Origin of the sequence: Pseudomonas sp. N40(2020) (assembly GCF_014472415.1) — a bacterium.
Taxonomy (GTDB): domain Bacteria; phylum Pseudomonadota; class Gammaproteobacteria; order Pseudomonadales; family Pseudomonadaceae; genus Aquipseudomonas.
This window is the reverse complement of sequence record NZ_JACSZV010000003.1, coordinates 57,328-264,192: the sequence shown is the minus strand read 5'-3', so window position 1 is coordinate 264,192 and position 206,865 is coordinate 57,328. Positions and strand designations below refer to the sequence as shown.

The following is a 206,865-nucleotide window of genomic DNA, read 5'->3' as shown; positions in this document are numbered from 1 at the left end:
TCGACCTGATCGACGACCGACAATTTAAAGGTCAGCGTGTAATCACGCTGACTGCGCCTTTCTCCCGTATTCATTACTCCCTCCTGAGAATGGGTCAGAAGGTGTAAACCTTATTCAGGACGGGACACACGCCACAAAAAAAGGGGCGCATCGAATGCGCCCCTTTTTCATTGCAGCAACCAGAATCAGAACGCCGGCAATACCGCACCTTTGTACTTCTCGGTGATGAATTGCTTCACTTCCGGGCTGTGCAGGGCTGCCGCCAGTTTCTTCATCGCCTCACTGTCCTTGTTGTCCGCACGGGACACGAGGATGTTCACGTACGGCGAATCTTTACCTTCAATCACCAGCGCATCCTTGGACGGATCGAGCTTGGCTTCCAGCGCGTAGTTGGTGTTGATCAGCGCCAGATCGACCTGGGTCAGCACACGCGGGATGGTCGCGGCTTCCAGTTCACGGATTTTCAGGTCTTTCGGGTTCTGCGCGATGTCTTTGACGGTCGACAGAATGTTGTTCGGCTCCTTCAGGGTGATCACGCCAGCCTTGGCCAGCAGCAACAGCGCACGGCCGCCGTTGGTGGCGTCGTTCGGGATCACCACGTTGGCACCGCTTGGCAGATCTTTCAGATCCTTGATCTTGCTGGAATAGGCGCCCAGTGGCTCCAGGTGCACGCCGGTCACGGCAACCAGGCTGGTGCCCTTGGCCTTGTTGAACTCATCGAGGTACGGCTGGTGCTGGAAGAAGTTGGCGTCCAGACGCTTTTCGGCAACCTGTACGTTCGGCTGAATGTAGTCGGTGAAGACCTTGACCTTGAGATCCACGCCTTCTTTGGCCAGTGCCGGCTTCACGAACTCGAGGATTTCCGCGTGCGGCACCGGGGTGGCGGCAACGGTCAGGGTTTCGGCGTGGGCCGAAAACGCAGCAACAGCAGCGAAAGCAGCGATCAGTTTTTTCATTCAGCTAACTCCTTTTTGGGCGCCCGTCAGGCGCCTGCCAGCGAATGGCCGGCTCATTCTTGAATATCAAACCGGTTTATTTACGCGAGAAATGCACGACCAGTCTGTCACCTACCATTTGCAGCACTTGCACCAGAATCAACAGCAGCACCACGGTGACGATCATCACGTCAGTCTGGAAACGCTGGTAGCCGAAGCGGATCGCCAGGTCACCCAGACCACCGGCGCCGACCACTCCGGCCATCGCCGTGTAGGACACCAGTGTAATCGCCGTCACCGTAATCGCCGCGAAGATGCCCGGACGGGCTTCCGGCAGCAACGCGTTCATGATGATTTGCCGAGTGGTCGCGCCCATCGACTGGGTCGCTTCGATGATGCCGCGATCGACTTCACGCAGCGCAGTCTCGACCAGACGCGCGAAGAACGGCGTGGCACCCACCACCAGCGGCGGAATCGCACCGGCCACGCCCAGCGACGTGCCGGTGATCAGCACGGTGAACGGGATCATCACGATCAACAGAATAATGAACGGCAGCGACCGCAGGATGTTCACCGCCAGCGACATGAACGCGTAGAGGGCACGGTTTTCCAGCAACTGGCGCGGACTGCAGAGAAACAGCAGCACGCCCAGCGGCAGGCCGAGCAAAACGGTGAACAACAGCGAGCCACCTAGCATCAGCATGGTGTCGCCCGTCGCCAGCCAGATTTCAAACCAGTCGATGTTTTCGAAGAACGTCTTGAGCAGTTCCATTAACGGAGCACCTCCATGTGAACGTCCGCGGCGGTGAAGCGGGCGAACGCCGCTTCCATGTCGCCACCGGTGACGGCGAGGGTCAATTGCCCGTACGGAATGTCTTTGATGCGGTCGATGCGACCAGCAAGGATGCTGTAGTCGACACCGGTTTCCCGGGCGACGGTACCGAGCAACGGCGCGTAGGTCGCTTCGCCCTGGAAAGTCAGACGCACGATACGACCCGGCACGTGAGCGAAGTCATCGCGCTGTTCGCTTTCGTCGATCTGCTCGCTTTCCTGGACGAAACGCTTGGTGGTCGGGTGCTTCGGATGCAGGAACACATCGGCCACCGAACCTTGCTCGACGATCACGCCGGCATCCATCACGCCCACCTGATCGCACACACGGCGGATCACATCCATCTCGTGGGTGATCAGGACGATGGTCAGTTTCAGCTCGCGGTTGATTTCGGCCAGCAGTTGCAGGACCGAAGCGGTAGTCTGCGGGTCGAGGGCGCTGGTGGCTTCGTCACACAGCAGAATCTTTGGCTTGGTCGCCAGGGCGCGGGCGATGCCGACGCGCTGTTTCTGGCCGCCGGACAGTTGCGCCGGGTATTTCTTGGCGTGGTCGGACAGACCGACCCGCGCCAGCAACTCGGCGACGCGCTTGTCTATTTCACTGCTCGACAGCTCGCCGGCCAGGGTCAGCGGCAACGCAACGTTGTCAGCCACAGTCTTGGACGCGAGCAGGTTGAAGTGCTGGAAGATCATCCCGACTTGCTGGCGGAAACGGCGCAGGCCGTTGGCATCCAGCGCGGTGACTTCTTCGCCGTCGACGATGATTTTGCCGCCACTGGATTCTTCCAGGCGATTGATCAGACGCAGCAGGGTACTTTTTCCCGCACCGGAATGGCCGATCAGGCCGAAAACCTGACCATTCTCGATCGAGAGGTTGGTCGGGTGCAGGGCGGGGATGTCCTTACCGGCGACGCGGTAAGTCTTGTGGACGTTTTGAAACTCGATCACGTAGCGAACCTTGTGGGGCGCGTTAGAAAAGGATCAGCGGTTAGCCGGGCGCGCATTTTAGCCTGTCCGTATAGAGGTTCTTAGCATTTATTTCTCAATTAACCTTCGATTTGGCAATAACAAGATCAAAGGTCATAAAAAAGGAACGCCGGTTCCTTCTCGTCAGTCACTAGTTAAGCGACTTGAAACCCTGGGTAACCGTGCCCGGAAACGCTCAAGAGTCCCCGTTGAAAGGGGTCAAACGAGGAGTTTACGTCTGATGAGTACCAAGAAACCTGCCTCCGGCAAAAGTGAACTGGCCGGAACCGACACCCCGGATCGCGCCAACACCAATAGCAAACTCGACAGTCTGGAGAAATTTCGCTCCGACGCCACCGGCCAGGCCCTGCGCACCAACCAGGGCGTGAAAATCGCCGACAACCAGAACACCCTCAAGGCCGGCCCCCGCGGGCCGTCGCTGCTGGAAGACTTCATCATGCGTGAAAAGATCACGCACTTTGACCATGAGCGAATCCCGGAGCGCATCGTCCACGCCCGTGGCACCGGCGCCCATGGTTTCTTCCAGGCTTACGAGAACCATGCGGCACTGACCAAGGCCGGATTCCTCCAGGATCCGGGGAAAAAGACCCCGGTGTTCGTGCGCTTTTCCACCGTGCAGGGGCCACGCGGCTCCGGCGACACGGTGCGTGACGTGCGCGGCTTCGCCGTAAAGTTCTTCACCGACGAAGGCAACTTCGATCTGGTCGGCAACAACATGCCAGTGTTCTTCATTCAGGACGCGATCAAGTTTCCCGATTTCGTCCATGCGGTAAAACCCGAGCCGCACAATGAAATCCCTACCGGCGGATCGGCCCACGACACGTTCTGGGACTTCGTTTCGCTGGTGCCGGAATCGGCGCATATGGTCATCTGGGCGATGTCCGACCGGGCGATCCCGAAAAGCCTGCGCAGCATGCAAGGCTTCGGTGTGCACACCTTCCGCCTGGTCAACGCCGAGGGTAAATCGCGCTTCGTCAAATTCCACTGGCGCCCTACCGCCGGCACTTGCTCGCTGGTGTGGGACGAGGCTCAGAAGCTCGCTGGTAAAGACACCGACTACCACCGTCGCGATCTCTGGGAAGCCATCGAGATGGGCGACTACCCGGAATGGGAGTTGGGCGTGCAAATCATCGAAGAAGAAAACGAGCACGACTTCGATTTCGATATCCTCGACCCGACCAAGCTGATCCCTGAAGAAATCGTGCCGATCACGCCGCTGGGAAAAATGACCCTGAACCGCAATCCCGACAATTACTTTGCCGAGACTGAACAGGTTGCGTTCTGCCCGGGCCATATCGTCCCGGGGATCGACTTCTCCAATGACCCATTGCTGCAAGGTCGACTGTTTTCCTACACCGATACGCAAATCAGCCGACTCGGCGGGCCGAACTTCCATGAGTTGCCAATCAACCGCCCGGTCGCGCCGTTCCATAACGGCCAGCGCGATGCTCAGCACCGTACGGTGATCGACAAGGGCCGTGCGTCCTACGAGCCGAACTCGATTGATGGCGGCTGGCCGAAAGAAACCCCGCCGGCCGCGCAGGACGGCGGTTTCGAGACGTACCCGGAACGCATCGACGCCGCCAAGATTCGCCAGCGCAGCGAGTCGTTCAGTGATCACTTCTCCCAGGCACGGCTGTTCTTCAACAGCATGAGCGCGCACGAGAAAGAACACATCATCGCCGCCTACAGCTTTGAGCTGGGCAAGGTAGAACGAGAGTTCATCCGCGCGCGGGAAGTGAACGAGATTCTGGCCAATATCGATCTGGAACTGGCCAAACGCGTGGCGGACAACCTGGGCCTGCCGGCGCCCACCAAAGGCACGGTCGAGGTACGCAAAACGTCCTTTGATCATTCGCCGTCGCTTAGTCAGGCCAATCTGTTGCCGGAAAACATCAAGACGCGAAAAGTCGCGATTCTTGCTGCCAACGGCGTCGATGGCGCGGCGATTGATGCGATGAAGAAAGCTTTGGCCGCTGAAGGGGCGCACGCCAAGTTGCTCGGCCCGACGTCGGCGCCAGTGAAGACCGCCGATGGCAAAAGCCTGCCGGTGGATGCGTCGATGGAAGGCATGCCTTCGGTGATCTTCGATGCGGTGTTCGTGCCGGGTGGCGCGGCGTCGATCAAGGCGTTGAGCGGTGATGGTGTGGCGTTGCATTACCTGCTGGAGGCGTACAAGCATCTGAAGGCGATTGCCTTGCAGGGTGAAGCGAAGCAAATGCTGGATGTGTTGAAGCTGGACGCGGATGCCGGGTTGCTGGAGGGCAAGGATGTCGCGGCGCTGACCAAGCCGTTTTTTGCCGCGATCGGGCAGCATCGGGTTTGGGCGCGGGAGCCTAAGGCGAAAGCCGTTCCGGCCTAAAGGACGCTTTCGCGAGCAGGCTGACTCCCACAAGTTCACGCTGTACCTGTGGGAGTGAGCCTGCTCGCGAAGCTTTTAGGGTTTACGCGGACTCAAAACCATCTGCGCCGGCACAGTGCGCAAAATCTGCTTCTCGATCTTCAGATCAAAATCCGGATTCAATTTCTTAACCCGCTTGGTCAGCAAATTGGCCAGCCATGGGTAATCATCGGTGCGGGGTGCCTGGATGCTCACCGCACACTCGTAATTCACTACATCAGCGGCGATCGCATCCAGTTGCCGACGAAGTTTATGGCTATCGGTGATGTTCAACGCAACGGTGGTGCTCTCGGCGGTCGGATCGATCACCTTGGCTTTTGGCTTGGCTTCTGCCGCCAGCAGTGCGGCTTCGGCCTTCTCAAGCTCAGCCTTGCGCGCTTCGGTAATGGCACCATTCACACCACCGGTCAGCGCCGGGGCCTTTGGCATCAACACGCGCGCACGGCTCAACGCGGTGGCAGCAGCGTTTACATCACCCTTCTGCAGGACGATCTGGCTGCGGCGCAAATACGCTTCGGCCAATTGCCGCTGATATTGCTCAAGGGATTGATCGTTGGGGGTTTCGGCCTGCAAGGCGGCCAATTGATCTTCGGCCGTGGCCAGTTCGCTGCTGGCCAGGCTTTGCTCCAGCTGTGCGATGGCCGTAGCCCGCGCATCGGGGACTTCGGCCACCGGCGGCGTGCTTTGGCAGGCGCCCAGCAGCACTGAAAATGCGACAAGGAGCAGATAACGGGAGGCGAACGGCTTCATTCCTGCGACTCTCTAATTGCGCAAAAAGCGAGCAAGTCTACACCCCTCGACGGGGCAGAACAAAACTCAGCAGAAACAGTGCGGCCGCCGTCACAACGATTGACGGCCCGGCCGGGGTGTCCTTGAACCACGACAACGCCAGTCCGCCACAAACGGCGAGCATGCCCAGCAGGCTCGCGCCCAGTGCCATCTGCTCCGGCGACCGGGCGTGACGCTGTGCCGCAGCCGCCGGGATGATCAACAGCGACGTAATCAGCAACACACCGACGATTTTCATCGCCACGGCGATCACCACTGCAATCAACAGCATCAGCGCCATGCGCAGACCGGCGACCGGCAGGCCTTCGACCTTGGCCAGCTCTTCGTGCACGGTGATCGCCAGCAATGGCCGCCACAGCGTCACCAGCAACACCAGCACCGCCGCGCTGCCACCGAGGATCCACGCCAGATCAGTCGGGCTGATCGCCAGCAGGTCGCCGAACAGATAGGCCATCAGGTCGATCCGCACTTCATGCATGAAGCTTAGTACTACAAGTCCGAGAGAGAGGGTGCTCGGTGCGAGAATTCCCAAAAGCGTGTCAGACGCTAGCGGCTGACGCTGTTGCAAGGTCACCAGCAGCACCGCCAGCAGCAGACAGCCGACCGTGACCGCGACCGTAGGACTGACATCCAGCAGAAAACCCAGCGCCACACCGAGCAATGCGGCGTGAGACAAGGTATCGCCGAAATAGGCCATGCGCCGCCAGACCACAAACGAGCCGAGCGGCCCTGCAACCACCGCCAGCGCCAAACCTGCAAGCAGGGCATACAACAGAAAATCAGCCATGCTTGCAGTTGTCTCCATGAACATGGGGTTGGCCCGCAACAGGGCCTTTGACCACCGAACCGTGCAGGTCGTGGGCGTGGTCATGATGGTGGTGATAAATCGCCAGGCTCTGGGCATTCTTGCCGAACAGTTCGACGAATGCCGGGTCGCCGCTGACTTGCTCGGGATGCCCGGAGCAGCAAACGTGGCGATTGAGACAAACCACCTGATCGGTAGTGCTCATCACCAGATGCAGGTCGTGAGAGACCATCAACACGCCGCAACCGTGGCGGTCGCGCAGACGGGTGATCAGGCTGTACAACTCGGCTTGGCCGGCCACGTCGACACCCTGTACCGGCTCATCGAGCACCAGCAATTCCGGCTCGCGCAGCAGTGCCCGGGCCAGTAGCACGCGCTGCATTTCACCGCCGGAAACGCTCTGCACCGGGCTGTCGATGACGTGCTCGGCGCCGACTTCCTTTAGCGCAGCCAAGGCACGCGGACGATCAACACCCGGCACCAGTCGCAGAAAGCGCAGCACCGAGAGCGGTAAGGTCGGATCGACATGAAGTTTTTGCGGCATGTAGCCGACGCGCAGTTTCGGTTTGCGCCAGACGCTGCCGCTGTCCGGTTTCAACAGCCCAAGTACGGCGCGCACCAGCGTGGTCTTGCCCGCGCCGTTGGGGCCGATCAGGGTGACGATCTGCCCCGGTTCGACGCTCAGCTCGATGTTGTCCAGCACGGTCTGCCCGGCAAACGTAACGGCGACCTGCTCCAGACGGATCAGCGCGTTGCTCATCAGGCCCCCTGGCAACCAGAGCAGAGGCCGACCACTTCGACGGTCTGCGCCTCAACGATGAAGCCGACATCCTTGGCGCTGTTGATGATCGCGTCACTGATCACTTTTTGTTCAAGCTCAATGGCAGCATGGCAATCGCGGCAGATCAGGAACTGGCCTTGATGCGCGTGTTCCGGGTGGACGCAGCCGACGAAGGCGTTGAGCGAGGAGATGCGATGCACCAGGCCGTTTTCCAGGAGGAAATCCAGCGCGCGGTAGACGGTCGGCGGCGCGGCGCGGCGACCGTCCTGCTCGCTGAGTACGGCGAGGATGTCGTAGGCACCCAGCGGCTTGTGGCTCTGCCACACCAGTTCCAGCACCCGGCGGCGCAACGCGGTCAGGCGCAAACCTTTCTGGGCGCACAAGGTATCGGCCTCGGACAAAGCGCTGTGTACGCAATGAGAGTGGTCGTGGGGACGGCTGGCAATCGGTGTAATAGGCATGGGCGGCGACGAGTTTTGATAGAGACGTTATTATGTTACCCGTTCTCGCCTCCTTGAGTGGTCATCGTGTCCCGACTTTTTTCTGTTTTTGTGGCTTTTGTCGCCAGTTTTCTGCTGATTGGTTCAGCCCAGGCCGAGGTCAAAGTCCTCACCAGCATCAAACCGCTACAGCTGATTGCAGCGGCCGTGCAGGACGGCGTAGCGATTCCCGAAGTGCTGCTGCCGCCGGGTGCCTCACCGCATAACTACGCGCTGCGCCCATCCGACGTACGGAAGGTGCAATCGGTTGATCTGCTCTACTGGATCGGCCCGGACATGGAAGGTTTCCTGCCGCGCGTGCTGAAGGGTCGTACGCTGCCGAGCGTCGCCGTGCAGGATCTGCCGGGCCTGAAATTGCGCCACTTCGCAGAAGACAGCCATTCCCATGCAGAAGAGGCCGACGATCATGACCACGATCATCGCCCGGGCACGCTGGACGCACATCTGTGGCTATCGCCGGTCAACGCGCGGGTGATTGCCGACAAAATGGCCGCTGACCTGAGCGCCGCCGACCCAGCGAATGCCGAGCGCTACCAGAGCAACGCCAAGGCTTTCGACGAACGCCTGGATGCGTTGGATCTACGCCTGAAGAAACGACTGACCAGTGTCGAAGGCAAACCGTACTTCGTGTTTCACGAAGCTTTCGATTACTTCGAAGAGGCTTACGGCCTGAACCACACCGGAGTGTTCAGCGTGGCCGCAGAAGTGCAACCGGGCGCGCAGCATGTGGCGGCGATGCGTAAGCGTTTGCAGGAAGTGGGCAAGACTTGCGTGTTCAGCGAACCGCCGTTACGCCCGCGTCTGGCGGAAACCCTGGTGGCCGGGTTGCCAGTGAAATTGGCAGAGCTGGATGCGCTGGGCGGTTACACCCCGGCGACCGCTCAGGGTTATGAACAAGTGCTGGAAAAGCTGGGTAACGATCTGGCGGGTTGCCTGGAGTCGTTGTAACCCCCAAAAAAAGATCGCAGCCTTCGGCAGCTCCTACAGGGGGATCACTGTGTAGGAGCTGCCGAAGGCTGCGATCTTTTGCTCTTAAAGGGCGAACGGTAGATGGATGCTAACGCTCTGCCGCTGCGCCAACCGCTGCTCAAACTCCTTCGGTTCGTGAATCAGCACGTCCTGCCCGGCAAACTGCTCAGCCGCGATCAACCGCGACAGCCAGAACCGCACACAAGCCACGCGCAGCATGGTCGGCCACAACTCTGCTTCTACCGCCGTGAACGGACGCAGCGCCGCATAGGCACCGAGGAATGCCCGGGCACGCGGGCCATCGATCAAGCCGTCATCGTCCGAGCACCAGTCGTTCAAGGCAATCGCCACGTCATACAGCATCGGCCCCGAGCAGGCGTTGTAGAAGTCGATCAGCCCGGTCAGGTGCGTACCTTCGAACATCGCGTTGTCACGGAACAAGTCGGCGTGGATGTTGGCCCGTGGCAGCGCGAGAATTTTCTCTTTCTGCTGAGTGATTTCATCCAGCGCTTTTTGCAGCAACGCGCGCGGCTCATCGCTCAGGTGCGAGAGAAACTCCGTGCCCTCCCCCAGCATCCAGTCCAGTCCACGATCGGTCTTGCGCTTGATCATGTGCTCGCCCTGGGTCGCCAGATGCAGATGCGCCTGCAACTCGCCAACCTGCGCGCAATGCTGGGCGTTAGCGACCTTGATGTGCTTGCCGGCCAAACGTGGCTGCAGCAGCGCCGGTTTGCCTTTCAGTTCACGCAACGCCACGCCGTCGGTGGTGCGCAGTGCATAAGGCACAGGCAGATCAGCCTCGTGCAAGACGTCGAGCAGGTCGATGAAGAACGGCATCTCCTGCACCGGACCGCGTTCGACCAGGGTCAGGACGAACTCGCCCTGCTCCAGACTGATAAAGAAATTGGTGTTTTCGCTGCCGGCGGCGATCCCCTGGAAATCAAGCAGACGGCCAAGCCCGTAAGGGGCGAGAAAAGTTTCCAGCTCGGGCCGAGCCAGGGGAGTGAACACAGACATGGTTAAAAACTGCTCAGTTCGGGCGCCGCTATAAGAGCGGCGCCGATTAAAATTAAGAGACTACTTCCATTCGAAAATCTTCCACGACGGAATCAGCATATCTGGCTGATCCGAACGGATGAAATTGGCATCCGTCCCGTCGGCACGCACCAGAAAATAAGGCGGCGCGCCCTTTACCGTGACCTTGATCGCATACAGGAAACCGTTTTGCCGGTACTCCTGAATCGTCTTGTCGCCTTCCGTGCGAATGGTGACTTCCGGATCCCCCGTTGGCGCATCATCCGCCGCCATCGCGGCCAATGGTGAGGCAGCAATCAAACTGACCAGCAGCAAGCGATTTAACGTACGCATGATAACCTTGTCCCTTTGTCGTCAACGGTCCCGCTATTCTAGCGCCGGGCCCGCCGAAAAGGTTGATTCTGCTCATGAGCCAAGCCCCCCTCGTCCTGGTGGACGGTTCGTCTTACCTGTACCGCGCTTTCCACGCCCTGCCTCCTTTGACCACCTCCAAAGGCCTGCCGACCGGCGCGGTCAAGGGCGTGCTGAACATGCTCAAAAGTCTGCGCAAGCAGTACCCGGACAGCCCGTTCGCCGTGGTTTTCGACGCCAAGGGCGGGACATTTCGCGATGAGATGTACGCCGAATACAAGGCCAACCGCCCCAGCATGCCCGACGACATGCGCATGCAGATCGAGCCGCTGCACCAGAGCGTGATCGCCCTCGGCTTCCCGCTGCTGTGCGTGGAAGGCGTCGAGGCCGACGATGTGATCGGCACCCTGGCGCGCAGCAGCGCGGCGGCTGATCGCCCGGTGATCATCTCCACCGGCGACAAGGACATGGCGCAACTGGTCGACGGCCACATTACCTTGGTCAACACCATGTCCGGTAGCTCGATGGACGTGGAGGGCGTGAAGGAGAAATTCGGCGTCGCACCCGAGCAGATCATCGATTATCTGGCCCTGATGGGCGACTCTTCCGACAACATCCCGGGCGTTCCCGGCATCGGACCGAAGACCGCGTCTGGCCTGTTGGTCGGCGTCAACGGCGGCCTGACCGAGTTGTACGCGAATCTCGACATCGTCCCGACCCTGCCGATTCGCGGCGCCAAGACCCTGCCGGCCAAGCTCGAAGAGCACAAGGAGATGGCGTTCCTCTCGTACCAATTGGCGACCATCAAGGTCGACGTGCCGCTCAACGTAGAACTCGACGATCTGCAAATGGGCGCGGAAGACCCGGCCAAGCTCTACGAGTTGTACACCCTGCTGGAATTCAAAAGCTGGATCAATGATCTGGATCGCGACGCCAAACGTCTGGAACTGAGCGCTGCCGCCGAGCCTGCACCAGCAGGCGACCTGTTCAGCGCGCCAGAAGCCGAAGCGCCAGCCGCCCCCGCTGAAGCCGCCTATGAAACCATCCTCGATCAGGCCCGCTTCGATGTCTGGCTGGAAAAGCTCAAGAACGCCAAGTTGTTCGCCTTCGACACCGAAACCACCGGCATCGACGCGCAGCAGGCGCAACTGGTCGGTCTGTCGTTCGCCGTGCAGGCCAACGAAGCAGCCTACATTCCGCTGACTCACTCCTACATCGGCGTGCCGGAGCAACTGGATCGCGACACCGTGCTGCGCGCGCTCAAGCCGATTCTGGAAGACCCGACCAAGCTCAAGGTCGGCCAGCACGCCAAGTTCGACATGAACATTCTGGCCAACTGCGCCATCGGCGGCGATCAGAACGAAGGCATCACCGTGCGCGGCATCGCTTTCGACACCATGCTTGAGTCCTACGTGCTCAACTCCACCGCCACCCGCCACGACATGGACAGCCTCGCGCAGAAGTACCTGGATCACACCACCGTGAGTTTCCAGGACATTGCCGGCAAAGGCGCCAAGCAGCTGACTTTCGACCAGATCGCTCTGGAACAGGCCGGGCCATATGCCGCTGAAGATGCCGACATCACTTTGCGTCTGCATCAAACCCTGTTCGAAAAACTCAGCGCGATCCCGAGCCTGGCCAGCGTGCTCACCGACATCGAAATCCCGCTGGTGCCAGTGCTGGCGCGGATAGAGCGTCAGGGTGCGTTCGTCGACGCCGAGCTGCTGGGCATCCAGAGCATCGAACTGGGCAACAAGATGGTGGCACTGGAGCGCGAAGCGTTCGAGATCGCCGGCGAAGAATTCAACCTTGGCTCGCCCAAGCAACTGGGCGTGATTCTCTACGAGAAACTCGGCCTGCCGGTTTTGAAAAAAACTGCCAAGGGCCAGCCGTCCACCGCCGAAGAAGTGCTGGCGAAACTGGCCGAAGACGATCATCGCTTGCCGAAAGTGCTGATGGAGCACCGGTCGATGAGCAAGCTGAAAAGCACTTACACCGATCGCCTGCCGGAGCAGATCAACCCGCGTACCGGGCGCATTCACACCTCGTACCATCAGGCCGTGGCATCGACTGGTCGCTTGTCCTCCAGCGATCCAAACCTGCAGAACATTCCGGTGCGTACCGCTGAAGGTCGGCGCATCCGTCAGGCCTTCGTCGCGCCCAAGGGTTACAGACTGCTGGCGGCGGACTATTCGCAGATCGAACTGCGGATCATGGCGCACCTGTCCAAGGACGAAGGCCTGATGAATGCCTTCCGCAACAATCTGGATGTACACACCGCGACCGCCGCCGAAGTGTTCAAGGTCGAACTCAACGAGGTGACCTCCGACCAGCGCCGTGGCGCCAAGGCGATCAACTTCGGCCTGATCTATGGCATGGGCGCGCAGAAGCTCGGCAAGGACATCGGCGTCGACACCAAAACGGCCAAGGCCTACATCGATACCTACTTCGCTCGTTACCCGGGCGTGCGCGAGTACATGGATCGCACCCGCGCCCAGGCGGCGGATCAGGGCTATGTAGAAACATTCTTCGGTCGTCGCCTGTATCTGCCGGAGATCAACTCCAACAAGCCGCAGGAGCGCGCCGCCGCCGAACGCACGGCGATCAACGCGCCGATGCAGGGCACCGCAGCAGACATCATCAAGAAAGCCATGGTGGCGGTGGATAACTGGCTGGCGACGTCCGGGCTGGACGCCAAAGTCATCCTGCAGGTGCACGATGAACTGGTGCTGGAGGTTCGCGAGGATCTGGTCGAGCAGGTCAGCGTCGAGATTCGTCAGCACATGAGCGAAGCAGCCAAGCTGGATGTGCCGCTGCTGGTGGAAGTCGGCGTGGGCAACAACTGGGATGAGGCTCACTGAGCCATTTGAAGGCGGTTTTGCCGCGGCGTGGCGTCGCGGCAAAAACCTCGAAAAGCGCTTAGTCAGAAAAGCTCTTGGGGTTATTCCAAAGCTTTTTGAAAAAAATCTGAACTAATCTTGCAGACCACTACTCAGAGTTACTGAATGGCTGGTGAAGCCCTTCGATGCTCCTATGTTGTGTTAAGTGTTGGCAGATATCTGAACCCCGCCCTAGCGGTTCGGAACTTGAACCCCGGAACTTCTCCCTCCCCATATGAAGTCCGGGGCTTTTTTTGCCTGCGATTTACTCAGCAGGCAGCTCTCCAGGCAATTCTGAGCCCTTGTCAGCCAGTTCCATCCAGCTTGCCAATACAGTGTAGGCGTCTTCCAGCCCCATGCGTTTCGGCGCGGAGAACAGCTGGATCGTCACCAGATCACCCCACCCCTTGCGAATTTCCGACTGCACTTTGAGCAGCGTGTTCTTGGCTGCGCCATAAGTCAGCTTGTCCGCTTTGGTCAGCAGGATGTGCATCGGCATGCCGGCCGCAACGGCCCAGTCGAGCATCAGCAGGTCGAAGTCGGTCATTGGATGACGGATGTCCATCATCAGAATCAACCCCTTCAAACTCTCGCGGCCACCGAGGTAAGCCTCAAGGTGACGCTGCCAGTGCATCTTCAGCGGGATCGGTACTTTTGCATAACCGTAGCCCGGCAGGTCGACCAGACGCCGATCATCGTCTAGCTTGAAGAAGTTCAACAGCTGTGTGCGACCTGGGGTTTTCGAGGTCCGCGCCAGGCTGGCGTGAGTCAGGGTGTTCAGGGCGCTGGATTTGCCGGCGTTGGAACGACCGGCGAAGGCCACTTCAAAGCCTTCGTCGTCGGGACACTGATCGACTTTGGCCGCACTGAGCATAAACGTGGACTGTTGGCACAGGCCGAGGATGGGATTTTTGAGCTGCATGGGATTTCCGATGTGGGCGGCGCCGGGAATGGGCGCGGAACGCGGTGTCGCTTCCGTTTCAGTGACGCCAGTATATAATGCCGCAGATTTTGTGTGTGCTTTGTCCCAGCGAAGGATGAAGTACACGAGAGCGACAGACCTTGATTGCGCATTAGAACGCAAAACGCTCTCAACCCTGAAAAGGTCGTTTCAATGGCTGCTGGCTACCGGAGTCTTGATGCCGCTTTACAGCGCACAGGCTACACAGGATCCGGAAGCCGTGTACAACCGTGTTTGTAGTGCCTGTCATTCCGGCCAACTGCCCATGGCGCCCGAAAGAGGCGATGAGGCAGCCTGGACGCCGAGGTTGGCGAAGGGTATGGGGACGCTGGTACGACACGTGACCCAGGGTTTCAAGGCGATGCCGCCGCGTGGTTTGTGCATGGACTGCAGTGCCGAGGATTACCAGGCCATCATCCTTTGGATGAGCGCGAGTAAGCCCGGTCCATAACTCTTAACCCTTAGCCGTAGTTGGATTAGCTGATGAACAAATTGATCGTGAGTCTGCTGTTGACCGTGGGAATCTCAGGTTTCGCCCATGCTGCAGGTGATGCAGCAGCCGGCCAGGCAAAAGTTGCCGTATGCGGAGCCTGTCATGGCCCGGACGGGAACAGCATGGCGCCAAATTTTCCAAAACTGGCCGGCCAGGGTGAACGCTACCTGACCAAGCAACTGCACGATATCAAGTCGGGCAAACGCGTCGTTCTGGAAATGACCGGGCTGTTGACCAACCTGAGCGATCAGGATCTGGCTGACATGGCCGCGTACTTCGCCAGCCAGAAAGGCAGCGTCGGCGCCGCCGATCCGAAGCTCGTCGCACGCGGTGAAGCGCTGTTCCGGGGCGGCAACCTGACCAAGGGTCTGCCAGCCTGTACAGGTTGCCATTCGCCGAACGGTACCGGCAACGCCGCCGCCGGTTTCCCGCATCTGGGTGGCCAACACGCTCAATACATCGCCAAACAGCTGACCGACTTCCGCAAGGAAGAAGGCGGCCGCACCAACGACGGCGACACCATGACCATGCAGACCATCGCCAAACGCCTGAGCGACGAAGACATTGCAGCGGTCTCCAGTTACATTCAAGGTCTGCACTAAGGGCCCCGGATCAAGCGTTTCAGGCGATGGACATCTCTTGCAACGTTAACGCTCGATTAATCCGTCGCAGCAAGTATAAAAAGGGTGGCTTTGGCCGCCCTTTTTTGTGGCCGCTGCCGTTACACTACAGAACTCATGCCCGCCAGGACCTGTCTGAAAACAGGTCGCGCGAGGCGACCAAAATTGTCCAGGAGTAAAGCATGCGTAATCTGATCATCAGCGCCGCCCTCGTCGCTGCCAGCCTGTTCGGCGTGACCGCCCAGGCCGCTGAAGCCCCTGCCGCACCTTATGTTGAACTGACTAACCCGGTGCCAGTGGCAGAGCCTGGCAAGATCGAAGTGGTCGAGCTGTTCTGGTACGGCTGCCCGCACTGCTACGCCTTTGAGCCGGTGATCAACCCATGGGTCGAAAAACTGCCTAAAGATGTGAATTTCGTGCGCATTCCTGCCATGTTCGGCGGCCCTTGGGACGCTCACGGCCAGATGTTCCTGACGCTGGAAGCGATGGGTGTCGAGCACAAGGTTCACGCTGCTGTGTTCGAAGCCATCCAGAAACAACATAAAAAGCTGGTTACTCCAGAAGAGATGGCTGACTTCCTCGCCACCCAAGGCGTCGACAAGGACAAGTTCCTGGCCACGTTCAACTCTTTCGCCATCAAGGGCCAGATTGTAAAAGCCAAAGAACTGGCCAAAAAGTATGAAATCACTGGCGTTCCAACCATGATCGTCAACGGCAAGTACCGCTTCGATATCGGCTCCGCCGGCGGTGCCGAACAGGCTCTGAAACTGGCCGACCAACTGGTCGCCAAAGAGCGCGCGACCAACAAGGCTGCTGCCAACTAAGCGCGGCAACCGCCATGCGCCGCTGGAAAACCGAACGCACCGTTGGCCTGCATGATCCGCAGGTCAACGAGCATCACCTGGCGTCTACGGGCCTGCCAGCAGACCAGCGTCTGCGCTTGCTCAGTTTCAACATCCAGGTCGGTATCAGCACCGAACGTTATCGGCATTACCTGACGCGCAGCTGGCAGCATTTGCTGCCGCACACCGGGCGCTCAGGCAATTTGCAGAAGATTGGCGACCTGCTCGGCGACTTCGATCTGGTCGCCCTGCAGGAAGCCGACGGCGGCAGCCTGCGCTCAGGCTATGTCAATCAAGTCGAACACCTGGCTCATCTCGGGGCCTTCCCCTACTGGTATCAACAACTCAATCGCAACCTCGGTCGACTGGCCCAGCACAGCAACGGCGTGCTCAGTCGTCTGCGCCCGTGGGCGATTGAAGATCACCCGCTGCCCGGCCCGAAAGGTCGCGGGGCAATTCTGCTGCGCTTCGGCGAAGGCCCGGAAGCACTGGTGGTGGTGATGATGCACCTGGCCCTCGGCGCACGCGTGCGCAGCCTGCAGCTGGCTTACATTCGTGACCTGATCAGTGGCTATAAACATCAAGTGTTGATGGGCGACATGAACACCCATGCCAGCGATCTGCTACAGCATTCTCCGTTACGCGATCTCGGCTTGCTGGCCCCGCAAGTGGAAGCGACATTCCCCAGCTGGCGCCCTCAGCGCTGCCTTGATCATATTTTGCTCAGCCCGACCCTGACACTGGAAAAGGTCGAAGTGCTGGCCCAACCCATTTCCGATCACCTGCCGGTCGCGGTAGAGATTCGTCTGCCGGGTTCGCTCACGGCCGATGCATTACCCGCGTTGAGCACTGCCCCTCGCGGAACCCCTGAATGAGCGACGACGCCCAGCGCTGGAAAGAGAAGTACCTCAAAAGCATCGAACAACAGGACAAGCTCGAACGTCGCTGGGCCGCACGGCTCGATTTGCTTCGCCGAGGCCTGGTGCGCAGCACGCTGGCGGCCGAAGGCACCGACCGAGTGGTTGATCAATGCATGAAAGAGATGCGCGAAGTAGTGCGCACCGACGACATGGACGCCGGCCTCGCCGCCCTGTTGCCACGCCTGGAAAAAGCCGTGCTCGATTCCGAGCAGCGCCGCGAGACCCGCATTGATCAGGTCAGCACTGCGCTGACTTCGCTGGTGGCACAATTGCAGGCGTTGCCACTGCCGCGGGAGGTCGCCCAGCCACTGAAGAAGTTTGCCAAGCAACTGGATGGTCGCGTCGGACAAGCGCGGGAAATGCCGCTACTGCTGAGTGAGCTGAGCGGTTTGCAGGGCAAGGCGTTGAGTCAGTTGGAGACGCCGGCAGAGCCAGGACGCCCGGGGTTGTTGCAGCGGCTGTTTGGCACTCGTGAAAGTGAGGAGGCGACGACTCCCGTTGCTCCTGCGCCTGAGCAGGCCGCACCCGTCGAGCAACCGCACGCCGCGCCTGAACCTGAATCCGAACCGGTGCAAGCCGCCCCAGCCCCCATCGCTGCGCCAGCAGTGGTCGCTCCGGCGATCAAAGAAGCTGCGACCGTTGCAGCCATCGAGGCGACAAACGCTGCGGCGCAGCTTCAAGCCGAACCCGACGTAGTCGCTTTCGTTCCGCCCAAGGTCTTCTCCGAATCGGTCGTCGCTCCGACGGAAGCAGAAGCCATCGAGCCAGCGGTTACAGCACCAGCCCCCGTTCCGGCTCCGGCTCCGGCTCCAGTGCCACCCGCCGCCTTCAACCCCGACGAGTTGATTCATCCTGGCGATCCAGCACCGCTGATCCTCGACAGCCTGCCCCTGCCCGAACCTATTGCTCAGGCACTGGCTGCCATCGACCCGGAGCAAGCCGAGCACGACATTCTTTTCGCCTTGCCGGATTCCCCGGAGCCGTCCTATAGCTCCGTGGCCAAACACATCGAGGACACGCTGATCGGTCTGCTCGACGACCTGACGCTGCCAGAACGCCACCGTCCGCAAGCCGAGGCCATGCGCGAACGGCTGAAACACGGCTTGAACTGGTACGAACTGATCCCGATCCTCGACGATCTCGCAACATTGATGCTGGCCATCACCGACAGCGGCCAGCACGAATTCGAAGCCTACTTGCAGCAACTAAACGAACGCCTCGAAGCGTTTCAGAGCAACCTGCAAGCCGCCAGCGAAGGCCATGCCGACAACAGCTCGGCGGCGCGGGCGATGGACACGCAGATCCGCGAGCAAGTCGACGGTTTGCAGACCAGCGTGCAGGAAGCGGCGGATCTGGATGACCTCAAGCAGGTGCTGGAGAACCATCTGGAAGGCTTGCTCGGCACCATGGATCAACACCAGAAACAGCGCGACGCCCGTGAGCAGGAAGTGGCGGCGCGGCTCAAAGGTCTGTCCGAACGCGTGGCGCACATGGAGCAAGAGGCACAGGGCTTCCGCGAGCACCTTGAAGAACAGCGCCAGAAAGCCCTCATCGACCCGCTCACCGGCCTGCCAAACCGCGCGGCCTGGAGCGAACGGCTTGAGCATGAGATCAAGCAATGGCAGCAACACGGCAACACCCTGAGCCTGGCGATGCTCGACCTTGATCACTTCAAACGGATCAATGACAACTATGGCCACCTGGCTGGCGACAAAGTGCTGAAGATCATCGCCACCGTGTTGCGCAAACGCCTGCGCGGGTCAGATTTCATTGCCCGTTTCGGCGGCGAAGAGTTCGTCCTGCTGCTACCGGCAACCCCGCCAGCGGTCGGAGCGAAACTGCTGGAAACCCTGCGTGCGGCGATCGAAGCCTGCCCGTTCCACTTCAAAGGCGAACGGGTGACGATCACGATTTCCATGGGCCTGGCGACGTTCAGATCGGGAGAACACAGTGATCTGGTGTTGAAAAGAGCCGATCAGGCGCTTTATCGCGCAAAAAATGCAGGGCGCAATCGCGTCGAGCTAGGCTGAGCAAATTGTTCCATTTTGTTTAAATCCGCCCGCTGACCGTCTTCACGCAAGGCAGTACGTTACACTGTTGCATTACTGTCTTGTGTGTACTGCCTTCTGCCATGAAATTCTTTGCCCTCCTCGCGTCTCTTCTTGTTCTGGCCGGTTGCGCCAGCGGCCCGCGTTATGACACCAGCCATCCTTCAGTCAATTACGACAGCCGCATCCAGTTCGTGGTCGTGCATTACACCTCGACTTCGCTGGAGCGTTCGCTGCAACTGTTGACCCATGGTGAAGTCAGCAGCCATTACCTGATCGGCGACGACAAGAGCGCCACCGTCTACAAGTTGATGGACGAAAACCAGCGCGCCTGGCATGCCGGTGAAAGCCAGTGGCAGGGCCGCACGTGGCTGAACTCAAGCTCGATCGGCATCGAAATCGTCAACCCCGGCTTCAAGGACACCCCGACCGGGCGCCTTTGGTATCCGTACAGCGAGGCGCAGATTCAATCGCTGATCGTCCTGCTCAAGGACATCAGCAAGCGCAACGGCATCAGCCCACGGCACATCATTGGTCACAGCGACATCGCTCCATTGCGCAAGCTTGATCCGGGCCCGCTGTTCCCGTGGAAGCGTCTCGCCGCCGAAGGCTTGGGCATATGGCCCAACGAGCAAGCCGTGGCACGCCAGCAAGCGCTGTTCAACAATAGCGAACTGCCGAGTATCAGTTGGTTCCAGGGGCAATTGGCGCGTCTTGGTTACGACACGCCGCAGACCGGCGAACTGGACGTCGCAACGCGCCACGTCCTCGCGGCCTTCCAGATGCACTTCCGCCCTTCGCGCTTCGACGGCACGCCGGACGCACAAACGGCTGCGCTGCTGCTGGTACTCAATCAGACAAAATAATGACGCCCGCCCGACGGTCAGGGCGAAATTGCAATCAGCAGCTATAACTCATTGGTAATTCTTCGGATATTCCATGATGGTTGCTACCCGAGAGACGCTGCGTAGCTGGTTTTATCGCCCCTGGTTTTTGGCGATGATCGCGGCTGTCCTCAGTACCAGCCTGTTGATCGCCGGCGGGATGTTCTTGGCGATGCGTCAGGTCGAGCAAAGTGAAAGCCAGGAAATGAACGCCCAGGGCGAGCGTTTCCTCGCCCGTCTCGAGCAGCTGTTCGGCCAATTGCGCGAAAGTCTTGATGATCTCGAAGCCCAGCCTTTGCGCAGTTGCGATGACGAAATGATCGCCACGCTGCAGCAGGTCACCTTTAACTATCGCTTTGTCTATGAAGCGGCCTACATGGACGCCTCGCGGATCTGTTCCAACCGCCCTCGTCAGGAAGGCTTGTCGGTGGTCCGCGCACCGGACATCAGAGGCCCGACCTACAGCTATTGGCTGAACACCACCACCGAACCCGATGAAAACCGCGCCGCGCTGATGCTCGGCCGCGGCAATTTTCGCGTGGCCACCTCGCGCGGGCATTTGACCGACATGGTCGACCTGTCACCCGGCAGCAGCCTGTTAGTGGTGCTGGATCATGGCACCCGCGCGATTCCGGTGCTGGGCAAGGCGCAGGCATGGCCACCGACCGAACACTGGCCGCCGAAAAGCCAGGACGCCTTGCAAGTCACCCAGACGCGACTGATCTATCGCATGCCCACCGCCACCCCGGAATACCAACTGGTACTGATCACGCCGCGTACCGGCATGCACATTCCCGCTATCTGGTGGTGGATGATTCCGGCCTGTCTGTTGCTCGGCGCGTTCGTCGGCTTCTTCGTGTTTTTACTGGTGCGCCAGCGTCAGTCATTGGACGCCGAGCTGCACGGCGCCATCCGCCGTGGCGAATTGCAGGTGCTCTATCAACCGATCTTCGACCTCGACACTCGCAACTGTGTAGGTGCCGAGGCACTGCTGCGCTGGCGCCGTCCGGACGGCACGCTGACCAGCCCCGACCTGTTCATTCCACTGGCAGAAAACACCGGGCAGATCCGGCAGATGACCGACTTCGTTCTCCAACGCTTGCTGGAGCAATTGGGGCCGGTGCTGCGTGCCAACCCGCAGTTGTATATCTCGGTCAACCTCGCTGCCTGTGACGTGATGGTGCCGCGCATCGGCCAGGTCATGGCGCGTCTGCTGACCCTGCACAGAGTGGCGGCCAAGCAGATTGCGTTCGAGGTCACCGAACGTGGCCTGATTGATGTGGTGGTGGCGAAGGAAAACCTGCAAGCATTGCGAGATGTCGGCCATCAGGTATTGATCGACGACTTCGGCACGGGATATTGCAGCCTCGCCTACCTGCAAACACTGCCGGTGGACTGCCTGAAAATCGACAAGGCGTTCATCGACGCACTCGGCCATGACGCTGCCAGCAGCGGCGTCGCGCCACACATCATTCATATGGCGCAGGCGCTGGATTTGAAGGTGATTGCCGAAGGAATCGAACTCGAATCACAAGCCCAATTGCTCAGCAGCGAGGGCGTGAAGTTCGGTCAGGGCTGGCTGTTTGCGCACGCCCTGAGCGCGGTACAGTTCATTGAACTGATCACCCGTGGGCGACGGCTCGCCGGTCGCCGAATGGATGACGAAGCTTAAACGGCCAAAGCCATATAGAACTGCGTCCCCTGCCCCGGCCGCGAATAAACCCCCATCCGTCCGCCATGCAGCTGGACGATTTCCTTGCACAGCGCCAGCCCAAGCCCGGCGCCACCCTTCTTGCGTCCAACCTGGACGAACGGCTCGAAAATTCGTCCTTGCTGGCCGTAGGCAATGCCTTCGCCGTTGTCTTCGACGCTGATGATCACCCGCTCGCCGTGGCGACGCGCCTGCAAGCGAATCTGACCGTCGCGGGCGGTGTGGCGCAGGGCGTTATCGATCAGGTTGTCGAGCACTCGGTCCAGTTGCGCTTGATCCGCCTGCAAGCGCGGCAGCGGGCCCTGTACCTCTACCATCAATGCGATGCCTTTTTCCGCAGCCGTGTCGGCAAAGCGCAGTTGCGCCTGCTCCAGCAAATCTTCGATGGAGCACGGTGCCAGTGTCAGTTTCTGCAAGCCATTCTGGTAGCGCGAGAAGTTGAGCAAGTCGTTGATCAACTGCATCAAGCGCTGCATCTCTTCGTTGACGGTGTCGAGCAGGTCCGCCTCACGAGAATCCGCCGCAAACTTCGCCCGCTCACGGAACAGGCCGAACGCCATGTGCATACCCGTGACTGGCGTGCGCAGCTCATGGGAGGCACGTAATACGAATTCGCTGCGCACCCGCTCGAAGGCACGCTGCTCAGTGACATCGTGCAGCACCATCACCGCCCCCAGAATATGACCCTGGGTATGGCTCACCGGGGTCAGGCTGTAAGTCAGCAGGCGAGATTCGCCGTCGACCTCAATGCTCAAATCTTCCGGTGCTCGTTCGAGGGTGCCGCCGCGCAACACCAGTTGCAGTTGCGCATCCAGCTCAGGTCGCCCAAGTGCGCTGCCCAGGCCTTGCCCGAGACGGTCATCGTCCCAGCCCAACTGGCGCTGGGCGACCGGGTTGAGATGCTCCAAGTGGCCCTCGCGGTCGATCATCAGCAAGCCGTCATCGATGCTGTCGAGCACGGCCTGTAAGCGTTGTTGACCGGCCATCAACTCATCGACGTTAGTCGCCTGATGCTCACGCAAGGCTTCGGCCATCAGCCCGAACCGCTTGGTCAGCAGATTCATTTCCATCGCTGAGGAAATCGGCAGGGTCACTTCAAAGTTGCCTTGGCCGATATTGTCCGCCGCCCGCGCCAGCGCCTCGATCGGTGCGCCGAAACGCCGGGCAATGCCTTGGGCCGTGACGAAACCGATGATCAACACCGCCAGCCCAACAAGCCCAAGCAGGCCGGCGACCAACAGCGCCCGCTCGCGGGCATCTCGCTGGACGGCGTTGATATTGTCGAGCGCATGCTTGTGCTCGGCGATCAGTCCGTTGCGCAAGGTATTGAAGCGCTCGCGGAAGTCCGCATTGCTCATCATCGTCTTGGCAGGGTCACGGGACAGGTCGAACGCCTGCAGGAAATTCAGATAATCTTTTTTGGCCTGACTGAAACCATACAACTGACCATCGCCCTCCTTTTCCTGGGCGATGCCTTCGTCGAGCAACTGGAAGTAATGCTGCCTGGACGCTTCGAACGCCACGGGATCAGGCTTTTCCGCGAGCATGATGATCAGTTGATCACCCAGCGTCTGCCGCAGCTTGAGGCCCAGATCAAGGGTGGCGAAGTTACTGCGCACCCGCTCTTCCTGAGTTCCAGCCATCTGCATCACGCTGACCAGCCCGAGCAACAGCCCGAGCAAAGCCACGGTGATCAGTGCGGAAATGCTCAGGAACAAGCGGGTCCGCAACTTCATCGCCAGTTTCATCGTCGGGCGCTCACAGGTTGTAATGCTTGCGCTTGCGATACAGGGTCGAGGCATCAATGCCGAGGGTTTTCGCCGCTTGATCCAGCGTGCCGGCGGTGGCCAGAACGGCGCCGATATGCGCTTTTTCCAACTCGTCCAGGCTCAGCGCCGCGCCGACCCTTGGCGCATTGCTGGCTGGTTGCTCGGCCATGCCCAAATGGCTGATTTCCACGCGCTCCTGCGGGCAGATGATGCTTGCGCGCTCAACCACGTTGCGCAACTCGCGGATGTTGCCCGGCCAGCGATAACCGAGCAGCGCCTCACGGGCTTCGTCGCTGAACCCCCGAGCCGGACGTGCGTACTCTTTAACGAAGCGGGCAAGAAAGCGGTCGGCCAAGGTCAAAATGTCTTCGCTGCGCTCGCGCAACGGCGGCAAGTGCAAGGTGATGACGTTGAGGCGATAGAGCAGGTCTTCACGGAAACGCCCGTCGCGCACCATGTCTTCGAGATTGAGGTTAGTCGCCGCCAGAATCCGCACGTCGGCGCGGCGGGTCACCGGGTCGCCTACCCGCTCGTATTCCTTGTCCTGAATGAAGCGCAGCAACTTGGGTTGCAACGTCAGGGGAAAATCGCCGATCTCGTCGAGAAACAGCGTACCGCCGTCGGCCTGATTGACGCGACCCAAAGTACTTTCGCTGGCACCGGTAAACGCACCGCGACTGTGACCGAACAGCTCACTTTCCATCAGTTCGGCGGTCAGCGACGGGCAGTTAATGGTCACGCAGGACTTCTTCTCGCGCTTGCTCCAGCCGTGAATCGCCCGGGCCAGTTCACCCTTACCGGTGCCGGACTCACCCAGAATAAGAATGTTGGCGTCAGTACTCGCCACCTGCCGCGCAGTCTCCAGCACGACTTTCATCGCCGGGCTGTGAGAATCGAGGCCGTCCTTCGGCTTGCGGATTTCGCCTTCGAGGGCTTCAAGACGCGCCGAGAGTTGGCGCACTTCCAGTTGCTTGGCGGTCGCCAGGCGCAGTTGATCCGGGCTGCACGGCTTGACCAGATAGTCGGCGGCGCCAGCCTGAATGGCATCCACGGCGGTATCGACAGCCGAATGCGCGGTTACGATCACCACGCGCATCCACGGCGCCTGAATGCGCATTTGCGCCAGCACATCGAGGCCGTTGTCTTCGCCCAAGCGCAAATCAAGGAAGCACAGATCAAAGACCTGGCGTTGCAGCAGTGCGTCGGCCTGGGCCGCGCTGTTGGCAGTGGCGACCGTATAGCCTTCATCTTCGAGGCAATAACGGAAGGTTCGCAGGATGGCGGATTCGTCGTCCACCAGCAGAATGCGGCCTTGATGCTCAGTGGCAGATTCCATTTTTCCTACGCTCCATAGTGATTGGTCTTGGGTTAGTCCCGGAAAAATCGGGCAAGTTGCATGGTTGATTCTGAACGATGCCAGCCATAGGAGGGTAGCTCTCTCCTGCATTTACGGCTAATACACTGATTTTGTTGATTTTTTAAACAATCATCGATTTGCAGGGGATTCCCTGCGTACTTTTCTGACATCCGCGCCCTGCTCTCAATTCCATAAGAATGAAATCTCCTACGAAATAATCGTGCATTGCGCACGATCCTAGGAGCCCCATCGTGCAGGATGCGTCGTAATTCATTTTTATTGCACTCATAACTAATTGATTTTATTGAATATTTTTCAAATAAAAAATTGGCATGCAGCCTGCAATATCTCTTTTAGCCCGGGCAGATCAGAACTGCCCCAACCGAATAAGAGTGAGGAACCCAGGATGACTCGCCAACGTGCCGCCCAAGTGCGTATCTCGCCACTGCATATCCAGCAAGGCCTGTTCGGCGTTCTTGCCCTGTTGATCACCCTGATCGCGTGCCAGCAATACCTGAGCTGGGAAAACAGCCAGAAGGCTGAGCCGCTGATCTCGATGCAACACAGCACGCAGAAGCACTTCAGTGCCGTCAGCAATAGCCAGGCAGAGAGCGCCTCGATGCGCATGATGGATGTTGATCAGGCGCAGCCAATGGATGAGATGCCACGTGAAGAGCGCTGGGTTTTTTAACTGTTAAACAGATTCGGGCGCGATGCGCCGGAACACGCCACACCCCTAAATAGAGAAGTAAGGAGAATCACCATGTTGAGCTGGGCAATTACATTCTTGATCATTGCCATCATCGCTGCAGTACTGGGCTTCGGTGGTATCGCGGGCACCGCCACGGGTATCGCCAAGATTCTCTTTGTCGTGTTCCTGGTGATGTTCATCGCTTCCTTCTTCTTTGGCCGTCGCGGCCGAGGTTAACGATGATTGCGTTGAAGACATTGGCAGCCGCCCTGCTTCTGGGCGGTAGTGCCATGGCGATGGCGGCCAACGACGGCCAGACGCGAGTCAACGAACTCTTGAGTTCCGACCCGCAATACCGGGAAACCTGGGAAGGCGTGGTAAAGAAGGAAGAACGCCTGCCGGAATGGGTGATGAACCTGTCCGGCACGCCTGACCAGCAAATGAATGCCGTGACTGAAGATGGCGACCAGTATCTGGTTGGGCCGCTCTGTGAAAATGCAGACAAATGCCTGAACCACCGCTTGATCGTCGCGTTCAGTTTCGACAAGAAAGATGCCTACGCCATGCTCGTCGATGTGCCCGAAGGTCTGCCGGCTGACAAGTCGCCAACGCGACATGCCACCTACCGCTTCCTCGGCAAACCCGACCAGGGCATGCAGGATCTTTTGATGGAAACTCTGAAGAAAGATCCGAAGTGGTATTGATGCGAGTTTGAACATGAGGGCAGCCCCCCGCTGCCCTCCATTGCGCCCACCCGAGGAAGGCCGGCGCATGACCAAGGGGCCGGGACGTTCTGACTGTTACAGGGTCGGAGTGACCTACGGGTACAGGGAGTGCCTGCGCAAGGGCCGGGTCAGGGTAAAAGCTGCGTCGCAGGTTCGCCGACCCACAGTGGCTCGACGGACTTGCGCTGAGCTTTCAATCAGGCAGAACATTGATCTAGAGCGTCCTGCTCATCCTTTTATCGCTCACACTGCGTGCGAAAACATTTCGCGGTGTTTCCTGGCGACCGTATATCGCGAAAACATGTTTCCAACCAGTAGGACTTCTAGTCTCGAAATGTAGGCTTTTTCCGAAAATTTTCGTCGAAATTACTCGTTCAAAAAACAACCAATCTGCGCTGTGATGGCCGGTTCACGGCACTTATGCCGGCTGAAATGTCGCAATCGAACCGGTTGGGACGCCAGTTTCGTTAAAAAAAACTCATGCCGATTCGGCATAGGGTAGGCGTTTACGGCATTAGACGGCGCAACCTTGCATCGGAATAGTTGCGCCTTTTTTCGCCTGCCGAAGAGCCGTAAACACGCGCTTTGGGGCACCTTATACGGAGGCAGATGCACAGACTTTTCCGCTAAAAAGCGTTCCAGTTCCTGCATCTGCCTGAGTCAAACGCAAGTAAGGGTAAAGATAATGAAGAAGGCAAAACTCAGCCTCGCCTGGCAGATCCTCATCGGTCTGGTTCTAGGGATTGCAATTGGTGCGTTGCTCAACCATTTCAGTGCCGAGAAGGCCTGGTGGATCAGCAACGTCCTGCAACCGGCAGGCGATATCTTTATCCGTCTGATCAAGATGATCGTGATCCCGATCGTCATCTCTTCCCTGATCGTCGGCATCGCTGGCGTGGGCGACGCCAAGAAGCTCGGGCGTATCGGCCTGAAGACGATCATTTATTTCGAAATCGTCACCACCATCGCCATTATTGTTGGCCTGGTTCTGGCGAACGTGTTCCATCCGGGTGCCGGCATCGACATGAGCACGCTGGGCACGGTGGACATCTCCAAGTACCAGGCGACCGCCGCCGAAGTGCAGCATGAACACGCGTTCATCGAGACCATCCTCAACCTGATCCCGTCGAACATCTTCGCGGCCATGGCTCGCGGCGAAATGCTGCCGATCATCTTCTTCTCCGTGCTGTTCGGTCTCGGTCTGTCGAGCCTGCAGTCGGATCTGCGCGAGCCGCTGGTGAAGATGTTCCAGGGCGTCTCGGAAAGCATGTTCAAAGTCACCCACATGATCATGAACTACGCCCCGATCGGCGTATTCGCACTGATCGCGGTGACTGTCGCCAACTTCGGCTTCGCCTCGTTGCTGCCGCTGGCCAAACTGGTGATCCTGGTTTACGTCGCCATCGCCTTCTTCGCCTTTGTGGTACTGGGCCTGATCGCCAAGCTGTTCGGTTTCTCGGTGATCAAGCTGATGCGCATCTTCAAGGATGAGCTGGTGCTCGCTTACTCCACCGCGTCCTCGGAAACCGTGCTGCCGCGCGTGATCGAGAAGATGGAAGCCTACGGTGCGCCGAAAGCCATCTGCAGCTTCGTGGTGCCGACCGGTTACTCGTTCAACCTCGACGGTTCGACCCTGTACCAGTCCATCGCCGCCATCTTCATTGCCCAGCTGTACGGCATCGACCTGTCGATCAGCCAGCAACTGCTGCTGGTGCTGACGCTGATGGTCACCTCCAAAGGCATCGCCGGTGTACCGGGCGTGTCCTTCGTGGTGCTGCTGGCCACCTTGGGCAGCGTGGGTATTCCGCTGGAAGGCCTGGCATTCATCGCCGGTGTCGACCGCATCATGGACATGGCGCGTACCGCCCTGAACGTGATCGGCAACGCCTTGGCGGTACTGGTTATCGCGCGCTGGGAAGGCATGTACGACGACGCCAAGGGCGAGCGCTACTGGAACTCCCTGCCGCACTGGCGCAGCAAGGAAAAACTGCCGGCCGGCGAGATTTCCAAGCAGTAATCCAAGACCCTGTGGGAGCTGGCTTGCCAGCGATGAGGCCAGCACATTCAACATCTTTGTTGACTGACACGCCGCCATCGCGGGCAAGCCCGCTCCCACAGGGATCACCGCCAGCCGTTATAAACAAACCCCGGACAAAATCCGGGGTTTGTCGTTTCTGGCGACCCCGCTATCATTCGCCGCATCTTCCGGGGGATTTGACTGATGCTTAATGGCCTGTGGCTTGGCTTCTTTGTCGTGGCAGCAATATCTGCGCTGGTGCAGTGGCTGGTCGGCGGTAACGCCGGGATTTTTGCGGCGATGGTGGAAAGCATTTTTGCCATGGCCAAGCTGTCGGTCGAGGTCATGGTGCTGCTGTTCGGTACCCTCACCTTGTGGCTGGGCTTTCTGCGCATTGCCGAGAAGGCCGGGATCGTCGACTGGCTGGCCAAGGTGTTGGGCCCGCTGTTTCTGCGCCTGATGCCGGAAGTCCCACCCGGTCACCCTGCCCTTGGCCTGATCACCCTGAACTTCGCCGCCAACGGACTTGGCCTGGACAACGCCGCCACGCCGATCGGCCTGAAAGCCATGAAGGCGTTGCAGGAACTCAACCCCAGCGCCACCATCGCCAGCAACGCGCAGATCCTGTTTCTGGTACTCAACGCCTCCTCCCTGACCCTGCTGCCGGTGACGATCTTCATGTACCGCGCCCAGCAAGGGGCGCCGGATCCGACCCTGGTGTTTCTGCCGATTCTGCTGGCAACCAGTTGCTCGACCATCGTCGGTTTCCTCTCGGTGGCATTCATGCAGCGTCTGCGGGTCTGGGACCCGGTGGTGCTGGCCTATCTGATTCCCGGTGCGCTGATCCTCGGTGGCTTCATGGCGCTGCTGGCGACGATGTCGGCCACCGCGTTGGCGGGTCTTTCGTCGATCCTCGGCAATCTCACGTTGTTCGGGCTGATCATGCTGTTTCTGGTGATAGGCGCCTTGCGCAAGGTGAAGGTTTACGAGGCATTCGTCGAGGGTGCGAAAGAGGGCTTCGACGTCGCCAAAAACCTGCTGCCGTATCTGGTCGCAATGCTCTGTGCCATTGGCGTGCTACGCGCCTCCGGGGCACTGGATTTTGGTCTGGACGGGATTCGCCATCTGGTCGAATGGGCCGGTTGGGACACGCGGTTTGTCGATGCGCTGCCGACGGCGATGGTCAAACCATTCTCCGGCAGCGCTGCGCGGGCGATGCTGATTGAAACGATGAAAACCTCCGGCGTGGACAGCTTCCCGGCGCTGGTGGCGGCGACGATTCAGGGCAGTACCGAGACCACGTTCTATGTGCTGGCCGTTTACTTTGGAGCGGTGGGGATTCAGCGGGCGCGGCATGCGGTGGGGTGTGCGTTGCTGGCGGAGTTGGCGGGCGTGATTGGCGCGATTGGCGTGTGCTACTGGTTCTTTGGCTGATCACAGATCAAAACTGTAGGAGTGAACCTGCTCGCGATAGCTTGCTGACAGGCACTAATGATGGTGACTGACAAACCGCCATCGCCAGCAGGCTGGCTCCTACATTGGTTTTGTGTGGGGCTTAAGGTCTGGGTTCTGGTGCGAGTTTCTGCCCTTGATCTACCGCCCACGCCACGACCTTCGCGGTCAGGCGATCACTGGCCTGGCCGAAGCCTGCGACCACTGCTGGCACCTGCACATCGCTCAACGGTTGACGCTCTTCAAAGCGGCGGCTGGCCAGAATCCGCTGGTCATAGCCACGCACCAGCAGCGCATCGACTCGCACCACGACGCTGGCCTGCGTCCCCTGATATTCAGTCTGAAACGCCTGCAAATTCCCGCCCAGCTCCAGATCCGCGGCAAAGTTGCTGTCATCGGTACTCAGCAACGTCACCCGGCCATCACGCGCGAAGCCGTCCAGCAACCGATTACGCACCAGCACCGGGGCAGGATCGCTCCAGCGCGAAGCCTTGTAGCTGCTGATCACGTCGCCCTGTGGAATCACCGCAATACTCGGCCGGTTCAACGCTTCGCTGGCCAGCAACTTGTTCAGGCGCAGCGACCACTGCTGCGGCGCCGCCGAACTGGCCGAGGCGGGTGCTTGTGCGCTCGGCAGACGGTAAACGTCCGATGGCTCCGACTTGGGCAAGATCGAGCACGCGCTGATCAGGGTAACGCCAGCGGCGAGGAGGGCGAGGCGAGTCAGCTTCATGGCGTGAACTCCTTGTTCTTGTCACTGCCCAGCAGGTAACCGCTGGGGTTGGCCTCCAGGCGTTGGGAAATGGCACGCAGCGAAGTCAGCGTCTCGCGCAGTTCGCGGATCGCCGGCGCCAGGCCATTGAGGCCCTGCATGCCGTTGTCGAGGGAGTTCTGGTTCTTGCTCAGCAGGCCGTTGATGGTGGAGCTGCTTTGTTCCAGCGACTTCATCGCCTGTTCGGCACTGCCTAGCGCCTGTTTGCCCTGATCGTTGAGCAGGCCGTTGGCGTTGCGCATCAACAGCGAGGTCTGTTCGAGCATGTTGCCGGCCTGTTTGCCGACCGTCGCCAGTTGCTGCATGGCCTGACGCAAGTCGCCGCGCTGATCGTTGATCGAGCCGGTGGTCTGTTCCAAGTGGGCGAGGGTGTTACTGACGCGTTCGACGTTTTCGGCGGAGAACATGTGATTGGCGTTATTGAGCAGGGCACTGATGCCGGTCATCAAGTCGTTGCTGTCATTGAGCAGACGCGAAATCGGCGAAGGCGAGGCAACGATGGTCGGCAGGTTGCCGTCACGCCCTCTGAGTTTCGGGCTTTCTGGCGTACCGCCGCTGAGCTGGATGATCGACGTACCGGTGATCCCGGTCAGCGCCAGTTTGGCCAGGGTGTCTTCCTTGATCGGGGTGTCGCCACCCAGACGAATCCGCGCCAGCACCCGGCGCGGGTCCTGTGGATCGAGGCGCAGGTTGACCACGTCGCCGACCTTGATCCCGCTGTACTGCACCGAACTGCCCTTGGACAGACCGCTGACCGCCTCGTTGAAGACGATTTCGTAATCCTTGAACTCGGTGTCGACGCTGGACTTGGCCAGGAACAGACCGAAGAGCAGGGCGCCGGCCACCACGATGACGGTGAACAGGCCAATCAACACATGATGGGCTCGGGTTTCCATGTCAGACCTCGTTAAGCAATTTGGCGGCGTCCAGCGCCGAGCGGCCGCGCGGGCCGTGGAAGTATTCGTGAATCCACGCGTCATCCGTTTCCGAAACGACGTCGATGGGACCCGCGACCAGCACTTTCTTCTGCGCCAGCACCGCCACGCGGTCGGTGATGGTGTAGAGCGTGTCGAGGTCGTGGGTCACCAGAAACACGCTCAGGCCCAACGCGTCGCGCAGGGTCAGGATCAATTGATCGAACTGCGCCGCGCCGATCGGATCGAGGCCGGCGGTGGGTTCGTCGAGAAACAGGATGTCCGGATCCAGGGCCAAGGCCCGGGCCAATGCGGCGCGCTTGATCATGCCGCCGGACAGCGACGACGGGTATTTGTCCGCCGCCGACAGCGGCAACCCGGCCAGCGCCAGTTTGACCGCGGCCAGATGCTCGGCATCGTGGCGACTCAGGCCGGCGTGTTCGATCAGGGGCAGGGCGACGTTCTCGGTCACCGTCAGCGAGGAAAACAGCGCGCCTTTCTGGAACAGCACGCCAAAGCGCCGCTCGACCAGTGAGCGCTCGTGCTCGGACAGGCTTGGCAGGTTCTGGCCGAATACTTTGACGTTGCCTTCGCTGGGCCGGCGCAGGCCGACGATGCTGCGCAACAGCACCGATTTGCCGCTGCCGGAACCGCCGACCACGGCGAGGATTTCGCCTTTGTACAAATCCAGATCGAGGTTTTCGTGCACGCTCTGGCTGCCAAAGCGATTGCACAGGCCACGGACTTCGATTACTGCCTCGGCGGGCGCGCGGGGTAGACGACTCACCAGCCCATCTCCATGAAGAACAGCGCGGCCACCGCGTCGAGCACGATCACCACAAAAATCGACTGCACCACGGCGGAGGTGGTGTGGGCGCCGACCGATTCGGCGCTGCCGCTGACCTTGAAGCCTTCCAGGCAACCGATCGCGGCGATCAGGAAGGCGAAGATCGGCGCTTTGACCAGCCCGACCAGGAAATGCTGAATGCCGATGTCCGATTGCAGCAGCGACAGGAACATCGCCGGCGAAATATCCAGCGACACCGCGCAGACCACGCCGCCGCCGACGATGCCCGAGAGCATCGCCAGAAACGTCAGCATCGGCAACGCCACCAGCATCGCCAGCACCCGTGGTACTACCAGCAACTCCATGGGGTCGAGGCCGAGGGTGCGGATCGCGTCGATTTCTTCGTTGGCCTTCATCGAGCCGATCTGCGCGGTGAACGCACTGGCGGTGCGCCCGGCCATCAGGATCGCCGTCAGCAACACGCCGAACTCACGCAGGAACGAGAAGCCCACCAGATCCACGGTAAAAATCGTCGCGCCGAAACTGGCCAGCACCGTCGCGCCGAGAAACGCCACCACCGCGCCGACCAGAAAGGTCAGCAACGCCACGATGGGCGCGGCGTCGAGACCGGTCTGTTCGATGTGCGCAATCATCGGCGTGATCCGCCAGCGCTTGGGCCGGAACAGGTTGCGGGCGATGGTTTCCAGAATCAGCCCGACGAAGCCGAGCAGTTGCAGAGTGTCTTGCCAGATCGTGTCGACGGCGCGGCCGATGCGCGTCAGCAACTGCACGCTGACGCTGACTTCCGGTTCCTTGATGGGCACGCAGAAATCGGTCAGCGACTGATACACGGTTTGCAGCAGCGCGCGATCAGCAGAGGAAATCGTGCAATCGGGATGTTCGGCGGATTTGCCGAGGCGTTCGGAACCGAGCAGTTCCACCAGCAACGAGGCGCCAGCGGTATCGAGGGCACCGAGGCCGTTCAGATCAATCGGCGTGCTGGCGTCGTATTGGCCGTGGAGCTTTTCGCTCAGTTGCTTGAGGTCGGCGTAATGGGCGAGCGTCCAGTCCCCGGTAACCCGCAGGCGGGCAGGGGTGATCGACGTGTCCAGTTGGGCACTGCCTGTCATTGAACGGCTGGTCATAAGCTCCGTGCTTTTCGGCTAAATACGCTGGCATACGTAATAGCACGAACCTGACTACTTTTCTTTGACCGCTGTGCTGTCCGTCACTTCAAAACGGAGCACGCCGATCACTTGGCCATCCTCGGTCAGTACTCGAACCTGCCACTTGCCTGCCGGATTGCCGGGGAAATTCTGCTTGTGCGTCCATGCCCGGTAGCCTTCCTTGCGCCCGCCATGGATGTCGAGAGCGATGCGATCGACCTCTTTGCCGTTGAACTGCCAGACGTGATAAATCCGCTCATCCAGGCCGCGCGGCGCGTTGATCGCGGTGTAGGCGTAGAGCCCGCCGTTGCGAATCTGTTCGGCACTGACCTCGTCGAGGCTGGCGCCGGGGGTGCGATCCTGCATCTGCGTACTGATCGCCACGTCGCTCATCCACAGCGTCGCCGGCGGCACCCAGGAACGCAGGACCCAGCCAACGCCGCCGATGCCCACCGTGATGCACAGAATCGCCAGCGCGTTGCGCACCGTGCGGATCGGGAAGATTGACGCCAGGCTCGGGAACGACAACACCACTGCGGTGCCCAGCGCCCATTTGAAACTCTGCGAAGTGGTCAGGTGCATGATCACCGGCAATGCAGTGAGCAGTGCGGCGAACAGGGTCAGGGTATGCAGCGCGAGAAACGCCCAGCGTCGCGGCGCCAGCCATTTGTAGTAGAGCGGATCGATCACCGAAATCAGTGCGGCGATGCTCAACAGCCCGGTGAAAATCAACTGGCCGCTATTCCACGTCGTGGTGATGAAGAAGAACGGCAGGACAAAAAACAGGCTTTCCTGATGGATCATCTGCGTCGCGTAACGCAGCAGCGGCTGGGGAATTTCCCGTTTGAAAATCCGCGTGAACAGCTTGGTCAGGCTGTTTTCCAGCATCAGCCAGATCCAGCTCAGCAGCATGATCGTGGTGATCCAGCTCGCCAGGCCCTGTTGCCGGTCGACCAGGATGAAACTGCCGACCCCGGAGATGAAACCACCAAGCGCAATGACCCCGGGATAGCGCTTCATCAGCTCAAGAATGCGCTGGATGATCTGGGGGATTTTTGGCATTTGGCGGTTCACGACAGTCGTAGGAAAAAACCTCGACAGAGTACCGCTGGCGCGGCGGTGTGGCGAGGCTGCCGGTCAGTAAATATCACCACAGGTTCAGTGTTCAGCGGATTTGCGGCGACGCAAACGCCAGCCAATCAGAATCAGCAGCAACACGCCCAGCCCACCCGCACTCAGCCACAACACCTGATCATCACTGATCAACGGCTTCTCGATCCGCAGATACCCCGGTTGCAGCAACAACTCGCGCATGGCCTTGTTCGCCGCGTCCAGCGTCACGCCCTGCAGCTCGCGGGCAGGGTTGGCGAAGCGGCCGTCCTCATAGTCACCCAGCGCGCTCCAGTAGTAATCGGCCAGCGCGCTGTTGCCTTGCACCGCCCACGCCTGATGGGCGATGGCGGCTTGTTTAATGCGGGCAAAGGTGTCCGGATCGAGGCCGTTTTTCAGCAGATCGGCCTTGAGGGTTTCCAGCACCTGGATGGCTTCGTCAACGTCATCGCGATCCAGATCAGCATTCAGGCTCATGAAGCCGACGCCACCAAACACTTCGCGCTCGGCCCACGGCCCATAAGACAAACCGTGGTTCAGGCGTATCTGTCGATACAGCGCCCAGTCGAGGTAGTCCTTGAGGATGTCGAAGGTCTGGTCGTACTGATCGTCCAGCACCGGCTCCGGCACCAGCCAGTGCAGCTTGGCGCTTTCGCCGATAAAACCACGGGTGAGGGTGCGTTCATGGGCAGCGCTGGAGCGGATGTCCGGCAGCGGGCGATGTTCGCTCGGTTCAACCGCGTCGAGCGCGCCCAAGGTGCGTTCCAGATAGGCCGGCAGCAATTTGTCGAGTTCGCCGACGACGATCAGGCTCATGTTGTTCGGCGCGTACCAGACCTTGCGCACCTTCTCCAATTGCTCTTGGGTCAGGTGATCAACCTCCGCGCGTTGCGGACATTTCAGGCCCAGTTCGACCGCCAGTTGATTGCTCGCGGTGTGGCCCAGATCCTGACGGTCGAGAAAGCGTTGCAGCTTGGTGTAGTGACCGCCGTCCTCACGCTCGACCACACGTTTGGCGGCGTTGATTGCGTTGTCGTCGATGCGGGTCTGGGTCAGCAGATCGAGTAGCAGGTCGAGCACTTTGCGCTGGTTCTTCGCCGGAGCTTCGATGACGAACGTGGTGTCGGCGTTGCTGGTGAAGGCGTTCCACTCGCCACCGAGCGCCTGCATGCGTTCTTCGAGGCCGCCTTCTCCCGTGGCGTCGATGCCGCTGAACAGCAGATGCTCAAGCAGATGCGGCAGCTCTTTTTCGTCACAGTCAAAGTCGTCGAGGCCGACGCCCACCACCAGCCGGATCGCCACATGCCCGCGTTCGGTGCCGGGCTTGAGTAGCAACTGCAAACCGTTGGGCAATGCATAGCCTTCGACCTGAAAACGATCCAGGGCAAAAGAGGGGAGTGAACCGAGCAACAGACAGGCGAACAACAGGCAACGCATAACAGGCTTCCATACGGCTGATTTGGAGATCCGTGTCGCTATTCAGGCCGCCCTTCGCGAGCAGGTCGAATCGTCGCACCGTCGCTCCCACAAGGGAACGTGTTTCAAAGGTGGGAGCGAGCCTGCTCGCGAAGGTCTTAAGGCTGAATCAAAGTTACTGACTAAACCCAGCCCCAGACGTTCAAGGCGAATGCGTAATGTCGCTCATATCATCCGCCGCCAACGCCCCGGTATCCGCCGTTTCCAACACCACATACGCGCTGCCGCAAAACAGCGAATTGAGCCGTCTCATGTCTGCAATCAACTCCAGATGCAGCGAACTGGTTTCAATACTCTGCACGATTTTGCGTTGCAAACGGCTGACATGCGCATGGGCCAAACGCCGTTCCTGCGCGCGAAAGCGCCGTTTCTCACGCAACAACTGGCGAGCGCTTTCGCGGTCGCTGCTGAGAAATACCGACAGGCCCAAACGCAGGTTGGCGATGAGTTGCTGATGCAGGACGGCCAAATCCTCCAGCCCCTCTTCGGAAAACGAACGACGCTGCGAAGTCTTCTGCTGCTGAATCTTGCGCAGCATGCGTTCGATCAGATCACTGGCCAGTTTCAGGTTGATCACCAGTTCGATGATCTCCGCCCAGCGCCGGCTGTCGTGCTCGCCGAGGTCCTCACGGGGCATCTGTGCCAGATACAACTTGATCGCGCTGCACAGCGACTCGATGTCATCGGTCAGCCGGCGGATTTCCTGGGTGACGGCAGTTTGTTTGCCGCGCAGTACGTCGAGGGTGGCGTCGAGCATGTTGTCGAGCAGATCGCCCACGCGTAGGGTTTCCCGCGCGGCATTGGCCAAGGCCAGGCTGGGCGTGACCAGCGCGGTCGCGTCAAGATGACGGGGTTTGGCCGTGCCGTTGACCTCCGGGCGCTCCGGTAGCAGCCAGGCGCAAAGCCGCGCCATCGGCCCGACACTCGGCAGCAGAATCAGGCAGCGCGCAGTGTTGTAGAGCAGGTGGAAGCCGATGACCATTTCCTGCGGACTGAAATCGAGGCTGTCGATCCAGTGCACCAGCGGATCGAGCACCGGGATGATCAATAAGAGGCCGATCAGCTTGTACAACAGACTGCCCAGCGCCACTTGCCGGCCCGCCGCGTTCTGCATGCTGGTGCTCATGAACGCCAGAATGCCGCTGCCGATATTCGCGCCGATCACCAGACCGATCGCCACCGGCAGGCTGATCACCGCAGCCCCGGCAAGCGTCGCAGTCAGGAGAACGGCGGCGAGGCTGGAGTAGGAAATCATCGCGAACAACGCACCGACCAGGGCGTCGAGGAGGATGTCGCCAGTCAGAGAAGCAAAAATCACTTTCACGCCTTGAGCGTGGGTGATGGGTGCAGCCGCTTCGACGATCAATTGCAGCGCGAGAATGATCAGCCCTAAACCGATGCTGACCCGGCCCATCTGCCCGAGCCGCGTCTGTTTACGCGACAGAAAGAAAATTACCCCGAGGAAAATCAGCAGTGGCGACAGCCACGACAAATCGAACGTCAGCACTCGCGCCATCAGCGCCGTACCGACGTCGGCACCGAGCATGGTCGCCAGTGCCGGGGTCAGCGCCATCAGGCCTTGGCCGACGAAGGAGGTGACGAGCATGGCGGTGGCGTTGCTGCTCTGCACCATCGCGGTCACGACGATACCGGCGACGAACGCGAGCCAGCGTTTGGACATGTTCTGGCCGATCACATGGCGCAGATTGGTGCCGTACACCCGCAGGATGCCGGTTCGGACGATGTGCGTTCCCCAGATCAGCAGGGCGACGGCAGAAAGAAGATTGAGCAGGGTGAGCATGCAGACCCCCTGTAATAGCAGCGCCCCAGAGGAGCAAGTTGACGGTACCGCGCGGTTTCTACGTTCTGATACTTAAGCTGTAGTTGGCTAACGGTCTGGGCGCCAGCATTGCACAGCTAAAGTGCTGATTGAAACAAAAGTGTCATGAAAAGCGCTTCATCCGCACACTCTGAAATCAACAAAAAACCTGTGGGAGTCTGGCTTGCCAGCGATGGCGTCCGTTCAGCAGACGTTGATGTCGCTGACACTCCGCTATCGCTGGCAAGCCAGCGCCCACAGGTTTTATCTTGTAGCTGAACGTCCGGATTACTGCCCCGGAATGTCCTTGCGCAGTTTCACCGGATCCTGCTGCTGTTTCTTCTTCGCCATCGCCCCGCGCAGTTTGATGTTGATCGCTTCAACCGCCAGCGAGAACGCCATCGCGAAGTAGACGTAGCCTTTTGGCACATGCACGTCGAACGACTCGGCAATCAGCACGGTACCGACCACCAGCAGGAACGACAGCGCCAGCATTTTCAGCGACGGGTGCTTGTCGATGAATTCGCTGATCGTGCCCGCCGCGAGCATCATCACCAGCACCGCAACGATGATCGCTGCAACCATGACCGGTACGTGCGAGACCATGCCGACAGCGGTGATCACCGAGTCCAGCGAGAACACGATGTCGATGATCGCGATCTGGATGATGGTGTAGAGGAAGTTGCCGCCCTTGCCGCCTGGCGTTTCTTCGCTTTCGTCTTCGCCTTCCAGCGCGTGGTACATCTCTTGCGAGCTCTTCCACAGCAGGAACAGACCACCGAAGAACAGGATCAGGTCGCGGCCGGAGATGCCTTGGCCGAACACCACGAACAGGTCGGCAGTCAGGCGCATGACCCAGGTGATCGACAGCAGCAACAGGATCCGCGTGATCATGGCCAGCGCCAGACCGAAAATCCGGGTGCGCTGCTGCATGTGTTTAGGCATGCGGCTGACCAGGATCGAAATCATGATGATGTTATCGATGCCGAGGACGATTTCCAGGGCGGTCAGGGTAAAGAAGGCAACCCAGATTTCAGGGTTGGTCAGCCATTCCATGTGTATTCCTTTGAGCGATTGTTAAACCGAAAAAGGTCCGGGCTTCAAACAGCGAAGCCAGGACCCGCAACGGTGAGTCTTGGGCTTATAGAGTGCTGAACACCGGGAAAGTCCCCAACAGCAGTGCAGCAAACAGAATGCAGATACAAACCAGGATCGCCCATTTCAGGGTGAAACGCTGGTGGTCACCAAAATCAATACCGGCCAGAGCCACCAACAGATAGGTCGATGGCACCAACGGGCTCAGCAAGTGCACGGGTTGACCGACGATCGAGGCACGAGCCATTTCCACCGCGGTAATCCCGTAGTGGCTGGCAGCCTCGGCCAACACCGGCAACACGCCATAGTAGAACGCATCGTTGGACATGAAGAAGGTGAACGGCATGCTCACCAGCGCCGTGATTACGGCCAGGTACGGGCCAAGGAAATCAGGGATCACCGCCAACAGGCTCTTCGACATCGCATCGACCATGCCGGTGCCCGACAGGATACCGGTGAAGATACCCGCCGCAAAGATCAGCCCGACCACTGCCAGCACACTACCGGCGTGAGCCGCGACGCGATCCTTCTGCATTTGCAGGCAAGGATAGTTGACGATCATTGCAATACTGAACGCCACCATGAACAACACCGGCAGCGGCAACAGGCCGGCGATCAAGGTGCACATGAGACCGAAGGTCAGCGCGCCGTTGAACCAGATCAATTTAGGACGACGGGCATCCGGGAACTGCGAGACGCTGATTTCGCTGTGATCGATATCGTCGCCCACCAGGTGCAACTCACCCAGACGCGCACGTTCACGCTTGCCGTAGAAGTAGGCAATGATCAGGATCGCCACCACACCGGCGCCCATGGCCGGAATCATCGGCACGAAGATGTCCGACGGATCGACATGCAGCGCACTGGCAGCTCGGGCGGTCGGGCCACCCCACGGGGTCATGTTCATCACGCCACCGGCGAGGATGATCAGGCCGGCCATGATTCGCGGGCTCATGCCGATGCGGCTGTAAAGCGGCAGCATGGCGGCCACGCAGATCATGTAAGTGGTCGCGCCGTCACCATCGAGGGAAACGACGAGCGCCAGAACGGCGGTGCCGACCGAAACTTTCAACGGGTCGCCCTTGACCAGTTTGAGGATCTTGCGCACGGCCGGGTCGAACAGGCCGGAGTCGATCATCAGGGCGAAGTAGAGAATGGCGAACATCAGCATCACGCCAGTTGGCGCAAGCTTGGTGATGCCTTCGAGCATCATCGGGCCGATCTTCGGCGCGAAACCACCGAACAGGGCAAACAGGATCGGGATGATGATCAAAGCGATCAGCGCGGACAGGCGCTTGGTCATGATCAGGAACATGAACGTGATGACCATGGCGAAGCCAAGGAAAGTCAGCATGGGAATACTCCAGGCGTAGCGCGGCTAGTTGATTGAGCGGATCGTGGGGATCAGCGCAGAACGGGAAGCACGAGACGTACGGGCGGAGTGACAGCGCGGAGGCGGGCTACAGAGGACATCAGAATCACCATTGTTGTTGTTAATTGGGCCGGGCGAGCGAGCGAGCAATCACACGCGTTGGCCAACCGGTCTGTTGCCGGAAGTAAGGCGATCCTAATGGGGCAACCTTTCAGCTACCTTTCGCTGATGAAAGGTCTGACGAGAGGCGGGGCAGGTTTCATGCGAAGCAAGCGGATGGGTGGAGGCGCGTCGTAGGACCCTTCTGTAGTTTCTGAAGGGCCGTCGTCCCAGCTGTATCGAAGGGAATCGCAATGCTAGGCTTGCGCCCACTGCAAAGTTTGAGAGGAGCTCAATCCAATGCTCAATAGCGTTGAACTAGACAATTTCGGTCCGTTACAAAGAATCCGATGGGGCAAGCTCTCAAACTTGAATCTGATCATCGGAGCGAATAGCAGCGGCAAGACGTTTTTGCTTAAGGCGCTTTACTGCACGATGCGCACGCTTGAAGAGTACCAGCGCGGAAATGAACAGCGATCTGCTGCAGAGATTCTCACTGACAAACTTTACTGGACGTTTCAGGCTGACAAAATTGGCGATCTGGTAACAAAAAACGCAGATGGCCCACTGTCCTGCAAGGTCAAGGTGGACTCACGCGAATTTCGCTACGGATTCGGCAAAGACACAACCAAAAACATCGCCTCACTGGAAAACCACGTTCCACCACGAGGCAGCAATTCAATATTCCTGCCTCCCAAGGAAGTGCTCTCCCTGCAGCACATCATTTTAAAAAGCCGTGATCTCGATAAAGATTTCGGCTTCGATGACACTTATTACGATTTGGCAAAAGCCTTGCGGCTTTTGCCTACCAAAGGCAAGAACCACGCACATTTCGCAAAGGCTCGAGAGAATCTCGAGGAGATGTTCGGTGGCAAAGTCGAGTTCGATAGCAGCACCAATCGCTGGCAATTCAAGAAGGGCAATCAGAAATTCCAGATTGGTTCTACAGCCGAAGGCATCAAGAAAATTGCCATTCTCGATACTTTGCTAGGCAATCGATATTTGACCAAAGACTCTATGGTATTCATCGATGAGCCGGAATCTGCCTTACATCCGGTCGCCATCACCAGACTGATCGATATCATTGTGTCTCTTGCCGAAAGCGGCATTCAATTCTTCATTGCCAGTCACTCGTACTTCGTGATCAAGGCGCTCTATATCGCGGCGCAAAAAAATCACATGTCGATCCCGGTTCTGTCGTCCGTAGAAGGCCAATGGATCAGTGATGACCTGCTCAAAGGTATGCCGGACAATCCCATCGTCGACGAATCCATTCGTCTTTACGAAGAAGAAGTGGAGCTGGCTCTGGGATGACTATCTCAATCGAAGAATCAGGGATGATTTTTGGGCCGTTTTCAGAGGATCAGCTTTTTCCGATTGAAAACAGTCCACTGTCCAAAAAATTGGGCGACGGCATCAAAGTTACCGAGTTTGTTCTATTGCGCGATCTCCCGGATAAACCTCAGGAAGCCTGGTTTATAGAAGCAAAATCCAGTGCTCCTCGGCAGACCGTGCACTTCGTCGAAGAAATCCGGCAGAAATTCACGAATTCGGTGCAATTGACGCTGGCTGCCTGTCTCAGGCGGCATCTTCACAGTGAAGAACACCTTCCTGCTGGATTCCTGAATCTTGATCTCGCTAACTGCGCCATAAAGTGCATTCTCGTAATCAACAACTTTCCAAAGGAATGGATGGTCGGCCTACGTGACGCGTTGAATAAGGCAATGAACTCTTTAGCAAAGACTCTCGGGCTCAAACCCGGTTCAATCATCATCATTAATGATGAAATGGCACGGGCGCGGAACCTGATCAGCTAACCAATAGGCCAAATCATGACTTCTTCGCACGGCGGTGGCTGCCACTGCGGACACATCCGTTATCAGTTCAGCGGGCCCTTGCAGGATATCGCTCATTGTCACTGTTCGATCTGCCGACGGGTCAGCGGCGGGATCGTGACAACGTGGATCACCGTGCCGGCAGCGAATTTCCAATGGCTGGCCGGAACACCGAGGCGCTACGACTCATCGGGCAGTTGCGCACGGTTCTTCTGCCCGAACTGCGGCGCGCAACTGGCGCTGGTGACGTTACTCAGCCCTGAGAGCATCGACGTGACCATTGCCACACTGGATCGCCCGGAGCAGGCAGCGGCCGAGCGGCACATCTGGACCGGCAGCCAACTGCCCTGGCTGCATCTGGACGAACACCTGCCGGGCGAGCCGGAGGAAACGCTTTAGCCGGGCCAAAGAGTGCTCAAAAAATAGACAGATCCAGCGGTCGCAGTGCGCCCATCCAGATCGCATGCTCGGTGTGGTCGAGCAAGTCATCACCGGTGTCCGGGTGCAGGAACACCACCAACCCTTTGCGATTGAGTGCCAGCCACGGCAGCACGTCGCCGATCAGCTCCGGGCCGAAGGCCAGTTGGCAGCTCCAGTCCGGGTGCGGGCCGACCGGGCGCTCGTGAACGCGGCCCATTTTCAGCGCAAACAACTGTGCTGCCTGCTCGCACAAGGCTCGCGCCTGATCAATCGTGCCGGCGTCGAAATAGACGTGGGCGTGGTAGCCCTTGATCGCTTGCATCTGAAAGCCTCGCAAATCGGTTCGAACCCTCGGCGTTGCGCGTATGTCACACACCTTACAAGGGAAAACAAAAGGGATCAGCCATGAAAAATGCCGAAACCCCGGTGGTAAAAGTGGTGCTCTATGGTGCCATGAGTAGCCTGGGCGGCGCGTTGATGGCTGAGTTGCTGCGCCGCCAGCACGAAGTCATCGCCATTCTCGACGACCTCACGGCGCTCGCGCCACGTCCGGGCTTGCGCACCAAGAGCGGTGATCTGTTTGATATCGAACGGGTCAATCAAAGCGTAGCGGGGAGTTCAGCGGTGATCTGCCTGCTGGATGCGCCGGGTTTGCCGTTCAGCAGTGATCACGTGGAAAAGTCCGTTGTATTGGGGCCGGTTGAACAGGTGCTGGCCGTCGACGCACTGGTCGATGGGCTGCAATTGGCCAATGTCGCGCGATTGTTTCTGGTGGGTGATTTCGCCGTCCTCGACGAGCCGGAGCTGGACGATCGCCTGCAACGTCACGCCGCCGAAGAAATCCGCGAAGCCCTGCAAAGCAGCCCGCTGCACTGGACGCTGGTCAATGCGCCCCACGGCGTGGCCGGATTGACGATCGAGCATTTCAGCCAGGTCGGCGGCAATCTCGAGCCCGGTCTGGCCGAACCGCTGGAGCGCTTGAATCGCGTGGCGGTGGGGATTGCCGATGAGCTGCGGCTGAATCTGCATGTGGGCCAGCATGTGAATTTCGTCGCGACGACCGAATGATTATTTAAACGGCAATCGATGGGAGGGTCAGTCCGGCTAGCGACTCAGCGCTGCCGGCCTGCTCCGCCATCAACCAGTCGACAAACTGTTGAATCAACGCACCACGACGTTTGCGCTGGGGCAGCACCACGTAGTAACCCAGCCGCGACAGGGTGGCTTCGGCAATCGGGCGGCACAGCAAACCCTGAGTCAGCAAGTTATCCACAAGGTGACGCCAACCGATAGCCACACCTTGGCCGCCAATCGCCGCTTGAATCAACAATGTGTAATTGTCGAACCGCAACTGCCCCGGCGCTGGCGGTGTACTGATGCCAAGTTCACGGAACAGCCCGCTCCAGTCAAACCAGTTACTGCTGTTTTCACCGCGCAGATGCAGTAACGGAAACTCCAGCAGCGATTGAGCCGGCAAGGGCAGGGCCCGCTCCTTGAGCAACTGCGGGCTGCAAACAGGAAACACTTCCTCGCTGAACAGCCAATGACTTTCGCCCTGTTTAAAACGCCCGTCGCCAAACAGGATCGCCACATCGATGTCGGTGCGCAGCATGTTGTGATTACGCTCGCTGGTGACCAGGCTGACGTCGACCTGCGGATTGGCTTCGTGGAAGCGATGCAAACGCGGCATCAGCCAGTAGGCAGCGAAGGCGAAGTCGGTGGCGACTTGCAGCACTTCGTGTTGCTGTTGTGCGCTGATCGCGCTCAATCCGGCGTCGATATTCTGCAAACCGAGCTGAACCTGCTCAAACAGGATCGTGCCGACCTCGGTCAATTCGATGCCGCGATAGATGCGGTCAAACAACCGAGTGCCGAGCTGATCTTCCAGCCGTTTGATCTGCTGACTGATTGCCGGTTGCGTGGTGCCAAGCTCTACCGCAGCAGCGGTGAAACTGCGATGCCGGGCGGCCGCTTCAAAGGCGCGCAGCAGGTCGAGCGACAGATCACCCAGGGCTTCATACATAAGCTGTGCTTATCCTAGTCATTGCCCGGCGCGGGCTTTACCGGTTAGAGCATGGACTCCATGCTCGGTCGCAGCAATGTCGCATAAATATTCACTATGGAATGCCGCGATCACATGAAGCGCAAGAATATTCTTTTCATCATGGCCGATCAGATGGCCGCGCCAATGTTGCCTATCTACGGCCCGTCGCCGATCAAACTGCCGAATCTTTCGCGCCTCGCCGCCCAAGGCGTGGTGTTCGATGCCGCTTACTGCAACAGCCCGTTATGTGCACCGTCGCGCTTCACCCTGGTCAGCGGCCAGTTGCCGAGCAAGATAGGCGCCTACGACAACGCCGCCGATTTCCCTGCCGATGTTCCGACCTATGCCCATTACCTGCGCCGTCTCGGCTACCGCACCGCGCTGTCGGGGAAGATGCATTTCTGCGGCCCGGACCAGTTGCACGGCTACGAAGAGCGCCTGACCAGCGACATTTATCCGGCCGACTATGGCTGGGCGGTGAACTGGGATGAGCCGGATGTACGGCCGACCTGGTATCACAACATGTCTTCGGTGCTGCAAGCGGGGCCGTGCGTGCGTACCAACCAGCTCGACTTCGACGAAGAAGTGGTGTTCAAGGCGCAGCAATACCTGTTCGACCACATCCGCGAGGACGGCGACCAGCCGTTCTGCCTGACCGTATCGATGACACACCCACACGACCCGTACACGATTGCCAAGGCGTTCTGGGACTTGTACGACGATGGTGATATCCCGTTGCCTACAACGCCGGATCAACACGAACTCGATCCACACTCACAACGCCTGCTGAAGGTCTACGACCTGTGGGATAAACCGCTGCCTGTGGATAAGATTCGCGATGCGCGCCGTGCGTACTTCGGCGCTTGCAGCTATATCGATGCCAACGTCGGCAAACTCCTGCAAACCCTCGAAGAAACGGGCCTCATCGACGACACCATCATCGTCTTCTCCGGCGACCACGGCGACATGCTTGGCGAGAAAGGCCTCTGGTACAAAATGCACTGGTACGAGATGGCTGCCCGCGTGCCCCTGTTGATAAGTGCGCCTGGGCAGTTCAATGCGAGCCGCGTCAGCGCTGCCGTATCCACAGCCGACCTGCTGCCGACCTTCGTTGAACTGGCCGGCGGCACGCTGGAACCGGGTTTGCCGCTCGACGGCCGGTCGCTGGTATCGCATCTGCAAGGGCAGGGCGGGCACGACGAGGTGTTCGGCGAATACATGGCCGAAGGCACGATCAGCCCGTTGATGATGATCCGTCGTGGCGCGTACAAATTTATCTACAGTGAAAGCGACCCTTGCCTACTCTTTGACGTAGCCAACGACCCGCGCGAACTGGAAGAACTCAGCCAATCGCCGCAACATCGCCAGCTGTTCGACGATTTTCTCGCCGAGGCGCGGGCCAAATGGGACATCCCGTCTATTCATCGGGAAGTGCTCGCCAGCCAGCGCCGCCGTCGTTTTGTTGCCGATGCGTTGACCATCGGCAAGCTGAAGAGCTGGGATCACCAGCCGCTGGTGGACGCCAGTCAGCAGTACATGCGCAACCACATCGATCTCGACGATCTGGAACGCAAGGCCCGTTATCCACAACCCTGCCAAAACCAATAATGTTAAGGGGAAGTCCATGCGCAAGTTATCCACAGTACTGACGGTCAGCCTGCTGGCTCTGGGCAGCGCCTCGGCGTTTGCCGAGCAAAGCTGCGAAACGGTGAAGATGGCCGACCCCGGCTGGAGCGACATCGCCGCGACCAACGCCATTACCGGGTTTCTGCTGGATGGCATGGGCTACAAGGCCAAGGTCGACACTCTTGCGGTGCCGATCACCTTTGGCGGGCTGAAAGATGGCCAGGTGGATGTGTTCCTCGGCAACTGGATGCCGGCGCAGCAGGGCTTCTACGATAAATTCGTCGCCAATGGCGATGTCACGCAATTAGCGAAAAACCTCGACGGCACCGAGTTCACCCTCGCCGTGCCGGATTACGTGTGGGACGCGGGTGTGCATAACTTTGCCGACCTGAACAAATACGCCGATAAATTCGACAAGAAGATTTACGGCATTGGTTCCGGCGCGCCAGCGAACATCTCGCTGCAAGAGATCATCAAGAAAAACGACTTCGACCTCGGCCAGTGGAAGCTGATCGAATCCAGTGAACAGGCGATGCTCGCCGAAGTCTCGCGGGCGGTGAAGAAGCAGAAATTCGTCACCTTCCTTGGCTGGACGCCGCACCCGATGAATGTGCAGTTGAAAATGCATTACCTCAAGGGTGGCGAGAAGTACTTTGGCGATACCGGGAGCGTCTTCACCTTGACCCGCAAGGGCTACGCCGAGGCGTGTCCGAACGTGGGTAAATTGTTGACCAATCTTTCGTTCACTCAGGAGATGGAGAACAGCATCATGGCCGAAGTGGTGAACAAGAAAGTCAGCAATGCCGAGGCGGCGAAGGCGTGGATCAAGGCGAATCCGGCGGTGTTGGACAAGTGGCTGGATGGGGTGAAAACGGTGGATGGGAAGGAAGCTTTGGCGGCAGTAAAAGCGAAGCTTTGATGCGGTGGGATTTGGAGTTGACTGATCGTTCCCATGCTCCGCGTTGGAATGCCTCAAAGGACGCTCCGCGTCCCCTTCGGCAGGGACGCGGAGCGTCCCGGGCTGCATTCCCACCCAGAGCATGGGAACGATCATGCTGATAACCTTGCAAAAACTCATCACCCGCGAGGCCCCATGGCTTTCCCCAGTCGCCGCTCACTTTTCCCTTTTCTGAACTGGCTCCCTCGGCAAACCCGCGCCAGCGTCGGACGGGATCTGATCGTCGGGCTCAGCGGTGCGATTCTCGCGTTACCCCAGTCGATTGCCTACGCGCTGATCGCCGGTCTCCCACCTGAGTACGGTCTCTATGCCGCGATCATTCCGGTATTGATCGCCTGCCTGTGGGGCTCGTCGTGGCATCTGATCTGCGGGCCGACGGCGGCGATTTCGATCGTGTTGTACGCCAGCGTGAGTCCGCTGGCCGTTCCAGCTTCACAGGACTACATCACCCTGATTCTGTTGCTGACATTCCTTGCAGGGATTTTCCAGTGGCTGCTGGGCTTGCTGCGCTTCGGCGCGCTGGTGAATTTCGTCTCGCATTCGGTGGTGCTTGGTTTCACCTTGGGCGCAGCAGTGGTCATTGCCATTGGGCAGTTACCCAATCTGTTGGGCCTGGATCTGCCGGCAAAAGCCACAGCGCTGGACAGTCTTATGGATCTGTTGCAGCACCTCGGGGCTGTGGATAAACCCTCCGTGCTGCTCGGCGTTGCCACGGTCGTGGTTGGCGTGGTGCTCAAACAGTTGCTGCCACGCTGGCCGACGCTGTTGATAACTCTCGTGCTCGCGAGTCTGCTGGTTTGGCTGTGGCCGGCAATGTTCGGCCATGTGCACCTGGTCAGTGCATTTGTCGGGCGCTTGCCGCCGTTCAGCGGACTACCACTGGATCTGGATTTGATCCTGCGCCTACTGCCCAGTGCGGTGGCGGTGGGCATGCTCGGGCTGGTCACCAGCCTGTCGATTGCCCGTTCGATTGCCGCGCGTTCGCAGCAGTTGCTCGATGCCAATCAGGAAGTCCGCGCGCAGGGCTTGTCGAATATGGTCGGGGCATTCTTTTCCGGATCGTTGTCCGCCGGCTCGTTTACCCGCTCGGGCCTGAGTTACGAGGCAGGCGCGTGTTCACCGCTGGCTGGGGTGTTTTCGGCGATCTGGGTCGCGCTTTTCGCGATTTTTGGTGCCGGGCTGATTGCGCACATTCCGATCCCGGCGATGGCTGGGAGCATTCTGCTGATCGCATGGGGGCTGGTGGATCATCGCGGCATTCGCGCGTTGCTGCGGGTCAGCCGCGCCGAATTCGTGGTCATGGCGCTGACTTGTCTGGCCACGCTATTACTGGAATTACAGACGGCGATCTACGCTGGGGTGCTGGCGTCGCTGTTCTTCTACCTCAAACGCACTTCGCAACCGCGGGTGCAGCATTGGCGTGATGGCGAAGACGATGTGCTGCGGGTCGGCGGCTCGATCTTCTTCGGCGCCAGCCATTACCTGCAAGTGCGTTTGCAACGCATGCACGGCGCGCGGGTGGTGATCGAGGCGCAGCAGATCAACTTCATCGACTATTCAGGGGTGGAGATGCTGCATCAGGAGGCGCGGCGCTTGTTGCGCCAGGATCGTAGCCTGACCTTGCGTGGGGCGCGGCCGCAAGTGGTGGAAGAGTTGAGAAAGCTTGAGGGGCCGGAGAAGTGTCCGATCCGGTTTGAGGATTGAAAAGATCGCAGCCTGCGGCAGCTCCTACATGGGATTTGTGTTCACTCTGTAGGAGCTGCCGCAGGCTGCGATCTTTTGCTTTCAGGCTAACTGCCGACGCAACTCAGCCAGGACGGGCGCTGTATCGGGGCGCACGCCGCGCCACAAAAAGAACGCCTCGGCAGCCTGCTCCGCCAACATCCCCAAGCCATCCATCGACACCGCCGCGCCATGCTCGGTGGCCCAGCGGCAGAACGCGGTCGGCTCCTTGCCGTACATCATGTCGTAGCACAGGGTTTTGCCCGGCTCGATCAGGCTTGGCGCAATCGGCGGCACTTCACCGGTAAGGCTGGCGGAAGTGGCGTTGATGATCACGTCCACCGGCTCGCGTAACCAGTCGAAACCACTGGCTGACACCGGCCCCAGATCGCAGAACAATTCGGCCAGCAACTCAGCTTTTTCCACCGTGCGGTTGGCGATGATCACCGATGCCGGTTTCTCTGCCAGCAAAGGCTCCAACACCCCACGCACCGCGCCACCGGCGCCGAGCAGCAGAATGCGCTTGCCGGTCAGGTTGAACCCGGCATTCACCGTAAGATCGCGCACCAGCCCGGCGCCGTCGGTGTTGTCACCGAGCAGCAAACCATCGGCCAGTTTGCTCAAGGTATTCACTGCACCGGCACGCTGTGCGCGGGCGGTCAGGCTGTTGGCCAGGCGATAGGCATCTTCTTTGAACGGCACGGTGACATTGGCGCCGCGACCTTGCTGGAAAAACGCCGTGGCGCAACCGGTGAAATCGTCGAGCGGCGCCAGCAGGGTGCTGTAGTCGAGACTCTGCCCGGTCTGTTCGGCGAACAGTTTGTGAATCATCGGCGACTTGCTGTGGCCGATCGGGTTACCGAAAACAACGTAACGATCCATCACAACTCCTCGTTCAGGCCTGGGCCAGCCAGTCGCGGTCTTGCAGGAAGTACTCGGTCAGGCGTGCCTCTTCGCTGCCAGGCTCGGCTTTCCAGTCGTAGGCCCAGCGCACTTGCGGCGGCAGCGACATGAGGATCGACTCGGTACGCCCGCCCGATTGCAGGCCGAACAGCGTGCCACGATCGTAAACCAGGTTGAACTCGACGTAACGGCCACGGCGGAATTCCTGGAACTCACGCTGTTTGGCGGTGAACGCATCGTTCTTGCGCCGCTGCACGATCGGCAGGTAAGCGTCGATGTACGCATCGCCAATGGCGCGCATGAAAGCGAAGCTGGTGTCGAAGTCCCACTCGTTCAGGTCGTCGAAGAACAGCCCGCCGATGCCGCGCGGTTCGTGGCGATGTTTGATGTGGAAATAGGTGTCGCACCAGGCTTTATAGCGTGAGTAGACGTCCGGACCGAACGGCGCACAAGCCTGCTCGGCGACGCGGTGCCAATGGATGCAGTCTTCTTCGTTGCCGTAATACGGGGTCAGGTCGAAGCCGCCACCGAACCACCAGGCCGGCTCTTCACCTTCCTTCTCGGCGATGAAAAAGCGCACGTTGGCGTGGGACGTCGGCACATGCGGGTTGTGCGGGTGGATCACCAGCGACACGCCGAGGGCTTCGAAGCCGCGACCCGCCAGTTCCGGGCGATGGGCGCTGGCTGACGGCGGCAGACCGCTACCGAAGACGTGGGAAAAGTTGACGCCGCCCTTTTCGATCAGCGTGCCATTCTCGATCACGCGGGTGCGACCGCCACCGCCGGCCGGCCGGGCCCAGGCGTCTTCGACGAAGCGCGTGCCGCCGTCCTCGTTTTCGAGCGCGGTGCAGATGCGGTCTTGCAGGTCGAGCAGATAGGCCTTTACGGCGTCGGTGCGGGTCGTCATGGCTTCACCTTGATCGGGGCATCACTACGCGGCGCCCCGCAGGCGGGGGGCGGCGCAAATGGGCGCGTAGCATACCACCGCAGACCCGCGCGCCGCAGTTGACGAAGATCAAGCATGGGAGTTGGATAGGGGGCTTACAAAAGACCCAAGGAGAGCAGGCAGATGGCAAAGCGTATCCAGTTCCGCGCCCACGGCGGCCCCGAAGTGCTCGAATATGTTGACTACCAACCTGCGGAGCCAGGCCCACAGCAGGTTCGGGTGAGCAACAAAGCGATCGGCTTGAATTTCATCGACACCTATTACCGCAGCGGCCTCTACGCACCGCCAGCCTTGCCGTCCGGCTTGGGCGCAGAAGGCGCGGGCATCGTTGACGCCGTTGGCAGCGAAGTAACCCGGTTCAAGGTCGGGGATCGCGTCGCTTACGGTAGCGGCCCGTTGGGCGCCTACAGTGAACTGCACGTTTTGCCCGAAGCAAATCTGGTGCACTTGCCCGACCAAATCAGTTTCGAAACCGCTGCCGGAGTGATGCTCAAGGGTCTGACCGTGCAGTACCTGCTGCGCCAGACTTATGAGCTCAAGGGTGGCGAAACCATTCTGTTCCACGCCGCTGCCGGGGGCGTCGGTTCGCTGGCCTGCCAATGGGCCAAGGCCTTGGGTGTGAAGCTGATCGGCACCGTCAGCTCGAAAGAAAAAGCCGAGTTGGCGAAAGCCAACGGTGCTTGGGCCACCATCGATTACAGCCACGAAAACGTCGCGCAACGCGTACTGGAGCTGACCGACGGCAAGAAGGTCCCGGTGGTATATGACGGTGTCGGCAAGGACACTTGGCTGACTTCGCTCGACAGCGTGTCGCCGCGTGGTCTGGTGGTGAGTTTCGGCAATGCCTCCGGCGCCGTGGATGGCGTCAATCTGGGGATTCTCTCGGCCAAAGGCTCGTTGTACGTGACCCGACCGACCCTGGCGACCTACGCCAACAACGCCGAAAACCTGCAGCGCATGGCCGATGAGCTTTTCGAGATGATCATCAGCGGCAAGCTCAAGGTCGATATCAGCCAGCGTTATCCGCTGGCTGAAGCGGCGAAGGCGCAAACCGAGCTGTCGGCACGGCGCACCACCGGATCCACCATCCTGCTGCCGTGATACCACGCTACTCCGGTGAATCCGGGGTAGCGTCCACCTCAAAAAAAAACGGCGTCTTGCCGGCGGAGGTTGTTTCGAAGCCGCTGCGGGCAAGACGCTGCACCCTCAATCCCAGTACTCCGGGCAGCCTGAGCAAAGCGCTCGCTTGCGCTTCGTTATGCAACGCCTGTTCGATGACGGCTTCTGCACTGGCTGGCAGTTTGTCCTGAGCAATGACCAGACGCATGCGGGCACCGTTGGCCTGTCGATCGATTTGTACCTGAACATCGTTAGCGTCCAGGTCGGGCAACGCTTGGGCGAGTACGCTCATGACCTGTCGCTGCGTGATGATCGCGCCACCCAGTTTGATCGACGTCTCGACCCGCCCCTCAAGCTCCAGCACCGGCAAATTACTACCACATGCGCAATTCGATTCCTGAAGCAGAATTCGCCCACGATCACCAATCCGATAACGCAACAGCGGCACATGATCGGGCAGCAGCGACGTCAGCAGAAACTCCCCGCTTTCGCCTTCGGCCACTGCTTGCAGGGTCAATGGGTCAACGACTTCGGTCAGCATCGCATCGGCGTGCAGATGATAAAAACCATGCTCCAGGTGTGCGCACTGAAAGCCGATGGGGCCGGTCTCCGTAGAGCTGTAGCCCAGCGACCGCACTCTGATTTCAGGCCAGTCCCGAGCCAATTGCTCGCGCAGCGGTTTGCTGCAGGGTTCCCCGATGTAATAGAGCCATCTCAGACTGGCCAACTGTGTGGCATCGATATCGTCATGGTTGAACAGCGCCGCCGCGAAGGAGGGAGTGCAAATCAGCGCATCGGCCGCTTGTGACTGAATCAGCTCGGCAATCCGCGTAACGCCCATCAGCGATCCGGCGGGCAACAACCGAGCACCGATGTGCTGGACGATGGCCGCGGCGTACTGAAAAGCGCCTTGCATTTCACCGGCTGTCAGGCAGTTAACGACAACAGCTGGATGTTCGTTCGCGCCCCCAAACATCCGCGCCCCCAGCAGCACGATACTGGCGTTGAATGCCCAGGAATGGGTGATGTGTTTGCGGTTGCCGGTGCTGCCTCCCGACGTCAGGGTCAGTCCGCCACCCGGTGCACGATGCGAAGCCTCACCAAGCACGGAGAACAGCACACCACCGTGCTCGTCCTCGACGGCTTGAATCGGCAGCCGATGCAAATCCTCCGGGCTCTGCACGTGCAGGATCTGCGGACACAGCGCACAGAACCACGGCAGTGACCGTGCATGGGCCAATTTGCGTGTAAAAGCCTGGTTTGCATGGCTCATCGGATCATCGCCCATCGCCACTTCCTCTTTGACGAATACCCAACTCATCGAAACCGCCATTAACGGCATTGGCCAGGCACGCCAACTGGGCCTGACTATGATTGGCACTGATCGCCAGACGCAGAATCGCCTCGCCCTTGGCCACCACCGGAAACAACGCGGTGGTGACGGCAATCGCTTGCCGCCGCAGGTACAGCGCCAGACTGATCGCGTCACGCTCGGCACCGACACGCACGAAACGGATGGGCGAGGCGACTTCATGGTTGCCAAGAACCGGTCCGAGCAAATCGTCGATCAGGGCAACATTTCGCCACAGGGCGGCTTGCAGCTCGCCCAGCTCTGGCGAAAGATGGATTTTTCCGGAGGCGACTGTCGCACCAACCCCGCCCATCGACAATGGCCCGCCGAAGGTATAGGTCGACGCATGGCGCCTTATCATCTCGGCATCGTCCGCCGTGAGCACGGTGATCGCCCCTCCGGTTGCCCCAAACGCCTTGGACAGCGAGGACAGAAGGATCAAGCGTCCGCGCAAGCGCTCATCGCCACTGGCAAGGGCATAACCACCCCCCGCCACACCGTAGATCGAAGTGCCGTGGGCGTCATCCGCATACAGATACCCTTCAAAGCGCTCCGCCAGTTGCAACAGTCGATTGATCGGATACACGCCGCGCATCGAACCGATGCTGTCGGTCAGGATGATCGGTGTATTGCCAGCCGCTACTGCCGCCGAACACGCCTGCTCGACTTGCTCCATATCCCTGCAATCGCACCGCTGTACGGGGCCAAACTGCCAAAGAATCCCTTGCAGCACTTGCATTGAAGCGTGGGCCGCCCGGTCGACGATCCAGCTCGGGCCACGGCGCAACGGATAGGACGGCAACTCACCGGATCCCAGTAAGGGCAGACAGCCCAGATGTGCACTGCCCACCGAGTTGAAGGTGACCGCGTGCCCCTGGAATATCCGGTTCAACTGTTCGTCTAGTTCACGCATTGGCGGCAACAGTGCCCGGGTTCGTGCGGCGGCGAACTGCACGCCGAAGGTTTCGACGGCGTCCACGGCGCCTTGAATCAGGCGGGGATCGCACTCAAGCCCCAGATAGGAGCATGAGAGAAACTCGGTGAGCCGCTCGCCGCTGCTCAACTCGATCTCCTTGCCTTCGCGTTGTGCCAGCTTCAGGCCGTTGAGCCCGGCATCGAACAACTGTTGCTGATCTTCACGCGCCTGCCGAATACGGTTTTTGAGCCAATTGACGGTGGGTTGCTGAGTGCTCATCGAGATACCTGCAAAGGTGATGTCCGGCGATAGACCTGCACACGCCAGAGCTGGGTTCTTTCTCGTGCAATCGCTTTCTGGTAGTCGGCGGTGATATCGCCGAAGCCTGAACAATCGGGCTGGACGACGTGCAAATGGCCACGTATGACCGTCAGCGCCTCTTCGGCCAGGGACGGGCGTAACCGCTGCAAGACACTCGCACCGTCAGCTTCGGGCATGAAAGAAGGGACGTCCGAGAGCGAGACGAAGTCGACCTCCGAGAGCGTGGCAACACAGTCGAGAATGTCGGCCTGTACCACCCGCAGCTCGCACTGTTGAAGCGCCTCACGGGCACGCTTGAAAATCTTCGGCGCGCACTCCAGCGGAAAACCTTGTGGGTAGCGCAGTTCACCGAAAAACAGCATCTGCAGAAAGAAGCTCTCGCGCACCACCTGAGTGGTGAACAAGGCGTGAAAAATCTCCAGGTACGCCGCGCGGGAACTGATGCCCAGGTTATTGGGCGGGAACGAGCCTTTGTAGAGCAGGGAATTGAGTACCGCTGCGTTGCCCAACAGCGCGATCACAGCCTTCCAGCGTTTGAGGGGAAAGCGGGTCTGGTAATACTCGACTTGCTCGCCAAGGTCGCGACAGTGGAAAACTTCACGACCTGCCTTGCCGGTAAACAGTCGGTTGACCTTCGCCAATCGCTGCAGGGTCTGCTCGAAGGCTCCCATGTAGATCGGCGCTTGCCAGTGACGGGACTGGAACAACTCGGTCAACCAGTGGCGATCGGCCTGCGGCAAATCCAGATGCCGAAATATGGACTGGCGTCGCTTGGTCGAACTGTCTGTCCGGTAACCCATGAATGCCATGAACGACGCGTGATCGGTCTGTTCCAGCAAGGCGAATCGCAGCCGGGTAAATGCCAGTTGCGGCGCGCTGATATCGGTGCAGGTCATACGCGCCGGACTGCGGGCCAGCAACGGTAAAAGCCGCCCGCCACTCCCGGCGATACCCACCACATGTCTGGCGTGCTTGGGGAGGATTGCGTATTCGAGCGCTGTGTCTTCATCCCCCAGCGCATAGTTCAACCGCTGGAAATAGTCAGCCATGCCTGCCTCCTTCCCTCGGTTCTGACACTCGACGTGAAGTCTTCATGAGTTATCCAGGGCATGGAGGAAGTCATAACGGGGCGCATGGCCGTTTTGCCAGGCCTCATACTGCTCATAAACGGCTTCGAGCATGTTGCCGGTCAGCCGCAAGCTGGTTTCCATTACATTGGCAATGGCATCCCAGTCGTGCTGATTTTTGCAAGTACGCTGCAGGATGAGTTTGATTTCATTGAAGTGCTCGACATCGATGTCGGAATGCGCAACGAAGAACGTCAACTGAGCCGGTTTTAGCGCCAGGATTTCGCTCAGGTTATTGATCAACGGGGTGATGAATTGATAGGCATTTTCTGCCCAATAACTGTATCCCAAGCGTTGTAGTGGATTACCGGTAAAGGATATCCAATACAAATAAGCAATCAGTACTTCGGTTGCCGGAATCGCAGACGGGATCTCGAACTTTTCATTTTTCAGGCCAAGACTCATGACATCATGCAGTGCCATTTTCTCATGGCCAACTTCTTGCGCCGCATGTTCAAAACAGAACTTTGCATAAACCGGATTATCGGCATGGCGCACACCCACCAATCCCTGATTTCGCGCATTGTGGGCAGTGTAGTGAAAGGTTTCTATCATGTAGATCGCATATAACGCCTTGGTAACACTACCCTCGCGTATGGCTTTTACCAATCGCGAGTTATCCAGAATATCGGCCCACAATTGTTCGATGCGTTTATCAAGCAGGATCAACTGTTGTTCAAAGCTGATGAGCGTATTCATCGTGGTTCTCCGGGGTGTTGAAGGGGGTGTGATCAGGGTGTTGAACAGCGGCAAGGATTTGCTGCCATTGCGCTGACAGCAGCCAGTAGTCGCCGCGAGCGCGTTGTTCGATATGAAGGGCGTCGGAGGTGATAGGGGTCAGGCCGAATCGCTGGAACAGTCGCCGTTGTGGCGATCGGCAGAGGGCGGTGACGCCTTGATATCCATGCCTGATCGCCCACTCGGTGGCCGCCGCCAGCAGGCTGTTGACCGGAACAGCCAGGTGGCTTCGCGAGAGAGTGATCAACCGGCTGAACTCGACGTGGCGCGATAGCATCACGGTGGGAGAAACATGCTGGTGCGCCAGTGAGGCCCATTCGAACGGCGATGGCGTCACTCTCAATACCGCCACCAGCTGCTCGTGTTGATACAGCAGAAAGTGGGTACTTCGCGCCGTCACCGCCAGCCTCGTTTCAAGCAATCTGGCTCTGGATGTCAGCATGTAATGTTGCAGTCGAAGACGAAACTGCCGACCAATAAACCGTTCGAATTCCCGCGTATCTGATCCCGCTTCAAGAATAACGACCCGGCAATCTTCATGGCGACTTTTGAACGTTGCCTGAAGTGCCTGCAGATAATCCGTTAGTTGTAAATCCGTAGTATCCATTCTTTCTCCGCAGACGTTAACTTATCGAAGTTTTCTGAGCGCATTGAAATGATGGATGCTTTTGGAAATATCGCCACTGCGCGACTTCTGATAATCACGTGGGAAAAGTTACTGAATCTGTGCACTTACTGATTGGTCTGACACACGAAGGAAAAATACAAACAGTTGAATGTTGTAAGTTGATCGTTGTTTGAAGGATAAATCGCAGGCAAAAGTAGTACTTCTCGCCATAAAAGCCGAGAAGTACTCAATAAATGAAGTCAGGAGTGACGTCAGTCGGGACGAATAACGTTGCCGGAGGCCAGATCACGGATGACGCTGGGGTTCTTGCGCCCACCCAACTCCCCACCCAGCACCAGATCGATCTGCCCGCGGAAATACTGCTCGACCCGCAACCGTGTGCGCGCTGCCGGACGGCCTTGTGGATTGGCTGAGGTCGAAATCAACGGACCGACCATCGAGCACAAGTCACGCACTTGAGGATGATCGCTGACGCGCAGCGCCACTGTGTCATGCACCCCAGTGACCCACTCCGGCAGCAGATTCTGATGCGGCACCAGCCAGGTATTCGGCCCAGGCCAGGTGCTGGCCATACGGTCGATCCACTCTTGCGGGAAGTCTTCGAACAAGAAATCGAACTGGCGAATGTTGTCGGCAACCAGAATCAGGCCCTTGTCGACCGAGCGATTCTTGATCGCCAGCAACCGATCCACCGCTTCTTCATTCCACGGGTCGCAACCCAGCCCCCAGACGGCTTCGGTTGGATAGGCAATCACCGCCCCGGCGCGAATCTCTCGCGCGGCTTGTTGCACACGCCAACTGTTGACCATGAAAAAACTCTCCGCAAACAGGTTTCGCGCAGTTTACCGATCTTCCTTGTAAAACCTAGCTCACACGCGCAAACCAGCGGCCGTTTTCGCACACCGCATGGCCGTCCATTTCCAGTTCGGTCAGCGCCGCCAGCACTTTGGGCAAGGCCCAGCCGCAGCTGTCGGCCAAGGCGTAACTGGTATGCGGCGCGGCGTGGAGCAGGGCAAGTAAGGGATGATCCGCTTGCGGTGTGCCTGTGGATAACGGCACCTGCTGCCAGCCACGCAGGGCTTCGAGAATGTGTTCGATGGTTTCCACCAACACCGCGCCGTCGCGAATCAACTGGTGACAACCGCGCGCACCGGGATGATGGATCGAGCCAGGGATTGCATACACCTCGCGCCCTTGTTCCGCCGCCAGCCGTGCAGTGATCAGCGAACCACTGGCGACGCTGGCCTCGACCACCAGCACGCCAAGGGATAAACCGCTGATGATCCGGTTGCGTCGCGGGAAGTTGCTCGCGCTGGGGCCGGCATCCAGCGGAAACTCCGAAAGCACCGCACTGCCGGAGGCAATCATCGCGTCGGCCAGCCGCCGATTGCGCTGTGGATAAAAGTTTTCCAGACCCGTGCCCAACACTCCGACCGTCAGCCCGCCAACATCCAGCGCCGCTTGATGCGCAGCCGCATCAATGCCCAGCGCCAAGCCACTGGTGATGACAAAACCGGCCCCGGCCAGGCTGCGGGAAAATGCGGCGGCGGTGTCCATTCCCGGACGTGAAGCGCGACGGCTGCCGACCATCGCCAGCTGCGGCCTCTCGAGAATCAGGGGGTCACCCGCCACGAATAACAGCGGCGGAGGGTCGGGAATCTGCGCCAACAATGCCGGATAGTCCGCTTGATCCCACATCAACAAATGCTGACCCGGACGCTCTAGCCAGCGCATTGCATGGCTGGCGCCGTCGCGCACGTCGGGACAGCGCCGTGCCTCGGCACACGCCGCTGGCAAACCCAGCGAGCGCCAGGCGCTGGCCGGCGCGCTGATGGCTTTGGATGCCGAGCCAAAGGCTTCGAGCAATTTCAGAAACCGCTTCGGACCGATGTCCGGCAAGCGATGCAGGCGCAGGCGCGCTTCCAGTTCCGCAGGGGAAACCGGCGTATAGACAGACAGCGTCATGGATCATCCTTGATCGTTATAAGCCCCGAACTATTCGGAACAAGCTGTGGATAACTCTGTTGGTAACTTGTTAAGCACGCTTACGGATTTCGCACCTTGTCGAGCACCGCCAGCGAGCGTGAAGCGTTGAGGACCAAGCCGTAGCTGAGTTTGTCGTAGGTGCGAAAAACCATCAGCAGCCCGGCCCGTTCGTCGGGGATCTTAAGTGGTTGGCCGGTCACCCGGTCGCGCACGGTTTCACCGGTTTTCATCACCACCAACACATTGCCTTCGGCCAAGCCGTCGCGTTTGCCCTTGTTCAACGTAACCACGTCCATCGCACCGATCTGCGTGACGCCGCGTGGGACATCGATGATCAGGCCATTGATGTCGGTGGTCGGAGCACTGGGCATGAAGGTCGAATTGATCGAGCGCTCTTCGCCGCTGAACAAGCGGTCGCCGAGGCGCACTTCCTGGGTGGTGCGCTGCAGGGCGAGGGTGGCAACGTCGTCTTCGGTGGCAACGATTTCACCGCCGCCAATGTCGTCGGCGTTGATCCCCAGAAATTCCTTGGTTTGCGGATCGGTATAGACCTTGCCCTGACGGAAGATCCCGTAGACCGGTTGATTCGGATCGAAATGGCCACGGGCAAAGATCCGGTCGCCGGTGCCGCTGAGCACGCGTTCCGCGTCACCGGCGACGATGTAGGGCGCCTTGTCGAAATCCTCGACCTTGTCGACGATGCGGTTGCTCAGCAGAAAGCTGTTGATCGATTTCAGCGGAATACTCGGAATCGCCTCAGCCACCGGGCTGGTACGAATGCGTGGCGAGAGCTTGATGGTGCCGCGCGACTCGCCGCGATTGAGGGTCAGGCGCGGCTGGCCGTTGACGTAACTGAGCGTCAGCGTGTCGCCGGGATAGATCAGATTGGGGTTTTCGATCTGCGGGTTGGCCCGCCACAGTTGTGGCCATTGCCAAGGCTCGCGCAGGTATTTTCCGGAAATATCCCAGAGTGTATCCCCCGAAACGACCGTGTATTGCTGCGGAAAACCATCCCTGAGTTGCACTTGCCCTTGCACCGCGCCGGCCGAGGCCAACAGCAGCAGGGCGAGTAGTGTTTTCCTCATGCAGTGAATCCCTTTATCATGTGCGTTCGCGTGAACCGTCAGAGCCCCCGTGGCTCGCTTCTGCCAAATGCAGAAGCTACGCTTCACAACGGTAGCCTGCATCTTCGGACCTGCCAGGCCATCGATCCGACTTTACTCAATACGTGCAGCAATCAGCCTATGGCCATTTTAAACATCCTCGAATTTCCGGACCCGCGTCTGCGTACTATCGCCAAGCCTGTGGCTGTAGTGGACGCCGAAGTGCGTCAGTTGGTCGATGACATGTTTGAAACAATGTATGAAGCGCCGGGCATCGGCCTCGCCGCGACCCAGGTCAACGTGCACAAACGTATCGTCGTGATGGACCTTTCCGAAGACCGCACCGAGCCACGGGTGTTCATCAACCCCGAGTTCGAATCGCTGACTGACGAAATGGATCAGTACCAGGAAGGCTGCCTCTCGGTGCCGGGTTTCTACGAAAACGTCGACCGCCCGCAAAAGGTCAAGATCAAGGCGCTGGACCGCGACGGCAAGCCCTATGAACTGATCGCCGAAGGCCTGCTCGCGGTGTGCATCCAGCACGAATGCGACCACCTCAACGGCAAATTGTTCGTCGACTACCTGTCCACGCTCAAACGCGACCGGATCAAGAAGAAACTGGAAAAGCTGCATCGCCAGAACGCTTGATGCCCTCCTTCAAAGGCTTGCCGCGGCAAGCCTTTTTCTTTTTATGAGACTCCTTCATGACTGAGCCACTGCGCATCGTTTTTGCCGGCACCCCGGAATTCGCTGCCGAACACCTCAAGGCCCTGCTGAGCAGCCCTTACGAGATCGTTGCGGTCTACACCCAACCGGATCGTCCGGCCGGTCGCGGACAAAAACTGATGCCGAGCCCGGTTAAACAGCTGGCGCTGGAAAATAATATCCAGGTGTTGCAGCCGCCGACTTTGCGCAACGCTGACGCTCAGACTGAACTCGCCGCGCTGAAGCCGGACTTGATGGTCGTGGTTGCCTACGGCCTGATCCTGCCGCAAGTGGTGCTGGATATTCCGCGTCTGGGCTGCATCAACAGCCATGCCTCGTTGCTGCCACGCTGGCGCGGTGCGGCGCCGATCCAGCGCGCCGTCGAAGCGGGCGATGCCGAAAGCGGCGTGACTGTGATGCGCATGGAAGCGGGCCTCGACACCGGGCCGATGCTGCTCAAAGTCGTTACGCCGATCAGCGCCGACGACACCGGCGGCAGTCTCCACGACCGTCTCGCCGAAATGGGCCCGCCAGCCGTGGTGCAGGCGATTGCCGGTCTGGCTGCCGGAACGCTGGAGGGCGAAGTGCAGAACGACGAACTCGCCACCTACGCGCACAAACTGAACAAGGATGAGGCGCGCATCGACTGGAGCCGCCCAGCCGTTGAGCTGGAACGTCTGGTTCGCGCGTTCAATCCATGGCCGATTACCCACAGCACGCTCAATGGCGAAGCGCTGAAAGTGCTGGCGGCCAATCTCGCCGAAGGCAACGGCGCACCCGGTACCATCCTCAGCGCCAGCAAGGACGGCCTGATCGTAGCGTGCGGCGAGCAGGCGCTGTGCCTGACACGCCTGCAATTGCCCGGCGGCAAGTCGCTGAACTTCAGTGACCTGTTCAACAGCCGTCGTGAGAAATTCGCCGTCGGCACCGTGCTCGGCGCAGTGGTGGACGCACAATGAACCCGCGTCTGGCCGCCGCCAAGGCACTCGCCGCCGTACTCAGCGGCAAAGCCTCACTCAACAGCTCTCTGCCGACACAACTGGACAAGGTTGAGGATCGCGATCGCGGCTTCACTCAGGATCTGGCGTTCGGCACCGCACGCTGGCAGCCGCGCCTGTCGGCGCTGGCGGAAAAGCTCCTGCAGAAGCCGTTCAAGGCTGCCGACGCCGATGTCGAGGCGCTGCTGCTGGTCGGGCTCTACCAATTGCTTTACACCCGCGTGCCGGCCCACGCCGCCATCGGTGAAACCGTGGGTTGCGCCGACAAGCTGAAAAAGCCTTGGGCCAAGGGCCTGCTCAACGCTGTGCTGCGCAATGCCCAGCGCGAAAGCGAAACGATTTTCGCCGAGCTGGAGCGCGATCCGGTGGTGCGCACCGCTCACCCGCGCTGGCTGCAAAAATCCCTCAAGGCCTTTTGGCCTGAGCAATGGGAAGCCATCTGCGCAGCCAACAACGCGCATCCGCCGATGATCCTGCGGGTCAACCGCCGCCATCAAAGCCGCGACGCCTACCTCGGTCTGCTGACCGAGGCCGGCATATCCGCAACACCATGCATTTACAGTCGCGACGGCATCATCCTCGAAGCCGCCGCCGATGTGCGCAGCCTGCCGGGGTTCGCCGAGGGCTGGATCAGCGTGCAGGACGAAGCCGCGCAACTGGCCGCCGATCTGCTGGATCTAGCGCCAGGGCAGCGGGTGCTCGACGCCTGCTGCGCACCGGGCGGCAAGACCTGCCACATCCTCGAAGCCGAACCGGCGCTGGCCGGCGTGGTGGCGGTGGATCTGGAAGCCAAGCGTCTGGTTCGAGTGAAAGAAAACCTCGAGCGTCTGGGCCTGAGCGCCGAACTGATCGCCGCCGACGGTCGTGACATCGACAAATGGTGGGACGGCAAGCCGTTCCAGCGCATCTTGCTCGACGCGCCGTGCTCGGCCACCGGCGTCATCCGCCGCCACCCGGACATCAAGCTGACCCGCCAGGCCGACGACATCGCCGCCCTCGCGCAGCTGCAAGGCGAGTTGCTCGACGCGATGTGGAAAACCCTCGAAGTGGGCGGCATCCTGCTTTACGCCACCTGCTCGACTTTGCCGACCGAGAACACCGAAGTGATTGCCGCGTTCCTTGAGCGCACGCCGGGCGCACGGGAGCTGGACTTGGCAATCACCGCCGGGATCAAGCAGCCCCATGGTCGCCAATTGCTGGCCCAGCAGGGCGGGCACGACGGGTTCTACTACGCCAAGCTGATCAAGATCGCTGCCGCGCGCGGCTAAACGGATTCAACGGAGTGACTGGATGAAAATCATCATCCTCGGTGCAGGGCAGGTCGGCGGTTCGCTGGCCGAACACTTGGCGAGCGAAGCCAACGACATCACGGTGGTCGACACTGACAGCGAGCGCTTGCGCGACCTCGGCGACCGCCTCGACATCCGCACCGTGCAGGGCCGTGGCTCGCTGCCGTCGGTGCTGCGTCAGGCCGGCGCCGACGACGCCGACATGCTGGTGGCGGTGACCAACAGCGACGAAACCAACATGGTCGCCTGTCAGGTTGCGCACACGCTGTTCCATACCCCGACCAAGATCGCCCGGGTGCGCGAAGCCTCCTATCTCAACCGCGAAGAGCAGCTGTTCCAGAACGAAGCGATTCCGGTCGACGTGCTGATCAGCCCCGAGCAGGTGGTCACCAACTACATCAAGCGCCTGATCCAGCATCCCGGTGCCTTGCAGGTGATCGACTTCGCCGAAGGCAAGGCACAACTGGTGGCCGTGCGCGCCTATTACGGCGGGCCGCTGGTGGGCCAGCAACTGCGTCAGTTGCGCGAGCACATGCCGAACGTCGAAACCCGCGTCGCGGCGATTTTCCGCCGTGACCGGCCGATCCTGCCCCAAGGCGATACGGTGATCGAGGCCGATGACGAAGTCTTCTTCATCGCCGCCCGTGAGGATATTCGCGCGGTGATGAGCGAAATGCGCCGTCTCGACGAAACCTACAAACGCATCGTCATTGCTGGCGGCGGGCAGATCGGCGAGCGTCTGGCCGAGGCCATCGAAAGCCGTTATCAGGTGAAGATCATCGAGATGAACCCGGCACGGTGCCGCTATCTCTCCGACACCCTCGACAGCACCGTGGTATTGCAGGGCAGTGCGTCGGACCGCGACTTGCTGCTGGAAGAGAACATCGCCGACGCCGATATCTTCCTTGCGCTGACCAACGATGACGAAGCCAACATCATGTCGTCGCTGCTGGCCAAACGGCTGGGGGCGAAGAAGGTGATGACCATCATCAACAACCCGGCTTACGTCGACCTGATTCAGGGCGGCGACATCGACATCGCCATCAGCCCGCAGCTGGCTACCATCGGCACCTTGCTGGCGCACGTGCGCCGTGGCGATATCGTCAGCGTGCACTCACTGCGCCGTGGCGCTGCAGAGGCCATCGAGGCGATTGCCCACGGTGACGCGAAATCGAGCAAGGTGATCGGCAAGCCCATCGAGAAGATCGGCCTGCCACCAGGCACCACCATCGGCGCGGTCATTCGCAATGAACAGGTAATCATCGCCCACGACGACACAGTGATCGAAGCGGGTGACCATGTGATTCTGTTCCTTGTGGATAAAAAGCATATTCGCGATGTGGAGAAGCTGTTTCATGTGGGGTTGAGCTTCTTCTGAGGTTGATCGTTCCCACTCTCTGCGTGGGAACGCAGCCCAGGACGCTCTGCGTCCCAAGAGCGGACGCAGAGCGTCCATTGAGGCATTCCCACGCGGAGCGCGGGAACGATCACTGAAACGAGGGTGCAAAAAATGCTCGATTCCCTGGAAAAAATGCTCGCCAAGGGTGTGGATAACTCCCTGCTGCGCTTCGGCCTCGGCAAGGGTTATCTGGATTTTGGCGAAAACGCCAAGGCGGCCGAGCATTTTCAGCGCTGTGTCGGTTTCGATCCGAAGTATTCGGCAGCGTGGAAGCTGTTGGGCAAGGCGCAACTGGCGCAGGGTGATCACGCCGCTGCGCGGCAGGCATGGGAACAGGGTCTGGAAGCGGCCCGCGCCCATGGCGACAAGCAGGCCGAAAAGGAAATGGCGGTGTTTCTGAAGAAGCTCGATCGTCAGGCGCAATAATCTACAGGTAACGCAGGCCGATACCTTCGGCATCCACCGTCACCACTTCCATCCGCACTCGCGGCGCGCCTGTGGGTAAACCCTGCACCTGCCCGTAAACCACTGCGCCTTTGGGCAATGACGTCAGACCTCGATGCTGCACATACACCCCGGTGGGCGTCAGATTGCGCGTCTGCCCGAGGCATTCCCCGAAGCTGTCGTGGGTGATCTTGATGCGAAACGATTTGCGGTGTTCGGACATCTGCTGCGCCCTTGAATGAACGGTTGTGGATAACCTCGACGATGAGGTTATCCACAGATCATGCCAATCACATCTCTAACGCCTCAGTACCAGCGAGCTTCACCCGGCGGACGTTTCTTGAAGCGCTTCATGCTCCACATGTACTGGCTCGGATACGCCGCGACATAACGCTCGACGACTTTGCTCATGGCGGCGCAGGACGTCTCGGTATCGGTGCTGTACATCGCTTCCGGCGCGGCTTCGAGGATGACTTTATAGCCGGAACCGTCGGGCAGGCGCAGCGCATGCAGAAACACGCCGACGGCTTTGCCACCGGCCAGCATGTTAGGTACGAACTTGCTCGTCAGCGCCTGCGTGGCGAAGAACGGCACGAAGATTCCGGCGGATTCGGCCGGTTCCGGGTCAGCCGGAATACCCACTGCACCACCCTTGCGCACTTCCTTGATGACACTGAGGATGCCTTCCTTGGTCGACGCGGCAACTTTGTTGCCCAGTTGCACGCGTTGCTTGCGCAGCAATTCATCCACAGCCTTCAACTTTGGCGGACGGTAGAAAATGATCGGTTTGCACTGGCTGCAATAGAAGTGGTTGAGCACTTCCCAGTTGCCCAGGTGGCTGGTGATGCCGACAACGCCTTTGCCCGAAGCCAATGCGTCCTTGAGGATGTCGAGGCCTTCGACTTCGCGCACCAGATCGATGGAACGCTGCGCCGGCCAGATCCACGCGCAGGCGCTTTCGGTCAGGGACTTGCCGATGTCCTTCAGGCTCTGGCCAACCAGACGCTCGCGCTCGGTAGGATCCATCTGTGGGAAACATTTGGCGAGGTTGATCCGCACCACGTCGCGGGAACGGTTGGGGGTTTTCCACATGATCCAGCCAATCGCCGAACCCACGGCCTGCACGGCCCGCCATGGCAGCAGGGCAAACAGCCGCAGAGCGCCTACCAGCAAGGCGCCTTTAAACTTTTCCACAGGTCACTCCTGATCTTTGTGCTGTGCGCGAGGCGGGCATTCTAACCGCCGTTGGCGAGCTGCGCGTAGCGGTCGCAATCCTGCGTGTGATCCATGACCATGCCCGAGGCCTGCATCAACGCGTAGCAAATGGTCGGTCCGACGAACGTAAACCCGGCCTTTTTCAGACCTTTGCTCATCGCCAGCGCTTCGGGGGTGATCGCCGGGACTTCGCTGCGATCCTTGAAATGATTGATGATCGGTTGGTCCCCGACAAACGACCAGAGAAACGCCACCGGGTCCTCCAGCGCGAGCCAGGCTTGGGCATTGCGCCGGGCGGCATTGAGTTTGAGGCGGTTACGGATGATGCCGGGGTCAAGCATCAATTCGTCGATTTCGGCGTCGCTCATCTGCGCCACGCGCTGCACGTCGAAGCCGAACAACACCTCGCGATAACGCTCGCGTTTGCGCAATACGGTGATCCAGGACAGCCCGGCCTGGAACCCTTCGAGCAAAAGCAACTCGAACAAACCCTGCGCATCGCGTAGCGGCGTGCCCCACTCCTGATCGTGATAAGCCATGTACAACGGATCTTCGGTACACCAAAAGCAGCGTGGCATAAGGCTCCAGGGGGCGTGCGCAGCAACGAATCGGGTATACTCCCGCTCTTTAAATCGCAGCCCAAGAAACAGGTGAATTTCGTGAGCCAGCCTACGCCAGCCGTGCGTACCTTCCAAGACTTGATCCTCGCGCTCCAGCAATACTGGGCCGAGCAAGGTTGTGTGGTACTTCAGCCCTACGATATGGAAGTAGGCGCCGGCACTTTCCACACTGCGACCTTCCTGCGCGCCATTGGCCCGGAAACCTGGAACGCCGCTTACGTGCAGCCAAGCCGCCGTCCGACTGATGGCCGTTACGGCGAAAACCCGAACCGTCTGCAGCACTACTATCAGTTTCAGGTCGTCCTGAAGCCGAACCCGGACAACTTCCAGGAACTTTACCTGGGCTCCCTCAAGCACGTCGGTCTGGACCCGCTGGTCCACGACATTCGCTTCGTCGAAGACAACTGGGAATCGCCGACCCTCGGCGCCTGGGGTCTGGGCTGGGAAGTCTGGCTCAACGGCATGGAAGTGACTCAGTTCACTTACTTCCAGCAAGCGGGCGGCATCGAGTGCTACCCGGTGACCGGCGAGATCACCTACGGTCTCGAGCGTCTGGCCATGTACCTGCAAGGCGTGGATTCGGTTTACGACTTGGTCTGGGCTGACGGCCCGATGGGCAAAGTGACTTACGGCGACGTGTTCCACCAGAACGAAGTGGAGCAGTCCACTTACAACTTCGAACACGCCAACGTCGACAAGCTGTTCGAACTGTTCGACTTCTATGAAAGCGAAGCCAAGCGCCTGATCGAACTCGACCAGCCGCTGCCGTTGCCGAGCTACGAAATGGTGTTGAAGGCTTCGCACACCTTCAACCTGCTGGATGCGCGCCGGGCGATCTCGGTGACCGCGCGTCAGCAATACATTCTGCGCGTTCGCACCCTGGCGCGTTCCGTCGCTCAAGCCTACCTGCTGGCCCGCGCCAAGCTGGGCTTCCCGATGGCGACCCCGGACCTGCGTGACGAAGTACTGGCCAAGCTGGAGGCTGCACAATGAGTGCGCAAGATTTTCTGGTTGAACTGGGCACCGAAGAACTGCCACCCAAAGCCCTGAACACTTTGGCTGACGCGTTCCTCGCCGGTATCGACAAGGGCCTGCAAGCCGCCGGCCTGAGCTACGAGAGCAAAACCGTCTACGCGGCGCCGCGTCGTCTGGCTGTGCTGATCACTGCGCTGGCCACCCAGCAGCCGGATCGCAGCATCAACCTCGACGGCCCGCCACGTCAGGCGGCGTTCGACGCTGAAGGCAATCCGACGCAGGCAGCTCTTGGTTTTGCCAAGAAGTGCGGCGTCGAGCTGAGCGAAATAGACCAGAGCGGTCCGAAACTGCGCTACAGCCAGAGCATCGCCGGCAAACCGACCGCGAGCCTGCTGCCGACCATCGTCGAAGATTCGCTGAACGACCTGCCGATCCCGAAACGCATGCGTTGGGGTGCGCGCAAGGAAGAGTTCGTGCGTCCGACCCAGTGGCTGGTGATGCTGCTCGGTGACCAGGTCATCGACTGCACCATCCTCGCGCAGAAGGCTGGCCGTGACTCCCGTGGCCACCGCTTCCATCACCCGGAAAGCGTGCGCATCGGTTCGCCGTCGAGCTACCTGGCCGACCTGCGTGCTGCCTACGTTCTGGCTGACGCCAACGAGCGTCGCGAGATCATCAGCAAGCGCACCGAAGAGCTGGCCACCCGTCAGGAAGGCACAGCGATCGTTCCGCCGGCACTGCTCGACGAAGTCACCGCGCTGGTTGAATGGCCAGTGCCGCTCGTGTGCTCGTTCGAGGAACGCTTCCTCGACGTGCCGCAAGAAGCGCTGATCACCACCATGCAGGACAACCAGAAGTACTTCTGCCTGCTGGATGCCGACGGCAAGTTGCTGCCACGTTTCATTACTGTGGCCAACATTGAGAGCAAAGATCCGCAGCAGATCATCGCCGGTAACGAGAAAGTGGTTCGCCCACGTCTGACCGACGCCGAGTTCTTCTTCAAGCAAGACAAGAAGCAGAAACTCGAAGTGTTCAACGATCGCCTGAAAAACGTGGTCTTCCAGGAAAAACTCGGCAGCGTCTACGACAAGGCCGAGCGCGTATCGAAACTGGCTGCCTACATCGCCGCACGCATTGGTGGCAACGCTTCGTGGGCTGCCCGTGCCGGCTTGCTGTCGAAGTGCGACCTGGCCACCGAAATGGTCGGCGAGTTCCCGGAGATGCAAGGTGTCGCCGGCTACTACTACGCCCTCAATGACGGCGAGCAGGAAGACGTCGCGCTGGCGCTGAACGAGCAGTACATGCCGCGCGGTGCCGGTGCTGAACTGCCGGCGACCCTGACCGGTGCGGCCGTCGCTATCGCGGACAAGCTCGACACCCTGGTCGGCATCTTCGGTATCGGCATGCTGCCAACCGGCAGCAAAGACCCGTATGCCCTGCGCCGTGCGGCACTCGGCGTGCTGCGCATCCTGATCGAGAAACAACTGGATCTGGACCTGAACGACGCCGTGGCCTTCGCCGTGAATGCGTTCGGTGCCAAGGTCAAGGCTGCCGGCCTCAACGAGTCGGTGCTTGAGTTCATCTTCGATCGTCTGCGTGCGCGTTACGAAGACGAAGGCGTCGATGTGGCCACTTACCTGTCGGTACGTGCCCTGAAGCCGGGTTCGGCGCTGGACTTCGACCAGCGTGTGCAAGCGGTACAGGCCTTCCGCAAACTGCCGGAAGCCGCAGCACTGGCGGCGGTGAACAAGCGTGTTTCGAACTTGCTGAGCAAGGTTGAAGGCTCGGTGCCGACCGTGGTTGAGGCCAAGTACTTCGACAACGCCAACGAGTTTTCGCTGTACTCGGCGATCCAGCAGGCCGATCAGGCTGTGCAGCCAATGGCGGCGGCGCGTCAGTACAACGAATCGCTGGCACGCCTGGCGGCATTGCGTGAGCCGGTCGACGCGTTCTTTGACGCGGTGATGGTCAATGCCGAAGACGCCAAGGTTCGGGCCAACCGTTACGCGCTGCTGGCGCGTCTGCGTGGCTTGTTCCTCGGTGTTGCCGACATCTCGCTGCTGGGTTGAGGGATTGCTGTTGAAACTGCTGATTCTCGATCGGGACGGAGTGATCAATTACGACTCCGACGCTTATATCAAGTCGGTGGAGGAATGGGTTCCTTTGCCCGGTTCGATCGAGGCGATTGCGCAGTTGAGCAAGGCCGGCTGGACGGTGGCGGTCGCCACCAACCAGTCGGGCATTGCTCGCGGCTATTACGACCTCGCCACTCTCGATGCCATGCACGCGCGCCTGCGCGAGTTGGTGGCGGAGCAGGGCGGTGAAGTCGGGCTGATCGTTTACTGCCCGCATGGGCCGGATGAAGGCTGCGATTGCCGCAAGCCGAAACCGGGCATGTTGAAAACCATCGCCGAGCATTACAACGTGGCGCTGACGAATGTCTGGTTCGTCGGCGACAGCCTTGGTGACCTGGAGGCCGCCAAAGCCGTCGATTCACAGCCAGTTTTGGTAAAGACCGGGAAAGGCGAAAAGACTCAGGGCAAAACCCTGCCGGTTGGCACTCTGATTTTTGACGATCTGGCGGCGATTGCCGCAGAACTTATCCACAACTAGAGTACTTCTGAAATTCCTGACCAGGGATTGATCGGGAGTGCGCTTGAACAGACGGGCATTGCCCCGTAACGGTAAACGTCGCCATGTCGATACTGCGGGCCTTCAGAATTTTCCTTTTTTATCTGCTGCTGGGCACCACGTCCTTGCTGTGGTGCAGCCTGAGCTTTTTCATCGCGCCCTTTCTGCCATTCAAGGCGCGCTATCGTTTTATCAACGTGTACTGGTGCCGTTGCGCCTTGTGGTTGACCAAGGTGTTCCTCGGTATCCGTTACGAAATCAAAGGCGCGGAAAACGTGCCTGACCGGCCCTGCGTGATTCAGTCGAACCACCAGAGCACTTGGGAGACGTTCTTTCTCTCCGCTTATTTCTCGCCGTTGAGCCAGGTGCTCAAGCGCGAATTGCTTTACGTGCCGTTCTTCGGCTGGGCCATGGCCATGCTGCGGCCGATTGCCATTGATCGCGACAACCCGAAAGCGGCGCTGAAACAAGTCGCCGCAAAGGGTGATGAACTGCTCAAGGACAACGTTTGGGTGCTGATCTTTCCGGAAGGTACGCGCGTTCCTTTTGGCACTGTCGGAAAGTTCTCGCGCAGTGGCAGCGCATTGGCAGTAAATGCGGCGCTTCCGGTCCTGCCGATTGCACACAATGCGGGCAAGTTCTGGCCGAAAGTCGGCTGGGGCAAAATGTCCGGAGTGATCACGGTGGTCATTGGTGAACCGATGTACGCCGAAGGCACTGGCCCGCGTGCCATCGCCGAGCTGAACGACCGGGTGCAGGCCTGGAACGAGAAGACCCAGCGCGAAATGGGTTCGCTGCCACCGGCCCCGCAAGCGCCGGCTGCGAGTGATCAGCTGGCTGTCTGAGATTTTGTGGATAACCTGTGTACGGTTTTGTTGAAAATGCCTGAATATTGATTTTAAGTAATTGATTTACTTATATATTTCTCAAGCTCATAAAACACCGTAAAAGGTGCATAAGTTTTTTTCGGAAGTAAAAAAACCGGCTGATATAGCCGGTTTTTTTGTGCCTTATCAATCAGCGATCAAAGGCAACTCAAGCACGAACGTTGTGCCTTGATCGACCACGCTAAAGCACTCGATCCGGCCGCCATGATGATCGATCACGGCTTTAACCATCGACAATCCAAGGCCAACACCATCGATGCCGTGAGCCGAAGAAAAGCGCCGGTACTGGGTGAACAAATCGGGGAGTTCTTCGGCGGCAATGCCTTTGCCCTGATCCCTAAGCTCGCAGCGTAGCCATTCGTTGTGGCAAGTGACGCGCAGCTCAATCGCGGTATCGGCCGGGCTGTACTTGATGGCGTTTTCCAGCAAATTGAACAGTGCGCGGGTCAGCAATCCCTGATCGGCCAGCACCAGCCGCTCCTGTGCTTGCTCGTCCATGTCGTGGAGCAACTCGATACGTTGTTGTTGGGCGATGGGCAATGCCTGATCCACCACGTCGAGGACCAGCATCGCAAACAGACTGGGCTGGAACTGATAGGCCTCGGATTCCGCCCGCGCCAACAGCACGAAGCCATCAGTCAAGGAAAGCGCGCGGCGCACCTGACGTTCAATCTGCTCGAACAGCGGAGAATCCGCGCCAGCCTGATGGCGGTGAACATCGAGCAGAGCGAGGATAGCCGAATGCGGCGCGCGCAGATCGTGGGACAGGAAGCGCAGCAAGACGCCGCGTTGTTCCTCTGCGGCGCGTTCAGCGCTGAGGTCGGTGAGGCTCAGCAACCAACCGATTGGCGTGTCTCCGTCCACCGGCAGCAACGCGGCACGCTCCAGGCGCAGGCTGCGTTCTTTGTGATCGCGAAACTCCAGCAGTGGCAGGGCGGACAATGTTGGGCGCGGCGCTGCCGACAACTCGGGATAACCGAGCTGTGCCAGTTGATCGAGAACATCGTCGCCCACCAGCGCCTGATCGAACAGAAGGCGAGCCTTGCGATTGCCCAACAGGATCCGTCCCTTGGGGTCGCTGATCAGTGTGGCAACGGGCAAATACTCCAGACCGTCCGCGATGAACCGCCGGGTATCGCGGGTGCGGCTCATGGCTTGTTCGAGTGCCATGATCTGGCCCTGCAAGCGATCAGCGCCGGTAAATTGCGTGCGGCGGCGCTCGGGAAACACTTTCGGTTCGCTGTCGAGCCGCGCCAACTCCCAGCCGAAGTACGTCAGCACCACGCTGAGCCGGCGCCAGTTCCAGATCAGATAGCCAAACAGCATGCCCAGCACCGCTGGCGTCGGCGACCACCATAGGCGCATTTGCGCCAGGCCGGCGCTGGTAATCAACACGCATGCCATGCCAATCAGTGTCATCCAAAGTGCCAGGCGCGGCCGCCACAGCAGTAGGCCCAGCACGCAAGCCACCATGCTCACCGAGAGTAGGGCACCCGCTGCCGGAGAAGCATCGGGCAAGTTTATCTGCGCGCGATAAGACAACAGGGCAGTCAGCGGCAACAGCACTAGACTTATCCACAACCACTCACGCACCAACTGGCGAAACAGTCGCTGCACCTGGCTCGGCTCGCGGCTTTCGTGCCGTCTGCGGTCATTCATGGGAAAAAGGGGTAGGGCGGGTGAATGGTTTCATAGGTCACAGGTCTGAGACATGACCCGAAGAATCATAGCGGACGTCGACCAACGGCGGGCTGCTTCCTTTCATAGCGATGGCCGAGCGACTAAGGTTGACGACCAACTGCCCCAGCAACAAGGAACCACCGCGTATGCGCGTTGCGATACTGGACGACGAACCCGCCGAGCTGCGCCGGGTCGAGCAGACCTTGCAACAGATGGCCGAGGTCGGAGAACAGCCATGGTCGCTGCACAGCTTCGAGCGCGGTGAAGACTTGCTGCGACAGCTGCGCCGGGAAACCTTCGATCTGCTGGTCCTCGACTGGCAACTGCCCGATCTCTCGGGTCTGGCGTTGCTGCGCTGGACCCGCGAACACATGGAAGCGCCACCTGCGGCGATCATGCTCACCAGCCGCGATGGCGAAAGCGATATCGTCCAGGCCCTCAACGCCGGCGCCGACGACTACGTTAGCAAACCGTTCCGGCCCAATGAACTGAAAGCCCGGGTCGCCGCAGTGCTGCGCCGGCACAGCCAGCCACGCACACCTGCTGCCGAAGTACTCACCTTCAATGACCTGACCTTCGACGATGCCGAATTGACCGTCACCCGTGAGGGCATACCGATCGTTATGACTGAGCGCGAGTATCGGCTGGCTCGGTGCCTGTTCAGCAATTTAGGGCGACCGCTGTCGCGCGATTACCTGTATGAGCGATTTTGGCCACATGAGGAAGTAGCCTCCTCAAGACCGCTGGATACGCATATCTATCGGTTGCGTAACAAGCTGGGGCTGACGGCGGATCGCGGTTGGCAGTTGCTGACGATTTACGGGTATGGGTATCGGTTGGAGAGTGTGACGTCGGCGGGCGAGTAAATAGCGGGTAATAAAAAAGGCCAACGCAATGCGTTGGCCTTTTTCGTTGGAGCCGCCGACCGGGATCAGAAATCCAGGTTGGATACCGCCAACGCATTGCTCTCGATGAACTCACGGCGAGGTTCGACCGCATCACCCATGAGGGTGTTGAAGATCTGGTCTGCGCCAATGGCGTCTTCGATGGTGACTTTCAGCATGCGACGCACACTTGGGTCCATGGTGGTTTCCCACAGCTGATCCGGGTTCATCTCGCCCAGACCTTTGTATCGCTGAATGGTATGACGCTTGGTGCTTTCGGCCATCAGCCAGTCCAAAGCTTCCTTGAACTCGGTGACCGCTTTCTTGCGCTCGCCACGCTGGATGTACGCGCCTTCATCGAGCAGGGTGCTCAGTTGAGCGCCGAGAGTGACGACGGTTTTGTAGTCGTTGCTGCCGAAGAAGTCGCGATTGAAGGTGACGTAGTTCGACAGGCCGTGGGAGATCAGTTCGACCTCTGGCAGCCACACGCCACGTTCACGATCTTCACGCAGGCTGGCCTTGTAGACCAGACCGGACTTCTCGTTGGTGCGCAGACGGACTTCGTACTGAGCCAGCCAATCTTGCATCGCTGCATGATCGCCAAGCGTTTCCAGGCTGACGGCCGGCAGGTAGATGAAGTGTTCGGTCAGTTCCTGTGGGTACAGGCGTGACAGACGCTTGAGGGTCTTCATCACCATGCGGAAGTCATTCACCAGACGCTCAAGCGCTTCACCGGAAATGCCCGGGGCTTCGTCGTTCAGGTGCAGGCTCGCATCTTCCAGCGCCGACTGCGTCATGTACTCTTCCATGGCGTCGTCGTCTTTGATGTATTGCTCTTGCTTGCCTTTCTTGACCTTGTACAACGGTGGCTGGGCGATGTAGATGTAGCCACGCTCGATCAGCTCCGGCAACTGACGGAAGAAGAAGGTCAGCAGCAGGGTACGGATGTGCGAACCGTCGACGTCAGCATCGGTCATGATGATGATGTTGTGATAACGCAGCTTGTCGATGTTGTACTCGTCGCGACCGATACCGCAACCCAGCGCGGTGATCAGGGTGCCCACTTCCTGGGACGAGATCATCTTGTCGAAACGTGCTTTCTCGACGTTGAGGATCTTGCCCTTGAGCGGCAGGATGGCCTGGGTCTTGCGGTTACGTCCCTGCTTGGCAGAGCCGCCCGCGGAGTCACCTTCCACGAGGTACAGTTCGGACAGCGCAGGATCTTTTTCCTGGCAGTCAGCGAGCTTGCCCGGCAGGCCGGCGATGTCCAGCGCGCCTTTGCGGCGGGTCATCTCACGGGCCTTGCGCGCGGCTTCACGGGCACGGGCGGCATCAATCATCTTGCCGACAACCAGCTTGGCTTCGTTAGGGTTCTCCAAGAGGAAGTCGGAGAAGTACTTGCCCATCTCCTGCTCGACCGCGGTCTTCACTTCGGAAGAGACCAGCTTGTCTTTGGTCTGGGAGCTGAACTTCGGATCCGGCACTTTCACCGAGATGATCGCGGTCAGACCTTCACGGGCATCGTCACCGGTGGTGGCGACTTTGTGCTTCTTCGCCAGACCTTCCTGCTCGATGTAGTTGTTCAGGTTACGCGTCAGTGCCGAACGGAAGCCCACCAGGTGGGTACCGCCGTCGCGCTGCGGAATGTTGTTGGTGAAGCACAACAGGTTCTCGTTGAAACTGTCGTTCCACTGCAGGGCGATTTCCACGCCGATGCCGTCTTCACGCTGGATGTTGAAGTGGAACACCTGGTTGACCGCAGTCTTGTTGGTGTTCAAGTATTCAACGAACGCACGCAGACCACCTTCGTACTTGAACAGCTCTTCCTTGCCGCTGCGCTCATCCTTGAGGACGATGCCGACACCGGAGTTGAGGAAGGACAGTTCACGAATACGCTTGGCCAGGATGTCCCAGCTGAAGTGGATATTCTTGAAGGTGTCAGCCGATGGCTTGAAGTGAATCTGGGTGCCGGTGGTTTCGCTGTCGCCAACGATGGCCATCGGTGCCTGAGGTACGCCGTGGATGTAGGTCTGTTCCCAGATCTTGCCGCTGCGGCGAACGGTCAGTACCAGCTCTTCGGACAACGCGTTCACTACCGACACACCTACACCGTGCAGACCGCCGGATACCTTGTAGGAGTTATCATCGAACTTACCGCCAGCGTGGAGGACGGTCATGATGACCTCGGCGGCGGAAACGCCTTCCTCTTTGTGCACGTCTACCGGGATGCCACGGCCGTTGTCTTTAACGGTGATGGACTCATCCGGGTGGATGATGATGCTGATGTCGTCGCAGTGGCCAGCGAGGGCTTCGTCGATCGAGTTGTCGACCACTTCGAACACCATGTGGTGCAGACCGCTGCCATCGTCGGTGTCACCAATGTACATACCGGGACGTTTGCGTACGGCATCCAGGCCTTTCAGCACTTTAATGCTCGTTGAGTCGTACGTATTTTCTTCGCTCAATGCCTTCACTCCCGATGGTCGTGGGTCTGGGTGATACGGCCCTGTTCCACGTGGAACAAAGCGACTGGCGTTTCCGTCTGCCAGCCTTCCCTCAATAATTCGTGATCTACACAGGTGATAAACACCTGGCAGCGTAAGTCTTCCAGCAAACGGCACAGCGCACGGCGGTGGCTCTCGTCCAGTTCGGACGGCAAGTCATCCACAAGATAAATACACTGACCGCGTCGGGCCTGGCTCACCAGATGCCCTTGGGCAATCCGCAAGGCACAGACCACCAACTTCTGCTGACCCCGGGACAAGATGTCCGCGGCGTTGTGTGCGCCCAATCTAAGACGCAAATCAGCTCGTTGTGGCCCAGCCTGGGTGTGACCCATCTGCTGATCCCGTTGCAGGGATCCGGCAAGTACGGCACTCAATTCGCGGTCTTTGTCCCAGCCTCGGTAATAGCTCAGCGTCAAACCTTCAAGCTCAACCAGTTCGCTCAAGGTTTGTTCAAAGACTGGTTTCAAGGCTTTGATGTAAGCGCGGCGGTATTCATCGATTTCAGCGCTGGCCTGGCACAGTTCCCTGTCCCAAACCGCTTGCGAAACGGCGTCAAGTGTACCATGCCGCAGCCAAGAGTTTCTCTGGCGCAGGGCCTTCTGCAAGCGCTGCCAAGTGGCCATGAACCGTGGCTCGACGTGGAACACACCCCAGTCGAGAAATTGCCGGCGAATCTTCGGCGCGCCTTCCAGCAGACGGAAGCTGTCCGGATTGATCAACTGTAGCGGCAGAATCTCCGCGAGCTGTGCGGCGCTACGAGCGTTCTGGCCGTCAATGCGGATCTGGAACTCGCCCTGACGGTCGCGCGATATCCCCAACGCACTGTGCCCACCCTCGGCCAATTCGACCTGACCGAACACGGTGCAGGCGAGTTGCTCGTACTGAATGACCGGCAACAACCGCGTGCTACGAAACGAACGGGCAAGCCCCAGCAGATGAATGGCTTCCAGAACACTGGTTTTGCCGCTGCCGTTGGCGCCGTAAAGAATATTGATGCGGGGGGAGGGGGAGAAGGTCACCGGGTGCAGATTGCGCACCGCGGTGACCGAGACGCGACTTAGCGACATTTAGAGTCCGCTGATTACAGACGCATCGGCATAACAACATAAGCCGAGTCGTCATTGTCGGACTCTTGCACCAGCGCACTGCTGTTGGAGTCGGACAGGATCAGGCGAACCTGCTCGGTGGTCATCACGCCCAGCACGTCGAGCAAGTAGCTCACGTTGAAGCCGATTTCCAGGGAGCCACCGTTGTATTCAACACCTACTTCTTCTTCCGCTTCTTCCTGCTCCGGGTTGTTGGCCTGGATCTTCAACTGACCGCTGGCCAGTTGCAGACGGATACCACGGTATTTCTCGTTGGACAAAATCGCAGTACGGCTGAACGCTTCACGCAGCGCCTGACGATCGCCAAGCACCAGCTTGTCGCCGCCCTTCGGCAGAACGCGCTCGTAGTCAGGGAATTTGCCGTCTACCAGTTTGGAGGTGAAGGTGAATTCGCCGGTGGTCGCGCGGATGTGGTGCTGACCCAAGACGATGCTGACATTACCGTCCGGCTCGGTGAGCAGACGCGCCAGCTCGAGAATACCTTTGCGCGGTACGATCACCTGGTGGCGATCCGGCTGACCGATATCGGCCTTCATCGAGCACATCGCCAGACGGTGACCATCGGTGGCCACTGCGCGGATGATGCCTTCCGAGACTTCCAGCAGCATGCCGTTGAGGTAGTAGCGCACGTCCTGCTGGGCCATGGCGAAGCTGGTGCGTTCGATCAGACGACGCAGTTTGCTTTGCTCCAGGCCGCAAGTCAGCGAGCCTGGGCCCTCTTCCACAGTCGGAAAATCGTTGGCCGGCAGGGTCGACAGTGTGAAGCGGCTACGGCCAGCCTTTACCACCAGCTTCTGCTCGTCGACCTTGATGTCGATCAGCGCATCGTTGGGCAGGCTCTTGCAGATGTCCATCAGCTTGCGCGCAGGCACGGTGATGGAACCTGTTTCAGCCGGCTCCTCAAGTTGCACACGACCGACCAGCTCGACCTCGAGGTCGGTACCGGTCAGCGACAATTGCTGGCCTTCGACAACCAGCAGCACGTTTGAGAGTACCGGCAAGGTCTGTCGGCGCTCGACGACGCCTGCGACCAGTTGCAGGGGTTTCAACAGGGCTTCGCGTTGAATGGTGAAATGCATGGTCTAGTCCCTTGCCTTAATAAGCTGCGCTGGTGTTCATCAAGTGGTCAGTGTACGCAGCAGGTTCTTGTAGTCCTCGCGGATGTCCGCGTCGGATTCCTTAAGTTCGTTGATCTTGCGGCAGGCGTGCAAAACAGTCGTGTGGTCGCGACCGCCAAACACATCGCCGATTTCCGGCAGGCTGTGGTTGGTCAGTTCCTTGGACAACGCCATGGCGACCTGACGCGGACGAGCGACCGAGCGCGAACGGCGCTTGGACAGCAGGTCGGAGATCTTGATCTTGTAGTACTCGGCGACAGTGCGCTGAATGTTATCCACAGAGACCAGTTTGTCCTGCAACGCCAACAAGTCTTTCAGGGATTCGCGAATCAACTCGATGGTGATGTCGCGGCCCATGAAGTGCGAGTGGGCGATCACGCGTTTCAGCGCGCCTTCCAGCTCACGGACGTTGGAGCGAATGCGCTGGGCAATGAAGAACGCTGCATCGTGTGGCAAGTCGACTTTGGCCTGGTCGGCCTTCTTCATCAAGATCGCTACGCGGGTTTCCAGCTCCGGCGGCTCGACGGCAACCGTCAGGCCCCAGCCGAAGCGGGATTTGAGGCGCTCTTCAAGGCCTTCGATTTCTTTCGGATAGCGGTCACTGGTGAGAATGACCTGCTGACCACCTTCAAGCAGGGCGTTGAAGGTGTGGAAAAACTCTTCCTGGGAACGCTCTTTGCGGGCGAAGAACTGAATGTCGTCAATCAACAAGGCATCCACCGAACGGTAGAAACGCTTGAACTCATTGATTGCGTTCAGTTGCAGCGCCTTGACCATATCGGCCACGAAACGCTCGGAATGCAGGTACACGACCTTGGCATTCGGGTTCTTCTTTAATAGATGGTTACCCACCGCGTGCATCAAGTGGGTCTTACCCAAGCCAACGCCACCATAAAGGAAGAGTGGGTTGTAGCCATGCTTGGGATTGTCCGCCACTTGCCAGGCCGCCGCGCGAGCGAGCTGGTTGGATTTACCTTCGACGAAATTCTCAAAGGTGAATGTGCGGTTCAGGTAACTGGTGTGCTTAAGCGCGCCTTCGACCTGCACGGTGCGCTGTTCAGCGCGCACCGGGGCCTGTTGCGACGCGGCACCGGCCATCGGGTCGAAGCTGTCGCGAGATGGCTCTTCGCTGACTTCAGCGGTTTTCTGCGTGGAACGCTTGGCCGGAGCGGGCGCCGGGGCTGGCGCTGGCGTGTTCGCTGGCGCGGCATTGGCCTGAGCCTGGGAAGCTTGCGCAGCGGCCAACGGAGCATTCGGTGCTGCACGCGGCGCCGAGCTGCGCTTGCTGCCTATTAATAAGGAAAGCGCAGGCGCCATGCCGTTGCCGTGCTCATCCAGCAGTTCGAGGACGCGTCCCAGGTACTTTTCGTTGACCCAGTCCAGCACGAAACGGTTCGGTGCGTAGACGCGCAACTCGTCGCCTTCGGCTTCGACCTGTAGTGGACGGATCCAGGTGTTGAATTGTTGGGCAGGCAGCTCCTCGCGCAAAAGCTCCACGCACTGCTGCCAAAGTTCCACTGACACGGATATCCCCTAAGTTGAAAGCCGGTGAGGCAAAAACAAGCGGCCATTGTAGCGGCGAGCCGTCCACTTATCCACATGCAGGTTGTGCGGTGACCATGATTTATCAATGCGTTAACCGGCAAAAAGGCGACCAACGGTGTATGAATAAGCTCTGTGGATAACCGCCTCTAAGGGCACTGGACAACTGGGGGCGAAACTCGGTGGATAACCTGCCTGTGGATAACAGCCCTTTCCATACACAGGTTTTCCGACAGCGCAGCACAGGCTGAACACCGTTTTCCACTGTAGTTGTCATTCTCTGTACACCACATAAAATATGGCCTTATGGCAGTTATCCACAGATGAATGCCGCCCTAGCTTTTATAAGCTTTACAGAAAAGCTTTAAATAATTCCCTTCTTTATTTTTATGTATGGTGAACAGGCTTTCAGCCAAAGAAGTGCCCGAGATCTATTTATAAGGAAACGTTGGTTGGAAATTGACCTGAAGGCTTGCTTTCTCTAGAATCCCCGGTCTCTTAAAACGGGGGCCATTCCGGCCCGTTGTGGACGAACCAGGTAACACGACATGAAACGTACTTTCCAACCAAGCACTATCAAACGCGCTCGTACCCACGGTTTCCGTGCTCGCATGGCAACCAAGAACGGCCGCGCAGTCCTGTCGCGTCGTCGCGCCAAAGGTCGTGCGCGTCTGGCAGTTTGATAATCCGGTACTGGAGGTGAGTCAGGACTTCAGTCGGGAAAAGCGTCTGCTTACCCCCCGGCATTTCAAGGCAGTCTTTGACTCCCCTACCGGCAAGGTTCCGGGGAAAAATCTCCTGCTCCTTGCACGCAACAACGATCTTGATCACCCCCGTCTCGGGCTGGTTATCGGGAAAAAGAGCGTAAAGCTCTCCGTTGAGCGCAATCGCCTCAAACGTCTGATGCGCGAATCGTTCCGTCTGCACCAGGATTCACTGGTCGGCTGGGACATCGTTATCGTCGCGCGCAAAGGTTTGGGTGATGTAGAAAACCCCGAATTGATTCAGCATTTCGGCAAGCTCTGGAAGCGTCTGGCCCGTAACAAGCCAGTTCCAGCAGTCAACGCCGAAACTGTAGGGGTAGACAGTCCTGATGCGTAAACTGGCCCTCGTTCCGATCCAGTTTTATCGCTACGCCATTAGTCCTTTGATGGCCAGTCACTGTCGTTTCTACCCCAGTTGTTCCTGCTACGCGTATGAAGCCATTGAAAATCATGGCCTTCTGCGCGGTGGCTGGCTGACCTTTCGTCGTTTAGGTCGCTGTCATCCGTGGAATCCCGGTGGTTATGACCCGGTTCCGCCTATCCCTACCTCCCGTTCTTCTTCGATGGCCGAGTAATCATGGATATCAAACGCACGATCCTGATCGTCGCCCTGGCAATCGTGTCCTACGTTATGGTTCTTAAATGGAACCAGGACTATGGCCAGGCTGCCCTGCCGACTCAGAATGTTGCTTCCAGTACGACTACATCCGGTTTGCCGGACACCGCCACTGGCAATAATGCTGCCGCCAGTGACGATATTCCGCGCGCCGCTAGCGATACCAGCGCACCTGCCGAAACACCGGTAGCCGCCAGCAAGGATCTGATCCAGATCAAAACCGACGTGCTCGATCTCGCGATCGATCCACAAGGTGGTGACGTTGCTCAACTGACCTTGCCTCTGTATCCACGTCGTCAGGATCGTCCGGACGTTCCGTTCCAGCTGTTCGATAACGGCGGCGAACGCGTTTATCTGGCGCAAAGCGGTCTGATCGGCACCAACGGCCCGGACGCAAATCCGGCTGGTCGCCCGGTCTACTCCTCGGAGAAGAAGACTTATCAACTGGCTGACGGTCAGGACCAACTGGTCGTCGACCTGAAGTTCAGCAAGGACGGCGTCAATTACATCAAGCGTTTCACCCTGAAACGCGGCCTGTATGACGTAGCCGTTTCGTACATTGTGGATAACCAGAGCGCTCAGCCCTGGAATGGCGCGATGTTCGCCCAGTTGAAGCGTGATAGCAGCGCTGATCCTTCGTCCACAACCGCTACTGGCACCGCTACTTACCTGGGCGCCGCCCTGTGGACAAGTTCGGAGCCGTACAAGAAAGTGTCCATGAAGGACATGGACAAGGCCCAACTTAAAGAAACCGTCACCGGTGGTTGGGTAGCCTGGCTGCAACACTACTTCGTGACTGCATGGATTCCGGTCAAGGGCGAAAACAACATCGTCCAGACCCGTAAAGACAGCAAAGGCAACTACATCATCGGTTACACAGGTCCAACTCTGACCGCAGCACCGGGTGCCAAAGTTGAAACCAGTGCTGTGCTGTACGCCGGTCCGAAAAGCCAGGCTGTGCTGAAAGAGTTGTCCCCAGGTCTGGAACTGACCGTCGACTACGGCATTCTGTGGTTCATTGCCCAGCCAATCTTCTGGCTGCTGCAACATATCCACGCCATTGTCGGTAACTGGGGCTGGTCGATCATCTTCCTGACCATGCTGATCAAGGGTATTTTCTTCCCTCTGTCGGCTGCCAGCTACAAATCGATGGCGCGCATGCGTGCCGTTGCGCCGAAACTGGCTGCACTGAAAGAGCAACATGGCGATGACCGGCAGAAAATGTCGCAAGCCATGATGGAGCTGTACAAGAAAGAGAAGATCAATCCGCTGGGCGGCTGCTTGCCGATCCTCGTGCAGATGCCGGTTTTCCTTTCGCTGTACTGGGTTCTGCTGGAAAGCGTGGAAATGCGCCAGGCGCCGTTCATGCTTTGGATCACTGACTTGTCGATCAAGGATCCGTTCTTCATTCTGCCGATCATCATGGGCGCAACCATGTTCATCCAGCAGCAGTTGAACCCGACTCCTCCGGATCCGATGCAGGCGAAGGTCATGAAAATGATGCCAATCATCTTCACCTTCTTCTTCCTGTGGTTCCCGGCTGGTCTGGTGCTGTACTGGGTTGTGAACAACTGCCTGTCGATTGCACAACAGTGGTACATCACGCGTAAGATCGAAGCGGCGACGAAAAAAGCCGAGGCGTAACTTGCTCTGTGGATAACACCACTCAAAACGCCCCCTAGTGGGGCGTTTTGCTATCTGCCACTTTTGTATGGATTCCGGTTTATGAGCGCACCTCGTGAAACCATCGCAGCTGTTGCCACCGCCCAAGGTCGCGGAGGTGTGGGCATCGTCCGTGTTTCCGGCCCGTTGGCCAGTGTTGCTGCCAAAGCCATCAGCGGCCGCGAACTGAAACCACGCTACGCCCATTACGGCCCTTTTTTCAGCGACGATCAGCAAGTGCTAGACGAAGGTCTGGCGCTGTATTTTCCGGGACCGAACTCGTTCACCGGTGAAGACGTGCTGGAACTGCAGGGTCATGGCGGCCCGATCGTTCTAGACATGTTGCTCAAGCGTTGCCTGGAACTGGGCTGCCGTTTGGCGCGTCCGGGCGAGTTCAGCGAACGCGCCTTCCTCAACGACAAACTCGACCTGGCCCAGGCCGAGGCGATTGCCGATTTGATCGAAGCGAGTTCTGCACAAGCTGCGCGCAATGCCCTGCGTTCATTGCAAGGGGCGTTTTCCCAGCGTGTGCATAACCTCACCGAACAATTGATCGGTTTGCGCATCTACGTCGAAGCTGCAATCGACTTCCCTGAAGAAGAAATCGACTTCCTCGCCGATGGCCATGTGTTGAGTATGCTCGACAAGGTGCGCGATGAATTATCCACAGTGCTACGCGAGGCCGGGCAGGGTGCCTTGTTGCGCGATGGAATGACGGTGGTCATTGCCGGTCGGCCGAATGCCGGCAAGTCCAGCCTGTTGAACGCCTTGGCCGGGCGCGAAGCGGCGATCGTTACCGAGATCGCCGGCACCACTCGCGACATCCTGCGTGAACATATCCACATCGACGGGATGCCACTGCACGTTGTCGATACCGCGGGTCTGCGCGACACCGATGATCAAGTAGAAAAGATCGGCGTCGAACGGGCACTGAAAGCCATCGGTGAAGCGGATCGAGTATTGCTGGTCGTCGATGCGACCGCGCCAGAAGCCTTGGACCCGTTCGCCTTGTGGCCGGAGTTTCTTGAAGTACGCCCGGATCCGGCGAAAGTCACCTTGATTCGTAACAAAGCTGATCTTACGGGCGAGGCCATTGCCCTGGAAGTCAGCGATGACGGTCACGTGACCATCAGCCTGAGCGCCAAATCGGCAGGTGAAGGACTGGAACTACTGCGTGATCATCTCAAGGCCTGCATGGGTTACGAGCAAACGTCGGAAAGCAGTTTCAGTGCTCGTCGCCGGCATCTGGAAGCCTTGCGCCACGCTAGCGCAGCCCTGGAACATGGGCGCGCGCAGCTGACTCTGGCGGGGGCAGGTGAGCTTCTGGCCGAAGATCTGCGCCAAGCCCAGCACTCTTTGGGTGAAATCACCGGGGCCTTCAGCTCTGATGATCTGCTGGGACGGATCTTTTCCAGCTTCTGCATCGGTAAGTAACCCGCCGGTACGTTCAAACGGGCCCGTTCGTGGCCCGTTTTTGTTTCTTCTTTCTGAATATCAGCCTGATGTGCCCGACTGATTCTCCAGTTCGAGCGGTTTCTTCGTGCCCGAAATTTATCCAATGATCGAATTTCTGTGGATTAAGCCCTGTGAATAACTGCCATTGAGGTCAGTTGATAACAGGGCCTGAAAACTGGATATAAACCCCTCTGTGGATAACCACCCCTTTCATCCACAGGCTTACACCGGTTATCCAAGGGCCTCATTGGCACATGGACACAGGGTTTTGAATCTCTGTACATATTGAATATAAAGGCCTGTAGAGATCTATCCACAGAAAGGTAGGGCAGTAAGAATAAACATAAAAACAAAGATTCTATAAATTTCTTTCTTTTTTATTTTTTTAACCGCGAGTTCTCCACAGCTGGTTAAATTTTGTGCAAAGGGTTCTTTAGGAAGGGCGAAGTCCCTATACTTGCCGACCAGGTCCAGAAACCTGATCTCAAACTATTCCTGAATTACCTACTTAAGCAGGCACGAGGTGCGTGGTGGATTTCCCTTCCCGTTTTGAAGTGATCGTCATCGGCGGCGGTCATGCCGGTACCGAGGCAGCACTGGCGTCAGCACGTATGGGGGCAAAAACCCTGTTGCTGACGCATAACGTGGAAACCCTCGGTGCCATGAGTTGCAACCCGGCCATCGGTGGCATCGGCAAAAGCCATCTGGTCAAGGAAATCGATGCCCTCGGCGGCGCGATGGCCATGGCTACTGATTTGGGTGGCATCCAGTTTCGCGTGTTGAACAGCCGTAAAGGCCCAGCCGTACGTGCAACCCGTGCACAAGCGGACCGCATTCTTTACAAAGCCGCTGTCCGCGAAATTCTGGAAAACCAGCCGAACCTGTGGATATTTCAACAGGCTGCTGACGACCTGATCGTCGAGCAGGAACAAGTGCGCGGTGTTGTTACGCAAATGGGTCTGCGTTTCTTAGCCGATTCCGTGGTGTTGACCACGGGTACCTTCCTCGGCGGACTTATCCACATCGGTTTGCAGAATTTTTCCGGCGGTCGCGCCGGTGATCCGCCGTCGATTGCCCTGGCACACCGTCTGCGTGAAATGCCACTGCGTGTCGGTCGCCTGAAAACCGGTACGCCACCGCGCATCGACGGCAAGTCTGTGGATTTCTCGGTGATGACCGAGCAGCCAGGTGACACGCCGATCCCGGTGATGTCGTTCATGGGCAACAAAGAACAGCATCCACGCCAGGTCAGTTGCTGGATTACCCACACCAACGCCCGAACCCACGAAATCATTGCCGCAAACCTTGATCGCTCGCCGATGTATTCCGCTGCCGGCGAGATCGAAGGCATTGGCCCGCGTTATTGCCCGTCGATCGAAGACAAGATTCATCGCTTTGCCGACAAGGAAAGCCATCAGGTGTTCATCGAACCGGAAGGTTTGACCACCCATGAGCTGTATCCGAACGGGATATCCACCAGCTTGCCGTTCGATGTGCAATTGCAGATCGTGCAATCGATCCGCGGTATGGAAAACGCGCACATCGTGCGTCCGGGTTATGCGATCGAGTACGACTACTTCGATCCGCGCGACCTGAAGTACAGCCTGGAAACCAAAGTCATCGGCGGTCTGTTCTTCGCCGGGCAAATCAACGGCACCACCGGTTACGAAGAAGCCGGCGCCCAGGGTTTGCTCGCCGGAGCCAACGCCGCATTGCGCGCGAAGGGCAAAGAAGCCTGGTGCCCGCGCCGCGATGAAGCCTACATCGGCGTGTTGGTCGACGATCTGATCACCCTCGGTACCCAAGAGCCGTACCGAATGTTCACTTCCCGTGCCGAGTACCGCCTGATCCTGCGCGAGGACAACGCCGACCTGCGTCTGACCGAAAAAGGTCGTGAACTGGGTCTGGTCGATGACGCGCGTTGGGCGGCCTTCTGCAAGAAACGCGAAAGCATCGAGCTCGAAGAGCAGCGCCTGAAAAGCACCTGGGTTCGCCCGGGCACGCAGCAAGGCGATGCGATTGCGGAAAAATTCGGCACGCCGCTGACCCACGAATACAACTTGCTCAACCTCTTGAGCCGTCCGGAAATCGACTACGCTGGTCTGGTCGAAGTGACCGGGAACGGCGCCGAAGATCCACAGGTCGCCGAACAGGTTGAGATCAAAACCAAGTACGCCGGTTACATCGACCGTCAACAGGACGAAATCGCCCGTCTGCGCGCCAGTGAGGACACGAAACTGCCTGTGGATATCGATTACACCAACATTTCCGGTCTCTCCAAGGAGATCCAGAGCAAGCTCGGCACGACGCGTCCAGAGACGCTGGGCCAGGCTTCGAGGATCCCGGGCGTGACCCCGGCAGCGATTTCGCTGTTGATGATTCATTTGAAAAAACGCGGCGCGGGCCGTCAGTTGGAGCAAAGCGCTTGAGTTCTAAGGTCACTTCGCAACACGCCGAAGAGTTATCCACAGGAGCCCGCGAGCTCGGTGTCCATCTCAGCGAAACCCAGCACGAATTGCTGCTGGGTTATCTGGCCCTGTTGATCAAATGGAACCAGGCCTACAACCTGACTGCGGTTCGTGATCCGGACGAGATGGTCTCGCGTCATCTGCTCGATAGTCTGAGTGTCATGTCGTTCATCGAAAACGGTCGCTGGCTCGACGTTGGCAGCGGCGGCGGCATGCCGGGGATCCCGTTGGCCATCCTGTATCCGGACTCGCAAGTGACCTGTCTGGACAGCAACGGCAAGAAAACCCGCTTCCTGACTCAGGTCAAACTCGAACTCAAACTGGATAACCTGCAAGTTATCCACAGTCGCGTCGAGGCGTTCCAGCCTGCCCAGCCATTCAACGGGATCATTTCCCGGGCGTTCAGCAGCATGGAGAACTTCACCAACTGGACTCGCCATCTGGGCGATGCCGATACGCGCTGGCTGGCAATGAAGGGCGTTCATCCGGCCGATGAGCTGGTAGCATTGCCGGCAGACTTCAAACTCGATAGCGAACACGCCCTGGCCGTACCCGGTTGCCAAGGCCAACGCCATCTGCTGATACTGCGCCGCACGGCATGATTGGGAACACAAGCAAGAATGGCTAAGGTATTCGCGATAGCGAACCAGAAGGGTGGTGTGGGCAAGACCACCACCTGCATCAACCTCGCAGCATCCCTGGTCGCGACCAAGCGTCGGGTGCTGTTGATCGATCTCGATCCACAGGGCAACGCCACCATGGGTAGCGGTGTGGATAAACATGGCCTGGAAAACTCGGTCTATGACCTGCTGATCGGCGAATGCGATCTGGCTCAGGCCATGCACTATTCCGAGCACGGCGGTTATCAATTGCTGCCGGCCAACCGCGACTTGACGGCCGCCGAAGTGGTTCTGCTGGAAATGCAGATGAAGGAAAGCCGCCTGCGCAGTGCGCTGGCGCCGATCCGTGAAAATTACGATTACATTTTGATCGACTGCCCGCCGTCGCTGTCGATGCTCACGCTGAACGCATTGGTGGCTGCTGATGGGGTGATTATCCCCATGCAGTGCGAATACTTTGCGCTGGAAGGTTTGAGCGACCTTGTGGATAACATCAAGCGTATCGCCGAACTGTTGAACCCGAACCTGAAAGTCGAAGGTTTGCTGCGGACCATGTATGACCCGCGCCTGAGCCTGATGAACGACGTTTCGGCCCAGCTCAAGGAACACTTCGGCGATCAGCTGTATGACACCGTGATCCCGCGCAACATCCGCTTGGCCGAAGCTCCGAGCTACGGCATGCCGGCGCTGGCCTACGACAAGCAATCGCGTGGCGCGCTGGCCTATCTGGCCCTGGCGGGCGAGATGGTTCGTCGTCAGCGCAAAAATTCACGCATCGCCGCCGCTCAGGCAACTTAAGGAATCCCCATGGCCGTCAAGAAACGAGGTCTCGGACGTGGACTGGATGCACTGCTGAGTGGTCCGACCGTCAGCTCGCTTGAAGAACAAGCCGCGCAAGCGGATACCCGTGAGTTGCAACACCTGCCCCTGGACCTGCTCCAGCGCGGCAAGTATCAACCACGCCGGGACATGGATCCGCAGGCGCTGGAAGAACTGGCGCAGTCGATCAAGGCACAAGGTGTCATGCAACCGATCGTGGTGCGCCCGATCGGTGGTGGCCGGTTTGAGATCATTGCCGGTGAACGTCGCTGGCGCGCTAGCCAACAAGCCGGGCAGGAAACCATCCCGGCGATGGTCCGCGATGTCCCGGATGAAACCGCAATTGCCATTGCGCTGATCGAGAACATTCAGCGCGAGGACCTCAACCCGATTGAAGAAGCGGTGGCCTTGCAGCGTTTGCAGCAGGAATTCCAGCTGACTCAGCAACAAGTCGCCGAGGCTGTGGGTAAGTCCCGCGTCACTGTGGCTAACCTTTTGCGACTTATTGCGCTGCCGGAAGTCATCAAGACCATGCTGTCCCACGGCGACCTGGAAATGGGTCATGCCCGTGCTTTGCTCGGTTTGCCGGAAAATCAGCAGGTTGAAGGGGCGCGACATGTTGTCGCACGCGGTCTTACCGTGCGCCAAACTGAAGCATTGGTTCGCCAGTGGTTGAGTGGCAAACCGGAGCCTGTGGAAGCCACCAAACCCGACCCGGATATTGCTCGTCTCGAACAGCGTCTGGCCGAGCGCCTAGGCTCTGCGGTGCAGATTCGCCACGGAAAGAAGGGAAAGGGGCAGCTGGTGATCGGTTACAACTCCCTCGATGAGCTCCAAGGTGTGCTCGCACACATCCGCTGAAACATTTCCACATGTAGCGAGCAGTCGGAAATCACTACCTGACAGTTGAATAGGGGCAGAACCGCCCCTATACTCTGCGCGCATTTTGTCGGCACAAATTATGCCAAGTTATTGAATTCTGGCAGCCGACCATTGGAGAGCAAACGTGATGGAAACCCGCAAGCCAAACCGCCTGCCGTTCCATCGCCTGGCGGTTTTTCCGGTGTTAATGGCTCAATTTGTCATTTTGCTCATTGCCGCTTTGGCGCTCTGGCAATGGCATGGAGTCGTTGCCGGATACTCGGGACTTTGCGGAGGCCTGATAGCCTTGCTGCCCAATGTTTATTTCGCTCACAAGGCATTTCGGTTTTCCGGCGCCCGAGCAGCCCAGTCCATCGTCCGGTCTTTCTACGCCGGCGAGGCAGGCAAACTGATTTTGACGGCAGTGCTCTTTGCACTGGTGTTTGCAGGTGTGAAGCCACTGGCGCCGATAGCTGTATTCGGCGCGTTCGTGCTGACTCAGTCGGTCAGCTGGTTCGCTCCCCTGCTGATGAGAACAAGACTTTCGAGACCTTAGGGCGTTTGAGGCAACCATGGCAGAAACAACCGCTTCGGGCTATATCCAGCACCACTTGCAGAACCTGACCTTCGGTCAGCTACCTAACGGCGGCTGGGGCTTTGCCCATACCGCAGCAGAAGCCAAAGAAATGGGCTTCTGGGCTTTCCACGTCGATACCCTCGGCTGGTCGGTTGCGTTGGGTCTGATTTTCGTCCTTCTTTTCCGCATGGCGGCAAAAAAGGCAACGTCGGGTCAGCCGGGTGCTTTGCAGAACTTCGTTGAAGTATTGGTCGAATTCGTCGATGGCAGCGTGAAAGACAGCTTCCATGGCCGTAGCCCGGTGATTGCACCGCTGGCACTGACCATCTTCGTCTGGGTGTTCCTGATGAACGCCGTCGACCTGATTCCGGTCGACTGGATTCCTCAACTGGCCATCCTGATCTCCGGCGACCAGCACATCCCGTTCCGCGCCGTGTCGACTACTGACCCGAACGCGACCCTGGGCATGGCGCTCTCGGTTTTCGCTCTGATCATTTTCTATAGCATCAAGGTCAAGGGCATCGGCGGCTTCATCGGCGAACTGACCCTGCACCCGTTCGGCAGCAAGAACATCTTCGTTCAGGCCCTGCTGATCCCGGTGAACTTCCTGCTGGAATTCGTGACCCTGATCGCCAAGCCGATCTCCCTGGCTCTGCGTCTGTTCGGCAACATGTATGCCGGCGAGCTGGTGTTCATTCTGATCGCTGTGATGTTCGGCAGCGGCCTGCTCTGGCTGAGCGGCCTGGGCGTTGTTCTGCAGTGGGCGTGGGCTGTGTTCCACATCCTGATCATCACACTGCAGGCGTTCATCTTCATGATGCTGACCATCGTCTACCTGTCGATGGCGCACGAAGAAAACCATTAAGACCAGTCTCGACTAGTCTGATGTCCTTCCCGGTCAAACGGGAAGGGGCTCTTCACAGGGCACCTGAAACGATTTGTTTTACCGCTTTAATCTAAAAAACCTAAACCATACGACGTAAAAGTCGGGAGGAAAGATGGAAACTGTAGTTGGTCTAACCGCTATCGCTGTTGCACTGTTGATCGGCCTGGGCGCACTGGGTACCGCAATTGGTTTCGGCCTGCTGGGCGGCAAGTTCCTGGAAGGCGCAGCGCGTCAGCCAGAAATGGTTCCAATGCTGCAAGTTAAAATGTTCATCGTTGCCGGTCTGCTCGACGCCGTAACCATGATCGGTGTTGGTATCGCTCTGTTCTTCACCTTTGCGAACCCGTTCGTTGGTCAGATCGCTGGCTAATTACCCGGAGTCTTCCGAGTAATTTGATGTGATGGACAACGTAACTGCGAGGTGTTGGCGTGAACATTAATGCGACCCTGATTGGCCAGTCCGTTGCGTTCCTGATTTTTGTACTGTTCTGCATGAAGTATGTATGGCCTCCGGTCATCGCTGCTCTGCACGAACGTCAAAAGAAGATCGCTGATGGTCTGGACGCTGCCAGCCGTGCAGCTCGCGACCTGGAGTTGGCCCAAGAAAAAGCGGGTCAGCAACTGCGCGAAGCGAAAGCTCAGGCAGCTGAAATCATCGAGCAAGCCAAGAAACGCGGTAACCAGATTGTCGAAGAGGCCGTTGAAAAGGCCCGTGTCGACGCTGACCGTGTGAAGGTTCAGGCTCAAGCCGAGATCGAACAGGAACTGAACAGTGTCAAAGACAAGCTGCGCGCCCAAGTGGGTATGCTTGCTGTCGGCGGCGCCGAGAAGATCCTGGGTGCCACAATCGATCAAAACGCGCACGCAGAGCTGGTTAACCAACTGGCTGCTGAAATCTAAGCGAGGGCGATCATGGCAGAACTGACCACGTTGGCCCGACCTTACGCTAAGGCGGCCTTCGAGCACGCTCAGGCCCACCAGCAACTGGCCAATTGGTCAGCCATGCTCGGCCTGGCTGCAGCGGTGTCGCAAGACGACACCATGCAGCGCGTGCTCAAGGCCCCGCGACTGACGAGCGCAGAAAAGGCCGCCACGTTTATTGACGTGTGCGGCGACAAGTTTGATGCCAAGGCACAGAACTTCATCAACGTCGTTGCCGAAAACGACCGTCTCCTGCTTCTGCCGGAGATCGCCGCTCTTTTCGACCTGTACAAGGCCGAACAAGAGAAATCGGTAGACGTGGAAGTAACCAGTGCTTTTGCATTGAACCAAGAACAGCAAGACAAACTCGCCAAGGTTCTCAGTGCACGACTCAACCGGGAAGTGCGCCTGCAAGTTGCGGAGGATGCTGCCCTTATAGGTGGTGTCGTTATCCGCGCCGGCGACCTGGTTATCGATGGCTCGATTCGCGGCAAAATCGCGAAACTTGCCGAAGCATTGAAATCTTGAGTTTGAAGGGGCAGCAGAGCAATGCAGCAACTCAATCCTTCCGAAATAAGTGAAATTATCAAGGGCCGCATCGACAAGCTCGATGTGACCTCCCAAGCCCGTAACGAAGGCACTGTCGTCAGCGTATCTGACGGCATCGTGCGGATTCACGGTCTGGCCGACGTAATGTACGGCGAGATGATCGAGTTTCCGGGCGGCGTCTACGGTATGGCCCTCAACCTGGAGCAAGACTCCGTAGGTGCCGTTGTATTGGGCTCCTACCAGTCTCTGGCTGAAGGCATGAGCGCCAAGTGCACTGGCCGCATCCTCGAAGTTCCGGTTGGTAAGGAACTGCTGGGTCGCGTAGTCGACGCACTGGGTAACCCTGTTGACGGCAAAGGACCACTGGGCAACACCGAGACCGACGCGGTCGAGAAAGTTGCTCCAGGCGTGATCTGGCGTAAGTCGGTAGACCAGCCTGTACAGACTGGCTACAAGGCTGTCGATGCCATGATTCCTGTCGGCCGTGGCCAGCGTGAGCTGATCATCGGTGACCGTCAGATCGGTAAAACCGCTCTGGCGATCGACGCGATCATCAACCAGAAAGACAGCGGCATTTTCTGCGTCTACGTAGCGATCGGTCAGAAGCAATCGACCATCGCCAACGTGGTTCGCAAGCTGGAAGAAAACGGCGCCCTGGCCAACACGATCATCGTGGCTGCCAGTGCTTCGGAATCTCCTGCGCTGCAATTCCTGGCACCGTACTCCGGTTGCACCATGGGTGAATTCTTCCGCGACCGCGGTGAAGACGCGCTGATCGTTTATGACGATCTGTCCAAGCAAGCAGTGGCTTACCGCCAGATTTCCCTGCTGCTGCGCCGTCCACCAGGCCGTGAAGCTTACCCAGGCGACGTGTTCTATCTCCACTCCCGTCTGCTGGAGCGCGCATCCCGCGTTTCGGAAGAGTACGTAGAGAAGTTCACCAACGGCGCAGTGACCGGCAAAACCGGTTCCCTGACCGCACTGCCGATCATCGAAACCCAGGCTGGCGACGTTTCCGCGTTCGTTCCGACCAACGTGATTTCCATCACCGACGGTCAGATCTTCCTGGAATCGGCCATGTTCAACTCGGGCATCCGCCCTGCAGTGAACGCCGGTGTTTCGGTATCCCGTGTGGGTGGTGCCGCTCAGACCAAGATCATCAAGAAGCTGTCCGGTGGTATCCGTACCGCTCTGGCTCAGTACCGTGAACTGGCGGCATTCGCCCAGTTCGCTTCTGACCTGGACGAAGCGACCCGTAAGCAACTTGAGCATGGTCAGCGCGTTACCGAGCTGATGAAGCAGAAGCAATACGCACCAATGTCGATTGCTGACATGGCGCTGTCGCTGTATGCCGCTGAGCGTGGGTTCCTGACTGACATTGAAATCGCCAAGATCGGCAGCTTCGAACAAGCGCTGATCGCTTTCTTCAACCGCGATCACGCCGATTTGATGGCCAAGATCAACGTTAAAGGTGACTTCAATGACGAAATCGACGCTGGCATGAAAGCCGGTATCGAGAAGTTCAAGGCCACCCAAACCTGGTAAGCCGCAGCGGGAGCCGCGAGGCTCCCGCTTGCTAACCTGATAGGTGTTACATGGCAGGCGCAAAAGAGATTCGCAGTAAGATTGCGAGCATCAAAAGCACGCAAAAGATTACCAGCGCCATGGAAAAAGTGGCGGTCAGCAAAATGCGCAAGGCACAAATGCGCATGGCTGCTAGCCGTCCTTATGCGGAGCGTATCCGCCAGGTAATTGGGCATCTGGCCAACGCCAACCCGGAATACCGCCACCCGTTCATGATCGACCGCGAAATCAAGCGTGTTGGTTATGTCGTCGTGAGCAGTGACCGTGGTTTGTGCGGCGGCTTGAACACCAACCTGTTCAAGGCCCTGGTCAAGGACATGGCGGTAAACCGCGAAAACGGCGTCGAGATTGATCTGTGTGTCGTTGGTAGCAAGGGTGCGGCCTTTTTCCGCAACTTCGGCGGTAACGTCGTTGCAGCTATCAGCCACCTGGGTGAAGAGCCGTCGATCAATGATCTGATCGGCAGCGTCAAGGTGATGCTGGATGCCTACCTGGACGGCCGTATTGACCGCCTGTCCGTGGTGTCCAACAAGTTCATCAACACCATGACGCAACAGCCTACCGTGGAGCAGTTGATTCCATTGGTGGCGACCCCTGATCAGGATCTCAAGCACCACTGGGACTATCTCTACGAACCGGATGCCAAAGAGCTGCTTGATGGCTTGATGGTCCGTTACGTCGAGTCGCAGGTCTACCAGGCGGTGGTCGAGAACAACGCGGCTGAACAAGCTGCGCGGATGATCGCGATGAAGAACGCTACCGACAACGCCGGTGATTTGATCAGCGATTTGCAGCTGATCTACAACAAGGCGCGTCAGGCTGCGATCACCCAAGAGATCTCGGAAATCGTCGGCGGCGCTGCCGCGGTTTAACGGTTCAAATATTCAGAGGATCCAGCTATGAGTAGCGGACGTATCGTTCAAATCATCGGCGCCGTTATCGACGTGGAATTTCCACGCGACAGCGTACCGAGCATCTACAACGCGCTGACAGTTCAAAGCGCGGCCGCAACCACTCTGGAAGTTCAGCAACAGCTGGGCGACGGCGTGGTTCGCACCATTGCGATGGGTTCCACCGAGGGCTTGAAGCGCGGTCTGGAAGTTACCGACTCTGGCGCAGCCATCTCCGTACCGGTCGGTAAAGCGACTCTGGGCCGGATCATGGACGTCCTCGGTAACCCGATCGACGAAGCTGGCCCGATCGACACCGAAGAGCGTTGGGGCATTCACCGTCCAGCGCCTTCGTTCGCTGAACAGGCAGGCGGCAACGACCTGCTGGAAACCGGCATCAAGGTTATCGACCTGGTTTGCCCGTTTGCCAAAGGCGGTAAAGTCGGTCTGTTCGGTGGTGCCGGTGTAGGCAAAACCGTAAACATGATGGAACTGATCCGTAACATCGCCATCGAGCACAGCGGTTATTCCGTGTTCGCCGGTGTGGGTGAGCGTACTCGTGAGGGTAACGACTTCTACCACGAGATGAAGGACTCCAACGTTCTGGACAAAGTGGCACTGGTTTACGGTCAGATGAACGAGCCGCCGGGTAACCGTCTGCGCGTAGCACTGACCGGCCTGACCATGGCCGAGAAGTTCCGTGACGAAGGTAACGACGTTCTGCTGTTCGTCGACAACATCTATCGTTACACCCTGGCCGGTACTGAAGTATCCGCACTGCTGGGCCGTATGCCTTCGGCAGTAGGTTACCAGCCGACCCTGGCTGAAGAGATGGGCGTTCTGCAAGAACGTATCACTTCGACCAAGGAAGGTTCGATCACCTCGATCCAAGCGGTATACGTACCTGCGGACGACTTGACCGACCCGTCGCCAGCGACCACCTTCGCCCACTTGGACGCCACGGTCGTTCTGTCCCGTGACATCGCTTCCCTGGGTATCTACCCAGCAGTAGACCCACTGGACTCGACTTCGCGCCAACTGGATCCGAACGTAATCGGCCAGGACCACTACGACACCGCTCGCGGCGTCCAGTACGTTCTGCAACGTTACAAAGAGCTGAAAGACATCATCGCGATCCTGGGTATGGACGAGCTGTCGGAAGCCGACAAACAGTTGGTTAACCGTGCTCGTAAGATCCAGCGCTTCTTGTCGCAGCCGTTCTTCGTGGCTGAAGTCTTCACCGGTGCTTCGGGTAAATACGTTTCCCTGAAAGACACCATTGCTGGCTTCAAAGGCATCCTCAACGGTGACTACGACCACCTGCCAGAACAAGCGTTCTACATGGTTGGCGGCATCGAAGAAGCGATCGAGAAAGCCAAGAAACTGTAATCCCGGCGCCCGGCAACGGGCGCTAATTTAGGTTGAGGCAATCAGATGGCTATGACAGTCCATTGCGATATCGTCAGCGCGGAAGGGGAAATCTTTTCCGGCCTGGTCGAGATGGTGATTGCGCACGGTGCACTGGGTGATCTTGGTATCGCTCTGGGTCACGCGCCGCTGATCACTAATCTCAAGCCGGGTCCTATCCGCCTGATCAAGCAAGGCGGGGAAGCCGAGGTGTTCTACATCTCCGGCGGTTTCCTCGAGGTTCAGCCGAACATGGTCAAGGTTCTTGCCGACACCGTGCAACGTGCTGCCGACCTGGATGAAGCTCAGGCTCAAGCAGCTCTCAAGGCTGCCGAGAATGCCCTGAACGAAAAAGGCGCGGACTTCGATTACGGCGCCGCTGCCACACGTCTGGCCGAGGCTGCAGCTCAGCTGCGCACCGTCCAACAGATCCGCAAGAAGTTTGGCGGTTAATTCGTCAGCCACTTGTTGTGTGATTGATAAAAAAGGGTAGCCTCGGCTACCCTTTTTTCTTTTCCGATTTTAACAACCCCGGTCGCAGTTGCTGACCACCCAGGATTGGTAGCCAGTCATGTCTCTCGAAATCGTTATCCTCGCGGCCGGTCAAGGCACTCGTATGCGCTCGGCATTGCCGAAAGTGCTACATCCGATTGCCGGCGATTCCATGCTGGGTCATGTTATCCACAGCGCCCGCCAGCTTGATCCACTGCGTATTCACGTAGTTATTGGTCACGGTGCCGATGTGGTGCGTGAACGTCTGGCGGCTGACGATTTGAATTTCGTGCTGCAGGACAAACAATTGGGCACGGGTCACGCCACTGCTCAGGCCGTGCCGTTCATTACTGCCGACACCGTGCTGATTCTTTACGGTGACGTGCCGCTGATCGAAGTCGAAACCCTGCAACGCCTGCTCAAACACGTTGTGCCAGGGCAGATGGGTTTGCTGACTGTCGAACTGGACGATCCAACGGGCTACGGCCGCATCGTCCGAGACGCTGAGGGCAAGGTCGCTGCAATCGTTGAGCATAAAGATGCCAGCGAAGCGCAACGCGCGATCACCGAAGGCAACACCGGTATTCTCGCGGTACCGGCCAATCGTCTGGCCGACTGGATGAGCCGCCTGTCGAACAACAACGCACAGGGCGAGTACTACCTCACCGACGTCATCGAAATGGCGGTCAGTGACGGTCTGGTGGTAGCCACCGAGCAACCGCACGATCCGATGGAAGTGCAGGGCGCCAACGACCGCAAGCAACTGGCCGAACTGGAGCGTCATTACCAATTGCGCGCCGGTCGTCGCCTGATGGCACAAGGCGTCACTCTGCGCGACCCGGCGCGCTTCGACGTGCGCGGCGAAGTCACCGTTGGTCGCGACGTGCTGATCGATATCAACGTGATCCTCGAAGGTAACGTGGTCATTGAAGACGACGTGATCATTGGCCCTAACTGTGTGATCAAGGACAGCACCCTGCGCAAAGGCGTGGTGATCAAGGCGAATTCTCACATCGAAGGCGCGATTCTGGGTGAGGGCAGTGATGCCGGTCCGTTTGCTCGCCTGCGTCCGGGTACTGTGCTGGATGCCCGTGCCCATGTGGGTAACTTTGTTGAGCTTAAAAACGCTCACATGGGCGAAGGCGCCAAGGCCGGACACCTGACGTACTTGGGTGACGCCGAAATCGGTGCGCGCACCAACATTGGTGCTGGCACCATCACCTGCAACTACGATGGCGCCAATAAGTGGAAAACCGTGCTGGGCGAGGATGTCTTCATCGGTTCAAACAACTCGTTGGTAGCGCCTGTGGGTATCTCGAACGGTGCGACCACCGCGGCCGGTTCGACCATCACACAGAATGTGGATAACGCACAGTTGGCCGTCGGTCGCGCACGGCAGAAGAATATTGATGGCTGGAAGCGGCCTGAGAAGATCAAGAAGGGCTGAGTTATCCACAGCCGTTTAAAGATCAATAGATCGCAGCATTCGGCAGCTCTTCAACGGAGCTGACCGGTGGCTGCGATTTTTTTTGTCTTCCGGGTTGACGATTCATAGCCGATAGGTTTTGATTGCTTCCGTTATCTTTCGAATCGAAACTTAAGCCGCCGCCATGTCGAAACGCAACACGCCGCAACGCCGCCACAATATTCTCGCCTTGCTCAACGAGCAGGGCGAAGTCAGTGTGGACGAACTGGCCAAGCGCTTCGAAACCTCCGAAGTTACGATTCGCAAGGATCTCGCCGCGCTTGAGAGCCATGGTCTGTTGCTGCGCCGCTACGGCGGGGCGATCACCATGCCTCAGGAACTGGTCGCGGAGACTGCCCAAAGCGTTTCCAAGTACAAACAGGCCATCGCCCGCGCAGCGGTGAAACGCATCCGCGAACACGCGCGCATCATCATCGACAGCGGCAGCACCACCGCTGCCATGATTCCCGAACTCGGCCAGCAGCCGGGTCTGGTGGTCATGACCAACTCCCTGCACGTGGCCAATGCCTTGAGCGAACTCGAACACGAGCCCGTGCTGCTGATGACCGGCGGCACTTGGGACCCGCATTCGGAATCCTTCCAGGGCCAGGTTGCAGAGCAGGTACTACGCTCCTACGACTTCGACCAATTGTTTATCGGCGCCGATGGGATCGATTTGGTGCGCGGTACCACCACGTTCAACGAATTGCTTGGCCTGAGCCGGGTGATGGCTGAAGTGGCGCGTGAAGTGATCGTGATGGTCGAAGCCGACAAGATCGGCCGCAAGATTCCCAACCTGGAGCTGCCATGGAGCAGCGTCCATACCCTCATTACCGATGATCGCCTGCCCATTGATGCACGCGATCAGATTCAGGCCCGCGGTATCACCGTGATTTGCGCGGCTGTCAGTCAGGAGAAATAAGCATGTGTGGAATTGTCGGCGCAGTTGCTGAACGTAATATCACCGCCATCTTGCTCGAAGGCCTCAAGCGCCTTGAATACCGCGGCTATGACAGCGCCGGTGTGGCGGTGTACACCAACGACGAAACCCTCGAGCGCATGCGCCGTCCGGGTAAGGTCAGCGAGTTGGAAGCGGCATTGGCCGAGCATCCGTTGGTTGGCCGTCTCGGTATTGCCCACACCCGTTGGGCAACCCACGGTGCCCCGTGCGAGCGCAACGCGCACCCGCATTTCTCCGGCGACATCGCCGTGGTGCACAACGGCATCATCGAAAACCACGAAGCCCTGCGTGAGCAACTGAAAGCCCTGGGCTACGTATTCACTTCGGACACCGATACCGAAGTCATCGCCCACCTGCTAAGCGAAAAGCTCAAGGCGCAGCCTGACCTCAGCGTCGCCCTCAAGGCCACCGTCAAAGAGCTGCACGGTGCCTACGGGTTGGCAGTGATCAATGCCAAGCAGCCTGATCGCCTGGTCGCCGCCCGCAGTGGTAGCCCGCTGGTGATCGGTCTGGGTCTGGGTGAGAACTTCCTCGCTTCCGATCAACTGGCTCTGCGTCAGGTCACAGACCGCTTCATGTATCTGGAAGAAGGCGATATCGCCGAAATTCGCCGCGATAACGTGCAGATCTGGGACGTGAACGGCAACGCCGTAGAGCGCCAGACTGTGCAATACAGCGACGGTGCTGAAGCCGCCGACAAAGGCGAATTCCGCCACTACATGCTCAAGGAAATCCACGAGCAGCCGGCGGTGGTGCAGCGCACCCTTGAAGGTCGTCTGAGCAACGATCAAGTCTTGGTGCAAGCCTTCGGCCCGCAAGCCGCCGAGCTGTTCGCCAAAGTACGCAACGTGCAGATCGTCGCCTGTGGCACCAGCTACCACGCCGGCATGGTTGCGCGTTACTGGCTTGAAGAACTGGCCGGCATCCCTTGCCAGGTCGAAGTCGCCAGCGAATTCCGCTACCGCAAAGTGGTGGTGCAGCCGGACACCCTGTTCGTCACCATCTCCCAGTCCGGCGAAACCGCCGACACCCTGGCCGCGTTGCGCAACGCTAAAGAGCTGGGCTTCCTCGCCAGCCTGGCGATCTGCAACGTTGGCATCAGTTCGCTGGTGCGCGAATCCGATCTGACCCTGCTGACCCAGGCCGGTCGCGAAATCGGCGTGGCTTCAACCAAGGCCTTCACCACGCAACTGGTTGGCCTGTTGTTGCTGACCCTGTCGTTGGGCCAAGTACGTGGCAGTCTGGCAAAAGGCGTTGAGGCCACGCTGGTGGAAGAGCTACGTCGCCTGCCGACACGTCTGGGCGAAGCGCTGGCGATGGACAGTACTGTGGAAAAAGTCGCCGAACTGTTCGCCGAGAAGAACCACACCCTGTTCCTCGGTCGCGGCGCACAATTCCCGGTGGCGATGGAAGGTGCCTTGAAGCTCAAGGAAATCTCCTACATCCACGCCGAAGCCTACCCGGCGGGCGAGTTGAAACACGGCCCGCTGGCGCTTGTGGATAACGACATGCCAGTAGTCACTGTGGCGCCGAACAACGAACTGTTGGAGAAGCTCAAGTCCAACCTGCAGGAAGTCCGCGCCCGTGGTGGCGAACTGATCGTGTTCGCTGACGAAAAAGCCGGGATGACCAACGGCGAAGGCACCCACGTCGTGCAAATGCCGCATATCCACAACATCCTCTCGCCGATCCTCTACACCATTCCGCTGCAACTGCTGTCGTACTACGTTGCTGTGCTCAAGGGTACGGACGTTGATCAGCCGCGTAACCTGGCGAAGTCGGTGACGGTGGAGTAATCGCCCCTACACAAGAGTGCGAGCTTTCGCGCTCTTGTGTAGGACACTGGACTCAATGCAGCCATACCCTTCATAAAATCCGCAATAAAATCCGCGAACTACTACTATTTCAGAAACCCCCTACGCAACGCTAGGCTATGTAAATAGAGGCTTAGAGCGTACTCTTGAATCCGCAATAAAATCCGCGATTCTGGAGATCCAATGAGCACTGAGTCGACGATTGGGAATCACTGGCTAGAGCCGCTGATGCCGGTATTTCCTAGTGAAATATTGCAGTTGGCTGAGCAGGTACCATTCCAGGCTGGAAAACTCAGTGCAATGGTTGCTCCGTCGATGTTGCAACGGGTTGGCGGTTTGCTGCGCGTGACCAGCAGCTTCTATAGCAACTTGATAGAAGGCCAATTCACCGAGCCGGTGACACTGGCTCCGACTGCTCCCAAGCGCCATCGCAAAGAGCTGACAGAGCTTGCAATGACACACATCGGTACGCAGCAGTCTTTCGAAAGAGCCTTGGCCGTTCACCGGGATCTGGCTTGGGATACCTTGTTCAGCCCTGCATTTGTTGCGCGCCTGCACAGGCGTCTCTTCCATGGTGCCAGCGATGAACAGTTGAGGCTTGGTGACGGCTCTCAATTGGTGCCAGGTCAATTGCGTGATGTTGCGCTTCGAGAGGTTCTGGTGGGCAATCATGCAGCGCCACCCTGCCAATCCGTCGGTCCCATGCTGGTTCGTATGCAGCAGGTATATGGTCGTCTACCAGACGCGCGGAGCCGGTTGCTCTCGGTAATGGCTTATCACCACCGTTTGGCATGGGTACATCCATTCGTGGATGGAAACGGACGCACAGTCAGACTGCTAACCCACTTGCAGTTGCAAAAGCTGGGGCTGGTTTCGCCCCTGTGGTCTTTATCCCGTGGGCTCGCTCGTGAACAAGAAACTTATTACGCACGATTGGCCAACGCCGACAAACCGCGCCGCGGCGACCTGGATGGGCGAGGGCAACTGACTCAGGCAGGTCTGTTCGAGTTTGTCGGCTTCATGTTGGAAACCTGCCTGGATCAGATGCGGTACACCGAACGCGCACTGAACATAGCGAACATGCGCGAACGGCTGCACACCATTTTCGTGTGGGATGAGCGCATAAAGCTGGCCGGGATCAAACCGGAGGTTGCTCGTGCACTGCATGTTCTGCTGACTCAGGGGACGTTGAGCCGAGCGGATTTCAAGATATTCACCGGACTGTCAGATCGGGTGGCAACGGATCAGTTGAAAAGTCTGGTACAGCTGGGGTTGGTCGAAAGCGCGACACCAAAGGCGCGCGATCTGTATCCCGGGTTACCAATTTGGTTTGCCCAGCTTTTGTTCCCTGACTTGCATCAACGGATGACTGCGGCTGTATAGGAGTTGAGTCATGGATCGCTTCCAGGAAATGCAGGTATTCGCCGCCGTCGCCCAGGACCAGGGTTTTTCCGCAGCCGCGCGGCGCCTCGGCCTGTCGGCCGCCAGTGTCACCCGCGCGGTAGCAGCGCTGGAGCAGCGGATCGGTACGCAGTTGCTGATCCGTACCACCCGCAGTGTGCATCTGAGCGAAGCGGGGCAGCGTTATCTGGAGGACTGTCGACGAATTCTCGCCGAGGTGCAGGAAGCCGAGGATTCCGCGGCGGGCAGTCACGCCCAGCCCCGTGGGCAATTGACGGTGACGGCGCCGGTGTTGTTCGGCGAGTTGTTCGTTACCCCGGTGATGGCGGGTTATCTGGCGCAGTATCCGGACGTTTCGATCAACGCCGTGTTGGTTGACCGGGTCGTCAGCATGGTTGAAGAGGGCATCGATGTAGCCGTGCGTATCGGCGAGCTCGCGGACAGCAATCAGCATGCGATTCGCGTGGGTGAAGTCCGGAGAGTGGTCTGTGGTTCGCCGCAATACTTGGCAGATCACGGCCGGCCCAACCATCCTCAGGCGTTGGCCGGTTTGTCCGTGGTGGCGACTTCGGCCACCGGCCAGATGCGGAACTGGCCGTTTCTGGAGCAAGGTGAACCGCTGATCGTGCGTCCCGAGCCGCGCTTGGTGGTCACCGCCAATCAGGCCGCGATCACGGCTGCATGTCTGGGGCTGGGGCTGACTCGAGTGCTGTCCTATCAAGTGGCGAGCAAGGTCGCGGCCGACGAACTGGAAATCGTCCTCGCGGAATTCGAACTGCCACCGCTGCCGATCCATGTGGTGTATCAGGGGGGGCGCAAGGCGCCGGCGCGGGTGCGCAGTTTTGTTGATTTCACCGTGAACGCTCTGCGTGAGCATCCGGCGCTGAAAAACGCAGCGTTATTGCACGAGAAGAAATAATCGATTGCGAATGCTGGTGATTCTGTTGCTTCGAAGATAGGTGGAAGATGGCTTCCATCGGCGCTGCCACCCTCGGGCAGTGCGATCATCCAGCGGAGTCGACCATGCAAGCGATCAAACTCTACAACTTTCCCCGTTCCGGCCATGCCCACCGGGTAGAGCTGATGTTGTCCCTGTTGCAACTGCCGACCGAGCTGATCTTTGTTGATCTGGCCAAAGGTGAGCACAAACAACCTGCCTATCTCGCCATCAACAGTTTCGGTCAGGTGCCGGCCATTGATGACAATGGCGTGGTGCTGGCTGATTCCAACGCGATTCTGGTCTATCTGGCGCAAAAGTACGGTGAAGGTCGTTGGTTGCCAAGCGATCCGGTGGGTGCCGCACGGGTACAGCGCTGGTTGTCGGCAGCGGCTGGGCCGATTGCTTTTGGTCCGGCGGCGGCGCGGTTGATCACGGTGTTCGGCGCGAATTTCAATGCTGAAGAGGTGATCACCCGGGCACACAACCTGCTCAAGGTGATGGACGTCGAGTTGGGCAATACGCCCTATCTGGCGGGCAGCGAGCCGACCATCGCCGACGTTTCGGCCTACAGTTATATCGCCCACGCGCCGGAAGGCAACGTATCGCTGGATGACTACGGCAACGTGCGCGCCTGGCTGGCTCGAATCGAAGCGCTGCCCGGTTTTGTCGCGATGCCGCGCACCGTCGCCGGTCTGCAAACTTCAGTCTGATGCTCGCAATTCACATTGTGCCGACGGCGCAGAGGAGAGGTCGTGATGGAACGTTCACCGTGGCACGCTGGCGAGCAACAATTGCAGGCCCATGTCGGTGTTGCCGAACGCATGGAGGCTTTTGGGCGTAAGGTGATTCGCACCTGGATGCCGGATCAGCACCGCGAGTTCTATCAGCAACTGCCTTTCATGGTGTACGGCGCGGTCGATGCTGACGGTCGTCCTTGGGCCAGTGTGCTCGAAGGCGCGCCGGGGTTTGCCCATTCGCCCGATCCTGAGCATCTGCACTTCGCAAGTCTGCCTGCTGCCGATGATCCGGCGCAGTTGCGTAACGGCGAGCCTATCGGATTGCTCGGCATCGAACTGCACACCCGTCGGCGCAATCGCCTTAATGGCCATGTCGATCATCTCGGCACCGACGGTTTCGAGGTGAGCGTCGATCAAGCGTTCGGCAACTGCCCGCAATACATCCAGTTGCGTCAATTCCAGCGCGTCCCGCTGAGCGATCCGCAGACCCGGCCTGCTCAGCATTCCGATGCGCTTGATGACGCGGCCATCACCCTGATCGAAGGCGCCGACACGTTCTTTGTCGCCAGTTATGTGGACGCCGACGGCCAGCGTGCTGTGGACGTTTCCCACCGAGGCGGCCAGGCCGGTTTTGTGCGGGTGGAAGGCAATCGCCTGACCATCCCCGACTTTGCCGGCAACCTGCACTTCAACACCCTCGGCAATTTACTGCTCAACCCCAAGGCCGGCCTGCTGTTCATCGACTTTTCCACAGGCGATCTGTTGCAGCTCAGCGGGCGCACCGAAATCATTCTGGAAGGGCCGCAGATCGAGGCGTTTCAGGGCGCGGAGCGGCTGTGGACATTCGATGTGGAGAAACTGGTGCGGCGTCCGGCGGCACTGGCCTTGCGCTGGCGCTTCGACGGCATGTCGCCCACCAGTCTGTTGACCGGCAATTGGGCTGAGGCCGACGCGCGTTTGCAAGCGCAGGCTTTGGGCAACCAGTGGCGGCCGTTGCGGGTAGCAAAGATTGAAATGGAGAGCCGCCACATTCGCTCGATATACCTGGAGCCGGACGATGGTGCCGGTTTGCCGGTGTTTCTCGCGGGCCAGCATCTGCCACTGCGGTTTACCCTCGACGGCGAAGTACACATCCGCACTTACAGCCTGTCGAGTGCGCCATCGGATGGTTTCTATCGCATCAGTGTGAAGCGCGAGGGGCGCGTGTCGAACCATCTGCATGAGCAGATCCAAGTGGGTGATGTGCTGGAGGCGCGCGCGCCGCAAGGGCATTTCACCGTGGCGCCACTGGAGCGCCGGCCGCTGGTGTTGTTGGCGGCCGGGGTCGGTATCACGCCGATACTGTCGATGCTGCGTGAGGTGATTTATCAGGGTTTGCGCACGCGCAGGATTCGTCCGACGTGGTTGTTGCAGAGTTCGCGCAGCCTGGCCGATCAGCCGTTTCGCAAGGAACTGGATCGTCTGCTGGAAAGTGCTGGTGATGCGGTGCGGGTCCTGCGTTTGCTCAGTCAGCCGGAAGCGGATGCGCACGAGGGCGAGGATTTCGACCTGCACGGGCGCCTCGATGAAGCGGTGCTGAGGAATCTGCTGGAGGTCGAGGATTACGATCAGATCGACTTTGTTCTGTGTGGCCCCGGCGCTTTCACCCAAGGCCTGTACGACAGTTTGCGCGAGTTGGATGTGCGCGACGCGCAGATTCACGCCGAAACCTTCGGCCCCTCGACGCTCAAGCGGCGTGCCGATGCGGACGCGATCGTCATTGAGCAACCACCGGCTGCCACCCAATCGGTGCCAGTGGTATTCGAGCGTTCAGCCAAGGAAGCACGCTGGCAACCGGATGGCGGCAGTTTGCTGGAGCTGGCGGAAAGTCGCGGATTGCGTCCGGAGTTCAGTTGCCGCGGTGGTTCGTGCGGCACCTGCAAGACGCGGCTGGTCAGTGGCGCGGTGAATTATCCACAGGTACCGGCCGAAATACCTGAGGCGGGACATGTGCTGATTTGCTGTGCGGTGCCGGCGCAGAGTGAGCAGCCGCTGGTGCTGGATCTTTAAACCTGATCCCGTGTAATCAGGCATAGGACAGCGATTTTTCTTCCAGCAACTCCTGATACAGCTCCGTCCATTTGCGGCCCATTTCATCGGCTGAGAATAACTGCCGATAGCGGGCCTCTGCCTTCACCCCCATCTCTGCCGCACGCAGCGGGTTTTCCCATAATGTGCGCATCGCCTCGCGAAAGGCCTGTGGATTACTGGGTGGCACGACCAGACCCGTTTCGTTGTGGATATTGATGTAGCTGGTGCCGGTGCCGATCTCGCTGGAGATCATCGGTTTGCCGTACATCGCGCCTTCGAGCAGCGAGATACCGAAGGCTTCGGAGCGCAGGTGCGACGGGAAGACAATGGCGTAGCTCAATTGCAGCAACGCGACCTTGTCCTCATCACCCAGACGTCCGAGGAAATGAATGTTGCGCAGGCCCAGCGCTGCCGCTTGGGCGTGCAGTTCCTGCTCCAGCGGGCCGGCGCCAACGATCACTACCGGGTAGTCCACATCTTTCAAGGCATCGAGCAGGATATGCAGGCCTTTGTAATAACGCATCACCCCGACAAACAGGAAAAACTTATCCCCAAGCTGCTGGCGCCAACGGTTCATGCGCTCACTATCGGCCTGTGGATAACCTGCCTTGTTCAAGCCGTATGGAATCACTCGGGTCTTGTTTTGGAACTGCTGCAATACATCGCTGGTGTGCAGGTAATTCGGTGAGGCCGCGACAATGCGGTCGGCGCTGGCTAGGAAGCGGTTCATCAATGGCCGGTAGAGTTTGAGCAGGTGCTTCTGGCGGATGATGTCCGAGTGATAGGTGACCACGCTCGGTTTCTTCGTGGCACTGGCGAAATGCACCAGGTCCATGAACGGCCACGGAAAGTGGTAATTGACCACGTCGGCCTCGGCGGCCATCTCGCGAAACTGCTTGAACACGCTCCAGGAAAATCCGGTGGAGGCGAACTGGATGTCGAGTCTGGCCCGGTGGACTTCGTGTTGACCGAGTTGCACAACCGGCGGATTCGGGTCGGCGCTGAGGGTCAGGACCTGGCCATCGATACCGTGTTGGGCGCCGCTTTCGCACAGTTGGAAGATCACTTGTTCGATGCCGCCGACCGAGTCAGGCAGGTACGTTTTGAAAAAATGAAGAACTCGCATTCAACCTCCCATGGCCTGGCGGTAGGCACCGGCCGTGGCCTGTGCGCAACGCTCCCAGGAAAAAAGCCGTGCCTGCTGTAATCCGGCCTCTCGGCATACCTGCCAATGTGCTTGATCGTCGATCAGTCGGCTCATCACGTCACGCAATCCGACTGCATCGTCAGCTTCAATATAGTTGCCGGCAGCGCCCGCCACTTCCGGCATGGCCGAAGAGCGGGTGATCACCACCGGTGTGCCGCTGGCCATCGCTTCCAGCACCGGCAGGCCAAAGCCTTCGTAAAACGAAGGAAAAATCAGCGCCCGGGCGCCGGCCAACAACTGCGCTACTTGTTCATCGGGCAGATAACCGAGCAGGCACACATGCCCACTGGCCAGTGCCTGACGCAGCTCGTCGCTGAACTGTTCACGCTGCCAACCGGCCATGCCGACGATCAGCAGCGGAAAGCGCTCGCGCACCGCCTCCGGCAACAGGGCATGGGCGCGCAAGGCCAGACTCAGGTTTTTGCGCGGCTCCAGCGTGCCGACACACAGAAAATACTCCCGCGCCTTGACGGCATGTGCTTTGAGCACGGCGTCGATGGCGTTCGCCTCACGCGGATGGAAGCGTTCGGCGACGCCCAGTGGCGCGACGACAAAACGCTCGGCGGGCAGCCCGAAATGTTCCTGAGCTTCGTCGGCAATGGCTTGCGAGTCCGTCAGAATCAGCCGCGCCTGCTGTACGCCGACGGACAGGCGACGCTCGATTTCCTTCAGGCGTGGCAATGGCTGAGTGTCAGGAAAATGCAGATGTGTCAGGTCGTGCAGGGTGATCACGGTCGGCCCGTCGAAGGCCAGCGGCCACAGGCTCGGCTCGTGATACAGGTCGATGCCCTGCACGTGGCCCTGATCGAAGCGCTTCTGCTCCAGCCAGCGGCGTGCCTGATACGCCCCTGGAATCTGCCGCAGCAGTGGCGTCAGCCGCGAATAACCGGGCATGGCGGCTTCCGGCAACGCCGAACTCCAGCCCCAGCCGTGGAACAACGTCACTTCAATATCAGGTTCGCTGCGCAAGGCGTTGACCAACTCGGCGACGTAGTGGCCGATGCCGGTGCGCGGCGCTTGCAGGATCCGTGCGTTAAGGGCAATGCGCATGTTGCCTCGCTGGCGCCGCTGGCGCTTGAAGGACATTGCGGACACTGCGTTCAGCCAGTTGCAGACTGGCTTCCCGCCAGCCGATCCACTGCCAATCGGCGACATCGCGGGCGGCGGGAAACTGGCCGGTGCGCTGGAATCCGGTGATCAAGTCGGCAAGGTTTTGCGGATCCTGCAGATCGAAGTACGCCATGAACTCGCCGCCGATTTCGCGAAATATCGCGATATCGCTGCCCATCGCCGGCAAGCCGCGCTGCATGGCTTCCACCAGTGGCAAACCAAAGCCTTCGACGAACGAGGGGAATACCAATGCAGTAGCGTGGGAATAGGCGTGTTCGAGGCTGGTGTCGTTGAGGTCGTTGAACATGAACAAACGCTGGTTCAGTTCTGGATGATTTCGCACCCGGGCAAGCAGGGCTTCGCATTTCCAGCCGACCCGTCCGGCGATGCACAGCCGTGCGGTTGAACCGCCCGCCCAGGCGCGTTCGAAGGCGTCGAGCAGGTACGCGTGGTTCTTGCGCGGCTCGATGGTGCTGACCATCAGGAATACCGGCTCAGGTGTGGCGAACAACGACTTGAGGCGCGGGTCGACTGTCGTTTCGATGCTGTGCAGATCGAGCTCACTGCCCAGATGAAAAAAGTCGAACCAACGCTTGTTGGTCTGCTCGACGCCGATGCGCCGCTGCAGTTCGTCGCGCACCTGATCACGCACCGTGGCGGAAATCGCCATGTAGCCATCGGCCGTGCGGGTGATCCAGTCGAACCACTCGCTGAAGACCTCGACCAGACGTGTGTCGTAAAACTGTGGGTGAGTCAGCGGGATCAAATCGTAGATCACCGCAATCATGCCGACACCGTCGCGTTTGAGCTGCTCGATGTGGGCGAAAAAATCCGAATGCCAGGACGAGTCCAACAGCACCAGTTGATCGCCCGGCCGGTGTTGCAGCGGTGAACAACGTTTGAGGAGCTGCGTGCGGTTGATCTGATTGATCAGGCGCAGTGGCAGGCCGAACGCAGCGAACGCCGTCAGGCGATAGCCGACATACAGGAGCCGTCGCGCCAGTTTCGAGGTGCGGTCGGCGTCGACTCGCTGATGCCATTGCCAGAACCGATGGGCAAGGCGTTGCAGCCTTTCGCCGAAGGTCGCCAGTGCGTTGAACCCCGGGGTGTCCAACGGCGCCAGACGGGTCACCCGATAGAGTTGGCCGTTGAGCAAAATGACCGGCAAACATTCAACGCCGTCGACACTCGGCGGCAGTTGATTGATGACATTGCGCACCACCCGCTGTATCCCGGAGTTGATCCCTGGGTGTTTGAATACGTGGGTGCATTCCACCAGCATTCGGCTCATGGCGCGCGCTCGGTGATCCTGGCCGGCGTATCACGGGTGATCGTGGTCTGCGCGTCCAGCCATGAACAACCGACGAAGTCTTCCTTGCGATTGTTGATTACGTGGAACACCAAGCCGTAGTCACGCCATTCAAAGTTGCGGTCCAAGTGTGAATCCAGACGCGACAGGCTCAGCGACACCGAATAATTACCCTTGCCAAGGCCCATGATGAAGGCGAAACGGTAAGTAAAACGTTCACCGGCATGCAGGTCGGTCAGCGCCTTGTTCAGACGGTGAGTGTTGATGCCGTACATCATTTGCCCCAGCCGATCCTTGAGGATGAAGCCCAGTACCAGCCGCTCGATGTCCTTGCGCACTTCAACCTGTACCTCCAGCACCACCGGTTGCCCGACCTCGGCGGCGTCGATGCTGTGATCGTGTTCATCGAGCAGGCGCACGCCGAGAATCGCCGCTTCGCCGGTGCCGGAAACGGTCTGCACTTCACCGCCGGCGAGCATTTCCTGGCGCACCACCTGACCTTCGCGTTCGGCCATCAATGCGTTGTAGTAATCGAGCACGGCTTCGGGTTTGCCGTACATGGCCATACGACCGTCCTTGAGCAGGATCGCCGAGTCGCAGATCGACTGAATGGCCGAGCGGTCATGGGACACGATCAGCAGGGTTGTCCCGGCTTTGCGGAAGCTGCGGATGCGCTCGAAGCTTTTGTGCTGGAAATAGGCGTCGCCCACTGACAGCGCTTCATCAACGATCAGAATGTCCGGGCGCCGCGCGGTGGCAACGCTGAACGCCAGTCGCATTTGCATGCCGCTGGAGTAGGTGCGCACCGGGTGATCAATGGCATCGCCGATCTCGGCGAAGTGCTCGATATCGGGCATCAGTGCTTCGATTTCTTCGAGCTGCATTCCCAGCAACTGGCCGGCCATGATCGCGTTCTGCCGGCCGGTAAAATCCGGGTGAAAGCCCATGCCCAGCTCCAGCAACGCCGCCACACGGCCTTCAAGTTCGATCTTGCCGCCAGTGGGCTGCGTGGTGCCGGTGATCATCTTCAGCAAGGTGCTTTTGCCAGCCCCGTTGGCGCCGACGATGCCCACGGCTTCTCCGGGGGCGATTTCGAATTCGACGTCTTGCAGCACCCAGTGCTGGCGATGACGGATGGGCGAGAAGGGGATCAGCCACTCGGCCAGTCGGCTCCAGCGGTTGGGGTACTGTTTGTAGGCCTTGCTCAGGCCGGTCACGCGAATATGCCCCATCAGAGTTCATCCACCATTTCGCCGACGCGCTGGCGAAACAGCCGCAGCCCGATCAGGCAGAAGACCGCCCCGGTGATGGCGATCGGCAGCAGCGAACTCCAGACCGGCCACTGACCGTAGAGAAACAGGTTCTGATAGCTGCTGAACAGGTTGGTCAACGGGTTCAGTTGCAGCAGACGCTGCACCCATTCCGGCAGAATGCTGATCGGGTACACGATCGGCGTCAGCCAGAACCAGAACTGCAAGCAGATGGCAAAGAGCTGTCCGACATCACGGAAGAACACATTGAGTACGCCGAGAACCATCCCCAGCCCTGCGCAGAACATCATCTGCAGCGCTATCAACGGTAACAACGCCATCAAGGCCATGCCTGGCCAGCGTCCAGTCACCAGCAAAAAGCCCAGAAACAGCCCGATGATAATGGCGAAGTTGATCCCGGCATTGATCAACACAATCACCGGCAGACAGATGCGCGGAAAGCTGATTTTCTTCAGCAGATTGGCGTTGTCCAGAAACATGGTCTGACTGCGCAGGGTGATCTCCGAAAAAAGCCCCCACGCCAACAGGCCGGCGCAGAGGTAGACGCTGTACGCCATGCTGTCGTCCACGCCGGGCAGGCGGGCACGCATGATGTGCGAGAAGATCACCGTGTAAACAATGATCATCGATAGCGGATTGAAGATCGGCCACAAAGCACCGAACAGCGAGTTGCGGTAACGTGCTTGAAACTCTCGTTGCACGCTACCAAGGATGAATCCACGGTAGCTGTGCAGCGAGCGATACAGGGAAAGCAGCATTCAAACCGTCCTGCCGTATTGGTCTTCGAAGCGGACGATGTCGTCCTCTCCCAGGTATTCGCCGCTTTGGACTTCGATGATCACCAGATCGATCACGCCAGGGTTTTCCAGGCGATGCCGGTGGCCGGCAGCGATGAACGTGGATTCGTTCTTGGCCACCAAGTGTGTACCGGTGCCATTATTGGTGACCTTGGCCATGCCTTCGACCACCACCCAGTGTTCGTTGCGGTGATGGTGCATTTGCAGCGACAGCTTGCCGCCGGGTTTGACCACGATGCGTTTGATCTTGAAGCGCGGGCCTTCTTCCAGAACGGTGTAGGTGCCCCATGGGCGGCTGACCGTACGGTGCAGGCGATAGGCTTCGTGGGATTTGTCCTTGAGCTGCTTGGCCACGCGGCGCACGTCCTGCGCACGGTCGGCATGGGCCACGAGCACGGCGTCGGCGGTGTCGACGATGATCAGGTTATCCACACCGACGGCGGCTACCAGCCGGCCTTCGCTCTGGACGAAGTTGTTGTGGCTGTCGATGAAAATCGCTTCGCCGCTGGCGCGGTTGTTGTCGGCATCGGCCGGCACCAGTGCGGCCACCGCCCCCCACGAACCGATATCGCTCCAGTCGAAACCGGCGGGCACCACCACGACTTTTCCCGAGCGTTCCATCAACGCATAGTCGATGGAAATGTCGGTGATTTCAGCGAATAGCGCGGGCGACAGTTCCTGTTGCAGGCAGCCGACGGTTTCCACCGGGGCGCTTGCGGCCATGCAGGCGCGGGTCTGCTCCAGCAGTTCTGGCGCGTGCAGTTGCAGCTCGGCAAGCACGGTCGCGGTGGTGAAGCAGAACATGCCCGAGTTCCACAGGAAGTTGCCGCTCTCCAGGTAATGCGTGGCGGTTTGCAGGTCGGGCTTTTCCACGAAGCGCTGCACCTTGGCCGCGCCTTTTGCATCTAGCGGCGCACCGGTTTCGATGTAGCCGAAGCCGGTTTCCGGCGCCGTCGGCAGCACACCGAAGGTCACCAGATAACCGTCCCTGGCCAGATTCACCGCGTGCTCGACGGCCGTTTTGAGTGCGTCCTGATTGACGATCAAATGGTCGGCGGGCATCACCACCATGATCGCGTCGTCGCCATGCAGCGCTTGCAGCGAAAGGGCGGCGGCGGCAATGGCCGGGGCAGTGTTGCGCCCGGTCGGTTCCAGCAGGAAGTGCCCGCGATGGCGCGACACGTGGGCGGCGCAATAGTGATCCTTGCTCTGGAAGTAGTACTCGCGATTGGTCACCGTGACGATGTCGCCCCAGCCGTCCAGCAACCCTGCTGCACGCTGGTAAGTCTTGCCCAGCAGCGACTGGCCGTCGGGCAGGGTCATGAACGGCTTGGGATGGCCCTCGCGGGACACCGGCCACAAACGGGTGCCGGCACCGCCGGACAGAATCACGGGGATCAGCATGGCCTACTCCTTGGCGACGCGTTTCATGTCCGCATCCATCATCATGCGGATCAAGGTATCCAGGTCGGTTTTCGGCTTCCAGCCCAGCACGCGCTGAGCCTTGGCCGGGTTGCCGAGCAGCACTTCGACTTCAGCCGGGCGGAAGAACGCCGGGTCGATCTTCACGTAGTCGCGGTAGTTGAGGCTGACGTGATCGAAGGCGATACGGCACATTTCCCGCACCGTGGTGGTGACACCGGTGGCGACCACAAAATCGTCTGGCTTGTCTTGTTGCAGCATCAGCCACATGGCTTCGACGTAGTCGCCGGCGAACCCCCAGTCGCGTTTGGCGTCGATGTTGCCCAGGGCCAGCTCCTGCTGTTTGCCCTGTTTGATGCGGGCGGCGGCATCGGTGACCTTGCGGGTGACGAACTCGATGCCACGCAGCGGCGATTCGTGGTTGAACAGGATGCCGCTGCTGGCGTGCAGGTTGAAACTTTCGCGGTAGTTGACGGTGATCCAGTGGCCATACAGTTTCGCCACGCCGTATGGGCTGCGCGGGTAGAACGGGGTGTTCTCGTCCTGTTGCTCAGCCTGGATCAGACCAAACATTTCACTGGTCGAGGCCTGATAGAAGCGGGTGTGCGGGCTGAACTGGCGGATCGCTTCGAGGATATGAGTAACGCCCAGGCCATCGACGATGCCGGTGGTCACCGGTTGATTCCACGACGCGGCGACGAAACTCTGCGCGGCGAGGTTATAGATTTCGTCCGGAGCCGATTGAATGACCGCACGTTGTACCGAGCAGGCATCGGCCATGTCACCGTCCAGATAGACAATGTCGGCTTCGACGCCCATTTCGCGCAGGCGCCAGCGCGAATCGCTGCTGCGCCGTGCCACGAAGCCATAAACCTTGTAGCCCTTGTCGAGCAACAATTTGGCTAGATACGCGCCGTCCTGGCCGGTGATCCCTGTGATCAGTGCACTTTTTGTCATTCTTGTCGTACTCGCGTCTCCCAGTCGGACAGGATCGCCCGCAGGGATTGTTGTGTGGTGATGTCTGGCGCCCATCCTGTGGTTTTGGCCAGTTTTGCGTGGCTGCCGCAAACGCGGCGCTGATCGGCGCGACGCATGCGCGCCGGGTCCTGAACCAGTTGCATCTCGACTTCGGCCAGATCCGCCAACTGCTCGATCAGGCTGCGGATGCTTTGCTCGCGCCCCGAGCAGATGTTGTAGACCTGCCCCGGCTGGCCTTTTTCGAGCAGCGCGAAGTAGGCCGATACGACATCGCCGACATCGAGGAAATCACGCGTCACGTCGATGTCGCCGACTTCCAGTTGCGGCGCTTGCAGGCCTTGTTTGATGCGACTGATCTGGCGCGCAGCGCTGGCGATGACAAAGCTGTCTTTCTGCCCGGTGCCGATATGGTTGAACGGGCGCGCCACCAGCACCGGCCAGTGCTCGCTCAGGCCCCATTGCAGGCTGAGAAACTCTGCCGAGAGTTTGCTCACCGCGTAAGGGTTGCGCGGGCAGGGCGGTTGTTGTTCGGTGATCGGCAGATCGCTTTCGGCCACCTGGCCATAAACGTCGCCGGAGCTGACGTACAGGAAGGTGCCGGCGAAGCCGCGAGCCTTGAGCGCCTGCAAGAGATTGAGGGTGCCAAAAACATTGATATCGAGGGTGCGGGCCGGATCGCGGAAGGCTTCGGGGACGAAGGTCTGCCCGGCCAGATGAATCACCGCGTCGGGCATCTGCGGCCACAGGTCGCTGAGGCTGCCGGCATCCGTGAGGTCGTAGGGCGATGCGGCAGGCAGCAGCTCCCACGACGAATCGGGCAAGGTCAGACGTGACTGAATATGTTGTCCCACGAAGCCACTGAGACCCGTGATGAACAGACGCTTTTTCAAACAGCGACCCCTTGGTCTTGAACTTGCGCCACTTTCCCACAGGCTTTGAGGGTAAGTCTGTCAGACCGGTAGAAAAAACCGGCAGGACGACAGGCGAAGTCTTTGTTGTAGTTGTTTGTTACCAATCTGTGCCAATTGCACAGCAATTTCAACTGGCCAAACCGTGACTGGTCAGTTCTCGTTAGCGTAGACCGATTTATTCTCGCCGGGCGGTTCACGGATCCTTTGCGGATGTGTTTAGAATGCCCCTCGTCGCCATTCCCGTCGGTTCGCCGTGGGCATTGTGCAACGGGGTGAAACTGACCACTAAAACAAGAACAAAGACGTGCCTGAAGATGAAGGACAAGCACCGGTGATGCCGACTTGATCCGACGCCGGGCCGTCATAGCATGAGGCTGCCGGGATGGCGGCTTCATCGTGGGATGCCATGAATTTCATTCTTCACTCGGACGTCAACGACAGCTCCATCAGCCAGAGCCTGGGACGTCCCGAATACAGCTATTACTTTGTGCTCAAGGCCTATCGCCCGATACTCGAGAGTCTCGGTCAGGTGCACATTGTGTCGTCCAGCGCCGAAGTCGATCCGCTTTATCGCCAACTGCTCGCCGCCGGCGAAGACAGCGTGTTCCTGTCATTCACCCCGCCACAGAAAACTCCGGTCGATCTGCAATGCCCGACGATTTGCGTGGTCGCGTGGGAGTTCGATTCGATCCCCGATGAGCAGTGGGATAACGATCCGCGCCATGACTGGACGCAGATGTTTGCACGTCAGGGCCGGGTCATCACCTTGTCGAGCCACACCGCCCGAGCCATTCGCCGGGCCATGGGCGAAGACTTTCCGGTGTTGGTGTTGCCGACGCCGCTGTGGGAGAACTTTGCGGCGATTCGCGAGCAGCACGTCTGTAGGCCGATCAATCCGGGCGCGGTGCTTTCCATCAAGGGCTGCATCTTCGATACCCGAACGCTCGGATTGTCGGCCGATGCGTTGATCCCGACACCACTGACCGCCGAGCAGGAAGCGGCTTTGGCCGCCGAACTCGAGGCCGCCCGACCGCCACCGCTGACCTTCAAACGTCGCTTGATCATTGCCCGGCATTACCTGCGTCTGTGGTTGCTGAATGCAGGGCGCGACTACGCGCCACCGCTGCCGCGGTCGAAGTTTTTGTACAACTGGTATTGGGAAGGGGTTCGCGATCGGGTCCCGGACGAATTGCACGGCTGGCTCGAAAAACGCCTGCCGGCCATTTGCGGCCCGCAACCGGTACCGGTTATCGAACCCGAGCCGCTGAACCTGCCGGACACCTCGGCGGTGGTCGACATAGCGGTCGACGGCGTGATCTACGTCAGCGTGTTCAACCCCAAGGATGGCCGCAAGAACTGGCATCAACTGATCACCGCGTTCTGCTGGGCCTTGCGCGAAAGAGCCGATGCGACACTGGTGCTGAAGATCACCCAGAACGATCTGGCGTCTTACTACAGCGAGTTAATGACCTTGCTCGCGCAGCTTTCACCCTTTGCTTGCCGGGTGGTGGTGATGCACGGTTATCTGGACGACGCGCAATACGCCAGGCTTTATGGCGCCGCCAGTTTCTACGTAAATGCCTCGCGTTGCGAAGGGCTGTGTCTACCGTTGATGGAATTCATGTCCAGCGGCAAACCGGTGATCGCACCGGATCACACGGCCATGGAAGACTACATCGACGAGTCGGTGGCGTTCGTGGTCAAGTCCAGTGAGGAACTCACTATCTGGCCGCAGGACAGTCGCATCATCTATCGCACACTGCGTCATCGACCCGACTGGGGTTCGCTGAGAAGTGCTTATGAACACAGCTATCGAATGGCCAAAACGCAGCCTGAGGATTACCAGCGCCTGTCGGCTGCTGCGATTGCACGGATGCATGATTACTGCGCGTTCGCGCCGGTGCAAAAGCGCATGGCTGATTTTTTCGGACTGGTGCCGCGCACCCTCGATGCTGTGCCAGTGACGGATAGCGCCTCATGCTGATCATCATCCATTCTGAAACCAACCAGCACACCATCGCGCAGAACCTGGGCCGTTCGGAATACAGCTACTACTTCGTGCTCAAGGAGTATCGCCCGGTACTCGAGCGCCTCGGGCGCGTGGTGGAAGTGGCAGACCCGCAGGTCGAAGTCGATGCGCTCTATCTGGAGTGTCTGGCTCGGGGCGAGCCCTGTGTGTTCCTGTCGTTTTCCCCGCCGCATCGCACGCCGGTGAACCTGGCATGTCCGACGCTCCCGGTGTTTGCATGGGAATTCAGCACGATCCCCAACGAACCGTTTGCCGGTGAGCCGCGTAATGACTGGCGCACCGTGCTGCACGCTTGCGGTGCTGCCATTACCCATTCCAGCTACACGGTCAACGCCGTGCGCGAAGCAATGGAGGCTGATTACCCGATTGTCGCGGTGCCGGCGCCGGTATGGGATCGCTTCGCAGCCCGCGGCGCGCAGTTGCAAGGGCAGTCGCCGGTGGCTACGGTGCGATTGAAGATCAAAGGCCTGGTGGCCGACAGTCGAAAACTGGATCTGAATGCCTTCGGCCCGATGCATTTGCGCAGTGGCAAAGGCATCGACTTTGAGGCGCCCCTCACCGAGCAGGAGCTGCTGCTTGACGGTGTGGTGTACACCTCGGTGTTCAATCCCGGTGATGGGCGCAAGAATTGGGAAGACATGCTCAGCGCGTTCTGCGTGAGTTTTCGCGACATCGAAGACGCCACGCTGGTGCTCAAGCTCACGCACCACGATGCCGAAGAAGCGCTGAGCGACATCCTGCATCACCTGTACAAAAATCAGTCTTATCGCTGCCGTATCGTGCTGATCTACGGCTACCTTGCCGACCCCGACTACGAGCGACTGGTCCAGGCCACTCGTTATGTAGTGAATACGTCATACGGCGAGGGCCAATGCTTGCCGCTGATGGAATTCATGTCGTGCGGCAAACCGGCGGTGGCCCCGCGCACCACCGCGATGATCGATTACCTGAGCGCCGAAAATGCGTTCCTGATCGAGTCGACCGATGAACTCACAGCCTGGCCGCACGACCCACGCAAGGCCTTTCGTACGCTGCGCTACATGACCAACTGGGCGTCGTTGTGCGCGGCCTATCGGGAAAGTTATGCAGTGGCAAAAAACGACCCGGCGCGCTATGCCCGGATGTCGGCGCAAGCGGTCAGCAGCCTGCAAGCGTTCTGCAGCCAGGCAGTCGCTGAACAGCGGTTACGGGTTTTCTTTGCGCAGTTGTTCGAGCGCCGTGGTGTGACCGTGGAAACCCCCGGAGCATGAACAGCAAACGGATCATGGACATTGAGGTCCTGCGTGCGATCGCGGTGCTGGGGGTGCTGTTCCATCACTTGCAGGGCAGCCTGTTTACCGACCCGGTGCCGCTGCTGGTAAAAATTCACGCATGGGCCCAGCCGTGGTGGGGCGTCGATCTGTTTTTCGCCATCTCCGGTTTTGTTATCGCCCGTGGCCTGATCCCGGTGCTGCAAGGTTGCACAACCCGCCAGGAATACTGGCAACAGACGCGCAACTTCTGGCTGCGCCGGGCTTTTCGGCTGTTGCCATCGGCCTGGTTATGGTTGGCTCTGATGCTGCTGGCGTGTGTGTTTCTCAATCGTTCGGGCGCGTTCGGTTCGCTGTACGCCAACCTGCAAGCAACGCTGGCGGGTGTGTTGCAGTACGCCAACTTCCGTTTTGCCGACAGCTTCTTCCAGTACGAGTACGGCAGCAGTTTCGTCTACTGGAGCCTGTCACTGGAGGAGCAGTTCTACCTGCTGTTTCCGCTGTTGATTCTGCTCTGTCGCAAGCATCTGGTCTGGGCCTTGCTGGCGCTGGTCGCCGTGCAGATTTTCACGATGCGCACGCCATTGCTGATGGTCGTGCGCACCGACGCCCTGGCTCTCGGCGTGCTGTTGGCAATGTGGAGTGTGCAGCCGGGTTATCAGCGCTGGCAGCCGACGTGTCTGCGCAGGCCCTGGCTCGGGATTTTGGCCTTGATCGCTACCGGTTTGCTGATGAGTTTCATGGCGACCGACCGTTTCACCTTCGCCAATTACCGCATCGGTTCGATCGCGCTGCTCAGCGCGGTGCTGGTCTGGATTGCTTCTTACAACCGTGACTATCTGTTGCCCGCCGGCCATGCGCAACGGCTGATGGCGTGGATCGGCAGCCGCTCCTACGGTATCTATCTGATCCACATTCCGGCCTATCAACTGGTGCGTGAACTGATTTTCCGGCTACAGAGCGCCGGTCTGCCAAGCCCTGCCGGCCATCCGATTCTAACGCTGGTAATCGCTTTCGGCCTGATCGCGCTGCTCAGCGAACTCAATTACCGTTTCATCGAAATGCCTATGCGCAACCGCGGCGCAGCACTGGTCAAACGCCTCGGTACGTCACCCACCGCCGTCCCATCCTCTGGAGCCACCTCATGCTGAGCCTTTTGAAGAAACTCACGGCGGCGACGTCTGCACAGCCTGCCGTTGCGGTCGCCGAGAAGACTGATCCGTACATGCTCGGCCTGCACGACGCGATGCTCAGCGGCTGGTTCAACCAGGCAACCGGCGAGCTGTTCACAGGCTTTCCCGTGAGCGCTGACGACACGCTGCTGGATGTCGGCTGCGGTGATGGTGGCAACGTGCATTTCTGCGGTATGCGTGGGGCGAAGATCATCATTGCCGACATCGACGGCGCCAAGGTCGAGGCGACGCGTCAGCGTCTGAGCGACACCCCGGCGCGCGATATCGAATGCCACGTCACCGACTGCAATCCGCTGCCGATTGCCGACGCGACAGCGACGCGCGTGGTGTCCACCGAAGTCATTGAACACGTCGACGACCCCGCGCAGTTTCTCGCCGAACTGGTGCGCGTCGGCAAGCCGGGCGCGTTGTACCTGTTGAGCGTGCCGCACCCGAGCTCCGAAGACTTGCAAAAAGACATCGCGGCGCCGGAGTATTTCCAGAAGCCCAACCACATCCGGATCATCAGCGAAGAGCAGTTCAAGGCCATGGTCAGTGAGGCCGGCCTTGAGATCATCAGCCACAGCCAGTACGGCTTTTACTGGTCGATGTGGATGCTGCTGTTCTGGGAAGCCAAGGTCGATTTCAGTAACCCTGATCATCCACTGCTCAATCATTGGGCCGACACCTGGCAGGCGGTGCTGGACTCGCCACGCGGGGCGCAGATCAAGCAGGCGCTGGATGCGGTCGTGGCGAAAAGTCAGGTGATCATCGCCCGTAAGCCTTGAAGCTTTTGCAACTGAGTTTTGTGTAACCTTGCAGCCCTGTGTGTCAGGGGTTTGCAAGGTATGCGCTTTATCGTCGGTCTGTTGGCTTTGCTCATGCTGTCTGCCTGTGAACAGCAGAGCGCAGCGCCACTCGATCAGCAACTCTACGTCTGGCAACGCCAGTGGACGTCGGCCCATGAGGCGGCGTTGCGTGATAGCCGCAGTGAATTTTCCACCTTGCGGGTGCTTGCGTTGCAGGCGTTCCCGAATGCCGGGTGGAGCCGCGCGCGTATCGACCCACAGTTGCTGAAAAGCGATGGCCGCCCGCTGATTGCGGTGATTCGCCTCGATGGCCAACTCAAGGCGCTGGATCAGCAACAGGTCACGGCGCAGACCCTTCAGCTCATCAATGACTGGCAGGCGCTGGGCCTGACCCTGAGTGGCGTGGAAATCGACCACGATGCCGGCAATGCGCGGCTGCCGGCCTATGCAGAATTTCTCACACATCTACGCTCGGCACTCCCGCAATCGTTGCCTCTGAGCATTACCGCGCTGCCGGCCTGGCTCGACAGTGCGCAATTGCCGACATTGTTGGCGACAGTCGACAGCAGCGTGCTGCAAGTGCATGCCGTCAGCGACCCGCGACGCGGCTTGTTCGACGCTGAGCAGGCGCGGCGTTGGGCCGAGGCCTGGGGGGAAATCACCCGCAAACCGTTTTATCTGGCGTTGCCCGCCTACGGTGTGGCGCTGTTGCCGGATGTCGACGGCGCGCCGGTGGTGGAAAGTGAGGTGCCGCTTGAGCGTGGCGGTCAGCGCCGAGAACTGCTCGCAGATCCAGTGCAACTGAGCCAACTCGGCAAAGCGCTGCGGGACGATCCACCCACGCATCTGGCCGGGTTGATCTGGTTTCGCTTGCCGCTGGTCAATGACCGCCGCGCCTGGAGCCTGACCACGCTGCGCGCCGTTGCGCGGGGCGATGAGTTGCACAGCCCACTCGCCCTCAGCGTCAGTGAACACAGCGGCCTCTACGACCTCCGACTCGACAATGCCGGCAACCTCGACAGCGCCTGGCCCGCACGTATCACCGTGAAAGCCAGCGACTGCGAAGGCGCCGACGCGCTCGCCGGTTATTCATTGCAACAGAGCCCGGATCTGCTTACCTTCACCCGCCTTCGCAACGGTCGCTTGCCGGCGAACGGGCAGCGCGCCATCGGTTGGGCGCGCTGTGCATTTATTGATCAAGGAGGTTCGCATGTTGACCCGTAACTGGCCCCGCCATCTGCTCTGCCTGAGCCTCTGTCTGCCGCTGGGCTCGGCGCTGGCCTGCGGCCCGGACTTCCCGATGCGCCTGCTCGACAATCGCGGGCAGACGCTGGCCGATCTGCCCGAAGGCAACTTCAACTTCGAAATCAGCCGCTTGGGCAAAGCGATCGCCGGGCTGAAAAACCCCGCACCTGCCGCCGACAATGCGAACGCTATTTACGCCGAGCCGGCGGAGCCTGCCGAGGAGCGCAACAAGGCTGAAGCCGCCGGCCTGACCGATGAACAGCAAGCACTGGTTACGCGTCTGCGCGGGCTTACCGATGCCCGCGACGCTTATACACAGGGCAGCAGTCTGCCGGCGGAAATCCGTCTGTATGTGGCGGGAGCGGTGGCCTTCAATGTCGGCGAGCATCAACTGGCGGTCGATTATTTCCGCCAACTGCTGGCGCTACCGGCGGATCAGCGCCCGTTGCGCAGTACGTGGGCAGCGTATTCCGAGGGGCGCGCGCTGTTCGCCATGAGCGCCGAGGCTGACGACATGCTCGATCCGCTGGAGCAGGCGATCTCGGCGTTTCGCCAGACCCGGCAACTGAGCATCGACGGTTTCAGCGATCCGTTGGGGCTGGGTGTCGCCAGCCTCGGGGAAGAGGCGCGAGCGTCGCGTATGGCCGGTGGCTGGGACGATGCGATCAATCTTTATGCAGCGCAGAGCGTGCACGGTTCACCGGTTGGCTACACCTCGCTGAAACAACTGGCGAACGAGTTGGCCGACATGCCCGAGCCGGAATTGGCCAAGCTGATGCAACACGAAGAGGTGCAGAAACTGGTCACCGCATCGTTGCTCAGCCGCCTCGGCTGGTCGTTTGGCGATGAACCGCCGAACGAAAAGAAACTGGTCAAGCTTCTGCAAAACAGTACCCGTGGCACCTTCGACAACGCCGATCGATTGGCAGCGGTGAATTATCAGCAGGGCGACTACGCCAGCGCCAAAGCCTTCCTCGAACACGCTGGCGACGGTGGTCTCGCGTGGTGGCTGCGAGCGAAACTGGCAGTGCGCGACGGTGACAAGAATGCGGCGGCAGCCGCCTATGCGAAAGCCGCGCAGGCCTTCCCGCAAAACGAAGACTGGGGCTTTCGACGCACGCCGGACTGGGCACTGGAAACGGTCCAGCCGAAATGCCGGGTCGAGGGCGAAAGCGCGATTCTGGCGTTGCAACGCGGTGAGTACCTGCAAGCCTTCGTCCAGCTGTATCGCAGCAACAGCATTTATTGGTTCGATGCCGCGACGGTCGCCGAACGCGTGCTGACCGTCGACGAACTCAAGCAGTATGTCGACGCCAACGTGCCGGCTCCGCCGGCGCTGACTCAAGAGCAGCGTGACAATTACGTGCCGCTGCCCGTCGCCGCCAGCCTGCGCAATCTGCTGGGCCGGCGTTTGCTGCGCGAAGGGCATTACGCAGAGGCCGTCGGCTATTTCGACAATGCCGATCTGCAGAACAAGGCCCGCCTCTACGGCGAGCAAAGACTGAAAGCCGATTCCGCCTGGTGGCCGACCAAGCGCGCCAGTGCGCTGTACAACGCGGCGTGGACGGCCCGTGAGTGGGGCATGGATATCCTCGGTTACGAGATGGCCCCGGATTACGCCACGTTCGGCGGCAATTACAGCCTGGAAACCGCCGAGCTGAAAATCGGTCCGTTGGTATCCGAAGCCGAGGTTCAACGCCAAAAGGCCAGTGAAGCGCAGCCCGATCAGCGTTATCACTATCGCTTTGTTGCCACCGCGCTGGCCAATCGCGCCGCCGACAACCTGCCGCACACGAGTCAGGCGTTCGCCGCCGTGCTGTGTTCCGCCGCTGGTTGGAACAGCAGCCTGGAAGATCAGAGCGCGTTGTATCAGCGTTACGTGAAGGAAGGCGCTTACGTGCCGTGGGCAGTGGATTTCGGCAATCAGTGCCCGTACCCGGATTTCGAAAACGCCGACAAGCGCTACGTCACCCAAGTCACCGACGCTGTCCGCGCGGGCCTGCGACCGTACAAGTGGCCGGTGCAGATCGGCGCGATTGTGCTGGCGGTCGGCGCGGCGTTGTTGCTGATCACTCGTCGCCAGCGCAAGGCTCGCAAGGGTTAAGCCTGCTGGATGAACGTCAGGCGCACCGCGAAGCCGATCAACAGGCTGCCGAACAGCCATTGTTGAACCCGTTGCGCCGTTGGACTGTGTTGCAGCCAACGGCCCAGCGCGGCACCGGCCAGGGCGTAGATGCTGTCGAACAGCAGGCCTATGCCGACCAGCAACAGGCCGAGCAGGGCGAACTGGCTCAGCACCGGTGCGCCGTCGGTGACGATGAATTGCGGCAGCAGCACCGAGCAGAACAGCAACGCTTTGGGGTTGAGCAGATTGGTCAGCAAACCACGGCGGATCGCTTCGCGCCATTGCCCGCGTGCCTCGGTAACATCCCCGGCATTCAGGCTCGGCACCAGCGTGCTGCGCAGGCATTGAATGCCGATCCACAGCAGATACGCCGCCCCGGCGAGGCGCACCACTTCGAACGTCCACGGCGCAGCCTTGAACAGCGCCGACAGCCCCAACGCCGCCAATACCACGTGACATGCGCGGGCAATCGCCAAGCCTATTACGGTGGCCAGCGCCGCACCGCGGCCCTGTCGGGCGCCAGTTTGCAGCAGCAGAATCATGTCCGGCCCGGGCAACAGAAACACCACCGCCAATGCCAGGAAAAACAGCCATAGACTCGCCACGTCACACTCCTTTCGTTGTCGATTCGGTGACGTCAGTCTAGAGGCGAAGGGCGAGGCAGGTGCTTGCGTAGTCCGCTTCAAAATGCCTCTGTATTGGCATAACCTGATTTCTTTTTGCGCTCTCGCCATCAGGATCTGCCAACCATGAAACTCGACGCCTTCGACCGCAAGATTCTCGCCGCCCTGCAACGTGACGGACGCTTGAGCAATGTCGAGCTGGCGGATGAGATCGGCCTGTCGGCGTCGCCGTGTTTGCGGCGGGTGCGGATGCTGGAAGAGGCGGGGGTGATTCGCGGCTATCAGGCCAACGTGGATCGCGATGAGGTGGGGCTGGGATTGACGGTGTTTGTCGGGGTTAAGGTCGAGCGCCACAACGACGAACAGGCCGAAGCTTTTTACGCGGCCGTCACCGCGTTGCCGGAGGTGATTTCAGCGTTTCTGGTATCGGGGGAATCGGACTTTCTGCTGCAAGTGGTGGTGCCGGATCTGCGTGCGTATGACCGGTTTCTCAGTGGTTGCCTATTGAAGCTGCCGGGCGTGAGTGATATCCGCAGCAACTTTGCGATTCACACGGTGAAGACGCCGGGCGCCTTGCCGCTGGGGCATCTTCCATCCTGAAAACCGAAAAGATCGCAGCCTTCGCCAGCTCCTAAAGGGTACGCATTTCAGGTAGGAGCTGCCGGAGGCTGCGATCTTTTGATCTTCTACATCTGCGTCGCCATCCCCTCCACATTCATCGCGGCCTGGCGCAGCGCCTCGGAGCGAGTCGGGTGCGGGTGGCAGGTCAGGGCGACGTCCTCGGCCGAAGCGCTGAATTCCATCGCCACACAAAACTCGCCAATCATTTCGCTTACGTTGGGGCCGACCAGGTGCACGCCGAGCACTTCATCCGTGCGCTCATCAGCAAGGACTTTGGCAAAACCATCAGTCTCGTGGTTGATCTTCGCCCGGCTGTTGGCGGTGAACGGAAACTTGCCGACCTTGTAGGCGCGGCCCTCAGCTTTGAGCTGCTCTTCAGTCTTGCCGACGCTGGCCAGCTCCGGTTTGGTGTAGATCACGTTGGGGATCAGGTCGTAATTGACCTCGCCGGCCTTGCCGTGGATCTGCTCGACGCAAGCCATGGCTTCGTCTTCAGCCTTGTGCGCGAGCATCGGCCCGGACGTGACGTCGCCGATCACCCAGACCCCCGGAGCTTCGGTGCGATGTTGTTTGTTGGCGAGCATGCCGCGTTTGTCGGTGCTCAGGCCGACGTTCTCCAGGCCCAGGCCTTGGGTGTAGGGGCGGCGACCGATGGCCACCAGCACGTAATCCGCCTCCAGTAACTCAGCCGTGCCGCCCGCGGCCGGTTCGACGCTGAGTTGTACGCTATTGGCCGAAGTGGTGGCGCTGGTGACTTTCGAGCTCAATTTGAACGCGATGCCTTGCTTGCTGAGTGAGCGTTGCAGGGTTTTACCTGCCTCGCCATCGACGCCGGGGCAGATGCGGTCGAGGTATTCGACCACGGTGACCTGCGCGCCGAGACGGCGCCACACCGAACCTAATTCGAGGCCGATCACGCCGGCGCCGATCACCACCAGATGCCTGGGCACTTCGCTCAGTGACAACGCGCCGGTCGAATCGAGAATGCGCTGGTTGTCGATCTCGACCCCGGGCAGGGGCGTGGGCTCGGAACCGGTAGCAATGATGATGTCCTTGGCGGTCAGCTCGATCTTGCTGCCCTGATCGCCTGTCACGGTGACCTTGCCCGGGCCGTCGATGTGGCCCCAGCCTTTGATCCAGTCGACCTTGTTCTTGCGAAACAGAAACTCGATGCCTTTGGTCAGGCCGGTCACGCTTTCGTCTTTCTGCTTCATCATCTGCGCGAGATTGAGCGTCGGTTTGACCTCGATGCCGAGATTGGCGAATTCCGCACCCATGGCCGCATCGTAAAGCTCGGAGGCGTGCAGCAAGGCTTTGGACGGCATGCAACCGACGTTCAGGCAGGTGCCGCCGAGGGTCGCGCGACCTTCAACGCAGGCAGCCTTGAGGCCCGACTGGCCTGCGCGGATGGCCGCGTTATAGCCACCGGGGCCGCCGCCCAGAATCACTACGTCATAGTTGCTCATGCGCTTACTCCTGGTTGAGGGATGCGGATCGCTAACGGTAGTTCTTGAGTAAAATTACGAGCGTAATATGTGCGCTCCCGAACATTTCGGTCAAGGCTTCAGGCAAGCGACAGCTTGGGCGTTCTTAGATAAGCGCAATTTGTGGACGAATATTTCACGTATTTCGTTATATCGTAACGATATGAGATGAGAGCCGATGGCGTTGGGGTGATATGCAGGTCGATCTGGAGGTTGATGGCACGCAAGTGGCCGGATTGCCGCGCTTTCAGCAGGCGGTTACGCAGGGCCGCCGATTGCGACGGCTGGCAATTGCGTTGGGGGGATTGGCCGGGGCAGGGTGGGTGCTGGCGTTTTTTGTCGCACTGTTTGCGCCGCAATCGTTGTGGGTTCCGCTGTTGATCAACCAGAGCGCGGCGTTGCTGGTGCTGGTTGCCGGGTTGCAATCGGCTTGGTGGGTGACGCGATGGCGGGCACGGGTGATCAATCCTGTCGTACCGAATCCTGCGCCGATGGAGCAGCCTGGCGCGCCGGATGGCTGGTACGAACGGCTGCTGGATCGACTGAGTCAACGCAGCCTGCACCTACTAAGTCTGATCGGTGCGGCGACGTTATGGCTGGGCGCTTGGGCAGTGCTGGCGGTGATCAGCATTGAGCAGGTGTGGAACCTTGCCTTACCGCCCGCCGCTGTAGGGGCGTCTGCCACCGTCGGCGCGGCATTGGCCCTGTTGTTGGCGTTTGGTTTGCTGGTGCTGGAGCGGCAATTGGCTCAGCAAACCCCGGCGCAATGGCCTGAAGCGAGTTCGCTGGCGCAACTGTCGCGAGTCGCGATCATCAGCCTGGTGGTGGGGGCGCTGTGTTTGTTGTTCGCCAGCCAGACCGCCTTATGGCCGGTTCGCCTTGCAGTGCTGATCGGCATCTTGCCGGGGTTGGTCGCGATTGAATTTCTATTGCGTGCCGTTCTTTCGATATTCAGCCCGCGCCGCGATCAGCTTGAACCGACGCTACTGGCGCGCAGTTTTGTCGCCGACCTGCTGCGTTGGCCGCCTCAACCACTGCTCGCGCTGCAGCACGAATTGCACAACCGCTTCGGCATCGATCTGCGCCAGATCTGGGCGTTCAGTTACATGCGTCGTGCGTTTCTTCCGGTGTTGGCACTGGTCGCGGCGTTCGGCTGGTTGCTGACCGGTATCCACGAAATTCCCCTGCAAGGTCGTGGCATCTACGAACGTTTCGGCAAACCGGTGCAGGTGTTCGGCCCTGGTTTGCACTCCGGTTTGCCATGGCCACTGGGTCGAGTGTTGAACGTCGAAAACGGCGTGGTCCATGAACTGGCGACCAGCGTCGGCGAAAACCCGGCACCGCTGCAATTCGATCCCGCCGAAGGCCCAGCACCGATCACAGCAAATCGCCTGTGGGACGCCAGTCATGTGAACGATAAATCCCAAGTCATCGCCAGCAGCCGGGGCGAGCAGCAGAGCTTTCAGATCGTCAATATGGACGTGCGCTTCGTCTACCGCATCGGTCTGAGTGATCAGGCAGCGTTGGCTGCAACCTACAACAGCGCCGACGTGCCGACTCTCATCCGCAGCACCGCCAGCCGAATTCTCGTCCACGACTTCGCCTCCCGCACCCTCGACGGTTTGCTCGGTGCGGACAGGGTAGGGCTGGCGGAAGAGATCGGCCGTGCGGTGCAAAATGATCTGCAAACACTCGACAGTGGCGTGGAGATTCTCGCCACGGTGGTTGAGGCGATTCACCCGCCGGCCGGCGCCGCGAACGCCTATCACAGTGTGCAAGCGGCGCAGATCGGTGCGCAGGCGTTGATCTCCCGCGAGCGCGGTGCTGCTGCCGAAGCGAGCAACCAAGCGCAGTTGCAAGCCAGCCTTGCTCGCGATCAGGCCAGCGCCAACGCCCGCGAAATCGGCGCAGCCGCACAGGCCGCTGATTTGAAATTCAGTGCCGAACAAAAAGCCTACGTCAGCGCCGGCCAGGCGTTTGTGCTGGAGCAATACCTCAGTCAGCTCAGCCAAGGCCTGAGTAAAGCCAAATTGCTGATCCTCGACCATCGCCTGGGCGGCAGCAGCAACGCGCCGACCATCGACTTGCGCACGTTCACGCTGCCGGCTGACCCGACGCCCGCGCGTACCACCGCTCAACCAGGAGTTGCCCATTGAGCCAGTCGCATACACACGATCATCATGACCACGGCGGCCACGATCACGGCCACGGCGGGCATCACCATCATCACGGTCACCACCACGGTACGCCGGAGGAGGCGGGGCCATTTCCTTGGCGGCGCATGGGTTGGGCGGCGTTGCTGGTGGCGTTCGCCATCGCCGCAGCGAGTGCGGTGCAAGTGCGCTCCGGTGAAGCGACTGTCATTACCCGTTTCGGTAACCCGTCGCGAGTTCTGCTCGAGCCGGGGTTGAGCTGGCGCTGGCCGGCGCCGTTCGAAGCGGCGATCCCGGTGGACTTGCGCCTGCGCACCACCTCCAGCGGTTTGCAGGATGTTGGCACCCGCGACGGTTTGCGCATCATCGTCCAGGCTTACGTTGCCTGGCAGGTGCAGGGTGACCCGGACAATGTGCAGCGCTTCATGCGTGCGGTGCAGAACCAACCCGACGAAGCGGCGCGGCAGATTCGTACGTTTGTCGGCTCTGCCCTGGAGACCACCGCCAGCAGTTTCGACTTGGCCAACTTGGTGAACACCGATGCCAGTCAGGTGCGGATTGCCGATTTCGAAGCACAATTACGTCAGCAGATTGATCAGCAATTGCTCGCCACTTATGGCGTGCGGGTGGTGCAGGTCGGTATCGAACGGCTGACGCTGCCCTCAGTGACACTCACTGCCACGGTTGATCGCATGCGCGCCGAGCGTGAAACAATTGCCACCGAACGCACCGCAATCGGCAAGCGTGAGGCGGCGCAAATTCGCTCTGCCGCCGAACGCGATGCGCGGATTGTGCAGGCGGATGCCTCAGTGAAAGCCGCCGATATCGAAGCGCAATCTCGCGTTGAGGCCGCGCAGATTTATGGTCGCGCCTACGCGGGTTCGCCGCAGCTGTACAACCTGCTGCGCTCACTGGATACCCTCGGGACCATCGTCACCCCAGACACAAAACTGATACTGCGCACCGATGCCGCGCCGTTCCGCGTGCTGGTCGATGGCCCGCCAAATCTCGACAGCAAATCCGGATCGCAGCCATGAATGAAGAAGTTCCACGTGGAACACATTCGTTGAGCAGTCCGTGGATTCAGGCGGGACGCTTGGCCTTTTTAGCCTTGTACGCGGTGACGGTGTTGGCCGCATTGGCTTGGGTGTTCTCTAATGTGCGGCAGATTGATCCGCAGAATCGCGCCGTGGTTTTGCACTTTGGTGCGCTGGATCGCATCCAGAACGCCGGCCTGTTATTGGCCTGGCCACAGCCGTTCGAGCAGGTAGTTTTGCTGCCAGCGGCGGATCGTGTGATCGAGCGTCGAGTGGCGAATCTGCTGCGCAGTGACGAAGCGCTGAAAGCTGAACGGGTCGCTTCATTCGCCACACCGATCAGCGATGCGTTGGCCGGATCTGGTTATTTATTGACCGGTGATGCCGGTGTGGTGCAGCTGGATGTGCGGGTGTTTTACAAGGTCACTGACCCCTATGACTTTGTGCTTCAGGGCGAGCATGTGGTGCCGGCGCTGGATCGTTTGGTCACGCGCAGCGCCGTGGCACTGACGGCCGCTCGGGATCTGGACACCATTCTGGTTGCCCGACCGGAACTGATCGGCGCCGACAATCAGGCTGCCGAGCGCCGCGAAAGACTGAGGGGTGATCTGGTGCAAGGCATCAACAAACGCTTGTCCGAACTGAAGGCGAGCGGGCAGGGCATCGGTGTCGAAGTGACGCGGGTCGATGTGCAATCGAGTCTGCCCGATCCTGCCGTCAGTGCCTTCAACGCCGTTTTGACCGCCAGTCAGCAAGCCGACAAAGCCGTAGCCAACGCGCGCACCGATGCCGAGAAACTCACCCAGACCGCCAACGAACAAGCTGACCGCACGCTGCAAGTCGCCCACGCTCAGGCGGGTGAGCGCTTGGCCAAAGCATCTGCCGACACTGCGACGGTGTTGCGCCTGGCCAAATCTCAACAACAAGGCACCGACCCGCAAATGCTCTTGCGTCTGTACCGCGAGCGCATGCCGAAGATCCTCGGCCAGGCCGGATCGGTGACCACAGTCGATCCGAAAGACGATTCCCGCCTGATCATTCAGGGAGCCAGTCAATGAGCGCGACCACCCCAGCACCGAGCCTGTTGTCCTCGGCCGAACAACGTCGTGCGGCGAGGCAATTGACCTTGGCGATGCTCGCCCTGGGTTTGCTTGGCCTCGGCTTGATCTGGCGTTGGCTGGCGCCGGAGCAAACCGGTGTCAGCCAGTTGCTGCTCGGTTTTGCTTCTTTATTAGTGGCGGTGCCGGTGATGCGTTCGGCGTGGTACAGCCTGCGTTATCCAAGCCTGCACGGCATCACTGATCAACTGATTGCTTTGGCGATGCTCGGCGCTTGGGCGACGGGTGATCTGCTCACTGCGGCTTTGCTGCCGATCATCATGATCTTCGGTCATGTGCTGGAGGAGCGCAGCGTCATCGGTTCGCAGGAAGCGATTCATGCACTCGGCCAATTGACCCGCAGCCATGCACGAAAGATTCAGGCTGACGGCTCGATCATTGAAGTGGACAACGGCACGCTGAAACCGGGCGATACCGTTGAGGTGCGTGCCGGCGATCGGGTGCCGGCTGACGGTCGAGTTCTCTCTGGCCAGGCCAGCCTCGACACCGCTTCTATTACCGGAGAGTCGGTTCCGGTAGAAGCTGCAGTGGGCATGACGGTGTTCGGCGGCGCGATCAATCTGGACGGCCTGCTGCGAATCGAAGTGAGCCGTACCGGAGACGAATCGACGCTCGGCAAAGTCATCGCTCTGATGCAAAACGCCGAACGCTCCAAACCGCCAATCACTCGATTGCTTGAACGTTATGCCGGCAGTTACATGGTGCTGGTGTTGCTGCTGGCGGCGGTCACCTGGTTCATCACCAACAACGCGCAAGCGATGCTTGCGGTGTTGGTGGCGGCGTGCCCTTGCGCCTTGGTGTTGTCGGCGCCAGCCACGGCGATTGCCGGTGTAGCGGTTGCGGCGCGGCACGGGATTCTGATCCGCAGCTCGGCGTTCCTCGAAGAACTGGCCGACCTCACATCGCTGGTGGTCGACAAGACCGGCACTCTGACTTACGGCACCTTGCGCTTGCAGTCGATCAACAGTTCGCGCGCGGATCAATCGACGGTCATGGCGCTCGCCGCCAGCCTCGGCGCGGCGAGCAGTCACCCGGTCAGTCGGGCACTGGCAGGCTTGGTCAGTCAGGAAGGCTATCTGCCGCTGAGCGAAATCCACGAGCGGCAGGGACTCGGTATCGTCGCAATGACCGCGCAGGGCGAAGCAGCGCTTGGTCGGCCAGAGTTGTTCGGCCAATTGAAAATCGCCACGACGAGTATTCCCGAGCATGACGGCCCCATTGCCGGCCTGGCCCTGAACGGTGAATTTCTAGCTTGGCTGTTGTTGGCCGACAGCGTCAAACCGGAAGCCCGGTTTGCTCTCAATGAATTGCGCGAATTGGGCCTCGGGCGGCAATTGTTGCTGACTGGCGACCGACAAAGTGTCGCCCAGACATTGGCGCAAGAAGTCGGCTTGCACGAGGTACAAGCCCAGGCCTTGCCCGAGGACAAACTCAATCGCGTACTCAAGGAAATCGACAACGGCTTCCGGCCTATGGTGGTCGGTGACGGCATCAACGATTCGCTGGCACTGAAGGCGGGCGTAGTCGGTGTGGCGATGGGTGCGGGCGGGGCAGACATCGCCTTGGCGTCGGCGGACATCGTTCTGATAGGCAGCGACCTGCGTCGCCTCGGCACTTGCGTGCGGCTGAGTCGTCAGTGTCGTCGCACCTTGCAGGTTAACGTGATCATCGGTCTGGGCTGGACGCTGGCCATCGTGGTATTCGCCGCGTTCGGCTGGTTGGGCGCCGCCGGGGCGATGATCGCCGCGTTGTTGCATAACCTCAGTACGTTGCTGGTACTGGGCAACGCTGGGCGTTTGCTGCGTTTTCAGGAGCCGCTGCTCAAGCTCAAGGAATAAATCTGAATATTTTTTCTGACACCTCTGTAACGCCGTCGGGACCGCTCTCTCTAGTGCTATGTCGTGACTGAACACACCGTCCAGCCGACACACCTGACGATTACCGAGGATAAGAAAAATGACTATCAAGACCGCTGCTGCTGGTGCCGCTCTCGCTTTGGCTGCCGCTACCCTGTTTGCCGGTGTCGCAACCAACGCGATGGCCGCTGATGCCAACGTTCACTGCTACGGCGTGACTGCCTGCAAAGGCCAGAACGACTGCAAAACCAAAGACCACGCTTGCAAAGGCTTGGGCTCCTGCAAAGGCCACGGTTTCAAAGCCATGACTCAAGCGGCTTGCGAAAAAGCAGGTGGCAAGGTCGGCGAATAACTGGCCGGCAAGTGCCGCCGCAGTGGCTCACGCCACTGCGGCCACTTTTAATCAGGAGTCTGCACATGTCCGCCTCTGTTCCCTTCCTCGGCTACGGCTTGGGATTGCGTAGCGCTTATTACCAGCAGATCCTCGAACAGTCGCCGGACGTGGACTGGTTTGAAGTGGTCTCCGAAAATTTCATGGTGCAGGGCGGCAAAGCCCTGTATTACCTGGATGCCATCGCCGAGCGCTATCCGCTGGTGATGCATGGCGTTTCCCTCTCCATCGGCGGGCCGCATGCCCTAGATGCGGACTATCTGAAACAACTCAAGCAACTGGCCGAACGGGTCAACCCGGCGTGGATCTCCGATCACTTGTGCTGGAGCCGCGGCAACGCCCATCAGTTGCACGATTTGCTGCCTCTGCCTTACACCCAAGAAAGTCTTGAGTACATTGCCCAGCGAGTGCGCCACGTTCAGGATGTTTTGCAGCGTCCGTTGGTGCTGGAGAACGTCTCCAGCTATGTCCGAGCCGCTTCAGATGATTTCACTGAATGGGAGTTTCTTGCTGCCCTGAGCCGGGAAAGCGGCTGCCAGTTGCTGCTGGACGTCAACAATGTCTACGTCAGCTCACGCAATCACGGCTTCGATCCGTGGACATTCATTCAAAGCCTGCCGGCGGACAAGTTGCGTCAACTGCACCTGGCGGGCCATAGCGATTACGGCGATTACGTCATCGATACCCATGACCAACCAGTGAGCGACCCCGTTTGGGCGCTGTATCAACGTACATTGGAGCACTTCGGGCCGGTGGCTACTTTGCTGGAACGTGATGATCATTTTCCGCCTTTTGAAGAGTTGCTTGATGAACTGCAGAAAGCCCGGCAGTCAGGTGACACGGTTCTGGCCGGGAGACAGCAATGCGCCTGAAAGAATGGCAATCTGCATTTGAGTCGTTTTTGCTGGATGAGGGGGCAACAGCCCATCCGCTATTGAGCACCAGCCTGATCGGCGGGCCGACACTGGATGTCGGCACCGGTCTGGCGATCTATCACAACGCCTATCTAGCGCGGTTACTGGAGGTGTTGCGCAACGATTTTCCAGCCATCTGGCACTGGATGGGCGACGAGGAATTTGACGCGCTCGCTACCGCGTACCTGCGCCAATCCCCGTCTGCGCATTACAGTCTGCGTTGGCTGGGCAAAGGCTTCGAAGGGTTTATTCGCGAGCATCTGGTGCCTGAGCAAAGTGCTCCTTTGGCTGAAATGGCAGTGGTCGAATGGGCATTCACGTTGGCTTTCGATGCGCCAGCGGGTGAGCCGTTAACCCTCGAAACAATGACGACACTGTCCGCGCAAGAATGGCCAGCGCTGCGAGTCAAACAGGCGTCTTGCGTTCAGTGGCTGGAATGCCGGTTCAATAGCTTTGCCCTGTGGCGCTCAGTCAAGGAAGAAACCGATTTCCCTCCCAGCCAGCCACTTCAAATCCCCCAGATCTACCTGATCTGGCGCAACGGTCTGAGCTGTCATTACCGCAGTCTGGAATCTGCCGAGACCAATGCTCTGAATGGCTTGGTAAACGAAGGTTGGAGTTTCGCCGAACTGTGCGCCGAGTTAGCAGTCATCTATGGAGAGGGCGCTCCACTTCAGGCAGTGACCTGGTTGAAACAGTGGGTGCAGGAGGGCCTGCTAGAGCGTCTGCAACGATAGATAAGGCTAATTAAATCGATAGCCTGCTAATTTTCCAGGATGGTCTACCCTCAGATTGGACGTCTGAAACATGGGGGATTTTCCATGCTCGTGCAACTTCCACCGGCCTTACAGAACCTGCAGCTTCCGCTTCGCCTGCGGCTCTGGGACGGCCACGAGTACAATCTGGGCCCGGCGCCCAGTGTCACCATCGTGGTCAAGGACCCGCAGATGGTCAGCCAGTTCACCCATCCAAGCCTGAACGCCCTGGGGGCGGCGTTCGTTGAAGGCAAGCTTGAACTGGAGGGCTCGATCAGCGAGGTCATCCGGGTCTGCGACGAACTGAGCAACGCTTTGCTCAATGAAGACGAAGACAATCAGCCTGTGCGGACCTTGCACGACAAGGAAACCGACGCCAAAGCCATTTCCTACCACTACGACCTGTCCAACGCGTTCTACCAGCTCTGGCTGGACAGCGACATGGCGTATTCCTGTGCCTATTTCGAGACTGGCAGCGAGTCACTCGAACAGGCACAGCAAGCCAAATTCCGTCATCTGTGCCGCAAGCTGCGTTTGCAGCCGGGCGATTATCTGCTGGATGTCGGTTGTGGCTGGGGCGGACTGGCGCGTTACGCTGCGCGGGAATTCGGTGCCAAGGTCTTCGGCATCACACTGAGCAAGGAACAACTCGAACTGGCGCGCGAGCGCGTCAAGGCCGAAGGTCTGGAAGACCAGATCGAGCTGCAATTGCTCGACTACCGCGATCTGCCGCAGGACGGCCGTTTCGATAAAGTCGTCAGCGTCGGCATGTTTGAACACGTTGGCCACGCCAACTTGGCTGAGTACTGCAAGACCCTGTTCGGCGCGGTGAAGGAGGGCGGTCTGGTGATGAACCATGGGATTACCGCCAAGCACATCGATGGCCGTCCGGTCGGGCGCGGCGCCGGGGAGTTCATCGAGAAATACGTATTCCCCAACGGTGAGTTGCCGCATCTGTCGATGATTTCCGCCGAGATCAGCGAAGCAGGCCTGGAGATTGTCGACGTCGAAAGTCTGCGCCTGCATTACGCCCGTACGCTGGATCACTGGAGTGAGCGGCTGGAGGACAACCTCGAAGCGGCCGGCAAACTGGTGCCCGATCAGGCGCTACGGATCTGGCGGCTGTACTTGGCCGGTTGTGCTTACGCGTTCGCGCACGGCTGGATCAATCTGCACCAGATCCTTGCGGTGAAAGCACACGCCGATGGCAGCCATGAACTGCCATGGACACGCGACGATATCTACCATCCTTGATGGTTTTTAGAGAATCGGTGAGATCAGCCGGGCGATCCGCATGCCGACTTGTTGCAGGCGGTGGACCTCCCGGCTTTCTTCTTTGGCGATCTCGTAGGCTTGCTCGAAATCCTGTTTGAGCATGTGTTCCACGTTGGCGGCGAAGTCGCTGTCGACGGTCAGCAGCATCACCTCGAAATTCAGCCGGAACGAACGATTGTCCAGATTGGCGCTGCCGATCGCGCTGATCTCGCTGTCGATCAACACCACTTTCTGATGCAGGAACCCAGGCTCGTAACGGAACACCCGCACGCCTGCACGCACAGCCTCAAAGGCATATAGGCTGGACGCGGCGTAGACGATGCGGTGATCGGGGCGCGACGGCAGCAACAGGCGCACATCGACACCGCGCAACACCGCCAGACGCAACGCCGCAAACACGGCTTCATCCGGAATGAAGTAAGGGCTGGTGATCCACACCCGCTCTGTCGCTGCGTGAATGGCTTCGACAAAGAACAGCGAACAGGTTTCGTAGGCGTCTGCAGGGCCAGTGGCGAGCAATTGGCAGAGCACGCCGTCGTCAGGGTATTCGTCCGGCAGGATCAGCGGCGGCAACGTGCGCGCGGCCCAGAACCAGTCTTCGGCAAAGGATTCCTGCATGCACGCTACTACCGGGCCGCGCACTTTTACGTGAGTGTCGCGCCACGGTGCCAGCGGCGGTTTCTCGCCCATGTATTCATCGCCGACGTTGTGCCCGCCGACAAACCCGACCACGCCATCGACCACGACGATTTTGCGGTGATTGCGGAAGTTGACCTGGAAGCGATTGAGCCAGCCGCTGCGCGTGGCGAACGCTTTGACCTCGACGCCGCCATCACGCAGCGCCTGCACATAACTGTGGGGCAGGGCGTGGCTGCCGATACGGTCGTAGAGCAGGTGAATGGTCACGCCTTCGGCAGCTTTCTTCAGCAACAAGTCACGCAGGCGTTGGCCAAGGCGATCGTCATGGATGATGAAGAACTGGATCAGCACTGCTTCCTTCGCTTGATCGATGACCTGGAAAATCGCGTTGAACGTCTCGGTGCCGTTCACCAGCAACTGGACTTCGTTGTTCGCCAGACACGGCATGCGCCCCAGTTTCGGCATCGCACGCAAGGAAGCGTAGGCATTCGAGGCGCGCGCGGTCAGGGCTTCTTCCACCCACGGGCGCCAGTTCAGCTCGGAAATGGCCAGGCGCATCTGCTCGTTGGCCTGGCGGCGCGCCTTGATGTAGCCATCGAAGGTGCTGCGACCGAACACCAGGTACGGAATAAGCGTCAGGTAAGGAATGAAGATCAGCGACAATGCCCAGGCGATCGAGCCTTGAGCCGTGCGCACCGTCAGCACCGCATGTATGGCAGCGATCAAGCCGAGGGTGTGTATAAGGGCGATCAAATAACCGAAAATGTGCGGTCCAAAATAATCCATGGGGCAGCCTTGCTCCGCAAGATTTTGATGCCTTAACAGACCATGTTCTGTGGCGAATGTCGCTATTTAATTGGCGCATGAACCGAAGCAATCGGCCGACGTCTAACGGCCACTACTGATCAGGAGTTTCTCGATGAACGTTCGTCTGCTGGGTTTGGCGTTGGGCCTGGGTTTGGCATTGCCGGTGATTGCGCAGGCGCAAATGCTGCAGCCGGGGTTGTGGGAAATGACGTCGAGTAATGTGAAAGTCGATGACCAGCCAATGGATGTGCAATCGATCCTGGGTCAGCTTCAAGGCCAGATGACGCCGCAGCAACGGGCGGCGCTGGAGAAAAACGGCATCAATATCGGCGGCAAGGGCATCCGCGCCTGCCTGACTCCACAGCAAGTGGCGACCAATGATATTCCGTTGGCCGATCCACAATCGGGCTGCAAACAGCAGATTACCGAGCGCAGCGGTAACCAGTGGAAATTCCGCTTCAGTTGCCCGAAAGCTCAGGGTACTGGTGTGGCGACGTTCCTCAGTGATCGTGAGTTCACCACGGTTGCCAACGGTACGTTCAATGCCATTGGCATCAACCAGAAGGGCAGCCTGGAAACCCGTGCAGTGTGGCTGGGACAGGATTGCGGCACGGTCAAACCAAGAGCTTGAAAGCTTCGCGAGTAGCCTCGCTCCCACTGGTTGTGCGCTGTACTTGTGTGAGCGAGCCTGCTCGCGAAGGCATCAGCGCATAAACCGCAGCGGCAATCCCCGACACCCCTCATTCACCTGGCCCTCGTGCCAGGCAATCTGCCCTGACACCAACGTCATCCTTACCCGATGCCGAAAGCTTCGACCGGTAAACGGGGTCCATCCACACTGCGACAGAACCGGTTGCCGCGACACATCCAGCATCTCTGGTTTAACCAATACCAGATCCGCCCAATACCCGTCACGCAGATAACCCCGATCCGGAATCGCAAACAGATCCGCCACACGGTGGCTGATCTTCGCCACCAGCGTGGTGATCGGCAGCACACCCTCCGCCACGAGTTCCAGCAACGCCGGCAGGGCGTGCTGCACCAACGGCAACCCCGAAGGCGCTTCGGCATAGGGACGCTGCTTTTCGTCCCACGTATGGGGGGCATGATCACTGCCGATCACATCCAGTCGATTGCTGTTTAACGCTTCACGCAATGCATCGCGGTAGGCCTGAGTCTTGATCGCCGGATTGCATTTGATCAGGTTGCCGAGGCTTGAGTAGTCGCGATCATCGAACAACAAATGGTGCAGGCAGACCTCGGCAGTGATGCGTTTTTGCGTCAGGGGTTTGTCCTCGAACAGTTCCAGTTCAGGGGCGGTAGTCAGATGTAAAACATGCAGGCGCGTGCCGTGACGTCTCGCCAGATCCACGGCCAGTGAGGAGGAGCGATAACACGCCTCGGCATTGCGAATCAGTGCATGAGCCGCAGGAGGCAGATGAGTACCAAACCGCTCACGCAGGTTGGCCGCGTTGGCGTCGATACTCGGCGTGTGCTCGCAGTGTGCCAACAGAATCGTCGGTACCTCGGCGAACAGTCGTTCAAGAATCTGTGGGTCATCCACCAGCATGTTGCCTGTAGACGCGCCCATGAACACTTTGACCCCGGCCACTTCACAAGGATTGAGTGCGGCAACGGTGTCGAGATTGTCCTGGCTCACGCCAAAGTGAAAAGCGTAATTGGCCACCGAACTGATTGCCGCACGGCGCTTCTTATCCGCCAGCGCTTGGAGGGTGAGAGTCGCCGGATTGGTGTTGGGCATGTCCATGAAACTGGTGATGCCACCCGCGACCGCCGCGCGGGATTCGCTATGTATGCTGCCCTTGGCCGGCGCGCCGGGTTCGCGAAAATGCACCTGGTCATCGATCATGCCCGGCAGCAGCCATTGGCCTTTGGCGTCGATTTCCACGCGCGCGGTTTCACCTTCGATGCTGCGGGCAATCTTGACGATGCGGCCGTTGCTAACCAGCAAATCTGCGTCGAACTCACGCCCCTCGTTGACCAGTCTGGCGTTGCGGATCAGTACGCTGCTCATGGTTCAGAACTCGTTCTGCAAGGCTTTATAGCCGCGCACCAGATCGACGTTGGTGCGCGCCACATCTTCGGAAAACTCCGAAGCGCTGACGCTCACCGGCGGGAATAACGAAAGGTCGGTGTTCGGCCCGATCCGGGTAGTGGAGGGCACGTAGAACGCGTCCGGCAAATCACGACCGTCGACCACCGAGTTATGCCGCACCACGCAGCCGTCGCCGACCACGCAATTGAACAACACGCTGTTGAAGCCGATGAACACCCGGTCGCCGACCACGCAGGGGCCATGGACGATCGAGCGGTGAGCAATGGAGCTGAACTCGCCGATGGTCACCGCCGCACCGGATTTGGAGTGGATCACCACGCCGTCCTGGATGTTCGAATTGGCGCCGATGGTGATCGGCTCCATGTTGCCCGAAGCGTCCACTTCGTCAGCGCGGATGACTGCGTAAGGACCGACGAAGACGTTTTCGCCAATCACTACTTTGCCGCAGATGATCGCGGTTTTATCGACGTAGGCCGACTCGGCAATTTGGGGGAGATCGCCTGAAGGATTCTTGCGGATCATGGTTGGCTCAGCGCGTTGTAAAGGGTGTTGAGGTTGTATTCGAACAGCCCGGTGAAGGTGCTGGCCGGGCCGCTCGCCGCGAGGGCATCCGAGTAGAGCGTGCCGCCGATGTGGGCGCCGCTCTCGTCGGCGATCTGTTTGAGCAGTCGTGCGTCCTTGATGTTTTCCATGAACACCGCTTTGACTTTGGCTTGGCGGATTTGGGTGATCAGCGCAGCGACTTCTGCAGCGGAAGGGTCGCGTTCTGTGGACAGACCTTGCGGGGCTATGAAGTCGATGCCGTAAGCCTGACCGAGATAACCGAACGCATCGTGGCTGGTGACAATTTTGTGGTTGCCTGCTGGCAGCGATCCGAGCTTGGCCTTGGCTTTGGCGAGCAGGGCGTAGATTTGTTTCAGGTAGGTTTTACTGTTGCGCTCGTAGTCGGCCTTGTTCGTCGGATCAGCGGCGACCAGTGCCTTGGTGATGTTGGCGACGTACAACTCGGCGTTGGCCAGATTGTGCCAGGCGTGCGGGTCGGGAATGGTTTCACCGTCCTCATCGAGTGAACGTGGAATCACGCCATGGCTGGCACTGATGACTGTGGCTTGGGTGTCGGTGCTGTTCACCAGGCGATCCAGCCACGGCTCGAAACCCAAGCCGTTCTTGATGATCAGTTTGGCTTTGAGCAGCGCTTTGGCGTCGTCCGGAGTCGGCTCATAGGTGTGAGCGTCAGCGTCAGGCCCGACCATGTTGATGATCTGAATATGCTCGCCGCCGACCTGATGAACCATGTCGGCGAGGATGCTGAAACTGGTGACCACCGGCATTTTCTCCGCTGCCGATAAGGACATCGACAGCATCAGACTGAACAGCACGAGTAGAGCGCGCATCGGGAAACACCTCATTGGGATGTGAGCAAAGGCGGGCGGCGCAGCAGGCCATGGACCGGCCCGAACACCACGGACAGCAGATAACCCGTGCCAGCGACCAGCACGATGGCCGGGCCGCTAGGGAGCGAGTAATAGAAAGAGACGAGCAAGCCGAACCACACCGAGACGCAACCGATGATCGCCGCGATGGCAATCAGGGGCGGCAATCGGCGGCTCCAGAATCGAGAAGCGGCAGCGGGCAGCATCATCAGGCCGACCACCATCAACGCGCCGATCGCCTGGAAACCGATCACCAGATTCAGCACAACCAGGGTCAGGAATACGCCGTGGGCGAGAGGACCGAGGCGGCTCACGGTTCTTAAAAACAATGGGTCGAGGGTGTCGAGCAATAGGGGTTTGTAGATCAGCATCATCGCGATCAGGCTGAATGCCGAGACCCACAACATGCCATTGAGGGTTGGTCCGTCGACGGCCAATGCCGAGCCGAACAGTAGATGCAAGAGGTCGAGGCGTTTGCCGGCGATGCCCAGAATCAACACGCCACTGGCCAGCGATATGGGATAGATCGCCGCGAGGCTAGCATCTTCGCGCAGGCCTGTGCGGCGGGTAATCCAGGCGGCGAGGCCGGCCATGCTCAGACCCGCGGCGAGACCGCCAAAGGTCAACGCAGGCAGACTCAGCCCGGCGAACCAGAAGCCCAATGCGGCGCCGGGGAGGATGCCGTGGGCCACGGCGTCGCCGATCAGACTCATGCGCCGCAGGATCAGAAACACACCCAGTGGCGCGGTGCTGCAGGCCAATACCAGGCCCCCGAGGAGGGCGCGGCGCATGAAGACGAACTCGGTGAACGGTTGCCAGAAGTGAGCGAAGGTGAGCATCAGGCCACCTGAGTGTGAGGTGACTGCTGGATGAGTTCTGCGCTGGCGCCAAATACGCAATCTCCGTTTTTGATTAACAGCGTTTTTGGGATGTGTTGGCGGACGGCGGCGAGGTCATGGCAAACCACGACCAATGTTCGACCTTCGCCATGCCATGCGTGGATGTGTTGCCATAGCAGCCGTTGACCTAGCTCATCAAGTGCAGCATGGGGCTCGTCGAGCAGTAGCACAGGTGAGTCGGTCAGACTCAATCGAGCGAGCAGGGCACGTTGTAATTCTCCGCCGGACAGGGCCATCAGCGGACGATCTTCGAGTCCACTCAGGTGCCAGTTTTCCAGTGCCGCAGCGAGGCGTTGAGCGCGCAATTGCGTGGACAGTCGTCGTCCCCAGAAACCAGCGGCTACCAAATCTTGGAGACTGATGGGGAACTGGCGATCCAGATGCTGTTGCTGGGGGAGGAAGGACAATCCGCTTTGGCGTGGAACACTCAGGGTGACGTTGCCTGCCAATGGCTTTTGCAGTCCGGCGATGACTTTCAGCAGGCTGCTTTTGCCACAGCCGTTCGCACCGATGATTGCCGTGAGACTACCGCTGTCGAGTTCGAGACTGAGGGGGGATGTCAGCGGTTGACCGGGTGCGCCCCAACTCAATGATTGGCAGCGAATCATGCGTGCTCCCGGTGCCAGTGGCTTTCAGCAACGGCATCGTGTGCGTGCAAGCTTTCGGCGTGGATCACCCGCAGATGAAAAGCACTGACGCCGGGGGAGCGACGCAGTGCCAGACTCAGTCGACGCGCGGCGTCTTCGCAGAACATCAGATTCTGTCCATTGGCGAGTGCGAAGGCTTGTTCGTCAGCGCGTTTCACGGCGGTTTGGACGGCTGTTCCGAGTGCTGCTTCTGCGTCATTGATGAGTGCACTCAGCGGCAACTCATCGATGAATTCATCGAGATGAACATGCAGTTGTGCGGTGCTGCGTTGGCTGTGCGGCGTGGCGATGATGCCCTGGGTAGAACCGAGCCAAGTTAAAACGTCGGCGTGTTGTAGCGGCTTGTTTGCGAAGTCGTCGATGAATTGTTGCTGGATCAATTGTCTTGCGAGGGCTGCAGAACAAGGGCACGTCGAAGAGTAGGGCACATCGATTTTGAGTTCCACGTGGAACATTTCGTTTTTCAGACTGGCTGAAATGGTCGCTTGATACGATTTCCAACCGGCCAAAGGACTGACCAGTGCAGGCCTTTTCAGCAGAATCTCTGTATGGATATTCAGGTACGCGTTGTTGGATAAACCTTCATGGCTATCGACGAAACGCTGGAGTACGTAACGCAGCAAAGTAGGGCAAAGGTTGTCCCGCTCAAGGGTTTCCAGTGCCAGATACAGTCGTGACATATGAATACCGCGAGCATCGCCGTCATCAAGGCTTACACCTGCATCGACTTTGGCATTCAGCCGTTGGCTCTCTAACAAGACTGGCAAAGCGATGCCGCGCATGCCCACCCATTCGAGTGTTAACGCTTGGCGCGCAGCCTGCGCAGCGATATCCGGAAGTGTCAGCGAATTCATGTTCGGGACCATCGTGTTGATTGAATTTAATGTTACATTATAACAATTCAAATCACGACGCATTTTTCATGAACAGGCTTTCATATTCACAGATGCCACTTGCTCAATCTGATCCTCGCCGCCGTGTTCGCTTTAACTTTCACTGTCTCAGCCGCAAAGACAAAGATCCGCAGCGTGAGACTCTGAGCGCTCGGCGACACGGTGATTCGTTCGAACAATCAGGCAATCCCGACACTAAAGGTTCCACGTGAAACACCTCGGGATAGAACTCATCCGAAGCGCGACATCGGCGACTGCGCGTTTCATGGCACAGCGAGAGAACGGTGCGGATCTGCTCGGTGCGACCGGTTTGCTGAATCTGAAGGACAAGGATCCGACGCTCGCCGGTGTGATTCTCGACATGTCAATGAACGCTACCATCGCCGCGAGTTTGCAACTGGGAAGTACGATTCTCGGCAGTCTGGCCGGCATCACCACGTTGCATCAGAAGCGCGTGGAACAGCATTTCAGCGCAATTTTCATCACATTCCCCATCGGCGGACTGATGGCAGCTTCTGACTCTTTATCTCTAAGGGGCAAGAGCAAGGCTGGCTAATTCATGTTGTTATACTATAACATTAATTTGAGCTAAGCCTGATTCAGCCGATTTCAAGCGTTTACCTTCTACGAACCGTCGTATGAAGCCCAGAACGTCGCGCGCCACACAAAAGTGCAGATCGGCTGCTACCTGAAGAGGATTACCCAATGTCAGCCAAACTGCCCGTCACCGTTCTTTCCGGATTTCTCGGCGCTGGAAAAAGTACACTTTTGAATTACGTACTACGTAATCGCAAGGGAATGCGCGTAGCGGTCATCGTCAACGATATGAGCGAGATCAACATTGATGGCAGCGAAGTTCAGCGCGATGTCAGCCTGAACCGCGCCCAAGAGAAACTCGTAGAAATGAGTAACGGTTGTATCTGCTGTACGTTACGAGAAGACTTGCTCAAAGAAGTCAGCAAGCTCGCTCGCGATGGTCGCTTCGATTACTTGCTGATCGAGTCCACCGGTATCTCCGAGCCACTGCCGGTGGCAGAGACCTTCACCTTTCGCGATGAACAGGGACAAAGCCTCGCCGACATCGCGCGCCTCGACACCATGGTCACTGTAGTCGACGGCGTGAATTTCCTCATCGACTACCAGGCTGCCGAAAGCCTTGCCTCTCGCGGTGAAACCCTGGGCGAAGAGGACGAACGCTCCATCACCGATTTGCTGATCGAGCAGATCGAGTTTGCCGATGTACTGCTCATCAGCAAGATCGATCTGATCAGCCAACATGAGCGTGAAGAGCTGATCGCCATCCTCAAACGTCTCAACGCACACGCCGAAATCATCCCGATGGTGATGGGCGAAGTGCCGCTGGAGAAGATCCTCAACACCGGCCGTTTCGACTTCGAGAAAGCCGCGCAAGCGCCCGGTTGGTTGCAGGAATTGCGCGGCGAGCACGTCGCGGAAACCGAGGAGTACGGCATTGCTTCGACCGCCTACCGCGCGCGCCGGCCCTTTCACCCACAGCGTTTCTTCAGCTTCATCGACCGCCCATGGCTGAACGGGAAACTGTTGCGCTCCAAAGGTTTCTTCTGGCTGGCGAGCAAGCCTACAGATGCGGGCAGTTGGTCGCAGGCCGGCGGTTTGATGCGCCACGGTTTTGCTGGACGCTGGTGGCGTTTCGTGCCGAAAAACCAGTGGCCGCAGGATCAGGAAAGTGCCCAGGCGATCATGGAAAACTGGACGTCGAGTGTCGGAGATTGTCGTCAGGAACTGGTCTTCATCGGCCAAAACATCAATTTCCTACAGCTCTCTGCCGAACTGGATGGTTGTCTGCTGACCGACGATGAAATGGCGATCGGTGTTGAAGGCTGGCGATTGCTGCCGGATCCGTTCGGCCCTTGGCACGAAGAGGCTGCCTGATGCTCGCATTGAAACTCCAGCAAAACCGCACACGCCATCAGCATCAAGGCCCGACGCCCGAGGTGCTGACACGAATCCTTGAGGACGACACCAACCTCGCCGTCTGGCAGCGACAACTGCCGCTGCACATCGCCGATTTCGCTCACTTGCTGCTGTCACTCAACGAGCCTCTGGCCGAGTCGCGCTGCCTGGAGTTATCCGACGAGGAGGCAGAGCCGGATCTTACCGGGCTAGCCTTGGGGTTTCGCGATCTGCAAGGCTATGACGGCTTTATCGCTGATCTGAAATGGCTCGTGAGCGCCTTCGCGTGCCTGCTCGGCGCCCGGCGGATCGGCCTGCGCCTGCGGGTGTTGGATAAAGCCATGTGCCCACGCTTTCACGTCGATCATGTACCGGTGCGCCTGATCACCACCTACGCGGGAGTCGGCAGCCAGTGGCTCAGGGAAGGCGCAATGGATCGTCAGCAACTGGGCCAGGCCAACGCCGAGCCTCAGGAAGCAGGGCAGATCCAGCAACTCAAATGCGCTGATGTGGCGTTGTTGAAAGGCGAAAAATGGCACGGCAATGAAGGCTTCGGCCTGATCCATCGCTCGCCGCAACTCGCTCACGATGAGCGTCGACTGATCCTGACCCTCGACTGGCTCGGCTAACGGCTCAAGGCTTGAGCCAAGCACCCTGGCTCCGGCCTTCGCAGTAAGGTTTCAGATACGCGGCATCGGTGGCAACGCCGTAATAGTGGATGTCTTGGCGATAGGGCATATTGGCGACTTGCGCGTTGCTGCACACGCCGAAAGCTCCGGTCGGGCATTGATCGACGTACTGCACGTCGACTTTCTGCCCGGCTAGTGTGGGCTGGCAAAAGCCGTCGTTGAACAGCTTTTCCGGGATGTTGCGGTTTTGCTGGCAGACTTTGACGTCGAGCCGCTCGCCCTGACTGTGCACCACGCAGGCCTGGGCCAACACTTCGCTCGACATCATCATTAACAGCAACGACCATCCCATCCAACGCATCTTCAACCTCCTCAGAAGCTTTCCTCAGAAAATACCCACCATGTTGCAGAACATTCCTACTCATGTCATTGCAGGCCCGTTAGGCGCCGGCAAGACCAGCCTGATCCGCCATCTCATGACGCAACGGCCGGAAGGCGAGCGCTGGGCGGTGCTGATTAATGAGTTCGGCCAGATCGGCCTCGACGCCGCACTGCTGACCCGCGACGGCGATGGTATCGCACTGGGCGAAGTGGCCGGGGGCTGCTTGTGTTGCGTCAATGGCGCGCCGTTTCAGATCGGCCTCGGGCGGTTGCTGCGCAAGGCCAGGCCGGATCGGCTGTTTATCGAGCCATCCGGGTTGGGCCATCCGGCGCAATTACTCAAGCAACTGAGTGAAGCACCATGGCAGGGCGTACTCGCCATACAGCCGTGTGTGCTGGTGTTAGATGCCCAGTCGCTCAACGCGGGGAAAGCGCTGCCGGCTGCGCAACAGCAAGCGATGGCCAGCGCCGGCTTGTTGTTGCTTAACAAGGCTGAAAACATGGATGAGGTCGCTCTACAGAAAATATCCAGTCAGTTGCCACCCGTCAGGCTGATCTGGACGCAACAGGCGCAACTGTCCTTGAGCGAACTGCCAGGTCTGGCCATTCAAGCGGTGGCGGGTGTGGATAACTGGGTCGTGCCCAAAGGATTGGCGCAGATGCCGACGGTCTGGAGCGATCCGACGCAACCGATTTGCCTGAGTCAGGCGCAGGAGGGCGGTTGGAGTATCGGATGGCGCTGGCATCCGAGTCAGCAGTTAGACATGCATCGAATGGCCGTTTGGCTTGAAAGCCTTGTGTGGGCAAGGGCCAAACTGGTTATCCACAGCGCGGACGGCTGGGTTTCGGCGAATGCGCTGGATAACTCAATGCTGAACTGGACAGCCAGCGAATGGCGTAAGGACTCGCGGATCGAGCTGATCTTCGCCGATCCGCAAAATATCGATCAATTACAGGCTGGACTGGCGCAGTGTCGGATTCAGGCAGGCTGACTCACGGCTTCCACTTGGTATGTTCCTGCCGCCACTGACTGAGCTCGATCACTTCAGCCCGAGGCTTATGCACCTCAACCACTGGCGGCGTGTCGTCGAATGGGGCCGGGTAGGGCGCCAGTTCGATCTGCGCGCTATGGGCGCCGAATTGGGTGATGGTGCCGTTGTGTCGGGTTTCGCCGGTCACGGTGAATTCGAAGTTATAGACCCGCGCCAGGCGTCGCCGACCACTGGCATCCTTGATCAAACCAATTTTCTTCAACGCGACGTTACCGTCCAGCAGCTCGACGCCGACGTTGGTGCAATGCTGTTTGACCCGCTCCAGCGCCCGCTCGCGCAAGCCGTGGTTGTGCCAAAGCCAAGCGCCGGCAGCGGCGAACAGCATCAACACGAAGATGTTTTCGAGGGTCAGCATCAACAAGGGACTCCAAAAGATAGCGTCAGCTTAACTGCGTCGCCGGTCTGTCGTACAGGCTGCGTTTCGTCGCATACTGCGCGGCTTGAATTTCAATCGTTTTACGGAAAACCCGAATGAAACGTACGCCTCATCTGCTCGCCATTCAGTCCCATGTGGTGTTCGGCCACGCCGGTAACAGCGCCGCTGTATTTCCGATGCAGCGGGTCGGGGTGAATGTCTGGCCGCTCAACACCGTGCAGTTTTCCAACCACACCCAGTACGGCCAATGGACCGGCGAAGTGCTGGCGCCGCAACAGATTCCCGAGCTGGTCGAAGGTATTGCGGCCATTGGTGAGCTGGGCAACTGTGACGCGGTGCTATCCGGTTATCTGGGTAACGCAGCGCAGGGCCGGGCGATTCTCAGCGGCGTTGCACGCATCAAGTCGGTCAACCCGAAGGCTCTCTATCTGTGCGACCCGGTGATGGGCCACCCGGAGAAGGGTTGCAGCGTACCGGCTGAGGTCAGTGATTTCTTGCTGGAAGAAGCAGCGGCTGTGGCCGACTTCATGTGCCCGAACCAACTGGAGCTGGACAGCTTTTCCGGGCGCAAGCCGCAATCGCTGTTCGATTGCCTGGCGATGGCGCGGGCGCTGCTGGCGCGCGGACCGAAAGCGGTGCTGGTCAAGCATCTGGACTACCCGGGCAAACCGGCGGAGGCTTTCGAGATGCTGTTGGTGACTGCCGAGGGCAGTTGGCATCTGCGCCGTCCGTTGCTGGCGTTTCCGCGTCAACCGGTGGGTGTGGGCGATCTGACGTCCGGCCTGTTTCTGGCGCGGGTGCTGCTGGGCGACAGTCTGGTAGCCGCGTTCGAGTTCACGGCGGCAGCGGTGCATGAGGTGCTGCTGGAGACTCGGGCGTGTGCCAGTTATGAGCTGCAGTTGGTGCGAGCGCAGGATCGTATTGCGCATCCGCGGGTGAAGTTCGAGGCTACACCGATCAGTCTTTAATCGTTTAAAAGCGAAAAGATCGCAGGCTGCGGCAGCTCCTACAGGGTGGACGTTAATCCTCTGTAGGAGCTGCCGCAGCCTGCGATCTTTTGCTTTTGATCTTAAGCGTCGCCTTTTATTTCCTGATAACGCTTTTCCAGCTCCTGACGAATCTGCCGGCGCTGCTGGGCCTGTATGTAGCGGCGTTTGTCTTCGCTGTTCTGCGGCTGCAGCGGCGGCACTGGAGCCGGTTTACGCTGATCGTCGACCGCGACCATGGTGAAAAAGCAGCTGTTGGTATGGCGCACCGAGCGCTCGCGGATGTTCTCGGTCACCACTTTGATACCGACTTCCATCGAGGTGTTGCCGGTGTAGTTGACCGACGCCAGAAAGGTTACCAGTTCGCCGACATGAATCGGCTCGCGGAAAATCACCTGATCCACCGACAGCGTCACCACGTAGCGGCCGGCATAACGGCTCGCGCAGGCGTAGGCCACTTCGTCGAGGTATTTGAGCAGGGTGCCGCCGTGGACATTGCCAGAGAAGTTGGCCATGTCGGGGGTCATCAGTACCGTCATCGACAGCTGGGCGTTTCCGGGTTCCATAACGTTCTCACGGATCAAGGCGGGTTTGCTGGAAGCACCTCTGCGGGTGCCTGGTCGCTTTTCAAAAGTACCGTTATCGGGACGCCGGGCGACGGACCGCCGTCACGCCGGGATCGATCTGTTTCCTTATATTGCACCGCCTTCCTGCCGGAAGTCGCGGTGTTACCCTGCAAAAGCCCGCCTCAAGGGCAATTCCCACACGAAAAGCGGATTTTTACCCAGCTCGCTCAGACTTTTCTGATGTCTGACTGCGAGCCTCGTCATTCAAGGAGCCCACGCCATGCATGCCATCAGTTTTATTCAGGACCTGGCAGTGATCATGTTGGTCGCGGGTGTGGTGACCGTCCTATTTCATCGCTTCAAGCAACCAGTGGTGCTTGGCTACATCGTCGCCGGGTTTATCATCGGCCCGCACACCCCGCCGTTCGGCCTCATCCACGACGAAGAAACCATCAAGACCCTCGCCGAGCTGGGGGTGATCTTCCTGATGTTCTGCCTTGGCCTGGAGTTCAGCTTGCGCAAGCTGTTCAAGGTCGGTGCCACGGCATTTATCGCGGCGTTCCTCGAAATCGTGCTGATGATCTGGATCGGCTACGAAATCGGCCGCTGGTTCGACTGGAACACTATGGATTCGCTGTTCCTCGGCGCGATCCTGGCGATTTCCTCGACCACCATCATCGTCAAGGCGCTCAACGATCTGAAGATGAAGAACGAGCGCTTCGCGCAGTTGATCTTCGGTGTATTGATCGTCGAGGACATCCTCGGCATCGGCATCATCGCCTTGCTGTCGAGTATCGCGGTCAGCGGCACTGTCAGCTCCGGCGAAGTATTTTCCACGGTTGGCAAGCTGTCGCTGTTCATGATTGTCGCGCTGGTGATTGGCATTCTGCTGGTGCCGCGTCTGTTGGCTTACGTGGCGAAATTCGAAAGCAACGAGATGCTGCTGATCACCGTATTGGGCCTGTGTTTCGGTTTCTGCCTGTTGGTGGTCAAGCTCGAATACAGCATGGTGCTGGGGGCGTTCCTGATTGGCGCGATCATGGCCGAGTCGCGGCAACTGCTGAAGATCGAGCGGCTGATCGAGCCGGTTCGAGACCTGTTCAGTGCAATCTTCTTCGTCGCCATTGGCCTGATGCTCGACCCGATGATTCTCCTGCAATACGCGTGGCCGATCGCGGTGATCACCGTCGCCGTGGTGCTCGGCAAGATTCTGTCCTGCGGCCTTGGTGCCTTTATCGCCGGCAATGACGGACGGACCTCACTGCGGGTAGGGATGGGGCTGTCACAGATTGGCGAATTTTCCTTCATCATCGCCGCGCTGGGCATGACCTTGCAGGTCACCAGCAACTTCCTCTATCCGGTGGCCGTGGCAGTGTCGGTGATCACCACACTGCTGACGCCGTACCTGATTCGCGCGGCGGATCCGCTGTCGATCAAGCTGTCTGCCGCCATGCCCAAGCCTCTCGCACGGGTATTCGGAATGTACGGCGAATGGCTGCGCAGCATCCAGCCGCAAGGCGAGGGCGCCATGCTGGCGTCGATGATCCGGCGGATTCTGTTGCAGGTCGGGGTCAATCTGGCGCTGGTGATTGCGATCTTCTTTGCCGGCGCGTATTTCGCCGAGCGCATCTCGCTGTCGCTGCAAGACTGGATCAGTGATTCGAGCTGGCAGAAGGCGTTGATCTGGGGCGGGGCATTGCTGGTGTCGCTGCCGTTCCTCATCGCCGCCTATCGCAAGCTCAAGGCACTGTCGATGCTGCTGGCGGAAATGGGCGTGAAGCCGGAGATGGCCGGGCGGCACACGCAGCGAGTGCGTCGGGTGATCTCAGAAGTGATCCCGATTCTCTCGCTGCTGGTGATTTTCCTGCTGCTGGCAGCCTTGTCGGCCAGTATCTTGCCGACCAACAAGTTGCTGGTGCTGATCGCCGTGGTCGCGGCCGCCGTGGCGGCGCTGCTCTGGCGATGGTTCATCCGCGTGCACACGCGGATGCAGGTGGCCTTGCTGGAAACCCTCGACAACCACAAGGAGTCGTCGGGCCACTGACCAACCGGGGCGTTTGGCCGATCAGCTTTCCAGCCAGACGTCCCGCGCCCAGTGCCACACCGACTCCCAGGTTTCTTCGGCAATCAGTTCTTCTTCGGCCTGCCACAGCACCACGGTGCCGTCTTCTTCGACGCAGTAGTAGTCGTCGCCGTCCTGGCAAATTGGGATCAGGCTGCGATCCACGCCGGCATCCCAAGCGTTGGCGGCGACATCCGGCAAGTAGGTGTGCGATTGCGGGTCGGTGACAGTCACCGGTTCCAGGCTGCCGTAAACCACGTCGCTGACCGTCAGCAAAAACTCTCTGAAGACAAACGGAATGTCGATGAACAGCTGTTCTTCGATTTCGACCAGCAAGTCTTCGTCAGGCAACTCCAATGGAACCGGTACGGGTTCGTTGGCTTCGCGCAGTTGTTCGATGATTTCTTCCACGTCCGGGATCCTCTTGCTTGAATGGCGCGGTTTATATGGGCCGGTTTATACAGTAGCTCGCTATAGATGCAACCGCGAAATAGAAAAACCCCGGACAAGTCCGGGGTTTTCGTTACCGCATGCTTAAGGCAGAGGGTATCAGCCGTTCTGGCGGATACCAGCCACCAGCCAAGGCTGGTTGTCGCCCTGCGGACGTTCCATGTTCCAGCTTTCGCTGAACACTTCGCCCTGGTCGAAACGCGAAGTCTTCGACACGCCGCTGAAGGTCAGGGTGGCGATGGTCTTGTCCGCACGGTCATCCACGCCATCCAGTTGCACCTGGAGATTGTCGATGTAGGTCGACTGGAAAGCGTCGCCCAGATCCGCACGCTCACGCTTGAGGAATTCAAGCATTTGCGGGGTCACGAACTCGGCGATCTTGTCCATTTCGTTGGCGTCCCAGTGCTGCTGCAGCGACTGGAAGTGGCTACGGGCTGCTTCAAGGAAGTTCTGTTCGTTGAACCAGGCCGGTGCGTTGATTACCGGACGGGCGGCGGCAGGTGCAGCCGAACCACCGAAGATCGAACCCATGCCGGCAGGCTTTTGTTCGAACACTTCACGCTGCATTGGCGCGCCGGCCGGAGCCAGTTGCTCCTGCTGCTTGCGACGACGAGCGGCGATGAAGCGGAAGATCACGAACGCGATCACGGCCATGATCAGGATGTCGAAGATCTGCATACCCTGGAAGCCGCCGCCCATGAACATGGAAGCGAGCAGACCACCGGCGGCGATGCCGGCCAGAGGGCCGAGCCATTTCGAAGCGCCGCCAGCCTTGGCAGCAGCGCCCGCGGCACCGGCAGCACCAGCGGTCGCTGCAGCGCCGCCCACGCCTGGGGAAGAAGGAGCCATCTGGCTGGTCTGGTGCGTCGGCGCAGCGCCGGCGCTTTTGCCACCACCAAAGCGCTTGGCGTTGGCGTCGAGGCTCATCGTCAGGCCGATGCACAACGCCATGGCGATGCTAAGAAAACGTTTCATAAAGGGAATTCCCGTTTGTGGAGACACGCGCGCCATGTTGCACAGCTGAACTGTTGCTGGCTAGCGAGAGAGTGTTTCGGGCTTTTGCCTGACAGGTTACGTTCAGCTCGGTCGCGGCAATAAGGCCATGTACTTTTGGCTGTAGGAAAAGTCGATAGGTTCAGAAAGAAATCGATCCCTGTGGGAGCGAGTAGGCTCGCTCCCACATTTGTTCTACGCGTGAACGTCAGATCGCTTCCAGCTTCGCGTAACCCAGCATCAGCCACTTGCTGCCTTCGCTGAAGTTCACCTGCACCCGAGCCTGGGCCCCGGCGCCTTCGAAGTTGAGGATCACGCCCTCGCCAAAGATCGAGTGACGCACAGCCTGACCCAGGCTGAAGCCGGTTTCCGGAATCTCGCTGCCGCTGAACAGGTTGCTGCCGCTCATCGACTGGTTGCCGCCGAATGGTCGGCTGACGCTGTTCGACAGGCGCACTTCCTGAATCAGGCCTTTCGGCACTTCACGTACGAAACGCGAGACCTTGTTGTAGGTCTCGCTGCCGTACAGGCGTCGGGTTTCTGCATAGGTCATCACCAGATTCTGCATCGCCCGGGTGATGCCGACGTAGGCCAGGCGCCGTTCTTCTTCAAGACGCCCCGGCTCTTCCAGGCTCATCTTGTGCGGGAACAAGCCTTCTTCCATGCCCACCAGGAACACGTAAGGGAATTCCAGGCCTTTGGCGCTGTGCAGGGTCATCAGCTGAATGCTGTCTTCGTGTTCGTCGGCCTGAGTGTCGCCGGCCTCCAGCGAAGCGTGGCCGAGGAATGCCGCCAGTGGCGTCAGTTCTTCGTCTTCTTCGGTGTTCTCGAAGTTGCGTGCGGCGCTGACCAGTTCCTCAAGGTTTTCTACCCGAGCCTGGCCCTTCTCGCCTTTTTCCGCTTCGTGGTAGGCGATCAGGCCGGACTGCTCGATGACGGTTTGCGTCATCAAATGCAGCGGCATCTCCATGCACTTGGCAGCGAGGTTTTCGATCAGCTCGATAAACGCGCCGAGTGCACCGGCCGCGCGACCGGTCAGGCCTTTATTGGCGACGAGTTGGCGCATGGCTTCCCACATCGATACATCGCTGTGGCGTGCATGCTCGCGAATGGCTTCGACGGTTTTCTCACCGATGCCGCGCGCCGGGACGTTGATCACCCGCTCCAGTGCCGCATCGTTGCCGCGACCTTCGAGCAAGCGCAGGTACGCCATGGCGTTCTTGATTTCCGCCCGCTCGAAGAAGCGCTGGCCGCCATAGATGCGGTACGGAATGCGCTCGCGCAGCAAGGCTTCTTCCAAAACGCGGGATTGGGCGTTGGAGCGGTACAGAATCGCGATATCGCTGCGAGCCAAGCCGGTTTTCAGCGCGCTTTCGATGGTTTCGACAACGTAGCGTGCTTCGTCGTGTTCGTTGAACGCGGCGTACAGGTTGATCGCCTCGCCGTCGCCGCCGTCGGTCCACAGCTCCTTGCCGAGACGGCCGGTGTTGTTGGCGATCAGGGCGTTGGCCGCTTTGAGGATGCCGGCGGTGGAGCGGTAGTTCTGCTCCAGACGGATGGTCTCGGCGTCCGGGAAGTCGGACGAGTACTGATGAATGTTCTCGATTTTCGCGCCACGCCAGCCGTAGATCGACTGGTCGTCGTCGCCGACCACCATCAGGCTGTCGCCACCCTTGCCGAGCAAGCGCAACCAGGCGTACTGCACGGCGTTGGTGTCCTGGAACTCGTCCACCAGAATGTGCCGGAAGCGTTTCTGATAGTGCGCCAGCAGGCCCGGGTGATCACGCCACAAATCGAGGGCGCGCAGCAGCAGTTCGGAGAAGTCGATAACGCCCGCGCGCAGGCAGGCAGCCTCGTAAGCTTCATAAATGCCGCGCATGGTGGCCAGGTACAAGTCGCCGCTGGCCTGAATGTGTTGCGGACGCAGGCCTTCGTCTTTCTGTCCGTTGATGAACCACTGGGCCTGACGGGCCGGCCAGCGTTGCTCGTCCAGGCCCAGCTCGCGGATTACCCGCTTGACCAGCCGTTGCTGGTCATCGCTGTCGAGAATCTGGAAAGTCTGGCTCAAGCCCGCTTCCTGCCAGTGCGCCCGCAACAAGCGGTGCGCCAGGCCGTGGAAGGTGCCGACCCACATGCCGGCCGGGTTGAGGCCCAGCAACTGCTCGATGCGGTGACGCATCTCGGCAGCAGCCTTGTTGGTGAAGGTCACCGACAAAATGGAGTGGGGCGAGGCGTTTTCGACCTGGATCAACCAGGCGATACGGTGCACCAGCACTCGGGTTTTACCGGAGCCAGCACCGGCCAGGACCAACTGACGGCCAACGGGGGCTGCTACGGCCTGGCGTTGGGCATCGTTGAGGGAGTTCAGCAGAAGGGAGAGATCATCGCGCATCGGGGCATTCTAGGGTGCGCCGCAGGCCCGGGCAAACCGAGCTTTGCATTAGCCGATGAAACTGCTGCCGATGACGACCGGTCGGTCACTGGCTACAAGCGTCAGCCCGTCTCGCTTTGCGGGTTTTGTCGGTGCCACGGGGGCGAAAAGTTTCGCTGAAATTATGATCCGGGGCAGTTTGGCAAAGGGGTTGGCTTGTGTATGCTCCGTTCACGTTTCGGGCGCACGCCCCCTTATAAGAACAAGAACGTTGCCCATGACCCTCAGCGCCGAACTGTCGGGCCCCTCTGTGGAACCCCGGGTTATCCGCAAGCACTATGCAGTCGAAATGGCAGTCGAGCGCACGCGCCTGCTCTATCAGGGCTCCTTGTTGCCCACCCTTTTCATGTTGATCAATGGTCTGGTCTGCGCCGGTTTGCTCTGGAGCCCGCAGCGCTACTTCGTGGTCAGCGTCTGGCTGGTGTGGCTGTTGTCGCTGGTGGCGCTACGGGTGATTCAGGTCGCGGCGTTCGATTCGGCGATCCCTGATCGTCAGGCCCAGCCGATCTGGTTCCGCATGTTTCTGATCGGTTCGACCATGACCGGGTTGACCCTGGCCGGAGCCGGCATCGCCCTCGTGCCCGCCGACAACTTTATGCAGCAGGCCTGGGTGTTCGGCCTGATCGGCGCGGCGACCCTGTCGGCCAGCGTCGCCTATGCGGTGAGCCTGCCGGCGTTTCTGTCCTTTACCTTACCGTGCCTGCTGCCGGCGATTGGCTTTCTGTTCTGGGGCGGTGATGACATGGCGCGGGGCTGGGGCTGGCTCGGGTTGATCCTGTTGGGCTCGCTGAGTGTGGTGGCGTGGCAGGTCAATCGGCTGATTGATCGTGGCTTGTTACGGCGCTTTCAGAATCAGCACCTGATCGAACACCTGCAACAGACGCAAGCTCGCAGCGAGCAGCTCAATCAGGAACTGGCCAAGGAAATCGAACACCGTCGCTGTGCCGAGGGCAAATTGCGCGAAGCCCAGGTTGAGCTGGAAGACCGCGTTGCCCTGCGCAGCCGCGAACTGGACGCGGCCAATCAGGCCTTGAGCAAAAGCGAGGCGCGTCTGGCGCTGGCGTTGAAGGCCAGTGAGTTGGGCCTGTGGGACTGGAACCTGCAAACCGACGAAGTCCATCACACGCAGATTCAGGAGTTAGTCGGCCTTGCCCCGGGATACGTCACGGCCATCCTGCGCGACCTCAAGCCCCGTCTGCACCCGGAAGACCTGCCGTCGCTCAAGCACGCGCTGATAGAGCATTTGAAGGGCCGCACCGAGGACTATCAGATCGAATACCGCGTGCGTCACGGCGATGGCCATTGGGTGTGGATCGAAGACCGTGGCCGCGCCGTGGAGCGCAGCGACAGCGGGCGGGTGATCCGCATGCTCGGCACGCGGCGCGACATCAGCGCCAGCAAGCATCTGGAGGAGCAGCAGCGATTGGCGGCGACGGTGTTTGAAGCTGCCAGCGAAGGCATCGTGATTCTCGACCCGAACTACGCATTGATCGCGATCAACCAGGCCTTCAGCCGCGTGACGGGTTATGACATCGACGACATGCTCGGGCGCAACGTCGTCGAGCTGCCGTGCAGTCGCGATGCCCGCCGCCATTACGTCGCGATCCGCCATGCGCTGGAGCAGCACGGCAGTTGGCAGGGCGAACTGGTGGAAACCCGCAAGAACGGTGAGCTGTATCCGCAGTGGCTGCAACTCAACGCGGTGCGCGATAGTCGGGGAAATGTCAGCCATATCGTCGGCTTCTTCGCCGATCTGTCGGCGCGACGCGAATCCGAAGAGCGCATGCGCTATCTGACCCATTACGACGAACTGACCGGGCTGGCGAACCGCTCGCTGTTCCGCGAACGCCTGCACGAGGCGCATCAACGGGTGCGGCAGGGCGGGCGGCGCAGCCTGGCGTTGCTGCACATCAATCTCGATCGCTTCAAACTGCTTAACGACAGCCTCGGCCATGAAGTCGCTGACCAGTTGTTGCAGAAAATGGCCCGGCGGCTGGTCAACGCCTTACCGGAAGCCGACACCATCGCCCGGCTGTCCGGTGACGAATTTGCGGTGTTGTTCGATGCTTACGGCAACCTGTCGAGTCTGGCCCGCGTCGCCACACGACTGTCGACCAAGCTGCGTCTGCCGCTGACGGTCGAAGGGCATGAGTTAGTGGTCAGCGCTTCAATGGGCATCAGCATGTTGCCCGATAACGCCCGGGAGATTTCCGCGCTGGTCAGTCAATCGAACATGGCCATGCAACATGCCAAACACTTGGGCGGCAACAACTTCCAGTTCTACACCGAGAGCTTGCAGGCCAGCACGCTTGAGCGTTTGCAGCTGGAAAACCAGCTGCGCAAAGCCATCGATGAGAAGCAATTGAAGGTGTTTTATCAGCCGAAGCTGTGCCTGGAAACCGGGCGCCTGAATGCGGCGGAGGCGCTGGTGCGCTGGGATCATCCAACGATGGGCCGAGTGCCGCCGGGGGACTTCATCGGGCTGGCCGAGGAAACCGGTCTGATCGGCCCTATCGGCGAATTCGTATTGCGTCAGGCCTGCTGGCAGGCATGCGAATGGCAGCGTCAGGGGCTGGCGCCGATCCGTGTTTCGGTGAACCTGTCGGTGCATCAGTTGCGCCAAGGCAAACTGGTCAGTCTGGTGCGCCAGGTGCTGGAGGAAACCGGCCTGGCGCCGCACTACCTTGAGCTGGAACTGACCGAAAGCCAGTTGCTCGACAGCGTTGAGCACATCATTGCGACCTTCCAGCAACTGCGCGATCTGGGCGTGAAGCTTGCCATCGACGATTTTGGCACCGGCTATTCGTCATTGAGTTATCTCAAGCGGATTCCGGTGGATTACGTGAAGATCGATCAGGCGTTCATTCGCGGTTTGGGCGAGGGCAGTGAAGATGCGGCGATCACCCGCGCGATCATTGCCATGGCCCATGGACTGTCGCTGAAAGTAGTGGCCGAAGGCGTCGAACGGCACGAGCAGCTGGAATTTTTGCGCGCAGAGCGATGCGATGAAGTGCAGGGCTATCTGATCAGTCGACCGGTGGAGGCCGCCGGTCTGGCCGGGCTTTTGCGCCAACAGGGAAATCCGCTTTAAGGGCTACATGCACCCCATCGCGCCTGATATGGGGACATGGAGTTACGCATTGAGCAGGCAAAAAGCCAATTCATGTAGTATAACTACAAGCTTGCTACATCCCCGACCATAACAAGAGTCCAGCCCCTTGAATCTGCTGCAACACATCGCCCAGTCACGTCACCTGTTACGCAAGTCGGAGCTCAAGGTCGCCGACCACGTGCTGCTTGACCCTGCGGCAGTGATGCACAGTTCCATGGCTGACCTGGCGCACAGCGTCGGCATCAGTGAGCCGACCATCGTGCGCTTCTGTCGCGCCATCGGTTGTTCCGGTTTTCAGGATCTGAAACTGAAACTGGCGCAGAGCCTGGCCGCCGGTGCCAGCTTCGGCCAGTTCGCGATCCATGAAGACGACTCGGTCGCCGATTACAGCCTGAAAATTTTCGATACGACCCTGCACACCCTGATGGAGGTTCGCGAGAAGCTCGATCCGGTGGAGTTGCAGCGCGCGGTGACGCTGATGTCCCAGGCGCAGCGTGTCGAGTTCTACGGCTTCGGCGCGTCGGGCGCGGTGGCGGCGGATGCCCAGCACAAGTTCTTCCGTTTGCTGCTGACCGCAGCGGCGTATTCCGATCCGCACATGCAGGCGATGTCGGCAGTGACGCTGAAACCGACCGACGTGGCGATCTGCATTTCCCAGTCCGGGCGTTCGAAAGATCTGCTGATCACTGCCAATCTGGTGCGTGAGAGCGGTGCATCGCTGATCACCCTGTGCCCGAGCCAGACGCCGTTGGCGGAACTGTCGACGGTCAACCTTGCCATCGATGTTCACGAAGACACTGAAATCTATACGCCGCTGACGTCGCGCATTGCGCATCTGGTGGTGATTGACGTGCTGGCGATGGGCGTGGCGATGGCGCGCGGGCCGAGTCTGGTCAACCATCTCAAGAGTGTGAAACGCAGTTTGCGTAGCTTGCGGTTGTCGCCCAAAGCCGTAAAAGCCCTCGACGACTAAGATCAAAAGATCGCAGCCTTCGGCAGCTCCTACAGAGATCGGTGTAGGAGCTGCCGAAGGCTGCGATCTTTTGCTTTTCGATGGAAATTTTCATCGGACTGTCATCCAGCCGCCGCCAAACCGTCATCCCCCACGCCTATCGTGAAACTCCCGTAAACGCCTTGGGAGACTCGAAATGGCTCAGCCTTACGAAGAACGCAACAGCGCCGCGAAAACCCGTCGTCAGCAGGAAGACCAGCGCCGCATGGAGTTTCGCCGCGCGATCGAAGATCGCTTCGAACTCCGTCAGCTTCAGGCCGAAATCGGCGACTTTCCCGAGATCAATCACTGGCAGGCAGCACCGGCAGCTTCCCGTCGAAGCGCTCAACCAGCGCACTGATCTGCACGCGCTCGCTGCGGATAAACGCCAGGAAGGCGTGCGCCACCGGTGACAGTCGTTTCGCTTTGGCTTGCACCAGGCACCAGCTACGGAACAGCGGCAACTCTTCGACCGGTAACTCGACCAGGCCGCCGGTCGCCAGCTCCAGGTTCAGGGCGTGGCGCGTCAACAGCGCCAGGCCCAGACCCGCCACCACGCATTCGCGCTGAGCTTCGGCCGAGGCCACTTCCTGGGTCTGGGTGAAGTGCACGCGTTTCTCTTTGAAGTATTCCTCGCAGGCCAGTCGCGTGCCCGAACCGGGTTCGCGGATCAGCAACGTATACGGTTCAAGATCCTGCAAACGCAGCGGCCCCATATGCGCCAACGGATGATCCGGGCGCGCCGTGGCCACGATGGGGTTGTTCAAGAACGGCAGAAATTCCAGGCCCATGTCCTGCGGCACCATCGACATGATCACCAGATCGTCACGGTTGTCCGAGAGACGCCGGATCACCTGGCCGCGGTTGACCACGGTCAGTTGCAGATTCACTTCCGGATGTTGGCGCTTGAACGCCGCGAACAGGTGCGGCACGAAATACTTGGCGCTCGATTCCACCGCCAGTTTCAGTTGGCCCTGCAGCGATCCCTGCATGTCCGACAGCTGCATATCGAGGTTTTCCAAGCGCCCGAAAATGTCTCGACTGGCACGTTGAAGGGCTTCGGCAGCTTCGGTCATGTAGAGTTTTTTGCCGACGTAATCGAACAATGGCTGCCCGATCAGCTCTTCCAACTGACGAATCTGTAGGCTGACGGCCGGTTGTGTGAGAGACATTTCATCGGCTGCGCGGCTATAAGAACGTAAATCGCAAACCTCGTTGAAGATCTGCAACTGACGCAATGTCATACGCATCAAGGACTTACGCATTTTCTACACGCTCTGAACGCTAGATGATGCGCTGACTATAAGTCTTTACTTATGGCTAACCCAATTTTTATTCATTTTTGTTAATCCCTTGTGGGCGCTAGTGTGGGGTCGCGACTAAATTGAAACATTTGGTCACGCGTCGACCTGGGTCTAGCAGGTCGTGGTGCCACCGGCTCAAGGGAACCTCCAAGTGATAACAAAGATCCTGATCGCCAACCGTGGTGAGATTGCCGTACGAATCGTGCGAGCCTGCGCCGAGATGGGCATTCGCTCGGTTGCGATTTTTTCCGACGCCGACCGGCATGCGTTGCATGTGAAGCGTGCGGACGAGGCCCACAGCATCGGTGCCGAGCCACTGGCCGGTTACCTCAACCCGCGCAAGCTGGTGAACCTGGCCGTGGAAACCGGCTGTGATGCACTGCACCCCGGTTACGGTTTCCTCTCGGAAAACGCCGAACTGGCCGACATCTGCGCCGAACGCGGAATCAAATTCATTGGCCCGTCGGCAGAAGTCATTCGCCGCATGGGCGACAAGACCGAAGCGCGCCGCAGCATGATCAAGGCCGGCGTGCCGGTCACGCCGGGCACTGAAGGCAACGTCGCAGGCATCGAAGAAGCGCTGATCGAGGGTGACCGCATCGGTTACCCGGTGATGCTCAAAGCCACTTCCGGTGGTGGCGGTCGCGGTATCCGTCGCTGCAACAGCCGCGAAGAGCTCGAACAGAATTTCCCTCGCGTTATCTCTGAGGCCACCAAGGCCTTCGGCTCGGCGGAAGTGTTCCTCGAAAAATGCATCGTCAATCCCAAGCACATCGAAGCGCAGATCCTCGGCGACAGCTTTGGCAACGTCGTGCACCTGTTTGAGCGTGACTGCTCGATCCAGCGTCGCAACCAGAAGCTGATCGAAATCGCGCCGAGCCCGCAACTGACCCCGGAACAGCGCGCCTACATCGGCGACCTGTCGGTGCGTGCGGCCAAGGCTGTCGGTTACGAGAACGCCGGCACCGTGGAGTTCCTGCTCGCCGAGGGCGAGGTGTACTTCATGGAGATGAACACCCGGGTGCAGGTGGAACACACCATCACTGAAGAAATCACCGGGATCGACATCGTCCGCGAACAGATCCGCATCGCCTCCGGCCTGCCGCTGTCGGTGAAGCAGGAAGACATCCAGCACCGTGGTTTCGCGTTGCAGTTCCGCATCAACGCCGAAGACCCGAAAAACAACTTCCTGCCGAGCTTCGGCAAGATCACCCGTTACTACGCCCCCGGTGGCCCGGGCGTGCGAACTGACACGGCGATCTACACCGGTTACACCATCCCGCCGTTCTACGACTCGATGTGCCTGAAACTGGTGGTCTGGGCGCTGACTTGGGAAGAGGCCATGGATCGTGGCCTGCGCGCCCTCGACGACATGCGTCTGCAAGGTGTGAAAACCACCGCCGCGTACTACCAGGAAATCCTGCGCAACCCGGAATTCCGTAGCGGCCAGTTCAATACCAGCTTCGTTGAAAGCCACCCTGAACTGACCAACTACTCGATCAAGCGCAAACCCGAAGAGCTGGCCCTGGCCATCGCTGCCGCCATCGCCGCCCACGCAGGCCTGTGAGGAATAGAACAATGACTAAAAAGATTTTTGTAACCGACACCATCCTGCGCGACGCCCACCAATCGCTGCTCGCCACCCGCATGCGCACCGAAGACATGCTGCCGATCTGCGACAAGCTCGACAAAGTCGGCTACTGGTCGCTGGAATGCTGGGGCGGCGCGACGTTCGACGCCTGCGTACGTTTCCTGAAGGAAGACCCGTGGGAACGTCTGCGCCAACTGCGCGCCGCGTTGCCTAACACGCGTCTGCAAATGCTCCTGCGTGGCCAGAACCTGCTGGGCTACCGCCACTACAGCGACGATGTGGTCAGAGCCTTCGTCGCTAAAGCCGCCGTTAATGGCATCGACGTGTTCCGCATCTTCGACGCCATGAACGATGTGCGTAACCTGCGCGTGGCCATCGAAGCGGTGAAAGCGGCGGGCAAACACGCCCAAGGCACCATCGCCTACACCACCAGCCCGGTGCACACCATCGACGCCTTCGTGGCGCAAGCCAAACAAATGGAAGCCATGGGTTGCGACTCGGTGGCGATCAAGGACATGGCCGGCCTGTTGACCCCGTACGCCACTGGCGAACTGGTCCGCGCGCTGAAAGCCGAGCAGTCGCTGCCGGTGTTCATCCACTCCCACGACACGGCCGGTCTGGCGACCATGTGTCAGCTCAAGGCCATCGAAAACGGCGCCGACCACATCGACACCGCGATCTCCAGCTTCGCCTCGGGCACCAGCCACCCGGGCACCGAATCGATGGTCGCCGCCCTTAAAGGCACCGAGTACGACACCGGTCTGAACCTGGAGCTGCTGCAAGAAATCGGCCTGTACTTCTACGCCGTGCGCAAGAAGTACCACCAGTTTGAAAGCGAATTCACCGCCGTCGATACCCGTGTGCAAGTCAACCAGGTGCCGGGCGGGATGATCTCCAACCTCGCCAACCAGTTGAAAGAGCAGGGCGCGCTGAACCGCATGGCCGAAGTGCTGGCGGAAATTCCGCGAGTACGTGAAGACCTCGGCTTCCCGCCACTGGTGACCCCTACCTCGCAGATCGTCGGCACCCAGGCGTTCTTCAACGTCCTGGCCGGCGAGCGCTACAAGACCATCACCAACGAAGTGAAGCTCTATCTGCAGGGTGGTTACGGCAAGGCACCGGGCGTGGTCGACGAGAAGCTGCGTCGTCAGGCCATCGGCAGCGAAGAAGTCATCGACGTGCGCCCGGCCGATCTGCTCAAGCCGGAAATGACCAAGTTGCGTGCCGACATCGGTGCTCTGGCCAAGTCCGAAGAAGACGTGCTGACCTTCGCCATGTTCCCGGACATCGGCCGCAAGTTCCTTGAAGAACGTGCCGCCGGCACCCTCACGCCGGAAGTGCTGCTGCCGATTCCAGAGCCAGGCAGTGTCGCGTCGGCGGGCGGTGCGGGTGTGCCAACCGAGTTCGTCATCGACGTTCATGGCGAAACCTACCGCGTCGATATCACCGGTGTTGGCGTGAAGGCTGAAGGCAAGCGTCACTTCTACCTGTCCATCGACGGCATGCCGGAAGAAGTGGTGTTCGAACCGCTCAACGAATTCGTCAGCGGTGGCAGCAGCAAGCGCAAGCAGGCCTCTGCACCGGGCCACGTCAGCACCACCATGCCGGGCAACATCGTCGATGTGCTGGTCAAGGAAGGCGACACCGTCAAGGCTGGCCAGGCTGTGCTGATCACTGAAGCCATGAAGATGGAAACCGAAGTGCAGGCGGCCATCGCCGGTAAGGTCACCGCCATTCATGTCGCCAAGGGCGACCGGGTGAATCCGGGCGAAATCCTGATCGAGATCGAAGGCTGAGATAACGGCCACGATTCAACGCTTTAAACCTCGGGGGGGCATGTGCTCCCCTTTTTTTCGCCTGAAATTACTGATTCACAAAAATCCCCTGTGGGAGCGAGCCTGCTCGCGAATGCGGTGCATCAGTCACAGAACATGTCGACTGACACTCCCTCTTCGCGAGCAGGCTCGCTCCCACAGGGACAGTGTTCAGACCATCAGAACGCCATTCGCCACTGGCCTATCACGCCCTGATTGCGGCTCTCGGTACCGTACTCACCGGTGACACCCACGCCCAGTGTGTGGTTGGCCGACAGTCCGAGATCGAGACCGGCGTCGATGCCCAGGCTGTTGCGATCCAGCGCGGCACCGGCCACTTTGAAGCGCTTGCCACCCTTGACCAGTTGCTGGCGAGTATCGCTGTCGAGTTCGCCGAAGGTGTGTTTCCAGCCGGCACTGAATCGAGGTGTCAGGCTCATGCCGTTATCCAGGCGATTGATTTTTGCCGTGCGCAGGCCAAAGGTGCTGCTGAGGTTATCGCGGGTTTGCCCAGAAACTTTCAGCGCTGCATCGCCGCCTTTTTCGCTGTAGCTGTCACGTTGATAACGTTGATAGCCAAGGCTGGCGAATGGCTCAAGCGTGACGTTGTTACGACCGAGCTTGAAGCCCAGTTCGGCAAAGGCTTGCTGGGTGTTGGCGTCGTAATTGCCTTTGAGGCGATCGCTGAATCCATTGAACGCCACCCGACGTTTGCTGCTGCCGTCATGGCTGGCATAGGTGGCACCGAGGCGCAGCGCCAGCGGCCCGTCCTGACGCACGGCGTAGGCGCCGAGGTGCCAGCTGTCGAGGTCGCCATCGTACTGGCGAGCGTCGAGTTTGGTCTGGGATTTGCCACCCAGCAGACCGACATGCCATTGCTCATCGAGCCGCCAGTCAGCGCCCACGACCAGACCCTGGGTGGCGTGTTTCAGGGTGCTGTCAGCTTCACGATCAACCTTGCCGCCATGACCGAGTGCCTGAACCCAAACTCGGCCAGAGTCTGCACCGCCGGCGGCTTGGCGAGGATTGTTGCCGGAGCCATGGGCGGAACTGCTGCGGTTATCGAGTTGGCGCATGGCCGAAAGCATGCTCGCACTCACGGGCGTGACGGCGCTCAATGTGGCTTTGGCGAGGTTGGCGTTGCTGCCAGCGGCGAGTTGTTCGATGGCGATGGGGGCAGTGTTTTTGTCACTGGTCAGTAACGCCGCAATGGCTGTGTTTGCGGGTTTTGGCGGTTGAGGCGCAGGCTGTTCGGCGGCTTCTTCGTCGCGCGCAATAACGGTTTCGCCCGGCATTGGTAATGGAGCATTTGAAGCAGAAATTGGTGGCGACGCCGTCAATGGCGCTGGCATTGCGGAAGGCGATGGCGTTTGTGGCTCGTCAATACTTTCAGCAACCGCACGACCATTGTCGGTGGTGGCAACGTCCGACAGCTGTACCTCGTTGCGGGTGTAAGTCAGACCTACAGTCTTTTTGTTGTAATGAGGTGTAGCTGTCATGAAGGCAAGGTTGTTTAGGATCGTGCCGAACTCACCTTCAACTTTGCCTGCTTCGATTATTCTGTACTGGCTGCTTTGCGGATACTCCCCAGGACCCGCAACGACTTTCAGTGTGGAGCCTTGGAGGCTGGCAGTGCCTTCGACCTTGATTGTTTGACTACCTTGCGGACTGACCTCATAAGCCAATTCGGCTTTCGGGGACAGGGTCAAATCGCCTTTGACTCGCGGGCTGCCTTGAAATTGGTTGACCGTGAGTAAGCCGTCAATGTGTAAATTGCCTACCGTGCCTTTACCTGCAAAGCTACCGCCGTTAGCGACCTCTACGTCTCCCTTGATGCTTCCCTTGTTCAAGAGCTTGCCCGCGATAAGCGCGCCACCTTCGATGGTGCCAAGGTTGGTCAACACTCCGGCGCTTTCTACCAATACTCCTTCTTTGAAGTCTTTCTTGCTGCTAAGTGTCCAGTCCCCCCGGATGAGAGCCAGTCCGTTGAAATTACGAGTGTCTTTCAGGGTCCCCCCGTCAGAGACATCCAATAGCAGAACGTTGTCCCCCCCACCACCATCCAACCGGCCAGTGAAGCTGGCGCCGTCTTTGAGAATGATCAGATCGTTTAGGGCCGTGCCTTCAAAAGTACTTTGGGCTGTGTCGAAGACGATGGGAACAGTGCTTTGGTCGGTGAGAAAGCCCTGAAGTCTTTCAGCCGACTTCGCATTAGGACTGGCTTCGGGCAGTTCCGGCGCATTCATCGCAGAAGGTGGTTCAGTGGCTTCATGCACTTGCTGAGCGTGTGTAAGCTCCACGCCGCCGAGCGTCAGCGCAATGGCCAACGCCAGGTTTTTTGCTGGGTACGTATGTTGAGCTGGCATCAAGTTCGGTCTCATTTGAACAGAAGACCCAACTCTATGGAGGCGCTGAAAATTCCGATGTCGGCTGCTTCCCGCAGTCTTGCAGGCGACATCGCATCATTCTGTAGAAATCTTCCCTCAGATCCGGAACCGGTATTTTTACTCGACTACACCGGTTCCTTTTCCTACACCCAATCAAGACCTCGCCGGCTGTTCAACATCAAAAACTCATCTGCCACTGCCCAATCAAGCCGTGGTTACGACTGTTGCTACCCATTTCACCGCTGTAACCCACACCCAGCGTATGCCGAGCAGAAATCCCAACGTCCAGGCCAGCCTCCAGCACCAGACTGTCCCGATCCAGCGAACTGCCATCGACACTGAACGCCGTGCCGCCGACCACGAAGGCCTGACGCGTCGAGCTGCTGACGTCGCCATAGGTGTGCTTCCAGCCGACGGCCATGCGCGGGGTCAGGCTCATGCCGTTGTCCAGGCTGCTCAGGTGCGCCAGGCGCAGACCGAAGGTGCTGCTGAAGTTGTCCTGGGTCTGGCTGTCGACTTGCAGCGCCGCGGCGGCGCCCTTTTCCCGATAGCTGTCGCGGTGGTAGCGCTGGTAGCCGAGGCTGGCGAACGGTTCGGCGCTGAGACGGCCGCTGCCCATGGCGTAGCCGAGTTCGGCGAAGGCTTGCTGGCTGTCGGCGTCGTAGTCGCCTTTCGGGCGATCGCTGAAACCGTTGAAGGCGATGGTGCGTTTGCTTTCGCCTTGATGGCCGCTGTACGCCGCGCCGAGGCGCAGAGAGATCGGGCCGTTCTGATGCAATGCGTATACGCCGGCATGCCAGCTCTCGACGTTGCCATCGACGCCGGTGGCGTCCAGATCGGTTTTCGAATAGCCGCCGAGCACGCCTAGACGCCATTGCGGATTCAGAGACCAGTCGGCACCGAGTACGCTGCCCTTGGTGCGCTGTTCCAGACCGCTGCTGCCGTGTTCGCCGTCGAGCTTGCCGTAGCCACCGATGCCTTGCAGCCAGAGGCGGCCGCGCGCGTTCGGATCATTCAGGTTACGCGCTGCGGATGGCACGCCGTTGGCCGCCAACACGGGTGTATCGCGCTGATCGAGGCCGACCATCAGTCCCGGGCTGCCGCCGATCTGCTGCATCGCCGAGAGCATGCTGCTGCCGACCTGACTGCTGGCGCCGAGGGTCGCGCTGGTGAGGTTGGCGTTGCTGGCGCCGGCCAGTTGCTCGATCGCGGCGCCGGCCGTGCTTTGGGTGGTGTTAAGCAACGCGTTGTACAGCGCGTTGTTCTTGCCCATCGAGGCCAGGCTGTTGGCGGCGTTGCTGCCGTTGCCGGTGGCGGCGAAATCATTGAAGGCCACGTCGTTGCGGGTGTACGTCAGATCGACTTGAGTAGGCGTGTAGGCCAGCGTCGGCGTGAGAAACGCGTAGTCGCTGGTGACCTTGCCGAAGGTGCCGTTGACCTGTGCCGCTTGCAGCACGGTGTAATGGCTCTGCCATGGATAAGTGCCGCTGCCGGGATTTACCGCCAGGGTCGCGCCGTTGAGATTCGCGGTGCCGCCGACCTGCACTGACGCGCTGCTGCCGTCGGCATTGACGCCATAGGCGAGGGTGGAGGCGCTGCCCATGTTCAGGTCATGAACAATGGTCGCGCGGCCGAGGCTGGTGTCGGTTCGCAGCGTGCCGTTGACGTTGAGGCTGCCCACCGAACCACCGCCGGCATATACACCGCCGGCATCCACGGTCAGGTTGCCTGCGATACTGCCTTGGTTGATCAGCGTCGCGTTGTCACGGACCGCACCGCCATCACTGAAATCGCCAGTACCGGTCAGCGTCCACGCGCCTTGCTTGACCTCCAGCCATTCAAAGTTGCGACTCTCGCCGAAGCTGCCGCCCGCCGCGTCGTCCATCACCACCCGGTCGTACCCGCTGCCGCCATCGACCCTACCGACGAAGCGACTGCCATTGCGCAAGTTCAGGCTGTCATCGCCGCCGCCCAGATCCAGCGCCAGGCCGTTGCTGCCGCTGATCGTGCCGCCGTTGATGACGTTGTCGGCGAACTCTCCGACAAGCTTCACGCCGAAACCGTCGAGGCCCTGGATGGTGCCGAAGTTCTCCAGCGTGGTCGCCGCCAGCCCCGAGCCACCGCTGCCGTCATCCACCAGAATGGCACTGGTGGCGCCGCTGATCATCGCGCCGCTGGCGTTGAGAATGTAGCCGCCGCCGAGGGCGATGCCCTCACTGCCATTGGCAAAACCACCCTTGTCGACACCGCCCGCGCCGACGCCTTGGATGGTGCCGTAGTTTTCGATGTGGGCGATCTTGTCGATGTCCACACCGTCGCCGTCACCGTTGGGTTGCAGCCCGGAATAGGCGCCGGTGATGGTGCCGTGGTTGACCACCGTGCCGTCGCCATCGGAGCCGAAGCCGGAGCCATTGCGCCCCGTGATCTGCCCGTAGTTGATCAGTGTGGCGCCGAGGTCGGTGGTGATGCCGTGGCGGCCGCCGGAAATGACGCCGTAGTTGGTCACGCTGACACCGGTTGCGGTGTCGATATCGATGCCGTCGAATTTCTGATCGGCGTTGTGCGAGTCACCCGTGGAAATCTCGCCGTAGTTGGTAATCGTCGCATTGGCGCCGGTCTTCATGCCGTCGCTGGCGTCGCCGCGAATCAGTCCGCCTGTGCGGTTGATGATCGTGGTTTTTACGCCGTCGCTACGCAGTGCATCCAGATCCAGCCCTTGGCCGGTGGTGGAGCGGATGATGCCGCTGTTATCAATCAACAGGCTGCCGCTGACGAAGTTACTGTCGATGCGCAAGGCATCGTTGGCGCCGAGAATCTGCCCGCCGCTGCGGTTGTAGAGGGCGTAGTTGCGCGCCTGGGTCAGGTCGCCGCTGCTGTCGATGGCGCGGCCACCGCTGGAGACGATCTTGCCAGAGTTATCGATCACCACCCCGGCGCCGCTGGTGCTGTCCTTCAGGCTGACGGCCTTGCCACTGTTGGTGATGCTGCCCGGCGCCGAAATTGTCAGCGTGTCGCTGCCGCCCAGGGTTTGCGAGGCGGTGGTGGCAGTGTCGATCTGCACGGTTTTACCGTGAGCTGCCGTGGTGGCGATCAACAGTGCGATGGCGAGGGACAGGCGCTGAGGCGGGAAGGGCATGGACGGACGGACTTTTGTTATAAGCGGGCCGTCCTGTATAGCGGTGGGTTTTTACAGAATGATGTCTGTGGTGTTGCAGAACACCTTAAGTTCGACGCTCGTAAGCCTTGCCGTAATGCCGTTCCATGCGCGCCTGGATCAGCTCCAGCCCGATCGACATCACCCAGTAAATGATCGCGGCGGTCGTGAGCATTTCGATGTAGCGATAGCTTGAACGACCATACGACTGCGCCAGAAACATCACTTCCCAAACGCCCATCACCGAGATCAGCGACGAGTCTTTGAGCATCGAGATGAATTGGTTGGTGGTCGGCGGGATGATGGTGCGCATGGCCTGGGGCAGGGTGATGCGCCAGAAAATCACGCTCTCGCGCATGCCCAGCGCCAGCGACGCTTCGCGTTGGCCGTAGGGGACGCCGAGGATGCCGGCGCGGAAAATCTCGCTGAGATAGGCGCCGTAGTTCAGCGACAGCGCGATGATCCCGGCAGCGATGGCGCCGGGCACGATGCCCAGTTGCGGCAGGCCGAGGTAGATCAGCAGGATCTGGATCAGCAGTGGCGTGCCGCGAAAGAACGAGGCGTAGAAACTGGCGATGCCAAAGGCCACAGCGCTTTTCGACAGTCGCGCCAAAGCCGTCACGAAGCCCAGTAATGACGAGGTGACAATCGAGCATACGCACAGAAACAACGTCAGCGCCGCGCCTTGCAGGAAGCCATTGGGTGCGAGTTTGAGGCCGACCAGGTTGGGCAGTTTGTCGAGGATGATCGAGAACTTCAGGTCGAAGCTCAGGAAGAACCCGGCGAACAGGCAGAACATAACCGCCCATGTCAGGTACAGCCGCGTACGAAAACCGAAGAGTCGGCGCAGAAGTGATTCAGCCACCGGTTGCGGTGGCTGTGGAGGTGTCGGAAAAGAAGTCATTGACTGATATCGGCGCCGATCCATTTTTGCGAGAGCTTGCTCAGGGTGCCGTCCTGCTTGAGCTGCGCAAACACCTCGCGCACTTTCGCATCCCACTGGGCATCACCCTTTTCGATGGCCACCGAGTTCGGTTCCGAGTACAGCGCCTCACCGGCCAGTTTGAAGCGCTTGTCTTCGTTCAGGCGGGGTTGCGCAGTGACGAGGTTGGTGAGGATCGCATCCAGACGCACGCCGGCACCCAGGCCCAAGTCCTGGAAGGCAACGTTGTCGGTGTCGTACGGGGCGATCTGCACCTCCTCGAACGGGTACTGCAACTGCGTGTCTTCGGCGCCTTCGATGACCAGATTCTTGTTCAGATAGCTTTCATAGCTGGAGGCGCTGGTGAGGCCGACTTTCTTGCCGCTCAGATCCTTGGCACTGTGGATGCGATCGTCTTTGGCGTTGACCACGATCACGGCTGGCGAAGCGTAGTACTCGACCGGGAAGTCGAACACCTCGGCGCGTGCCTTGCTCGGGGTCATCGAGCAGATGCAGATGTCGTAGCGCCCGCTCCAGCGCCCGGCGGCAATGACGTCCCAGGACGGTGTTTCGAGGCGCAGTTTCACGCCCAGTTTGTCCGCCACGGCTTTGGCGACGTCAACGTCGAAGCCGTCGAGCTGGTTTTGCTCGTTGAGAAACGAGAAGGGCGGGTAGCTTTCCATCAGTACGCCAACCAGTTCTTTTTTCTGCTCGATGCGATCCAGCGTGGCGCCGCCGAAGGCTTGGGTGGAGGCGGCCAGAATCGTCAGGCCCAGGGCCAGTAGCGGTTGAAATTTCACAGTCGATCCCTGGTTAAAAAAGAGGTTGTTATTAACGGAATGGTGCGTATTAAATAGTTATAAGAACGACTCTGATAGTGAGTTATTTTCATAAGCTTATGAGTGAAAGGCATATGGGCGCAGCAAACACGATTATTCTCGATGGCGGCATGGGCCGTGAGTTGCAACGCGCCGGTGCGCCATTCCGGCAGCCAGAGTGGTCGGCGCTGGCGCTGAGCGAAGCGCCGCAAGCAGTGGAAGCGGTACACGCCGCCTACATCGCCAGCGGTGCCAATGTGATCACCAGCAACAGTTACGCGGTGGTGCCGTTCCACATCGGCGAAGAGCGCTTCGCCGCTGAAGGGCAGGCGCTGGCGGCGTTGGCCGGTGAACTGGCGCGGCGTGCGGTAGAAGCTTCGGGCAAAGCCGTGCGGGTCGCGGGTTCCTTGCCGCCGTTGTTCGGTTCCTATCGCCCGGATCTGTTCGAGGCGTCCCGCGTGACCGAGTTGCTCAACCCATTGGTCAAGGGCCTGGCACCGCACGTTGACCTGTGGCTGGCGGAAACCCAGAGCTCGATCGTCGAGGCGCGGGCCATCCACGCCGGGCTGCCGCAGGACGGCAAGCCGTTCTGGTTGTCGTTTACCTTGAAGGACGAAGACACCGACGAAGTGCCGCGTTTGCGTTCCGGCGAGCCGGTGGTCGAAGCGGCTGCAGTGGCCGCCGAGTTGGGCGTCGAGACGCTGCTGTTCAATTGCAGCCAGCCGGAAGTGATCGGCGCGGCGATTGATGCGGCGCGCGAAACCTTCGAACGTCTGGGGGTGACGATTCACATCGGCGCGTATGCCAATGCGTTTCCGCCGCAGCCTAAAGAAGCCACGGCCAATGACGGACTTGACCCGTTGCGCGAAGATCTCGATCCGCCGGGTTATCTACATTGGGCGATTGATTGGCAGCAGCGTGGTGCCAGCCATTTGGGCGGTTGCTGCGGGATCGGCCCGGAGCACATTGCGGTGATGGCGCAGAAACTCGGTTAAGAGAAGAGGCCTGATACGACAGATAAATCGCCAATTTTTCTTGTGCAGTAAACCTCTGGCGTCGCTCTTGTTTAAAGCCTGTTGGCTTTACGTCTTGCGACCTACAAAACCTTGCGCCGCTGCCTACGCATGCACCAGAATCCGCCGGCTTGTGCGCCTTTGGCTGGCTGCGTAACTTGGTTTGCATCACTGATTTCCAGTGATCGGGCTTAGCGGCCCGGCTAGTCACTACGGTTGCACATATCTATCCAGTCAGGCATTCGCCTGCACTTGATGGTGGCTGTGCGCATGGCACCTTCGGGTGCACCGGGTTTTTGGTGACTACCGGTCCGCTAACTTGCGCACAGCCGCCACCCTTTCGCTTAGCGGCGAAAAGATGGCGGCCTCACAGAGGTTAGTCACCATGTTCAAACCAACGCCAAACCCGCCGACGACAGACCCGGCATCCCCCTACGAATCGTCCGATTCAAAGAAATTCCACGAAGCCGCCGAGCGCGCCCTCGACCACTATCTCGGCCCATCGGCGGCCGACATCATGGCCGCGCCTTACAAACCCAACACGCTCTACATGGCAAGCCCCGAGGCCGACAACGAGTCCCTGCTGGTAGATGCCAGTGAAACCCTTGGCTCGGCCACCGTCATGATCAACAACCATATCGCGCAGGTTGAAGGTACCCACCGCAAAACCCTGCAAGGCATCGCGCAGGTGGTGATGCTGGCAGAGCTGGCGGTCAATCGGGTGCTGGACAGGTTAGTGCCAACGGAGTGATCAACGTGCTGGCGGCGCATGCGTATGTGCTGCCAGCACATTGGCTGGGAAATACGTTGTTGATGCTTTTCTGCATTTTGTTGCAGATGTATGCGTGGCTCTCGATGAAATATGCACTATATTGCAGTTATTACTGAAAACTCTTCGCTAAAGTGCATTTAAATGCAGGTGCAAAGCGTATGTACGACCTGACATTACAGATATTCACGGCTGGGCATTGGCATGACGCGATGATTCTGAGTTTCGCTAACCCCGAAAAGGGTTTCGAAAGTCGCTGCCATTTCGGTTATCAAACCACTTATCTCGTCGATAACTTAGATTCCTTCGGTTCGCCGTTCTCAAAAGCTGTGAGTGTACGGTTCCCATTGGAATGGGATAGCCGGCGATCCGCTGTGCCAGCCTTCATCCATGACATCGCTCCTGCCGGTGCAGCGAAACGTTTTCTTCTTGCTCGCGTGGGGCAAGAAAAACCTGCAGGCATCAGCGCCGATCTTTATCTGTTGGGTCGAAGTACAGCGGCACCCATCGGCAACATGCGGATAAAGGAGTCTGCCGAATCTGTGGATGAGCGAGAGCCCATTGGATTTCAGCGTCAGGACGTGATCCTGCGTGACAACCGGTTTCTCGAGTACGCCTATGAACTGGGTGCAGCCATTGGTGGTGCAACGGGGGCGGGGGGGGAAGCACCGAAGCTTTTGTTGGCAGAGAACAAGGCGGGTCTCCTGTTCCCCGATGCAGTCCTTGAGGATTCAGAGGTCAGTCAACACTGGTTTGTGAAGTTTGCCCGCAACAAAGGCAACCAGACCGATCAGGACATCTTGCGAAGTGAGTTCCACTACTACAGAGCCCTTCAGACGTTAGGCATCGAAACGGTCGCATCACAGGGGCTGGCACTGGAAGAGGCGACCAAACCCAGCTTGTGGATGCAGCGTTTTGATCGTCGGGTAACCGCTCAAGGTGTTGAGCGTTACGCAGTCGAATCGATTTATTCGCTGGCTAACGTGACAACGCCAGGCAGCGCGATGGACCATTTGGACGTGATTCGTATGCTTGCCGGCCTGTGGCGTGAGGCAGGGCAAGCGGATCAGATTCCTGATCTGGTAGCGGATTACTTGCGTCGGGATCTGATCAACAAAATTCTCGGCAACTCGGATAACCATGGCCGCAATACTGCGATCATTCGTGAGGCAAGTTCGTTTCGACTCGCGCCAATTTATGACCTGGCGCCGATGGTCATGGACGATGAAGGCGTTACCCGGACGACTAAGTGGCCGAAAGCGTTGGAAAGGGCCGGTGATGTCGATTGGCGAGGAGTTTGTCGCGCATTGGCTGATATTGCTGATCCGGATGACCCCTTGGCTGCTTTGGCTGGCGCGCCGGATTCATTCGAGCGCCTGCGTCAGGACGCACAACGCCTCGCGGCCCTTCCCGATATTTTGACCGAGAGCGGTCTGCCGGACCGAACCATGAATCACCCAGGCATTGCATTGAAAAATCTGGAACAGCGATTGAAAGGGTGGGATCTGAAATGAGCCTGACCGTTGCCGAACGCACTGTGCTTATTGAAAACATAAAAGAGGGGCTGGCGCAGGAAACGCTTGAGATCGGTGAAGCCGTTCGCCGCTTGCGTATTGAAGTGACGGGTTTGCATCAGACCCAATTCGCGAAAATGTGCAAAATTTCGGTTCGTACCTTGGTGCACATCGAACATGGTGAAGGTAATCAGACGCTGAAGTCGCTGAACGCCGTGTTTCGTCCGTTTGGGATGAAGATGGGCGTTGTGCGGATTCGGCGAGATATCAGTTAAAGATCAAAAGATCGCCGCCTGCGGCTGCTCCTACATTTGCCTTGTGTAGGAGCTGCCGAAGGCTCGGGCCGCGTTCGGACGATCTTTTGCTTTTAAAAGGTTAAGAACGGCACTCGACCAACCCCTTCACCTGCCCATCAGGCGTCTGGTTTTCATCCGACAGCCAGCGCTCAAACCCCGCCGCAATCGCCGGCCACTCACCATCCAGAATCGAGTACCACGCGGTGTCGCGGTTCTGACCCTTGACCACCATGTGCTGGCGGAACACGCCTTCGAAGCTGAAGCCCAAACGCTCGGCCGCGTATTTGGAACGGGCGTTGCCGTTATTGCATTTCCATTCGAGGCGCCGGTAGCCCAGCGCAAAGGAATATTTGGCCAGCAGGTAAACCGCCTCGGTGCTTTTCGGCGAGCGCTGCATCGGTGCGCCGAAGGTGACGTGACCGATTTCGATGCGGCCCTGAGCCGGAACGATCGACATCAGGCTGAGGATGCCTTGCACCTGATTTGTCGCGCGGTCGATGACGCTGAAGAAATACGGATCGCTGCTGGCCGCGTGATTGTTCAGCCAGGCATTGAACACGCTGCGCTCCGGGAACGGGCCGTAGGGCAAGTAATCCCAGAGTTTCGGGTCGGCACCGGCGCCTTGCAGGGCGTTGAACAGCTCGTCGGCGTGGCGCGCCGGGTCGAGTCTTTCCAGGCGGATGAAGCGACCTTCGAGCAGTTTGGTGGTCGGGGCGGGGACGCCTTTCCAGTCGGCAAGTGAAGCAGTCATGAGCGTCTCTCCTTAAAGGGCTTTGCGAAACTGGATGAACCCCGGGCGCTCGGCGATGCGCTCGTAGAGCTGGATCGCGGTGGCGTTGGTTTCGTGGGTCAGCCAATGGACTTTGCAGCAACCGTCGGCCTTGGCCGTGGCGTAGACGTGTTCGATCAGCAGGCGACCGACGCCGCTGCCGCGAGTGTGTTCCTCGACCAGCAAGTCTTGCAGGTAGCAGGAGTTTTCGATGCTCCAGTTCGAGCGATGGTAGATGTAATGCACCATGCCCACCGCTTTGCCGTCAGCCCAGGCGAGCGCGGCATGAGTCGGCTCGCTCGGCTCGAGAAAGCGCTGCCAGGTGCTGTGCGTGACGGCGTCCGGCAGTTCGCCTTTGTAGAAGGCCAGGTAAGCCTGCCACAGCGGCAGCCAGGCAGCGTGGTCGCCGGCGGTAACTGGGCGGATATCGATCTGACTCATGTGTTTTCCTTAACGCATCAATTGGGCGAGGGTTTGGTCGTTGACCTCGGGGCTGGCCGCGAGCCCTTCGCGCACACCGGCAATGTCCTCGGGGCTGCGGTTCTGGCTGAGCTTGCGCTTGCCTTCGAGACGGTCGATGGGAATGGCGAAACCGACGATGGCCTTGAGCATGCCGTCGATGTAATCGGCGGGGGCGTCGTCGACCTTCCATGGTTGCGCGCGGCCGGCTTCATGGCGGTCGGTGAGGGTGCTGACGATGTCGAGCAGGCGTCCGCCATCACTGAAGGTTTCGGCGTGGCCATAGGCGTGGACGGCGACGTAGTTCCAGGTCGGCACCACTTTGCCGTGTTCGGCTTTGCTTGGGTAAAAGCCCGGGCTGACGTAGGCGTCCGGGCCGGCAAAGATCAGCATCGCTTCGGCGCCGTCGCGCAGGTCTTTCCACTGCGGATTGGCCTTGGCCAGGTGCCCGTAGAGCGTGCCGTTCTCGCCTTGCTCGCAATGCAGCAGCACCGGCACATGGCTGGCTTGCAGACCGTTTTCGCCGTGGGTCACCAGAATGGCGAGGCGGGTGGCGAGGATCAGTTCGTGGAGCTGCGACAACTCGTCGATGGCAAAGGCGCGTGGCGTGTACATGGAGATATTTTCCTTGGCGAATGCCAGCATCGTAGGCAGGCTATTGGTCTGTTGTAAGAGCCATTGATGACCAATTTCATAGGTCCATTGCCATGCCCGATTCGAGCACGCTGTCGCTTTCCTTCAACCCGGCCGGTATTGAACTCGACCGTCGCCAGGGCTTGAGCCGCCAGCTCTATCAAGCGTTGCGCCTGCGCGTACTCGACGGTCGATTGAGCAGTGGCACGCGGCTGCCGGCCAGCCGTGATCTGGCGGCGGCACTGGCGATTTCACGCAACAGCGTGGTTCGCGCTTACGATCAGCTCTACGCCGAAGGCTTCATTGAGGGGCGGGTGGGCGATGGCACTTACGTGGCGCAATTGCCCGGTGAACAACTCTCGGCGAAAAAACTATCCACAAAAATATCCACAGGGTTTTCAACAGGCTTACCCACAACCTTATCCACAAATTGGCTGGATTTGCCTGTTGATCCATCCAGTAAAGTTATCCACAACGATCCGCTGAGTCGGGTGAAAAACAACCATTTATCCAAACCTCCCAGTGGTCCGCCACGGGCATTTCGCGTCGGTGTGCCGGCCTTCGATCTGTTCCCGTTTGACGTCTGGGCCAAGCTCAACGCGGCTTTCTGGCGTAAACCGGATCTTCAGCAGCTCTGTTACGGCGACCCGGCTGGCGACGCGCGCCTGCGCGGGCTGATCGCCGCTTATTTGCGCAGTTCGCGCGGCATGCAGTGCTCGGCTGAGCAAATTGTGATCACCAGTGGCGCGCAGCAAGGCATTAGCCTTTGTGCACAGCTGCTGGTGGAGCCGGGCGACGGTGTTGGCATCGAAAATCCGGGGTACCGCGCGGCCGGTCATGCGTTCGCTGTGGCGGGTGGCCGCTTGCGCGGGATTGCTGTGGATGAAGAGGGTATGGATTGCTCGGCATTGTCGGCGGCCACTGATTGCCGCGTGGCTTATGTAACGCCGTCCCATCAATACCCGACGGGCGTGGTGATGAGCCTTGCGCGGCGTCTTGAGCTGCTGGCCTGGGCCGAACGCACCCAAGGCTGGATCATCGAGGATGACTACGACGGCGAGTACCGCTACACCGGCGCGCCATTGGCTCCGTTGGCGGCGCTCGATCGTCAGGGGCGCGTGTTGTATGTCGGCACCTTTGGCAAAGTCGCGTTCCCGGCGTTGCGCCTCGGTTATCTGGTGCTGCCACCGGGGCTGGTGGAAGCGTTTTCGCAACGCCGGGCGGTGGACGTCCGGCATTCCGAGGTGAGCACGCAAGCGGTGATGGCCGAATTTATGGCGGCCGGGCATTTCCAGCGGCATATCCGCCGGATGCGCCGGGCCGCGCTGAGTCGTCGCAATACCCTGCTCGACGGTTGGCCGACGGCCATCGCCGGTGTCGGCAAGCTGCCGGCGGTGTCTGCCGGGTTGCACCTGACGGTGGCTGTGGACAGCATCGAGCGCGAGCAGCAGTTGATCGAGCAAGCCGCCGCCGTCGATGTGGAAATCAACGGCCTGAGCCATTACTGGCTTCCCGATTCCCTGACCGCCCCTGAGCAGCGCGCCGGTCTGGTTCTGGGCTTTGCCGCTGTGCCGGAGCCGGCGATCAAAGCGGCGCTGGCTCGGTTACAACAGGCTTGGCGGGCGTGAAGAACACAGTCTCGGCCAACTGACTTGAAAGAATTTCGCTGCGATGAATTTCAATCACTTGCTGATTGTTGAGGCCGCGCAGTTCGTAGGCGCCACCGAGGCGGCGTTGTGCGACGGTTTTCATATGTCCGGCTTCGAACGGAACGTCCGGGGCGCTGATGCTGGTGTAGTGAAAGTGCGCGTAACACAACACCTTTTTGGTTTTGATATCGCGCACTTCGTATTCGTCGAGAAAATCATCGGCGCGACTTTTGAGTCTGCGCCGAGTAACGGTTTTAGAGATGCTTACTTCACCTTTGCTTTTCAGCCACTCAACACCTGCTGCCGTGGGTGGTTGTTGTTTGATCATTTTGATGCGAGTCCGGGTGCCTGTTTCGTAAAGGCGGGTCGCGGCATCGCTGAGGGCGTGACCCAGGGCTTCCGTCCCGGGTGACGAGCCGGCGGTGAGATTGCTCGCCGTCAATGCCTCATCGATCGCTGCGTTTGCCTTGCGCAAACGGGCCGCGTGATTATGGTATTCCTCCTCAATCTCGACCGGGATTCGTTGACCGCGTTTGATGCGAGCCTCGGTACGCTGTTCGAACGCAGGCAGGCCATCGATCAAGGCCTGCCCCGCCTCAATGCTTTTTTTAAGATTCGGCCTGGCCACGGCAGGTGGCACTGGTGTCGTGCCGTGTTCGACCCATTCCCCGGGCGACTTCTCATGAAACGTCGCGATCACGCCGGTCAGTTCGCTTCGTACTTCCACCAGATCGGTGTCTTGACCATCAATGCTTTTTTTCCGCTCGCCGACCAGCGTGCCCTTGAATTTGGTCTTGATGATTTTTCGCGTGGATGTCGCGGCGGAAGGTGGTCTCGATGGGCCGGGTACAGGTTCGAGTAAATGTTTGTTACGCAACAGGTCGGCCAGCCGTACATCCGTCCGTGCCTTGAACTCGATCACTCGAGTGCGTAGATGCCCCAGTCGAGCCGTCTGAATCTGATCGGGAAATTCTGCGGCGAAGTCGGCAAAGCGCTGGTCCACGGCGGCAAACTGCTCCGAGACATTGCTCAAGGCATCGATCCGTTCACGCAGGTTGCTGAGGCCTTCGTCGGCGGTCAGATTCAGCGAACTCTGAATATTCAGCGCAGCATCTTCGATGAGCGTTTCCAGTGTCTGGAAGGCATCTGCACGGGCCGCTGTTTCTCCGGGTTTGAGGCAGATCTCCTGTCCGAGGCTGATCTGTAGCAGCTTGAGGTCATTCAGATCGTAAGTCGGCAGTGCCCTTCGATACAGGGCAAGTGTTTCCACGGCGTCTTTGCCGAGCAGTTCGAGTTCCTGGAAGCGGCTCTGGGCGGACTCGATCTTTTCGATGATGCTCTGGGTCTGATCGGTCATACGTTCACAGGCCTGGGCAAAGATCTGCTGTTCAACATGGGTGTCAGCAATCATTGCCCTTGTCGCAGCCACATTGGTTTTATAGTTGATGTCATGCTGACTGAGCCACTCCTGGCCGAGAAACAACTGCATTTCCAGGCGCTGGATCATGGTGGTGCGGTAGTTGGGAATGCTTTGTGCGAGGTTCAATGCCTTGATTTTCTCGATGTTCGCGTCGTATTCCTTGCGTTGCGAATCGAGGGTATCCAGATACTCTTGGCGTGCCGCCTCGAGACTTTCCGGCTGGGCATCGAGCATTGCATTGTGGGCTTCGTCGAGTCGGGTTTGCTTATTCCCCATGGTCAGGTCGAAGGCCTCGAGGTCGGCTTTCAGTTTTTTGGCTTGCTTGTCGCTTTTGCTCTTGGCTTCCTTGCGGCGATTGCGCAGTCCGCCTCCGCGCAGGCGCAAACGCACATCGACTACCCATCTATCACCAACCCGGCTGAGCAATGGTCCGCTGCGTGTTGGCTGCTGGCGCGAGTCGATGATCTGCACGTCGTCGTTGTCATTGATCGCCACTTCAAACCAGCGTTTGCCAACGGGGGCATACCATTTGCCCTTTTGTGCAAAGAGGTGCTGATGCTGACCTGTACTGGCCGCCTCACCGAGCCCTTCGGGTTTGGTGAGATTGAAACCGTCGAGCAGAGATTCGAGCACAACGGGTGAGCGCAGCAGCGCGGCGACAGCGTTGACGGAGGACTCGTGAGTGGCGGGTAACTCGGTGGTGGAGATATCGGGCAATTGAAGCGGTTTGATCTTTGCGGGTTGTGGGGTTGTTGCTGGCGGCTCGTCCTCGGGTAGCACATCAATCGATTCGGCTGGCGCCCTGTCACCGACCGCTGCGCGATGAGCGAGCACCATGCCCAGCGCAAGGAAAATATCCGCCACCGCCGTCCAGGCAACCTTGCCGGACTCTTGATTGGCGACGTCGCTGATCTCCTGCAAGTCGTCCATGATTTGCCATATCCATGCCGCCGTACCAACACTGCGGCCCAGAAACGGTAATGCCGCATTGAATAGCATCCAGCCGCCGCGCTTGAGGCTGGCCCAGCGTGCTTCAGCATTGGAGACGGACTGGCGATCGGCCTGGGTGATGACTGCCTGAACGTTGGAGGTGTGCAGTGTCGCCAGGATATCGCCTTCGATCACTGCAGTGCCGAGTGTGACAGGGCCGGACATGTCGAGGGCGGTGAGCGGGTTGACCAACAGTTGCGGAATCGTCCACACCGACGGCAGTTTGGCGGTGAACACGAACTGGCTGTAGTTGAATCGCACATCGTCCGGCAACCAGGCCAGAACCGATTCACGCAGTTGCCGGGAATGCTGGATCGCATACAGCAGGTTGGCGTGGCTGGGGTACTGAATCAGTGCCATTTGGAACAGCGGTCTATAAAGCACGCAGGGGCCTTTGTCCGCGTCGCGCGGGCCGATGACGTACATGTTGGTCACGGTGTCGGTCTCTGAACCGCTGCGGTGGGCAGCGAACGCAAGCGGCCGGATGACGATCTCCTGCCCATCGACCTGACGCGCCTCGGCACGGCTGTTCAGGGCGGCAACCACATACCGGTAACCGAGTTCGTTGATACCGGCATTGCCACGGATCTTGTGTTGCAACGCCAGAAGCGGCAGCTCGAGGGATAACTGGTGGGTGTACAACCTCTGCAAGGCCGCCGCGTGCACCGCATCGTCCACCAGCAGCTTTTTCAAATGTGCGGGGTAGGTTTTGCCAATATCGACGCTGCTGACCAGTTGTTCGAGTTACGTCACGGTCATCCAGTCCGGCAGGGCACTGTCGTCCTTGTAGCGCACGGTTTTATTGCCCAGTGGCAGGCCCGCGAGGTTTTGCAGGGCGAGCTCGATCAGCGACAGGCTTTTGATCTGAATATTGCCCGGCAGGACGAACGTGCCCCACACCTCCAGGCTGGCAATGCTGAGTTCGATCTTGTCGATCTTCAGATCTGTTGCTGTCGGGTGATCCTTGAGCATCTGTCGGCTCAGGGCATCGCGAGTAAAGGTCTGCAGGCTGGCAACCTGCTCCTGAAACGACTTGCCCTTGTTCGAATGCTGCAACACCGTCAGGTCCAACAGATAACGACTGTAAGCGGCCTGGTCCGCGGGCGCGGCGTCGTCCAGCCAGACTGGCAGTATCGGACGCATACGATCGATATGGGGCTTGAGGTTCGGCGGCGGTTGCCGGGGTTTGCCGGTGTGAGGGTAGAGCTGATCGGGCGTCGAGCTCTCAAAGAAATTGATCTCCCCGAGGGCGTCGCCTTCCAAGGCGATCAGTGTGCAGGCCTGGTGGTCGAAAAAATTGCCTTCCGGTTCCAGTAACCGCCACTTGAACGGGGTGCTGGAGGCTCTTTGCCAGAATTTGCGCGGCAATGCGTCGCCGAGTTCATCCAGAGAGTCGAAAGTCTGGAAACCATGGATCACTGAATAGGTCAGGATTATCGTGCGCTCATCGACGCTACCGATCAGCACTGCGCTGTCCAGCAGGGTCAGATGCTCGTTGCTGTCGCCGTCACCCTGGTCGAGGTCAATCAGGCAGGCGCGGGTCTTGTATTTGTCATCGGCCAGGCGCTGGTGCCTGTCCGGGACCTTGAAAACGGCATGGGCCATGGCCTGCTGATCGGCATCCCAGCCCGGGCGGGCGTCGACGTTCCACAGGTTGCGCAGGGCGTCCGACATTTGCTGCCAGCGCGCCCGCTCCGGGGCGATGAAGGTGCCCCAGTAAGCGATATGTTGTTCTTTGAAGGCGACGAACATCAAAGGGGCAAATTCATTGAGCAAGCGGCCGATGGCGTCGATCTTCACTGGCAGCTGGATTGCCGACCGGCCGGGCTGCAAGGTCAGAAAGTGCTCGCCGTCGAGGTACGTCACCGTGGTGCCGCTCAGCGCGAGTCGCACCAGAACATCGGTCAGAGATTCGATCTGCTCGCGGCCGGGCACGACTTGCTCGCCTTCGATGACCCACGTCGGTGTCACCACCATGGCCTGCTGCGGATCGATGTGCAGGGTCGGGTACAGCGTCTTGAGCGCCGGTTGCAGCGTTTTCGAGGCGACTTCGCGCAACGAAGGGCCGGTCACCAGTTGTGTCACTACATCAACGGCGCTGGGTATGGAAGATTCGGGCATGAGCAATTCCTGATCTGACGAAAGAGGTGCGCCGCAAGGGCGTCATATCAGGGCAAGGTAGAGGTCACGTTGTGGCGCTGTGCGGTACATAAATGTTGCGGGCAAAAAAAGACCCGCGAGTGCGGGTCGTTTACGGTTGCGTTGCTCTCTACGGGTGTTCAAATCCTTCGAGGACGTTCACCGCGTTGATGCCGATTTCTTCCACGGCGTAGCCGCCCTCCATGACGAACAGGGTCGGTTTGCCAAGGGCGGCAATGCGCTTGCCCATCGCCAGATAATCCGGGCTGTCGAGTTTGAATTGCGAGATCGGATCATCCTTGAAGGTGTCGACACCCAGCGACACGACGATGATGTCGGCGCCGTAGCTGTCGATCTCGTTACAGGCCTGATCCAGCGCTGCGCTCCATGCATCCCAGCCAGAGCCGGCCGGCAGCGGATAGTTGAAGTTGAAACCCTCACCGTCGCCTTCGCCGTGTTCATCGTCATAGCCGAGGAAGAACGGGAATTCCGCTTCCGGGTGGCCATGAATCGAGGTGAACAACACGTCGCTGCGCTCATAGAAAATCGACTGCGTGCCGTTGCCGTGGTGATAGTCGACGTCGAGGATTGCGACTTTTTTATGGCCCTGATCGAGGAACGCCTGCGCGGCAATGGCAGCGTTGTTGAGGTAGCAATAACCACCCATCAAGTCGCCGGCGGCGTGGTGCCCCGGTGGACGGCAAAGGGCGAAGGCGCTGCGCGCGCCGTTCTGGATCGCTGCTTGCGCGGTCAGCGCCACCTGCGCCGCGCTGTAAGCCGCTTGCCAAGTGCCGGCGGTGATGGGCGCGCCGCCGTCGAAGCTGTAGTAACCGAGCTGGCCGTGCAGGCTGGTCGGCTTGATCGCACGCAGAGTGCGCGCCGGCCAGGTGTAGGGCAGCAAGTCGCCGTCGGTGTTGAATTCAGTCCAGCGCGCCCACGCACCTTTGAAGAAATCCAGGTAGTCGCGGCTGTGGATGCGGGCGATCGGTTCGAGGCCGAAATCCTTCGGCGCTTCCACCGGCCCGAGGTGCTGGTGTTGCACCCGTTGCAGCACATGGTCGGCGCGCGACGGCATCTCGAAGCACGGCTTGAGCTGGCCATCGATCAATTCGCAGCGGCCATGGTGCAGGTGGTGATCGTCCGAGTAGATCGTCAGCATTTGTTGTTCTCCGCAGGGCTGAATCGGGTTGCGCCCAGTGTTGCGGCGCAGGACGATTCGGAGAACGGCAGGAAAGGCCAAAAGGGGATTGATCTGGCCAAAAATGCTGACCGCTATTCGCCCCTCGCTGGAGCAGCCTGCCCTAACAGGGTTTATCAGTGCGGCCGGAACTGACTCGGCGCCACGCCACTCCAGCGCACGAACGCATGGCGAAAACTCGCGGTCTCGCTAAAGCCCAATGTTTCGGCGATACGGTAGATCGGCAACTGATCTTCGCAAAGCATCTGCTTGGCCCGTTCGAAGCGCAGTTCGTCGAGCAGCTCCTGATAACTGCTGCCCATGTCCTTGAGGTGTCGGCGCAAGGTACGTGGCGAGCACTTCATCTGCTGCGCCAAGCCTTCCAGCCCCGGCGCCGCGTTCAACTGGGCGCTGAGCAACTGACGGATGCGCCCGAGCCACGCCTGACGCCCGGTGAACTCGAGGTTCTGCTTGCGGCAGCGTTCGGCCATGGCTTGATGGGTAATGGCATCGGCCAGCGGCAGCGGCTGATCGAGCCAGTGCCGGTCGAAGGCGAAGGCATTGTCCTTGGCGGCAAAGTGCAATGGGCTGGCGAAGTGCTCGGCGTAGCTGTCGCGGTAATCCGGCGCGGCGTGTTCGAACCGCGTGGCGAGTAGCGGCAGCGGATGGCCAAGCAAGTCATCGCAAATGACTTTCAGCGAAACCAGACAGAACTCGGCATTGAACACCGCCATCGCCGGGCTCTCTCGATAGTCGGCTGCGACGAACCAGACGCGCTCGCCGTCCTCTTCCAGGCTCAGCTCGAAAAGTGTTCCCAACAGCGCCGGATAACGGATCGCCAGACGCAAAGCGTCACCGAAGGTGGCACAGGTGAGCAGCGCGTAACCGAGCATGCCGTAGCAGGAAACGTGCATGCGCCGGCCCAGTTCCAGGCCGATGTCGTGCTTGAGCGCGACAGCATTGGCACAGACCTGCATTTCCTGATTGGTGGTGATGCGCGTGTCGGCACGGTTCAGATCCGCCGCACTGATGCCGCTGCCAGCCAGCAGTGCTTCGCTCGGCAAGCCTTCTTCGTTGAAGGTTTTGAGAATAAGGGAGACGGCATTCAGGGTGGTGAGGTGGGAGTGGAGCATGGTGGGTTCCAGTGTCGAGCGTTCTGAAAGGTTAGCAAGGTGCATGCCGGACAGAGGTGTGATCAAAGAACTGGATGGGTTTTAGTGTGTCCTGCAGCTAAAAGGTATTTGTAAGTTCAGTAAAGTTTTGTGCCCTCGTTAGAATAATTAGCGGCGGATTGATCCGCTACTGTAAAAGTTGACAGGTTTTCTTCGAAATATAACCGTTGATCAGGCGATTATTCTTATCTGCTATTTAAGTTTATTTTGTTTGACCTGGCTTCGCATGGGTGATTAGTGTTTGGCGGAAGTTGCCGGGTTAGTTGACTTTTATCAGGAGGGTTTTGTTCATGGCTGGAAAAAAATCTAAGGCAGACACTCATGCTGCCGACACGGTCGTCGTGATCAAGGGCATTTTGAAAGCGGAGGTCGACGGAGAGAGCCAAGAGTTCCCGGCTTTCTATCTAGAGGTTGATGAGGGTAGCGTCGAGGTTATCAACGCGGCTTTTGGTGTTCGGGGAGAAACTTACATATCCTTAAGTAATGGTAATTTCCCGCTCGTATCCTATAACGCAAGTAACGCTTCTATTCCCTGGGAGAAAGGAGGGGAGTTGAAAGTTAGCCGGGATCCCGTCAGTGGTCGATACTCAGGAGGATTTACGGCGCAATTCCATGCAGTTGTTCCACCCGGTATTCCCAAAGCCGTAAAGGGTATTTTTGAAGTATGGGAAGAGTCGTAGTTTTTACGAGCCGCTGTCTTTGAGGTTCGAAGAAAGCGGCTCGTCAACCGGCTACAGGAATAACAATGCTGGCTAATTATGCGGGGAGGTCAGCTCACCGCACAGATCCAGTTCCATAAGCTGCCGCACTTCGGCGTTATTCAGCTCTGCCCCCAGCAACCCATGCAACTTGCCGAACGCCGCTTCGCGCGTCATGCCGCCACCGGACAGGACACCGACGCCGCGCAAACGGCTACCCGCCTCGTACACATCCAACTCGACCCCGCCTTCATGGCACTGCGTGACCGCGACCACCACCACACCGTTATCCCGTGCACGGCCGAGGCTGGCGAGGAATTCCGGGTTGTCGCTCGGCCCGGTGCCGCTGCCGTAGCATTCCAGCACCAGCCCCTGAATGCCGCTGTCGAGCAGGCCGTCGAGGATCTCGGCGCCGATGCCGGGGAACAGCGGCAGCACGGCAACTTTCGCCAATTGCTTTGGCTGGTTGTAGTTCAACGCGGCTGGAATCGAAGTGGCTTTCACGCCGCCACCCTGACGCTCCAGACGTTTGAACGGGTGACGGCCGAAGCTGCGCACTTTCGCGCAACGGGTTGGTGCCAGCAGTTCGCCGTGAAAGTACAGGTGCACGCCCGGCGCCAGGCCTTGGCCGAGGGCGACCAGCGCACCGCCGAGGTTTTCCCAGGCATCGCTGTCGGTCACGCCCGCCGGCAACATGGAGCCGGTGAAGCACACGCGGGCGTGCAGGCCGAGCAACTGGAAGCTCATGGCTGCGGCGCTGTAAGCCAGGGTGTCGGTGCCGTGCAGGATCAGCACGCTGTCGCAGCCTTGCACGTCCACGGCATCGACCACCGCTTCACGCAGTTGCTGCCAATAGGCCGGGGTCATGTTGGCGCTGTCGATCAGCGGCGACATCTCGCGAAAGCGCCACTGCGGCACGACCAGTTCAGGCTGGCTGTGCAGGTACTCGCGCATCCGCGCTTCAAAACCGGACGCCGGGGCCAGGCCATTGGCGCTGGCCTGCATGCCGATGGTGCCACCGGTGTACAAAACCATGACGTGCTGGGCGGCAGGATAAGTCGACGAATTCATGAGGATTCTCCGAGAGGAAGAGTTCCTGTGGGAGCGAGCAAGTCGGCTCCCACAGTTTTTCGAACTGTAACTGACGGGCGCAGAGGATGCGCCCGTCATTTACCCATCAGCGTTGCGCTGCGGGTACGCCTTGCGGCTCGGCGCAAGTATTGCCGGCAGCGGCAGGCGGGTTGGCCGGCCAGGCTTTGCGGTCGAGGTCCAGATCCGGGAATTTGCTCGAATCGAACACCGGGGTCTTGATGCCGGCAGCACGCTGGTCATCGTAGTCACGCAGGATGCGCATGCCGACCTTGAACAGCAGAAACAGCGCGATCAGGTTGACGAAGGCCAGCATGGTCATGGTGATGTCGGCGAAGGCGAACACGGTGCCGAGGTTTTCGATGGCACCCCAGAAGATCAATACCAGTACCAGTGCGCGGTAGCCGATCAGCGCCTTGCGGTTTTCACCGATCAGGAAGCGCAGGTTGCTCTCGCCCAGGTAGTAGTTGTAGAGGATCGAGGTGAACACGAACAACGCCAGTGCCACCGAGATGAACATCCGGCCCCATTCACCGACCACGGCGGCCAGCGAGTTCTGGGTCAGGGCAATGCCGTCGCCTTCGAAACCCGGGGTGTAGAAACCGGAGAGCAGGATCAACAACGCGGTGCAGGTGCAGATCACGAAAGTGTCGAGGAACACGCTGAATGCCTGAACCACACCTTGTGCCACCGGGTGCTCGACCGAAGCCACTGCGGCCACGTTCGGCGCACTGCCCAAACCGGCTTCGTTGGCGAACACGCCACGCTTCACGCCCATGACAATCGCGCTGCCGATCAGGCCGCCGAACGCCTGGTCGAGACCGAAGGCGCTCTTGACGATGGTCATCAGCATGGCTGGAACGTGGTCGAATTGCAGCACGATCACGTAGAGGGTCACGCCGATGTAGACCAGGGTTTTCACCGGCACCAGCAGGTCAGCGACCTTGGCGATGCGCTTGATCCCGCCGATGAACACCAGACCCAGCAGTACCGCCAGCGCGAGGCCGGTGTAAGTGGTGTCGAGGCCGAAGGCGTTGTTCAGCGAGTGAGTCACGGCGTGGGCTTGCAGGCCGTTGAAGGCGAAACCGAAGGTCACCAGCAACAGGAACGCCATGACCATGCCCAACCAGCGCTTCTGCAGGCCGTGCTGGATGTAGTAGGACGGGCCGCCACGGAAGGTGCCGTCCGAATCCGTGCGTTTGTACAGCTGACCGAGGGAACACTCGAAGAAGCTGCTGGACATGCCGACCAGTGCGGTTACCCACATCCAGAACACCGCACCTGGCCCACCAAGGGTCACGGCGATGCCGACACCGGCGATGTTGCCTGCACCAACGCGGCCGGCGAGGCTGAGCATCAGGGCCTGGAACGAGCTGAGCTGCCCGGCGCTGCTTTTCAGGCTGTCGCGGAACACCGCGAACATGTGGAAAAAGTGACGCAATTGAACGAAACGCGAGCGAATCGTGAAGTAGCTACCGAGCCCGACAATGAGCACGATCAGTACTTTCCCTGAGAGGAAGTCGTTAATGACTTCGAGCATGGATTTTTCCTCGCTGTTTTTTGTGTAAGCAAATGCTGGATGTTCGGAAACATCGCGTTACACCGGTTTGCGCGCGGCACAACAGGTGGGGCGAAGGTTTCGTCCCGGTTCCATTTCGCGGGTTTGTTATTAGTTCGGGTTTCGCATGGGTTATGGCCTCGTTACCGACGACCGCTCACGCGAAGAGGGGCGGCACTATACCGATCAGTGGCGCGCCCGTCTGCACGGTAGTGGTGCAAGCGACGAAACGAGGTGCTGCAGAATCAAAAGATCGCAGCCTTCGGCAGCTCCTACAGGTGCACATCAATCAATGTAGGAGCTGCCGAAGGCTGCGATCTTGGCGGTATCAAAAGCACAAAACATCTAACGTCCTGCCCGCAAAAAAGTTAAAAAAAAGGGCCTGGGGACTGATCCCCAGGCCCTCAAAAGGTGAGAGGTGTCTAGTCCCTCGACCTGGTGAGCGGTGCTACAAACAACACGTCGGTTCAGCCTTTGAGCGGAACCAGACGCGGAGCAATCATGTTTTCCGGGCGCAGGATGTCGGCGAGACTGGCTTCGTCGAGCAGACCTTCTTCGCGCACCAGTTCCAGCACGCCGCGGCCGCTTTCAAGGGCGATGCGGGCGATGCGGGTGGCGTTTTTGTAGCCGATGTACGGGTTCAGCGCGGTGACCAGACCGATCGAGTGTTCGACCAGTTCGCGGCAGCGGGCTTCGTTGGCAGTGATGCCGACAATGCAGTGCTCGCGCAGCATGTCCATGGCGCGTTGCAGCAGGCGGATCGAGTCGAAGATCTTGAACGCGATCAGCGGCTCCATCACGTTCAGTTGCAACTGGCCGCCTTCAGCCGCCATGGTCAGCGCCAAGTCGTTACCGATGACCTGGAAAGCCACCTGGTTAACGGCTTCCGGGATCACCGGGTTGACCTTGCCGGGCATGATCGAGCTGCCTGGCTGACGCGCCGGCAGGTTGATTTCGTTGATACCGGTGCGTGGGCCGCTGGACAGCAGGCGCAAGTCGTTGCAGATCTTCGACAGCTTGACGGCGGTGCGCTTGAGCATGCCGGAGAACAGGACGAAGGCACCCATGTCGGAGGTGGCTTCGATCAGGTCGGCTGCCGGTACCACCGGTTGACCGCTGATCAGCGCCAGACGCTGCACAGCCAAGGCCTGATAACGCGGGTCGGCGTTAATGCCGGTACCGATTGCAGTGCCGCCCAGGTTCACTTCAGTCAGCAGTTCTGGGGCCAGCGTCTTCAGACGGGCCAGGTCTTCGCCCATGGTGGTGGCAAAAGCACGGAATTCCTGGCCGAGGGTCATCGGCACAGCGTCTTGCAACTGGGTACGGCCCATTTTCAGGACGTGATCGAATTCTTTGCCCTTGGCCGCGAATGCCTGAATCAGGCTGTCGAGGCTGGCCAGCAGGGTGTCGTGACCCAACAGCAGACCCAGGCGGATGGCGGTCGGGTAGGCGTCGTTGGTCGACTGCGCCATGTTCACGTCGTCGTTCGGGTGCAGGTACTGGTACTCGCCTTTCTGGTGACCCATCGCTTCGAGCGCAATGTTGGCGATCACTTCGTTGGCGTTCATGTTGGTGGAAGTACCGGCGCCACCTTGAATCATGTCGACCACGAACTCTTCGTGGAAATCACCGCGGATCAATCGGGCACAGGCTTCGCTGATGGCAGCGTGCTTGGCTTCGCTCAGGTGACCCAACTCGCGGTTGGCGTCGGCGGCGGCCTGTTTGACCATCGCCAGACCGACAACCAGTTTCGGGTAATGCGAAATCGGAACGCCCGAGAGGCGGAAGTTGTTCACCGCTCGCAGGGTCTGGATGCCGTAATACGCTTGAGCCGGTACTTCGAGGGCGCCAAGCAGGTCGTTTTCTGTGCGGAAAGATGCAGCGGAGGACATGATAGAAATCATCTCGATATGGACCCGGTCGATGCCGGAACGCTGCGAATGCTAGGCTTGTGGGAAATTTTGGGCCAATGCTGTTCAGCACTGACCTATGCACATTCGGCATAATGCCCGTGTGACGCCGCGTGCGCGGCAGACGTGTGACCTGTTTTGGTGCGTGTCCGGGAGGACGTGATGAATCTGGAAAGCAAATGGCTCGAGGACTTCAGTGCTCTGGCCGCCACCCGCAGCTTCTCGCAGGCCGCCGAACGACGCTTCGTGACCCAGCCGGCCTTCAGTCGGCGGATACGCAGCCTGGAAGCCGCGCTGGGCCTGACGTTGGTCAACCGCTCGCGCACGCCAGTCGAGCTGACGGCGGCGGGGCAATTGTTTCTGGTGACCGCGCGTACCGTGGTCGAACAGCTCGGCGAAGTGCTGCGCCATCTGCATCATCTTGAAGGCGGGCAGGGCGAGGTGATGCAGGTTGCCGCCGCTCACTCATTGGCGCTGGGCTTCTTTCCACGCTGGATCGCACAGTTGCGCAATGAAGGCCTGAACATCGCCACGCGACTGGTGGCGACCAACGTCGGTGACGCCGTGCACGCACTGCGCGAAGGTGGCTGCGACTTGATGCTGGCGTTCTACGACCCGGACGCGGCGATGCAGATGGACCCGGAAATTTTCCCGTCACTGCATTTGGGCCAGACCGAGATGCTCCCGGTGTGCGCGGCGGATGCCGATGGCAAGCCGCTGTTCGATCTGGAAGGTGACGCCAGCGTGCCGTTGCTGGCGTACAGCGCCGGGGCGTTTCTCGGACGTTCGGTGAATGGTTTGCTGCGTCAGCGTCAGCTGCGCTTCACCACCATTTATGAAACCGCCATGGCCGACAGCCTGAAAAGCATGGCGCTGGAAGGCCTCGGGATCGCCTGGGTGCCGCAACTGAGCGTGCGTGCCGAACTGGCCCGGGGCGAACTCGTCGTATGCGGCGGCCCGCAATGGCATGTGCCGCTGGAGATTCGTCTGTACCGCTGCGCGCTGGTGCGCAAGGCCAACGTGCGGTTGTTGTGGCGCAAGCTCGAAGGCGGCGCAGCACAAGCTTCCTGATGGAGGGTGTCTGGTGGAAAAGATCGCAGCCTTCGGCAGCTCCTACATGTTGAAATGCGTTCCCCTGTAGGAGCTGCCGAAGGCTGCGATCTTTTGATCTTTTTGGCTGACCTTCAGGTCAATAAAACCGGGCTTTTGCGGCAGATGACAGATGGTCGTGACGGGGGCTGTTTATTGCTTTCTTTGCGGTATACTGCGCGGCCTTCGGCCGGTACGCCCGGTCATTTTTCCTACAACAAGCCACGCATTCTGCGTGGCTTGTTGTTTTTGACGCGCCTGCGGGCGCCCAGAGAGAAGAGGCGCGACGATGAGTGCACTGGTTGGCGTGATCATGGGCTCCAAGTCCGATTGGTCCACCCTTAGCCACACCGCCGATATGCTGGAAAAGCTCGGCATCCCGTACGAGGTCAAGGTGGTCTCTGCCCACCGCACCCCGGATTTGCTGTTCCAGTACGCCGAAGAGGCTGAAAGCCGCGGCATCGAGGTGATTATCGCCGGTGCCGGCGGCGCAGCCCACTTGCCAGGCATGTGTGCGGCCAAGACCCACCTGCCGGTGCTGGGTGTTCCGGTGCAATCGTCGATGCTCTCGGGCGTCGATTCGCTGCTGTCGATCGTGCAGATGCCGGCCGGTATTCCGGTCGCTACCCTGGCCATCGGCAAAGCGGGCGCGATCAACGCCGCCCTGCTCTCGGCGAGCATCCTCGGCGCCAAGCATCCACAGTTCCACGCGGTACTGAAAACCTTCCGTGCCGAGCAGACCGACAGCGTCCTGGACAATCCAGACCCACGTATTGCCTGAGGTTGTTGAGATGAAGATCGGTGTAATCGGTGGCGGCCAGTTGGGTCGCATGTTGGCCCTGGCGGGCACCCCGCTGGGCATGAACTTCGCTTTCCTCGACCCTGCGCCGGACGCATGCGCCGCTGCGCTGGGCGAACACCTGCGGGCCGATTACGGCGATCAGGATCATCTGCGTCAACTGGCTGATGAAGTCGATCTGGTGACCTTCGAGTTCGAAAGCGTCCCGGCTGAAACCGTGGCGTTCCTTTCGCAATTCGTGCCGGTTTATCCGAGCGCCGAAGCCCTGCGCATTGCTCGCGACCGCTGGTTCGAAAAGAGCATGTTCAAGGATCTGGGGATTCCGACCCCGGCCTTCGCCGACATCCAGTCGCAAGCCGATCTGGATGCCGCCGTAGCCTCGATCGGTCTGCCGGCCGTACTGAAAACCCGCACCCTGGGTTACGACGGCAAGGGCCAGAAAGTCCTGCGCAAACCCGAAGACGTGGTCGGTACCTTCGCCGAACTCGGTAGCGTGGCCTGCCTGCTGGAAGGCTTCGTGCCGTTCACTGGTGAAGTCTCACTGATCGCCGTTCGCGCTCGCGATGGCGAAACCAAGTTCTACCCGTTGGTGCACAACACCCACGACAGCGGCATCCTCAAGCTGTCTGTGGCCAGCACCGATCACCCGTTGCAGGCCTTGGCCGAAGACTATTCCAGCCGCGTGCTCAAGCAACTGGATTACGTCGGCGTGATGGCGTTCGAGTTCTTTGAAGTCGACGGCGGCCTCAAGGCCAACGAAATCGCCCCGCGCGTGCACAACTCCGGGCACTGGACCACTGAAGGTGCCGAGTGCAGCCAGTTTGAAAACCATCTGCGTGCCGTTGCCGGTCTGCCGCTGGGTTCGACGGCCAAGGTCGGCGAGAGCGCGATGCTCAACTTTATCGGTGTGGTTCCGCCGGTAGAGAAGGTCATCGCCATCGAAGACTGCCATCTGCACCACTACGGCAAGGCCTTCAAGGCCGGGCGCAAGGTCGGTCACGCCAACCTGCGCTGCGCCGACAAGGCCACGCTTGAAGCGCAGATCCTCAAGGTTGAAGCGCTGATCGCCGAGTAAAACAGTTTCATGTGGCAGCGGCGGAACCATTCAGGGGCCGCCGTTCTCTGATGGCAGGATGCCAAAGTCTGTCTAGGCTTTGGCATAGCCAATTCACACAGAGGGAAATGCCATGGGAATTATCGGAACCATCTTTATCGGCTTGATCGTCGGCCTGCTGGCTCGGTTCCTGAAACCGGGCGATGACAGCATGGGCTGGATCATGACCATCCTGCTCGGTATCGGCGGTTCGCTGGCAGCCACCTACGGCGGCCAGGCCCTGGGCATCTATCGGGCGGGCGAGGGCGCAGGTTTCATCGGCGCACTGGTTGGCGCGATCGTGTTGCTGGTGATCTACGGCCTGATCAAAAAGAAGTGATCCAAAGCGACAAAGCCCTCTCTGCCAATCGGGCAGGGAGGGCTAGAATGCTCGGCGATTTATAGTCCTTTCCTTTGTCCGAGCACCTTCATGCGCCGTCTTCTGTTGACTCTCCTTTTTCTGGGTAGCGGTTTGGCCCACGCCGGCGAACTGCCGGAAACCGACTGGCTCGAACTGATGCCCAAGTCGGATCAAAAGGCCCTGGAGGCCATGCCCGACATCGACCACAACTCCCCGGAAGCCACCGGCACCTTCACCGAGAAGGGCGGGATGAAACAGGCCAAAGGTCTGCCGGCGGTGATGTACTCGACCAAAACCGTGGCGTCGATGAACGACAAGCACATCCGCATCGGTGGTTATCCGGTGCCGCTGGAATCCGATGCCAAGGGTCGCAGCACCCTGTTTTTCCTGGTGCCGTACCCGGGCGCGTGTATCCACGTGCCGCCACCGCCGCCGAATCAACTGGTACTGGTGCGCTATCCGAAGGGGCTGAAGCTGGAAGACATCTACACGCCGCTGTGGGTGACCGGCACGCTGAAGGTCGAAAAGGTCAGCAACGATCTGGCTGACGCGGCGTATGCGCTGGAGGCGGACAAGGTGCGAGTGGTGCAGGAATCGGATCTCTAAAGCACAAGATCGCAGCCTGCGGCAGCTCCTACATTGATCCCTGTAGGAGCTGCCGCAGGCTGCGATCTTTTGATCTTAAAGCGCTTTGCTGCCGACGCTGACACCCATTGTATGGCTCGCACCCGGCGCCAGACTCACCACATCATCCATCACATTCGCCGTCTCGATGCACAGCATGCGTTGCCAGCCATCGTTATCCATATCGCTGAGCGCTGCGGCGCGGTCGATCCACGGGTTCCAGATCACCGCAGTGCGCGAGCCCGTGCTGGTGAGGACAATGCGCCGCTCCCACGTCGGGTCGACGATGCTCAACTGCGGCGGGGCGTCGAGGTAGATGCGGTCGGTTTCGCCGGCAAAATGCAGGTCGCCTGTCTGGGCGTTGGTCTTCCAGTCGTCCAGGGTCTCGATGTAATTCAAACCGTCCACACCTTCGACATGCACATTGCGCACATCGCTGACGGCGAAGTAGGTGTGCAACGCCTGGCTGAGGCTGACAGTGTCGCCGCCACGGTTATGGCTGGTCAGGCTGAGGTGCAACTGATCGTCCAGACGCAGGGTCAGGGTCAGATCGACCTGATGCGGCCAGCCCGGCAGGCCGCCTTCAGGGTAGGGCAGTTTGAACTCGACCTTGACGCCATCGCTCTCGGCTTCGATGCCACCCAGTTCCCAATCCATCGCCCGCACAAGACCGTGCGCGGGTGCGGGTTGCCCACCGGTGTACATGGCCTGCACGTTCTGCGGGTTGCGTTCGAATTTGCCGAACCACGGCCAGCACACCGGCACGCCAGCACGGATGCTCTTACCGGTCTTGAACTCGGCCTTGTCGTTGAGCCAGATGATCGGCGGCTGGCCGTCAACCTGATAACTGAGGATGTGCGCGCCTTGCTGGGCTACCAGCACTTCGGCCTGACCGTGGCGGATGCGCCAGCAGTTCAGTTCATCCAGTTTCACGGCTTCAACGTTGGGCGTGTTCATGGGACAGCTCTCGATCAGACACTTGGGACAACTATCGACCGTGAAACGGCCGTGAGGTTTAGCGTGCGCGCGGTGGAACCGACCGGGTGCGACCACTGCCGTCGATGGCGACGAAGACAAACACCGCTTCGGTCACTTTACGCCACTCGCTGGACAACGGATCGTCGCTCCACACTTCGACCATCATCTGGATCGAGCTGCGGCCGATTTCCAGGGTCTGGGTATAAAAGGACAATTGCGCGCCAACGGCGACCGGAACCAGGAATGCCATGCGGTCGATAGCGACGGTGGCCACGCGGCCTCCGGCGACACGGCTGGCCATCGCGGTGCCGGCCAAATCCATCTGTGCCACCAGCCAGCCGCCGAAAATATCGCCAAAGCCGTTGGTTTCACGCGGGAGAGCGGTGATTTGCAGGGCCAGGTCGCCTTGCGGGATTGGATCTTCTTGTTCGAGCTCTATCATGCCGGGGGTGCCTCTGACCCGTGACTCTTGTTGGTATTGCTGGTGGTAGCCGTCTTCAGGAAAAACGATTCAGCACCGAACATACTACGTTCGTCACGTCTTCCATAAGGCGCCTAAAGGGAAACTCTGCGAAACCGGCTGCTCCGTTCAAAGGGCGGGCCAACGACGTTTTCGCACAGCAACCCCCTACAAACCGGGGCAAGGTTGCGAGTATATCGGTCGGTAGACTCCGCGACGACCACCCGGTTCTGATTTTGACTGTCAAATACGCGCCTCTATGTGCTTTTTCGAACAATTTGCTATGGTGCCGAACCTGCCAAAGCTCCAGCCAGCGTTGTTGGAGTCGCAGATCCGCCTATAAGAGAAGCCCTTGCCATGACCACAGCGCCTTCGAGCCTCGCGCAGCCCGACCAACCCGCACGACCATTGACCCGCAATGACTACAAGACTCTGTCGCTATCGGCCCTGGGCGGTGCGCTGGAGTTTTACGATTTCATCATCTTCGTATTCTTCGCCACCGTGGTCGGCAAGTTGTTCTTCCCGGCCGACATGCCTGAGTGGCTGCGCCTGATGCAGACCTTCGGCATCTTTGCCGCCGGTTACCTTGCGCGGCCGCTGGGCGGCATTGTCATGGCGCACTTCGGCGACCTGCTGGGGCGCAAGAAAATGTTCACCCTGAGCATCTTCATGATGGCCGTGCCGACCCTGATCATGGGTCTGCTGCCGACGTATGCGCAGATCGGCATGTGGGCGCCGATCCTTTTACTGCTGATGCGGGTGATTCAAGGCGCGGCGATTGGCGGTGAAGTACCGGGGGCATGGGTCTTCGTTTCCGAACACGTCCCGCAGAAGCACATGGGCTACGCCTGCGGCACCCTGACCAGCGGCCTGACCGCCGGAATTCTGCTCGGCTCGCTGGTCGCCACGGCGATCAACAGCATCTATACGCCGACCGAGGTTGCGGATTACGCCTGGCGGATTCCGTTCCTGCTCGGTGGCGTGTTCGGTCTGTTCTCGGTTTACTTGCGCCGCTGGCTGCACGAAACCCCGGTGTTCGCCGAGCTGCAACTGCGCAAGGCGCTGGCCGAAGAAGTGCCGCTGCGCGCGGTGCTGCGTGACCATCGCGGGGCGATTGCGATCTCGATGCTGCTGACCTGGCTGCTGTCGGCCGGGATCGTCGTAGTCATTCTGATGACCCCGACTGTGCTGCAAACCGTTTACCACTTCTCGCCGACCACCGCGCTGCAATCCAACAGCCTGGCGATCGTGTTCCTGAGCTTTGGTTGCATCATTTCCGGTGCGCTGGCGGATCGCTTTGGCGCCGGCCGGGTGTTTGTGTTCGGTTGCCTGGGCTTGCTGATCAGCTCCTGGACCTTCTATCACAGCCTCGCGGATCACCCGAACTGGCTGTTCCCGCTGTATGCGTTGACCGGTTTGCTGGTCGGCACCATTGGTGCGGTGCCCTACGTGATGGTCAAGGCGTTCCCGCCGGTAGTGCGTTTCAGCGGATTGTCGTTTTCTTACAACGTGGCGTACGCGATCTTCGGTGGCCTGACGCCGATGATTGTCAGCCTGTTGCTTAAAGAAAGCGCGATGGGCCCGGCCTACTACGTGGCAGTGCTGTGTGCGATGGGGATTCTGGTGGGGGCGTGGCTCTGGAAGAAGGGTCGCTGATCCGAAATCTCCTCCAGCAGTACCGGACTCTTCGCGAGCAGGCTCGCTCCCACATTGGAATGCATTTCAAACAGTGGGAGCGAGCCTGCTCGCGAATGGGGGCACCACGAATCATCCAGTAAAACCTTGGATGCTGGCCTTTCATCCAATTGTCATATTTCAGCCATAGAGTGTTCACACGGCCTGCTGATACTTGGCCCCGACTTAACACACCCTATCTGCTAGGAGTAAGGCATGAAACTGAAGCGTTTGATGGCGGCAATGACTTTTGTCGCTGCTGGCGTTGCGACTGCCAACGCGGTTGCCGCTGTTGACCCTGCTATCCCGAGCTACACCAAGACCACTGGTGTGTCGGGCAACCTGTCCAGCGTCGGCTCCGATACCCTGGCCAACCTCATGACCCTGTGGGCCGAGAACTACAAGAAAGAATACCCGAACGTAAACATCCAGATTCAGGCCGCTGGCTCCGCCACTGCGCCACCTGCGCTGACTGAAGGCACCTCGAACCTGGGCCCGATGAGCCGCAAGATGAAGGACACCGAACTGGCGGCCTTCGAGCAGAAGTACGGCTACAAGCCAACTGCAATCCCGGTTGCCGTGGACGCCCTGGCTGTATTCGTACACAAGGACAACCCGATCCAGCACCTGACCATGGAACAGGTTGACGCGATCTTCTCGTCCACCCGTCTGTGCGGCGCCAAAGCCGACGTAAAAACCTGGGGTGAGCTGGGTGTAACCGGTGACCTGGCCAACAAGCCAGTGCAACTGTTCGGCCGTAACTCGGTATCCGGCACTTACGGCTACTTCAAAGAAGAAGCCCTGTGCAAAGGTGACTACAAGCCAAACGTCAACGAACAACCAGGTTCGGCTTCGGTCGTGCAGTCGATCAGCTCCTCGCTGAACGGCATCGGTTACTCGGGCATCGGCTACAAGACCGCTAGCGTGAAGACCGTGCCTCTGGCCAAGAAGGGCAGCACTGATTTCATCGAAGACACCGAAGAAAACGCCCTGAACGGCAAGTACCCGCTGTCGCGTTTCCTCTACGTTTACGTCAACAAAGCCCCGAACAAGCCTCTGGCCCCGCTGGAAGCCGAGTTCGTGAAACTGGTTCTGTCCAAACAGGGCCAGGAAGTTGTAGTCAAGGACGGTTACATCCCGTTGCCAGCCAAAGTCGCTGCCAAAGCACTGGCTGACCTGGGCTTGCAAGAAGGCGCTGCAGTCGTAAAGAAGTAACAAATTGAGTCCGGGGTGAACCCCGTCGGACTCAAGTGAAAGGCCGGATCTGCCCGCAGACCGGCCTTTTACACACCTCAAATTTTCGATCCTCTGCCAGCCCCGCTGGCGGTGGATTTGCTGCGTCACTGCACTGTCATCTTTCTGTCATACAGGATCGCTAGGGTGAGCGCATGAATGATCTGGCCAATTCCCAAATGACTACTAATCCTCCCAAGCGCATTGATTTCAATACGCCTGAGCTGCAACGCAAGCGCCGCATTCGCGCGCTCAAGGATCGCTTCACTCGCTGGTACGTCCTCGTTGGCGGTCTGGCGGTGCTGGCAGCCATCACCCTGATCTTCTTCTTCCTCGCCTACGTGGTCGCGCCGTTGTTCCAGGGCGCTGACCTGGAGGCGAAAGACTCGATCACTCCAGCCTGGATGCAGGACGCCGGCAAGCCGCTGATGATTTCGCTCGAAGAGCAGAATCAGGTGGCCATGCGCGTTTCCGACAAGGGCCAGGCATTGTTCTTCGATATCGACAGTGGCGCTGAACTGAAGCGCGTCGATCTGCCTCTGCCCGCCGGTGCAACCGTGAGCTCCATTGGTGAAGACCAGCCAGGTCATCCGCTGGTTGCCGTGGGTCTGTCCAACGGTCAGGCGCTGGTGTTCCGTCACACTTATAAAGTCAGCTACCCCGACGGCAAGAAAACCATCACCCCGGCCATCGAATACCCCTACGGCGAGGCGCCAATCGCGCTGAACGAAGCGGGCGGTGCGCTGGAGCATGTCAGCCTCAACGCCACCGATACGACGCTGATGCTGGTGGGTTCGACCGGTTCGCAACTCAATGTGCTGTCGCTGACCAGCGAAGAAAACATGATGACCGGCGAAGTCACCAACGAGCAGAAGCGTATCGATCTGCCGCAAATGACTGAGCCGGTTAAAAACATCTTCGTCGACCCGCGTCAGCAATGGTTGTACGTGGTCAACGGTCGTGCCCAGGCCGACGTATTCAGCCTGCGCGACAAGAGCCTCAACGGTCGCTACAAACTGCTGGAAAACGCCGATACCGAAGTCACTGCGACCACACAGCTGGTGGGCGGTATCTCGCTGATCGTCGGTGACTCCAAGGGCGGTCTGGCCCAATGGTTCATGGCCCGCGACACCGATGGTGAGCTGCGTCTGAAGCAGATCCGCACCTTCCAGATGGGCACCACGCCGATCGTTGAAATCAGCGCCGAAGAGCGTCGCAAAGGCTTCGTTGCCCTGGATGCCAGCGGCAAGCTCGGCGTGTTCCACAGCACCGCGCACCGTACTTTGCTGGTTGACCAAGTGGTCGATGGCCCGGGCCTGTTCGGTCTGTCGCCGCGTGCCAACCGCGTGATCGTGGAGTCTGGCGGCAAGCTGCAACCACTGCTCCTCGACAACCCGCATCCGGAAGTTTCCTGGAGCGCGCTGTGGAGCAAGGTCTGGTACGAAAACTACGACGAGCCTAAATATGTCTGGCAATCGACCGCGGCCAACACCGATTTCGAACCGAAACTGAGCCTGTCGCCACTGACCTTCGGCACCCTGAAAGCCGCGTTCTACGCGATGCTGCTGGCCGCGCCACTGGCCGTTGCCGCTGCGATCTACACCGCGTACTTCATGGCCCCGGGCATGCGCCGCAAGGTCAAGCCGGTGATCGAACTGATGGAAGCGATGCCGACGGTGATCCTCGGTTTCTTCGCCGGTCTGTTCCTCGCGCCGTATGTCGAAGGGCATCTGCCGGGCATCTTCAGCCTGCTGATGCTGCTGCCGATCGGCATTCTGGTCGCCGGTTTCGCCTTCAGCCGTCTGCCTGAGTCGATCCGCCTGAGAGTCCCGGATGGCTGGGAAAGTGCGCTGCTGATTCCAGTGATCCTGTTTGTGGGCTGGCTGTCGCTGTACATGAGCCCGTACATGGAGAACTGGTTCTTCGGCGGCGACATGCGCATGTGGATCTCCCACGACCTGGGCATCACCTACGACCAGCGCAACGCTCTGGTGGTCGGTCTGGCCATGGGTTTTGCGGTGATCCCGAACATCTATTCGATTGCCGAAGACGCCGTGTTCAGCGTGCCGCGTGGCCTGACCCTCGGTTCGCTGGCCCTCGGTGCCACACCGTGGCAGACCATGACGCGTGTGGTGATCCTGACCGCCAGCCCGGGCATCTTCTCGGCGCTGATGATCGGCATGGGCCGTGCGGTCGGTGAAACCATGATCGTGCTGATGGCCACCGGTAACACCCCGGTCATGGAAATGAACCTGTTCGAAGGCCTGCGCACCCTGGCCGCCAACGTCGCGGTGGAAATGCCGGAGTCGGAAGTCGGCGGCAGCCACTACCGCGTGCTGTTCCTCTCGGCGCTGGTGCTGCTGATGTTCACCTTCGTCATGAACACCCTGGCAGAACTGATTCGTCAGCGTCTGCGCAAGAAATACTCGTCGCTTTAAGCAAAGGTAGAAGTCTGTGAAACAGAACTCCCTGAAAGGATGGTTCAAGAGCGGCGCCCCGGGCGTCTGGATCAGCGGTGGCGCGGTGTCCATCTCGGTCATCATGACCATTGGCCTGCTGGCGGTGATTGCCGTGCGCGGTCTGGGTCACTTTTGGCCGGCGGATCTGATCCACGCCAGCTACGACGTACCTGGCCAGGCCCAGCACCTCGTGGTCGGCGAAGTGGTACAGAAGGAAGAAGTGCCCCGTGCCCGCCTCAAAAGCGCTGGTTTGCCAGTGCCGGACGAAGGCCCGGAATTCATGACCCGGGAGCTGATCAAGGTCGGCAACCGTGACCTGAACGGCAACGACTTCACCTGGATCGTCGGCGAGTGGCTGACCAACCAGAAGACGCCGCCAGAGCTGATGGCGCTGGAGCGTCGCGAGTGGGGCAACTTCTACGGCTACCTGGTCAACGTCAAACAGGACGGCAAGGTCATCGCCGAAGGCGAAGCCGCATGGCCAGAGCTGCAAGCGCGGATCAACCGTGTGAACGGCCTCGCCGCGCAGCTCAAGTCGATGGAAAAAGTCGATATCGGCGCGATCAACGCAGGGCTGGAACGCATCCGTCTGCACGGTCGCAAGCTGGAACTGGAAGGCAAGCTCGACGCCACCGCGCAAGCGGACATGGAATCCGAGCGCGCCGAGCTTAACGCCCGTTATCAGGACATCGAAGCGCGTCTGGCCGATCTGCATGCGCAGTTCAACCGCGATGCGCTGACCGCTCGTGATGCCAATGGCAAAGAGATCGAAATCGGCCTGGGCAAAGTGGTTCACGCTTACCAGCCGAACGCCATGAGCACCTTCACCAAGGTCGGCTTCTACTTCAGCAAGATCTGGGAATTCCTCTCCGACGATCCGCGAGAAGCCAACACCGAAGGCGGGATCTTCCCGGCGATTTTCGGCACCGTGATGATGACCCTGATCATGGCGATGATCGTTACCCCGTTCGGCGTACTGGCGGCGGTGTACCTGCGTGAATACGCCAAGCAGAACACCCTGACGCGGATCATCCGTATCGCGGTGAACAACCTGGCGGGCGTTCCGGCGATCGTTTACGGCGTGTTCGGTCTGGGCTTCTTTGTGTACGTGTTGGGTGGTTCGGTCGACCGCTTGTTCTTCCCCGAAGCATTGCCGGCGCCGACCTTTGGTACGCCGGGCCTGCTCTGGGCGTCGCTGACCCTGGCGCTGCTGGCGGTGCCGGTGGTGATCGTGGCCACCGAAGAAGGCTTGGCGCGGATTCCTCGCACCGTGCGTGAAGGCTCGTTGGCCCTCGGCGCGACCAAGGCTGAAACCTTGTGGAAGATTGTGATCCCGATGGCCAGCCCGTCCATGATGACCGGCATGATCCTCGCCGTGGCCCGTGCCGCCGGTGAAGTGGCGCCGCTGATGCTGGTGGGTGTGGTGAAACTGGCGCCGTCGCTGCCGGTGGATGGCAACTATCCGTACCTGCACCTGGATCAGAAGATCATGCACTTGGGCTTCCACATTTATGACGTCGGGTTCCAGAGCCCGAACGTCGAAGCCGCACGCCCGCTGGTGTACGCCACGGCGCTGTTGCTGGTGCTGGTGATTGCGACACTGAACCTGTCGGCCGTTTATATCCGTAACCATCTGCGCGAGAAGTACAAAGCGCTGGATAGCTGATTTCTTATGTAGGAGTGAGCCTGCTCGCGATGGCAACACCGCGGTTTCATAGACAAACCGCAGCGCCTGAATCGCGAGCAGGCTCACTCCTACAAAAAACCGAACCGAATTTGTTAGCACAGGGAGCCTCCCATGCAGCACGAAACACATAGCCACGGCATCAACATGTCTGCCTTGGGCCGCGACAAGCAGAGCCTGAATCTTGAACAGGAAACCGTGGCCATTGAAGTCCCGGGCCTGAACCTGTTCTACGGCGATAAACAAGCGCTGTACGACGTCAGCCTGAACATCCCGAAACAGCGCGTGACTGCCTTCATCGGCCCGTCCGGCTGCGGCAAGTCCACACTGCTGCGTACCTTCAACCGCATGAACGATCTGGTTGACGGCTGCCGCGTCGAAGGCGCGATCAACCTGTACGGCAACAACATCTATCGCAAAGGCGAAGACGTTGCTGAACTGCGTCGTCGCGTCGGCATGGTGTTCCAGAAGCCCAACCCGTTCCCGAAAACCATCTACGAAAACGTGGTTTACGGTCTGCGCATTCAGGGCATCAACAAAAAGCGCATCCTCGACGAAGCCGTTGAGTGGGCGTTGAAAGGCGCGGCACTGTGGGACGAAGTCAAAGACCGTCTGCACGAGTCGGCTCTCGGTCTGTCCGGTGGTCAGCAGCAGCGTCTGGTGATCGCCCGCACCATCGCGGTTGAGCCGGAAGTGCTGCTGCTCGACGAACCGTGCTCGGCCCTCGACCCGATCTCGACCCTGAAGGTTGAAGAGCTGATCTACGAGCTGAAATCCAAGTTCACCATCGTTATCGTGACCCACAACATGCAGCAGGCGGCGCGGGTGTCCGACTACACGGCGTTCATGTATATGGGCAAACTGGTGGAATTCGGCGACACCGATACCCTGTTCACCAATCCGGCGAAGAAGCAGACCGAAGACTACATCACTGGTCGCTACGGCTAACAGTTGCGGGTTATTCACAGAATTTGATGCTGCGGCCCACCGCACCTTACCGGACGCTCCAAGGACGCCAACATGATTAGTAAAGAAGGCCTTACCCATCACATCTCCGCGCAGTTCAACGCCGAGCTTGAGGAAGTGCGCAGCCACCTCCTGGCCATGGGCGGGCTGGTGGAGAAGCAGGTCAACGACGCGGTGACCGCTCTGATCGAAGCCGACTCCGGTCTGGCTCAGCAGGTGCGCGAGATCGACGACCAGATCAATCAGATGGAACGCAACATCGACGAAGAATGCCTGCGCATTCTGGCCCGTCGTCAGCCGGCGGCGTCTGACCTGCGGCTGATCATCAGCATCTCCAAGTCGGTGATCGACCTTGAGCGCATCGGCGACGAAGCGACCAAGATCGCCCGTCGTGCCATTCAGTTGTGTGAAGAAGGCGAAGCGCCGCGCGGTTACGTCGAGGTTCGCCACATCGGCGACCAGGTGCGCAACATGGTTCGCGATGCGCTGGACGCGTTTGCCCGCTTCGACGCCGATCTGGCCTTGTCGGTGGCGCAGTACGACAAGATCATCGACCGCGAATACAAGACCGCCCTGCGTGAGCTGGCCACCTACATGATGGAAGACCCGCGCTCTATCTCGCGGGTCTTGAGCATTATCTGGGTGCTGCGTTCGCTGGAGCGCATCGGCGACCACGCGCGCAATATCTCGGAACTGGTGATCTATCTGGTGCGTGGCACTGACGTTCGCCACATGGGTCTCAAGCGCATGAAGGAAGAAGTTGAAGGCACAAGCGGCGAAACCGCTAATGTTCCGGGCGATGCTGACGATAAGTAAGATTGCCTGAGAAAAGCGCCCGGCCCTTTGGCCGGGCGTTTTTGTTAGGGGCTTTCGAATTAAAAAGCAGCACCCGCGAACGAAAAGTCCCGGCGTGACTGAAGATTGTTGGCAATGTGCCATCAGCAAAGCGGTATGCTTGCCGGGATTTTTATAGGGGTGTTGGATGAGCAAGATCAGTGTGTTGGTCGTGGACGATGCTTCGTTCATTCGTGACCTGGTGAAAAAGTGCCTGCGTAATTACTTCCCGGGGATCCGCACCGAGGACGCCGTCAACGGTAAAAAGGCTCAGGCCATGCTGGCCAAGGAAGCGTTCGACCTGGTTCTGTGCGACTGGGAAATGCCGGAAATGTCCGGCCTCGAACTGCTGACCTGGTGCCGCGAGCAAGACAATCTCAAGACCATGCCATTCGTGATGGTCACCAGCCGTGGCGACAAGGAAAACGTGGTGCAGGCGATTCAGGCCGGCGTTTCCGGCTACGTCAGCAAGCCGTTCACCAACGAGCAACTGCTGACCAAGGTCAAGCAGGCGCTGAACAAGGTCGGCAAGCTCGACACCTTGATGAACAGCGCGCCGACCAAGATGAACTCGGCATTCGGCAATGACTCCCTGAGCGCGCTGACCGGCGGCAAGCCTGCCGTGGTCGGTGGTGCTCCGGCGGCCGCTGCGGTCAACCCGTTCGCCAAGCCTGCTGTTGTCGCGCCGACACCAGCCGCTGCGCCGTCTCGTGGCTTGCTCAACAGCCCGCCAGTCAAAGCGCCAACTGCCTCGGCAGCGCCTGCAGGTGGTCGTGGTCAAGGCCAGTTGCGCCTGCCAAGCGGCAATCAGCAGTGTGTGATCAAGGCCCTGAGCATCAAGGAAGCGCTGTTGGTGGTGAAGCGCACCGACACCCTGCCGCAGATCCTCGACAGCGCCGTGCTCGACCTGGAGCAGGGCGACAACGCCGAAATCGCCCGACTCAACGGTTATCTGCACGCCATCGTCGCCTTTGAGCAGAAAGCCGACAGCGACTGGCTGCAACTGACCTTCCGTTTCGTCGACCAGGACGCACAGAAGCTCGACTACATCTCCCGCCTGATCGCCCGCGGCACGGCGCAGAAGCACTTCGTTCCGGGCGCTTGATCACAGCTTTACGCTGATCGTTCCCACGCAGAGCGTGGGGACGATCATTTGAAACATCTGTCGACTAGCCTGGTCTGCTTCACCTGCTACGCTCTTTCCCAGGCCTTACTTCGACAGACTCTTGCCCATGCTCGCGCGCCTGCTGTTTTTCTGTGGTCTTTTCATGGCCTCCACCTCGACTGTGGCCATGACCATTTACAAATCCACCGATGCCAACGGCGTGGTCTCGTACAGCGACCGTCCGAGCAAAGGCTCGCAGGTGTTCGTCTTTCAGGATCGGATGGTCGAACGCCTCGAGCGGCAGGTCTATCTCGACATCAAAAAGCAGAAGGGCGTCGACGTGGTGTTCGTGCGCAACGATCTGTATGCGCCGGTTGAGGTGGCACTGGCGTTTACCGAGATGAGCAATGTACGTGGCGCACCGGCTCAAACCATCCGCCGGGTGTTGCCGGCACGCAGCAATACGCGGTTAGCGTTGCTGAAGGCGATTACCGGCGGCAAACCGCTGGTGTATACGCCGCAGTTTCATTACGCCCTGGGTGACCCTGCCGGAACGGCTCAGGGCTATCGCTATCCACTGCCATGGCGTGGCGGGCCGTTCCGCTTGAGTCAGGGCGCCGAGGGCCAATACAGCCATTACGGGCCGAAGAACAAATATGCGATGGACATCGCCATGCCGGTCGGCACGCCGATCATTGCCGCGCGGGCAGGGGTGGTGGTGAAAACCGAGAATTCGCAGAGCGGACGCGGCACCGACCCCTCCGGCAACTTCGTGCGGGTGCTGCACGATGACGGCACGATGGGCGTGTACCTGCATCTCAAGCAAGGGTCTGTAAGCGTGCGCGAAGGGCAGCGGGTGGTGGTGGGCAGCCCGTTGGCGCTGTCGGGCAACACCGGCAACAGCAGCGGCCCGCACCTGCACTTTGTGGTGCAGCGCAATACCGGGTTGGGGTTGGTGTCGATCCCGTATCAGTTCAA

184 protein-coding genes and 1 pseudogene (1 of these 185 only partly in view) are annotated in these 206,865 nt (G+C 59.4%); 104 read left to right on the top strand and 81 right to left on the bottom strand.

The genetic code is table 11. The features are described 5' to 3' along the window. Window positions 1-185 precede the first annotated feature (185 nt). The 3 genes from IAI51_RS04010 to IAI51_RS04000 all read right to left on the bottom strand — a co-directional run bounded on the left by IAI51_RS04010 (window position 186) and on the right by IAI51_RS04000 (window position 2,714). Window positions 186-956 (bottom strand): MetQ/NlpA family ABC transporter substrate-binding protein, encoded by a 771-nt coding sequence (locus IAI51_RS04010; protein WP_187677301.1) that lies wholly within the window; start codon window positions 954-956, stop codon window positions 186-188. A gap of 76 nt (window positions 957-1,032) precedes the next feature. Beyond that, window positions 1,033-1,707 carry a methionine ABC transporter permease gene (locus IAI51_RS04005; RefSeq protein WP_187677300.1) on the bottom strand — a complete coding sequence of 225 codons (675 nt, stop codon included), beginning with the start codon at window positions 1,705-1,707 and terminating at the stop codon, window positions 1,033-1,035. Then, entirely contained in the window at window positions 1,707-2,714 is a 1,008-nt protein-coding gene (locus tag IAI51_RS04000) for a methionine ABC transporter ATP-binding protein (protein ID WP_187677299.1), read from the bottom strand. The genes IAI51_RS04005 and IAI51_RS04000 overlap by 1 nt, the downstream gene beginning before the upstream one ends. Before the next feature lie 259 nt (window positions 2,715-2,973). Between IAI51_RS04000 and katE the strand changes: the two genes are divergently transcribed. After that, window positions 2,974-5,115, top strand: a complete 2,142-nt coding sequence (katE, locus tag IAI51_RS03995; protein WP_187677298.1) for a catalase HPII — start codon at window positions 2,974-2,976, stop codon at window positions 5,113-5,115. Window positions 5,116-5,190: 75 nt separating this feature from the next. Here katE and IAI51_RS03990 read toward each other — a convergent pair whose 3' ends face one another. Genes IAI51_RS03990 through IAI51_RS03975 form a run of 4 tightly spaced genes read right to left on the bottom strand, consistent with a single transcriptional unit; the run spans window position 5,191 to window position 7,990 of the window. After that, window positions 5,191-5,904, bottom strand: coding sequence for a PA5502 family lipoprotein (locus IAI51_RS03990; protein ID WP_187677297.1), 714 nt, complete (start codon window positions 5,902-5,904; stop codon window positions 5,191-5,193). A gap of 37 nt (window positions 5,905-5,941) precedes the next feature. Beyond that, window positions 5,942-6,730: a zinc ABC transporter permease subunit ZnuB gene (gene znuB / locus IAI51_RS03985; protein WP_041073699.1), complete on the bottom strand. Its 789-nt coding sequence runs from the start codon at window positions 6,728-6,730 to the stop codon at window positions 5,942-5,944. Further along, window positions 6,723-7,508, bottom strand: coding sequence for a zinc ABC transporter ATP-binding protein ZnuC (gene znuC, locus IAI51_RS03980; protein WP_187677296.1), 786 nt, complete (start codon window positions 7,506-7,508; stop codon window positions 6,723-6,725). The genes znuB and znuC overlap by 8 nt, the downstream gene beginning before the upstream one ends. Beyond that, complete coding sequence (locus IAI51_RS03975) at window positions 7,508-7,990, bottom strand: Fur family transcriptional regulator (protein WP_007911760.1); 483 nt, start codon at window positions 7,988-7,990, stop codon at window positions 7,508-7,510. Before IAI51_RS03975 ends, znuC begins: the two co-directional genes overlap by 1 nt. A 66-nt stretch (window positions 7,991-8,056) precedes the next feature. Between IAI51_RS03975 and IAI51_RS03970 the strand changes: the two genes are divergently transcribed. Then, window positions 8,057-8,977, top strand: a complete 921-nt coding sequence (locus IAI51_RS03970; RefSeq protein WP_187677295.1) for a zinc ABC transporter substrate-binding protein — start codon at window positions 8,057-8,059, stop codon at window positions 8,975-8,977. Between the two features lie 84 nt (window positions 8,978-9,061). On the opposite strand, the gene IAI51_RS03965 is transcribed toward IAI51_RS03970, so the two are convergent. Together IAI51_RS03965 and IAI51_RS03960 are read right to left on the bottom strand one after the other, a co-directional pair. Continuing rightward, a complete protein-coding gene (locus tag IAI51_RS03965; protein WP_187677294.1) occupies window positions 9,062-10,015 on the bottom strand; it encodes a homoserine kinase in 954 nt (317 codons plus the stop codon). 60 nt (window positions 10,016-10,075) lie between these two features. Beyond that, the gene (locus IAI51_RS03960) at window positions 10,076-10,366 is read right to left on the bottom strand and encodes a DUF2782 domain-containing protein (RefSeq protein ID WP_187677293.1); all 291 of its coding nucleotides are present in this window, start codon (window positions 10,364-10,366) and stop codon (window positions 10,076-10,078) included. 74 nt (window positions 10,367-10,440) lie between these two features. On the opposite strand from IAI51_RS03960, the gene polA reads away from it, so the two are divergent. Next, on the top strand, window positions 10,441-13,245 hold the full coding sequence (polA, locus tag IAI51_RS03955) for a DNA polymerase I (protein ID WP_187677292.1): 2,805 nt from the start codon (window positions 10,441-10,443) through the stop codon (window positions 13,243-13,245). Window positions 13,246-13,528: 283 nt separating this feature from the next. Here the strand turns inward: polA and yihA are convergent, their stop codons facing one another. After that, on the bottom strand, window positions 13,529-14,185 hold the full coding sequence (yihA, locus tag IAI51_RS03950; protein ID WP_187677291.1) for a ribosome biogenesis GTP-binding protein YihA/YsxC: 657 nt from the start codon (window positions 14,183-14,185) through the stop codon (window positions 13,529-13,531). Window positions 14,186-14,402: 217 nt separating this feature from the next. Here yihA and IAI51_RS03945 point away from each other — a divergent pair, with 217 nt between their 5' ends. The 7 genes from IAI51_RS03945 to IAI51_RS03915 all read left to right on the top strand — a co-directional run bounded on the left by IAI51_RS03945 (window position 14,403) and on the right by IAI51_RS03915 (window position 21,703). Further along, entirely contained in the window at window positions 14,403-14,675 is a 273-nt protein-coding gene (locus tag IAI51_RS03945) for a c-type cytochrome (RefSeq protein WP_187677290.1), read from the top strand. 32 nt (window positions 14,676-14,707) lie between these two features. Then, window positions 14,708-15,319, top strand: coding sequence for a c-type cytochrome (locus IAI51_RS03940; RefSeq protein ID WP_187677289.1), 612 nt, complete (start codon window positions 14,708-14,710; stop codon window positions 15,317-15,319). A 200-nt stretch (window positions 15,320-15,519) separates the two neighbouring features. Further along, a complete protein-coding gene (locus tag IAI51_RS03935) occupies window positions 15,520-16,161 on the top strand; it encodes a thiol:disulfide interchange protein DsbA/DsbL (RefSeq protein WP_187677288.1) in 642 nt (213 codons plus the stop codon). A 14-nt stretch (window positions 16,162-16,175) separates the two neighbouring features. Continuing rightward, the gene (locus tag IAI51_RS03930; protein WP_187677287.1) at window positions 16,176-17,054 is read left to right on the top strand and encodes an endonuclease/exonuclease/phosphatase family protein; all 879 of its coding nucleotides are present in this window, start codon (window positions 16,176-16,178) and stop codon (window positions 17,052-17,054) included. Continuing rightward, the gene (locus IAI51_RS03925) at window positions 17,051-19,129 is read left to right on the top strand and encodes a GGDEF domain-containing protein (protein ID WP_187677286.1); all 2,079 of its coding nucleotides are present in this window, start codon (window positions 17,051-17,053) and stop codon (window positions 19,127-19,129) included. Before IAI51_RS03930 ends, IAI51_RS03925 begins: the two co-directional genes overlap by 4 nt. Before the next feature lie 101 nt (window positions 19,130-19,230). Next, window positions 19,231-20,013 (top strand): N-acetylmuramoyl-L-alanine amidase, encoded by a 783-nt coding sequence (locus IAI51_RS03920; protein WP_187677285.1) that lies wholly within the window; start codon window positions 19,231-19,233, stop codon window positions 20,011-20,013. 73 nt (window positions 20,014-20,086) lie between these two features. Further along, window positions 20,087-21,703 (top strand): EAL domain-containing protein, encoded by a 1,617-nt coding sequence (locus IAI51_RS03915; protein ID WP_187677284.1) that lies wholly within the window; start codon window positions 20,087-20,089, stop codon window positions 21,701-21,703. On the opposite strand, the gene IAI51_RS03910 is transcribed toward IAI51_RS03915, so the two are convergent. Both IAI51_RS03910 and algB read right to left on the bottom strand, forming a co-directional pair. Further along, entirely contained in the window at window positions 21,700-23,490 is a 1,791-nt protein-coding gene (locus IAI51_RS03910) for a KinB sensor domain-containing domain (protein WP_187677283.1), read from the bottom strand. The genes IAI51_RS03915 and IAI51_RS03910 overlap by 4 nt on opposite strands. Window positions 23,491-23,500: 10 nt before the next feature. Next, window positions 23,501-24,847: a sigma-54-dependent response regulator transcription factor AlgB gene (algB, locus tag IAI51_RS03905; RefSeq protein ID WP_187677282.1), complete on the bottom strand. Its 1,347-nt coding sequence runs from the start codon at window positions 24,845-24,847 to the stop codon at window positions 23,501-23,503. A 427-nt stretch (window positions 24,848-25,274) separates the two neighbouring features. Between algB and IAI51_RS03900 the strand changes: the two genes are divergently transcribed. The 5 genes from IAI51_RS03900 to IAI51_RS03880 all read left to right on the top strand — a co-directional run bounded on the left by IAI51_RS03900 (window position 25,275) and on the right by IAI51_RS03880 (window position 29,735). Continuing rightward, window positions 25,275-25,559: a hypothetical protein gene (locus tag IAI51_RS03900; RefSeq protein ID WP_187677281.1), complete on the top strand. Its 285-nt coding sequence runs from the start codon at window positions 25,275-25,277 to the stop codon at window positions 25,557-25,559. Window positions 25,560-25,631: 72 nt separating this feature from the next. After that, window positions 25,632-25,796, top strand: coding sequence for a DUF1328 domain-containing protein (locus IAI51_RS03895; protein ID WP_003177151.1), 165 nt, complete (start codon window positions 25,632-25,634; stop codon window positions 25,794-25,796). Window positions 25,797-25,798: 2 nt separating this feature from the next. After that, window positions 25,799-26,263, top strand: a complete 465-nt coding sequence (locus tag IAI51_RS03890; RefSeq protein ID WP_187677280.1) for an inhibitor of vertebrate lysozyme family protein — start codon at window positions 25,799-25,801, stop codon at window positions 26,261-26,263. Between the two features lie 706 nt (window positions 26,264-26,969). Then, complete coding sequence (gene gltP / locus IAI51_RS03885) at window positions 26,970-28,301, top strand: glutamate/aspartate:proton symporter GltP (RefSeq protein ID WP_187677279.1); 1,332 nt, start codon at window positions 26,970-26,972, stop codon at window positions 28,299-28,301. 204 nt (window positions 28,302-28,505) lie between these two features. Further along, on the top strand, window positions 28,506-29,735 hold the full coding sequence (locus IAI51_RS03880) for a nucleoside recognition domain-containing protein (RefSeq protein WP_187677278.1): 1,230 nt from the start codon (window positions 28,506-28,508) through the stop codon (window positions 29,733-29,735). A 121-nt stretch (window positions 29,736-29,856) separates the two neighbouring features. On the opposite strand, the gene IAI51_RS03875 is transcribed toward IAI51_RS03880, so the two are convergent. The 9 genes from IAI51_RS03875 to IAI51_RS03835 all read right to left on the bottom strand — a co-directional run bounded on the left by IAI51_RS03875 (window position 29,857) and on the right by IAI51_RS03835 (window position 40,246). Then, complete coding sequence (locus IAI51_RS03875; RefSeq protein WP_187677277.1) at window positions 29,857-30,486, bottom strand: ABC-type transport auxiliary lipoprotein family protein; 630 nt, start codon at window positions 30,484-30,486, stop codon at window positions 29,857-29,859. Beyond that, a complete protein-coding gene (locus tag IAI51_RS03870; protein WP_187677276.1) occupies window positions 30,483-31,421 on the bottom strand; it encodes an MlaD family protein in 939 nt (312 codons plus the stop codon). Before IAI51_RS03870 ends, IAI51_RS03875 begins: the two co-directional genes overlap by 4 nt. A gap of 1 nt (window position 31,422) precedes the next feature. Then, window positions 31,423-32,226 (bottom strand): ABC transporter ATP-binding protein, encoded by an 804-nt coding sequence (locus IAI51_RS03865; protein WP_187677275.1) that lies wholly within the window; start codon window positions 32,224-32,226, stop codon window positions 31,423-31,425. Further along, complete coding sequence (locus IAI51_RS03860) at window positions 32,223-33,371, bottom strand: ABC transporter permease (protein WP_187677274.1); 1,149 nt, start codon at window positions 33,369-33,371, stop codon at window positions 32,223-32,225. The genes IAI51_RS03865 and IAI51_RS03860 overlap by 4 nt, the downstream gene beginning before the upstream one ends. Window positions 33,372-33,425: 54 nt before the next feature. Then, window positions 33,426-34,454 (bottom strand): DUF5924 family protein, encoded by a 1,029-nt coding sequence (locus IAI51_RS03855; RefSeq protein WP_187677273.1) that lies wholly within the window; start codon window positions 34,452-34,454, stop codon window positions 33,426-33,428. A gap of 96 nt (window positions 34,455-34,550) precedes the next feature. After that, entirely contained in the window at window positions 34,551-35,939 is a 1,389-nt protein-coding gene (locus IAI51_RS03850) for a M16 family metallopeptidase (protein WP_187677272.1), read from the bottom strand. A gap of 181 nt (window positions 35,940-36,120) precedes the next feature. Then, entirely contained in the window at window positions 36,121-37,779 is a 1,659-nt protein-coding gene (locus IAI51_RS03845; protein ID WP_187677271.1) for a Na/Pi cotransporter family protein, read from the bottom strand. A 306-nt stretch (window positions 37,780-38,085) separates the two neighbouring features. Further along, window positions 38,086-38,853: a TerC family protein gene (locus IAI51_RS03840; RefSeq protein ID WP_187677270.1), complete on the bottom strand. Its 768-nt coding sequence runs from the start codon at window positions 38,851-38,853 to the stop codon at window positions 38,086-38,088. A gap of 85 nt (window positions 38,854-38,938) precedes the next feature. After that, entirely contained in the window at window positions 38,939-40,246 is a 1,308-nt protein-coding gene (locus IAI51_RS03835) for a CitMHS family transporter (protein ID WP_187677269.1), read from the bottom strand. 417 nt (window positions 40,247-40,663) lie between these two features. Here IAI51_RS03835 and IAI51_RS03830 point away from each other — a divergent pair, with 417 nt between their 5' ends. The 3 genes from IAI51_RS03830 to IAI51_RS03820 are packed head-to-tail and all read left to right on the top strand — an operon-like array spanning window position 40,664 to window position 42,597. Continuing rightward, on the top strand, window positions 40,664-41,677 hold the full coding sequence (locus IAI51_RS03830; protein ID WP_187677268.1) for an AAA family ATPase: 1,014 nt from the start codon (window positions 40,664-40,666) through the stop codon (window positions 41,675-41,677). After that, a complete protein-coding gene (locus IAI51_RS03825; protein ID WP_187677267.1) occupies window positions 41,674-42,180 on the top strand; it encodes a hypothetical protein in 507 nt (168 codons plus the stop codon). The genes IAI51_RS03830 and IAI51_RS03825 overlap by 4 nt, the downstream gene beginning before the upstream one ends. A gap of 15 nt (window positions 42,181-42,195) precedes the next feature. Then, a complete protein-coding gene (locus tag IAI51_RS03820) occupies window positions 42,196-42,597 on the top strand; it encodes a GFA family protein (RefSeq protein ID WP_187677266.1) in 402 nt (133 codons plus the stop codon). Window positions 42,598-42,613: 16 nt separating this feature from the next. Here IAI51_RS03820 and IAI51_RS03815 read toward each other — a convergent pair whose 3' ends face one another. Then, entirely contained in the window at window positions 42,614-42,940 is a 327-nt protein-coding gene (locus IAI51_RS03815; protein WP_187677265.1) for a DOPA 4,5-dioxygenase family protein, read from the bottom strand. 83 nt (window positions 42,941-43,023) lie between these two features. Between IAI51_RS03815 and IAI51_RS03810 the strand changes: the two genes are divergently transcribed. Then, a complete protein-coding gene (locus tag IAI51_RS03810; protein ID WP_187677264.1) occupies window positions 43,024-43,686 on the top strand; it encodes an NAD(P)-dependent oxidoreductase in 663 nt (220 codons plus the stop codon). Window positions 43,687-43,690: 4 nt separating this feature from the next. On the opposite strand, the gene IAI51_RS03805 is transcribed toward IAI51_RS03810, so the two are convergent. After that, entirely contained in the window at window positions 43,691-44,641 is a 951-nt protein-coding gene (locus IAI51_RS03805; protein WP_187677263.1) for a choline sulfate utilization transcriptional regulator, read from the bottom strand. A 114-nt stretch (window positions 44,642-44,755) separates the two neighbouring features. On the opposite strand from IAI51_RS03805, the gene betC reads away from it, so the two are divergent. The 3 genes from betC (at window position 44,756) to IAI51_RS03790 (ending at window position 48,950) form a co-directional block, all read left to right on the top strand. Continuing rightward, entirely contained in the window at window positions 44,756-46,270 is a 1,515-nt protein-coding gene (betC, locus tag IAI51_RS03800) for a choline-sulfatase (protein WP_187677262.1), read from the top strand. 16 nt (window positions 46,271-46,286) lie between these two features. Continuing rightward, window positions 46,287-47,207: a choline ABC transporter substrate-binding protein gene (gene choX / locus IAI51_RS03795; RefSeq protein ID WP_187677261.1), complete on the top strand. Its 921-nt coding sequence runs from the start codon at window positions 46,287-46,289 to the stop codon at window positions 47,205-47,207. 174 nt (window positions 47,208-47,381) lie between these two features. Beyond that, the gene (locus IAI51_RS03790) at window positions 47,382-48,950 is read left to right on the top strand and encodes a SulP family inorganic anion transporter (RefSeq protein WP_187677260.1); all 1,569 of its coding nucleotides are present in this window, start codon (window positions 47,382-47,384) and stop codon (window positions 48,948-48,950) included. An 81-nt stretch (window positions 48,951-49,031) separates the two neighbouring features. On the opposite strand, the gene aroE is transcribed toward IAI51_RS03790, so the two are convergent. Then, on the bottom strand, window positions 49,032-49,850 hold the full coding sequence (gene aroE, locus IAI51_RS03785) for a shikimate dehydrogenase (RefSeq protein WP_187677259.1): 819 nt from the start codon (window positions 49,848-49,850) through the stop codon (window positions 49,032-49,034). A gap of 13 nt (window positions 49,851-49,863) precedes the next feature. Beyond that, the gene (hemF, locus tag IAI51_RS03780; RefSeq protein ID WP_187677258.1) at window positions 49,864-50,778 is read right to left on the bottom strand and encodes an oxygen-dependent coproporphyrinogen oxidase; all 915 of its coding nucleotides are present in this window, start codon (window positions 50,776-50,778) and stop codon (window positions 49,864-49,866) included. A gap of 162 nt (window positions 50,779-50,940) precedes the next feature. Here hemF and IAI51_RS03775 point away from each other — a divergent pair, with 162 nt between their 5' ends. Next, window positions 50,941-51,918 carry an NADPH:quinone reductase gene (locus IAI51_RS03775; protein ID WP_187677257.1) on the top strand — a complete coding sequence of 326 codons (978 nt, stop codon included), beginning with the start codon at window positions 50,941-50,943 and terminating at the stop codon, window positions 51,916-51,918. Window positions 51,919-51,925: 7 nt separating this feature from the next. On the opposite strand, the gene IAI51_RS03770 is transcribed toward IAI51_RS03775, so the two are convergent. The 8 genes from IAI51_RS03770 to IAI51_RS03735 form a co-directional block, all read right to left on the bottom strand. Then, window positions 51,926-53,257 carry a phenylacetate--CoA ligase family protein gene (locus IAI51_RS03770; RefSeq protein WP_262410287.1) on the bottom strand — a complete coding sequence of 444 codons (1,332 nt, stop codon included), beginning with the start codon at window positions 53,255-53,257 and terminating at the stop codon, window positions 51,926-51,928. After that, the gene (locus IAI51_RS03765; protein ID WP_187677256.1) at window positions 53,214-54,482 is read right to left on the bottom strand and encodes an aminotransferase class I/II-fold pyridoxal phosphate-dependent enzyme; all 1,269 of its coding nucleotides are present in this window, start codon (window positions 54,480-54,482) and stop codon (window positions 53,214-53,216) included. Before IAI51_RS03765 ends, IAI51_RS03770 begins: the two co-directional genes overlap by 44 nt. Then, complete coding sequence (locus IAI51_RS03760) at window positions 54,479-55,573, bottom strand: DUF3419 family protein (protein WP_187677255.1); 1,095 nt, start codon at window positions 55,571-55,573, stop codon at window positions 54,479-54,481. Before IAI51_RS03760 ends, IAI51_RS03765 begins: the two co-directional genes overlap by 4 nt. Before the next feature lie 42 nt (window positions 55,574-55,615). Then, window positions 55,616-56,350, bottom strand: a complete 735-nt coding sequence (locus tag IAI51_RS03755) for an iron-containing redox enzyme family protein (RefSeq protein ID WP_187677254.1) — start codon at window positions 56,348-56,350, stop codon at window positions 55,616-55,618. Next, window positions 56,328-56,996, bottom strand: coding sequence for a hypothetical protein (locus IAI51_RS03750; RefSeq protein ID WP_187677253.1), 669 nt, complete (start codon window positions 56,994-56,996; stop codon window positions 56,328-56,330). The genes IAI51_RS03755 and IAI51_RS03750 overlap by 23 nt, the downstream gene beginning before the upstream one ends. A gap of 272 nt (window positions 56,997-57,268) precedes the next feature. Beyond that, entirely contained in the window at window positions 57,269-57,826 is a 558-nt protein-coding gene (locus IAI51_RS03745) for an L-threonylcarbamoyladenylate synthase (RefSeq protein WP_187677252.1), read from the bottom strand. Between the two features lie 55 nt (window positions 57,827-57,881). Continuing rightward, window positions 57,882-58,982 carry a DNA-processing protein DprA gene (dprA, locus tag IAI51_RS03740; RefSeq protein WP_187677251.1) on the bottom strand — a complete coding sequence of 367 codons (1,101 nt, stop codon included), beginning with the start codon at window positions 58,980-58,982 and terminating at the stop codon, window positions 57,882-57,884. 80 nt (window positions 58,983-59,062) lie between these two features. Further along, the gene (locus IAI51_RS03735) at window positions 59,063-60,088 is read right to left on the bottom strand and encodes a LysM peptidoglycan-binding domain-containing protein (protein ID WP_187677250.1); all 1,026 of its coding nucleotides are present in this window, start codon (window positions 60,086-60,088) and stop codon (window positions 59,063-59,065) included. 159 nt (window positions 60,089-60,247) lie between these two features. Here IAI51_RS03735 and def point away from each other — a divergent pair, with 159 nt between their 5' ends. From def to IAI51_RS03710, 5 genes are all read left to right on the top strand, one after another. After that, window positions 60,248-60,754, top strand: coding sequence for a peptide deformylase (gene def, locus IAI51_RS03730; protein ID WP_187677249.1), 507 nt, complete (start codon window positions 60,248-60,250; stop codon window positions 60,752-60,754). A 56-nt stretch (window positions 60,755-60,810) separates the two neighbouring features. Further along, the gene (fmt, locus tag IAI51_RS03725; RefSeq protein ID WP_187677248.1) at window positions 60,811-61,770 is read left to right on the top strand and encodes a methionyl-tRNA formyltransferase; all 960 of its coding nucleotides are present in this window, start codon (window positions 60,811-60,813) and stop codon (window positions 61,768-61,770) included. Next, window positions 61,767-63,077, top strand: a complete 1,311-nt coding sequence (rsmB, locus tag IAI51_RS03720; protein ID WP_187677247.1) for a 16S rRNA (cytosine(967)-C(5))-methyltransferase RsmB — start codon at window positions 61,767-61,769, stop codon at window positions 63,075-63,077. Before fmt ends, rsmB begins: the two co-directional genes overlap by 4 nt. Window positions 63,078-63,099: 22 nt before the next feature. Next, complete coding sequence (gene trkA, locus IAI51_RS03715; protein ID WP_187677246.1) at window positions 63,100-64,476, top strand: Trk system potassium transporter TrkA; 1,377 nt, start codon at window positions 63,100-63,102, stop codon at window positions 64,474-64,476. 132 nt (window positions 64,477-64,608) lie between these two features. Further along, window positions 64,609-64,923 (top strand): tetratricopeptide repeat protein, encoded by a 315-nt coding sequence (locus IAI51_RS03710; protein ID WP_187677245.1) that lies wholly within the window; start codon window positions 64,609-64,611, stop codon window positions 64,921-64,923. A gap of 1 nt (window position 64,924) precedes the next feature. Here IAI51_RS03710 and IAI51_RS03705 read toward each other — a convergent pair whose 3' ends face one another. From IAI51_RS03705 to IAI51_RS03695, 3 genes are all read right to left on the bottom strand, one after another. Continuing rightward, the gene (locus IAI51_RS03705; RefSeq protein ID WP_187677244.1) at window positions 64,925-65,164 is read right to left on the bottom strand and encodes a PilZ domain-containing protein; all 240 of its coding nucleotides are present in this window, start codon (window positions 65,162-65,164) and stop codon (window positions 64,925-64,927) included. An 83-nt stretch (window positions 65,165-65,247) separates the two neighbouring features. Continuing rightward, entirely contained in the window at window positions 65,248-66,135 is an 888-nt protein-coding gene (locus tag IAI51_RS03700; protein ID WP_187677243.1) for a lysophospholipid acyltransferase, read from the bottom strand. 41 nt (window positions 66,136-66,176) lie between these two features. Further along, window positions 66,177-66,734 carry a DNA-3-methyladenine glycosylase I gene (locus IAI51_RS03695; protein WP_034152197.1) on the bottom strand — a complete coding sequence of 186 codons (558 nt, stop codon included), beginning with the start codon at window positions 66,732-66,734 and terminating at the stop codon, window positions 66,177-66,179. 81 nt (window positions 66,735-66,815) lie between these two features. Between IAI51_RS03695 and glyQ the strand changes: the two genes are divergently transcribed. The 4 genes from glyQ (at window position 66,816) to IAI51_RS03675 (ending at window position 71,227) form a co-directional block, all read left to right on the top strand. After that, window positions 66,816-67,769 carry a glycine--tRNA ligase subunit alpha gene (gene glyQ, locus IAI51_RS03690; RefSeq protein ID WP_025112261.1) on the top strand — a complete coding sequence of 318 codons (954 nt, stop codon included), beginning with the start codon at window positions 66,816-66,818 and terminating at the stop codon, window positions 67,767-67,769. After that, the gene (glyS, locus tag IAI51_RS03685; RefSeq protein ID WP_187677242.1) at window positions 67,766-69,820 is read left to right on the top strand and encodes a glycine--tRNA ligase subunit beta; all 2,055 of its coding nucleotides are present in this window, start codon (window positions 67,766-67,768) and stop codon (window positions 69,818-69,820) included. The genes glyQ and glyS overlap by 4 nt, the downstream gene beginning before the upstream one ends. A gap of 4 nt (window positions 69,821-69,824) precedes the next feature. Continuing rightward, window positions 69,825-70,364 carry a D-glycero-beta-D-manno-heptose 1,7-bisphosphate 7-phosphatase gene (gene gmhB, locus IAI51_RS03680; RefSeq protein ID WP_187677241.1) on the top strand — a complete coding sequence of 180 codons (540 nt, stop codon included), beginning with the start codon at window positions 69,825-69,827 and terminating at the stop codon, window positions 70,362-70,364. Window positions 70,365-70,447: 83 nt separating this feature from the next. After that, a complete protein-coding gene (locus IAI51_RS03675) occupies window positions 70,448-71,227 on the top strand; it encodes a lysophospholipid acyltransferase family protein (RefSeq protein WP_187677240.1) in 780 nt (259 codons plus the stop codon). 168 nt (window positions 71,228-71,395) lie between these two features. Here IAI51_RS03675 and IAI51_RS03670 read toward each other — a convergent pair whose 3' ends face one another. Beyond that, window positions 71,396-72,928, bottom strand: a complete 1,533-nt coding sequence (locus tag IAI51_RS03670) for a sensor histidine kinase (protein WP_187677239.1) — start codon at window positions 72,926-72,928, stop codon at window positions 71,396-71,398. A gap of 167 nt (window positions 72,929-73,095) precedes the next feature. Here IAI51_RS03670 and IAI51_RS03665 point away from each other — a divergent pair, with 167 nt between their 5' ends. Next, complete coding sequence (locus IAI51_RS03665; protein ID WP_187677238.1) at window positions 73,096-73,815, top strand: response regulator transcription factor; 720 nt, start codon at window positions 73,096-73,098, stop codon at window positions 73,813-73,815. Between the two features lie 65 nt (window positions 73,816-73,880). Here the strand turns inward: IAI51_RS03665 and gyrB are convergent, their stop codons facing one another. Genes gyrB through dnaA form a run of 4 tightly spaced genes read right to left on the bottom strand, consistent with a single transcriptional unit; the run spans window position 73,881 to window position 80,088 of the window. Further along, complete coding sequence (gene gyrB / locus IAI51_RS03660; RefSeq protein ID WP_187677237.1) at window positions 73,881-76,298, bottom strand: DNA topoisomerase (ATP-hydrolyzing) subunit B; 2,418 nt, start codon at window positions 76,296-76,298, stop codon at window positions 73,881-73,883. A 5-nt stretch (window positions 76,299-76,303) separates the two neighbouring features. Then, on the bottom strand, window positions 76,304-77,407 hold the full coding sequence (gene recF / locus IAI51_RS03655) for a DNA replication/repair protein RecF (protein WP_007911886.1): 1,104 nt from the start codon (window positions 77,405-77,407) through the stop codon (window positions 76,304-76,306). A 14-nt stretch (window positions 77,408-77,421) separates the two neighbouring features. Then, a complete protein-coding gene (gene dnaN / locus IAI51_RS03650; RefSeq protein ID WP_187677236.1) occupies window positions 77,422-78,525 on the bottom strand; it encodes a DNA polymerase III subunit beta in 1,104 nt (367 codons plus the stop codon). A 39-nt stretch (window positions 78,526-78,564) separates the two neighbouring features. Continuing rightward, window positions 78,565-80,088 (bottom strand): chromosomal replication initiator protein DnaA, encoded by a 1,524-nt coding sequence (gene dnaA / locus IAI51_RS03645; protein WP_187677235.1) that lies wholly within the window; start codon window positions 80,086-80,088, stop codon window positions 78,565-78,567. A gap of 566 nt (window positions 80,089-80,654) precedes the next feature. On the opposite strand from dnaA, the gene rpmH reads away from it, so the two are divergent. The 25 genes from rpmH (at window position 80,655) to IAI51_RS03520 (ending at window position 106,044) form a co-directional block, all read left to right on the top strand. Continuing rightward, entirely contained in the window at window positions 80,655-80,789 is a 135-nt protein-coding gene (gene rpmH, locus IAI51_RS03640; protein WP_003213577.1) for a 50S ribosomal protein L34, read from the top strand. Window positions 80,790-80,805: 16 nt separating this feature from the next. Then, the gene (rnpA, locus tag IAI51_RS03635) at window positions 80,806-81,207 is read left to right on the top strand and encodes a ribonuclease P protein component (protein ID WP_316249752.1); all 402 of its coding nucleotides are present in this window, start codon (window positions 80,806-80,808) and stop codon (window positions 81,205-81,207) included. Further along, window positions 81,200-81,445 carry a membrane protein insertion efficiency factor YidD gene (yidD, locus tag IAI51_RS03630; RefSeq protein WP_010465488.1) on the top strand — a complete coding sequence of 82 codons (246 nt, stop codon included), beginning with the start codon at window positions 81,200-81,202 and terminating at the stop codon, window positions 81,443-81,445. The genes rnpA and yidD overlap by 8 nt, the downstream gene beginning before the upstream one ends. Window positions 81,446-81,447: 2 nt before the next feature. Further along, window positions 81,448-83,130 (top strand): membrane protein insertase YidC, encoded by a 1,683-nt coding sequence (gene yidC / locus IAI51_RS03625; RefSeq protein ID WP_187677234.1) that lies wholly within the window; start codon window positions 81,448-81,450, stop codon window positions 83,128-83,130. Between the two features lie 81 nt (window positions 83,131-83,211). Then, window positions 83,212-84,582 carry a tRNA uridine-5-carboxymethylaminomethyl(34) synthesis GTPase MnmE gene (gene mnmE / locus IAI51_RS03620; RefSeq protein ID WP_187677233.1) on the top strand — a complete coding sequence of 457 codons (1,371 nt, stop codon included), beginning with the start codon at window positions 83,212-83,214 and terminating at the stop codon, window positions 84,580-84,582. A 551-nt stretch (window positions 84,583-85,133) separates the two neighbouring features. After that, a complete protein-coding gene (gene mnmG / locus IAI51_RS03615) occupies window positions 85,134-87,032 on the top strand; it encodes a tRNA uridine-5-carboxymethylaminomethyl(34) synthesis enzyme MnmG (RefSeq protein ID WP_187677232.1) in 1,899 nt (632 codons plus the stop codon). After that, window positions 87,029-87,673 (top strand): 16S rRNA (guanine(527)-N(7))-methyltransferase RsmG, encoded by a 645-nt coding sequence (gene rsmG / locus IAI51_RS03610; protein WP_187677231.1) that lies wholly within the window; start codon window positions 87,029-87,031, stop codon window positions 87,671-87,673. Before mnmG ends, rsmG begins: the two co-directional genes overlap by 4 nt. A gap of 18 nt (window positions 87,674-87,691) precedes the next feature. Further along, window positions 87,692-88,489 (top strand): ParA family protein, encoded by a 798-nt coding sequence (locus tag IAI51_RS03605; RefSeq protein WP_008084406.1) that lies wholly within the window; start codon window positions 87,692-87,694, stop codon window positions 88,487-88,489. 9 nt (window positions 88,490-88,498) lie between these two features. Further along, the gene (locus tag IAI51_RS03600) at window positions 88,499-89,371 is read left to right on the top strand and encodes a ParB/RepB/Spo0J family partition protein (protein WP_187677230.1); all 873 of its coding nucleotides are present in this window, start codon (window positions 88,499-88,501) and stop codon (window positions 89,369-89,371) included. A 148-nt stretch (window positions 89,372-89,519) separates the two neighbouring features. Further along, window positions 89,520-89,927 carry a F0F1 ATP synthase subunit I gene (locus IAI51_RS03595; protein WP_003229783.1) on the top strand — a complete coding sequence of 136 codons (408 nt, stop codon included), beginning with the start codon at window positions 89,520-89,522 and terminating at the stop codon, window positions 89,925-89,927. 16 nt (window positions 89,928-89,943) lie between these two features. Next, a complete protein-coding gene (atpB, locus tag IAI51_RS03590; RefSeq protein ID WP_095188717.1) occupies window positions 89,944-90,813 on the top strand; it encodes a F0F1 ATP synthase subunit A in 870 nt (289 codons plus the stop codon). A 133-nt stretch (window positions 90,814-90,946) separates the two neighbouring features. Further along, entirely contained in the window at window positions 90,947-91,204 is a 258-nt protein-coding gene (gene atpE, locus IAI51_RS03585; RefSeq protein ID WP_003097235.1) for a F0F1 ATP synthase subunit C, read from the top strand. A 59-nt stretch (window positions 91,205-91,263) separates the two neighbouring features. Then, the gene (locus tag IAI51_RS03580; RefSeq protein ID WP_064116541.1) at window positions 91,264-91,734 is read left to right on the top strand and encodes a F0F1 ATP synthase subunit B; all 471 of its coding nucleotides are present in this window, start codon (window positions 91,264-91,266) and stop codon (window positions 91,732-91,734) included. A 12-nt stretch (window positions 91,735-91,746) separates the two neighbouring features. Further along, window positions 91,747-92,283, top strand: a complete 537-nt coding sequence (locus IAI51_RS03575) for a F0F1 ATP synthase subunit delta (protein WP_103396062.1) — start codon at window positions 91,747-91,749, stop codon at window positions 92,281-92,283. A gap of 21 nt (window positions 92,284-92,304) precedes the next feature. Further along, window positions 92,305-93,849, top strand: a complete 1,545-nt coding sequence (gene atpA / locus IAI51_RS03570) for a F0F1 ATP synthase subunit alpha (protein WP_103302851.1) — start codon at window positions 92,305-92,307, stop codon at window positions 93,847-93,849. Between the two features lie 50 nt (window positions 93,850-93,899). Continuing rightward, a complete protein-coding gene (gene atpG, locus IAI51_RS03565; RefSeq protein ID WP_007911960.1) occupies window positions 93,900-94,760 on the top strand; it encodes a F0F1 ATP synthase subunit gamma in 861 nt (286 codons plus the stop codon). A 27-nt stretch (window positions 94,761-94,787) separates the two neighbouring features. Beyond that, window positions 94,788-96,167 carry a F0F1 ATP synthase subunit beta gene (gene atpD / locus IAI51_RS03560; protein WP_025112247.1) on the top strand — a complete coding sequence of 460 codons (1,380 nt, stop codon included), beginning with the start codon at window positions 94,788-94,790 and terminating at the stop codon, window positions 96,165-96,167. A 45-nt stretch (window positions 96,168-96,212) separates the two neighbouring features. After that, on the top strand, window positions 96,213-96,638 hold the full coding sequence (locus IAI51_RS03555) for a F0F1 ATP synthase subunit epsilon (RefSeq protein WP_016772407.1): 426 nt from the start codon (window positions 96,213-96,215) through the stop codon (window positions 96,636-96,638). A gap of 118 nt (window positions 96,639-96,756) precedes the next feature. Further along, window positions 96,757-98,124 carry a bifunctional UDP-N-acetylglucosamine diphosphorylase/glucosamine-1-phosphate N-acetyltransferase GlmU gene (gene glmU, locus IAI51_RS03550; protein ID WP_187677229.1) on the top strand — a complete coding sequence of 456 codons (1,368 nt, stop codon included), beginning with the start codon at window positions 96,757-96,759 and terminating at the stop codon, window positions 98,122-98,124. A gap of 163 nt (window positions 98,125-98,287) precedes the next feature. Further along, the gene (locus tag IAI51_RS03545; protein WP_064116539.1) at window positions 98,288-99,064 is read left to right on the top strand and encodes a DeoR/GlpR family DNA-binding transcription regulator; all 777 of its coding nucleotides are present in this window, start codon (window positions 98,288-98,290) and stop codon (window positions 99,062-99,064) included. A gap of 2 nt (window positions 99,065-99,066) precedes the next feature. Then, window positions 99,067-100,899: a glutamine--fructose-6-phosphate transaminase (isomerizing) gene (glmS, locus tag IAI51_RS03540; protein WP_187677228.1), complete on the top strand. Its 1,833-nt coding sequence runs from the start codon at window positions 99,067-99,069 to the stop codon at window positions 100,897-100,899. 201 nt (window positions 100,900-101,100) lie between these two features. After that, entirely contained in the window at window positions 101,101-102,300 is a 1,200-nt protein-coding gene (locus IAI51_RS03535) for a Fic family protein (protein ID WP_262410286.1), read from the top strand. Between the two features lie 10 nt (window positions 102,301-102,310). After that, window positions 102,311-103,237 carry a LysR family transcriptional regulator gene (locus IAI51_RS03530; RefSeq protein WP_187677227.1) on the top strand — a complete coding sequence of 309 codons (927 nt, stop codon included), beginning with the start codon at window positions 102,311-102,313 and terminating at the stop codon, window positions 103,235-103,237. A 104-nt stretch (window positions 103,238-103,341) separates the two neighbouring features. After that, the gene (locus IAI51_RS03525; protein ID WP_187677226.1) at window positions 103,342-103,968 is read left to right on the top strand and encodes a glutathione S-transferase family protein; all 627 of its coding nucleotides are present in this window, start codon (window positions 103,342-103,344) and stop codon (window positions 103,966-103,968) included. Window positions 103,969-104,013: 45 nt separating this feature from the next. Then, entirely contained in the window at window positions 104,014-106,044 is a 2,031-nt protein-coding gene (locus IAI51_RS03520) for a pyridoxamine 5'-phosphate oxidase family protein (protein ID WP_187677225.1), read from the top strand. 16 nt (window positions 106,045-106,060) lie between these two features. On the opposite strand, the gene IAI51_RS03515 is transcribed toward IAI51_RS03520, so the two are convergent. From IAI51_RS03515 to IAI51_RS03480, 8 genes are read right to left on the bottom strand one after another with little or no spacing between them, the layout of a single operon-like run. Then, window positions 106,061-107,191, bottom strand: coding sequence for a glycosyltransferase family 4 protein (locus IAI51_RS03515; protein ID WP_187677224.1), 1,131 nt, complete (start codon window positions 107,189-107,191; stop codon window positions 106,061-106,063). Beyond that, window positions 107,192-108,322, bottom strand: a complete 1,131-nt coding sequence (locus IAI51_RS03510; RefSeq protein ID WP_187677223.1) for a glycosyltransferase family 4 protein — start codon at window positions 108,320-108,322, stop codon at window positions 107,192-107,194. After that, on the bottom strand, window positions 108,306-109,673 hold the full coding sequence (locus IAI51_RS03505) for a glycosyltransferase family 4 protein (RefSeq protein WP_187677222.1): 1,368 nt from the start codon (window positions 109,671-109,673) through the stop codon (window positions 108,306-108,308). The genes IAI51_RS03510 and IAI51_RS03505 overlap by 17 nt, the downstream gene beginning before the upstream one ends. Beyond that, window positions 109,670-110,923: an ABC transporter ATP-binding protein gene (locus IAI51_RS03500; protein WP_187677221.1), complete on the bottom strand. Its 1,254-nt coding sequence runs from the start codon at window positions 110,921-110,923 to the stop codon at window positions 109,670-109,672. The genes IAI51_RS03505 and IAI51_RS03500 overlap by 4 nt, the downstream gene beginning before the upstream one ends. Next, complete coding sequence (locus tag IAI51_RS03495) at window positions 110,923-111,720, bottom strand: ABC transporter permease (RefSeq protein ID WP_187677220.1); 798 nt, start codon at window positions 111,718-111,720, stop codon at window positions 110,923-110,925. The genes IAI51_RS03500 and IAI51_RS03495 overlap by 1 nt, the downstream gene beginning before the upstream one ends. Next, window positions 111,721-113,163 carry a mannose-1-phosphate guanylyltransferase/mannose-6-phosphate isomerase gene (locus IAI51_RS03490; RefSeq protein WP_187677219.1) on the bottom strand — a complete coding sequence of 481 codons (1,443 nt, stop codon included), beginning with the start codon at window positions 113,161-113,163 and terminating at the stop codon, window positions 111,721-111,723. A gap of 3 nt (window positions 113,164-113,166) precedes the next feature. Next, window positions 113,167-114,138, bottom strand: coding sequence for a GDP-mannose 4,6-dehydratase (gene gmd / locus IAI51_RS03485; protein WP_187677218.1), 972 nt, complete (start codon window positions 114,136-114,138; stop codon window positions 113,167-113,169). After that, window positions 114,135-115,049: a GDP-mannose 4,6-dehydratase gene (locus IAI51_RS03480; protein WP_187677217.1), complete on the bottom strand. Its 915-nt coding sequence runs from the start codon at window positions 115,047-115,049 to the stop codon at window positions 114,135-114,137. Before IAI51_RS03480 ends, gmd begins: the two co-directional genes overlap by 4 nt. Window positions 115,050-115,476: 427 nt before the next feature. Between IAI51_RS03480 and IAI51_RS03475 the strand changes: the two genes are divergently transcribed. From IAI51_RS03475 to IAI51_RS03450, 6 genes are read left to right on the top strand one after another with little or no spacing between them, the layout of a single operon-like run. Next, entirely contained in the window at window positions 115,477-117,054 is a 1,578-nt protein-coding gene (locus IAI51_RS03475; RefSeq protein WP_262410285.1) for a glycosyltransferase, read from the top strand. Then, complete coding sequence (locus tag IAI51_RS03470; protein ID WP_187677215.1) at window positions 117,048-118,349, top strand: glycosyltransferase; 1,302 nt, start codon at window positions 117,048-117,050, stop codon at window positions 118,347-118,349. The genes IAI51_RS03475 and IAI51_RS03470 overlap by 7 nt, the downstream gene beginning before the upstream one ends. Beyond that, entirely contained in the window at window positions 118,346-119,500 is a 1,155-nt protein-coding gene (locus IAI51_RS03465) for an acyltransferase family protein (RefSeq protein WP_187677214.1), read from the top strand. The genes IAI51_RS03470 and IAI51_RS03465 overlap by 4 nt, the downstream gene beginning before the upstream one ends. Next, on the top strand, window positions 119,494-120,309 hold the full coding sequence (locus IAI51_RS03460; protein ID WP_187677213.1) for a class I SAM-dependent methyltransferase: 816 nt from the start codon (window positions 119,494-119,496) through the stop codon (window positions 120,307-120,309). Before IAI51_RS03465 ends, IAI51_RS03460 begins: the two co-directional genes overlap by 7 nt. Before the next feature lie 60 nt (window positions 120,310-120,369). Next, on the top strand, window positions 120,370-121,554 hold the full coding sequence (locus tag IAI51_RS03455; protein WP_187677212.1) for a DUF3142 domain-containing protein: 1,185 nt from the start codon (window positions 120,370-120,372) through the stop codon (window positions 121,552-121,554). Beyond that, window positions 121,541-123,679 carry a hypothetical protein gene (locus IAI51_RS03450; protein WP_187677211.1) on the top strand — a complete coding sequence of 713 codons (2,139 nt, stop codon included), beginning with the start codon at window positions 121,541-121,543 and terminating at the stop codon, window positions 123,677-123,679. Before IAI51_RS03455 ends, IAI51_RS03450 begins: the two co-directional genes overlap by 14 nt. Here the strand turns inward: IAI51_RS03450 and IAI51_RS03445 are convergent. Beyond that, window positions 123,676-124,305 carry a LysE family translocator gene (locus IAI51_RS03445; RefSeq protein ID WP_187677210.1) on the bottom strand — a complete coding sequence of 210 codons (630 nt, stop codon included), beginning with the start codon at window positions 124,303-124,305 and terminating at the stop codon, window positions 123,676-123,678. The two genes, IAI51_RS03450 and IAI51_RS03445, sit on opposite strands and share 4 nt — an antisense overlap. Before the next feature lie 144 nt (window positions 124,306-124,449). Here IAI51_RS03445 and IAI51_RS03440 point away from each other — a divergent pair, with 144 nt between their 5' ends. After that, window positions 124,450-124,923, top strand: coding sequence for an Lrp/AsnC family transcriptional regulator (locus tag IAI51_RS03440; RefSeq protein ID WP_187677209.1), 474 nt, complete (start codon window positions 124,450-124,452; stop codon window positions 124,921-124,923). Window positions 124,924-125,009: 86 nt separating this feature from the next. On the opposite strand, the gene lpdA is transcribed toward IAI51_RS03440, so the two are convergent. Beyond that, window positions 125,010-126,410: a dihydrolipoyl dehydrogenase gene (gene lpdA, locus IAI51_RS03435; RefSeq protein WP_187677208.1), complete on the bottom strand. Its 1,401-nt coding sequence runs from the start codon at window positions 126,408-126,410 to the stop codon at window positions 125,010-125,012. Between the two features lie 212 nt (window positions 126,411-126,622). Between lpdA and hflK (IAI51_RS03430) the strand changes: the two genes are divergently transcribed. The 8 genes from hflK (IAI51_RS03430) (at window position 126,623) to cfaB (ending at window position 135,906) form a co-directional block, all read left to right on the top strand. Further along, window positions 126,623-128,584, top strand: coding sequence for a protease modulator HflK (gene hflK, locus IAI51_RS03430; RefSeq protein ID WP_187677207.1), 1,962 nt, complete (start codon window positions 126,623-126,625; stop codon window positions 128,582-128,584). Beyond that, window positions 128,581-129,618, top strand: a complete 1,038-nt coding sequence (gene hflC, locus IAI51_RS03425) for a protease modulator HflC (RefSeq protein WP_187677206.1) — start codon at window positions 128,581-128,583, stop codon at window positions 129,616-129,618. The genes hflK (IAI51_RS03430) and hflC overlap by 4 nt, the downstream gene beginning before the upstream one ends. Next, window positions 129,615-130,676, top strand: a complete 1,062-nt coding sequence (hflK, locus tag IAI51_RS03420) for a protease modulator HflK (protein WP_187677205.1) — start codon at window positions 129,615-129,617, stop codon at window positions 130,674-130,676. The genes hflC and hflK (IAI51_RS03420) overlap by 4 nt, the downstream gene beginning before the upstream one ends. After that, a complete protein-coding gene (locus IAI51_RS03415; protein ID WP_187677204.1) occupies window positions 130,673-132,574 on the top strand; it encodes a heavy metal translocating P-type ATPase in 1,902 nt (633 codons plus the stop codon). The genes hflK (IAI51_RS03420) and IAI51_RS03415 overlap by 4 nt, the downstream gene beginning before the upstream one ends. Window positions 132,575-132,692: 118 nt before the next feature. Next, window positions 132,693-132,944 (top strand): hypothetical protein, encoded by a 252-nt coding sequence (locus IAI51_RS03410; protein WP_187677203.1) that lies wholly within the window; start codon window positions 132,693-132,695, stop codon window positions 132,942-132,944. A 65-nt stretch (window positions 132,945-133,009) separates the two neighbouring features. Then, the gene (locus IAI51_RS03405) at window positions 133,010-133,855 is read left to right on the top strand and encodes a DUF692 domain-containing protein (protein WP_187677202.1); all 846 of its coding nucleotides are present in this window, start codon (window positions 133,010-133,012) and stop codon (window positions 133,853-133,855) included. Then, complete coding sequence (locus tag IAI51_RS03400; RefSeq protein ID WP_187677201.1) at window positions 133,846-134,634, top strand: DNA-binding domain-containing protein; 789 nt, start codon at window positions 133,846-133,848, stop codon at window positions 134,632-134,634. Before IAI51_RS03405 ends, IAI51_RS03400 begins: the two co-directional genes overlap by 10 nt. An 84-nt stretch (window positions 134,635-134,718) precedes the next feature. Beyond that, a complete protein-coding gene (cfaB, locus tag IAI51_RS03395) occupies window positions 134,719-135,906 on the top strand; it encodes a C17 cyclopropane fatty acid synthase CfaB (protein WP_187677200.1) in 1,188 nt (395 codons plus the stop codon). A 6-nt stretch (window positions 135,907-135,912) separates the two neighbouring features. Here the strand turns inward: cfaB and cls are convergent, their stop codons facing one another. Continuing rightward, window positions 135,913-137,352, bottom strand: coding sequence for a cardiolipin synthase (cls, locus tag IAI51_RS03390; RefSeq protein WP_187677199.1), 1,440 nt, complete (start codon window positions 137,350-137,352; stop codon window positions 135,913-135,915). A 133-nt stretch (window positions 137,353-137,485) separates the two neighbouring features. On the opposite strand from cls, the gene IAI51_RS03385 reads away from it, so the two are divergent. Continuing rightward, window positions 137,486-138,004 (top strand): DUF3617 domain-containing protein, encoded by a 519-nt coding sequence (locus tag IAI51_RS03385; protein WP_187677198.1) that lies wholly within the window; start codon window positions 137,486-137,488, stop codon window positions 138,002-138,004. Window positions 138,005-138,076: 72 nt separating this feature from the next. Here IAI51_RS03385 and IAI51_RS03380 read toward each other — a convergent pair whose 3' ends face one another. Genes IAI51_RS03380 through folE2 form a run of 6 tightly spaced genes read right to left on the bottom strand, consistent with a single transcriptional unit; the run spans window position 138,077 to window position 143,283 of the window. Then, window positions 138,077-139,408 (bottom strand): dihydroorotase, encoded by a 1,332-nt coding sequence (locus tag IAI51_RS03380; RefSeq protein WP_187677197.1) that lies wholly within the window; start codon window positions 139,406-139,408, stop codon window positions 138,077-138,079. A gap of 3 nt (window positions 139,409-139,411) precedes the next feature. Continuing rightward, window positions 139,412-139,972, bottom strand: a complete 561-nt coding sequence (locus IAI51_RS03375) for a DapH/DapD/GlmU-related protein (RefSeq protein ID WP_187677196.1) — start codon at window positions 139,970-139,972, stop codon at window positions 139,412-139,414. Then, the gene (locus tag IAI51_RS03370) at window positions 139,969-140,844 is read right to left on the bottom strand and encodes a metal ABC transporter substrate-binding protein (RefSeq protein ID WP_187677195.1); all 876 of its coding nucleotides are present in this window, start codon (window positions 140,842-140,844) and stop codon (window positions 139,969-139,971) included. Before IAI51_RS03370 ends, IAI51_RS03375 begins: the two co-directional genes overlap by 4 nt. A gap of 11 nt (window positions 140,845-140,855) precedes the next feature. Next, window positions 140,856-141,722, bottom strand: a complete 867-nt coding sequence (locus IAI51_RS03365; protein WP_187677194.1) for a metal ABC transporter permease — start codon at window positions 141,720-141,722, stop codon at window positions 140,856-140,858. After that, a complete protein-coding gene (locus tag IAI51_RS03360; protein WP_187677193.1) occupies window positions 141,722-142,390 on the bottom strand; it encodes a metal ABC transporter ATP-binding protein in 669 nt (222 codons plus the stop codon). Before IAI51_RS03360 ends, IAI51_RS03365 begins: the two co-directional genes overlap by 1 nt. After that, on the bottom strand, window positions 142,387-143,283 hold the full coding sequence (folE2, locus tag IAI51_RS03355) for a GTP cyclohydrolase FolE2 (RefSeq protein WP_187677192.1): 897 nt from the start codon (window positions 143,281-143,283) through the stop codon (window positions 142,387-142,389). Before folE2 ends, IAI51_RS03360 begins: the two co-directional genes overlap by 4 nt. Window positions 143,284-143,563: 280 nt before the next feature. Between folE2 and IAI51_RS03350 the strand changes: the two are divergent. The 3 genes and pseudogenes from IAI51_RS03350 to IAI51_RS03340 form a co-directional block, all read left to right on the top strand. Beyond that, window positions 143,564-143,851: pseudogene (locus IAI51_RS03350) on the top strand (N-acetylmuramoyl-L-alanine amidase); the annotation flags it as partial. 176 nt (window positions 143,852-144,027) lie between these two features. Next, window positions 144,028-145,233 carry a zinc metallochaperone GTPase ZigA gene (gene zigA / locus IAI51_RS03345; RefSeq protein WP_187677191.1) on the top strand — a complete coding sequence of 402 codons (1,206 nt, stop codon included), beginning with the start codon at window positions 144,028-144,030 and terminating at the stop codon, window positions 145,231-145,233. Continuing rightward, window positions 145,233-145,883, top strand: coding sequence for a DUF1826 domain-containing protein (locus IAI51_RS03340; protein ID WP_187677190.1), 651 nt, complete (start codon window positions 145,233-145,235; stop codon window positions 145,881-145,883). The genes zigA and IAI51_RS03340 overlap by 1 nt, the downstream gene beginning before the upstream one ends. Before the next feature lie 4 nt (window positions 145,884-145,887). Here the strand turns inward: IAI51_RS03340 and IAI51_RS03335 are convergent, their stop codons facing one another. Further along, window positions 145,888-146,244, bottom strand: a complete 357-nt coding sequence (locus tag IAI51_RS03335; RefSeq protein WP_187677189.1) for an NADH:ubiquinone oxidoreductase — start codon at window positions 146,242-146,244, stop codon at window positions 145,888-145,890. 40 nt (window positions 146,245-146,284) lie between these two features. On the opposite strand from IAI51_RS03335, the gene IAI51_RS03330 reads away from it, so the two are divergent. Then, window positions 146,285-147,256: a CobW family GTP-binding protein gene (locus tag IAI51_RS03330; protein WP_187677188.1), complete on the top strand. Its 972-nt coding sequence runs from the start codon at window positions 146,285-146,287 to the stop codon at window positions 147,254-147,256. 1 nt (window position 147,257) lies between these two features. Here the strand turns inward: IAI51_RS03330 and IAI51_RS03325 are convergent, their stop codons facing one another. Next, window positions 147,258-147,671, bottom strand: a complete 414-nt coding sequence (locus IAI51_RS03325; RefSeq protein WP_187677187.1) for a DUF3301 domain-containing protein — start codon at window positions 147,669-147,671, stop codon at window positions 147,258-147,260. A gap of 116 nt (window positions 147,672-147,787) precedes the next feature. Between IAI51_RS03325 and pdxY the strand changes: the two genes are divergently transcribed. Continuing rightward, window positions 147,788-148,660 carry a pyridoxal kinase PdxY gene (gene pdxY, locus IAI51_RS03320; RefSeq protein WP_187677186.1) on the top strand — a complete coding sequence of 291 codons (873 nt, stop codon included), beginning with the start codon at window positions 147,788-147,790 and terminating at the stop codon, window positions 148,658-148,660. A gap of 101 nt (window positions 148,661-148,761) precedes the next feature. Here the strand turns inward: pdxY and IAI51_RS03315 are convergent, their stop codons facing one another. Next, window positions 148,762-149,244 (bottom strand): acyl-CoA thioesterase, encoded by a 483-nt coding sequence (locus tag IAI51_RS03315; protein WP_083349923.1) that lies wholly within the window; start codon window positions 149,242-149,244, stop codon window positions 148,762-148,764. A 280-nt stretch (window positions 149,245-149,524) separates the two neighbouring features. Between IAI51_RS03315 and IAI51_RS03310 the strand changes: the two genes are divergently transcribed. Next, window positions 149,525-151,288, top strand: a complete 1,764-nt coding sequence (locus IAI51_RS03310) for a cation:proton antiporter (RefSeq protein ID WP_187677185.1) — start codon at window positions 149,525-149,527, stop codon at window positions 151,286-151,288. A 21-nt stretch (window positions 151,289-151,309) separates the two neighbouring features. Here IAI51_RS03310 and IAI51_RS03305 read toward each other — a convergent pair whose 3' ends face one another. From IAI51_RS03305 to uvrD, 3 genes are all read right to left on the bottom strand, one after another. Next, window positions 151,310-151,717 (bottom strand): SMI1/KNR4 family protein, encoded by a 408-nt coding sequence (locus tag IAI51_RS03305; protein WP_003187120.1) that lies wholly within the window; start codon window positions 151,715-151,717, stop codon window positions 151,310-151,312. Between the two features lie 138 nt (window positions 151,718-151,855). Then, on the bottom strand, window positions 151,856-152,731 hold the full coding sequence (locus IAI51_RS03300; RefSeq protein WP_187677184.1) for a Tim44 domain-containing protein: 876 nt from the start codon (window positions 152,729-152,731) through the stop codon (window positions 151,856-151,858). 226 nt (window positions 152,732-152,957) lie between these two features. Continuing rightward, window positions 152,958-155,141: a DNA helicase II gene (gene uvrD, locus IAI51_RS03295; protein WP_187677183.1), complete on the bottom strand. Its 2,184-nt coding sequence runs from the start codon at window positions 155,139-155,141 to the stop codon at window positions 152,958-152,960. Between the two features lie 256 nt (window positions 155,142-155,397). Between uvrD and IAI51_RS03290 the strand changes: the two genes are divergently transcribed. The 3 genes from IAI51_RS03290 to IAI51_RS03280 all read left to right on the top strand — a co-directional run bounded on the left by IAI51_RS03290 (window position 155,398) and on the right by IAI51_RS03280 (window position 159,644). Then, window positions 155,398-158,271, top strand: a complete 2,874-nt coding sequence (locus IAI51_RS03290; protein WP_187677182.1) for a putative bifunctional diguanylate cyclase/phosphodiesterase — start codon at window positions 155,398-155,400, stop codon at window positions 158,269-158,271. 127 nt (window positions 158,272-158,398) lie between these two features. Beyond that, window positions 158,399-159,265, top strand: coding sequence for a transcriptional regulator HexR (gene hexR / locus IAI51_RS03285; protein ID WP_007962240.1), 867 nt, complete (start codon window positions 158,399-158,401; stop codon window positions 159,263-159,265). Between the two features lie 175 nt (window positions 159,266-159,440). Beyond that, window positions 159,441-159,644, top strand: a complete 204-nt coding sequence (locus tag IAI51_RS03280) for a PA3496 family putative envelope integrity protein (protein WP_187677181.1) — start codon at window positions 159,441-159,443, stop codon at window positions 159,642-159,644. Here the strand turns inward: IAI51_RS03280 and IAI51_RS03275 are convergent. Next, entirely contained in the window at window positions 159,586-160,548 is a 963-nt protein-coding gene (locus IAI51_RS03275; RefSeq protein WP_187677180.1) for a LysR family transcriptional regulator, read from the bottom strand. The two genes, IAI51_RS03280 and IAI51_RS03275, sit on opposite strands and share 59 nt — an antisense overlap. Window positions 160,549-160,738: 190 nt before the next feature. On the opposite strand from IAI51_RS03275, the gene IAI51_RS03270 reads away from it, so the two are divergent. Both IAI51_RS03270 and oadA read left to right on the top strand, forming a co-directional pair. Then, the gene (locus IAI51_RS03270) at window positions 160,739-162,154 is read left to right on the top strand and encodes an acetyl-CoA carboxylase biotin carboxylase subunit (RefSeq protein WP_187677179.1); all 1,416 of its coding nucleotides are present in this window, start codon (window positions 160,739-160,741) and stop codon (window positions 162,152-162,154) included. A gap of 11 nt (window positions 162,155-162,165) precedes the next feature. Beyond that, entirely contained in the window at window positions 162,166-163,974 is a 1,809-nt protein-coding gene (oadA, locus tag IAI51_RS03265; RefSeq protein WP_187677178.1) for a sodium-extruding oxaloacetate decarboxylase subunit alpha, read from the top strand. Between the two features lie 197 nt (window positions 163,975-164,171). Here the strand turns inward: oadA and IAI51_RS03260 are convergent, their stop codons facing one another. From IAI51_RS03260 to IAI51_RS03245, 4 genes are all read right to left on the bottom strand, one after another. After that, window positions 164,172-166,358 (bottom strand): autotransporter outer membrane beta-barrel domain-containing protein, encoded by a 2,187-nt coding sequence (locus IAI51_RS03260; protein WP_187677177.1) that lies wholly within the window; start codon window positions 166,356-166,358, stop codon window positions 164,172-164,174. A gap of 199 nt (window positions 166,359-166,557) precedes the next feature. Then, entirely contained in the window at window positions 166,558-169,515 is a 2,958-nt protein-coding gene (locus IAI51_RS03255) for an autotransporter domain-containing protein (protein WP_187677176.1), read from the bottom strand. 85 nt (window positions 169,516-169,600) lie between these two features. Continuing rightward, window positions 169,601-170,437, bottom strand: coding sequence for an amino acid ABC transporter permease (locus tag IAI51_RS03250; protein ID WP_187677175.1), 837 nt, complete (start codon window positions 170,435-170,437; stop codon window positions 169,601-169,603). Further along, window positions 170,434-171,255: an ABC transporter substrate-binding protein gene (locus IAI51_RS03245; protein ID WP_187677174.1), complete on the bottom strand. Its 822-nt coding sequence runs from the start codon at window positions 171,253-171,255 to the stop codon at window positions 170,434-170,436. Before IAI51_RS03245 ends, IAI51_RS03250 begins: the two co-directional genes overlap by 4 nt. Before the next feature lie 113 nt (window positions 171,256-171,368). Between IAI51_RS03245 and IAI51_RS03240 the strand changes: the two genes are divergently transcribed. The 4 genes from IAI51_RS03240 (at window position 171,369) to IAI51_RS03225 (ending at window position 174,844) form a co-directional block, all read left to right on the top strand. Then, a complete protein-coding gene (locus IAI51_RS03240; RefSeq protein ID WP_187677173.1) occupies window positions 171,369-172,268 on the top strand; it encodes a homocysteine S-methyltransferase family protein in 900 nt (299 codons plus the stop codon). Window positions 172,269-172,671: 403 nt separating this feature from the next. Further along, a complete protein-coding gene (locus tag IAI51_RS03235; protein ID WP_187677172.1) occupies window positions 172,672-173,037 on the top strand; it encodes a DUF6124 family protein in 366 nt (121 codons plus the stop codon). 179 nt (window positions 173,038-173,216) lie between these two features. Next, complete coding sequence (locus IAI51_RS03230; RefSeq protein ID WP_187677171.1) at window positions 173,217-174,569, top strand: HipA domain-containing protein; 1,353 nt, start codon at window positions 173,217-173,219, stop codon at window positions 174,567-174,569. After that, window positions 174,566-174,844: a helix-turn-helix domain-containing protein gene (locus tag IAI51_RS03225; protein ID WP_187677170.1), complete on the top strand. Its 279-nt coding sequence runs from the start codon at window positions 174,566-174,568 to the stop codon at window positions 174,842-174,844. Before IAI51_RS03230 ends, IAI51_RS03225 begins: the two co-directional genes overlap by 4 nt. A 100-nt stretch (window positions 174,845-174,944) precedes the next feature. Here the strand turns inward: IAI51_RS03225 and IAI51_RS03220 are convergent, their stop codons facing one another. From IAI51_RS03220 to IAI51_RS03210, 3 genes are read right to left on the bottom strand one after another with little or no spacing between them, the layout of a single operon-like run. After that, window positions 174,945-175,616, bottom strand: a complete 672-nt coding sequence (locus IAI51_RS03220) for a GNAT family N-acetyltransferase (protein WP_187677169.1) — start codon at window positions 175,614-175,616, stop codon at window positions 174,945-174,947. A gap of 12 nt (window positions 175,617-175,628) precedes the next feature. Then, on the bottom strand, window positions 175,629-176,075 hold the full coding sequence (locus IAI51_RS03215) for a GNAT family N-acetyltransferase (protein ID WP_187677168.1): 447 nt from the start codon (window positions 176,073-176,075) through the stop codon (window positions 175,629-175,631). A 9-nt stretch (window positions 176,076-176,084) separates the two neighbouring features. After that, window positions 176,085-176,708: an FMN-binding negative transcriptional regulator gene (locus IAI51_RS03210; protein ID WP_187677167.1), complete on the bottom strand. Its 624-nt coding sequence runs from the start codon at window positions 176,706-176,708 to the stop codon at window positions 176,085-176,087. Between the two features lie 92 nt (window positions 176,709-176,800). On the opposite strand from IAI51_RS03210, the gene IAI51_RS03205 reads away from it, so the two are divergent. Beyond that, entirely contained in the window at window positions 176,801-178,354 is a 1,554-nt protein-coding gene (locus tag IAI51_RS03205) for a PLP-dependent aminotransferase family protein (RefSeq protein WP_187677166.1), read from the top strand. Here the strand turns inward: IAI51_RS03205 and IAI51_RS03200 are convergent. The 4 genes from IAI51_RS03200 to IAI51_RS03190 all read right to left on the bottom strand — a co-directional run bounded on the left by IAI51_RS03200 (window position 178,311) and on the right by IAI51_RS03190 (window position 185,234). After that, entirely contained in the window at window positions 178,311-181,520 is a 3,210-nt protein-coding gene (locus IAI51_RS03200) for a dermonecrotic toxin domain-containing protein (protein ID WP_410457993.1), read from the bottom strand. The two genes, IAI51_RS03205 and IAI51_RS03200, sit on opposite strands and share 44 nt — an antisense overlap. A 9-nt stretch (window positions 181,521-181,529) precedes the next feature. Beyond that, complete coding sequence (locus IAI51_RS28055) at window positions 181,530-182,906, bottom strand: hypothetical protein (protein WP_316249749.1); 1,377 nt, start codon at window positions 182,904-182,906, stop codon at window positions 181,530-181,532. Window positions 182,907-183,054: 148 nt separating this feature from the next. Beyond that, window positions 183,055-184,083 carry a histone deacetylase family protein gene (locus IAI51_RS03195; protein WP_187677165.1) on the bottom strand — a complete coding sequence of 343 codons (1,029 nt, stop codon included), beginning with the start codon at window positions 184,081-184,083 and terminating at the stop codon, window positions 183,055-183,057. Window positions 184,084-184,238: 155 nt separating this feature from the next. Further along, on the bottom strand, window positions 184,239-185,234 hold the full coding sequence (locus IAI51_RS03190) for an AraC family transcriptional regulator (RefSeq protein WP_187677164.1): 996 nt from the start codon (window positions 185,232-185,234) through the stop codon (window positions 184,239-184,241). A gap of 329 nt (window positions 185,235-185,563) precedes the next feature. Here IAI51_RS03190 and IAI51_RS03185 point away from each other — a divergent pair, with 329 nt between their 5' ends. Next, a complete protein-coding gene (locus IAI51_RS03185; RefSeq protein WP_187677163.1) occupies window positions 185,564-185,953 on the top strand; it encodes a hypothetical protein in 390 nt (129 codons plus the stop codon). 72 nt (window positions 185,954-186,025) lie between these two features. On the opposite strand, the gene IAI51_RS03180 is transcribed toward IAI51_RS03185, so the two are convergent. From IAI51_RS03180 to aspA, 3 genes are all read right to left on the bottom strand, one after another. Next, window positions 186,026-187,042: an asparaginase gene (locus tag IAI51_RS03180; protein ID WP_187677162.1), complete on the bottom strand. Its 1,017-nt coding sequence runs from the start codon at window positions 187,040-187,042 to the stop codon at window positions 186,026-186,028. A 106-nt stretch (window positions 187,043-187,148) separates the two neighbouring features. Continuing rightward, on the bottom strand, window positions 187,149-188,600 hold the full coding sequence (locus IAI51_RS03175) for an alanine/glycine:cation symporter family protein (protein WP_187677161.1): 1,452 nt from the start codon (window positions 188,598-188,600) through the stop codon (window positions 187,149-187,151). A 485-nt stretch (window positions 188,601-189,085) separates the two neighbouring features. Then, window positions 189,086-190,510, bottom strand: a complete 1,425-nt coding sequence (gene aspA / locus IAI51_RS03170; RefSeq protein WP_187677160.1) for an aspartate ammonia-lyase — start codon at window positions 190,508-190,510, stop codon at window positions 189,086-189,088. Between the two features lie 180 nt (window positions 190,511-190,690). On the opposite strand from aspA, the gene IAI51_RS03165 reads away from it, so the two are divergent. The 5 genes from IAI51_RS03165 to IAI51_RS03145 all read left to right on the top strand — a co-directional run bounded on the left by IAI51_RS03165 (window position 190,691) and on the right by IAI51_RS03145 (window position 194,476). Further along, entirely contained in the window at window positions 190,691-191,599 is a 909-nt protein-coding gene (locus IAI51_RS03165) for a LysR substrate-binding domain-containing protein (RefSeq protein WP_007912103.1), read from the top strand. Between the two features lie 307 nt (window positions 191,600-191,906). Beyond that, complete coding sequence (purE, locus tag IAI51_RS03160) at window positions 191,907-192,398, top strand: 5-(carboxyamino)imidazole ribonucleotide mutase (RefSeq protein ID WP_095081226.1); 492 nt, start codon at window positions 191,907-191,909, stop codon at window positions 192,396-192,398. A 10-nt stretch (window positions 192,399-192,408) separates the two neighbouring features. Continuing rightward, on the top strand, window positions 192,409-193,491 hold the full coding sequence (locus IAI51_RS03155; protein ID WP_187677159.1) for a 5-(carboxyamino)imidazole ribonucleotide synthase: 1,083 nt from the start codon (window positions 192,409-192,411) through the stop codon (window positions 193,489-193,491). 112 nt (window positions 193,492-193,603) lie between these two features. Next, window positions 193,604-193,849, top strand: a complete 246-nt coding sequence (locus tag IAI51_RS03150) for a GlsB/YeaQ/YmgE family stress response membrane protein (RefSeq protein ID WP_187677158.1) — start codon at window positions 193,604-193,606, stop codon at window positions 193,847-193,849. A gap of 90 nt (window positions 193,850-193,939) precedes the next feature. Continuing rightward, the gene (locus IAI51_RS03145) at window positions 193,940-194,476 is read left to right on the top strand and encodes a DUF3299 domain-containing protein (RefSeq protein WP_187677157.1); all 537 of its coding nucleotides are present in this window, start codon (window positions 193,940-193,942) and stop codon (window positions 194,474-194,476) included. Between the two features lie 75 nt (window positions 194,477-194,551). Here the strand turns inward: IAI51_RS03145 and IAI51_RS03140 are convergent, their stop codons facing one another. Together IAI51_RS03140 and IAI51_RS03135 are read right to left on the bottom strand one after the other, a co-directional pair. Next, window positions 194,552-195,451 (bottom strand): D-hexose-6-phosphate mutarotase, encoded by a 900-nt coding sequence (locus IAI51_RS03140; protein WP_187677156.1) that lies wholly within the window; start codon window positions 195,449-195,451, stop codon window positions 194,552-194,554. Between the two features lie 58 nt (window positions 195,452-195,509). Next, window positions 195,510-195,914 carry an acyl-CoA thioesterase gene (locus IAI51_RS03135; protein ID WP_003229628.1) on the bottom strand — a complete coding sequence of 135 codons (405 nt, stop codon included), beginning with the start codon at window positions 195,912-195,914 and terminating at the stop codon, window positions 195,510-195,512. A 375-nt stretch (window positions 195,915-196,289) separates the two neighbouring features. Here IAI51_RS03135 and IAI51_RS03130 point away from each other — a divergent pair, with 375 nt between their 5' ends. The 8 genes from IAI51_RS03130 to IAI51_RS03095 form a co-directional block, all read left to right on the top strand. Continuing rightward, complete coding sequence (locus IAI51_RS03130; RefSeq protein WP_187677155.1) at window positions 196,290-197,588, top strand: MFS transporter; 1,299 nt, start codon at window positions 196,290-196,292, stop codon at window positions 197,586-197,588. A gap of 234 nt (window positions 197,589-197,822) precedes the next feature. After that, on the top strand, window positions 197,823-198,821 hold the full coding sequence (locus IAI51_RS03125) for a phosphate ABC transporter substrate-binding protein PstS (protein WP_095137738.1): 999 nt from the start codon (window positions 197,823-197,825) through the stop codon (window positions 198,819-198,821). Window positions 198,822-199,243: 422 nt separating this feature from the next. Further along, a complete protein-coding gene (locus tag IAI51_RS03120; RefSeq protein ID WP_187677305.1) occupies window positions 199,244-201,277 on the top strand; it encodes an ABC transporter permease subunit in 2,034 nt (677 codons plus the stop codon). A gap of 16 nt (window positions 201,278-201,293) precedes the next feature. Then, complete coding sequence (gene pstA / locus IAI51_RS03115; protein WP_187677154.1) at window positions 201,294-202,964, top strand: phosphate ABC transporter permease PstA; 1,671 nt, start codon at window positions 201,294-201,296, stop codon at window positions 202,962-202,964. A 132-nt stretch (window positions 202,965-203,096) separates the two neighbouring features. Then, window positions 203,097-203,930, top strand: a complete 834-nt coding sequence (gene pstB, locus IAI51_RS03110) for a phosphate ABC transporter ATP-binding protein PstB (RefSeq protein ID WP_187677153.1) — start codon at window positions 203,097-203,099, stop codon at window positions 203,928-203,930. Between the two features lie 72 nt (window positions 203,931-204,002). Next, a complete protein-coding gene (gene phoU, locus IAI51_RS03105; RefSeq protein ID WP_007954334.1) occupies window positions 204,003-204,764 on the top strand; it encodes a phosphate signaling complex protein PhoU in 762 nt (253 codons plus the stop codon). A gap of 166 nt (window positions 204,765-204,930) precedes the next feature. Next, window positions 204,931-205,887: a response regulator gene (locus IAI51_RS03100; protein WP_187677152.1), complete on the top strand. Its 957-nt coding sequence runs from the start codon at window positions 204,931-204,933 to the stop codon at window positions 205,885-205,887. A gap of 127 nt (window positions 205,888-206,014) precedes the next feature. Then, a protein-coding gene (locus IAI51_RS03095; RefSeq protein WP_187677151.1) for a peptidoglycan DD-metalloendopeptidase family protein crosses the window boundary here: on the top strand, window positions 206,015-206,865 show its 5' portion. The gene runs 46 nt beyond the window's last position; the window shows 851 of its 897 coding nt (coding positions 1-851); it begins with the start codon at window positions 206,015-206,017; the stop codon falls past the right edge of the window.

Bases quoted from the DNA above. Each gene is read 5' to 3' on its own strand.
- IAI51_RS04010 (WP_187677301.1), bottom strand. From the start codon at position 956: ATGAAAAAACTGATCGCTGCTTTCGCTGCTGTTGCTGCGTTTTCGGCC.
- IAI51_RS04005 (WP_187677300.1), bottom strand. From the start codon at position 1,707: ATGGAACTGCTCAAGACGTTCTTCGAAAACATCGACTGGTTTGAAATC.
- katE (WP_187677298.1), top strand. From the start codon at position 2,974: ATGAGTACCAAGAAACCTGCCTCCGGCAAAAGTGAACTGGCCGGAACC.
- IAI51_RS03990 (WP_187677297.1), bottom strand. From the start codon at position 5,904: ATGAAGCCGTTCGCCTCCCGTTATCTGCTCCTTGTCGCATTTTCAGTG.
- znuB (WP_041073699.1), bottom strand. From the start codon at position 6,730: ATGGCTGATTTTCTGTTGTATGCCCTGCTTGCAGGTTTGGCGCTGGCG.
- znuC (WP_187677296.1), bottom strand. From the start codon at position 7,508: ATGAGCAACGCGCTGATCCGTCTGGAGCAGGTCGCCGTTACGTTTGCC.
- IAI51_RS03975 (WP_007911760.1), bottom strand. From the start codon at position 7,990: ATGCCTATTACACCGATTGCCAGCCGTCCCCACGACCACTCTCATTGC.
- IAI51_RS03965 (WP_187677294.1), bottom strand. From the start codon at position 10,015: ATGTCTGTGTTCACTCCCCTGGCTCGGCCCGAGCTGGAAACTTTTCTC.
- IAI51_RS03960 (WP_187677293.1), bottom strand. From the start codon at position 10,366: ATGCGTACGTTAAATCGCTTGCTGCTGGTCAGTTTGATTGCTGCCTCA.
- polA (WP_187677292.1), top strand. From the start codon at position 10,441: ATGAGCCAAGCCCCCCTCGTCCTGGTGGACGGTTCGTCTTACCTGTAC.
- yihA (WP_187677291.1), bottom strand. From the start codon at position 14,185: ATGCAGCTCAAAAATCCCATCCTCGGCCTGTGCCAACAGTCCACGTTT.
- IAI51_RS03945 (WP_187677290.1), top strand. From the start codon at position 14,403: ATGCCGCTTTACAGCGCACAGGCTACACAGGATCCGGAAGCCGTGTAC.
- IAI51_RS03940 (WP_187677289.1), top strand. From the start codon at position 14,708: ATGAACAAATTGATCGTGAGTCTGCTGTTGACCGTGGGAATCTCAGGT.
- IAI51_RS03935 (WP_187677288.1), top strand. From the start codon at position 15,520: ATGCGTAATCTGATCATCAGCGCCGCCCTCGTCGCTGCCAGCCTGTTC.
- IAI51_RS03930 (WP_187677287.1), top strand. From the start codon at position 16,176: ATGCGCCGCTGGAAAACCGAACGCACCGTTGGCCTGCATGATCCGCAG.
- IAI51_RS03925 (WP_187677286.1), top strand. From the start codon at position 17,051: ATGAGCGACGACGCCCAGCGCTGGAAAGAGAAGTACCTCAAAAGCATC.
- IAI51_RS03920 (WP_187677285.1), top strand. From the start codon at position 19,231: ATGAAATTCTTTGCCCTCCTCGCGTCTCTTCTTGTTCTGGCCGGTTGC.
- IAI51_RS03915 (WP_187677284.1), top strand. From the start codon at position 20,087: ATGATGGTTGCTACCCGAGAGACGCTGCGTAGCTGGTTTTATCGCCCC.
- IAI51_RS03910 (WP_187677283.1), bottom strand. From the start codon at position 23,490: ATGAAACTGGCGATGAAGTTGCGGACCCGCTTGTTCCTGAGCATTTCC.
- algB (WP_187677282.1), bottom strand. From the start codon at position 24,847: ATGGAATCTGCCACTGAGCATCAAGGCCGCATTCTGCTGGTGGACGAC.
- IAI51_RS03900 (WP_187677281.1), top strand. From the start codon at position 25,275: ATGACTCGCCAACGTGCCGCCCAAGTGCGTATCTCGCCACTGCATATC.
- IAI51_RS03895 (WP_003177151.1), top strand. From the start codon at position 25,632: ATGTTGAGCTGGGCAATTACATTCTTGATCATTGCCATCATCGCTGCA.
- IAI51_RS03890 (WP_187677280.1), top strand. From the start codon at position 25,799: ATGATTGCGTTGAAGACATTGGCAGCCGCCCTGCTTCTGGGCGGTAGT.
- gltP (WP_187677279.1), top strand. From the start codon at position 26,970: ATGAAGAAGGCAAAACTCAGCCTCGCCTGGCAGATCCTCATCGGTCTG.
- IAI51_RS03880 (WP_187677278.1), top strand. From the start codon at position 28,506: ATGCTTAATGGCCTGTGGCTTGGCTTCTTTGTCGTGGCAGCAATATCT.
- IAI51_RS03875 (WP_187677277.1), bottom strand. From the start codon at position 30,486: ATGAAGCTGACTCGCCTCGCCCTCCTCGCCGCTGGCGTTACCCTGATC.
- IAI51_RS03870 (WP_187677276.1), bottom strand. From the start codon at position 31,421: ATGGAAACCCGAGCCCATCATGTGTTGATTGGCCTGTTCACCGTCATC.
- IAI51_RS03860 (WP_187677274.1), bottom strand. From the start codon at position 33,371: ATGACCAGCCGTTCAATGACAGGCAGTGCCCAACTGGACACGTCGATC.
- IAI51_RS03855 (WP_187677273.1), bottom strand. From the start codon at position 34,454: ATGCCAAAAATCCCCCAGATCATCCAGCGCATTCTTGAGCTGATGAAG.
- IAI51_RS03850 (WP_187677272.1), bottom strand. From the start codon at position 35,939: ATGCGTTGCCTGTTGTTCGCCTGTCTGTTGCTCGGTTCACTCCCCTCT.
- IAI51_RS03845 (WP_187677271.1), bottom strand. From the start codon at position 37,779: ATGCTCACCCTGCTCAATCTTCTTTCTGCCGTCGCCCTGCTGATCTGG.
- IAI51_RS03840 (WP_187677270.1), bottom strand. From the start codon at position 38,853: ATGGAATGGCTGACCAACCCTGAAATCTGGGTTGCCTTCTTTACCCTG.
- IAI51_RS03835 (WP_187677269.1), bottom strand. From the start codon at position 40,246: ATGCTGACTTTCCTTGGCTTCGCCATGGTCATCACGTTCATGTTCCTG.
- IAI51_RS03830 (WP_187677268.1), top strand. From the start codon at position 40,664: ATGCTCAATAGCGTTGAACTAGACAATTTCGGTCCGTTACAAAGAATC.
- IAI51_RS03825 (WP_187677267.1), top strand. From the start codon at position 41,674: ATGACTATCTCAATCGAAGAATCAGGGATGATTTTTGGGCCGTTTTCA.
- IAI51_RS03820 (WP_187677266.1), top strand. From the start codon at position 42,196: ATGACTTCTTCGCACGGCGGTGGCTGCCACTGCGGACACATCCGTTAT.
- IAI51_RS03815 (WP_187677265.1), bottom strand. From the start codon at position 42,940: ATGCAAGCGATCAAGGGCTACCACGCCCACGTCTATTTCGACGCCGGC.
- IAI51_RS03810 (WP_187677264.1), top strand. From the start codon at position 43,024: ATGAAAAATGCCGAAACCCCGGTGGTAAAAGTGGTGCTCTATGGTGCC.
- IAI51_RS03805 (WP_187677263.1), bottom strand. From the start codon at position 44,641: ATGTATGAAGCCCTGGGTGATCTGTCGCTCGACCTGCTGCGCGCCTTT.
- betC (WP_187677262.1), top strand. From the start codon at position 44,756: ATGAAGCGCAAGAATATTCTTTTCATCATGGCCGATCAGATGGCCGCG.
- choX (WP_187677261.1), top strand. From the start codon at position 46,287: ATGCGCAAGTTATCCACAGTACTGACGGTCAGCCTGCTGGCTCTGGGC.
- IAI51_RS03790 (WP_187677260.1), top strand. From the start codon at position 47,382: ATGGCTTTCCCCAGTCGCCGCTCACTTTTCCCTTTTCTGAACTGGCTC.
- aroE (WP_187677259.1), bottom strand. From the start codon at position 49,850: ATGGATCGTTACGTTGTTTTCGGTAACCCGATCGGCCACAGCAAGTCG.
- hemF (WP_187677258.1), bottom strand. From the start codon at position 50,778: ATGACGACCCGCACCGACGCCGTAAAGGCCTATCTGCTCGACCTGCAA.
- IAI51_RS03775 (WP_187677257.1), top strand. From the start codon at position 50,941: ATGGCAAAGCGTATCCAGTTCCGCGCCCACGGCGGCCCCGAAGTGCTC.
- IAI51_RS03770 (WP_262410287.1), bottom strand. From the start codon at position 53,257: ATGAGTTGGGTATTCGTCAAAGAGGAAGTGGCGATGGGCGATGATCCG.
- IAI51_RS03765 (WP_187677256.1), bottom strand. From the start codon at position 54,482: ATGAGCACTCAGCAACCCACCGTCAATTGGCTCAAAAACCGTATTCGG.
- IAI51_RS03760 (WP_187677255.1), bottom strand. From the start codon at position 55,573: ATGGCTGACTATTTCCAGCGGTTGAACTATGCGCTGGGGGATGAAGAC.
- IAI51_RS03755 (WP_187677254.1), bottom strand. From the start codon at position 56,350: ATGAATACGCTCATCAGCTTTGAACAACAGTTGATCCTGCTTGATAAA.
- IAI51_RS03750 (WP_187677253.1), bottom strand. From the start codon at position 56,996: ATGGATACTACGGATTTACAACTAACGGATTATCTGCAGGCACTTCAG.
- IAI51_RS03745 (WP_187677252.1), bottom strand. From the start codon at position 57,826: ATGGTCAACAGTTGGCGTGTGCAACAAGCCGCGCGAGAGATTCGCGCC.
- dprA (WP_187677251.1), bottom strand. From the start codon at position 58,982: ATGACGCTGTCTGTCTATACGCCGGTTTCCCCTGCGGAACTGGAAGCG.
- IAI51_RS03735 (WP_187677250.1), bottom strand. From the start codon at position 60,088: ATGAGGAAAACACTACTCGCCCTGCTGCTGTTGGCCTCGGCCGGCGCG.
- def (WP_187677249.1), top strand. From the start codon at position 60,248: ATGGCCATTTTAAACATCCTCGAATTTCCGGACCCGCGTCTGCGTACT.
- fmt (WP_187677248.1), top strand. From the start codon at position 60,811: ATGACTGAGCCACTGCGCATCGTTTTTGCCGGCACCCCGGAATTCGCT.
- rsmB (WP_187677247.1), top strand. From the start codon at position 61,767: ATGAACCCGCGTCTGGCCGCCGCCAAGGCACTCGCCGCCGTACTCAGC.
- trkA (WP_187677246.1), top strand. From the start codon at position 63,100: ATGAAAATCATCATCCTCGGTGCAGGGCAGGTCGGCGGTTCGCTGGCC.
- IAI51_RS03710 (WP_187677245.1), top strand. From the start codon at position 64,609: ATGCTCGATTCCCTGGAAAAAATGCTCGCCAAGGGTGTGGATAACTCC.
- IAI51_RS03705 (WP_187677244.1), bottom strand. From the start codon at position 65,164: ATGTCCGAACACCGCAAATCGTTTCGCATCAAGATCACCCACGACAGC.
- IAI51_RS03695 (WP_034152197.1), bottom strand. From the start codon at position 66,734: ATGCCACGCTGCTTTTGGTGTACCGAAGATCCGTTGTACATGGCTTAT.
- glyS (WP_187677242.1), top strand. From the start codon at position 67,766: ATGAGTGCGCAAGATTTTCTGGTTGAACTGGGCACCGAAGAACTGCCA.
- IAI51_RS03675 (WP_187677240.1), top strand. From the start codon at position 70,448: ATGTCGATACTGCGGGCCTTCAGAATTTTCCTTTTTTATCTGCTGCTG.
- IAI51_RS03670 (WP_187677239.1), bottom strand. From the start codon at position 72,928: ATGAATGACCGCAGACGGCACGAAAGCCGCGAGCCGAGCCAGGTGCAG.
- IAI51_RS03665 (WP_187677238.1), top strand. From the start codon at position 73,096: ATGCGCGTTGCGATACTGGACGACGAACCCGCCGAGCTGCGCCGGGTC.
- recF (WP_007911886.1), bottom strand. From the start codon at position 77,407: ATGTCGCTAAGTCGCGTCTCGGTCACCGCGGTGCGCAATCTGCACCCG.
- dnaN (WP_187677236.1), bottom strand. From the start codon at position 78,525: ATGCATTTCACCATTCAACGCGAAGCCCTGTTGAAACCCCTGCAACTG.
- rpmH (WP_003213577.1), top strand. From the start codon at position 80,655: ATGAAACGTACTTTCCAACCAAGCACTATCAAACGCGCTCGTACCCAC.
- yidD (WP_010465488.1), top strand. From the start codon at position 81,200: ATGCGTAAACTGGCCCTCGTTCCGATCCAGTTTTATCGCTACGCCATT.
- yidC (WP_187677234.1), top strand. From the start codon at position 81,448: ATGGATATCAAACGCACGATCCTGATCGTCGCCCTGGCAATCGTGTCC.
- mnmE (WP_187677233.1), top strand. From the start codon at position 83,212: ATGAGCGCACCTCGTGAAACCATCGCAGCTGTTGCCACCGCCCAAGGT.
- IAI51_RS03605 (WP_008084406.1), top strand. From the start codon at position 87,692: ATGGCTAAGGTATTCGCGATAGCGAACCAGAAGGGTGGTGTGGGCAAG.
- IAI51_RS03600 (WP_187677230.1), top strand. From the start codon at position 88,499: ATGGCCGTCAAGAAACGAGGTCTCGGACGTGGACTGGATGCACTGCTG.
- IAI51_RS03595 (WP_003229783.1), top strand. From the start codon at position 89,520: ATGGAAACCCGCAAGCCAAACCGCCTGCCGTTCCATCGCCTGGCGGTT.
- atpB (WP_095188717.1), top strand. From the start codon at position 89,944: ATGGCAGAAACAACCGCTTCGGGCTATATCCAGCACCACTTGCAGAAC.
- atpE (WP_003097235.1), top strand. From the start codon at position 90,947: ATGGAAACTGTAGTTGGTCTAACCGCTATCGCTGTTGCACTGTTGATC.
- IAI51_RS03575 (WP_103396062.1), top strand. From the start codon at position 91,747: ATGGCAGAACTGACCACGTTGGCCCGACCTTACGCTAAGGCGGCCTTC.
- atpA (WP_103302851.1), top strand. From the start codon at position 92,305: ATGCAGCAACTCAATCCTTCCGAAATAAGTGAAATTATCAAGGGCCGC.
- atpG (WP_007911960.1), top strand. From the start codon at position 93,900: ATGGCAGGCGCAAAAGAGATTCGCAGTAAGATTGCGAGCATCAAAAGC.
- atpD (WP_025112247.1), top strand. From the start codon at position 94,788: ATGAGTAGCGGACGTATCGTTCAAATCATCGGCGCCGTTATCGACGTG.
- IAI51_RS03555 (WP_016772407.1), top strand. From the start codon at position 96,213: ATGGCTATGACAGTCCATTGCGATATCGTCAGCGCGGAAGGGGAAATC.
- glmU (WP_187677229.1), top strand. From the start codon at position 96,757: ATGTCTCTCGAAATCGTTATCCTCGCGGCCGGTCAAGGCACTCGTATG.
- IAI51_RS03545 (WP_064116539.1), top strand. From the start codon at position 98,288: ATGTCGAAACGCAACACGCCGCAACGCCGCCACAATATTCTCGCCTTG.
- glmS (WP_187677228.1), top strand. From the start codon at position 99,067: ATGTGTGGAATTGTCGGCGCAGTTGCTGAACGTAATATCACCGCCATC.
- IAI51_RS03535 (WP_262410286.1), top strand. From the start codon at position 101,101: ATGAGCACTGAGTCGACGATTGGGAATCACTGGCTAGAGCCGCTGATG.
- IAI51_RS03530 (WP_187677227.1), top strand. From the start codon at position 102,311: ATGGATCGCTTCCAGGAAATGCAGGTATTCGCCGCCGTCGCCCAGGAC.
- IAI51_RS03525 (WP_187677226.1), top strand. From the start codon at position 103,342: ATGCAAGCGATCAAACTCTACAACTTTCCCCGTTCCGGCCATGCCCAC.
- IAI51_RS03520 (WP_187677225.1), top strand. From the start codon at position 104,014: ATGGAACGTTCACCGTGGCACGCTGGCGAGCAACAATTGCAGGCCCAT.
- IAI51_RS03515 (WP_187677224.1), bottom strand. From the start codon at position 107,191: ATGCGAGTTCTTCATTTTTTCAAAACGTACCTGCCTGACTCGGTCGGC.
- IAI51_RS03510 (WP_187677223.1), bottom strand. From the start codon at position 108,322: ATGCGCATTGCCCTTAACGCACGGATCCTGCAAGCGCCGCGCACCGGC.
- IAI51_RS03505 (WP_187677222.1), bottom strand. From the start codon at position 109,673: ATGAGCCGAATGCTGGTGGAATGCACCCACGTATTCAAACACCCAGGG.
- IAI51_RS03500 (WP_187677221.1), bottom strand. From the start codon at position 110,923: ATGGGGCATATTCGCGTGACCGGCCTGAGCAAGGCCTACAAACAGTAC.
- IAI51_RS03495 (WP_187677220.1), bottom strand. From the start codon at position 111,720: ATGCTGCTTTCCCTGTATCGCTCGCTGCACAGCTACCGTGGATTCATC.
- IAI51_RS03490 (WP_187677219.1), bottom strand. From the start codon at position 113,163: ATGCTGATCCCCGTGATTCTGTCCGGCGGTGCCGGCACCCGTTTGTGG.
- gmd (WP_187677218.1), bottom strand. From the start codon at position 114,138: ATGACAAAAAGTGCACTGATCACAGGGATCACCGGCCAGGACGGCGCG.
- IAI51_RS03475 (WP_262410285.1), top strand. From the start codon at position 115,477: ATGAATTTCATTCTTCACTCGGACGTCAACGACAGCTCCATCAGCCAG.
- IAI51_RS03470 (WP_187677215.1), top strand. From the start codon at position 117,048: ATGCTGATCATCATCCATTCTGAAACCAACCAGCACACCATCGCGCAG.
- IAI51_RS03465 (WP_187677214.1), top strand. From the start codon at position 118,346: ATGAACAGCAAACGGATCATGGACATTGAGGTCCTGCGTGCGATCGCG.
- IAI51_RS03460 (WP_187677213.1), top strand. From the start codon at position 119,494: ATGCTGAGCCTTTTGAAGAAACTCACGGCGGCGACGTCTGCACAGCCT.
- IAI51_RS03455 (WP_187677212.1), top strand. From the start codon at position 120,370: ATGCGCTTTATCGTCGGTCTGTTGGCTTTGCTCATGCTGTCTGCCTGT.
- IAI51_RS03450 (WP_187677211.1), top strand. From the start codon at position 121,541: ATGTTGACCCGTAACTGGCCCCGCCATCTGCTCTGCCTGAGCCTCTGT.
- IAI51_RS03440 (WP_187677209.1), top strand. From the start codon at position 124,450: ATGAAACTCGACGCCTTCGACCGCAAGATTCTCGCCGCCCTGCAACGT.
- lpdA (WP_187677208.1), bottom strand. From the start codon at position 126,410: ATGAGCAACTATGACGTAGTGATTCTGGGCGGCGGCCCCGGTGGCTAT.
- hflK (WP_187677207.1), top strand. From the start codon at position 126,623: ATGCAGGTCGATCTGGAGGTTGATGGCACGCAAGTGGCCGGATTGCCG.
- hflK (WP_187677205.1), top strand. From the start codon at position 129,615: ATGAATGAAGAAGTTCCACGTGGAACACATTCGTTGAGCAGTCCGTGG.
- IAI51_RS03415 (WP_187677204.1), top strand. From the start codon at position 130,673: ATGAGCGCGACCACCCCAGCACCGAGCCTGTTGTCCTCGGCCGAACAA.
- IAI51_RS03410 (WP_187677203.1), top strand. From the start codon at position 132,693: ATGACTATCAAGACCGCTGCTGCTGGTGCCGCTCTCGCTTTGGCTGCC.
- IAI51_RS03405 (WP_187677202.1), top strand. From the start codon at position 133,010: ATGTCCGCCTCTGTTCCCTTCCTCGGCTACGGCTTGGGATTGCGTAGC.
- IAI51_RS03400 (WP_187677201.1), top strand. From the start codon at position 133,846: ATGCGCCTGAAAGAATGGCAATCTGCATTTGAGTCGTTTTTGCTGGAT.
- cfaB (WP_187677200.1), top strand. From the start codon at position 134,719: ATGCTCGTGCAACTTCCACCGGCCTTACAGAACCTGCAGCTTCCGCTT.
- cls (WP_187677199.1), bottom strand. From the start codon at position 137,352: ATGGATTATTTTGGACCGCACATTTTCGGTTATTTGATCGCCCTTATA.
- IAI51_RS03385 (WP_187677198.1), top strand. From the start codon at position 137,486: ATGAACGTTCGTCTGCTGGGTTTGGCGTTGGGCCTGGGTTTGGCATTG.
- IAI51_RS03380 (WP_187677197.1), bottom strand. From the start codon at position 139,408: ATGAGCAGCGTACTGATCCGCAACGCCAGACTGGTCAACGAGGGGCGT.
- IAI51_RS03375 (WP_187677196.1), bottom strand. From the start codon at position 139,972: ATGATCCGCAAGAATCCTTCAGGCGATCTCCCCCAAATTGCCGAGTCG.
- IAI51_RS03370 (WP_187677195.1), bottom strand. From the start codon at position 140,844: ATGCGCGCTCTACTCGTGCTGTTCAGTCTGATGCTGTCGATGTCCTTA.
- IAI51_RS03365 (WP_187677194.1), bottom strand. From the start codon at position 141,722: ATGCTCACCTTCGCTCACTTCTGGCAACCGTTCACCGAGTTCGTCTTC.
- IAI51_RS03360 (WP_187677193.1), bottom strand. From the start codon at position 142,390: ATGATTCGCTGCCAATCATTGAGTTGGGGCGCACCCGGTCAACCGCTG.
- folE2 (WP_187677192.1), bottom strand. From the start codon at position 143,283: ATGAATTCGCTGACACTTCCGGATATCGCTGCGCAGGCTGCGCGCCAA.
- zigA (WP_187677191.1), top strand. From the start codon at position 144,028: ATGTCAGCCAAACTGCCCGTCACCGTTCTTTCCGGATTTCTCGGCGCT.
- IAI51_RS03340 (WP_187677190.1), top strand. From the start codon at position 145,233: ATGCTCGCATTGAAACTCCAGCAAAACCGCACACGCCATCAGCATCAA.
- IAI51_RS03335 (WP_187677189.1), bottom strand. From the start codon at position 146,244: ATGCGTTGGATGGGATGGTCGTTGCTGTTAATGATGATGTCGAGCGAA.
- IAI51_RS03330 (WP_187677188.1), top strand. From the start codon at position 146,285: ATGTTGCAGAACATTCCTACTCATGTCATTGCAGGCCCGTTAGGCGCC.
- IAI51_RS03325 (WP_187677187.1), bottom strand. From the start codon at position 147,671: ATGCTGACCCTCGAAAACATCTTCGTGTTGATGCTGTTCGCCGCTGCC.
- pdxY (WP_187677186.1), top strand. From the start codon at position 147,788: ATGAAACGTACGCCTCATCTGCTCGCCATTCAGTCCCATGTGGTGTTC.
- IAI51_RS03315 (WP_083349923.1), bottom strand. From the start codon at position 149,244: ATGGAACCCGGAAACGCCCAGCTGTCGATGACGGTACTGATGACCCCC.
- IAI51_RS03310 (WP_187677185.1), top strand. From the start codon at position 149,525: ATGCATGCCATCAGTTTTATTCAGGACCTGGCAGTGATCATGTTGGTC.
- IAI51_RS03300 (WP_187677184.1), bottom strand. From the start codon at position 152,731: ATGAAACGTTTTCTTAGCATCGCCATGGCGTTGTGCATCGGCCTGACG.
- uvrD (WP_187677183.1), bottom strand. From the start codon at position 155,141: ATGCGCGATGATCTCTCCCTTCTGCTGAACTCCCTCAACGATGCCCAA.
- IAI51_RS03290 (WP_187677182.1), top strand. From the start codon at position 155,398: ATGACCCTCAGCGCCGAACTGTCGGGCCCCTCTGTGGAACCCCGGGTT.
- IAI51_RS03280 (WP_187677181.1), top strand. From the start codon at position 159,441: ATGGCTCAGCCTTACGAAGAACGCAACAGCGCCGCGAAAACCCGTCGT.
- IAI51_RS03275 (WP_187677180.1), bottom strand. From the start codon at position 160,548: ATGCGTAAGTCCTTGATGCGTATGACATTGCGTCAGTTGCAGATCTTC.
- oadA (WP_187677178.1), top strand. From the start codon at position 162,166: ATGACTAAAAAGATTTTTGTAACCGACACCATCCTGCGCGACGCCCAC.
- IAI51_RS03260 (WP_187677177.1), bottom strand. From the start codon at position 166,358: ATGCCAGCTCAACATACGTACCCAGCAAAAAACCTGGCGTTGGCCATT.
- IAI51_RS03255 (WP_187677176.1), bottom strand. From the start codon at position 169,515: ATGCCCTTCCCGCCTCAGCGCCTGTCCCTCGCCATCGCACTGTTGATC.
- IAI51_RS03250 (WP_187677175.1), bottom strand. From the start codon at position 170,437: ATGACTTCTTTTCCGACACCTCCACAGCCACCGCAACCGGTGGCTGAA.
- IAI51_RS03240 (WP_187677173.1), top strand. From the start codon at position 171,369: ATGGGCGCAGCAAACACGATTATTCTCGATGGCGGCATGGGCCGTGAG.
- IAI51_RS03235 (WP_187677172.1), top strand. From the start codon at position 172,672: ATGTTCAAACCAACGCCAAACCCGCCGACGACAGACCCGGCATCCCCC.
- IAI51_RS03230 (WP_187677171.1), top strand. From the start codon at position 173,217: ATGTACGACCTGACATTACAGATATTCACGGCTGGGCATTGGCATGAC.
- IAI51_RS03225 (WP_187677170.1), top strand. From the start codon at position 174,566: ATGAGCCTGACCGTTGCCGAACGCACTGTGCTTATTGAAAACATAAAA.
- IAI51_RS03220 (WP_187677169.1), bottom strand. From the start codon at position 175,616: ATGACTGCTTCACTTGCCGACTGGAAAGGCGTCCCCGCCCCGACCACC.
- IAI51_RS03215 (WP_187677168.1), bottom strand. From the start codon at position 176,075: ATGAGTCAGATCGATATCCGCCCAGTTACCGCCGGCGACCACGCTGCC.
- IAI51_RS03210 (WP_187677167.1), bottom strand. From the start codon at position 176,708: ATGTACACGCCACGCGCCTTTGCCATCGACGAGTTGTCGCAGCTCCAC.
- IAI51_RS03205 (WP_187677166.1), top strand. From the start codon at position 176,801: ATGCCCGATTCGAGCACGCTGTCGCTTTCCTTCAACCCGGCCGGTATT.
- IAI51_RS28055 (WP_316249749.1), bottom strand. From the start codon at position 182,906: ATGCCCGAATCTTCCATACCCAGCGCCGTTGATGTAGTGACACAACTG.
- IAI51_RS03195 (WP_187677165.1), bottom strand. From the start codon at position 184,083: ATGCTGACGATCTACTCGGACGATCACCACCTGCACCATGGCCGCTGC.
- IAI51_RS03190 (WP_187677164.1), bottom strand. From the start codon at position 185,234: ATGCTCCACTCCCACCTCACCACCCTGAATGCCGTCTCCCTTATTCTC.
- IAI51_RS03185 (WP_187677163.1), top strand. From the start codon at position 185,564: ATGGCTGGAAAAAAATCTAAGGCAGACACTCATGCTGCCGACACGGTC.
- IAI51_RS03180 (WP_187677162.1), bottom strand. From the start codon at position 187,042: ATGAATTCGTCGACTTATCCTGCCGCCCAGCACGTCATGGTTTTGTAC.
- IAI51_RS03175 (WP_187677161.1), bottom strand. From the start codon at position 188,600: ATGCTCGAAGTCATTAACGACTTCCTCTCAGGGAAAGTACTGATCGTG.
- aspA (WP_187677160.1), bottom strand. From the start codon at position 190,510: ATGTCCTCCGCTGCATCTTTCCGCACAGAAAACGACCTGCTTGGCGCC.
- IAI51_RS03165 (WP_007912103.1), top strand. From the start codon at position 190,691: ATGAATCTGGAAAGCAAATGGCTCGAGGACTTCAGTGCTCTGGCCGCC.
- purE (WP_095081226.1), top strand. From the start codon at position 191,907: ATGAGTGCACTGGTTGGCGTGATCATGGGCTCCAAGTCCGATTGGTCC.
- IAI51_RS03155 (WP_187677159.1), top strand. From the start codon at position 192,409: ATGAAGATCGGTGTAATCGGTGGCGGCCAGTTGGGTCGCATGTTGGCC.
- IAI51_RS03150 (WP_187677158.1), top strand. From the start codon at position 193,604: ATGGGAATTATCGGAACCATCTTTATCGGCTTGATCGTCGGCCTGCTG.
- IAI51_RS03145 (WP_187677157.1), top strand. From the start codon at position 193,940: ATGCGCCGTCTTCTGTTGACTCTCCTTTTTCTGGGTAGCGGTTTGGCC.
- IAI51_RS03140 (WP_187677156.1), bottom strand. From the start codon at position 195,451: ATGAACACGCCCAACGTTGAAGCCGTGAAACTGGATGAACTGAACTGC.
- IAI51_RS03135 (WP_003229628.1), bottom strand. From the start codon at position 195,914: ATGATAGAGCTCGAACAAGAAGATCCAATCCCGCAAGGCGACCTGGCC.
- IAI51_RS03130 (WP_187677155.1), top strand. From the start codon at position 196,290: ATGACCACAGCGCCTTCGAGCCTCGCGCAGCCCGACCAACCCGCACGA.
- IAI51_RS03125 (WP_095137738.1), top strand. From the start codon at position 197,823: ATGAAACTGAAGCGTTTGATGGCGGCAATGACTTTTGTCGCTGCTGGC.
- IAI51_RS03120 (WP_187677305.1), top strand. From the start codon at position 199,244: ATGCAGGACGCCGGCAAGCCGCTGATGATTTCGCTCGAAGAGCAGAAT.
- pstB (WP_187677153.1), top strand. From the start codon at position 203,097: ATGCAGCACGAAACACATAGCCACGGCATCAACATGTCTGCCTTGGGC.
- phoU (WP_007954334.1), top strand. From the start codon at position 204,003: ATGATTAGTAAAGAAGGCCTTACCCATCACATCTCCGCGCAGTTCAAC.
- IAI51_RS03100 (WP_187677152.1), top strand. From the start codon at position 204,931: ATGAGCAAGATCAGTGTGTTGGTCGTGGACGATGCTTCGTTCATTCGT.